Origin of the sequence: Bdellovibrio bacteriovorus str. Tiberius (assembly GCF_000317895.1) — a bacterium.
In the GTDB taxonomy this organism is placed as follows: Bacteria; Bdellovibrionota; Bdellovibrionia; order Bdellovibrionales; family Bdellovibrionaceae; genus Bdellovibrio; species Bdellovibrio bacteriovorus_F.
On the sequence record NC_019567.1, the window covers coordinates 3,678,228 to 3,904,649 of the forward strand.

Sequence of the window (226,422 nt, forward strand, 5' to 3'; positions counted from 1 at the left end):
GGATATTCAATGGCGTTTAAGTCCATTCCATTTGCCATCCAGTTTCTGGCCCGCTACTCAGAGGCAAAGACTTTCGGGGTTGGCGAAAGCTCTTTCCCCGCGCAGGATATCTATGTGGTTTCCAAAACCAAGTCCGAATACAAGAATCTGAACGTTGCCCTTGGGCTTTCCACGCACTTTCAGTTTGAGCACTATTCATTAGGCGTGAACTTCAACTCGCGCGGCCTGTCCTTGTACAACCAGAACAAAGGTTCATCGAGAATATTCACTCACGGCTCACCTCCCGGAGATTTCACCGTTACTGAAGATGATGACGCCAGATCCAGTGTCACCAATGAGGAAGGCAAACTTTTGATTGGTCATGGATTCAAAGTGGGGCATCACGAATTTCTGACTGATTCCTCGTTTGTTGAAGTCTCGGGAAACCTGGATCGCTACACATTCTCGCAAAGTTTTGGCTATCGTTACGGAGCCGCCGACGGCCATCAGCTTCTGTGTGGGATTTCCCACCGCTTTGGTTCGGATGTGGATTACTTCGGTCAGAACTTTAATACATCCGTGGGGTACTCGTGGAAAACGCGGGCCCTGCGTTCCGCCATCGGCTTCTACTATGGCAAAGAAAGCACCACGGTTGAAAACTCCACGGTCGGCGTTGTCTTCGGAAGTGAATACGAATACTAGACCTGGGCGAATTTCAATTTGCCGGATGCTTTCGGCTTAATCACAATAATCTTCATGATCCTGCTGAATGTCCTTTTTGCGATGATGTTTGCGCATGCCAATGACCTTTGCGAAAGGCGCTTCGTTCTGGCCTTTATGGACAACGAGCCTTCTTATTTCGTCGAAAATGGAGTTAAAAAAGGTCATTCGTATGTTTTGTTGACCGACGTTGTAAAGCAGCTTGAATGCCGTGAAACTGAAATCCCGGGCTCGTATGCCGCCAATAAAGAAAAGTTGATCAAAAACCGCGTCGACATCATGGGCCTTGCGATCCGCGACGCTGAAATGGACAAAGTCGCGGAATTCATTCCCGCCTATCGTGTTCCGCGCATGCTGATCGTTGATAAGAAGTCCTACAACCCGGCCTACAAGATCGAAGACTATCTGAAAAGCTCCAAAGCCGTTTTCTCCACCCTGATTGGGGCCGGCTTCTTTATGTCGGAACCAGAACGGGAAATTCTGTTCAAACAAAAACGTCTGTTTGAAGTCCCGGGCCCTGGTGACATTTTTGCCAATCTGATTAAAGGACGGGCGCAAGCGACGTTCTCTACCCCGCTGTTCACGCACTACTATCTTTCACGCAAAGGTCAGGACCAGAGCTTTGTGATTTTACCGGATCCCAATCAGGCGCAGGATCTGGGCATCTATGTTTCCAAAGCGCGCGTGACTGAAAAAGATCGCAACAAGATCAAAGACATCATCAAACGCATGAAATCCGACGGGTCCATGGCTCGTTCTGCCAGGGATTATGTCCGTGCGGAAGATTTGAAATACTACAGGGATTAATTACCAAGTCAGACTTTCGCCATCCTGGAAGAAGCCGCCATTGGGACCGCCCTTCGGCAGCGTTGCCGCCCAAAGAAGACCTTTGATCCCTTGTTCAACAGAACGATCCGCATGCGGGCCGCCCATATCTGTGCGCACCCATCCTGGCGACACGGAATTCACACAAATGTCTTCGCCGGAAACTTCCGAGGCAAAAAGATTCGTGACCATGTTCAGAGCCGTTTTAGAGATACGGTATGACGCCGAGGCATTCTGTTTTTCAGAAAGCCGGGCCATGCCGCTGGAGACATTCACGATGCGCCCATAGCCTTCCTGCTTCATCAGCGGGAAGATCTTCTGGGTCAACAGGAACGGTCCCATGGTATTGGTGACAAAGGACTTTTGTAGCGTAGAGGCTTTGGTTTTCAACAGCGAGGAATTTCCGCCGTCTTCACTGTCGATCAGGATGCCGGCGTTATTTACCAGCACATCGACGAAACCGTATTCGCGTTTGATCACTTCAACAAAGTCCGTGATGCTTTTTTCCTGGGACAGGTCGAGCTTCATCGGCACGACATCCAGCCCCTTCATGGTCAATCCATTCAAAGTCTTTTGCGCCTTATCGGGATTTCTCATGGCCATCAGAACCTTGAAACCCCTTTGCGCCAGGGACTCGCTCAAAGCAAGGCCCAAACCACGATTAGCACCAGTGACAACAGCGATCTTTTTCACGAAGAAATCCTTTAGTTCGGACGAGGCACCGGACGTTCACCTGTCGGGAACAGTTCATTCGTCACCCAATTGCGCTGATTGATCACGCATTCTGAAGAAATGACTCTCCAGCGTTCAATCGGGTAAGAATAAACCGTTTCAACCCAGCCCCAGCCGTTCCAATCAATCACACGGCGATAGTGGCGCCCGCCGTTTCCATCACGCACAGAGCGCGTTTCGCGGTGGAAGGTCAAAAGAGGATAATGAACTTTCAAAGTGCCATCGACTGTTAGCTGCATTTGTGCGTGTTCATCAAACACGCAGCCATAATAACCGTCCAGGCTGCGCAGACGGCCCTGAATTGTTTCACCCGGGCGCACATCGCGCCCTTCCGGCATCCAGAATTCAAAGAAGTAATCAGAAGGTGCGCCATTCGGATAATAGCTGCGCGTGTTCAGCGTCAGCATGCCGTTGAATTCAACGAAGCGGACAATCGCACGACCATCGGCAGATTGCCAAGGTTGCTCAAGAACGCTGCGGGCTTCAGCAGTGAAGCCTGCCACTAGAGATAAAACCAAAATCATCGCTTTCATCGAACATCTCCTCGTTTAATGCACTGTAGACCCGAAAAAGAACCGGGAACCTTTTAGCGGGGGCTGGCGTTGCGGTTCAGTAGCACGATATAGTCTTTGGCGCCGGTTTGTTCCATCATGCCTGAGTATTTGTTTTCTTCAAATTTCTTGCGGTACGTTTTGCGCGCCACTTCGATCACCATGCAGCCCAGATGTCCGGTGCCTGCAAGATCTCTTGTGCCGTCCAGATCACACACCGGCAGGAAGCTTTCTTCCTGCTCGCGCGTCACCGGGAACTTCATGACCGAGAAACTGGTCACATCCATTTTGTACTCTTCCTTCAGGCGGTTGGCAGGGCCTTTTTTCACAAGTTGCGAAGAATAAATGTACGGGACAATCACGGCCACTCGCAGGCCTTGCGCGCGAGCGTTGTTCACACCCTCAACAAAGCGGGCCATTTCATTTTGGACATCAAGTCGCATGGTGGAATTGAAAACTTCCACGTAAGGCAGCTGGGGATCCACGACAATCACGTCGTACTTGGAACCCTGTTCCTGATTGGCTTCCATAAAGCCTCTCCACAGTTCCAAATCTTCAATCTGCCCTGGAGTCACGCCCAGGAAAACGATCGGCGCATTTTTGATTTCCATGCGCAGGCGATCATAGATGCCTTTGCCCATTTTTTCGGGAACTTCAACCTGAGAAAATTTGATTTTGGGAATTGAACGTTCCTGAATCTGAAAATTCATGGAGAAAAACACACCCAATGCAATCACAGCGACGGCGCTGACCCAGTACAAGTATTTCATGAGCGGAACTTTACTTAGTTTAAGAGCTAAGTCCAGCGCCCACGGCCGCAATTACGCATATTGGCAAGAATCGTTGAAATCTGATAGAATTATGTTAGGTTGCGAACATTACAGAGGACTTGATCCCGCAAAGGACAGGTACCCACATATGAATGCGACAAAGACTGTACCTACATTTCTTATTATTGGCTCTGGCCGTGTCGCCCGACATGTTGCCCACTATTTCCATTTACTCAATTTAAAATACCAGACCTGGGATCGCAGCGAGGACATCTCTGCTTTGGCCGGCAAAGTTTCTTCGTGCTCGCACATCCTGCTGGCGATCAGTGACAGTTCTTTGCAGGCCTTCTATCAAGAGCATCTGGCACAACATGAAGACAAAACGCTCGTGCATTTCTCAGGCGCTTTGTACTTCAAAGGAATGATTGCAGCGCATCCGCTGATGACCTTTGGTCCGGACCTGTATGATCTGGCGACCTATCAGCAGATTCATTTTGCGCTGACCGGATGCGATTCCCTGATTGATGCCCTGCCGGGGCTTTCCAATTCCTATTCCAACATCTTCGCCTTTGAAAAAGCCCGCTATCACGCCTTGTGTGTGCTGGGCGGAAACTTCACGACTCTGTTGCTTGCCAAGATGCTCGAAGGCTTTGCCGAGATGAAAATACCGCAAAGTGCTGCCAAGCCCTATATTGAAAGAGTGATCCAGAACACTTTGGCGAACCCTGAAGATGCCTTCACCGGACCGCTGGCGCGTAAAGATGCCGCCACTGTCGAAAAGAATCTGCAGGCTTTGAACGATGATCCTTATCAGGCTGTGTACAAAGCCTTTCTAGAAACCCTTTGGCCTGAGTATCCGCGAAAGTGAGGGCCCCATGAAAACCATCCTCGATTTCCACGACAAGAAAAGCAAAAAGCAAAAGATCTCAATGATCACCTGCTATGACTATTCCTTCGCCCGCATTGTGGCCGACAGTGATATCGACTGCATTCTGGTCGGCGACTCTTTGGCAATGGTGATGCTGGGGCATTCCACCACGTTGGATGTGTCTGCCGGGGTTATGGCTCACCACACAGCAGCTGTCGTTCGCGGCGCGAGTGATAAGTTCGTGATCGCCGATCTGCCGTTCATGAGCTACCGCAAAGGCCTGACCGCCAACATGACGGCTGTTGAAAAAGTGATGAAAGCCGGTGCTCACGCTGTGAAGCTGGAAGGCGCTGCCGGAAATCTGAAACTGGTTCGCCATCTGGTGGATTCCGGCGTGCCGGTGATGGGGCATTTGGGCCTGACTCCGCAATCAGTCAATCAACTGGGTGGGTTCAAAGTTCAGGGCCGTGATGAAAAAGCGCAGAAAAAAATTCTGGAAGCCGCTTTGCAATTGCAGGACGCCGGGGCTTTTTCCGTCGTGCTTGAATGTGTTCCTTCAAAACTGGCCAAAGAAATCACGGCGGCGCTTGAGATTCCGACTATCGGGATCGGTGCGGGCGTGGATTGCGACGGACAGGTGCTTGTTTTACAAGACATGCTGGGCATGAATCAGGGATTCAAACCGAAATTCGTGAAAACGTACCTTGATGGCTTTAACACCATCAAAGGCGCATTGAACCAGTACCATCAGGAAGTCAGCAGCGAAATCTTCCCGTCCGAGAAAGAGAGCTATTCATGACACAAGTCCTGCGCTCTCCTGCTGAATTTCAAGCCTGGCGCCGCAAGCAATCCGGCACAGTGGGTTTTGTTCCCACCATGGGCGCTTTGCACACCGGGCACGAGGAACTGATCAAGCAAGCCCGCAAGAACAACGACCTTGTGGTGCTTTCCATCTTCGTGAACCCCACGCAGTTTAATGACCCAAAAGATCTGGAAAAATATCCCCAGACCTGGGATCAGGATCTGGCGATGGCCGAACGAAACAACGTCGACGCGATCTTTTTCCCGCGCTATCCGGAAATGTACCCGGATAATTATCGCTATAAAGTTTCTGAAAACGACTATTCCAATTTGCTGGATGGCGCGCACCGCCCGGGTCACTTTGATGGTGTGCTGTCGGTGGTGATGAAACTTTTCAATGTGGTTCGCCCGACCAAGGCGTACTTCGGCGAAAAGGACTTCCAGCAATTGACCCTGATTCAAGGCATGGTGGAAAGCTTCTTTATGGATCTGGAAGTCGTTCCGGTTCCCACTGTGCGTGAAGAAGACGGTCTGGCAAAAAGCTCGCGCAATCTGCGTCTAAGCCCGGAAGAACGCGAGAAAGCCCCGGCCATCTTTAAAGCCATTACGAAAAGCAAAACCGCTGCGGAAGCTGCGGCTTCTTTGTCAGCTCAAGGATTTATCGTGGATTATGTGACGGATGTGGGAAACCGCCGCTTCGTCGCCGCCAAACTCGGTGAAGTGAGGTTGATCGACAATGTCCAAATCTAAAGTTCTTTTCATGATGACAGGCTCTATTGCCTGTTACAAAGCCTGTCATGTGGTTTCCCGTCTGGTGCAGAATAACTGTGACGTTCAGGTTGTGGCCTCCCCGTCGGCTTTGAAATTTGTCGGCAACGCCACCCTGGAAGGCCTGACTGGAAAACCCGTCATCAGTGACATGTATGCCACCGGCAACGTCATGGATCATATCCACCTGATGCGCTGGGCGGATGTGATTTTGGTCGCCCCTGCCACGGCGAACTTCATAAACAAGGCTGCTCAAGGCGTGGGTGATGATTTGCTGCAGACTTTGTTCCTGGCTCACGACTTTAAAAAGCCATTCCTGGTGGCTCCGGCCATGAACACCAGTATGTATCTGCACCCGGTGACACAAAAGTCCCTGACCGCTCTTAAAGAAATGGGCGTGCAAATCCTGGACACCGCTTCCGGCATTCTGGCCTGTGGCGAAGAAGGCTGGGGCAAACTGCTGGAACCGGATCTGATTCTGAAAATGACTTTGGAAGCACTTCACAAGCCAGCGCAGGATACCGCGGCGGTTTCTGTGGCGCCAAAGTCCTCTGCCCTTTCCAAAGTGAAAATCCTGATCACTGCCGGGGGCACGCAAGAACCCATCGACACGGTTCGCGTAATCAGCAATCTTAGCTCGGGCCGCACCGGCATCGCGCTGGCGGAATACATGACCCAAATGGGCTTTGATGTGACCTTGCTGCAAGCCCATGCTTCACCCAAGTCTGAACACGTCACCCGCCGTGATCTGTTCGTCAGCTTCGCGACTTTGGATGAAAAAATGAAACACTATCTTTCCACCGAAAACTTCACCCACGTGATTCACGCTGCGGCCGTCAGTGATTATTCCATTGATCATCTGGAAGTGGATGGACAGTCTTTCCGCCCGTTTGAGGTGAAAAAAGTCAGCTCGGAATCCGACAAGATGAGCATTCACCTAAAGCGCAACCACAAGATTGTGGACCGTCTGAAGGAATATTCCAAAAACAAGGACTTGAAAGTGATTGCGTTCAAACTGACCAGTCACGCCAGTCCTGAACAACGCACACACGCAGTGGAAAAGCTTTTTGCCAATTCCCACGCCGACTTCGTCGTTCACAATGATTTAAGCGAAATTGATATCGTCAACCGCACCCACAAATTCACCCTGTTCAATCACGAAGGCTTTGTTGCCTGTGAAAATCTGGATCAACTGACCAGTGAACTGATTCGTGTGGTTCTGCCAAAGGATACTGTATGATTTTATGTCTTGATGTGGGTAACACCCAGATTTACGCTGGACTTTTTGACAAGGACAAGATGGTTCTTTCCTTCCGTCGCAGTTCCAAAAGCGGAGCTTCGTCAGATGAAACCGGAATTTTCCTGCGTACGGCAATCCGTGAAAACGGTTTTGACCCGACCAAGGTAAAACAAATCGCCATCTGCAGTGTTGTGCCGGAAGTGATCTATTCCCTGCGCGGCGCCTGCATGAAGTATTTCGATATCAATCCGTTCATCCTGCAGGCCGGGGTTAAAACCGGTCTTAAGATCAAGTACAGAAACCCACTGGAAGTCGGTGCGGATCGTATCGCCAATTCCATTGCGGCAACTCACCTGTATCCTGGGAAAAACCTGATTCTGGTGGATCTGGGAACCGCAACCACCTTCTGCGCAGTCAGCAAGGACAAGGACTATCTGGGTGGCAGTATTGTCGCCGGTATGCGCCTGTGCATGGAGGCTTTGGAAAGCAAAACGGCCAAGCTGCCATCTGTGGAAATCGTGTCCATGCATGAAGCTCTGGGCCGCGCGACCATCGAAAGTATCCAGTCCGGTCTGTACTATGGCCATCTGGGCACCATCAAGGAACTGACCGAAAGAATCACCAAAGAATGTTTCCAAGGGGAACGTCCGATGGTGATTGGCACCGGTGGCTTTTCCTATTTGTTTGAAAAAGAAAAAGTATTCGACGAAATCGTGCCGGACCTTGTTCTTAAAGGCATGCTGATCGCTCTGCAACACAACGCTTAAGGATTTATTTATGAATATTTCATTGCTTAGAACCAAAATTCACCGCGCCACCGTTACCGGAGCAGATTTGAACTATGAAGGCTCCGTCAGCATCTGTCCGGATCTGATCAAAGCCTCTGGTTTGCTGCTGAACGAACGTGTGGATATTTACAACTGCAACAATGGGGCTCGTTTTTCCACCTACGTGATCAAGGGTAAAAAAGGCGAAATCTGCCTGAACGGGGCTGCCGCCCGTCACGTGCAAAAAGGGGATCTGGTGATCATCTGTTCTTACTGTGGTCTGAGCCTGGATGAAGCCAAGAAACATGAGCCGACAGTGGTTTTTGTAAACGCAAAAAACAAAGTCACTGAAAAGCGCAAAGAAGACCGCAAGAACAACAAGTAAGCCAATAAAAGCTCGGGAAGCCCGCCAAATGGCCTTCCCGCTCTTGACCCCGCGACGAAATTCCTTCAGTTTAGGCCGTATGGCTATCACTCTTCTGCAACTGCAATCCGGCCACAAGGCCTTTGGCGCCAAAGTTCTCTTTGACGATGCCACTTTCGCGATCAACGAAGGTGAACACGTCGGCGTTATCGGTCCCAATGGTGCCGGAAAATCCACTCTGTTTAAAATTCTGGTCGATCAGGAACATCTTGATGAAGGGATCGTGACCAAATCCCAGCAACTGCGTCTGGGTTATCTGGAACAGGAATCCGACTGGGATGTCGATCAAAAGGTCGAAGAATATCTGGAAAAGAACTGCATCAAGCCCCTGTGGGAGCTGAAACAGTTCGGTCTGAAGCTGGGATTGACAGAAGGTCACTTCCAATCTCATCTGAAACAGCTTAGCGGTGGGTACCGCATGCGCGTGAAGCTTTTGTACCTGATCGGTCAAGAGCCGAACCTGCTGTTGCTGGATGAACCGACGAACTTCCTGGATCTGGAAACCCTGCTGGTGCTGGAAAGCTTCCTGCAGGAATACAAAGGTGCGTTCCTGCTGATTTCGCACGACCGCGAATTCCTGCGCCGGGTGACGGATCATATTCTGGAAGTCGAATCCGGCGACATCGTGAAGTTCCCCGGAAGTCTTGATGACTACTTCGAACAAAAGCAAATGCTTGCTGAAATTCTGCAAAAGCAGGTTCTAAGCCAGCAAGCCAAAAAGAAATCCATCATGGACTTTGTCACCCGTTTCGGAGCCAAAGCCACCAAAGCCCGCCAGGCGCAAAGCCGCCTGAAGGCCCTGGAAAAAATGGAAGTCATCGAGGTCAAAGCCGCACCTACTCATTCGCACATTTATATTCCACCGGCCTCCCCGACCGGGAAAATGATTCTGGAAGTGGAAAATGTGGAATGTGGCTATGGCGACAAGGTGATCCTGAAAGATGTAACCCTGCGCCTTGAGCGCGGCAATCATCTGGGCATCGTCGGACTGAACGGAGCTGGCAAGTCCACTTTGCTGAAGTCCCTTGGCGAGCAGATTCCGCTGGTTCGTGGAGACATCAAATGGGGTCATCAGGTCAGCCTGTCCTATTTTGCACAGCACACTCCGGAATCTTTAAACCCTGACCATTCGGTTTTGGAAGCCATGGCTTCTGCCGCCCACAAAGAAGTGACCCAACAGGATGTGCTGAACATCGCCGGCAGTTTGCTGTTCTCGGGTGACAATGTTCACAAGAAAGTGAAAGTCCTTTCCGGTGGCGAAAAGTCCCGCGTGGCTTTGGGACAGATTCTTTTGCAGAAATCGCCGTTGCTATTGCTGGATGAGCCCACGAATCACCTTGATTTTGACACGGTCGAAGCGTTGACCACGGCTTTGGAAAAATACGAAGGCACCATCATCACGGTCAGCCACGATCGTGGTTTTATCGGCCGCGTGGCCAACAAAATCTTAGAGGTGAACCACGGGAAGCTGACTTTGTATCCCGGCACCTATGATGAATACGTCTGGAGTCTGCAAAAAGGCTTTCTGGCAGAACGTGACCTAACTGAAGGCGCAACAACGCAAAAAGTCAGTTCCGAAAAAGCCGCTGAAGCTCCGAAATTCAACTATAAGGAAGAACGAAAGAAGCTAGAGACCCAGATCAAAAAGGCCCAAAAACTGATTGAAGACTGTGACAAGAAGATTGCCGATCTCACGAAAAAGAGAGACGCTTTAAATGAAAATCTGATGACCGCGGCCGGAGACAAAGCCGCAGGCCTTGCCAAAGAGCTGCATGAACTCAGCGGGGCCATTGAAGAGCTGGAATCCACCATGCTGCAAGCCATGGAAGACCAGCAGAATTTTGAAAACGAGCTGAAACAGCTTGTGGGGTAATGACGATGTTGCGTGTATTGGTATTGACGGCAATGGCATTTCAATTGGCGGGTTGTGCAAGCTACTTCAAAAAGAAAGACTGCGAATCTATCAACTGGTTTGAACACGGACAAAAAGTAGCCATGCGCGGCCAATGGCTGAATGCCGACCCCGTGGTGAACGAATGCCGCAAGGTCGAGGCCGACATCCAGGAATCCCAGCTGGACAAGGGCTTCAAAAGCGGCGTTGAAAAGTACTGCACGAACACCAACGCCTACATCATCGGTAAAAGCGGTGACTTCTTCTCTCGCGATATCTGCGAAGGGCCACAGATCAATGTTTTGGTTGCTGAACACCGCAAAGGCACCGTGGATTACTGTGCCAAATCCAACGGATTTGTGGCGGGCACCTCGGGCAAAAAATATCAGAACGTCTGTCCAAAAGAACTTGAACCCGTCTTCCTGACGGAATACCGCAAAGGTCGCAAAAAATACGTGCAGACTCTGATCGACAGCAAATCTTCAGAAGTCCGCAGTCTTGATATGGATATTCTGCACAAACGCAACAACCTGAGTTTTGCACGCAGCAGGCTTAGCGCCATGGAAGCTGAAAAAAGCGGCCTTGAATCCAGCAAGTCCTCTGCCATGCTCAACCAGCAAAGCCAGCTGGTGACTCACTTCAATTCTCAGATTTCGGTGCTGGATACACATATCAGCAGCAAAAAATCAGAGGTCTTTTCTTTGCAAAGTGATTTAAGCAGTCTGGAAAACAACCGGGACAAACTGCAAAAAGACATCTCGGCCTTCAAGGAAGAGCTGCCAAGCCTGGACAACCCTTAGTTCGGAACGCGGAACCACTCAATAGCATCGACATAGGCCTTTGGCTGATAAGCATTGGCCTGCTCACTCCAGTGAACCTCGCGCCAGCCCAGACTCTTGAACGACGGGCTTTCCACATCGCGCTTCTGAATGAATTCAAAGACATTTGAAACCTGCTCAAGCTCGGCCTTCTTCATCAACAAAGATGGCAGATGGAACTGCACAAATGCGGTTCCCTTGTTCTGCGCACCAAAGCCTTCAGCACCTTCCGACAGATAGCGGGAATACTGAATTTCTTTTTTGGCGTCACAATGATCCACGACCAGCAGCTTTTCGGTCTCTTCCGCATAGTCCATGACATAGCTGAAGTTGTAACCACCGCACTTTTCCACAACGGTGCGAACCGACTTGATCTGACCAAAAGACTTCACCGGCACCGGATAACGGGATGGTAACATCCACAAGTTAGCACCATCACGCACAGCCATCTGAAGTTTTGGCTGGGCTTTGGCAATTTTCATAAACTGCTGCAGCACTTTGGATTTTTCAGTCAGTTCTTCCTGCGCCACATACAAAACATCAAAGGACGCTTCGGCAAAGGCATCATGGAACCCGTTCATGCGAAGCTCATTGGTGAAATTCGCCAGAAACAGACGATGAGTTTCAGAATCCTTGATGGCATTGGTCTTTGATACAAACAAATTCACGTTCTTGATGGCTTCCGCCGCTTTCATCAAAGCCGTATCGGACATCATGGCCTCGGCACTGCCCACGATCGGCAAAGGCTCGGAATGATCGGCTCGCAGCAGTTGCGGCAGATTCTGCGTGAATTCGAAACGCTCTTTCATCGTCAGCTGACGGTAAGCATTCACCCAGCTGGTGACAAGCAGCGGGCGCAGACTCATCTCGACCACCTGCTGATTCAGTTCATGAGCAGCTTCAGCCTTGTTCTGACAAAGAGCAAAGTGTTCAGACTGCTTCCACGGTGAATCACAATAAGCCGCCACCGACTTCAGAACAAACGGCCACTTCACTTTGCGAAGCGCAGTTTTTAGACGCGTGTCCGGATCACCGATATCCAGATCGCCCAGATCCAGATACACCAGGAAATCGGTGAAGACTTCCTCCATCAGATCCTGCTGCACAAATAAAGAATCATTGCGTTCATGATACCAGACTTTTGCCAGCGCCTTTTCCAGATGCCCCGGAGCTTCCAGCATCTTCTGTCCAATAAAGATGTGCTGTCCTTGAACACGGTACAAGTACGGACGATCCGGGAAGATCGTCAGCTGCACCTTACGACGGAAAGGCTCAAAACTTTCCAACAGACGTTCGGTCTTTTGAATACGATAAGTCAGGTCCCGGCTTTGCTCCCCAAAATAGGTGCTGTAAGCGGTTTCCCGGTTCACAGCACAACGATAGATGGTGTCCGTCGACTGAGGACCCAGTCTGTCGATTCTTTCGACAACCTTGGATTCAATACAGAGCGGCCTTCTTGTCATCTGAACGACAAAAAGGCTAAGTAGGCCAAAACACACAAAAGATAGAACGGTGAACCAACGAGCAAACATAGCGAAGCTGGAACATTGCAAAGGGTGGGCCCCGTTTTAGCGGGCCCTATCGGATCTCCAAAACCGCCTCGACTCCGATGTTTTGCAGGAATACTTCATCGTGGGATACCACCAGCAACGCCCCGGCATATTCCCCCAAGGCTGACTCCAGAACCTTCAGACTGGCCAGATCCAGATTGTTGGTCGGTTCATCCAAAATCAGCAACTGCGGCACCGGCTGAGACAGAAGGATTTTCGCCAAAGAGGCCTTCAGCTTTTCGCCTCCGCTCAAATCCCGGGTCTTACGCTGAACCATATCACCAAAGAACTGAAACTGAGCCAGACGGTTGCGAGTCTCAATCAGATCAAACCTTGATTTTTCCATCACATTTTCAAGCACCGAATGATCCGCATTCAGCAGGGAATACTTTTGATCCAGCACCTGCACGGGCACTTCACCCAAGCGACAGACCCCTTCTGTGCGCACAGCCTGCGAACGGCTGAGCAAGCCATCCAGCAGCGAGGTTTTTCCGGCGCCGTTTCTTCCGTACAAAGCCCATCGGCGTGGTCCGCGCATCGCGCAGGTCAAGGGTTCTTCCCAAAGGAAAGAACCCTCTGACGAATAGCTTATGTTGAAGTGATCCAGCTCAAAGACAAGCTTTCCTTCCGGCAGGGCCGCGGCGTCCAAATCCAGTCCCAGCCGGCTTTCCAGCTTCTGGGCCTGTACCAGTTCACGTAAGTTTTCCTGCGACTTTTCCACACGCTTTTCCTCATTCACGTTGATGCGGGCGTGGGTTTCCTGCGCCCGGCGCTTCAGTCCTCCGACAATAATCCGGGGAATCCCGCCCTTGGCGGCTTTGGCATCACCTGCGCGCATGCGCTTTTCCTGAGATTGCAGCTTGTCGTGATGTTCACGCTCCAGCTTCTTTTTCTCGCGTCGTGCCCGGTCGATCTTTTCTTCGAGCAATTCCCGCTCGTGCTCTTTTTGTGCTTCGTAAAAGGAATAGCTGCCGCCATAACTTGAAAGCCCCTGACTGGAAAGCTCCCAGATACCGTCGACTTCTTCCAACAATTCACGGTCGTGACTGATCAGAAGCAAACAGCCCGGATATTCGCGCACAAAACGGTACACCAGTTCGCGCGCCTCGCGATCCAGATTGTTCGTGGGCTCATCCAGGATCAGCAAACCACCACCACGGCCCAGGGCTTCGGCAATGCGCACACGAGTCCACTGGCCTCCGCTCAGGGATTTAAGGTTTTGTTCCAGCGGAATATCCTGAAGCAGCAAGCCCCACACGGCGGGGTCAGCCACCGGGCTTTCCCACAGACCCATCAAATATTCACCGACAGTTTGATCCGTCGGTTCACTGACCTGCTCCAGATACACAACCCCTTGCGAACAGCGCAGCTCGCCGCTTTTGGGTTCCAGAACCCCGGCCAGAATTTTTGCCAGCGTGGTTTTTCCCACGCCATTGGGACCGACCAGGGCGCACCGACGAAAATTCCACGTAAATGAAATGTCATTCAGAAGCTTCGCCCCGTGGGGAAGCTCATAGAACAGGGACCTTCCGGTCACCTGAAATAAATTGTTTTGCATAATAAATAATCCGTCCAAGCCCGATGGGGCCAATGTGAGTTCTTAAAAAAAGAATAAGATGACGGATTAATTTCTCATAGACGCCGGATTTAGAGCCCGACAAGAACTACTCTACACCATCTAAGCCCTTCCCACAATAGCCCTGCCGGGCATTGACTTAAAATTGGATTATGAGAAGGTCTAAGGGCTTGAAACTTAAACTTTGGATCCTATTATCAGTTATTTTGCATCTGCTGGCGGTCACAGCCCTGCAGTGGGGTGCCTCGCCGATGTCCCCGGATCTGGGAACCGTGGTGGATCTGACTGTCACTAGCCCCGCGGGTGTTTCAGGCCTGCCGCCGGGACCTGCGGCTTCTGTCAGCAAACCTGCACCGACTGTTCCGGCGGAGTCTGCAAAAATCCAAACCGGCGAAACAACCGCCGTCGCCGCGACTAACACAGACAACACGACAGCCACCGACACCACAAATACCGGCACTGATGGTGGCGGCGGGGATTCCACCGCCCCGGTGGGTTTCAGCGAAATCACCCGTTTGCCCAAAGTAAAACGGGAATTCAAAGCCCAGTATCCGGAAGAAGCCAAGAAAGCCGCCGTGGACGGGCCCGTCATTCTGGAAATTCTGATTGATCGCGAAGGCAAAGTCCGTCACGTGCAGGTTCTGAGCGGACCGGGTCATGGCTTGAATGAATCGGCAGTGGAAGCCCTGAAAAAGTTCGAATTTCAACCAGCTTTCAAAGGCGAAGAATCTGTTGCTGTTAGGATCCGTTACACCTATAGATTTAAGTTGGAAGTAAATTAAATCTTGCACCGGTTAAAAGGATTTATCAGTGAAATATTCAGTTCTGATCGCCAGCCTGTTCCTGGGTTTGGCCGCTCACGCTCAAGAAGCCGTTCCCAGTTTTGAAACCGTTGTTGAGGATGTTGTCTTTAACACCTCCAACAAAGTTGTCATCGACGAAAAAACCATCAAGGATTCCCGCGCTCCGAATATCACCAGCCTGCTTTCAAGCCAGGCCAACATCACCGTCGTCAGCACCCCATTCCAGCCAAACTCCATCTTCATTCGTGGCGGTGATTCTGGACACGTGATGATCATCGTTGACGGCGTTCCGTTCTATGATGCATCCACAGTACAAAGAACCTTCAATCTGAATTCTTTGGATATCAAATCCGTTCGCCGCATTGAAATCATCAAAGGTGGCCAGACAGTGCTTTACGGCGGTCAGGCTTTGTCTGGCGTTATCAAAATCGACACCATTCCTCAGGAAATCAAAAGCCAAAGCTCCCTGCAAGGTCAGCTGGGCACTCAGAACTTCCGTGACGTGACTGTCGGTCACACAGAAGCTTTGAATGACAACAACGCCCTGGTAGTGCGTGGTCATGGCGCATGGAGAGACGCGGAATCCCCAGTGCTTGATTCCACCGAAACTTATTCCCGCAACAACTGGAACGCCGAAGGTGCCTATGTATGGAAGGGCGCTGTTGATGGAAATCTGAAAGCCCTGTTCCTGCAGGACTTCAACACGTCTCCTACCACGGATCGCACCACCAATCAGGTGATGGACACCGAGGACCTTGAAATGTTCACCCGTCAGATTGGCGGTTCCACTTACATGAAGTTCAACGAACTTCCGTTCGAACCACGCCTGGCTTTGAGCATGCAAAACAGCTTGCGCACTTATGAGTGGCCCGTTGTTCCGGTGCAGAACCCAACCGGCACTGACCAGAAATATGGCGCGAATCTTCGCACAGCCCGTCTGGATCTGACTCCGTACAAGTCTGAAAAGATCAGCGTGGCCGCAGGTCTAAGCTATCTGTATGAAGATTTCACTTACCGCGACAAGGGCGTTGAGTCCGTGAACACGTTCTCTGAGCAGCGTGGTGTTTTTGCCAAGGCTGACTATGAATTCCATCCGGGCTTTTCTTTGGCCGTTGGCGGTCGCGTGGAAAACTGGGCCGATCAGGACGCGGTCAGTACTTACCAAATTGGTCTGACGTTGTTTGAGCACACCAAACTGGAAGTCGCGTCCGGATACAAGATTCCTTCCCTGTTCCAGCTGTATTCATCTTATGGAAATCCTGATCTGAAAGCCGAGCGTGCGGTTCAGTACAGCTTGATGCAGGAATTTGAGATCTCGGAAAGCCAAAGCGCCTCTATCACGTTCTTCCGTTCTGATTTCACGGATCTGATCCAGATTTCCGGTTCCTTCCCAAGCATTAAGTACGAAAACGTTTCCAAAACCGAAACCCGCGGTGTGGATATCAGCTACACTATCCGCCCCTGGACTGGTGGTACATTCATCGCGACTTACGGTTATCAAGAACCACGTAACGTCGACACCGGCACGTGGTTGCTTCGTCGTCCACTTGTCAATGGCAGCCTGAAATACATCCAAAACCACGACAAACACACCGCTGCTTTGGAACTGGTGGGTGCTGGCGAACGCATGGATAACGGCGCACCGATCTCCATGACGGCCTATGCCTCCACTTCTATTCCGGGTTATGTGACTGCCAATGCTGCTTATTCCTATCAGTGGAATAACAACATCAATGTCTTCACCCGCCTGAACAATCTGGCAGACCACCGCTATGAAGAAACCTACAGCTTCTATTCAGAGGGCTTCTCTGGCTCTGTGGGTGCGGAATACCTGTTCTAAGCAACGCTCTTTACATCTGAGGGGTCCAGTGCCCCTCAGACTTTCCCGGAACAGGACCTTCCCCGCCATTTGACAGAAACTGGCCTTAAATTCAGAGTCTTTTTCATTTAAATTAAGACTATGAGACCGTTCATTGTTGGCGCTTCAATATTTCTGTTACAAGCAGTCAGTTATGCATCCACCGAGGCGGTCATGCCTATCGGGGCTTTGCCAAAGAATTCTTCGGTGAAACTTCAGGCCGTCAAAGAGGGCACACGCTTTATCACCCCTCAGTACGAAGGCAACAGCGGCTTCCTCAAAGACGTGGATCAAAACTCTCTTTATCAAGTCACCGATATCAGCGGCACCGAAGACACTTCCGACAACGCCGACTTGCAGGCCCTGGCCAAATCCTCAAGCCTGGTTGTGCAGAAATCTGATTTGGGCTCTGACTCTGCGACCTGCTCCAGCGGTGATGGCACCACCAACTGTACTTTAACCAGCGATGTTCCAGCCTACAAAACCGGAAGCTTCAACCTGATCGACTGGTTCCTGAATCTGTTCGGCTTGGGATCCAAACCCCAGTCACTGGTAACTCCAAGCAAAGGGACCGAAGTGGCGGAAGCTGATGCCATGGCTTCAGCGATGACTGAAAAGATCGACAGCACCAACCGTCTGCTGAATTCCCGCAATGCCACTGCCAATTGTGATGAAAAGAAATTCCCTGAAGCCATTCAGAACGACAAGACTCTGAACTGTGGTTTGAAGCAGGCCATGGAAGCTTTGAAAAAGAACAAAGACAAGGTCAATCAGGACAAATTCATCTTCAATGACTTCTCAAGCGGCGGCGTCATGGGGAAAATGTGGATTCTGAATGCCGATGGCTCCATCGCCAACGTCATTGATAAGAATCCTTTGTGGGTGTCCCGTGGTGAAGGTGGATTTGGTAACGGCCGGGGCTCACTAAAGACTCCAAACGGTGCGATCATGACCAAAGCTTACAGTCCTCCGCGAGGTGGTAACATCCGTGATGGCATTGAACTGGTGGGCCTGGAGCCGGAAAATCAGGACATTCACAGTCGTGGGGTCTTGCTGCATGGCTGGGATCCTTACACTCCAACACAAGGCTGTCTGGGAGTTGCCGGCTCACTGGATACAAGTCGCCGCGGTCGCAGCAAACTGGGAGCACCACCCCCTTATTTGGATCAGTTGAAGCAGGGCTTTCTGAAAGAGGGCGGCACGATGATTTACAACTTCACCCCATCCAAAGTGAAATCCTGTCAGTAACCTTCTATTCGAAGGTCACTGACGACATCTGATCTTTCGTTAGATATTTGGAAATGATTCTTTCGATTGTTCCGTCTCTTTTCATCTTACGGACAATACCTTCAAGTCTTTCGCGCTCTTCCTCGCGTACCCGCTGGCGCGAAACATAGATACCCAATGATGTGGTAAAGCTTCGATCCGCCACCAAAGTCACATCACTTTCAATCTTCAAATCCTTGACCAGATAGTTATTCAAAAGCGGAGTCGCAATAACTGCATCCGTCCGGCCCTTTTGAATCAGCGCATAGACTCCAACGGCATCCGGCACCTGAATAATTCGACTGTCTTTAAGCAACATTTGATATTCAGACTCGGTCATCACCGCGCGCGATCCAATCAGGTTCCCGAAGATGACTTTCTTGTTTCCGAAAACATCCGCGACCGTCTGACCTTTTTTGTATTTCGATTTGCGCACAACCAGTTCACGCACAGAACGGAACAAAGGAATAAAATCGGCGCCGCCATCTGAATAGATATTGTTTTCAGCCACCAGCATAATCAGATCCAGCTGACCACGTTTTAAAGATTCCACCGCCGCGGGCCGGGACATGCCCCGTGAATTGTATCCACAATCCCGGCGAGCCATGATCGCTGCAATCAGATCTTCATCGATTCCGCCGGCTTTGCCGCCAGAATTTCGAAAGTACATGGGCTGATAGTTGTTCGTGCCCACAATAAACTGCTTAGAGCAGACGTCCTTGGCGAAGACGAATTCACCAGTCAGAACCATCGCGATGACCAAAAGCGCTTTCCAGAAATGCATGACGTCCATCTTAGTCAGTTCGTCTCAATCTGACACGTTTCAAATCCAATTAAACACAATTCGAGCTGCTAATTGCTTAGCCGCCAAAGGGTACGGTTACTGCAGTTAAACCTCTTTAACAACTATGCAGAAAAACCGGTTTAAGACTTTATTAATGATTTCAAGCACCTTCGCCATGACCCTGGCGGCGGCAGGTTGCTATTTCGATGCCGGTTTTGGGCAGCTGTTACAAAATGTACATGCCAGCCCCACCCCCGTTTCCCAGGAACATAAAGAAGCCGCCGAGCTCTTTATTCAACTGAATGAAAAGCACAACTTCTTTGCCGCCCGCTATAAAGGCTGTCATATCGAACGCAATGCCGTTCTTTGCAAAAGCTTCTATAAAGACAAATCCGCAGCCGAGAAAAACAAAGATTCCCGTCTGAAAGCAGCCCAGCTGACAAAGCTGATTCGTCAGCAGAAATGGACCGAGCTTTCCAACACTTCTGAATCTGAAAGTGTGCGCTCCATTGGAGGTCTTTCAAATAAAGACCGTCAAAACCTGACCGAGCATATTCTGAACGACAAAACTTGCATTTCCCCGCACCTGGCAACGGCAATGGCCTTCAAACTGGAAGAAAAACTTCCCGATGCAAAAGTGCTTTCCACTGTGCGCGCACTGTACGCCCGTACTTTGGAATGCAGCACAGATAAAGAATTCAGTGACCTGGGTCTTTACCGTGGGGGTCTGTTTGAAATCTGGCAGGACAATCCTGAACAGGCCACAGTCTTCCTGAAAAAACTTTCCAGTCTTTCCAAAGACATCGCACTGACTTCCCGTGCACAGTTCTGGATGAATCATGCCGCACGCGAGCAGGGTAAATCCGTATCTGCCAACACCATGGAAGATCATTTCACCAGCTTCCCACTGAGCTATCATATCCTGACAGACTACGCGACGATGGCAGATGGCCCTTATCAGACGGTTTCTGACTTGCGTGAACAGCGCATTCAGACCCGCAGCTCGTATGAAGATCTGAACGGCGCCATTCAGCTGGTTGAGCACTTCATGGCTCAGCAAAAAGACTCGTTGGCTAAACGCACGCTTGAATTTATTGATTACGCTGAACTGACCGAAGCAGAACCGGGCTTCCAGCTTTATGTGGCAACACTGCTGGCAAAATTCGACGACATGAACCACCAGCGTTTCATGGTGCTTAGCCGTTTGTTCCAGAATCATCCCCAGTTCAAAACACTGAAAAATCTGAATATCTATTATCCCCTGGCGTTTGAAGATCTGGTGATCAAACATCACCGCGATCAGGATCCGTTCCTGCTGCTGTCCTTGATCCGTCAGGAAAGCTCATTCAATCCGAACACGAAAAGCCCGGTGGGTGCGACAGGCTTGATGCAGATCATGCCAAGAACAGCCAAGGACATGAAAAAACGCGTCGTCACCGACAAAGAGCTTTTGGATCCTTCCAGCAATATCCAGCTGGGTTCGCGTTACTTTGCAGCGCTGGTCAGGGAATTCAAGAATGATCACATGAAAGCCCTGGCGTCCTACAATGCCGGCAGCGGCAACGTGCGCAAGTGGATGAAACGCTATCCGGTGGACAATCAGTTGTTATTCGTGGATTTGATTCCGTTTGATGAAACCCGCGAATACGTCGCAGGCATCCTGCGCAACCAGTACTGGTATTCAAAACTGTATCCGGAACTGCTTGTGACACCGCAAATGGCATCACAAACATCAGCTCAGAAATAGTTCAGCGAAACAATTTACTTTTGAACTTTACCCAAAGGTTTCAGACGGCCGACTTTGCCGACCTTTGATGGCAGTGGATGCTGGATTTTTTCCGCCATCCACGGGTTGATTTCAATCAGCTTGTCCAGATTCAGACCCGTCTTCACACCCATACCATGGAACATGTAAACCACATCCTCGGTCGCAACGTTGCCTGTTGCCCCCGGAGCGTAAGGGCATCCACCCAAGCCACCCAGGCTGGTATCAAAGACGTTGATCCCCAGTTTGTACGCCGCAAGGATGTTGGCCAAGGCCTGCCCGCGGGTATCGTGGAAATGCCCGGCAAGCTTTTTCACCGGAACCACTTTTTTCAATTTTCTAAACAGGGATTCCACCTGACCCACATCCGCCACACCGATGGTGTCGCCGACGGAAAGCTCGTACACACCAAGCTTGTGCATGCGCTGAGCAAGCTTCACCACTTTGGCTTCAGACACTTTGCCTTCAAATGGACAACCAAAGCACGTGGACAGATAACCGCGCACTTTGATCTTGTGCTTCTTTGCCAAAGCCATCACCGGCTCAAAACGTTTGAAGCTTTCGTCGATAGAACAGTTGATATTTTTCAAAGAGAAGGATTCAGAGCACGCCGCGAAGATCGCCACTTCCTTCACTCCCGCCGCGATGGCGTCCATCATGCCGCGTTCGTTGGGAACCAGAACCGAAAATTCAGTTTTCTTGGGAATAGATCCGGACTTTACCTGAGCAAAAGTCTTTTGCACCACTTCCGCAGTCCCCGCCATTTGCGGAACCCAGGTCGGGGAAACAAACGCACCGATTTCAACACGCTTGGTTCCAGCCTGAATCAGTCGTCGTGCGAACTCGACACGCGTGTCGGCATCCAGAACTGTTTTTTCGTTCTGAAGACCGTCTCTTAATCCCATTTCCACAATGACAACTGACTTTTTCATAGGCCCTATTTATCGGATGCTGGTTTGATTTTCACAAGGGCTTTACCCAATACCACTTGCTCGCCGACGGCGCAGTTCACACTGTCGATAGTGCCGGCGATCTCTGCCTTTAAAGTGTACTCCATTTTCATGGCTTCCATCACCAAAACCGCCTGGCCTGCGGCCACGGCCGCTCCTGGCGCCAAAAGCAATTTGGTCACTTTGCCCGGCATAGGCGCCACGATCTGATCCGAAGAACCGCCCGCGCCGCCTTTTTTACGGGACTTACGTCCAGTGGTGGCATCCTGAGTGAAAACACGGCCGTTATAATGAACCCACAAAGTCCCGGCGATCAGCTGGGCTTGGGCTTTATGATCAACACCGTCGATTCTTACTTTCACTTCCATTAGATACCTCTCCAGTAAGAACCCCAAGGGGATGCGGAAGCTTTCGCTGTTTCACCAGCGCCCCCGCGAAGTTGCAACAATGCACCCGCCGCCACGGTTTTTTCAATCTCTGTCAAAGCCGGTTCTTTCAATGATTCACTGAAGTAAGTTTCAATAAATCGGGTCGTCATCGTGCCCATGACGAATTCTTTGTGAGAAAGAATTTCGATCAGGTACGGGATGTTCGTGTGAACACCAAACACCACAGAATCCTTCAATACGCGGATCATTTTCTGAATCGCACGCGGGCGGTTTTCATCCCACACGATCACTTTTGCGATCATCGGGTCATAATACGGGGTGATGGTGTCGCCGGAATCAAAGCCGTACTCATAACGGCGTCCCGGGCCTTCTGGCCATTCCACATGACCCAAAAGGCCTGTGGAAGGAACGCCACCCATAAATGGATTTTCAGCATAGATACGGCATTCGATGGAATGACCCTTCGGTGCGCGGATCTGTTTGTTGTCGTGAACGAAATCACCTTGCGCAGTCAGGATCTGCATTTTCACCAGATCCACACCCAGAACTTCTTCCGTCACCGGGTGTTCTACCTGCAAACGTGTGTTCACTTCCAAAAGATAGAACTCCCCGTCTTGCAGCAGGAATTCCACTGTGCCTGCCCCTTTGTACTTGCCCATGGTGGCAATCGCACAAGCAGCTTCACCCATACGGCGGCGCAGATCATCGGTCAAAGAAGGCGATGTGGCCTCTTCGATGATTTTCTGGTGACGGCGTTGAACAGAACATTCACGGTCAAAGAAATGCTGTACATTCCCAGTGCTGTCACCGAAGACCTGGAATTCAATGTGTTTGGCGCGATCCAGATATTTTTCCAGGAAAACTTTCGGAGAACCAAACGCCGACTGGGCTTCACGCTGAGCTGATTCAATCAGCTCGTGCGCTTCCGCGGAAGACTTCAAAAGTTTCATCCCGCGGCCACCACCACCAGCAGCGGCTTTCACGATCACCGGATAGCCGATTTTTTCAGCCTGCATGATCAGATGAGCCACATCCTGATTTTCGCCCTGATAACCCGGCACCAGAGGCAAACCCGCCTGCTTTGCCAGCTCTTTACAGTGAACCTTGTCACCCAAGGCACGGATCGCTTCCGGAGAAGGACCAATGAAGGTCAAACCGGCTTTGTTCACCGCTTCGGCGAAATCGGCATTTTCAGAAAGGAAACCAAAGCCCGGATGCACCGCCTGCGCACCACCGGCCAAAGCGCCGTTGATATTTGCTGGGATGTTCAGATAACTTTCCGCCGTTGCCGCAGGCCCCACGCAGATGGTTTTGGTCGCCATGCGGTAAGCGCGCGTGTTGATATCGGCTTCTGAATGCAGAAGCACAGTTTCAATACCCATTTCTTCGCAGGCTTTGATAATACGAACAGCCACTTCACCGCGATTGGCGATGGCAATACGTGTGAACTTTTTCATTAATTCAGTCTCCATGCGGGCTCACGCTTTTCAAGGAAGGATTTCAGACCTTCCTGCCCTTCATTGCTGGCACGACGTTCTGCGATCACCGTGGTTGTGCGGCTGCGCTGATCGGCCCAGTTCAAGGTATCAATATCATTCAAAAGTTTTTTGGTTTCACGAACCGCATCCGGACCGCACTGCATGTAGCCGTGCAGAACCTTTTGCAAAGCCGTGTGGCCTTCGCCCACTGGAACCACTTCTGTTACCAGACCGGCCTGTTGAGCGATGTGCGGGTTAAACACCACACCTGAAAGCATCAGCGGACGAACTTTGCCCGCCACAGCTTTTTTATTCACAAAAGCACTGATCACCGCTGGAGCAATCCCCAGTTTCACTTCACTGAAACAGAACTGCGTGTTTTCTTCAGCAATGACTTCATCACAAACTGCCACCAGCCCCAAAGCGCCGCCGAAGGCCGCCCCGTGAATCATGCCAATCACCGGCAGACTGCACTGAGCGATAGCTTCAAACATACCGAAAAGCTTCAAAGAATCCTCACGGTTTTGCTCAAAAGAAAAATTCACCATCTCTTTCATCCAGTTCAGGTCAGCTCCGGCACAGAAGACTTTGCCTTCCCCTTGTAGAACCACGGCACGCAGATCTTTGCGCGCTTCCAGATCAGTAAAGATCCTGGTCAACTCAGCGATCATCTCCGGGTTGAAAGAGTTACGCACTTCGGGCCTGTGAAGTTTCACATAGGCCACCTGATTCATTTCTGTAACTACAACAAAAGACATAATTACATCCTGAAGACGCCCTGAGTTTTTTCACCCCAGGACTTGTTAAGACTTGCCGAAATCCCCAGCGCCAACACACGACGGGTGTCTGCCGGATCAATGATCCCGTCATCCCACAGGCGCGCCGAGGAATAATAACAAGCACTTTCTTTTTCGTATTTTTCCAAAGTCGGACGTTTAAACTCGGCCTGTTCTTCAGCAGACATCGTTTGTTTTTTCGCCGCCATCTGATCCATTTTCACGGTCAGAAGAACGTTTGCCGCCTGCTCGCCACCCATCACGCTGATCTTGGCGTTAGGCCACATCCACAACTGACGAGGCTGGAAGGCGCGACCGCACATACCATAGTTGCCAGCGCCGTAAGAGCCACCAATCACCACGGTGAATTTCGGCACATGGGCGTTGGAAACGGCCATAACCATTTTCGCCCCGTGTTTGGCGATACCTTCGTTTTCATATTTTTTACCGACCATGAAGCCGGTGATGTTTTGCAGGAAGATCAAAGGCACTTCGCGCTGCTCACACAATTCGATAAAGTGCGCGGCTTTCAAAGAGCTTTCGCTGAACAACACACCGTTATTCGCAATGATGCCCACGGGCATTCCCCAGATGTGAGCAAACCCCGTTACAAGAGTTTTACCGTACAGCGGTTTAAATTCATGGAAACGAGAACCGTCCACGATGCGCGCGATAACCTCACGCACATCAAATGGAGTGCGGCTGTCTTTCGGGATGACCCCGTAAAGTTCCTTCTGGTCAAACAATGGCTCTTCCACCGGAAGGGTTTTCAACTGCACCGCACGTTTGTGGTTCAGGTGAGCCACGATCGAACGCGTGATTTCAATGGCGTGTTCGTCATCTTCAGCAAAGTGATCCGTCACACCGGAATTTTCACAGTGCACTTGCGCCCCACCCAGTTCCTGAGCATCAACAACTTCGCCCGTTGCCGCTTTCACCAAAGGAGGCCCACCCAGGAAGATGGTTCCGTTTTCTTTCACGATCACGGTTTCATCACTCATCGCTGGAACATAGGCGCCACCCGCGGTGCAAGAACCCATCACCACCGCAATTTGCGGGATGTTGGCGGCCGACATGCGCGCTTGATTGTAGAAGATTCTGCCGAAGTGATCACGATCCGGGAACACATCCGCCTGCATTGGCAGGAAGGCGCCGCCGGAATCCACAAGGTAAATACAAGGCAGACCGTTTTCAAAAGCGATCTCTTGCGCACGCAAGTGCTTCTTCACGGTCATCGGGAAGTAAGTGCCGCCTTTGACCGTCGCATCGTTCGCCACGATCACGCACTCAGTGCCGTGAATGACACCGATACCGGTGACCACGCCCGCACCCGGTGCCTGGCCTTCGTACATGTCCCAAGCCGCAAGGGTTGAGAACTCCAGGAACGCGGTTCCGCCGTCAACCAAAGCCTCGATACGCTCACGCGCTGTCAACTTGCCACGGGATTTGTGTTTTTTAGTCGCGTCTTCGCCGCCACCTTGTTTGACAAGGTTTACGCGTTCACGCCATTCGTTGACGATACCAAGCATGGCCTCGCGGTTGAGCTTGAAATCACTGGAACTGGAATCAATGTTTGTCTCTAAAATTTCCATAGAACCTTGTACTATCCCTCACTGCCAGGCAAAGCCGGAGTGTGTTTAAAACTCAAATGCAAACGGAACTCTGCCACGGCTTGATCGTTGCTGTCGAAAACCTTCAGCTCCACCTCGGCTTTGGCTTCGCGGTGATCGCGGACTTCCGCCAGGACCACTTCGCGCACTGTTTCTGGAAGCTCCATGCGAACACGGCATTCTTCACTGGTGACTTTGAACAATTCAGACTCAAGACGGGTCACGTTGATTTCAAAAGAACCCATCGGGGCATGGCGCATCCACAGCAGTTTGGCCGCCTCAATCGCCGCCGTCACCAAAGCACCCTCGTGCATGGTTTTGACTTCGTTCAGGTTGCGGGTGCGGGCCGGAACCACCATTTCTACCTGAGTATCGGACAAGCGAGAGATTCTCAGACCCATGCCTGCCGAGAAGGGGCGCACGATATCCAGCGCATAACTAAGCGCAGCATGAGAGGCCTTCGGAGAAACCTCTTCCAGCAAGGCTGCCAAGTCCGCGGCACTCAGACGAATGCCCCGTTCTTCAAGCTGAGATTTCAGCCCGTCTTTGGCGTTTTGCAACTGCTGACGCAGGTTTTGCTCCAGCTCAATCCCCTTTGACATTAAGATTGTCAGCCATTGTTGGTTCATGAGATACCCTCTCTGTGCGAGTGTTGAAAAAAACTGAATATCATGCTCGGATAACGATGTCAGTTTTATCACACTGAGTAAATGGAGAGAGGACTCTAGAGATGAAGAAAATTGTAAGCCTGGTTATTTTCATTGCTGCCTTGGTTTGGACCTGGAATGTAATCCACACTTCCCAAGCCGTTGGATTTGAGACGCACTCCGGCATTCAGGTGAAATTGGCTGAACTTATCACTCAAACTTTGGCTGCTAAAAAGCCACACGCCAAAGACCTTTCCATCTCTCGTTTGTGGACTGAAACCCTGAGCGACAACAAGGTTCGCGCGGTGTTTGCTTACAAGTTCACTGACGTGACTGAAGACGGCGAATCCATGGAACAAGTGATCGAAGGTGAAGCGGTTCTTTACCGTGATGTTTCTGATCAGGAAAACGTGGATAAATGGGTTCTGCAATCCGTAAAAACCACCAATGACATCGTGGTTTTCTCTGAAGGCTCCACTATCACTCCGGGCACTGACGAAGTAACAACTGAAGCTGCTCCAGAGGCGACTCCGGCAGCCACTGCGACTCCGACTCCTGCTCCGACAGCGACCCCTGGCCACTAATGGCAATTCCCACAAATTTCATCCAAATTGATGAAGAGGGTTTTGCTCTGAGCCGTGAGGTTCGCATTCAAGACCCGATTGTGGGACAAGAAATTCTGCAAAATCTGAAAATTCACGAAGGTGGCACTCTGCTTTCCACCTTCGGCGATGTCGCGGTGATCGTTGAAGCCTTCGACGAACCTTACGTAGCCGCTCAAGTAAATCTGAAAGACGACAAAACCTGGGAAATCCTGCTTCCGTATGGCGTGCATTATGCCTTCGAACTGGAATCCTTGTCTTTGGATGAATGGGACCGTTTTCACGGTTATGCCGCAAATAAAATTCCGTTCGTGATGTCCCGCAAGGCCCAGGCCACGTTCTTCAACCTGCTTGAAGAATTCGGTGACGACTTCATCGAATTTAACGGCAAAACCTACGACATTCCGGCTTACTGGCCATCCCACAAAGACGTCGAAAAAGAAACTTACTGGAGCCAAATCTACCAGCAGGAAGAAAACCCGGGCTGGAATCTGGGCGAGCCTGCCGAGGCCCTGAAGGACATGATTCCCCGACTGAAAATCAGCCGCTCCCGCGTGCTGGTTTTGGGCTGCGGTGAAGGCCATGATGCGGCTTTGTTTGCAGCGGCCGGACACTTTGTCACGGCTGTCGACATCTCTCCGGTGGCTTTAGAACGTGCCAAAAAACTGTACGGCCATCTGCCGACTTTGACTTTCGTACAAGCCGACCTCTTCAAGCTGCCGCAAGACTTTGACCAGTCCTTTGATGTCGTGTTTGAACACACTTGTTACTGCGCCATCAACCCGGAACGCCGCAAGGAACTTGTCAAAATCTGGAACCGCGTGCTGGTACAAGGCGGCCATTTGATGGGTGTGTTCTTCGCCTTCGAAAAACGCCAGGGCCCGCCTTACGGTGGCACCGAATGGGAACTGCGCCAACGTCTGAAAAACCATTATCACCCGATCTTCTGGGGTCGCTGGCAAAAATCAATCCCCCGCCGCCAAGGCAAAGAGCTTTTCATCTACACCAAAAAGAAGTAACTAAAAGGTACCTGCTTACTTTTGCATAAACGTAGCGTCTAGCGCAGTGCTTATACAAAAGTAAGCAGGTACCTTTTGGGAGTTTCTATGCATATTGAATTTACTCAGGCTGATTCTAGTCATGTTGAAGATCTTGTTGAGCTGGTTAACTCTGCTTATCGCGGGGAAGACTCCAAAGAAGGCTGGACGACTGAGGCGGATCTTTTGGATGGCCAGCGCATTGATGCTGCCGGCATTCAGGCGCTGATCGACAAGGAAGAATCTGTGATTCTGGTCGCGGAAGACGACGACAACGGCGATCTTCTGGGTTGTGTTCACGTCGAAAAACAAGGTTCAAAAATGTATCTGGGCATGCTGACGGTGGCTCCTGAATTACAGTCGAAAGGACTCGGAAAATTGTTGCTCAATGAGTCAGAGGCTCTTGCGCAATTCTGGGATTGTACTACCATTTTCATGACAGTGATTTCCGTTCGCACAGAGCTGATCAAGTGGTACGAAAAGCATGGCTTCCGAAACACCAAGGAAACCAAGCCGTTCCCTTACGGCGATGAACGCTTCGGGATTCCGAAAGTCGAAGGACTGCAGTTCACAGTTCTGGAAAAGAAAGTTTAATTCAAGAGCTCTTCACTGACGAGGGGCCTTGCAAGGAGCACAAAAATGATCAAGGGATTGATCCTGGCCCTGACCCTGTCCGTGTCCTCTTACGCGTTCGCCGAAGAGGTTAAAAACGAAATTCCCGCAGACAAAGACGTCCACACCCAGTTTGGCCAATGCCAACACGACTTCCTGCCATCCAATTTTGACTTGTTCGTCTGGAACATCAAAAAAGCCGAAGCCAAGGACCGCTGGGCCCGTGACTTTGAATACTTTGTTCCCAAGAACGATCTGATCCTGATTCAGGAAGGCATGATTGATTCATATGTTCCCAGCGTGATCCTGCGCCAGAAAAACTATTGCTGGGACTTTGCCACAAGCTTCCTGGAAAAAGACGGCGATCAGACCGGAGTCATGAATGGATCTTACGCCCGCCCTTCCATGGTTCACTTCCTGCGCAGCCCGGGTCGCGAGCCGGTGATCAAAACCCCGAAAATGGTTCTGGTCAGCGAATACGCCATCGCCAACAGCCCGTTCACATTGTGGATTGCGAACATCCACGGTTTGAATTTCGTGGCCAACAAACACAACCGCGAACAGATCGAACAGGTCGCGGCCTTCCTGAAAAAGCACGATGGTCCGCTGATTTTTGCCGGAGACTTCAATTCCTGGAACAACGAACGCCTTGGCTATCTTGATGAAATCCTTGGAAAACTTAAGATGAAGAAGCTGCCGTTTGCCAACGACAACCGCAGGTTCAAATTGGATCATATCTACGTCCGCGGCCTGGAAGCCACTTCCACAACCCTGCACAACAATATCGAAACCTCTGATCACAAGCCGCTTTCCGCCTCGTTCCGTCTGAAATAGCTCCCCGGGCCGGCTTCGTTATGCGCGGTCGGCCCCCGGTTGATTCATTTTTTGTATAATAAGTTCTTTTGTATGTATTAAAAGTTTCCTCGATTTCGGAGCATATTCACCTCACAGGAGGTTTCTATGTCTTTGAAAACTGCACTCACAGCACTTTTGGGGCTATTCGTTTCCTCTTTTGCTATGGCTGATCAGATGGGCCCGAACGGCGACAAATTCTACGAAGATGCGGCTCACTATGAGCACGCTTGCCAGACTCAGCCGTGCAAATCCAACTATTCCCACCAGATCGTTTACAGCCAAAAAACCCGCATGAACAAACTGAACGACCCAACTCGCGACAACTTGAAAGCCATCGCGGTTGAACAGGCGCAAGTTTGGGGCGACACCATTTTGGAAGGCGACTATCACGCTGCGGGCCGCACTCGTTTGGATGAAGTACTGGCGTTCTACAAAGGTGCTCGTCTGATCGGATACAAAATCAAGTATTCCGAAAAAGCCTGGTACGTGGGTGACTGCGACTATAACGGCAAACGCGAGTCTTTGAAGGATTGCAAAACCGGCCGTATTATTGAGGGCAGCTATGTCTCTGCAGACCAGAAAACATTCTTCAGTGATGAAGAACGTTACGCTGAGTTTTCTTTCATCAACGAGTAGTTCTAGGTTATAGTCGCCGACATGGCGATAGTAATTGAAACCACCGACCTTTCCCGCGTCTATCAGACTTACCAGAAGCCCGAAGGATTCATCAACTCCCTGAAGGGCTTCGTCAATCGTAAGCACGTTTCCAAAGTTGCTTTGGACAAAACCACATTAAAAATTGAATCCGGACAGATCGTCGGTCTGGTCGGCGCCAACGGCGCCGGCAAAACCACTTTGCTGAAAATGCTTTCCGGCCTGGTCACGCCGACCAGTGGCGATGCCCGTGTGCTGGGCTTCAGACCCTGGGAAAGAAAAAACGAATTCTTGCGCCAGATCAGCATTCTGCTGGGTCAGAAGAATCAGCTGTGGTGGGATATTTCCCCGGCGGATTCTTATTCTTTACTGGCGCGTATCTATGATCTGGATCCCGCTCAAGCAAGAAAGCGCGTGGACCATTTAGCCGAGATGCTTCAGTGCACGCACGTCCTGCACACGCAGCTTCGCCGCCTCAGCCTTGGCGAGCGCATGAAAATGGAAATCATCGGCGCCCTTTTGCATGAACCCAAAGTTCTGTTTCTGGATGAACCGACCATCGGTCTGGACATCGTGGCCCAGGAAACCATCCGTGAGTTCCTGGATCAATACGTGAAAGAAAAAGAACCCACGGTCATTCTGACCAGTCACTATATGGACGATATCGCCAAGCTTGCTGACAAGTTGCTTCTTATCAGCAAAGGCAACATCGTCTATCAGGGCACGGTTCCTGATTTCGTAACCAAATCCAACACTGAACTGGCTGAAAACGAAGAGGTCGATTTTGAAGATGTCATCCGCCGCTTTTTGGAAGCGGAATCTCGCGTTCGCTAAACTCGCGATTCTGTCCAATCTTGAATACCGGCTGAACTACTTCGTTGATGCGATTCTTCAGCCGACACTGACCACGGGGATTGAAGTCCTTTTGTGGTTTGCCGTCTTTAAAGGGGCTGGCGCCACAGAAATCGCCGGCTTCGGTCGTGAATACTATCTGGCCTATGCCATGTGGGGCGCGTTCTTTGCGCGCATCTGCACCAGCTGGATGTATGAATACCGCATGATTCAGGAAATCGATTCCGGAAGCATCAACAGCCTGCTGGTGCGCCCGATGAGCTTCTATGAATACTATTTTTCGCAGTTGATGGGATATAAGTTCATCACCACCTTGGTGTCGATGCTGATCCCGTTCATCGCGATCTTTATCTTTGACCTGCCGACCAAGTTTGAACGCCTGCCTTTGGCTTTTGCTTTGGAATTTTATTACCTGATTCTGGTGCATTCGATCAGCTTTGTGATCGCAGCCTGCGCATTTTACCTGAACAAGGTCTATGCCGTGACCGGAGCAAAAAATCTGGCCCTGTGGCTGATGACCGGGGAATTGTTCCCGCTGGATCTGATGCCGGAACCGGTAAGGTCCATCATGATCGCCCTGCCTTTCAGTGCCGGGGTTTATGTTCCGGTGGGTTATCTGACCGGGCGTCTTGAAATCGGCACCGTTTGGCAATCCTTTGCCTCGGTCACTGTCGGCATCGTCGTGGTGAATTTAATCGGCGCTTGGATCTGGCGAAAAGGTGTTAACGTATACACCGGGACGGGGGCTTAAATGTTTCAGACGTTGAAAAAGTACCTGTCTTTGTACGCCGCCCTTTTCCGCACCAGCTTTATCGCGGATCTTGAATACCGTGTGAACTTCATCACCCGTATTGCAACAGATATCTTCTGGTATCTGGCGCAGATCATGACCTTTGAGGTTTTGTTCCGCCATACGCCGAAAATTGGCGACTGGAACCTGGAACAGATGCGCGTGTTCCTGGGCGTGGTTTTTGTCGTTGATGGTCTTTACATGATCATTCTGTCCGAAAACCTGGATCAGTTTTCTGAAAAAGTGCGCAAAGGCGATCTGGATCTGCTGCTGGCAAAACCCATTAATTCGCAGTTCATGATTTCATTGCAAAAGGCGTCCACGGCAATGATCGGGAATCTGATCATCGCTTCCAGCTGGTTTATCTATAGCATTTTGCAGCTGTCAAACTTCGAATGGCTGCGTCTGTTCTGGCTGCTACTGCTGATTCCGTGCGGACTGGTGGCCTTGTATGCCATGAGATTCTTTATGGCTTCCACGGCGGTGATCTTTGCCCGTTCCGAGAATTTGCAGTTTATCTGGTATCAGATCTATCGTCTGGGCATGCGCCCGGATTCAATCTATGTGCCGTGGTTTAAATGGATGCTGCTAACCGCCCTGCCCGTGGGGGTGATTGCCAGCGTGCCGGCCCGCGCCCTGCTTGAGCCACCGGATTTCGCCCTGTTTACGTGGGTGGTGCTGCTTTCAGGTATTTTGATTTATCTAACAAACAAGTTTTGGAAATTTGCCCTGAGATTTTATTCCAGCGCAAGTTCCTAAGGAGATATTCACATGATTAAAATCTACGGATCCCCGATGTCCAGCGCCGGCCGCTGCTACTGGATGCTTGAAGAACTGGGTCTGCCTTACGAGCAGATGCCGATGAACATGCGCGAAAAGCAGCACAAGTCCGCTGACTTTTTGAAGATCAACCCGAACGGCAAGATCCCGGCCATCATCGACGGTGAATACGTGCTGTGGGAATCCATGGCGATCACCAACTATCTGGCTAAAAAGCACAACAGCCCTCTGGCACCACAGAACTTGGACGAAGAAGGCCACATCATGCAATGGAGCTTCTGGGCCCTGGTGGATTTGCAAACTCCGGCAGTGAACTGATTGATTCAGGCTTTGTTTGTTCCGGATGAATTCAAAAATCCTAAAGTCATCGAAGACGCGAAAAAAGTTCTGCCAAATTATCTGAACACTTTGGAAGCCGGCCTTAAAGGCAAGACTTACCTTGTCGGCAACCGTTTCACCGTGGCGGATCTGAACGTGGCTTCCGTGGCAGGTTTGCTTTACGCTCTGAAATTCGACATGTCCCCGTATCCGGAAATTAACAAGTGGATGGGACTTTGTACCAGCCGTCCGGCGGCTCAAAAGCTGGACAAACTGCGCGCAACTGCTCAGGCGCACTAAAAATGCGGGAGGCCTTAAAGAGATGCATTTTTCTTTGAGGCCCCATTAGTTTTATTGATTTGTTTTAACGCCTCTTTTCGCCGATCTTAAAGATCACCAAAGGAGGTCCAAATGGCATTGCATGAAACCCGCACCATTCAACTGAAAAACGGCGATTCCATCATTATGAGGCCTGCTTTGGTCAGTGAAGCCGAAGCCTTACTGACCGCCTTTCTGGAAATTCTGCCCACTTCCCCCTACATCCTGAGCACAGCGGAATCCGCGGCAAGGAAAACCGTGGAAACTCAAATGAAGTGGATCACCGATGCCAACGAAGACCCTAAGGGTGCTTTGATCATCGCTGAACACCAAGGTCGCATCATCGGCATCACCAACATGGTGGCGTTCAAAGACAGCAAACGCAGCCACCGCGCGGGCTTGGGAATGTCAGTGCATCACGATTATCGCGGACAGGGATTGGGCGAAGCTTTATTGCGTCGTCTGATTGAAGTCGCACAAAACATTGAAGGCCTGAGCTTTCTGGAACTGAACGTGATGAGCGCGAATCAACCGGCGTTCAAACTGTATGAAAAACTGGGATTCCAGCAGGTGGGCTATTTGCGCGAAGCATATCGCCAACCCGATGGGGTTTTCACCGATGACATTTCCATGTCACTGGATCTAAGAGCTCGCCCTAGCTAAGGGCGAGTTTTTCGAATTCTTCAATCTTGCGATTAATGACCGCGATGGATTTTCTCCAGAACTCTGGCTTGCGAATGTCTTCGCCCAGGTGCTTTTGCACCAGATCTTCCGCGGTCATGCGGCCGGTGTCGCGCAGGATGTTGACGTAAGTCTTCATGAAGTCCTTACCCAATTCTTCACGACGGGCGTAAACACTGATGCTGAACAGATAACCGAAGGTGTACGGATAGTTATAGAAGCTGATTCCCGACATCGAGAAATGCAGTTTGGTTGCCCAGTACATTTTGTCATTTTCGCTCAAGGTGCTGCCGTACCATTTGCTCCACGCCTCGTCGGTCAGCTTGCTTAGCTCATCGGCGCTGACAGTGCGCTTTTCACGCATCTCATAGAAGCTTTTTTCAAAGTCATAACGAGCCGGGATATTCAGCAGGAACGCCGTTGCTCGGTCCATCTCGCCCCACGCAAATTCGATTTTTTCTTCACGGGATTTGGCATTGGTCAAAAGCACGTCGTGCAAAAGGGTTTCCGAGAAAATGCTGGCCGTTTCAGCCAACGTCATCGGATAACCACATTCAGCGATGGGCATGTCGCGCATCACCCAAGAATGATAGGCATGGCCCAGTTCGTGCGCGAGTGTTGAAATATCACTGTTAGAACCCATGTAGGTCATGAACACACGGGGTTCACGTTTTTTACGGAAACCGGTGCAATAAGCGCCGTTGCGTTTGTTCGGAAGAACTCGCGCTTCAATCCAGTGCTTATCAGCCATCATATCCACAAACTGCGCCATGTCCGGTGAAGCCTGAGCAAAGGCATCCTTGATCATTTTCAAGCCTTCTTCATAGCTGCGCTCTGATTTGGAAGCCGAAATCGGGCTTTGTGCCAGCAAGTCCCAAGGGTCCAGAGACTTTTTACCCATCAGCTTTGCCATCGCCAGATTCGCACGGCGGGACATATCGACATTTTCATAACAAGCCGTCAGCATCGCATCCAAAGTTTCTTGAGTGATACGGCTATAAAACAGGGACTGATCCAGATAGTGGGCCGGCTTCACTTGCGAACGTTTCTTGATCACCTCGTGGCGCCAGCCAGCCAAGGCATTCAAGATCGAAGAAGCTGTTTCTTTGTGCGTGGTCCATGCGTTTTGAATGGACGTCCACGCCACACGACGGGTTTCCTCATCCTGACTGCGAATCAATGCCGATGCTTTCGCCAGACCCACAGTTTCCGTGCGGTCTTTGAATTTCATTTCACAGCGCATGGTTCCGCTTAAGTTAGTATATAGCTCGCCCCACGCATGCAAGCCCGGCATTGAAAGTGCCTGCAACAAAGTTTCTTCTTCATCCGAAAGCATGAATGGCTTTTGTGTGCGTTCCTGGCTCCAGTCAAACTTCGCCGGCGTCAGTTCCGGGTGGGAAAGGATCTTGTTCAGAATTTCTTCTGAACAGCGTTTCATGAAGTTATCCACCGGGATCAGGATCTGCCACATACGGGAATTAAGCGCCATCACCTCTGATTTTTTGGCTTGAGCCTCGTTCAAAGTGCTGTCCACCGACAGATGACAATTCAAGAAGGTCGACATATTACCAACCAAAACTTGGGTCGCTTCCACGTCGATCCAGATTTTTTGGATCTTTTCCACTTCGTTTTCAAACGGAGTCTTCAGGGATTTGACGTCCTTTTCCAGCTGATCCACCTGGGATTTCACCAGATCAAATTCAGCCTGAAATTCAGGAGAGTTGTAAGAAGGATATTCAGATTCTAGATTCCAGGCCATTTTTTCCATGGAACAGATCTTACCGCATAGGCTGAAAAACAAAAAGGGCCATTCGGCCCTTTAAGATTTTAACGCTTTTCGATGTCGTCTTTGGCTCTTAGCACCGTAGAGCCCAGATCATTGATGATCTTGCTCAGTTCCGGCGACAGGGTTTTTCCCATCACCTGCAGTTGCAAATGCTCGCCCTCATAGAATGGCCCAACCAACTTGTCGTCATTCCAAGCCTGCACGAATTCATCTTCAAAGCCACCGATGACTTTTTGATCAAACAGCTGCGCTCCGAATTCACGGAAGCTGCCTTGCAAAGTGTCCGGATTCAGGTTGGAAGAACCCACCAGCATCACTTTGCCATCCACAGAAGTGATCTTTCTGTGATTTTCCTGGTGATAGCCTTGTGTTTTGCCATTTGGGAATTTCGCTTCGATACCCAGTGTACGACGGGCACGAACTTCAACCCCATGGCGCAGCAGCTGATCCAAGTACAACGTATTTGGCAATCCACCCAGGCTGAAATTGCCATTGTGGTCAGCCAGTATGCGGATCTTCAAACCCGGAACCTGAGCTTTACGCTTCATCAACGCATCGTTGATGTACTTGTCATAAATGAACAGATGCTCCATATAGATGTGGCTTTCAGCCTTCATGATCATATCCACCAGCATATTGCGAGTGTCTTTGATCTTCCCATCCACATTGGCTTCTGCCAGGCGCACGGACTGATTACCCACCGCCGGGAAGCTGGATCTATCAACACGGAACCAGGAAAGAATCTGATCGCGGTTCTTCAGGTAGGCTTCATTGCCGTAACCTTCTTCCTTATAGAAAAACCACTTCTTTTCATTCGGGTCCGTCGTCAAAGCCGCTTCCACGTCATCGTAGTAAGCCGCCTGCACCAGCGCCGCCGCCGGGCCTTTCACGTAAAGAGCATTATCATAGTAATAGCCACCACTGTGATCCGACCAGTTCTTGGAACCAAAGTAAGCCTGAGGCGCGTCCGATTCCGGGTCCACCACAATCACCTTACTGTGATCGATCTTGGATTCGTAATAAGTATTGCGCTTTTCCAGAGCCTTGAACGTCTCTTCCGTTTTAGGCACCAGGTTGGTGATACCAAAAGGGATCCCCGGTGGATGGCGCTGAATATTGGCCTGAAGCAGATACACCGAACCTTTCAGGCCCGGATCCGTCGCCGCGCGATCTTTAATATATTTAAAGATCGGCATCATCTCGTCCTTCATGTTGTAGTTCGTCGCATAGTCATGCAGCATCAACACCTTGAAGTTCGGATTGGCCTTTTTCTTTTCCACCGCCTGATCCAGCAGGAACTTGCTGAGTGTGCCACCCATCGTCCCCCCGAAAAGGAAGATATCAATGAACACGGAATCTTTCGCAGAAAGAATCATGTCACGGATCTTGGCAAACATCGGATCTTTGAAAGACGGATGTCCTTCATCGTCCTTGTGCAAAGGCATCTTCATATAAGGCTGATTGAAATCCAACACCCCGCCGGCAAAGATCACACGGTCATTAAACCACTGGATTCTTTCCGGAGAGATCTCATTATGACTGACCAGCTCAACAATGTTGCCCGGGACAAAACCCCCGGCAGACAACGAGTACGGGTCCATCTGTGGGAAACGCTTCTGCAGATTTTCTGTCAGCTCGCGGCTGGTCAGATTCAAGTTCGTTGCACCCGCCCAGGAATTCATCAAAGAACGGGCTTCATTCTGAGAAGCTTTGTCCTTTATCAGTGGATTGTCAGCATAATCACGCAAGGACTGTAAACGCATCTGCAACCAGTACTGCATCACCTTGGCTTCGTTAGCAGAATTCTTTTTAACAAACTTCCAGTATACCAGTGGCAACAGAATCTTTTCCGGAACCACTGCATCGTTTGTCTTTACAAAGGCACGCGCTTTGGTCTGTTCTGCGGCAGGCAATTTTTTGATTTCCTGAAGCAAAGCCTCCGGACGACGGCAGGCTTCGGCCGCAAACATCATGTCGTGATTATTCTTATAATAGTCCATGGCGGCCAGACGTTCCTTCAGGGACACCTGCGCGGTTTGCGCCATCGCCGTTGAAGCCATCACTACGGAACTCAAAATCATCAGCGTCTTTTTCACAGGACACCTCCGTTCACCAGAGCATCCAGATTCAGGAACTTCTCCATTGAGGACTCACACTTTTTCAAATATTGGATACGGGCGGAATAAAGCGCCTGCGTTTCGTTGGCCGTACTGTCCTGATCGCGCGAGGAATAGTAATTCACAAGCTTCACGCGGGAACGGTCACGGTCGAGCTTTTTCTCTTTCAAATCATAAACGATCTTTTCAAGGTTGAAGCTGATTTCCTCAGTAAAGGATTTCTTACTTTCCACAACGAACTGACCCGTCGGAATGGATTTTCCGGTTTTTTCATATTTATCCGGCATCAGCTCGTTGCGGCCTTCATTGTTTGAAGCCACAAGGCCCGGGAAAACTTCGATGGTTTCTTCCGTCGGGATGATGTTTTTCAAGCTGAAATTCTTGTACAAATCCACGGTGTAGAACAACGGCACACCCGGGCCGGACTTTTTAGCCGACAGCGTGTAACCTTCACAGGACACGGATTTTTGCACTTCGCGGTTCAGGCGATAATAGCGGCGATAACGGGCAAAGCCCTTCACACCGTTCTTTTTAATGCTTGGCAGACCGAATTTAGGGCGGGTATCCAGAATCTCGACATAGAAGGTCACAGTGCCACCGATATAATCGGCCTGGCCTTGAGTGGCCGGGATCAATACCGAGTTATTATAAACAGTGCCGGTGTCCGTGGCTTTTTCAAGTTGTTCCCATTTAGAGCTTAACGCCCCGGTTTCATTAAAGCGCACCAGTTGGTTGCTGTTAAGCTCTGCCGCATAATCGTTTCTTTGGTTCGGCTGTGGCAGGAACGTCAGGTCCACCTGCAAGCCGGTGTTGATGATCTTGTAAACACGCATGGTCTTTACAAAGTTTTCAATCATCGCGTCTTTCAGATTTCCGGCAGCCAGTTTAGCAAGGCCCTGTTCCGGATTTTCCACACCCAGAGTTTCAATGATCGCCTGATTCAGTGCCTTGCGGGCTGTTTCAGACAAATACTTTTGATCACCGTTTGTATGGAACGAGATTTTCATTGGATGACGATAAGGTTTTAGCGGAGAATCGCCTCCGATCAGATCGGCCAGCGCCTGCGTCTGACCATCTGAGATCGTGTATTTCTTTTCACTGGCTGGCTCGCGCATCTCTTTGTGGGTGCAATGCACAGCCATCAGGGCTGCCCAGGCAATCAAAGCGGATTTCATCGTCATCTTCATGATTACTTCCTACAGATTCTGGAATTTTTTGAATTCAGAGTAATGTTGATCGTCGGCTTTCAACAGAAGGCCCAAGGAATAAGGCAGATCCTTGTAAACGCGTTTACCGTCGTAATACATGATCACCGGCTCAAAAGTTCTTTGGTTGCCGATCGCCAGCTGAGCCACGTTGTCCGGGCTGATGGTGTAACGGCGCAAAGTTTCCTCCAAAGGCCATTTCACGTCACCAAAGACCACGTAAGCAATCTCGGAACAAACGATACGCGTGTGCGTGTGAACATCGAAGTTGAAGTCATACTCTTTGCCGATCTGGGCAATCGCCTGCAAAACGGCCTTGCGACGATATTCATCCGTGATGTTGGAACGAGTGTCACGCACCACCAGGAAGTCGTCGATATTCAGGAAGTGCTCCAAAGTGTTCAATTCCACACCCGGACGCAAAGCTTCCACGATGCGGTGACCAGCACGGATTTTCGCCTGAATTTTGGCTGGGATCTGATCCCAAACCTGCAGCTCTTTCAATTGCTCTTCGGTTCCCAACCAGATGGCCACGTGACCATAGTGGCCCGGGATCATCTTGTCAGTCAGACGGAATGGAGTTTTCTCCATCAGAATGTCCAAAGGTTTCATTTCCCCAATCAGGTTGGCTTTTTCAGATTCAGACATGTTGTAAAGAAAACCTTTACGGGTTTCCACCAGGCCGACCATGTTACCAAAGCCCATGCTCACACCGTAAGACACCGCACGAACACCGCGCTTACCACGCAAAGTCAGGCGATTCCACAAATTGGCAATGGCGTCTTTGAAGCCTGTACCCGTCTTGTCGTTTTTAACAGCCAGATACCAGATACTGGATTGAGTCAGAGTATAAAGCTGAGCTTCTTCCGGACTGGTTTTTTCACCATTAGCGCGACGCCAAGCCATCACAGAGTCGATGAACTTGATGGCGTCCTCGATCTGATCACGACGGTGTGTGGAGGAATAGGAATCGGCAATTGCCTGCAATGCACGCTTCTGAGGAACATCATAATTCAGAACATAGCGCAAAGAATCGTTGTCATTGAATGGCTGGATCGCCACCAGATAGTTGTCCATCAAAAGCAACGCTGAAGCCAAAGCCATCTGCATGCGGAAGATCTGCTTTTCACCTTGCGCGTCTTTTGGATCCACATTCAAAACATTATAAGTTTCGTACGTGTCCTTACGAACATGGCGATCTTTCTTTTCAGTCCTGGTGCCTTTGTAAGGGGCAAGCTTCACCTGATTTTTGCCAGAGAAGTATTCACCTTCAGCAATCGCCAGATCCAAGAGTTTTTTGCGTGTTTCCAGGTACTTCGCACCCATATCACGAACCCATTCACCCTCAGAACGGCTTAAAGACACATCACCCGTCTGGCCCAGCTTCTTTTCATCAGCAAAGCGCAAGGCTGTTGCGCGGAAATCCAAAGCTTCCGCCATCAAAACCTGCAGGTCATAATATTGAGGATCTACATAATAGGTAGCCGCTGGCGTTCTTTCCGTAGAAGATTTGAACGAAGAACAAGCGCCAACAAATGCTGTGAGTGCACACAACAGAACAATAGCGAAACGCATGGGTTTTCCCTCCATACGATCAGATTATCTGAGCTGGGCTAACTTCTCGCTTTAAACATGTTTAGCGACAGTAAATCTGGTCCAGAGGCCCAGTGCGAAAGGATACCGATATTCATGTCGCTGGACCAGGTAACAAAGGTGAGTTGGTAAACCTAGACCACTGTAATTTCCGCGACTGAATTGTCCACGCTCTTTCGATTGATAAACTTTGATTTATCAATCAGAGGAGACATCCCATGAAGTCCTGGACCGCGGCCCTTCTTGTTCTGGCTCTTTCACCTTTGGCTTTGGCCCAAACCAAACCCACAAAGACTCGAGTGTGGCCCCAAGAACTTAAGATAACCGGCAATCAAACCGTCGAATTGTACCAACCCCAAGTTGAATCGCTCGCCCAAAACGACATCAAGGCACGGGCCGCGTTTAAACTGACCCGCGACGGCAAGGACTATTACGGCAGCTGTAAAATAGAAGCCAAAGCCGAAATCAACAAAGAATCCGACCTTGTTGAATTAAGCCGGATCCGTATCAAGAACCTTCAGGCACCCACCGCGAATATCACCAACAACGACTTGCAAACCGAAATCGAAAAGCAACTGGATGGGAAAACCGTGTCCTTTTCTTACAGAGCTTTGGTCGATAACCTTTCGCTGGCTGCCGGTTCCCACATCAAACAACCCGATCTGCACAATGCACCGCCTGACTTCGTATTTGCATCGGAACCCTCGATCTTGATTATGATCTCTGGCGAACCACAATGGACTGATTCATCCGGCGCCAAGGAAGTGAAACGTATCCTGAATTCCAGTGCGCTTTTCCTGCATCAAAAGGATTCAAAGGACTTCTATCTTTGGGCCCTGGGAAAATGGTTCCAATCTGCCGACCTTAAAGGTCCCTGGCAGGTGTCGAAATCCGGTCCGACATCAAAATTTGTGATGATTAAGGATAAACTGGTCAAAGATAAAAAAATTGATCCGCTGGAGGGTAAAGGCCCTGACGGTAAACCTTTGTACCAGCCCGGAGTCACTCCAAAAATCATCGTCGCAACAAAACCCACCGAACTTTTGCAATCCACCGGTGAACCCAAGTATTCGGCAGTCGAGGGCACGGCTTTGCTTTATATGTCGAATTCGCCCAATTCCATCTTCATAGATTCCAAAGATCAGAATTACTATACTCTTGTATCCGGGCGATGGTTCCGTTCTGCCAGCCTTCAGGGAACGTGGAGCTATGTCAGCGGCAAACAACTGCCAAAAGACTTTGCAAAGATCCCGGTGAAAAGCCCCGTGGCCGAGGTGCTGGTCTCTGTTCCCGGCACCCCTCAGGCAAAAGAAGCAGTTGTTGTCAGCCAGATTCCCCAGACCGCACAAGTAAAAAGAGACCTTAAACCCAAAGACATATCCTGTGACGGCAAGGTAAAGTGGCAATCCATCCCGGGAACTAATTTGAAGTTCGCGCAAAACTGCAACAGTCCGCTGATTGAAGTCACTGCGGAATCATTCTATCTGGTTCAGGATGGCGTGTGGTTCACGGCGACCTCGGCAAAAGGCCCTTGGCAAGTGGCTTTGGCAGTCCCGGAAGAAATCTATAAAATTCCCGCATCATCCCCGCTTTACTATGTCACTTATGTTCACGTCTATGGCTCCACATCAGACATGGTCACAGTGGGATATACGCCGGGCTATCACGGAACCTTTGTATCTGCCGATGGCACAATCGTTTATGGAACCGGCTACAACTATGACTCTTACACCTCAGGCAATCAGTGGTATCCCGCCCCAAGCACATATGGCTTTGGTGTCGGCTATGGCTGGGGCTATGAGGCCGGATTCTTTATGGGGTTTTCAATGGGTTCGCTGATGTATCCCTGGGGTTGGGGATACTGCTGCTACGGCCCCACCTTTGTTAACATCAATATCAACAACACCTACACCAACTGGGGTCGCCACACCGTCATCTCTGGACCGGCTGGCCACGGAATCACCACCAACACCATAGGACAAACAAAATTCATCCGCGGCAACGACAGTTCCAACATCTATGCCACACATGATGGTCAGGTCTATCGCCGCACGGATTCCGGCTGGCAAAAAAATATCGGCCCGGGATCCTGGGAAAATGTCGATCGCAAGAACACCGCGGATCTGGATCACATGCACGGTTCCCGGGATATCAACCGAGATGTGGCCCGACCACCCACAGGACGTGACTTTTCAGGGCGCCCCCAACTGCAAGGAGGAGGAGGCTTCCGCGCAGGTGGTTTCCATGGCGGTGGTTTCCGCAGATAAATAAAATAATAAAAAGGAGTGCACCATGAATATGAAAAGGATTTTCTGCTATCTGGCTTTGACTCTGTTTGCTTCCAACTCGATGGCGGCCATGGACTGGGGTATTGAACTGGGTGCCCGTCAACAGGCGGGCGATGTGGGTGGCTTGAATTTTTCGGCCAACTCCCAGGTCGGATTCCAGGGCGGTGTCTTTGTCCATGTGCCGATGGAACAGGGCCCGGTTCATTTCCGCACGGGTCTTTTATACACCCAAAGACCGCTGCAATCGGAAAGTGATATCACCGGGCAAACCATTGACTATCACCTGGATTATCTGGATATCCCCGTGGATATTCTGATCAAGTCCGGTGAAAACTTTGGTATGTACATGGGCTTTCATACCAGCATCAACATTTCCAAATCCTGTTCCGGCAATGATTCCTGCCAGGTGCAGGATGTGGACACGCCAACTTTTCCGATTATCTTTGGTGTGCTGTTTAAAGCCACGCCTAAGTTCGGATTCAATTTCTATATCGACGGTGCGAATGGTGCCATGGCCAAGGGTCTTGGCAACTATAAAGCCGTGGGTCTTAATCTGACCTATTCGATGGACTGATTCCTTATGATCAGCAGAATCGGATTCGCTATGCTGACGATTCTTTTTTCCTGTTCGGTGCGGGGACAAGAGCCTGCCACCGAACAGGAACCCGCTATTCAATGGAATGAAAGTTCAGATCTGCTGGACGACGAAAAAGCACTGCCGGTGAACGCTGCCCAGCCCACACCTTTCACCGCCATTCATAAAAAGGACAAAAACGAATTCGTCATCGCTCCGATTCCATTTCTGAATCCCAGTCAGGGCTGGGGTCTGGCGCTGGTGGGACAATACATCTTCACATTGAAAGACGATGAAAGCCCGCCGTCCATTGTCGGGGGCGGGGCGTTTTACACCGAAAAGCATTCCTATGGCGGAGGCCTGGCCTATTCAGGAAAGCTTGCAAACGATCAGTGGCGCGTGGGCCTGGCCGTGGGCAAGGCCACAGTTTTCTATGACTTTTACGGCATTGGCTATGACCAGAATAAAGAGGACATTTCCATTCCTCTGAAACAACAGGTCGAATTTGCCGGACTGAGATTAATGAAACAGGTCACAAACAAATTGTTTCTGGGTTTAGAGCTGATTGGCGCCGAAATTACCACCAACATCGAAACCGAAAGCATTCCCGGAAACCTTACCAACGAAATCGTTGCCAAGACCGATTTCGTTGCCCCCAACCTGAAAGCCGAGCGCGACACCCGCAATGACAGCTTTTACCCCACGCAAGGATCGCTGTTTGATCTGCAGGCCGAATTTCACAGCGAGGAACTTCACGACAACACGACTTACCAAACATATAAAATTTCATGGAACCAGTATTTGGATCTGGCACCTTTTTCCGTACTGGCCTATCGCCTGATGGCCCGCTTTGCCTATGGGGATGTCCCCTTTTACAGTCTGAGTATGTTCGGTCAGGGCGGTGACCTGCGGGGATATGAAACCGGCAAATACCGTGACAAAATGATGTGGGCGGCACAAACCGAATATCGTTATCGCTTTACCGACCGCTGGGGCGGTGTCGCCTTTGCCGGCGCCGGACAACTTGCACCCAAAGTTTCCGAATTTGACGGCGCGGCTTTTCTAGGCAGCGGTGGACTGGGTTTGCGATTTCGCCTTGCTCAGAAAAACCCGGTCGACTTCCGTTTTGACACGGCCTATGGCGACCAAAAAATCAGTTATTACTTCAGTGTCGGACAATCATTTTAGTAAACTTCCGGAGGCTTGACGTGAATTACATCATCTGGATCATGGCCATTGCATCACTTCTGATCTGCGTTCGCAGTCAGGCAGAACCGCCAACCGAAGAAAGTCCGCGCGTTCTGGAGCCCGGCAACACCATTCAGGGGAAACCCTATCCTGCCTATCACCCCGACAACAACCGTGAAAAAACCTGGGACCATGCGCTGCCTTTTTTAGGCCAACGGGTTATCGACAAAGGCTTCAGCCTGCCTTTGCCTTACGGGGTCAGTCTGATCTTCTTTCATCAAAACCAGGGGTTCAGCATTGAATCCATGGAAGTCGCATTTCGACCGGATGTTCCTTATAAAAATATCGATTTCATCGACTTTTCAGGATCAAAAGTCGACAACACCAGCTGGCAAACCAAATTGGATGCGTGGATCTTTCCTTTTTTGAATGCCTTTGTCACTTTGGGTTCCGTCAAAGGAACCGGAACAGTTCCCATTTCAATTGCCAAAGCAGACCTGTATGACTTTTTCACCCCGAACCTTTGTTCTGGCGGGTCTCCGCCCGCCTTTTGTGAAGGTTATTTTTCAGCGACCGCACCCATTGACTATAACGGCTTCAACTATGGCGTGGGTCTTTTACTGGCTGGTGGATATCAGGACTGGTTCTTTGCAGCCCCCATGACCTATGTCATCACCAACGTGAACGTTTCCGATGATGACATCACAGCGTTCAGCTTTATCCCGCGGGTTGGTTACAACTATCGCACACCCCGCAGTGGCAAATTCGGTTTCTATGTCGGCGCAAATTATCTGAATACGAAAGTGAATCTGACCGGCCACTATTCACTGCCCTTGGCCGGGGATCCGAACGTGGGAGAAGACGTGACCGTCCGCTATCGTATGAGCCAGCAGCCTTTGGACAAATGGAATGCCCTGGCCGGAGTCAACTGGGAGCTCAGCGCTGAATGGTCCGCAGTTCTGGAGCTGGGCTTTTCAGACAACAAAGAGAATCAGACCCTGAACGTCAACTATCGCTTTTAAGGAAATAAAATGCTGATTCTTTTTCTGGCCATCGCTTCTTTGTTTGGCGCATCTTCGAAAGACACTCTGCATACGCCCAGTCCTTTTCATGTGACACTGGAAATGAGCCTGCTGGAAATGCGCGGGGGCAGTGATTCGGATTCTTACGCCGCCAGCCTTGATGCCGGCTACGACCTGGATGCAGGAAAGATCTCATTGTACGGACATTTTCTGCGCACCAAAGACAATGGCATCGAAAATAACAGAAACTGGCTGGGTGGTTTTCGTCTGGAAAGAAATTTGAACCTGACTGAAACCCGGGGCTATTATTTTCACCAGATGGAATCTGATCCCTATGCTGGCATCATTCAACGTGACAGTGACGAAGTCGGCGTTCAGCAAAGACTTGTCGAAAACGGACAAAACCTGTGGCTGGTGGAAGCCGGAATTCGGTATATGAAGGTCAATCCCTTGAATACATCCAACCGCTTTCAGACCGCCGCGCGTCTGCATTCCTTTTACCAAAGAAAACTGACAGCCCGGCTGAGCGCCGAAGTCTGGGCCGAATATATTCCCAATTTTACTGATGCAGGAATGGATCTTGCCAATGCCGAGATCGGATTGGGTTCGTCTTTAAGTCCGCAGCTTTTTGTAAAGCTGGGTTATCTTTTGCAGTACCAGCGCCAGCCTTTTGCCAGTCTTGAAAACACGAGTTCCCTGACAACCTTGAATCTTATTGCCAGCTACTAGACGGAGGACAGAAATGAAAAAAAACCTGCTCTTCATTGCCGCGACGCTGATTGTTTTCGCCGGGCCCCGCTCCTGGGGAAATGTGTTCGTTGATCCCGAGGACGGCTATCTGGATGCCAGCCGTTGGCTGCTGGAACACAGTGGATTTTTGCCGGTGCCGATTATCATCACTGAACCAGCCGTGGGTTTTGGCGGTGGGCTGGCTTTGATTTTCATGGATAAAAGTTCCGAAGCCGCACGACCGGGTCATTTTGCTCCGCCCACGATCAAAGGGGTTGCCGCTTTTGCCACAGACAACGGCAGCGCCGGGGGCGCTGGCTTCTATGTGCGAAACTGGGACAAAGACCGCTGGAGATACATGGGCGCGCTTGGCACGGCCGGAATGAATTTGAACTTTTATGGTTCCGGAGGATTTCCAGGATCGGAAGACTTAAAAATGGAATACAGTCTGGATGGTTTTTTTCTGTTGCAGGATCTGCGTCACCGACTTGGTGAAAGCAACTGGTTTCTGGGCGCGCGCTACATGTATTCAGATCTGAAAGCGACCTTTGAAGGCGGCAACCTGCCTTTGCCCGAAACCGAAAATCGCAATGGGGGCTTGGCGGTTCTGATCAATTACGACAGTCGCGACAACACCCTGTCGCCTTTGACCGGCCTGCAGGGCGAGCTGCGCTATTACATGTTTTCGGAAAATCTGGGTGGAAATCTGAACTATAACCTTTCTGCGGCCGACATTCAGGGATTTTGGAAGTGGAACGAAAACTGGGGCGGGGCCGCCCGTCTGTTGACCCGATGGACTGACGGCAGCGCCCCTTTCTATGCAAAGCCCTATATCGATCTGCGTGGTATTGCAAAACAACGTTATCAGGGTGACGTCGCCGGATCTGCAGAACTGGAACTGCGCTGGCGCCCTCAACCACGGTGGCAGTACAGTGTCTTTGGCGGCGGGGGCAAAGCCAGCACCGACACAGACCTTTTTGAAAGTTCAGAATCCGCTGGGACTTATGGCGCAGGTCTGCGCTATTTAATGGCCCGGCTGGTGGGCTTTCAGATGGGATTTGATGTCGCCCGCGGACCAGAGGAAACTGTCTTCTATATCCAGGCCGGATCAGCCTGGTTCTAATTCAGTATTCGATATACGACGAAAACAGAAAGCCCAGTGTGCTTGACGACAAACCACCATCGCGAGAATCGGTGGTGTATTTATAAAATCCACCCACGCTTCCATCATAGTTGCGGTTTTTAAATCCCAATCCCCCGGTTAATAAATAAAAATTCTGAGCCCCCACCTCGGTCAGCGAAAGACCACTTAAAATATCCGCCCGGGGCAATACCGGCGCCTGCCATCCCATGGAAATATTTTTTGAAACCGTCGGATCTGCACGCCCCGCCATCTGGCGATAACCGGAATAAGGCGCATAGGAAAGATCCATCAAAAGCCGGTGTCCGCCAATATTCCACACCTGCCCAAAAGTAAAACCCAACAAAGACTCAGAGGCTGGAGTGTACCTGGAAAAATCCTCGCGCGGGCGTGTGTCCCCGGTGCTGAATTCGTTGATGTACTGATCCCCTTCCGAATAAACATTCAGGGCTTTCCACTGTGCACTGATACCAAACGAATAAGTCCCATGAACCTGCCACATATATCCCGGCGTCAACACCAGCGATGTCTGTTGTTCAACGTTTCGTTGCGTGCGCACGGTGGATGATCCGGAAGAAAGCGACTGGCGCAGAACAAGGCCGTCCAGCTCCCGATAGACAATATTGATACCCACGCCCCAGCTCTGTTCCGCGTTGATCAGTCCGGCATAGGCAATCCCAGCCACTGCGGACTGGCGTTGCAGTTCAGAAGTGTCGATGATTTCTGATCCACTATCGCCAGAGGTTGAGCGCAGGTAATCCTGAATATTGCCGGGGTCGGAATAAAAGACTCCCATCCGCAAACCTGCTTCAATCGGAAATATGGCCGTCCCCAGCAAAGTCTCGGACTTCAGCTGCCCGGTTTCGCGGGTCAAAGTCGTTCCCGAAAATTCCTGATAACTAACAGCAGATCCGGAAAGGGACAAAGCCGGGTGATCCGTGAAGTAAGCTATGCCGGCCGGATTAAAAAGCACAGCTCCTGGTGACTGCGCCAGTCCCGCCCCGGTATTTCCCAAAAAAGCCTCGCGGTGACCAACCGGTGAAAGAAACAAAGAGGCCTCGGCCCCGCCAGTCACAAGGAATATTAGAAGCAATATCCAGCCTGCTGATTTCATCACATTTATTTTATGACACTCATCACGACACAAGAACTCTTAAGGGCGAATTACACAGAATAAAGGAATTTTGTTTTTTCCTGTCTTTCTTCACTTCAGTATCTTGATCCTGTCAGTCAGGGAATAATGAACCTTCATGCTTGATGGAGGATCCATGAATTTCAGATTCAGAAATGTTCTTACTGCTCTGGCATTCGCAACGACAGCCTGGAACGCAAATGCAGAAGTGTCATCCGATGACATGAACAAATCCAACAATCCCCTGACTCCGATGGTCGCTTTGAATCTGCATGACTATATAACCTCATCCATCTTTGGCACGGATGAAACTTCCAACAGCTTCAATCTGCGCGGGGCTTTACCCCATTTGCTGGGCGGAATGCCGCAGCTTGCCCGCATGACCGTACCCTATCAGACGATGCCGGGACCCGACGGCGATCAGGTTTCGGGCCTGGGTGACATCAATCTTTTTGATATCTTTCTGGTAAAGGGTATTGAAAGTGTCGAATTTGGTGTTGGGCCCTATTTTGTTTTCCCCACGGCAAGCGAAGATGAAACCGGAGCAGGCAAATGGCAAGTCGGCGCCTCCGTCATGGCGATGAGTCCACACCCTTGGGGGCTTTTAGGAGGTCTGCTGACGTATCAACATGACGTCGCCGGCGACGAGGACCGTCCGACCCAGAACATCGCCACTTTGCAGCCGTTTGTGATCTATAATCTTCCGTCATCTGTTTACCTGCGCTCTACCGGGATTTGGTACTTCAACTGGGAAACCGGCGACTATTACATCCCCATCGGCCTGGGCATCGGCAAAGTGTGGAAGCTTGAAAGCGGCACCACCATGAATCTGTTCGCCGAACCCCAGTGGACCGTCGCTCACGAAGGCGTTGGAGTTCCGAACTATCAGACTTTTGTGGGTCTGAATCTCCAGTTCCCCATCACCAGACATTAAAAACGAACGTGGATCTTTAGGAATGAAGATTCTGTGAGTTGAAAGTCCGCCCTCAGAATGAAGGCGGACTTTCTTTTTATTTCAAACTGCCACTGCGATCTGATTTCGCCAGTGAACCGCTGGCTTTCACCAGAGGTGGCGGAAAGTATTTTCCATTTTCAAGATCCGCAGAAGGACCATAGAAACGCATGGTCAGGTGATAGTTTTTACCGGCGGGTGTCGGCAACCAGTTGCTTTGCGGATAACCCGACGGCAGCTTGTTCGCAAAGACCACGGTCAGCGACCCATCGGCGTTGGTCTTCAGACCGGACTGATTATTCAGGTTGTAGCGTTTCAAAGAATTCGGGACCACCTGGAACTTTTCACCATCCACCACAATGACGGACCAGAAATAGCGCACCAATGACTGCGGCTGACGATCTTTAGGGAAGGTCATCGTATATACATTTGTCCCATTCAGATCAGCTCCCTGCCCGTCAGTGTTGGTTTTATAATAGACAGCCTCTTTACTGTTATTGGCCCAGATCCCACCCAGATTCACCGATGAACGGGCACGATAATCTGAACCATAGTTACCCACGGTGGTCGGATGATGCCAACCATTGCCCGCGGTTCCCAGTTTCAAAAACTGCGCACCAAAATCAGGAATCGCCCGCGTGCGAATCAGCTCGTTCAGACGGGTTCTTTCAGACCCCTTGGCGGCGCTTTGAATGCCCCGCACTTTGGCCTGCATTTCTTCCATTCCGGGATTGATATCCGCTTCACTGGCCAGAACAGCCGAGGCATTGTCAAAAGCGGTAATTCCCGGCAGATTTTTATTGGTGAAAATCTGAATCGCAACGGGCTTGGCAATGACAGGTGTGCCGGTTGAATACAGTTTGATTTGCTTTTGCAAAGCCACCGCCTGCGACGGGTCGGCCCCCAGCTCGATTCGCGCCAGAATTCGCGACTTCGCACTTGGCAAGATCACTTTTTGGACATCAGGACCCAACGCCACTGTACTGTCTTTCAAACAATAGGCAAATTTCCCTGAAGCATGACGCGGAAAAGTTCTTTCATTCACGTTCGATGTGGTTTCGCCCCAGCCATTCAAAGTCTGAATGGTATAATAGCGGCCCGTGATCTTAGGAACTTCCAGCATGGTGCAGGAATTTTTATCAAGCCCCACCCACGCCTCACTGTATGCCACATCCAGATTGGGATTGGCCCATTTCACTCCGCCGACAGAACGATGTATGATTTTATTCCAGCGAAAACCTTCATCCCGGAAATCCAGGTGCTCCTGGCGCAGAACCAGCAGACGACCCAAATAGTAAGCGTAGGCATCCACCACGTCCTTGTCACTGATGCGTTCGGTTTTTTCAGCGGCCCCCGCTGCAGAACCCGCCAGCAGCAAAACCGTCATCACGGAAGCAACAACACCCTTTGACCACTGCCACATAAAGACCTCCTTGTCTTTTAAGGAACGATCTTTATGTTAGCCCTGACTAAACATGAAATCAGATTCATTCAAAGGCTGGTGCCGACAAACATTCAGCCCCGACTTCAGTTGGAGGTGTAAGCCCAGAAATGTCCGGTGTTCTTTTTCATTTCAGAATAAAGAACCTTGGGAATTGGCAGACCTTTCACGGCGTAATCAAAGATCTGCAACTGATGTGGATTTTCGTACAGGATCAATTCCAGATTGGGATTGTGGCCACCACGAACTAAAATCGCCATCTGCTTGAAGCCCACTGGAACTTTTTTATAATGACGAACACCTTCCGGTGCCGCGGTTGCCCCATCATCAGATCCCTGGAAGTAAGTGACCGGAACTTTCACCGGATAATTTTCCGCTCGATAAATTCTGTCACCCTTGGCGCGAAGGCGCGCACACTGTTTGATCGAATCCGTATCCACCTTGCGCACCAGCTGACCCTTGATGAATGAATCCTCGATGCTAAGCTCGGGTGCCGCCATTCCCAGCTCCTGACAGGAAATCATCATGTAAGCGATGTCGTTGGATGCAAACAGAACATGCGGAGTATATGTGATGGGCTCATAGCTTTTGCGAACTTCAGTAAGAAATTCTTTAAACACTTTGTCGTCAGTTAAAAGCTCCAGACGCTCTTTCAGTTTTTTCACGCCGTCATTGTACATCAACTGCGTGCGCGCCTGACGTGACATCCAGGTGTCCGGGATGCCATGAACTGTCGACACACTTTCAAGCCTTGCCATCAGGGACTGCGACAAAGAGTTCAGCATCTTCTGCACCAGCTTGCGGCGATGAGGCGCATCCCACAACTGAAGGCCGCCATCATAGACGACACCTTCCAAAATGGCAGCACGGGTGTTTTGCGGAAACAGTGATGCATACATCGTCGCCGGAACTGTGCCGTAAGAAATTCCGTACACGGTCCACTGATTGATCATCAAATGCTGACGAACCACTTCGGCGTCACGCGCGACATTTTCAGAGGAATAATAAGACGGATCCAGAAACATCGCGCGGGTGTCCGGGCGCGAACAGCCAATCCCCCGGTGCTCCATGATCAAAACATTGTAAGGCATCGGGTTGCGGAACAAGCCCCAATGCGAGGTTTGCCCGGGTCCGCCGGTGAAATAGATCATGGTTTCTTTGCTGACATCAAACCCACGGTGGAAATAAGAGTAAACCTCGGTCATGCCCCGTTCCGGGCGGGAATAGTCCACCGGGACGCGGACATAGAATCCTTTTTCGTGGGCGATCAAAGAAGCATAGGTTTTCTGACAAAGGGATTTGCCTGATTCATAAGTCGATTCAGAGGGAATATTCAAAGAAATTTGGGCCTGCGAAGCCACGCCCGCAGCCATGATCAGAACAAACAACAGTGTTTTCATGAGCGGGAATTTAGCCCAAAGAGATATCCTAAGGGCACGAAAACTCTCAAGTTTTGCAAAACTTGCAGAGTCGTCGAAAAAGAAGGCGGGATCTCGGTTTTGCTATAAGCCGGATTCTGTCCAAACTACCAGGTCCCATAATTTGCCCCGATAATCGTGGATGATCATTCCTCTGGGAGTGGCATTACTGACACCCTCAAGCGATCTTACCCGGTGACTACGGGCTGGCCGCCCTACTAGTGTCACCCTATTTGATCTTGCTCCGCGCAGAGTTTGGCTGTTTTCACTCCAGCAGCTCCCCAGACCCTCCCGTTCCCGGTGTCTGGCTCAATGCCCTGGACATTCTCTCTGTTCCACTGTTCCTTACATTACTGTAGAGGGGCGTTACCCCTTGCGCTGCCATATGGAGTCCGGACTTTCCTCTCTAATTTCAGGAATTTAGAGTATTATTAGAGCAATCATCCGCAAAACCGTGGGGATTTCTAACACCGTCCGGCATTTCGTGCAAGAAGGTTTTCTTAATCCCGGTTTTATTTTACTTTCTAAGCATCGTTTACAAAAGGATTAAATCATGAAGATCTTGGTATCTCTATTCGCGTTCGCTATGACTTTGACTCTTGCTTCTGCTTCTTTGGCTGAAGAGGCTCATGGTGGTGGTGGTCACGACGGCGGCCACGGTGGTTTGACTGAAAAGATGAACTCCCTGTTCCCGAAGCCAAAAGCTGATCCTGCGAAAAACGAAGTTCCGGCAAAACCAGAGCTTGTAAGCCCGGCTTATTACACTTCCATCAAAGCTGACAAAACAACTTTGACTTGGAAATCCGTTACTGGCGCGGACGAGTACCACGTTCAAGTGGCTACAGATGCTAACTTCAAATGGCTGGTGGCAAACGAGTACGCGGTAAAAGGCACTACCTTCGAAGCTACTGGTTTGGAAGCTGGCAAACACTACTTCTGGAGAGTCGCGGCTGTGAAATCCACAAACTGGAGCACATTCCGCAAGAGCTTCTTTGCAATGTCCATGTTCGAAACACCGGCTGCAAAGTAACACGTCCTTAGGTTTCTCGTTCTCAGTTTCTCAAGAGCCCTCCATACTTTCTTTCAGAGAGGGCTCTTCTAAAAAAATCCCCCTTTCAAAACTGAATACAACTTCACTGGATGGCTTTGATCAATCCGGAGGTTTCGCCTATGGAAAATCGTTTCATCGTCGGCGTGCTGACCCTGATCTTTACGCTGATTTTCATATTCTCTATTGAAGCCCTGGCTCAGACGGAAAAAACCGCGCTGGATCCCTGTCGCGCGGATCTAAGCCGCTATTGCCAGGATGTGGAACCCGGCGGTGGCAACTTTTTAAAATGTCTGGATGATCACAAAGACAAACTGACCAGCGACTGCCGCCTACGCAGTCAGAAAGTGCATCAGCTGATGGTGGAGCTTCGCCGCGCCTGCAACAACGATCTGCTGCAGTTTTGCGACATGCTTAAGCCCGGCGAAGGACGCATCCTGCGCTGTTTGAAGGACAACAGTCGTCAGCTTTCCAATTCTTGTACCGTGGGGATTCGCAACGCCATGGAAGCGCGCAAGTCTTTGCTGGAAAATCAGTGGCCATAAAATTTAGAAAGAAAACTGATTGTTAAGCCGCAGTGAAGTTCAATGATTCATCCACATTCTGAAAATTATGTCTGTCGAAGTGCAGGACTCATAGCGTAATTACAAAACTTTAATCCCCAGGGAGTTTTGTAATTTTATTAATAAACATGACTGTAGATACACTTATGTCATGACTCATTCGGTTTATGAGGCTCTATTAAATTCAAATGCGGTGATCGAGTTCGACAACCAGGGATATATTCTCTGGGCCAACCCGAATTTCCTGAATCTCATGGAGTACGAACTCGAAGAGATCGAAGGACGTCATCACTCAATATTCCTGCCGGAGTTTCACCAACACGAGCTGGAATATCAAGAAATGTGGAACCAACTTGCTGAAGGACAAGCCCAAGCAGGAGAGTTCAAGCGACTTACCAAAAAAAATCGCGAAGTTTGGATTCAGGGATCTTACACTCCAGTAAGAAATCTGCAGGGCGAAGTTTCCAAGATCGTCAAAATGGCCGTTGATATCACCGAAAAGAAAAGTCTTTCCGATAATCTTGAAAAGAAAAACAAAGAACTTCTGGGGGCGGCAATCAAGGCCAAAGCCGCCACTGACGCCAAAACCGTGTTCCTGGCCAACATGAGCCACGAAATCCGCACGCCGCTTAATTCAATCATCGGCATCACCGACACGCTGGCAGAAACTCCGCTGGATGACCAGCAGTCTTCATTTGTGGAAATTCTTCAGCGCGCCAATCATCAGCTGATGACCATCATCAACGACATTCTGGATCTTTCCAAAGTGGAAGCCGGCGAAATGGAACTGCGCCCGCTGCCGTTTAATTTGCCACGTCTGCTGGACGAACTGAATGCTGTACTAGGTTTCCGCGCCAAAGAAAAAAGTCTGAAGCTGTCGCTGGCGATTGATCCTGATGTTGAAGAATACTTCGTGGGGGACTCAGATCGCCTGCGCCAGGTTTTGATGAATCTGGTGAACAACTCGATCAAGTTCACGGATACGGGCGAGGTTTCGCTGCAGGTTTCTGTGAATCGGACATCTCACAAAGGCAATCTGCTGTTCAGCGTGACCGACACGGGCATTGGAATTTCCAAACAAAAATTCAAAGACATCTTTCAGCCGTTCACTCAGGCTGATGCCACAACAACCCGCAAATACGGCGGCACGGGACTGGGTCTTTCCATCACCAAAAATATCGTGCAGATGATGAACGGTCACATCTGGTTTGAATCCCAGCCGGGTCAGGGCACCTCGTTCTTCTTCACGATTTCCGTACCTTCCACAACTGAAAGGAAAACGACCATGCACAATCCTTGGCAGGGCCGCTACCAGCTCAGCGACATCAAACACAATATTTCTCAAAGCCGTCTGCGCATTCTGGTTGTGGATGATGTCGAGGACAACCGCCATCTGTTTGGAATTTATCTGCAAAAAACCGCTCACGCCGTCAGTTACGCCAGCGGCGGGGCCGAAGCCGTGGAAATGGTCGCCAAAGAACACTACGACATCATATTTATGGACGTGCAGATGCCGGGCATGGACGGATATGAAGCCACCCAGCGCATCCGCGAAATGGAGCGCCAATTGAATCGCACTCCGGCGAAAATCTTTGCCTGCACCGCAAACGCCTTCCAGGAAGACGTCAAAAAAAGCATTTCCGCAGGTTGCGATCTGCATCTGTCCAAGCCCGTGCGCAAAGACACCATGCTAAAAGCGATTTCTTCTTATTTTAGCGAAGCACCCGAAGCTACGTTTTAACGTGATGATTCAGACCGTGCTGATCCAGTACGGTCTGCCGTGACAACCCGCCTTTTTCCTCCACCGAATAGTAAACCTTCATTTGTGAAGGATCTTCACACCAGTGATAGATCATGCCTGCGCACATCTTGCACGGCTTGTGGGTCGAATATAGAACCGCCCCCGGCGGAATTTTCTTTCCGGTTTCACGGTACAGACGCTGCACCAAATTCACTTCAGCATGCAGGGTTTTGTTTTTAGAATTTGAATTCACGCCGTAACTTAGAAGCTGCCCCTGATCATTCAGCAGAAAGGCTGCGATATCGCGGTCATATTCATGCAGCACATCCCCTCGGGGAACTAAACGCGCCAAGCCCGAAGCCAGCTCCAGCTGTTTTTCAGGGGTTTTCGCCGGATGGGCCTGCAACCAGCTGAAAACTTCAGGCAAAGGCTTTTGATTTTCCTGATTCAGATGCGCGACCGACATAACAACCTGTCCGGCGTCGCTGATTTCCACCAACTGAACGCCGGGGTCTTCGCCATGATCGTGCGGTTTGATATCTTCAGTGATGCGTTTGGCGACGACTTTCACCATACCCCGGCACATTTCAGTCAGTACCGCTGTTGTGTAAATACGCTGACGCAGAATAAAAAAGCTGTGATCGACAAAGCGGTCAAAAAGCCCCTGCAGCAGCTTTACCACTGCCGATGAAGGTGCCTTTACTCCTGACGGAAAGCGGGCGAAATAAACGGTCCCCTTGTCTTCGACAAAGGCGACCTCTGCACCGTCCAAGGCGAGTAAAAATGCTATATGTTCTGCCCTTTTTTCTGCCAACATCGAGGAATTGGTACCATATCCCGGCTAAATTGTCTAAAAAGCCCCCATGGACATGATCAAAAACCGCCTTGAGAAAAACTACAAAAAACTGAAAAGCTGGGCTGAACGCGCCCAGATCGAGGCGTACCGTCTGTATGACCGGGATATCCCTGAATACCCCTACATCGTCGACATCTACAAGGATCACTTCCTGATCCACGACAAGAGCGACCTGCGCGATCTTGAGAAAAACCACCTGCCCCATGTGCAAGAGGCCCTGAAGGCCCTTTTCAAATGCGACGACAGCAAGATCGTCGTCAAAAAACGTGAACGTCAGGAAGGTCTGAAGCAATACGAAAAGCTCGACGCCAAAGAAGACACCTTTGTCGTGCGTGAATCCCAGGCTCTGTTGAAGGTGAACCTTTACGACTATCTGGACACCGGCCTGTTCCTGGATCACCGCCCGATGCGCCAGAAAGTGTTTAAATCTGTCAAAGACAAGAAGTTCCTGAATTTGTTCTGCTATACCGGTTCGGTCAGCGTGTTTGCGGCCCTGGGTGGCGCCACCACAACCAGCGTGGACATGTCCCAGACGTACCTGCGCTGGGCTCAGGAAAACTTCCAACTGAACAATCTGGATCCGGCCAAACACAACTTTATCAACGCCGACGTTCTGGAATGGATGCGCATCACAAAATTACCGAACACTTTCGACGTGATCTTCCTGGATCCGCCGACGTTTTCGAACTCCAAAAAAATGGACGAAAGCTTCGAGGTTGAAAGGGACCAGGAGTTCCTGGTGGAAAGCTGCATGAACATGCTGCGACCAGAGGGAATACTCTATTTCTCGAATAATAAACGAAAGTTTAAAATTTCTCCGGCGGTGCTGTCCAAATACAAGGTGAAAGAAATTACCACCGAGAGCATCCCCCAGGACTTCCACGACAAAAAAATACACAACTGTTTCGAGATCAGAAGCAACTAGGGGCCCAACCAGCCCCTTTTCCCTTTTGGGGACAAAAATACCTTGCCCCACAGGTAAAAACGCCCTAGAACCCCCTAAATTTTACTTATTAAGGCCACTTTGCATGGGCCGTTGGAGGACAGGGAATTGAAAGCTTTAGGTCGTCATATTTTGGTTGAGTTCAGTGGATGTAACGCAGAAGTTCTGAACGACGTTTCCATCATCGAAAGAAGCATGGTCGAAGCGGCGCAGATTGCTGGTGCGACAGTCATCAACTCCACTTTCCACCACTTCTCCCCATGGGGCGTAAGCGGTGTGGTTGTTATTCAGGAAAGCCATTTGGCTATTCATACTTGGCCTGAATACCGTTATGCGGCCGTGGATCTGTTCACCTGCGGTGATTCAGTGGATCCTTGGGTTTCTTTCGAGCACCTGAAAAAAGCTTTCCAGGCGAACTATTCGGCGATTGAGATGAACCGTGGTTCTTTGCACGTCATCCAAAAATCCGACTTCCAGCCTAAAATCATGCGTGAAAAGCCGTCTTTCGATCTTTCCAAAGGTCACCAGATCGACCGCAACGTATGGTTCACTGACAAAGACGAAAACCAGGCGCTATCTTTACGCTATACGGGCGATGTTTTGTTTGATGAAACAAATCAGTTCCAGCGCGTGCGCGTTTTGGATTCTTATTCTCACGGCAAATTCCTGGCGATCAACAACATGGTTATGTGCACCGAGCGTGATGAATACCATTATCACGAAATGATCACTCACCCGGTGATGCAGACTCATGGCAGTGCGAAAAACGTACTGGTTATCGGTGGCGGCGATGGCGGCACCATCCGTGAATTGTTCAAATATAACGTGGACAATGTGACCATGGTTGAAATCGACGAGGCAGTAGTTCGTGCTTCCAAAGAGCACCTTCCAAAAATCGCCAGCGAATTCAACAACCCGAAATTGAATCTTATTATCGGTGACGGCATCCAGTTTGTTAAAGACGCGCCTGCGAACTCTTACGACGTGATCATCGTGGACGGATCTGATCCTGTAGGTCCGGCAAAAGGCCTTTTCACTGCGGAATTCTATAACAACTGTAAAAACGCATTGAAAGACGGCGGCTTGGTGATCACTCAAGGTGAATCCCCAATGTTCCATGAAGGCACTTTCGTTGAATTGAACCATTGCCTAAAAGGCATCTTCGGCAAACAAAGTGTTCACACCATGCTGTTCCACGCAACGACTTACCCGTCTGGCATGTGGAGCTTGCAGGTTGCAGTCAAAGGATCCAAACATCCGGCGAAGGACTTCAATAAAGACCAAGCGGCCAAGTTCGCTCAGGACAAAGGTCTTAAGTACTACAATGAAGACCTGCACACTGCGGCCTTCAGCCTTCCTACTTTCGTCAAAACAATGCTTGGCGATAATGCTTAATTGATAGACCGCCTCCTGTTTTCATTATAGTTTCATTTAGAAAACTAAACAAAACAGGAGGCGTAATGTTCAAACTTCCAAATCTTCCCTACGCAAAAACCGGTATTGCTCCCTTGTTCAACGAAGAACAAATGACTTACCACTACGACAAGCACCACAAAGCTTACATCGACAATCTGAACAAGTTCATGGAAACAGATGCATCCCTGAAAGGTAAATCCCTTGAAGAGATCACTTTGACTTCCACGGGTGGCATCTTCAACAACGCCGCTCAGGCCTGGAACCACACATTCTTCTGGTTCGGCATGAGCCCTGCTGGTCAAGGTGGCCAACCATCTGCAGAACTCACTGCTGCGATCACTCGCGATTTCGGTTCTATGGATGAATTGAAAGCGAAGTTCGTTGACGGTGGTGTAAAAACCTTCGGTTCCGGCTGGATCTGGTTGTGCATGGACGCTGCTGGCAAATTGTCTTTGGTTTCCACTTCCAACGCAGCGGTTCCTTTCACTAACAACGGCCCGACTCCATTGTTGGTTGCTGACGTTTGGGAACACGCTTACTACGTTGATTACAGAAATCTTCGTGCAAAGTATCTTGAGACTTTCTGGGCGCAGGTAAACTGGAACTTCGTTTCCGAAAACTTCGCTTCCAAAAAAGTCCGCGACCTGACAAAGTCCATGACGTAACAAAAAAGTACCTGAAAAATAAAAAGGAACTGCCTTCATCAGCAGTTCCTTTTTTTTTTAGAGTTCGAAGAAGGTTGTGGAAAGAAGGAACAGGGTGTCTTGTGTGTCTGGGGTGTAGTACACGCCGACGGAGGGGCGCGAGAACATTTCTTTCGGACGAAGCTGGGACCAGGCCACACCCACACCGGTGTTCATCTGCTCGTAAGGGGAAAGACCCGCTTCTCGCAGGTGACCATAAGCCAAAGTCACCCATTCACGATCCTTGATCTGATACTGAATATCCAGACCGTACTCAGCTTCACACTTCAAAGAATAGACAAAGACCAAACCGTTGGTGGAATCAATGTGCCCACACACCTGGGTCACGAACGGCGACATCGTCACGTTTTCATTCCAGTCGGGACGATAGTTAAAACCCAACTGGGTTGAACGCAAAACCAAATCCGGTCTTTCGACAACCTTGCCCTCTTTTTTCACTTCAGATCTAAAACGTGTTTCGGTGAATGAAGCAGCCCAGTCAAAGTTTTCCCCACGATAGAAATTTCCCTTGAGGGTGTAGTTGCGGCTGCCGGAAGCTGTTGCATAGAACATCGGAACCGTTCCGATCTCCAGACGAGGCAACACACCCATACTTAAAGCATTCGTCAGCATGTGGGAATTGACATTGGCGCCGCCAGCACGCTGATAGCCGAACTGCCACTGCGGCAAAGTGCGAGCAGAAGTACTGACCACCGGATTGAACACCACCCGTTTTTCAGGAATGACGTCGTCAAACCCCGCCAGGGATTGAACACTGAAAGCCAAAATGATGAGTGAAATCAACGCACGCATACCCGCACGCGATACAAGATAAGTGCCAATACAAAGGGGCCCGAAAGCCCCTCATTTCCCTCTGAGCGCCGCCATCCCCCGCTGACCGGGTAAATAGTTCACGGCGACCAAAAGCTGATCAGATTATTTCAACCATTTGCGACGGGGGTCTTTTTTGTCGACGGGCCACGTGGTCCACGTCACCTGCAGATCACAGGCTTTCAGGAAATTTTCCACAATCAGCTCGGCGTCCTCTTTTTGCCAGAAGTCCTTGGCGTGGGAGCTCGGGTTTTTCAGGGCGATATCCGAGACCAGTGAATAGACCATGCCGCTCATCGGAGGAATCAAAAAGCCCATAGTGGACAGAGCCCCCTGAAGTCGGGACAGCACCCCTTTACCACCCACCGAATGCATCAGCACAAAGACCGCCGCAGGTTTTCCCATAAAGGCGGCCGAGCCCTCAAGTTCCGTCATATCTTCCATCAACTTCTGCAGCGGGCTTCCCCATGAATCCCAGTAAGTTCCCGTCACAAAGAACAGGCCTGAAGCAGATTCAAGTTTCTTGCGCAGTACCGGCCCGTAAGAGGTCTTTGCCAAATGCACAACTTCCACTTCGGCTTGCTTACCAAATATTTTCACCAGCCCCTTGATCCACTGAGCACAGTTGCCTTTGTCCCCCGTGGGACTGCCATTTAAGATCAAAACTTTTTTCATGCTTCCACTTCCCTGTTTCACTCGAAAGCAGGATTTCTTTGCCCCGTGCCCATGGTGGTGTTACCTCTGTGGCGCGAGGGGCTTTTCATGGTTCAATTCCTGCTTTCCACATTATTGTCTGTTTCCGCGGCTCAGGCCAAGGACATCCGTCCACTTTTTGATGCTTTGGCGGATTCCGGCGCCCGCTATGAAATTGTCGGTACCGTTTGCGAACAGGTGGCCAAGCTGAATCTGGAACAGGACTATCCAGCCCCGGACTATTATGTGGTGACCGGCATCTATTATGGAAACAAGAAACACGTCATCGGCGAACTGGATGTCGTGGTGTTCAAGTCCAGCGACAACAAGGCCGTACTGGTGGGCGAAGTGAAATGCTGGACAAATCTTTCCAGTGCCCGCTCCAAAGCCATGGATCAGCGCCAAAGATTCAAGGCCGCTTTGTCAAACGGCGGTGGCCTGATCATGGGCTGCACTTCTCAACAAACGGGATGCAGCTTCAGTAAAAAGAACTTCAAGGCTGTGGAAAAGTTTGTGTCCATCTCTCAGGATGGTGGCGAGAAGCGCGGTTTTGACATGACTCTGGGTTATTCTCTGGAAGAAATGATGGTCCTGCGTGAACAGCTGATGCAATGCCAGCAACGCGGTGAATGCGAACGCCCATAAACATTTGTCTGTACACTGAGGTCCGCCGAGGGCCACAATGAAGGCAAATGAAAGGACGTTCATGAAACACCTGATTCTTCTGCTTTCACTGCTGCCTTGCTCCGCCTTTGCGGTCACCGAAACCCTGCAAACTCTGGCACCCAAAGCGGGTCAGAATGAATTCAAAGGTGGCATCGCCTACTCTCACGTGTCGGCCGAGGCTGATCTGGGCGGATCCGCCACTTCCAATCAGTTTGTTGTTCCAGTTTCTTATTTCTACGGCATCACCACGCATCATGCGGTGGGTGTTGAAACTTACTATCTTAAAAATGATTCCAACTTTTCCAAAGCCGGCCTTTCCGGCAGCGGTGAAACTCAAGACTTCGGCAATATCGACATCACCTATAAAGGAAATCTGGATACCGAAAGCGGAACAGTTTACCTGGAAGCCGGCGTTTCATTCCCCAGCGAAAAGTATGAGTTCAATTCCAACGATGCCCAATTCAGCGCCAGCACCGGACAGACAACTGTGACTTTGGCAGCGGGGTACGTGCAAAAACTTGTCGACTTCACTCTGGGCGGTATCGCCGCTTATGACATTGCCATGGAAGGGGATGCCGATATTGACGTGGGTGTTTTTTCTGACTCGGGCAAAGTCAAAGGTGGCAGCCAGGTGCGATTCTCGTTCTTTGGTGAAGTTGAAGGGGAAAACCATCCCAACTTCAGCCTGACTTATGCCCGCACGTACAGCCGCAGCTTCAGCTCGGACACTGTTTCCGGCACGATCGACGAGGACCTTGAAATGTTCTATGCAAATTTCAGCGCGCGCATGCCGGTGGCTGAAAGACTGGAATTCATCCCGACCGCAGGACTTGCCACGGTGATGAATCAAAGCGATCGCAATCTGGAAAAATATAACATGTTCACAGCAGCAGCCCAGCTGCGCTACCTGTTCTAACAGGCATTCCTAAAAAAATGACAGGCGTCTGAATCAGACGCCTGCACATGGAGGGATGGGAAAAGGACCGCACATTATGTTGTGTCTACTTTCATCAAGAGACCTCCTTTAGTTTGTCTTCGAGGATCTCTGTCCCCTTGTTCAAAGGGGACAGAACTTCAAATTGAAAACCTACAGTCATGGGAACCCGTCTTGGCGGCTCTTTGATTTCAATGGCGTTAACGACGTCATGAACTCCAGAAAGCTCCCAGGCAGCACCAACTGCTGTCGCTTTCAGACGTGGACGGAATACCTCCCCTTCCAGTCTGACGACGGCGTCTTTGACGACCACCTCAATATGCTCTCCGCCGATTTTGATCATGTCTTCGATCTGAGCCTGCAGGATATTCTGGATTTCTTCATCCGAGCGGTAATAGTCCGCCGGCACAACGATGCGATCTTCGATCGTCCAAACACCCTCCGTTTCAGAGATGACCTCCAAAGCGGCATTTTTTTTATAACAAGTGTCGACGAATCCACTGACCACAATCACGCCGTCACGAATGACGATATCCAGATCAGCCAAGCTCACTCTTTTGTCCCATTTAATGCGGTCCCGGATCTTGCGACCCAGTTCGCCGTCACTTTGGTTTTTCAGAAGATGAGTTTTCATAAAGCTGCTCCTTGCCTTTGACGGGTCTTTGTCTTTTGGGTTATGCCACCCCTTCGAGTGGCATAGGTTGGAATTCCAGCATAGGGTCATTACGACGGTGCTGGGATTTGCGAGAGGAACGTTTACTTAGAACGCCCTTCAAAGCAGATACCGTTTTAGCTACACATCGCTTGAAGTTCTCGTCTCGTTTGACCACTTTGATCACGGTTTTCGAGCGAGATGGCTTCAAGATGACCTCACACACATAACTGGGTTTGCGAGTCTGCGATCGATGTCGATCGGTTTCCACACGCACTGTGAGGTGAGCACCACTGTCATACTTGAAGAATTCTCCAACAGCCCCTTCGACTGTTTCCAACAAGTAAGATTCGAGATTTTCAGTTTTAGTGATGTCTCTGTAGTAGATGTCTGTTTGCATATCTACCTCCTTCTTGAGTCTATTATCGTTCATATCGACAATTTCGTTAAATATATAATTTAGAAGACATAATTAGGTTAAAATTATATATTAAGAGGGTCCTGTTTAGAAATTCGCTGTAAAGGTCATCACTTACAGAGTCGCAGCGAAAGACCAGTTCCAAAAGGGCTCCAAAAAAGCCATGTTATTAGGAGGTCTAGTATCATGTTTAACTACAATCACCTGTACTATTTTTATGTGACCGCCCGGCTGGGTGGAGTCAGTAACGCTGCCAAATACCTGCATATCAGTCAGCCGTCGCTGAGCTCTCAGATCAAAGTGCTTGAATCCAGCATCGATCAGAAGCTCTTTGAAAAGCGCGGAAGAAATCTTCATCTGACTCCGGAAGGTGAACGCACGTTTGCCTACTGCAAAAAGATGTTTGATGTTGCGGCGGACTTTGCTGAATCACTGAAAAGCCCGACAGAAAAACAAAGTCAGCGCATCCGCATCGGAGTCAGCGATCAGGTGGAACGTCCTTTCATCGCCGACTTGCTGGCACCGTTGATTCGCGAACAAAAGCGTGGAGTGGAAAAGATCTTCTTCGTCAGTTCAGCCCCTTCCGATGTTCTGGTTACGCAACTGCGAAGCCGTGAAATTGATTTATTGCTGACGAACAAGCCGATCTATGCCGACGACGTGACCGAACTTGCCACCGCCGAAATGCCGGTGAATCTGATGGTGTCCACGAAGAACCTGAAGGAAAGAAAGATCCGCACTTCACGAAACACCTCGGCCCTGGAATTTCTGAATGCCGTTCCATGGGGCCTGATTATTCCGTCTTACAAGATGAAGCTGCGCCATGAAACGGACTTGTTCTTTCAGGAAATCCGCGCGCGCAAAAAAGTGGTCTTTGAATCCGACATCATGTCTGTCGTAGGACGAGCCATCGTTGATGGCGCCGGTGTGGGCTTCCTGCCAGTGCCTTACGTGATGGACGAAGTCCAATCCGGCATCCTGACCCTGCTGGGCCCCAAAGCCGGCTACTGGAAACACACGTTGTATTTGTTAGGAAGAAAAGACGAAAAAGAAGACGAAACAATTCAAGATCTAAGAAAAACCGTCAAACGCCTGGAGAAAATTTAGCAGATCGAATCAAAACAGGGTCGATCAAAAAGGTCCAAATGCAAGGCGGAGGGTTTTTTCCGAAACGGAGGCGTGCTCCAAGCACGTCGAAGAGAAGGAAAAGGCCCGACAACGCAGTCAGTTGGGCCTTTTTCATCGAGCCCTACCCTAGTAAGGCTGGCGGGCTGTGGAGTTGGCCAGATCCATTCCCATCACCAGGGCAATTTTCGTGTAAGCTGCCGAGTGCTTGAAGTTGGATTCTGGAGAAATCACATCACGCGTGGTGTGGATGTTCTTGTTGCTTTTGCTGAAGGTCGCTTCAAACGGCATCACCGCTGGATAACCCTGACGATTCCATGAAGCATGGTCACTGCAGCCGTATCCGCACTTGTCATCAACGATGCGTGCGTGGATGTAGGTTTCATTCGCGGCCTTCAGATAGTCACGCAACCAAGAGCTGGTGAAATCCGTCATGCTGCCAATAACCAGCTCGCCGGACCCCGCGAACAAAGTCATATCCAGTTGCAGAACTGCGACCACGTCTTTTTTCTCAGCTTTGTATTGTTTGGCAATTTCAGCTGAACCCAAAAGACCGGACTCTTCACCGGCGTACCAGAAGAACTCCACCGTGCGTTTTGGCTGAGCTTTGGTCATCATGATACGCAAAGCTTCAATCAGATTCGCAGAGCCTGAAGCATTGTCGTCAGCGCCCGGCGCCGTCTTGCCACCGCCCCAGCTTTGATTGATGGAATCAAGGTGACCACCAAGGACCACGATCTCGCCAGGGCGCTCGCTGCCGACCAGACGAACTTTCAAAGTTCTTTGCTTGGTCGAGGTGTGGTTGATCTCGGAAATCTCGTAAGGGATTGTGGATTCAGCCAGCATCGCTTCCAGGCGGGTTTTCATTTCCACCACGTGACGGTTTGGATCCGCATCACGGTTGCTGCGGCTTGGGAAAGAAGAAAGCCAGGTCACATAACTGCGCAGGTTGTCTTCACTGACTTCGGTCATCGCAGATTCGATGATTCCGTTTTTTTCCAAAGCCAACGCTGCAAATGGAGCACGCTCATAAAGGGCGTTCTTTTCCTGAATAGCCGCAAGACTATCCAAAATGCCGTTAAAGCCTGTGCCCTGGATATGCATATCCAAAGTCAGATCTTCAAAGCCGCCGCATTTACCGACGGCGTGAGAACGTTCCTGAATTCTTTGTTGCATCAACGGGGTCACGATTGCGTAACCGACTTCGATGCGTTCATCTTTTGCCAATACCGGGATGTTCAGGGCACGCAAGTCCTTAAGATCCGCCAGAATAGGTTTAGTCTCGAAATTCTCTAGCGTAGGCACATGCGCAGTTGCCGTCACAGCAACCAACGTCACAAAAGCCATCGTGGCAGTTTTCATCATTTTCAATCCTTTGAAAAAAGCATTACCGCAAAGTAATGGTAGCTAAATTGTCCTCATGTTGGCAAAGACAATTCGCTTATTTTTTCAACATGCATTAGGATAGCCCCCTATGACGACTGACATTTTGCTTGTAACCCTGAACTCCACCTATCAACACAGTTCGTTCGGACTGCGTTATCTGTACGCCAATCTTGAAGAGTTGCAAAACCGCGCTCAAATCATGGAGTTCACCATTGCAAGGGATCCCCGCGATATCGCCGAAACCCTTCTGCGTCAGAAACCAAAAATTATTGGTTTGGGTGTGTATATCTGGAATGCCCAGGAGTCTTTGGAACTGATGTCCCTGCTAAAACGAATCAGCCCCGAAACCCTGGTGGTTCTGGGCGGGCCCGAGGTCAGCCACGAAGCCGAAAGCAATCCGATTTGTCAGATCGCAGATTTCACCATTAAGGGCGAGGCGGACTTCCTGTTCCGCGACTTCTGCAAAAACTTCCTGACTGACGGAACACTGCCGGCCCAAAAGTTTGTCACCAACATCCTGCCGGATATTAAAACCATCAGAACCCCGTACGAGTTTTACTCTGACGAAGACATTCAGAACCGGGTTTTGTATGTCGAGGTTTCCCGCGGCTGTCCTTATCGCTGCGAATACTGCCTGTCGTCTTTGGATAAAGCCGTTCGAAACTTTGACGTCCCGGCATTTTTGGCCGACATGCAAAAGCTGATGGACCGCGGGGCCCGTCAGTTTAAATTCATCGATCGCACTTTCAATTTAAGCCCCACCACCTGCACCCAGATTCTGGAATTCTTCCTGGAGCGTGTGCATCTGGGGCTTTTCCTGCACTTTGAAATGGTGCCCGACCGTCTGCCGACCGAAATCAGAGAATTAATCAAAAAATTCCCAGCCGGAGCCCTGCAGTTTGAAATCGGCATTCAGACCTGGAACACCGATGTGGCTCGTCTGGTCAGCCGCAGAAATGATCTGGAAAAAGTAAAAGACAACTTCCGTTTCCTGGCTTCAGAAACCGGCGTGCACACTCATGCCGATCTGATCGTGGGTCTGCCGGGTGAAGACATCCATAGCTTTGCGCGTGGGTTTGATACTTTGGCGGAACTTCGCCCGGACGAAATTCAGGTCGGTATTTTGAAACGCCTGAAAGGCGCCCCGATCGCCCGTCACGACAAGGAATGGGAGATGGTTTATTCCAATCACCCTCCGTTCCAGATCCTGCGCACCAAATCCATGGACTTTGCGACCCTGCAGGTGATGAATCGTTTCGCCAAGTACTGGAACCTTTACGCCAACAGCGGAACTTTTAAAAAGTTCGTGGAAAGCATGAAAGAAAAAGCCCAGGATCAGGAACACAAGTCCTTCTTCTGGCAGTTCTATGACTTCAATGATTTTATGTCCAAACGCCATACTCAGTCCCACGGGATTTCCCAGCTGAATCTGTTTGAATCAGCCCTGGTGTATCTGACTGAAAGTCAGCAGTGGCCGGAAGAGCAAGCCAAAGACCTTTTGGCTGAAGACTATTTGGCTACGGGGAAAAAAGAAGTTCCTCGCTTCCTGAAAAAGGGCGAAGACAAAAATCAGAAGTTATCCGGAGATAATTCAAACAAAATCAATCTGCCTAAGCGACAGCAAAGACATCTTGCGGGGAAGCCGGAGACCGTTTCATAAAGAACGTTGACGCCAACAGCAGCGCAAATCCTGACACCAGCAAAGCGCTGCGGATGTACATGAATCTAAGCCACTGTGAACGGATCTCCATCCAATCCGGTGGCGGCGCAATCAAATCCCACTGGCTGATCACGTGATTCAAAGGCAAATTTCCAAAGCGAGTCATCAACAATTCGTCCACCACACACAGCAGGGCAAAAGCGATCAATAGAAATTCCATCGACTTCCACGACTGACGAATCTGATAAAGACTGGCCACCAAAGTCGCGATAGCCAGCAAATAAATCAAGGGACTGAAGATATTAAACGGAGTCTCCATAGAGCGGTGAAATTCCATGTAGGAAGTGATGGACAGTTGCTCCATCGCAGGGCCCATACCCAGAACGAAGGCGAAAGAGCTCCCCGCCATCATGCCCACCAAGAGCAAGCCGCAATATCTAAGAAGAGTGGAAACATTCATGTCGAAATCTATATTCCTTTGTTTACCACTCCTCAAGTTGCTTTTTGTTAATTAATTGAATCCCCGCGACTTCTTTGCAAAGCCTGTGTACGCAATTAAAGGGGCTCGCGAAAATGTGAATTTAAAATCTTTTGGCACTTCACCCGTGCGAATCAGCTGCCACAGTGCTTTTTGGGCGAACACCGGACGAATACCACGTATTTCATTGGTTTCCAGGCCAAAATCCTCCAGCCACAACTTCAGTTTTTTCGGTTCAATGAATAAAGAATACACATGATAGTCATTGGGTGTGTTCTTTACGAACCATTCCATGCCTTTAATGACCACAAGCCAGGCTAAAGGATTTTTATTGAAGGTGTTGAAAAAGAAAAGTCCCCCCGGACGCAGCACCCGCGAAGCTTCCGCAATCACCCGTTGAGGATCAGAAACATGTTCCAACAGATCCATCGCGGCAACGACATCGAAACTTTCATTCGGGAACGGCACTTGATAGACATCCCCCTGGCTATAGTGCACTGAATGGGTGAGATCACGGGATTCCGCGACTTTCAAACTGGATGTGGAAAGATCAATCCCCGTCACCTTGTGACCTGCAGCCGCAAGATCATTCGACAGAAAGCCCGCACCACAACCCATATCCAGAATTTCGGCTTTGTAACCAATATTGCGTCGGATGGCTTCCAGAATCCACGGCATTTCAACTTTGTGTTGGTTGCGCAAAAGAGCAATAGGATCATCCTGCGCTTCATACCATCGATCCGCGAGATGATCATAAGCTTCATTGTTCACAATCTCGCGATCCACCTTCGCCAATTCCATATCCACATCGACCTCCCTGTCTTTCCCAAAGCTATCAAGGGGTTCAGGGCAATTGGAGGTTTGGCGAAGTCCAGTGGTAAGAATCATGCACGAATCCCGCATTGATCTGACCTGGTCCTTCCGCTACACTGACGGCATGATTGAATACATCGAGATTGTCTGCCGGTGGATTTTTGGACTGCAAATGTTTTTCTGGGGCCTGAACGGCTTCTTCCATTGGGTGAAGATTCCACCCTCTGATCCCAAGATCGATGCCTTTGTGAACGCCTGCTTTGAAACGCGCTTTATCATGCCCACAGTTAAATTGATGGAAATCATCGGAGGCGCCGTTCTTTTGCTGAATTTCGCGGTGCCCGCGACCCTGGTGGTCTTTGCGCCGCTTATTTTTGTCATTTCAGGCCTGCACATCCTTCACAACCCAAAGCCCTGGGGCGTTTTGGTGACGACCACCGTGCCTTATCTGCTTTTGGTGTTCTTCCATAACATGTCTCTATTACGACTTGTTCACTAAGGGTTTCGTAACTTGAGGGCAGGGACTTCTTTTAAGTAGATAGTCCCCAGCCATGAAAAACTCTCTGAAATCGAACGTATTCTTCGGCCTGGGCCTTGTCCTTTTCACTCTGGCAATGTGCTGGCTGTTTCTGCTGACTCCTCGTGCCCACAATATTGAAATCATCAAACCGGATCTAAATACCGTTCAGGATTCCCTGGCGACCTTTCAGTTTCAGGACATGAATCCGGAACGGGAGGGCCTTTATTGGGTGAAGTTCACCACCTCCCCGATGATCTATCCTTTGAAATATCTGAACCTGCGCACGATGAACTGCGTGCATGAGATGAGCACCCAGCACGGTGACTGGAATCTGCCCACGAATCTGAACACCCGCTGCGACAACTTTGCAGGATTCAAACTGAACAACACCGCCCCCAGCCTTGCCAAGGAAACCACCTGGCATTTTGCTGGCAGCACCAAGGGGGACAGCTACGGTGTCCTGCTTGAAAAGGACTGGAAAGATCTTCCCGTTGCACTGGGACTTTTGCTGGTTGCAGGCTCCCTGATGATGATGCTTTTTGCGAAGCTGCCGGCCATGCCGTTACCCGAACGCACTTTTGTCGTCGCTGTTCTGGGTGGAGCCTTCTTGTTCCGCTTCTGGCTGGTGTTTATCAAAGCTCCGCCCGAGTTCAGTCTTTTTTCTGACATGGCCGGATACTTCCACCGCGGTGAAGAAATCATGCGCGGAGAATACACCTTAAGTCAGCTTTTCCAGCCCGCGGGATTTACTTTATGGAGTCTTTGGCTGCGCCAACTGGGAGGCTTTGAGCTTTTCAACTGGTCCCAGGTGTTCTTGTCATGGGGTACGGTCGTGTTGATCTATCTGATGGTGCGCGAACGTTTCGGTGCGCTGGCAGGGGCTTTTTCCGCGCTGATATCCGCAAGTTATATTCCGCTGGCGGGATTTGCGACGTTCCACATGGCTGAAAATGCTTATGCTTTTTTGATCACACTGTTCTTGTGGCTGATGATGAAAACGCTCAAGCACGAAAAGCTGTCAGGCTATTTCGCGATGGGAATTTTGCTGGCCCTGGCATTTTACTTTAAAGGCAATCACGCGTTCTTCATCCCGATTCTGGGGCTGTGGCTGCTTTATCGTGAACGCCATCACTTCACACGTGCAGTCTTAAAAGTGACGGTCATGGCTATCGGCTGCCTGCTGATCGCCGTTCCTCATATGGCGTGGACGTGGAAACACTATGGCAAGCCTCAGCTGGGACCCACGGCCGGAGCTTTAAACTTTATCGAAGGCAAATGCCCATCCAAAGACAACGCCGATTCATCGGGTGCACGCTGGATGTCCCCGCTGTTTCACTTTACCAACGAACGAACATTCAAACAGTGGGATCAGCCTTTCACCAACCAGGCCTATTTCTGGAAAGAAGGTCTGAAGTGTGTCGCCGAAAATCCAGCCGTGCTGGTTTCAAGTCTGAGATATATTTATTATCTGGCGTGGGGAAATCCACTGTGGCCGATCATTTCAAACCCCACCAAGGAACTTTATTATCCTTGGGAAAGTTTCTTTTATTATGCCATGCTGCCACTGACCCTGCTGGGTCTGTTGGTGCTGCGAAAGTCAGAAGAACCCTTTAACAAAGCGACGATTCTTCTGATGCTTTCGCTGTTTTTGACCGTGTGGTTCTTTAAGTCGGAAAACCGTTTCCGCGTTCCCTTTGATGCGCTTTTGATCAGCTGGGGGTCGCTGGGGGCCGCGTGGTTAAGCCGTCTCGCGGTTCACGTCGGAAATCTGCTCATTCAAAGTCCAATAGTCATACAGGTAACCGATCAGGAAAAGACCGCCGGTACAAAGCCAGATCAAACCTGACAGCCATTTGCCCATATAGAACCGGTGCACACCAAAGATCCCTAAGAACGTCAGCAGAATCCAGCTGACGTTGTAGTCCACACGCCCACTGCGATAGCTGCGCTGGGCGCTGCGATTCATGCTCGGAATAAGGAAGATATCAATCAGCCAGCCAATGCCCGCCAGACCAAACGTGAAAAACCAGATGGTCCCGGTGATGGACTTCCCGAAATAAAAGCGGTGCGCCCCCATGAAACCAAAAATCCAAAGAATATAACCGATAAAGCTGGAATGATCTGACTTGGCCATGCGGGCCTCCTTGCACTAAAAGACTATCGCGCAGACTTGGGCCGATTCAAGTAAAGTCCGAACTGACGCATAACCCAGATATGAAACAACGCCTGAGTCCAGCGATACAAGAACCACGGCATGCGGGGTTTGAACTCGTGAATAGCGGCAATGACCGCCTTGCCACCCAGAGTTTCGCGAAACTCAAGGCGCCCCCGCACGGTTTTTTGCGCCAGCAGACCACCACGCACGTAAAACAACTGACGATGGGACCAGCTTCTTTCCGGAGAATATTCCAGAATCAACAGACGTACATACGGAAAGCTCCAGCAGAAGTTCACCCAGCGTCCACTGACTTCCACCTTCATCAGACCCGGACGCATGCTGGGTAAGAATTCCATGTAAGCATGGGCCACTTCATCCGCCGTAACACCTTCCGGGATCAACAGGCGCTGCACCGAGCGCACTTCATAGCTGCCCAAGGGACTTTTTTGAAAGGCCAGCGGAGTTTTCTTTTCCGTGAAATCGGCCAGGGCTTCTTTCAGCGCTTGCTCCACCGGCATGAACTTGTATCCAGGTATATCCAGTCGGCGCTTGTCACTGACCAGCAATGTAGATCTTAGGCCTTCCACCAAAGGTGCAACCAAAGCCTTTGGGGCCCCCGTAACCATGCACACCCATAAGGTAGAAAGTCCTGGCGTTAAAAAGGGCACCGGCAACAACGTGCGCTCCAGCCCCTGCATGTGGGCAATCATCTTCATCATGTCCAGATAGCTGATCACATCCGGCCCACCGATATCATAAATATGATTCTGGGTTTCAGCGGTCTCAATGCAATAGCGCAGACTGCGCACCACATCTTTTAAAGCCACGGGCTGACTCTGCGTACTCGTCCACTTTGGGCAGACCATCACCGGCAGGCGATCCACCAACCGAGTCATAATATGAAAGGATGAACCTTCAGACCCCAGAATCACTGCCGCGCGCAGTATGGTTGCAGGAATACGACTGGTTTTAAAAACACCTTCGACCTCGTGACGGCTGTGCAGATGGCGGGACATCCCTTGGGAATTTTCAGGGCACATGCCTCCCAGATAGAAAATTCTTTTTACTCCGCATTTTTCCGCCGCGCGAACAAAGTTATCGGCCACGATCAGATCAAAATCTTCAAAAGTCCCCTGGGTCAGTTGCGCTGAAGGTCGCATGGAATGCACCAGATAAACGGCGACATCACAGCCCTGCAAAGCCTTTTCAGAATCCAGCAGACTGAATAAATCACAGGAACGCCATTCGACGCCGTCTGCCGAATCCTTTTTACCGGACCGACTGAGCGCAACGATTTCATGATGTCCTTGCAGTTCCCTGATCAGTGCCTTGCCAACAAAACCGCTGGCTCCGGCAATTGCCACCTTCACATTCGACCTCGCAGATAGACCCATCCTAACACGTTCATCCAGAGTCCTAAAATTATTGGTAAATAACAAGCACTTGCACGCAGCTTGACAACAAAAATATCGTACACAGATTTAAGGCAACAAACTGATTTTTTGGTTCCTCTTTTTGACCCACGAAAGGAGGTTGTCGGTCATGAGACGAACAGATTCTTTTTCCATCAAACATCTTATTAAAGAACTGCTTCTTGCACTTTATTTAACGGCTTTGATTTTGGTTGGCGCAAAAATTTTTAATCCACCCAACTTGACAGTCGCACAAGCAACCACATCGTTAGAGTGTAAGAACGAAACCTGCAAAGGAGGTTTTTAATGAGACTGACTACAACACCTTATTGGCCCGCTCGCAGAATGAACTCCAATTTCTTTGAAGAGATGGATCGCATATTCGAAAGTTTCGCTGCGACCCCGGATCAGGAAAAACGGGAACAACTGTTCACGCCCGCCTGCGAAGTGGCTGAATCTGCAGAACATTACCTGCTAAGCATGGATGTTCCGGGATTCAAAAAAGAAGGTATTAAAATCGAGGTGAACGGAAAACTTCTGACCATCTCGGGCGAACGCAAGCGCGACGAAAAGGTGTTAAGCACCTTCACCCGCAGCTTCACCGTTCCAGACACTGTGGATGGTTCAAAAGTTGAAGCCCACCACGAAGACGGAGTCCTCAGCATTTATTTGCCGAAAGCTCCGATAGCAAAAGCACAAAAAATTGAAATTCAAACTCAAAAAGGGGGTTTCTTCGAAAAGCTGAATGCCACTCAAGGCACCGGCACCGAAGGCAACTAATCTACATTCCTTCCCTCCACCTTTCCTTGTCCCTTCCCTCAGAGGGCTTGATTCCCCGTCAAGCCCTCTTCTATTTTCTTCACATGTGAAGTCTGTCAGCCACTGGGCATAATCGATTGCCTGAGTTCACACAAACGGCGATACTGACGGTCGAGGTGTCCCTTGGATAAAAAGAAACTGATCGAAGCTATTCGCACGCAACTTGTCGCAGACATGACGGCTCTTAAAGAAGCCGTCAAAGCCACTATCGATGCGGCCACCAACGAGGAAAGCAAAGCTGAAAACGAATACGACACCCGTGGGCTGGAAGCGTCTTACCTGGCACGCGGTCAGGCCAAGCGCATTGCTGATATCGAGGAAGTTTTGCTTTTGCTAAAACACCTGAGTGTCCGAGACTTCGGCCCGAATGACGGGATTTCTTCTTCCGCTGTTATTGAAGTGGAACACAACGGAAAAACCAGCTTCTTCTTTATTCTCGCCAAAGGCGGCGGCGTCAGTGTGCCGTTTGAAGGAAAAAGCATTCAGGTGGTCACACCCAACAGTCCTTTGGGCGAAGCGCTTTTGGATCAGAAGGTCGGCGGCGTCGCCGTTGTCGAAAATGGCCCTCAGGTTCGCGAATACGACATTATCAATATCTGGTAAAAATGCAGCGGCCTAAGGCAGCTGCATTTCGCCTTTTTCATTCAGTGGCGCCATGGGGTTCCACGCCACTTCCCACAGAAATCGATCCGGATCTTCAAAGTACCCGCTGTGGCCTCCCCAGAAAACATCCTGGGCAGGCTTAATGATGCGGCCTCCGGCTTTTTCGGCCTGCGCCAGAACTTGGGCCACTTCTTCTTTGCTGTTCACATTGTGCGCGATGGTAAAATCTCTGAAACCACTGCCCTGCGGGTCCACGCCGGCATCTTTCGCCAGTTCCTCTGAAGGAAACAACGACAAAGCCACCCCGCCAGTTCGCAGGAAGACCACGTTTTCATTGCTTGCGGGCGACACAGGCCACTTCAGACCTTTTTCATAGAATTCTCTGGATACTGCCAGATTTTGAACGCCCAGCGTGATCATCGTCAGTCGTGCTTCCATACTCACCTCACTTGCCAACATATGCTACCATGGGGGCTTTTCCACGAGCATCCGCTTTCTTGCTTTTCTTGCCAGCTTCCGAAAGTTGACATAGGATCTCGAACCATGGGCACAGCTATTCAAGACGTCATCATTATCACCACCGGTGGTACCATCGAAAAAACTTACAATGAGTTCGATGGATCCCTGGAAAACAGAGGCACCAGCATTAAAAACCGCATTCTTTCCAAGATGCGATTGCCGTACACCAATATCATGGTGTACCCGCTGTTAAGCAAAGACTCGCTGTATATGACAGACGAAGACCGTGCCCTGATTTCTGCCACCGTCAAAGATCAAATGCAGCGTGGAAGCCCGATCGTTGTTCTGCACGGAACCGACACCATGCACATTTCTGCCGAACACTGCTTTAAGGACATCGGCACACCTAAAGTTCCAGTGGTGTTCACCGGCGCGATGATCCCTATGGGTTTTGATGACAGCGATGCCGCCCAGAATGTTACCGAAGCTTTGTTGTCTGCGAAGCTTCTGCAACCGGGGTTCTATATTTCCTTCCACAACCAGGTGTTCAACGTGCCTCAAGTGCGCAAGAACCGCGAAAAAGGCACCTTCGAAAGTTTTTAATCGCGAATTCCTCTCTGAAAGTCCTGTGTTAATTTGAGATTTCCCAACGGCGCCATTAAGCCCATTGAGCCTTCTCCGAAAAGACAATATTGGATCTATTTCTGAGGAGTTACGCTTGTTTTTATCCCGTTTTATTCTGGCAGCTGTTTTTGTACTTTCCGCCTGCACTCATCTGCCCAAAACAACGGTGAATGAAAGCCCGCACGTAACCGATCACGTGGTGCCTCTTCCGCCCAACAAACGCACCCCGGCCGCAGAGGAACTTGACTGGTGGGCCGCCAACGAACGCCAGGTTAAATCTGCCGTCTGTCGTTTGCGACTGCCGGTCACCACCGAAGAAATCCAGCGCCACTATAAAAATCTTCCGATTGAAAACGGCTATGAAGCGGGAACTCATGAAGTTCTTGGCGTGGTTATGACCAATGAACGCCCCCGTCTGGTGCTGGCGCTCAGCCGCCTGCTGACTTTAGGACGCGAAGGTGCGGCGCCAGAAAAAGTTATCAGGGATTTCCAGAAAGAATTTAAAATCGGTCCCGCCTGCGACAAAGCTCTGTGTGCGGCGCAAAAGATCTTCGGTTCCGATGTCGGACCTCAGATGCTTTATCTGATGGATCAGTTTGATGTGAACACATCACCTTATTCTTTTTCCAGCGCTTCGCTTTTCACCGCCAGCGAAATCGCCGATGTCATTCGCACCTTTGAACTGGTTAAACCCGGGCAGCTGCCATTTGGATTCAACAAACAGCTGATCAAATTCAAACGCGGCTACACCCGCGCCTCTTACGGTGACGACGGCGGAAAAGTTCTGGCCAATGCCGCCATTGAACTTTTTGATTCGTGGTCAGAGCAATCCTCGATCATGCGCCAATACACGCTTTATCACGAAATCGCCCACAACCATTCTGACAATCAATTTTCGGACTATGACCGCTCGGCGGCCTGGCTGCAGCTAAGCAACTGGAAAGAAGCCAAAGCCGGTGGATTTGAAGTTGAAAAGAAAAAAGCCCTGCAAGGGCATCCTTTCGTGTCCCGCTATGGTCAATCCAATCCCTTTGAGGATTTTGCAGAAAGTGTGACTGCTTACCGCTTTAATCCAAATCTGCTTAAGAAGAAATCCGCCGAAAAATACAATCTGATCAAATACCTGGTGCACGACGGGCTGGAATACACCTCCAGCAAAAACTGCAATGACACTGGCGTTTCAAAGAAATTCCAAAAAGAGATCGACCGCGACGACGGCCTGACCAGCACCGAGAAAGACCGTGTGCTGAAGGCCTGCCGTCAGCCGTTCTATCAAACGCTGCTGGGTCATATGCCGGTGTCGTTCTTTGATTCCTGCGTGAACTATGAAGCAACTCAGATCTGGGCCACACAAAATGGCGAACGCTATCCGGATTTGCTGCCTCAGGCCCTGTTCGATCCGAAACTTCGCGTCAGTACGCTGAAATTCACAAAGCTAAGATCCGACCTGGCCACGACTCTGCAGCCCGAAGTGGCGGATTGGATTCTGGATTCCGTACAAACCTTCGCTTACCAACTGCGTTCGGACATGACTAATGCCGAATACTGCGAAGTATGGGCGCAGCTGAATCGCAAGGTCTATCCGGACATCGATCGTGATAATAAATGGCGCTACAAGGGGATCTTTGTTTCCCACGACTATTCACCGAAGGCCGGTGCTGCTCGCGGCATCTGTCTGGATCTGGCCGCCGGATTTGTTCCGACATCAAAGTCGACACTTTCAACTGTGAAAAGCTGGATCAAAGAAACCGGTCACATCGGCACACAGGGTCCTTTGAAAGAACGCGGCATCAGTCGTGAAACTCTGTTGAAATTTATTATTGATCGCACGAACGTCGGCGGTCGTTAGGATTTTTTCTTTCGTACCGGAGCCGCCGGAGTCATTTCCACAAGGGCGTTGATGGCTTCGGTCCAGCGGTCGCGAATCGCCGCTTTTGAACGGGTGTCTTTGATTCCATCGTGCATGAACGCCAGCATGGATTTGCCAGGAACCCGGCCCATCACATAAATCTGCACAATCGTGGGCTTGTGCCATTCCGGATCCTGCCAGCTCATGCGCAGGCGCTCGCCTTCTTTCATGGTGCGGATTTCTCCGAAGTAGCCATCTTCGGTTTCAAAAACATTCTTGGGCTTAAACTTGAAACGAGACAAAGGCTTCAGCCACACGGCCTGACCTTCCGGGGATTCCAGCAGTTTCCAAAGTTTATCCGCGCTGATATAAAAGGTTCGTGTCACCGTGGCGGAAAGCTCGCCTTTTTGATTGCGGCCTTCCTGACGACGGCCGATGTGAACCTCATAACCTGAAGTCACAATCTGACGCCACCATTCCTTCAACTTGAAAGGTTTCTTTCCCAGCAAAGCCACGATCTCTTTGTGGGAAAGATTTTTTGCCCCTTGGTCATTCAGAATTCTGACCCACTGATCCCAGTTCTTGCCCGTGTGTTTTTCCACGGAAACTGCAGTGACCCTGTTTAAAACCTCAATGACGACAGGTGCTTTTTTGGTCATGCGCAATTACGGAGCTTTCTTAATATGCAGGTTCGCGGCACCAGACTGCAATTTCACTTTGAATCCGGCATTTTTCGTATCGCCCAGTTCATTGGTCATTTTTCCACCCACAGAAATAAAGCTGGTCTGAATTTTCGCATCAGCCGGCAGGGTCAGTTCTACGTTGCCGCTGCCGGATTTGATCTCGAACTCACCCGTGGCTGGCAAGGCGGCATATGCAGCCTTCACCGTGCCGGAACCCATTTTCAGCTCGGATTTGCCCGTCAGGGATTTCACGCTGATTTCCGCATTTCCAGCAGAACCATCCAGTTCGTGCACGTCAGCGTCGATCGTCACTTGGCCATTGCCGATTTTAAAGTCAATGTCCCCTTTGGTTCCGGTGACAGCGATGTTCCCAGAGCCCGTTTTCACATCCAGCTCGACCACTTTGGGCAGAAGCACGGTGAAATGGGTGGTGCAGTCTGATTTTTTAAAGACACCTTTGCGGGACACTTCCACATCCAGATCCGTGCCCTTTTGTTTGAATTCCAGGCGGCAGGACTTGGTGAAGTCGGTTTTTTCAGCCGTGATCACGATTTTATCCTCATGAGCCCCTTCAATTTTGATGTTTCCGTTCAGATTTTCGATATCGAAACTATGAATGGTTTTCGCATCAAACTCTTTTACTTCCGTCTCGGCCGCCAAAGCCAAGGGACTGATAAACAGGGCCAGTAGTGCTGTAAATTTCATAAGTCCTCCTACAAACATAATTCATTTATTAAGCCGCCAAGCCCCCCTATTTTCAAGCCAAGAGCACACGGCCAGGCCTTTTCACCGGGAGTTTTTTCCAAGGCCCCCTTTCAGATGGGGAAAGGGTTGCGTTTCCCGCCTGAAACACGTAAAAAAACAGCTTTCAAAAGGACCCTTCCGATGATCAGCACGAACAATGTAAGTTTGCGTTTTGGCGGCAAAAAACTCTTCGAAGAAGTGAATGTAAAGTTCACCCCAGGCAACTGCTATGGCCTGATTGGCGCCAACGGGGCTGGCAAGTCCACGTTCCTGAAAGTTCTTTCCAAAGAAATCGAGCCCAACACCGGCGAAGTGATCATCGGCTCTGATCAGCGTCTGTCTATCCTGAAGCAGGATCACTATGCCTATGACGAATTCCCGGTACTGAAGACCGTTCTGATGGGGAATGACCGCCTGTACAAGGTGATGGAAGAAAAAGACGCTCTTTATGCAAAGGCGGACTTTTCGGAAGCGGACGGCGTTCGTGCTTCTGACCTGGAAACCGAATTTGCGGAACTGAACGGCTGGGAAGCAGAATCCGAAGCGGCCGTGATGCTGGCTGGCCTGGCAATCCCGGAAGAACTGCACGGCAAACTGATGAAAGAGCTTACCGGCGGCGAAAAAGTAAAAGTGCTTCTGGCGCAGGCCCTGTTTGGCCGCCCGGACATTCTGCTGCTGGATGAGCCGACGAATCACTTGGACATCTATGCGATCCAGTGGCTGGAAGAATTCCTGCTGAACTTTGAAAACACCGTCATCGTGATTTCGCACGATCGTCACTTCCTGAACAAAGTCTGCTCGCACATTGCTGACATCGACTTTGGCAAAGTGACCACTTACACCGGGAACTATGATTTCTGGAGACAGGCCAGCGAACTGAATCAGCGCCTGCGCGAAGATCAGAACAAGAAAAGCTCTGACAAGGCCGAAGAACTGAAGGCCTTCATTGCCCGCTTTAGCGCCAATGCCTCGAAATCCCGTCAGGCCTCTTCCCGTCAAAAACAACTGGAAAAACTGGAGTTCGTGGATCTGCCGGCATCTTCCCGCAAAAAGCCGTTCATCGGCTTTGATATCAAACGCGAACTGGGGAACGATGTCCTGGTCGTTGATAAGCTGACCAAAACCTGGGAAGGCGAAACTCTGCTGAAAAACCTGAGCTTCACCCTGAAAAAAGGCGACAAAGTCGCTCTTCTGGGTCGCAATGACCTGGCAAAGACACTTCTTTTGGAAATCATCTCTGGCGAAATGCAGGCTGATTCCGGAACTTACAACTGGGGTATTACCACTTCTGTCGGCTATTTCCCGACGGACAACTCCCGTTACTTCAATGGCGAAGAAGAAACTCTGGTGGACTGGCTGCGCCCTTACTCCACAGAAAAAGACGAAACCTTCCTGCGTGGATTCCTGGGTAAAATGCTTTTCGGCGGCACTGATGCTCTGAAACAGCCCAAGGTTCTTTCCGGAGGCGAAAAGGTTCGCTGCATGTTCTCTAAACTGATGTTGTCAGGTGCGAACATTCTGATTCTGGACGGACCAACGAGTCACTTGGATCTGGAAAGCATCACGGCCGTGAATGAAGGCTTAAGCCGCTTTAAGGGCACTGTGATCTTCACGTCCCACGACCATGAACTGATTCAAACCGTGGCCAACAGAATTATCGAAATTGATCAGGGTGTGGTTTACGACAATCACATCACTTACGAAGAGTACCTTGCTTCCAAGCAAGTGACTCACTAACGACTGTCACGGGCCTTAAGATCACGTGAATTAAAAGGCCCGTGAATTTCCTCTGCATGGCGCAGGTGAAGCAGCTGACGCTCCACCATCAGATCAAAGACCTCCAGAAGGTTGTCATGCGGGCGCTGTTTCAGATTCAGCCCCAGATCCCCACCCAACAATTCAATCGTCTGATGAACCGCTTCGATGGTGGAATAGCAGAATTCCTTCGGCTGTTTGCGAACTCGAAACGCTGACGGTTTTTCAGGAGAAAAACAGATCTTGGGAAGGGCGTGAAGGTTATGGCTTTCACGCATCATCTTTTTTGCTGTGGCCCACGTGCCATCAATCACAAACACGGTCAGTCTTTTTCCCGCGGGCACCAGACTTTGCCGCGCCAGCGGGTTCATCAACGACAGGTCACTGGAATCCCGCCCCGGATAAAGAATCACGCAGTGATTCGCCGGATCCCTGATCAAGGCATTGACCTGCGGGTTCTCGCTGAAATTCTGTCCAGAGATTAAATAAGACTTTTCCAGACACAAAGACGTCATGCGCCCGGTGGCGATGCGCCGGCGCACCTCAATGGGATGAATCAACAGAACAAAACTGATTTGGGGATCAAACCTTTCAATAGCGTGGCAATAACAGGCTTTTCCCGGCTGCATGCAGGAATAACACAGCGGCCGGCCCAACTGAAAGCCCTGCTGTTGTGTTTTGCGCTCCTGATATTTTTTTAAATCCAATGGCCTGACTCCCGCTGCAGGCAATGAGTCTAACCGCAACACAGAACTTGTCACTGGGAAAAGCCTCTGCTCTAATTCTTCTGCACTGTTCACCGGAGGTTTCCATGCTTTACGAAATGACTGTTCCCCCATTTATCAAAACTCTTAAAAATCTTTCCGCACTTCTGGACAAGGGTGCTCACCTGGCCGAGACAAAAAAGTTTGATGTCGAGGTTCTGTTGAACTCCCGACTGGCACCGGATCAGTTCCCGCTGACTCGTCAGATTCAGATCGCCTGCGATACAGCGAAACTGGGTGTGGCACGTTTGACAGGCAAAGAAGCTCCTTCCCATCCAGACACCGAAAAAACTTTGCCGGAACTAAAAGCGCGTATCGAAAGCACGATTGCTTTCCTGGAATCAGTTTCTGCCAATGATTTTGCTGGCTCTGAAAAGAAGCACATCTCTCAGCCCCGCTGGGAAGGAAAGTACCTGACTGGAGAAGACTACGTTTTGCATCACGCGATTCCGAACATCTATTTCCATGTCACAACGGCTTACTCCATCCTTCGCCACAACGGCGTGGAGGTTGGCAAAAAAGATTTCCTGGGCGCCCTGCCATTTAAGTCCTAGTCAGCTGCTAGTGAGCATGTTGAAGAGAAATTCGACATGCTCACATTCTGTCCCCTGTCCCCAATCCTCACACCAGACTTCCGTGTCGTTCCCTTTCTGAACTTGCATGAAGGTTCCCTTCGTCGGTCTTCCTGTCTGAAAAATTCTCTGTCATCCGTCCAAGCTTGTACGGAAATTACCAAATTTTTGCCCCCACAAAGTACAATGAGGACAAATCCCAACTCTCTAACCAATGAGGTGTGGCATGAGAACTCTACAACAAATAACAGGAGCAATAGCCGCTCTGCTGTTTTTGACAGTGAATACTGCCCAGGCAGAGCCCACCGAAACAATGCAAAAACGCAGTCCTACCGTGATCGACGAGATCAACCCCTTTGACCCGAACATCGAGCAAGTACTGGAACAATTCGATAAAATTTACGAAGAAGAAACCGGACAGTCCGCTCACCTTCCAGAGACTTATCTGGATGACATCGTGAATATCTTTGGCGGTTGCACTCGCAACAGCTGCGCGGTCTGGGCTCAAGTGGTGAAATCAAGTCAACGCATGTATCTGTATGTGAACGGATCCCTGCGCGGTTCATGGCTGGTATCCACCGGCATGTCGGGATACGGCACCCCTAACTTTGACAAACATCCCAACGGCCGTATCTATGATCGCTACAGCTCCAGCAAATTCCCCGGTGGCGACTATAATGGCTTGGGCAACATGCCTTATGCTGTCTTTATTAGTGGAGGATTTGCCCTGCACGGCACACCTCAAGGCAACTGGTCTAAGTTAGGCACCCGCGCATCCCACGGTTGTATTCGCATGCACCCTGATAACGGATATGTCTTCAACCGGCTGGTGCGCAGCTACGGAAAATCAAATGTGTGGATTACGGTTCAATAGAGCACGTTGTGATGGAGCGTTCCGGGCAAGGGCCCCGTTCAAACCAGGACGGGGCTATGCATTTAATTAACGGCGGCCGATATAGTTCGTGGGAATGGCGCTGCCACTCCAAAGATGAGTCTGATAGGCCCCGGTGCGAACTTTCCTGGAAGTGATCTCAACATCAATGATGGCATTGAATTTAGCCTGGACGGCAAAGAAAGCCAGACGCAGCAGAGTCTCTTCACGATCCTCGCAATCAACAACCTTGAAAGCTTTTTCCGTGCGTTTGAAATTGCGGGTTTCCTTGCTTTGATCCTTGAAAAAGACCGCGATGTTGCGAGCTGCTTCCAGATCGGCATCATAAGCTTCGACTTCCGGCATGACTTTGAAATCAAAGCACGGCGTGCAATAAGCCCCGTGGGAAAGCAATTCCGGAACCTTCGTCATAAAGGAAAAGCGGCCCTCTTCCAGAAACTGCGCACAGTTCTTACAGACCGCTTCTTTGCAACAGCCACACTGAAGCGTGGCTTTGGGTTTTTGGCATACACAACAAGTTGAACTCATGCCCCAAAGCTATCACAGCTTCAGGGCAGATTCGACTGGAACTATCGCAAACAATAACTTTCCACCGGGAATTTGAACTCGGCCGCCTCTTTTTTACACTGAGGCTGGATCTCGCCCAGGATTCCCGCCGGAGTCTGTTTGGAAAGACGGTTGAATTCATCAGAATCGGTCTCACGAATCAAAACCACAATGCTTTTGCCGTCTTCAGACAGCTTGGCGGACTGGGGTTTTACGTCACAAACAGACTCTTGATCCAGCACCGGCAGTTCCTGCCACGCCATGCGCCCACCCTGACAATTCACGCGAAGCTCCATTGTATAAGGACGCCCCAGCTTGTCGCCCACTTTTCGGGTGGTGATCATGGCCTGACCGCCGCCTTTTAAATCCAGGGTTTTTTCACCCACCACGTCAGTCGCTGCCACCGCAGACAAAGAAGCCCCCGTCAAAATCATCAAAGTAAAAATAATTCTTTTCATAAGTTACCCCGCACAGAATGGAAATGAGAGATGAATATGATCGTTATGCAAACTGTTTCCGCCAAGCTCTGAACCCGGAATACCAATCGAGCCGCTGTATTCCCGCTGACCCGGCCGGCATTTCGATGGCATCGTGTCCTTCCAGCACTGGCGGAAGGCATTGTAAAACTTGGCCGTCGTGCCCTTAAAGTCCCGCACATGGGTGCTGACCGAAGTCGCCTTGCCGGTGCGGTCGTAAATAATGAACTTCACAATATCAATCGCGCGGGCGTAAGCATGCATGCTCAAGCTTGAAGAATTTCGGGCATTGCGGTTCACGTAAGTTCCCCAGTGACGGATGAAGACCCGCTCTGGTTGCGAATACCCTGCCGCCAACGAACCCTTTTCCACGCAGCCAAAGAAGTGCTTGTTCAAGTGCTCAGCATAGGCCGGCAGCACCGTGCCATTACCGCACTTGGTATCACTGTCATAACCACCGCGCACGATGGCCTCTTTGTCACAGCCATCCCAGGTTTTACCCAAGCCATATGCCAGCGTCTGGGTGCCAGGCTTGAAAGAGAAAAACAGACCCGCCAAAGGTGGCGTTGTTGTTTCCACCTCTTCTTCCTCTTCCGGGACACTCGGTGTGGTCGGAACTTCAGGATCAGGGGTTGCACCACCTTGAGCGCTGTCCGGATTCCCTGAAGCCCACTCGCCGTCTCCACTGGCACCAGCACATCCTACCACCAGGGACAGACCTGCCAAGACCAGCAAAAACCGAACTGAAATTTTATTTTTATTCGAGGACTCTAAGACACTTTTTAAGTTTGTGTGTTTTGCCATTGCCTGAGTCTTCTTTAACAACTCTGTAACTGAAAAGACCCTTAGACCAGTTTCCAGACCTATTTAAGACCAAAGAAGCGCAAACAAACAAACTTAAAACCCGCTACTGCAGCAGGTTTTACGAGGATACTCAGAACCGGTTAAGAAAACATGCGTGGCTTTTGCGAAGCGCGCTTCACCGGCGCCACTTTTTTCTTCCACTGAAAAACTGACATATCAATCACATCGCCTTCACCGAACTGCACACCTTCAGAAATTAAAAGCTTCTTTTGCTGACGATAGGATTTCGTCCCGGGCGGAAAAGAAATCTTTCCTTTCGAATTCAAAACCCGCTGCCACGGAAGCTTATGACTTTCAGAACAGGAATGCAGCAGCCACGCCACCCCGCGGGATCCTTGAGGCTTCCCCGCCAAGGCCGCGATCTGCCCATAGGTGGCCACTTTCCCTTCCGGGATCTTTTTGATCAGCTTAAGAACCTTCTCGGAAAATACTTCGCTCATAACTCATCTTACTTTGTCTTTAATATGTGACAAGTACTTACAAATATTAAAAGATATTCGCTTGAGGGGGAATTTCCACATGTCGAGCACTGATAATTCTGTAGAGTCCGGACCGTTGTATCGCTTTCTGCTAAAGGTGGAACGCGCGGGGAATGCCCTGCCGCAACCGGCTCTGATGTTCTTGTTGTTAACCATTTTGGTGGTTCTGCTGTCTGCGGTCATCAGTGGTTTGGGTGTTGAGGCCGTTCATCCGGTCAAAAAAGAAACCATCACGGCTGCGAATCTGCTGTCGGTGACGGGTTTGCACATGGTTTTGACCGACATGCTGAAAAACTTCACCGGCTTTGCTCCCCTGGGAACAGTTCTTGTGGCGATGCTGGGTTTCAGTCTGACGGAAAAAAGTGGACTTCTTGGCGCCCTGCTACGATTGCTGGTGATCAAGTCCCCGCGTCAGCTTCTGGTTCCGGCTGTGTTATTGGCGGGAATCATGTCCCACACCGCGGGTGATATCGGTTACGTGTTACTGATTCCTCTTTCCGCAATGGCCTTCCATAGCGCCGGTTTGAATCCATTGGCGGGTCTGGCCATCTGTTTTGCCGGTGTGTCCGGGGGCTTTGCCGCCAACTTCATGCTCAGCGTGGCCGATCCTGTTTTGTCCGGTCTTTCTCAAGAGGCTGCTCGCATTATTGATCCGGCTTACACGGTCACCCCGGTGGTGAACTGGTACTTCATGTCGGTTTCATCTGTTTTGATTATTGCTATCGGAACTTTGGTGGCAAAAAAGATCACCCTGCCATTTTTGGGCGAATACAAAGGTTCTGCCGAGCGCACCGCGCCTGAACCACTGAATGCTTATGAAAAAAAAGGCCTGCTATGGGCCGGTGTGGTCTTTGCGATCTTCGTTCTGCTGGTTTTGTGGGGCACAGTTCCTGACTCAGGATTCCTCAGAAATCCTGCCAATGGTTCTTTGCTGGATTCCCCATTCTTGAAGGGCATCATCCCGATGGTGTTCTTCCTGGCGGCCTTCACCGGTGTGGCTTATGGATTTGCGGCAAAGACTTTCAAATCCCAAAGTGATGTGACCAATGCCATGCAAGACGCCATGGTGACAATGGCACCGTACCTGGTCATGGTTTTCTTTGCGGCGCAGTTTATTTCTTTATTCAATTCGTCTAACGTCGGATTAATTCTGGCAGTGAAGGGTTCTGAGCTTCTGAAGGACATGCACCTGAGCGCCATCCCGCTGATGATTGGCTTTATCATTCTAACTTGTGTGGTGGATCTGTTCTTAGGAAGTGCTTCGGCAAAGTGGGCATTGATGGCCCCGGTGTTTGTGCCGATGTTCATGCTTTTGGGAATTGCGCCGGAACTGACACAAGCTTCTTATCGCGTGGCGGATTCCGTGGTGAATATTATTTCGCCATTGATGCCGTACTTCCCGCTGATTCTGGCGTTTGCGAATAAATATGATCAGAAAGCCCGCCTGGGAACGTTGATCGCCCTGATGCTGCCATATTCAATTGCCTTCACGATCTTCTGGTCGCTGTTGCTGTTTGTATGGATCTGGCTGGGTCTGCCTCTGGGACCGGGGGCAAATTTGCTCTATGTGATGCCAGGACAATAAATAAAAAAGCCGGGTCGCAAAACCCGGCTTTTTTATTTTTACTGTTTCCAGGACCGATACCAAATCGCATTGTCGTTGCCTTTCACGAACACCAGCGTTCGACCGCGCGCAGACGACGTGGCATCCGGGCCGGAGCTTAAACCACCGCCCAACGATTCCCACGCGGACCAGCCGCCGCTGTACCACTTGTGCCAGAGGGCATTGTCAGTGCCTCGCACATAGACATCAAGACGTCCATTGCCCCAGGAAGACACCCCCGGCGATGACGTTAGAACTCCACCCAGTGATTCCCAACCGGACCAGCCTCCCCAATACCAGATGTGCCAAAGAGCGTTGTCGGTTCCTCGCACGAACACATCGATGCGACCACTTGACCAGGACACTGCCGCAGGATCTGAAGTCAGCACTCCTCCGAGCGATTCCCAGCCGGACCAAGCTCCTCCAGTGAACCACTTGTGCCAGAGGGCATTGTCGCCACCGCGAACAAAGACATCAAGACGTCCCCCCGTCCAAGATGCTGCCGCCGGACCTGATGTCAGGAAGCCACCCAGTGACACCCAAGGCTGCCACACACCGTGACGGAAGGTACGCTGCCAGAGAGCGTTGTCTCCGCCTCGCACGAAGACATCGATGCGATTAGGGCCCCAACAAGCGGCCGCGGGTGAAGAGGTCAGGAATCCGCCCAGCGAAGTCCAAGAACCCCAGCTTGATCCATTCCAGTGACGATACCAAAGAGCATTGTCAGTTCCGCGAACGAACAAATCTGTGCGGAAGTTGCTGCGTGAACAGGTGGCCGGATCTGAAGTGCCAACTCCGCCAACGCTGGTCCAGGCGGACCACCCAGGGGGTTGTGGATCATCATGCAGTGGCCCGTAGGGCGCATCTGTCATCACAAAGCCTTTTGCTGTCAGCGATGTGGCTGTGACTAAAAACAAAATCAGAACTAATTTCGAGAAACGCATACCATCCTCCTTGATTCCTGCGTTGGTGAAAATTCTTTCACAGCCAGAAGGTAGCGAAATTAAAGGAAAGAGAAAGTTGATTCGCGTGCTTTGCCAAAATGAACTGCTAAGTGGTGCTAAAGAAAATCCGGTTGTGAAGACACACCTGTGATCAAACATATTGCGTCCGGAATTTTGCGTAAACAAACTAAAATTGTGCGTAGGAATAAAGGGGGATCTGTGGAAACTGTAGCCTTCGAGCATGAGAACCGGTTCAAAACCATTATCGAGTCTTTGCCAACAGGAATCGTCATGGTGAACAAAGCCGGCTTCGTGGTCCTGTGCAATGGTGAAATGGAAAAGATGTTTGGATACAATCCCGGCGAACTGAAAGGTTCTCCGATAGAACGACTTGTTCCCATGGGGTCACGCCCGCACCATCCCCAACACCGCGAAAGCTTCATGCAAAATCCGACCAAGCGCCAAATGGGTGCCGGCCGCGATCTGTCCGGTCTTTGCAAAGACGGCAAAGAAATCCCGGTCGAGATCGGCCTGAATCACATTGTCATCGACAACAGCAGCTATGCCATTGCTTCCATCGTCGATATCACTGAAAGAAAAACCATCGAAACACGGCTGAAGCACGCCTATGATGAACTTCAGCAAAAGAATCAGGAAATGGAACAGTTCGTTTACACCGTTTCCCACGATCTGAAGTCCCCACTGGTGACGAGTTCATCTTTTATTGAGTTTATCAAAGAGGACATCAAAAGCGGCAACATGGATGATGTCGCCGATTCCATCGACCGCCTGGAAAAGGCGCACAAGCGCATGCAGGAACTTATCAATGATCTGCTGCAGTTAAGTCGCGCCGGCCGCATGGAATTAAACCTTAGCGATGTCAGCATGAGCGACATCATCAACGAGATTCTGGAAAACTTCTCCAATCGCTTTAAAGACCGCAACATCGACGTGCAAGTGCCGGCAGATCTGCCCAAAGTCATCGGCGACCGGCGCCGCCTTTACCAGGTTTTGGAAAATCTGGTGACCAATGCCCTGAAGTACGGAACGGACATGCCCCAGCCGCAAATCCAGATCCTGACCAAAGACGCCCCCACTGAAATGCTGGTGGGCGTGAAGGACAACGGCCCGGGCATTGCACCTGCTTATCACCGAAAAATCTTTGGTTTGTTCCAGCGCTTGGACAACACCAAAGAAGGAACCGGAGTGGGGCTGGCGATCGTGCAAAGAATCATGCAACTGCACGGAGGGCGTGCCTGGGTTGAATCCCGTGAAAACGAAGGCGCCACGTTCTGGCTGGCCTTCCCAAAATTTTTCACCGAGCGAGGAGCCTTCGATGCAACCAAGTCATGATGAAGAACATCCATTAAGAATTCTGCTGGTTGAAGACAATGACGATCACGCCCTGATCGTCATGAGGAACCTCAAAAAAGAATCCTTTGTTCACAAAGTGGACCGGGTCAGCGACGGAGTTCAGGCCCTGCAGTATCTGCGAGGACTGACTCCCTATCAAAGCCGGGAAAAGCCGGACATCATTCTGCTGGATCTGAAACTGCCCCGCCTTGACGGGCACGAAGTTCTTTCGGAAGTCAAAGATGACGCCAAACTTCGCAAGATCCCCATCATTGTACTGACCACCTCAGACGCGGAAGTCGACAAACTGAAGGCCTACGACCTGCACGCCAACAGCTATCTGGTAAAGCCATTGCAGGCCGAAGACTTAAAAAAAATGGTCGAAAGCATGGCGACCTACTGGGGTATCTGGAATCGCAATATCAGCAAGCCGGAAGCCTCCCCTGAAAAGGAGCACTGATGTCACCGCTGAAGCCACTGAATATTCTGCTGGTGGAGGACAACGACGAACACGCCTTCATCATTTCGCGCTATCTTCGCCGCATAAAGGATGTGCCTGAGATCACTCTGGACCGGGCCGCGATGCTGAAGGCCGCCCTGCAGCTGATCGACGGCAAAAAATATGATCTGGTGCTGCTGGATCTGCGCCTGCCGGACAGCGACCTGGATGAAACTCTGCCACGCATGCAGTCGATACTCCCCGACGCCCCGATCATTATTCTTTCCGCCTTGGAGGATCGGGAGTTCGCCCTGAGAAAAGTGCATGAGGGTGCCCAGGACTACCTGTGCAAGTCCGAACTGTCCTCTGAAACCCTGGTTCGGGGAATTTATGCCGCCATCGAAAGAAAATCCGCCGAAGTTCTGATGCGCCAGCAGTTTGAACAAATGCAGACGCTATTTGATTTTTCCAAATTCGTCATGACCGAACCTTATCCAGAGCAAATGATCGAACATCTGCGCCAAAGCGCTTTGAAGTGCCTGAAGCTTTCCGCCGTCGAACTGATCCGCAGGGACTCTGAAAAAATGTCAGAAGAATTCGCAAAATCCAGCTTCTGGGGTCTGCAGACTCCGAAACTGCTGCTGGATGGTGATTTGGCGATGAAGCTTTCCTCTTTCCGGGACTTGCGGGAAGAGGGTTTCAACACTTGCCTGCTCGTGCCCGTACAGGGACTTGAAAAAAATCAGCTGTTTGGTTTGTTACTTCTGATGAACAAGGCCATCCGTCATTTCTCTGAGGAAGAAGTCCGCTTTATTCAGTCTTTGGTGAACACTCTTTCCATCGCCATGAGCCGTAACGCCCTTCACAAAGAGCTTGAAGAGCGCATTCAGGAGCTTCATGCCGCCCACAGGAAAAAAGACGACTTTCTGGCGACATTGTCCCATGAGCTGCGTACTCCGTTGAATATCATCAAAGGAGGCCTGGATCTTTTAAAGGGTTCTGATCCCAACTCGCGCGAATATCATGATGCGCTGGACGCCATTGAACGAAACCTGAATCATGAAATCCGTCTGGTGTCAGACACCCTTGAGATTTCCCGCATCACCACCGGCAAAACAAGACTGAATCTGAAAAAGATCATCGTGCAGGAACTAATTCAATCGGTTACGGAGTCCTTGGAAAGTGCGGCGTATGCCAAGAATATTTCAGTTCAACTGACTTGCAGCGAAGTGGCCACGCCAGCAGTGGTGGATCCGGATCGCTTCCGCCAGATTCTTTGGAATCTTTTGTCCAACGCAATCAAGTTCACCTCCAACGGCGGCCGTATCCAGGTCCGTTGTGAACGGCACGCTTCGCAGTTTAGCGTATCGGTTCAGGATTCCGGCCAGGGGATTGAAAGCGAAAACTTGCCGTATATATTTGAAAAATTCTGGCAGGAGGATTCGGGCATAAACCGCAAACGCATGGGACTGGGTTTGGGGCTTTCCATCGCCAAACACCTGACTGAACTTCACGGTGGCAACATCGAAGTCAGCAGCCCCGGTAAAAATCAGGGCGCCACCTTCCGTTTCCAGTTGCCATTGGTGTCAGTTGAAACCACACAGGGAGCGGCCCTGACCTTAAGCGGACAAAGTGAAAATCTTCAGTTTGTCGAAACCGAAACCCAGGGCTCCCTTTCAGGTTTGCATGTGTTTTTGGTGGATGATTCTGAAGATACACTTGTTCTGATCAAGCGCCTGCTGCAAAGAGAGGGTGCTTTAGTCACGGATACTTCTTTACCCAAGCAGGCTTTGTCACTTTTGAAAGAGGGCAAGTTTGATATTCTGATTTCGGACATCGGCATGCCCGAGATGGACGGCTATGAACTGATTCGTGCTTTACGGGACTGGGAAGGCCCGCGGAATCGCCACCTGCCGGCAATAGCCTTGTCGGCTTATACCAGCACTGAAGATATCAGAAAGGCGCTGGAGTCCGGATTCCAGCAGCACTTAAGCAAACCCAGTCCGATCAAAAACATTGTCAAAGAAGTCTTGCGGCTGACGGGGAAAACCCCGCCACGACCTCAGCCTCTTTTAAACAATGGCTTGTAAAGATGCCAGTATCCTGTGGCCGCCATTACATGCAAAGCAATCATCACCACAGGCATAATGACGTTTTCAAGACCTGGTGTCAGGAACGAATGGAAAAGGAAGATCTGCAGTGTGATCGGCGCCAGAACCACCAAAGCCAGAGGTGCTGCAAAGCCGCTCAACAACAAAGCCCCGCAGATGACTTCAGTCCCTTTAAGAACCGGAAAGAAATAAGGCGCTGCCATCATCCCACCCATGAAGGCCATCGCCCCTTCGGGCATAGTCGGTGGTGCCGGGATGAATTGCAAAAAGCCATTCAAACCAAAAACAAAGTAAATCAAACCCAGTAAATAACGGGAACCTGTTGCCAATTTAGATTGCATAAACTCTCTCCTTATTTCTGCTCAAGCTGTGTTTTCAAATTTATCAGGCTCTGATCCATATCCCGGATGATATGATCTTCGCCACCAAAGATCTTGTTAAAAAGGAAGCTCATCACGTTCATCGGAATGGACATTTCATCGTGCATGCCCATTGTCACTTTGGTCTGAGCAGCGTCCACTGATTCCGTGATCACGTAGGAATCAAAGCTGGCTTCCATCGGCACCTTAAAGCGAATTTCGGTGTCCACGCGGCTGTTGTCGACCAGATTTTTAATCTCTTGCTCGCCCACACCCACGTCTTTGACGGCACTTTCCCAGGTCACGATAAAGCCCACAGTCCCGTCTTCGCCCTTGTAGTCCATTTTGACTTTGGGATCTTTCAGAAACCACGCATTCCAAAGATTCTGGTGCTTTAACTGCTTCACATAAGCATAAACATCCGCTTGAGGCCGGTCGATGATGATATCACGACTAACCTTGAAATCTTTGGGTGCAATCAGACCCAACACCAAAAACAAAGCCACCAAAGAGCCAACTATAATTCCAAATGTTTTCATAAACCGTCCTGAATCCTACTTATCCACGATCGTCTTGAAGCCGCCATAAGCCATGCGTTTCATATTGAATGGCATCTTGTCCGGGGTCATTTCCTTCATTTTTGGATCATTCATCATCGCTTTGTTGGCACGATCGCGGGCCGCACGGGATTTATAGGTGATCCAGGAAAACACGATCACTTCATCGGATTTCGCTTTGGTCAACTTCGGAAATGGCAGGGCCCATTCAATATTCATGTCATCCCCGACACACTCTTTGTATTCCAAGGCCCCGTGCTTCAGAAAGATTTTGGAAGCCTGCATCGCCATCTTGCGATACTGGGCCATGTTCTTTTTGGGAACAGTCAGTACAAATCCGTCAACGTATTTTGCCATGTGATTCCTCCTGCTTGTGTTTTTATGTATTCCTTCGCACTCACTTGAGACTTATTGCCACATTATTAACAATATATGGAATCTGCCCACTTCTGGAAGGAGAAATGCATGGTAAACCAAATCTACGTGAATCTTCCTGTCAAGAATCTGAAAAGATCCATGGAGTTCTTCAGCAATCTGGGTTTTGAATACAACATGAAGTTCACCAACGACAGCGCCGCCTGCATGGTCATGGGTAAAGATATCTTTGCCATGCTGCTGGATGAAAACTTCTTCCAGACCTTCACCGACAAAAACATCATCGATGCCGGAAAAAACATCGAAGTCATCACCTGCTTTTCGGTGGATTCAAAAGAGCAGGTCGATGCGCTGATCGACAAAGCTAAAAAAGCCGGAGGCTCGTCCGCACGGCCGCCCACAGACTATGGTTTTATGTACAGCCGCAGTTTTGAGGATCTGGACGGGCATGTTTGGGAAGTTGTCAGCTATTCTGGCGAAGAGCCACCAAAGCAGGAGGACGTATGAACGATTTAAAAGTCGTACCCGCCGGGGATCGAAACATTGTTATCACACGCACCTTCAAAGCCTCGAAAGAAAAAATCTTTGATGCCTATACCAAGCCAGAACATCTGAAGCGCTGGCTCTTGGGGCCCAAAGGCTGGACGCTGCCAGTGTGCACACTGGATCCCAAACCGGGCGGCGAATATCACTATATGTGGCGCCATGAGGACGGCCGAGAAATGGGCATGCACGGAGTGGTCAAAGAAATCCATCGTCCCGATCACCTGCAGACCACAGAACTTTTCGATGAACCGTGGTATCCGGGCGAAGGCGTGAATGATCTGTCGCTGACCGAGGACGGCACCACCACTTTGCACACCGTGGTCTTGCGCTATGAATCCAAAACAGCGCGCGACATGGTATTACAATCCGGCATGCATCGCGGACTCAGCGAAAGCTACAATCGCCTGGAAGACCTTCTGCGGATCATGTAAGCAAACCTATCCTGAATCAATCCCACTCGGGTGCAAACGGCGGATTGGCCAGTCGCCCCGCGGAATCCAGTCTGGCAATAAGTTCTTTTTCTTCCGCACTTAAAAGACCCCGACGCGCCTGCAGATTCTTTTGCAGGTTCTGTCTTTTGGTAGACGACGGGATCACAACCATATCCTGATCCATCAGCCAGGATAAAACCACGTCGGCCGCAGTCACACCATGACGGTCTGCGATCTTCAGCAGCACTTCATCTTTCATGACCTTCCCATAAGCCAGAGGCATATAGGCTGTGACCGTCACCCCTACTGACTTCAAATAATCCACCAGCCTGCGGTTTTGTAAATACGGGTGAACCTCGATCTGATTGGTAAAGATGTTTTTTGCGCCCACAATTTCTACGACTTTCTTCATTTCACTGACCGGGAAATTGGAAACCCCGATCTCTTTGGTCAGCCCCTGGGATTTGGCCTGCATCAAAGCTTCGAGAGTCTCCGCCAGCGGCACCTTTCCCTCCGGGGAAGGCCAGTGAATCAATACCAAATCCACATAATCGGTTTGCAGCTTCTGAAGACTTTCTTTCAGGCTGGGAATCAGACGTTCTTTGGACAAATTCTCTGTCCAGATTTTAGTGGTCAGAAAAACATCTGCACGAGAAATCTTACTTTCAGTCAGTACCTTTCCCACTTCGGCTTCATTATCATAGATCTGAGCGGTGTCGATATGGCGATAGCCCAGCTCAAGTCCCATTCTTACGGAATTTTCGGCGTCAGCTCCCTTAAGGCGAAAGGTTCCCAGTCCGATTTGTGGTATTTTCATAAGGTTCTCCTGTTCAAAGATACGTTTTGATAAGACTAATTTAGCACTTTCACTGTTGCTGATTCAGACCTAAAACCGCAATTGATCTTTGACTGCAGATCAATAATCCCTTTAGGAATCCTTAGCGAATACCGAGCCCAGGTCAGCTTTCATCACTGTGCTTGCGCAAACTCACCAGCAGGCGTAGCTTCGGGACTATGAACACGGACACTGCACACCCTACCTTAACTCGCGGCTTGGTCCTGCTTCTGATGGCTGCCGTCGGAATCATCGTTGCCAACTTATATTATGCTCAACCCATCACCGCCATGATCAGTCAGGCACTGGGACTGGATCCCAGCGCTGCGGGTCTTGTCGTAACCCTTACTCAGATCGGATACGGACTGGGAGTTTTGCTGATTGTGCCTTTGGGTGACATCATCGAAAATCGCCGTCTGGTTCTGACCATGATGGGGATTGCAGTCCTGGGTGTTTTGGGATTGGCCTTTGCCTCGCAACTGACACCCTACTTTATCGCGGCTTTTGCCACGGGCCTTGGGGCTTCGACAGTGCAGATCCTTGTGCCCTACACGGCGCACTTTGCTCCGGAGATAAAACGCGGTCAGGTCGTCGGCAGTCTGATGAGCGGGTTGATGATCGGGATTATGCTGTCGCGTCCGATTTCAAGTCTGTTAACGGATTTGTTTTCCTGGCATGCAGTGTTTGTTCTTTCCGCGGCGCTAATGACCGTGCTGGCGGTCGTTCTTTACAAAGTCATGCCCGAGCGTCATCCCGAAAACAAGAATCTGCACTATTTTGATTTGCTAAAATCCATGGGGCGACTGTTTGTAGAAACACCAGTGGTTCGTCGGCGCGGGGCTTATCAGGCCTGCATGTTCGGAGCATTCTGTCTGTTCTGGACGGCGAGTCCCCTGTTGCTGGCAGGGCCGAAATTCAATCTGTCCCAATCAGCGATTGCGATCTTTGCCCTGGTCGGAGTTTCCGGCGCCGTGATTGCACCAATTGCGGGGAAAGCCGCCGACAAAGGTCACAGCCGTATTGCCACCATGATTGCTATGATCATCTCGGCCTTTTCATTCCTGCTAAGTCATTTCTTTGAAGGTGGCTCTACTGCAGCTTTGGCGGCACTGGTGGCTTCAGCCATCTTGCTGGATGCCGGAATCACCGCAAATCTGGTGATGGGCCAAAGGGCGATCTTTTCCTTAAAGGCAGAATACCGCAGCCGCTTGAATGGACTCTTTATCGCAACAATTTTTGTGGGAGGAGCAGTAGGCTCTACATTAGGTGCGTGGGCTTACGCCCGTGGCGGCTGGGAGCTGACATCGTGGGTGGGGTTCCTGATGCCAGCCCTCGCCTTTGCTTACTTCCTTACTGAAAAGAAGTCCTAGTCGAACAGCTCTTCCAGGAATGATTTTCTGCGCTTGTACGGCTTCTGATACTGATATGGCTGCTGCTGGTACTGAGGGGGTTGTTGATGTTGAACAACCTCTTCGCGTTTTGAAGCCGCATCATATTCTGCGGATCTTTCGATGATCTTATCAAGCTCTCCGCGATCCAGCCAGATGCCGCGGCATTCAGGGCAATAGTCAATTTCGATCCCTTTGCGTTCAGAGATCACAAGATTTGGTTCTTTGCAGTTTGGACATTTCATATTTTCTGCCTCCTGATGAATTCAATGTAGCTCAGGGCAGTTCATTTTAAAAATCGATAAACTTAATCAAGATGTTTGCTTAAAACAAAGTCTATGCAGGGATTTCATGCTGTCATTGTACTAAATTCCCGCTGAAAGCTTGAACTTAACCCGTCCCTCGTTGAACATGGAAATTCAAACTGAGGTGCCCTTATGAATGTCAAAGACAGCGAATTCAAAGCCCTGCTGGAAAAGTACAAAAAATTCTCTGTGTACGGGCTAAGTCCTGACGCCACCAAAGCCAGTCACTATGTTCCCGCGTATATGCGAGATCACGGCTGGGATATGGTGGGCACTTACCCAAAAAAGCATGAAGCTGGTGGATTCAGAATATATGGCAGCCTTGCTGACGTTCCCGCTGAATATCGCAAGTTTGTGGATGTATTTCGCAGCTCTGACCGTATTGACGAAGTCGTGGATGAAGCCCTGGCCGTGGGTGGAGTGGAAGTGCTATGGCTGCAACTGGGCATTGCCAATCCCGAGGCTGAAGCCCGCGCCGAAAAGGCCGGGATCAAAGTTGTTTCCAACCGCTGCCTGATCATCGAACACAAGAAATACTTCTGATTAGGCCGCCTGCTTCACCGAAGCAGGCTGACGAAGGTGATTTTTCAGATCTTTCTTCAAGGCAATAAAAAGCTTTTCTTCAAGATTGTCCACCAAGGCATGAAGCTTTTTATCGTGCAGTCCAAACCGCTTGCGGGCCGGATCACTTAGAACACTGACTAACAGACTGCACACGGTCAGTAAGGTGCCGACCGCCAAGGTCGCCATCACCACCTGCGTATTTGTCGGGGCCGGTGGAAACACTCCGTAAAAAACCGAGCCCACTTTTTCACCCAGGAAGAAATTCGAAGAAGCTTTTTCCCGGGCCATCTTACCGGCGATGCGGCTGCCCAACCCCATGATTCCCAGGGACTTATCCCCAAAATAGATCCAACCCGCAGCCAAGGTTAACAGGGAGCTGCAGATGTCATTGATCATAGCCTGACTGGACGTATACTTTTCAATTTCTTTCAGCACTTCACTGCGAATCTTGCGCTGATTCAACTCCACAGTGCCCGAGGCCACCATGGGACCCAAGACGGGATCTTTGCGAACGTAGTCCATCAGGATACCTTCGCCCACAAGCTCTGTTGCAATCAGCTTTTCAATGTCTTTCTGATAGCCCGTCTTAAAACTTGCCGGAAGAATATCGATAATGGGATTCAGCGCGGGCCAGCCCATTTTATCAGACGTCTCTACCGCCTTTTTTAACATCAAGTAAGGGATCGACCAAAGCGCATTCACCGGACTTAACAGCAGATCCAACGGCAAGTGCCTTTTCTGAATCTGAATGGATTCAGACACTGAGAAATGCTTTTCAATGAAGGGGGCGATATGCTGCTTTCTGTCCGCGGCGAATTTTTCAATGCAGTCGTCAATGGCGCCCAGAACTGGCGCTGCTCTTTGATCCATGAGGAATCTCCTGAATCCATTCTGACAAATTTTCTGCAGGAAAAGGATTAATTCTCTGGCTTGTCGAGATCCCTGATCCGAATCTCGTTTTAAAACAGGCCGTCCAGCAGGAAAGACAATGAATCTGTCGACCTTTCAGCCACTATCTTTAAAATAAATACTGAAGCGAGAATCCGGAAGACACATAGTATTGCAGATCGCGATTGGAATTGTTAAACAGCGCGATCACCCCGTTATCAAAGATACGGATGCGATAAGCCAGGCCAATCCGGCTGGGCATAAAGGTGTACGTTGTTCCAAATTCCAAACCATAACGAAGCGCGGTCCAGTCATAGTATTCCGGGTAAGGATATTTATCCGGAGACTTCATAAAGTAGTGGTCCTGATCCAAAGAGTACGCCGTGAAAAAGCCAAACTGCAAGGGCCGCCACATGTCTTCACCGACCGGACTATTCCAGCGGGAATAGCGATAGACGAAGTTTGTTTGATAATAGGTTTGATCATCCAGTGGGTAAGCCCCCACTGAAAAATCCACGGCATGCTCTGGTTCCCATTCGTAACTGACACCCGCGGCGACCGTTCCCATGAAACCGGCACGCTCAACAAGTGCACGCCAGTCCCCGGCCTGCGCCGAAAGACCCAACAGCAACATCACGACGAAAAGACCTATTTGATGTTTTCGCATGTGGTTACTCCTGTATCCATACGTTTCACACAGAACTGCCCGGCTTGCACCGTGATCGTCAGCCAATGAGTGCCGTCATCACCCGCCACCCGTCCACATTGCATCATGATGGTGTCATGATCCTTCGAAAGATCATAAACGTGGTTGTGACCGTTAAAGATCACCTTCACCCTTGGATGTTCGATCACATAGCCCAGGATCGTGGCATCGTCATTGAAATAGCGCTCGTTATCGCGCAACTGCACGTGCGAAAAGATCATGATGTTTTTGCCGGTTTCATCCACGCGGTCCTTCAACCACTGCGGATCAAATTCACCGGGATTTTCAAGATTGTTCGAATTAAAGAAAATGTATCTATAGGTCACCGACTCGAAATAGAAATTCGATTTCCCGAAAGCCTTGCGATAAAGCTTTGGCCCCGCTCCGATGGAATCGTGATTTCCCACCGCATTGATGTTGATCTGATCCAGACGGCCGATGGCTTCGATAAATTCATCGTATTCCAGATTGTAGGCCGAATTGGTGAAATCCCCCAAACCCGCAACAAAATCAAGATCGGTGGCCTGATTCATCTGATAAGCCATCTTGTCCGTGGCCTTGTAGTTTTGATGGGGATCAGAGAACACCCCAATACGAATCACACCGTCGCCTTCAATGTCCCCCAGACGACTGATGGCGATTTCGTTCAAATTGCGTTCGGGTCGCAGCAAGTTGTCTGAAAACGGCGAATCCACAAATGGCGCGCAGGAACTGGTCAGTACAAATGCCGAAAGATAGAAGGCCCACTTCATCATAGTCTGAACTCCACGCCCAAACGGCCATAGAAGTCGTTTTTGATTGTGGTCACTTTTGAGTTTGGAACATAAATGCGCTCAGATTCATACAATCGACGATCCACGGCCGCTCCCAGAGCGAAAGACACTCCCGTTTCCGGGGTTACAAATTTCTTCAAAGCCCCTTCCGCGAAGATCTCTTGATAGTACAACCGGTCCGCGTCGTCTTTGCGCGTGTCAAACATGTAAGACCGTACGGTCAGCGCGGTTCTGGCCTGGAAGACGAAACCGTGATCCATATTCTTGCTTGTTGCCAACTTCACCCCAAATGGAGTCAGACTGAAATTCGTCACCCACTCTTCTGTAGCACCCCATTCCAGCATCAGGAATGGCAAACCGACACTGAAACGAAAACCGGGCCAGATATCCTGAATCACCCCGATGAACGGATACGGCAGACCGTTATAAATCCCACGATTGTCCGACTGATTCACCGCAAAGATCCAGTGATAATCATTGCCCGTCACCATTCGGTAAGAAATCGTCCCGTCGAAATAGTCATTGCGTGGCGCCCCCCAGGGAACGTCACTGGCGGTGGCGTAAGAGGCAAATACACTCATCATACTGCCGCTGGCGAAAACTTTGCGCACCCCAAAACCCGCGCCCTGGTTCTGCAAAGCGGTTCCGATGAAGATGTTTTCCCCGCCAAGATTGAACTGCGCGCGTCCCAGCTGAAGATTTTCATCAAAGATCCGGGCCGAAGCACTCCAGGTTTCGCTTTTATAAATGGGAATCAGAATATCACCACTGAAAATTCGCACGGGCGAATCCTTGTACGTGTATGGCGAAGACCAAAGATCCGAACGGAAATCAAAGATCAATCGCAGATTGTCTTCTTCAATCGTAGGGATATTTCCCAAAGGAGCGCCCCAACATGGTTGCAGCGCCAGCATCGTTAAAAGGGGTATCAGACGTTTAAGCACATATCAGTTTTAGAGTTGCTGTAAACATCAGTCAATGGATAGAACCGATTAAAACGCTGCTCTCTGACAGCCTGTCAGGCGGCGAAGTTGCGCCAGCTGGTAAGCTCCGAAGACTCCGTTGAACAGACAGCGAATCAGCGGATCTTCGACCACATCCACTTCAGCCACGGCAGAACTTAGTTCGGCGACAAAATCAAAATCATTAATCCGCATATACATGGATGTTAATGTCTCGCCTGCCTGCAAAGCCGCGTGCAGCTTGTAAAGGGCCACTTCGGTTGCCCATGCAATGTTGCCTCTGGCTTCCGTCAGCCTTTCGATCTCGGACCCGTGGACCTGATAAAAGAATTCCTGTCCTTGACCTTCATGATCAAAGACGGAAAGCCGCCACAGACGAGGCTTTTCAAAGTAGACATCTTCAGGGGCCGCCATCGAGCGGTACTTTTCCAAAAGTCCTCGTTGGCAGTATTCAAGCACACTGCGGGTTTGTTCGGGCGTTAATGCCGGAAAGTGCTTAGCCATTTCAGAGGTTTTTGGCGGAACCAGGTTCGGCTGATAGTCATAATCGACATCCTGCGGACCCACAGGCGTTATCCACGGAAGCGATTCCGAGGATTGAACCCCGCCATGATCCAGCACAATGCTGCATGACGGATTCAGGCGCACCACTTGCGCTTGAGGCAATAATGCTTTGATCTGAGTTTGAAAACCCGCATAGGACACGGGAAAAAAGGCGTGATTGTACCAAGACCAGCTTTCCATGGAAAACTGGCAGGAACTTGGGATCACGAAACGAGGATTGAGCGCCTTTATCTGTTCGGCCCACTCTTCCGGGATCAAGCCATCGGAAGGGACGGCATTTCTTGGAGCGATCACTTCAATTTCACGCATCGTCTGAAAAGGCCACATCACCAGATCCCACGGGGCCTGATCACGCAACAAATCCAAGGTGTCATAGTCAATCCAGGAATCCACGACATTCAGAATGTTTAAACCCTTGGCCTTGATCTGAAACAAGGAATCCACATCCGCATCCAAAGCCCGGCGCGGAATGACTTCAAATTCACCTATTCTAACTGGCGTATTCAACGCCAAAGAATTCACATTGGTAAATCCCAGCTGACGAATCCAATCAAAGATTTCGTCAAAAACACAGTACATGTAAATCGGAGTGGTTCGATCCAGCAGATTCAAACTGTCCAAGGAACAATGATCATCATGGTAATGGGAAATAAAAACAGCGGAAAACTTCAGCTCGCGAATCTGCTCTTGGTCAAACTCGACAGCAGGAAAAGCATGGCAGTTACGACTGAAGGGATTTTCAAAGATCGTATCAAAGGCTAAGCGCGTGCCCTCGCACTCAAAGACGTAACCGGCATGAAGGATTCGGGAAACTTTCACCATGGCAGTGTTCTATTACAGACCCGGGCCTTTGCCACGCGTTTTTGTGATATTTATAACTTATTGAAATTGCTTAATTTAATCGCAAATTTGACAGATTCACCTAAGAGGTTTATATTTAACTTATTAGTTAATTAACCGATAGGTGTATTATGCAAGACCATCTTAGCCTGACCTTTGCCGCTTTAGCAGACCCCACCCGCCGGGCGATGCTGGCTCAGCTTTCAAAAGGTGAAGCCAATGTGTCGGATCTGGCCAAGCCGTTTCTAAAAGAAATGAGCCTGCCTGCTGTCACCAAACATTTAAAGGTGCTGGAAAAAGCGGGCTTGATTACGAAATCCAAAGAAGCGCAGTGGCGCCCCTGCAAACTGAACGGCGATGGCTTGAAAGATGTCGCCGACTGGATGGAGCAATACCGCATCTTCTGGGAAGAAAGTCTTGATCGCTTAGATGCCTACTTAAAAACCGTCACTGTGAAAGAAAAACCGAAAGGGAAAAAACATGGCCGCAAAAAGTAAATCCAACGAAATCAAAATCACGCGAATTTACGATGCCCCGGTGAAAGCCGTATGGGATGCCTGGACGGATCCCGCCCAAGTTGCCAAATGGTGGGGTCCACGCGGATTCACAATCACCACTCACAGCAAAGACCTGCGCCCCGGCGGCCATTGGGCTTACACCATGCATGGACCCGATGGAACCAACTGGGAAAATAAAACCATTTATCACGAAGTCGTAGAACGTTCGCGACTGGTGTACGATCACGGAGGCAACGATGACAGGCCTCCTCTGTTCCGTGTGACGGCCACATTCCAGGATGTTAAAGGCAAAACCAAGCTTGAAATGACCATGACTTTGCCAACTCCGGAAGCGGCACAGGAAACCAAAAAGTTTATCAAAGCTGCTGGCGGCAATTCCACTTGGGACCGTCTGGCGGAATATCTGGAAAAAGAATCTTCAGGCCACGAGACATTTGTGATCAACCGTTCGTTTGAAGCACCGATCAACACGGTATTTGAAATGTGGACGAATCCCGAACACTTTGCCAAATGGATTCCACCGACGGGGTTCACCATGAAATTCCTGCGTGCGGATATTAAAACTGGCGGCAGCACGCTTTGCATGATGACTAACGGACAGGGCGTCGAATTCTATAGTCGCGCTCATTATCTGGAAATCAATCGCCCGGATCGCATCGTGTACACGCAACAGTTCTGCGACAAGGATGAAAAACCATCCCGTCACCCACTGGCGCCAACATGGCCCGAATCCATGAAAACCACGGTGCTTTTGACCGAGGAAGCTCCGGATGAAACCCGAGTCACAATCACCTGGGAAGCTCACGGGACTTGGACGAAAGAGGAACTGGCAACCTTTGTTCAGGGCCGCGCCGGAATGACGCAAGGATGGACTGGATCCTTCGACAAACTGGAAGATTTACTGGCGAAAGAGTAAGAATGAGAAAGGCCGTGGAAAGCACGGCCTTTTTTTATTTCAGAAGCTGACGAAGCTCAGACTCGCTGAGTGTTTGTAATCGCAAAAGCTCGTCATAAGGATTCCCGGACAGCCCCAAAGCCCTGGCAAAAGCCGGCTCGGTCTTATCCCCGGCTTTACGTAAAGCCAGAATCTTTTCAGCCAATGACGATCCACCCACATGCAACAGACGCTCTTCGACCAGGAAGTGCAGGTTTGCATTTTGTTTGGCTGTATCTTTCACTTGCGCAAAGACCTCAAAGGGCACGCCTTGAAAATCAAAAGAAGCTGTCACCGCAGCATACTGCGCGTGGGTTTCGATCTTAAAGTTTTCAAAGCCGGAGAAGTTCTTTCTAAACAAGGTCTCCGCCGCCGTCAGATCTGGAACGTTGATCAGAACATCCACATCAGATCCAGAAACATTCATACCCAGCGGGTAGGTTCCCACCAACAGGGGCTGATGTACCTTCAGGGCTTTCAGAACACCTGAACTTTTCACAGCTGCATAAACGGCTTCGTTCTTTTCAAGTCGGATAACAGATTCCAAAGACAGCGGATGAAATTTGATCGCCAGTTCATCCAATGAAATTTCAAGCTCGGGATTAAAATCTTTTTTTAAACCCGATTCACTGAAAACTGCTTTTGGATAACGAGCCTTGATTTCATCAAAGCCGCTATCTGCAACCACTTCAAAGTGCTCGAAACCTTCAACAGTGACTTTACCCGGCTTGGGCGCAGGAAGTTCGACCACCTGAATCGACCAGTCTCTAAAACGAATAGGTTCAGCAAACTTGTAAGTGGCAATAGGTCGACCATTCACGTCGCTTTCAATCAAAAGTTCGGCAAAGGACGCGAACTGCGTTTTGAAGACGTTATAGTTTTCCAAAGAAGAAACGCGATAACAAAGATGATCAATGAACCAGTGCTTATCCAGTTGGATATTCTGAGCATCCAACTTATTGAATACCCTCTGCAGAAAGTCCTGAGCCGCGATGTTAAATTCGTTCATATTCATCTTTAAATGCTCCTGAAAGCTGAGCCTTTTATAGTATCAAAACCCGGGCGGCGGCAACCCTCGACCGGCCTTGACCTCCATCGGCAAAATCCCCTATTGTAGGGCTTATGAAAATGATCTCTTGGAATGTTAATGGGTTGCGTTCGGTCCACCGCAAAAATTTCCGCGAATGGTTTGAAAAAGAAAAAGCCGACATCATCTGCCTGCAGGAAATTAAAATCACCGACGAAGCCATCAAAAAGGATGAAGAATTCTATCATCCCGCGAAATACCATTCTTCTTGGGCTTTTGCCGAAAAAGCTGGTTATTCCGGCCTGGCACTTTATTCCAAGAAAGAACCCGACGACGTGCGCATCGGATTGGGCATCCCGAAGTTTGATATCGAAGGCCGCTGGCTGGAAGCGGATTTTGGCCCGATCACAGTTGTGAACAGCTACTGGCCCAACAGTCAGCGCGAACACACCCGCTTGCCGTTCAAGCTGGAATTCTGTGCGGCGGCGGAAAAGCGCCTGCAAGCCCTTCGCAAGAAAGGCCGCGAAGTCATCATTTGCGGGGACTTTAATATCGCTCATAAAGAGATTGATCTTAGAAATCCCAAAACCAACATGAAGAACGCGGGCTTCCTTCCGGAAGAGCGCGCATGGATGACCAAGTTCCTGGACAAGCTTGAATGGGTCGACAGCTTCAGAAAGTTTGAACAAGGGCCTGATCATTACACCTGGTGGAGCTATCGCCCCGGAGTTCGCGAAAAGAACATCGGATGGCGCTTGGATTATTTCCTGGTGAATAAAGAGGCTTCTGACCGCCTGAAGGCGGCGGCCCACTGCCCGGACGTGATGGGTTCAGATCACTGCCCGGTGCGCCTGACCCTGAAGAAATAAAAAAAGCGGCTTTGTTACAAGCCGCTTTTTCTTTTTTAAAGACTCTTCATCACTTTCACAAGCTGATCAGCACAAATGCCCCAGCCTTCATGGAAGCCCATGGCTTCGTGTTTTTTCAAGTCTTCTTCACTGCGATGGCGAGCCACGGCCGTGTACTTGGTTTTTCCCTGATGCTCTTCAAGCAAGATGAAGGCCGTCATCGGGAAACCCGCGCCGGATTCTACGGTCGGAACCGGGCGGAATCCTGGAGCCAAAACATCAGTCCATACAAGCTTTTTGTTCTTTTCAACTTCCAGGAAGCAGCCGACATTCGGGTACTTGTCACCTTCCGGAGATTGCATCACCGTGCGGAAGATCCCGCCTGGTTTCAGATCCACTTCGGCCTCAATGGTTTTCCAGGGTTCCGGGCAGAACCATTTGGTCAGAATCTCTGGAGTCGTCCAGCCCTTCCATACCTGTTCAGGGGTCAAATCAATAACTCTCTCAAGCACCAGATCAAGCTTTGGATCAATATTCATAACGGCCTCCTATTTCGGCATCTTGCTCATGTTCATAAATAAAATATTCCAGCGGTGACCGTCCGGATCGGCAAAGCCACACCCGTACATCCAACCGTCTTTGTCTCCGGGGTCACCAAAGGATTTGGCCCCGGCTTTTTCGGCTCGGCTGGCCCAATCATCCACTTCCGCGACAGAGTCAGCACCCAATGAAAAAAGCACTTCTCCGGATTCATGGCTTTCTGTCACGGCAGAACCACCGATAAATTCTTTGAACATCACATCCGGGAAGATATTCAACACAACCTTCTTGCTTCCCAAAAACATTCCCACCATGTGGGGGGCCGCGTGAGCGGTGTTCATTTCAAAACCAAGCTCGGTATAAAATTTACGGCTTTTTTCAATATCCTTGGAAGGAAGATTGATCCAAAATTCGCCTTTCATCTTCTGCTCCTTACCTTACTTCCACGATGGCTTTTAGGTTTTCAAAGCCTTTGCGGAATTGATCCGTGATCATTTTTTCGCAATCGATAAAGAATGTAACAAGTTTTCCAACATAGCCACCATCACCGGACATGGACCAGCTGAAACGAGTTCCTTGTCCTTCGGGTGTCAGGCGATATTCCACAATATTGTCAGCGGCCAAAGGTTCAGTCATCAGCAGACGAAGCTGCACCAGTTCATTGGGAACAATTCGGATGATCTCAATTGAGCCGGCACCAGCCTCTTTATTGCCAGCAAAAGTCATCTTGCTGCCCACTTGATTCGGTTCACCGATAAATTCTTTTTTCATGTTCGGATCCACTTTTTCAAATGGAGACCACTCCCCGCCCAGCTTCAAATCACTAATATAGGGAAAGATCTTTTCCGGCGGAGCCGCTATCACTTCGCCTGCTTCATAGCGAAATTCACCCTTGCGAGTGGCGATAAAGGCCAGGAACAATGCCACGACAACCAGAACACCCACGACCACTTTGATCAACATAAAGACCTCCTATATGAGAAACCTTAACATACTATTTAGTATGTTGTAAAGATCGGTCTTTTTTGCTAGACTCTTTACATGGAAAAAGGAAAAAAGGTGCGAAAAGCACCTCTTAGAAAGACCCGAAACCTGGAAAAGTCCCGCAAAGAGATTTTGGATGCGGCTTTTTGGGAGGTCTTTACCCGCGGATTTCAAGGGGTTAGCATCGATGACATTGTCAAAAAGACGTCGATGACCAAAGGGGCCTTTTACCATCAATTCCCGACAAAACTGGATCTGGGCTATGCCCTGGTGGATGAAGTCATCAAGCCCATGACCTATGCCCGCTGGATTGATCCGCTTAAAACCTATGAAAACCCCCTTGAAGGGATCTTGCTTCAGTTAAAAAACCTGATCGGTAAGGCAGATCCTCAGGAACTTCGCTATGGCTGTCCTTTAAATAATCTGGTGCAGGAAATGGCGCCGGTGGATGCTGGCTTTAAAGAGCGTCTGCAAGATGCGCTGAACTACTGGATTGATGGCATGGATCAGGAACTCAAGCGCGCCAAAAAAGCAGGTTATCTGCGTGACGACATCAACACCCGTCAGGTGGCGCATTTTGTGGTGATGGCCCATGAGGGCTTTTACGGGATGTTAAAGGGCCTTGAAGATCCCAAAGCCTTTAATGCCCTTTATGATTCTCTGAAAAGATATTTTGAAATTCTAAAAGCTTAGTCCGGGCGATAGTTGCTGATATTTTCAAAGAGCTTGGACATCTTATAGTAAAGCTCCGTGATATTTTTCTCGGGATCTTTCCCCGCCAGCATTGCCGCTTCTTCAATCTTTTCAATACAGCGCAGGTCCTGACAGATCATGTAGGAGTTACTGACATTGGCGCTCATCGCAACCGAAAGCAGGCCGATTTCTTCTGACGAACCATAAGCATTGCACCAGTTGCAAAGACCGCCCGTGGGCTCACCGCTGGAAGCGGTTCGTTTAAACGCCACACCTTTGGGAAGATCCCAGTTGGGCATTTTCATGACCAGATAGGTGTAAACTCCAGAGGACTCTTTCCACGTGAAGTAAGAGCGGATGTTCAGGGGGAACTTCAAATTCCCCGGCAGAACCAATTTTTTCTGATCACGCACACGGAACGATTTCACCAGCTCATCTTCAGAGCTGATCGAAAAGGAATGTTCGGCCTGGAAATTATTGCTGTGAGATTTAATCATGGACTTAGAATATTCCAAGCCCATGATCAAATCGAACAATTTCAACTATAGACCCGCCTTATCAAGACCGAAAAAAGCATCGGCAGAACCGGCAGGATTGCGGAAAGCCACATTCAGACGGTTCCACACATTCACCACGCTGATCCCCAACGTCAGATGAACCAGTTCCTTTTCAGAGAAGTGTTCACGAACACGCTGATACAGCTCATCACTGATATTATCCCCATGCAGCTTGGTGACAGCCTCGCTCCATTCCAAAGCGGCTCTTTCCTTATCCGTAAACAGATGAGAATCGCGCCAGACGGCAACGTGATACATGCGCAGTTCACGCTCGCCGCGAATTTTGGCTTTTTTCACATCCATATCCAGACAGAAGGCACAGCCGTTGATCTGGGAAACACGGTTATGAACCAGACCAAACAGGCTTTCACCAAGGGTTTCTTCCACGGACTGGCTCATTTGTGCGAGCTTTTGGAACTGATCTTGAATCATGGGTGCAAATTGAATTCTTGCTTTGTGCATACAGGCTCCTTGAAGGGGTTTGTGCCCTTAAGACGACGGAGGCCTAAAAATTGTGACAGATCTGGATATTTTAAGGTGAATTGTCACATTTCGCCTTTTAGACTCGTCTTATCGATATGGAAAAACCGCTTTATTTTAATGAATGGGAACCGTCTTTTTCACAGCACCGTCCCTATTTGATATCCTTCACTTTCAGAATGACCGGAAGTCTGGCCGAAGCCGAAGACCTGGTTCAGGATGTCTTTATTGAGGCGGCGAAAACCGACCCTTCCACTATAGAAAGCCACAAATCCTGGCTGACCAAGATATGTTCACACCGCGCGCTGGATCTGCTGAAATCCGCATATAAACAGCGGGAATCTTATTCCGGAACCTGGCTTCCGGATGCGGTGCCTGACAGCCTTCAATATTGGAACTTGCCGGAAGCAGATTCCGCCGACAAGAATCTGATTATAACAGAGAGCCTGACCACAAGCTTTCTGCTATTGCTGGAGCGCTTAAACCCTGAAGAGCGCGCCGTCTATCTGTTGAATGAAATCTTTGAATACTCATTCAAGGAAATCTCTGAGTTCTTAAACAAGTCCGAGGCCGCCTGCAGAAAGATCGCGCAAAGAGCGCGAGAGTTTATTTCCACGAATAAGAAGCGCTTTGAACCTGCCGAAGGTGCAAATCCCACAAAGCTGATTTCGCAGTTCTTTGAAACTGCCCGAACCGGCAATACTGAAGCACTTAGTCTGCTTTTATCTGACAGTTCTGAATTTTGGGCAGATGGTGGTGGGAAGATCTCGGCTGTTCCGCACATCCTGCGCACACCATTTGATATTGCGCGGTTCTTTGCGGGTATCTATTCTTCCCGCGTGAAGCCGCCTTATGAAATGAAAATGGAACTGCACCCGGTCAGTGGACGTCCGGGTGTGGTGATTTCTAAAAAGCTTCCTTCGGGTGATTGGGCCTTTGAAACCCTGATTTCATTTGAATTTGAAGATGGAAAGATTGCCCGAATTTACTCCCAAAGAAATCCGGACAAACTGGCACGCCTGACTTCGCTCCGCTAAGGACCCCGCCTAAGCTATGTCCAGAACTCTGCCGGTGGCGGAGTTCCGTTTTTGAACAGGTTATACCAGTGCTGACGCTTTTCTTCGGTGTAAACATCCAAAGCGCGCAAAAGCTCCAACGTGAAGTCCACCGGGCCTGCTCCGGAAGCCGTGATCAGATTTCCATCCGTAACGGCAAGCTGGTTCTGGTAATTGGCGTCTTCAGTATAGGTTGGCACGAAGGCCTTTAGCATATTCAGATCATTGCTGGTGTGTTTGCGGTCTTTCAGTAAGCCCTCTTGCGCCAGCGCAAAGGTCGCCCCACAGATCGCCGCCAGCACAGAGTTTTGCTTCAAAACCTGGGCTGCCAGTGCGCGCGCGTCTTTATTGCGATCCATATTCGGCCAGTTTTCCCCGCCGATCAGAATCAAAGCGGACACCTGATCTGCGGTAAAGTCTGAGACAGCCGCCTGAGGCTGCACTTCCAGGCTTCCGATGGAGGTGATGGTGTTCTTCGTTTCGGACACAACGGTAAAAGGAATCTTGTTCTGGGAAAGTTCGCTCATCAGGTAAGCGCCTTCCCAGTCCGCGTATTCATCTGGAAGATAGATCAAAATCTTTTTGTCGTTAGCAGCCATGAAGGCCTCCCAAGGTTACTGTAAAACCTTTACTGAAACTTTACCGATCGAAATCGCTTTGCCCGTCTGATCCACAATCGGGAACACCGTGGAAAGATACTTTTCTTCAGTCCCATTTGTCACTAACACTTCGTCATAGGTGACCGGGATCTGCGATCTTAGAACTTCCTGCTCTTTTTCAGAAGAAGCCGAGTGGAATGGAGATTTTAACAGTCGGATGTTTTTTCCCAAAAGGGATTCGCGGGTGAAACCCACCATCCCGGCAAAGGCGTCATTGCAATTGGTGATAGTGCCTTCGGTGTCTTTCACAATCAGCAGGAACGGAGCCGAATCCAGGATCTGCTGCATACGGGTTCTGAAGTTTCTTTCATCGGTCACATCGCGGGCCGAAGCAAAACGAACACCCAGTTCGTCGTCGGCGGCGGCACTCCAGCTCAGGGTGCGATAAGAGCCCTCGGCCGTGCGATAGCGATTCACAAAGTCCACGGAACGCAGGCCCAAACTTAAGGCCTTGATGTTTTCGCGGGTGGATACGCGGTCATCTGGATGAATGAATTCAAAAAACGGAGTGCTGAGCAAAGTCTCTTCACTGTATCCCAGAGTATTCACCAGGGACTTGCTGACTTTCTTCAGACGCCCGTCTTTCCCCGCCACCGCCATCAGGTCATTGGAAATGGTAAAGAATCTATCTAGGGTGATTTGTGAATCTTCCGTTTCGGACAACCGCTGCGCCATTTTGTCGTAGTCACGTCGGGCTTTCTCCAACTCCAGACCGGAAGAATGGCAGGTTGCAATGCCGAAGCAGGCGATGGCTGGAATCAGAATAATAAAAGCAATAATTTGCGTGGTGGTGATGGCCGGTAGAAGGATCGCTGCGGCCACAAACAGGGCTGAAAGCAGCAAAATGGAAATCAGGCAGATCAGAGTGATCTTGTTCTGGACATGCCATGAGCTAAAATACTCAATTGTCTTTTTCTTGTCGTTTAACGCCAAAACCACGTCCCTCTAGCAGTGCATGGGATCATATCCAACCGGATTGGATCATTCAAGTAATCTGCGAACGGGGCCAATTTTAGTGTTCGCCGTCCGCCGCACGCATTTTTCTTAAAACCATCATAATGGTCTCGCCGTCCACCCCGGCGCGTCTCATCAGGGCTCGGGCCTGGTCAAAGTCGTCGGAATCCAGAGCCTCAAAGAACTCGTCAATCTTATTGATCTCTGCAATTTTCTCAAGAACCAAAGTCCCCTCAAAATCACTTTCATCCATATAGACCTCCTGCAAAAATAGTTTAGTCACGGCGCTCTCAGCTGTAAATAAGCTTGTGTCCAGAGAAACTTAAGAAGTGAGATTTTCAGCCTAATCCTGTAAGGTGGGCCCATGTACAGGTTACGTGACTATCAACAGCAGGCGGTTACAAATACGATCCGGTATTTCCAGAAGAAACGGGAACCGGCTGTCATTGTGCTGCCGACAGGTGCGGGAAAAAGTTTGGTTATTGCCGAATTGGCCCGCATCGCCCGTGGTCGTATCCTGGTACTGGCACACGTCAAAGAGCTGGTCGAACAAAACCATGACAAGTACAGAAGCTATGGCCTGGAAGCCGGCATCTTTTCTGCCAGCCTGGGAAAGAAAGATCACGATCAGAAGGCCATTTTTGGAAGCGTCCAGTCCGTGGCCCGCGCCCCGGATGAATTTTTCAACAACTTTTCTTTGCTGATCATCGATGAATGCCATCGTGTCGCCGAAGAGGGCGCAACACAATATCAGGAAGTCGTTAAAAAGCTGCAGGATCGCAACCCGACTTTGTGTGTCTTGGGCCTGACGGCCACGCCTTACCGCATGGGGCTGGGCTGGATTTATGAATACAACCAAGGTGGCGAGCTTAAAACCGAACAAAGCCGATTCTTCAAGCAGTGCGTGTACGAACTGCCACTGTCCTACATGATTCGCCACGGCTATCTGACCATCCCGGTCAAGGTTGATATTCCCGTCACATGCTATGACTTTTCAGACCTGCTGGGAAAAGACCGCGCCTTCACCACCGCCGAGGTTGAAGAAGTTCTTAAGAATCAAAAGCGCCTGACCCCGTTGATTATCAATAACATCATCGACATCACGGAAAAGTACGACCGTCAAGGTGTGATGATTTTTGCCAGCACCATTAAACATGCTGAAGAAATCATGACCTATCTGCCCACGGATCAGGCCCGCGTCGTCTTTGGTGACACGGATATCAAAGAGCGCGCGCAAATCATCCACGACTTTAAACAGAAGAAATTCAAGTACCTGGTGAACGTGTCAGTCCTGACCACAGGATTTGATGCGCCTCATGTCGATGTTATTGCGATCTTGCGCCCCACGGAATCCAACAGTCTGTATCAGCAGATTGTGGGTCGCGGACTTCGTTTATCTGAAGACAAAAAAGATTGTTACGTTCTGGATTACACCGGGGTCGGTCACGACATCTATGCTCCGGAGATCAGCGACAAGCGCCCGGCCAAGGACACCGTCCCGGTCAAAGTGGCCTGCCCAAAATGTGCTTTTGAAAATGATTTCTGGGGTTATGCCGATGATGATGGCGTGGTCTTTGAACATTTCGGCAGAAAATGCAAAGGGGCCTCTCAAGATCCGAACACATTGGAAATCAAGCCCTGCGGATTCCGATTCCGATTTAAGCTTTGCCACAACTGTTCCTGTGAAAACGACATCACGGCCAAGGCTTGTGAAAAGTGCGATGCCGTCTTAATTGATGCTGAAGCCAAACTGAAGCAGGCGAAGCTTTCCAAGAACGCCCATGTGATGACTCCGGACCGGATTTCATTTGAAGAGCGCAAGGACAAGAACTCAAATCCTTACCTCGAAATCCGTTATTACGATCTGGAGTCCAATTACCTCAGCGAAGTCCACTTCTTCAACAACACAACAGCTGTGAAGAAGTTCAATATCAACTTCTTAAGATCCCACCTAAGACTGCCGGAACTGGCCGTGGATCTGACAAGTCCTCAGGAAGTCATCCGATTCCAGAAGCTTTTCCGCTCCCCGATCTTTGTCATCGCCAGAAAACAGGACAAGTTCTGGCGCGTGACCGAAAAAGTCTTTGCTGAAGAGCTGACACCTTAAAGAATAGATAGCCCTGATCGGTTTCTCGGGGTTAAATCAAGACATGAAAAAACTTGGTCTTGCTGAGCTATTGGCTCCTGTCACACTTCCTGAATTCTTTAATTCCCACTGGCCTGTAGAGCCTTTGTTTATTCCGGCGACCCCGGGGAAACTGCAGGACATCTTTTCCTTAGAGCAAATGCAAGATCTTAAAAACCTGATCTCTGCCCGACAGCGCAAAGTTCGCGCCTGCCTGCCTGATTTTGACGACGAATACAGCTCGATTCATCTTGAGCCTAACGATGCGCTGAAAGCCTATCGCAACAACATGACCCTGGTTTTTGATTCCATGCAAAGTCAGGATTCAACGATTGCTGACATATTGGGGAATGTCCGCGCGGACTTGGGGTTAGTAACTGGTGGAGCTGAAAACGATCTGTGCAAAGCGCGTTCGATTGCCTATGCCACACCTGCTGGTTGCGGCACCCGTCTGCATTTTGATGCCAACGCAAACTTCATCATTCAGATCAAAGGCACCAAGACATGGCGACTTGCACCGAATGAGTCCGTGGATTTCCCCACGGAGCGTTTTACCACCGGTTCGGAAGAAATGCCGGCAGCTCTTGAGAAGCAATGTCATGCTCACCTGATCGATGCTTTGGATGAAGACAGCATGGAAGTCGTGATGAAGCCGGGCTGTGTTTTATTTGTCCCCCGCGGTTATTGGCATGAAACAACCACCGAGGAAGAATCCCTTTCACTGAACTTTACATTCAGCCAACCGACGTGGGCTGATGTGTTCACCAAGTCATTGCAAGAGGTCCTTTTAAGATCACCGGAATGGCGCGAACTGGCCGACGGCCTTGAAGGGACTGATCAAGAACGAAAAGAAGCCGCTATCGCACGTTTTGAATTCTTGCTAAAAAGCCTGGCAACAGAGCTGCCGGAAATTTCCGGCAGACTGCTGCTTCAGGAAGGTGGCTTGATCTAGCGCAGCCACTTGTCTCCGAATTTTGCCATGGAATCAAACACGGCAGAAAGACCTTTGCCTTTTTCAGTCAGAGAGTATTCCACCCTTGGCGGGACCTCGGCGTAGACTTTTCTTGAAACCAACCCCTGATCTTCCAGCTCCGTCAGGCGCTCGGTCAGGGTTTTGGGGCTGATGGATCCCAGGGACCGGCGAAGCTCATTGAACCGGACGACTTTATTAGCCAGTAAGTCTCTAAAGATGAGAATAGTCCACTTTCCGTCCAGAATCATCGCCGTCTTATAAACCGGGCAGGCTTCCAATGATTTACTTTTTGCCATTAGTTCACTCCAGGAAACTAGTTTCCAAAATACCCCTACTTTACTAAAGATACCACCTGCCCCAGAATACCATAAGGAGCGATTCTATGAATTCAAAACTATCCGAAATTCAAGTTAGGCCCTATTCCCAGTTGCCGGAAATGAACCTGGGCTGGCTGTCTTTGAAAGATCACTTTATCGCCACTGTCGGCCCGTATTCTGGTCGTGGCGAACAACTGAGGAATCTGCTGGTTTTGGCGGATGCGAAAATCCAACCCAAATCCCGCTTCCCCGATCATCCCCACAATGACATGGAAATCCTGACCTGGGTGGTTCATGGCAAGCTTCAACATTTGGATGACAAAGGAACGAATCAGGAAGTTCCGGCAGAGCATCTGCAACTGATGAGTGCCCGAGACGGCATCTTTCATGCGGAAGGGAATCTCAGTGACCAACCTTTGCGTCTGCTTCAGATCTGGATCCATCCGAATGCCAAATCGGGAACGCCGGTGGTGCAGCAAGCAGGTCTTACCCAGAAAGGCTTCAACCTGTTGGCGGGACCTAGCGCTGCCCCACTGAATATCCGACAGGATGTGTGGTTGTATGCTGCAAAGATTGAAGGGGACGAACAGGTCTTTGATATTCCAGAAGACAAGTTCGCCTATGCGGTTTCCATTGGAAGTCTTAGCTGGAACGGCAGCGAGCTCCAAGATGGTGACGGCCTTCTTGCCAAAAGCGGAAAGCTATCCATCAAAGGCAAAGGACAAGCCATCGTCATTTTGCAGAACAGACAATGAAGACGCAGTGTCAGCTGACGACGGGTATTTGGATTTAAAAAAAGCTATTTCTGCTTTTTCTTCCATTCATCCGTCGGCAGACCTTCAAAACCCCAATCCTCGTCCGCAATTTCCTGGATGACGATATGAGTGTGTTCTGGCTTCTTACCCAGTACTTTTACAAGAGACTGAGTAATATCAGCGATAATTTGCGCTTTCTGCGCTTTGCTCAAAAACACCAGTTCAAATCTTGACGCTCCAGTTGCCAGGTCGTGTGATTTTGCTATGAAGAAAATGGATCTTCGCAAAGCATTCACTCTTATCGAGCCCGGCCCGGTGACGCTCGTGACCACAAGTGCCGGCGGCACCAATAATGTCATGACGATTTCATGGACGATGGTTGTGGATTTCACACCAAAATTCGCTATCACCACAGGCCCGTGGAACTTTTCCTATAAAGCGCTCACAAAGAACCGCGAGTGTGTCATTGCCATACCGACTGTTGATTTGCTGGATAAAGTGGTTGGCGTGGGCACTTGTTCTGGAAAAGACACTGACAAGTTTGATACATTTCGACTCACGCCCATTAAAGGAAAGTATGTTGAAGCTCCCCTGATCAAAGAATGTGTTGCCAACATTGAATGCAAAGTCGTCGACATCATCAAGAAGCACGACATCGTCGTGCTTGAGGGAGTTGCCGCTTACTTCGACACCTCCCGAAAGGAAAAGCGCACCCTGCATGCCGTGGGTGACGGCACCTTTGTCGTCGATGGCAGGACACTTGATCGAAAGAAACAGATGCGCTCAAAGCTTCTTGGCATCTTCTGAAAATGACCATCGAGGCCTTAGAAAAAGGCTCACTTCTTTCTTACGAATTTAAGCCTACGGAAAAGAAGCATGCGATTGTTCGCTGGCATTTCGAAGTCTTTCACGAACTCAAAACCATTCTTAAACATCGCCGCCAGCACATCTTCAAAGTTGCGAATGCCACTTTGCGGATCTCGTTCACGCAGGGACTTGTCGAACTCTTCATTGCTAGGGGTCGTGAACTTGCCGTTATAGTTGAACGGCCCGTAGATCAAAACCTTCCCGCTTTCTTCCAAGCGGCCTGCGATCAATTTGATAAAAGTCTTACACTCTTTCCAGGACATGATGTGGAAAGTATTGATCGTCAGAATCACATCGAAAGTGCGAATCGGGAAATCATCCTCCCCGACAACCATACGGAACGGGGTTTTGATATTCGGAATGCCAGCTTGCTTGATACGCTCACGAAGCATCGGCAGGTTTTCTGCCACTTCGGTCGGAGTCCAATCCATCCTTGGGAAGAAGGGCGCAAGGTAAACCGCGTGTTGTCCCGTGCCTGCGCCCACCTCGAGCAGGTTGTGGTCTTCGGTACGAATCACTTTCTTAAGAACTTCCAGAATGGGTTCTTTGTTACGGTCGGCAGCGGCGGAGAATGGTAGGTCCATGGGATTTTCCTTAAACAGAGCGTTATGCCTACTTAATCTCAAGGAAGGAAAAAATCAAGGGTTCATGCGCCTAACATTACCTCCACCAAATTTATAGTCTTGCAACACTATCTGACATGAAAGCTAGCTTCGTAGACAAGAACCATGTTCTCCTTATTTTTTTCCATTTCACCTAAAATTTCCATTCGTAGATTTATACTCCCATTCTCTTGATGGACGATAAACTGGGAATACTTCTCTCTTAAGAGAGTTGCCAGTGAACCACCAAATCCATTTCGAAGCATAGATATCTGAGTGAGGTCGGATGTGCCATATTTTAGTTTAATATATAATGAGTACGAAATCAGACCTGAATCATTAAGGATCTCAACAAACTTCATCAACTTGTTATCCACAAAGTCCTGTTCGTCCTTAATCTTTGCAATTATTAAGTTAATTTTTTGTTCGTGTGTTTTCTTCTTAAGATTTATCCAATTTGGCCGGTGACCGTCGCGCTTTTCATCTCCCCATTTACCCACATATGCATAAGGAATAGGTGTGTTTTCGACATGGTCCCAGTAAGTTTTAAATAGGTAAATCATTTCAGAGTATGACTTATTCTCTATTCTCCATTCCAAAAACCTTGAATAGAAATTCATAGCCTCTTCCTTAAGTAGACGACGGATATTTGCAAATAGTCTCTCTTCTGGAATTAGCTGAACAAAAACATCTGAAATCAAAAAGATAATATCTGAAACCTCTGACGCCTCAATACCAAGCTCGATCATTTCATTAATCTTCGCTTGCATTGTCTTTTCGTGCTTGAGTATATCTATTTCAGTTACATTATTTCTAAATGCGAGACGCCCAACGTCAGTAGTCGCATACGAAATATCATCTTTCTCTGTTATTCCAGGAGACAGATTCTCCAAAAAAGTTTCGACTTCCGCTTTTTGAGTCAATTTCTCGACGTCATTTGCTTTCTCCAGAAGCACATTTGACGGCTTATCCTTAAGCTCTCTATCTACCTTGAAAGATTCTGATATCCACTTATGTAAATTCGCACTCTCGCTAGTAAATTGTGACCCGATAACATACATTTCGGGGGCAAGCAGGCTCAAATCCTTGTTTGAATCCCGGAATACCTCACTAAAACGACAAATCCGCCCCGCCAAATTCCTAACCTGCGACGGCGCCAATAAACGACTACCTTTTTTGTTACTCAAAATGAAGATTTTCTCCGCCGGAATATTTACACCCTCCAGCAAAGTTGAATTCGTAACTATATGCTTGATATCTTGAAACTGAGAAAAAATATACTCAACAAAAAGTCTGACATTGTCCGGAACGGATCCGTGATGAAAGACAACTCCTTTCCGGAGTGCCTTAATAAGGGTATAGTCTTTATGTAAAAACTTTGCAATGTCGTTACATGCGGTCTCGATCTGTTCATTATACATTGGAGGCAATAAATCAATGAAACGCAAAGTAAACTTTTCAATATCAACTGGCCTATTAATATATACGATGTTCTTTTGGCCCGCTTTTTCTCGAATGAGTTCAGTATCCCGACCAAAGATTTTGTCTGATGCGGGATAATACTTATCCATAAATTGATCATAGAAGAAAAGCCGACGATTCTTTCGCGTATCACAAAGAAATATCTTTTCAGCCTTAACAAATTCTTTAATTCTTATCTCCTCAAGATCATAGTTCGCAAAATTCACCTTCAGATTCTTTACGCTATTTAAAAATGGCGTGAGGAAGTTAAGAGCGATACCCGTATTCCTCTTCACCATCAATATAATGGCCATTGCCAAAAATCTCTCACGATCGCCATCAACGAGAAGATTATGAGCTTCGTCGATAAATAAAGAATGGAACTTTACTTTTTCATCAGATTCCAACAGTTTTAACAACCGCTCTTGGGTCAAAATTGCAATAAATCCATTATCGTTCCTATTGTACATCTCATGGTGTGTGATGATCTTCTGAGATACTTCATACATTTCACTTCGCAACACTCTCTTCTTCGTCTGCGCAAGTAGAGCCAAGGTTGGAACCAAAATACAGATATTTTCGCCTGGCCTAAGAGAAGAAGTAATTAATTCAGATTTTCCGTAGGATGTCGGAGCTACTACCGCTACAGATCCAGCCCGATTTTTAAACTTTATATTCGATAAATTCTGTCCTCGAGTTAAATATCTGCCATCACTATTGTACGCCTCAGTTATAGCCTCTGAAAATTCATGGTAAAAGCCTTCTGATATAATAGTATCTTCTTTAGAAGACCTTTGAATTAACTTCAACACTGGATAATATCCGAGTCCCTGCGCAACCTTAAATAGAAGGCCAAAATCCTTCTGTTTCATAGCGTAAAACAAGGTCAGCCTATACCCAAACTGGCAAATTTCTTGCCTACTAGAGGACAGAAAAAGAAATGCTGATTGAAGAAGTTTCGCGAGGTCATCAGATGAGTTCATCTGATGTAATATGAATCTTCGATACAGCTTAGGAAAATCAGTTTCTCTAAGAACTCTTAAGGTAAGGGTACCCATTTTTCCTAACTCGCCTCTGTCTGTAAGAATTTAATTACTTTTTCAACCGTGGTTTTTTGAATTGCAAGAACAACCAAATTTTTAAAGATGTTTGCTTTTAAAATAGTGGCATGAAGCGCAACAATGCTTTCACTAATGACTGCAGGCGGAATACCTCCAAATATTGGAGCTGCCAGAATGACATTATGTTCTTTTGCATCCCCACCTGAAGCCTCCGCTTTCATATAGCCACCTTTCAGAATCGCCTCTAAAGCCCTCTTCTCATCAGATGGTTTATTAGCAATTGAAAATCCATTCAGGGCGTTTTGCCAGAGCGTTGTTCTTTTGCTTTTCAACTTACCAGCAATATCTCTTTTGGCAGCATGTAAGTGAGAAGTCGTCATGACGGTGATATCACCCTTGTTCCAGCTGCCAGATTTGGATTCCAAAAGCCAGATCTCCCCATCTCTTTTGTAGGTTCCATCAAAGCCCTTTTTTATGTTTGCCTCTTCCAAGTTAAAATAGATGCCCACAGAATCCATTCTCTGACATGTCATAGGCAGAACTAAGTGAATCAGCAGTTCGCCAATCATTCCGACCTTCATATCTTCTTCTTTATTACTAAGACGGGACAAGAACTCCCCAAGAGTTCTTTTATATGTATAGAATTCAGCCTCATCTTCAGCGCGTGATTTTCCATGACAAATTCTCACCAAACATTCTCTTAAAGAGTTTTCCAACTCCTCGGAAAACTCTTCAATTATGCAAACTACACAGTTATTCGATTCGTTTACTTTTAAGCCTTTAATAAATCGCCTCGCCTTTTCCAAGAGGCAGTTTATCAAACAACGGCATTATACATAGATATATGTTTATTTATAGACAAATGGCTTGCATAAGGTAGGCACAGAAATTCCACAGCGTGAAATAGTTCATTATTGAAAATATTAGCGAGATTTCTCGACAAAAAATGGTGGAGGCGGGGGGAATTGAACCCCCGTCCGCAAATGATCCACGATAAGGCGCTACATACTTAGTCAGTGTTTTAGATTGGTCCTCGGGCTTCCACAGACAAAATCCCTAAGACCTCTCCCCCAGTAAATTTAAGCATGTCTGCTGGAGAAAACCCAACACGCCGAGGTCCCTAAATGACGATCAATCCAAGTGCGGAACCACCACAAGGTTGATCGTGCTGCTTAATTAAGCTGCAAGTGCGTAATCGTTGCCAATTACAAAGTGCACGTTTTTAACGAGGTCCTCATGCGCCCCGGTATGCTCCTTATGCTTCAGCACCCACGTCGAAGCCAGTACGCCCCCATAGTGTGTGAACACATCGTCTTCATTGTCCCTTAATTTCGGGCAAATGAAAACCGGTTATCCTTCCCATTTGCACCCCTGTTTTCAACGATTAAATTTTTCGTGACGCAGGACTTTTGTCTTGCGTAGGTGGTGTCATCCTAACCAGATCCTAACGTTAGCAAGGGACAATTTACGCCAAACGGTTGAGATATCCACCATTTATGGGGCTATTCCACAGAGTTATCCACATTGTTGGCTGAAAAATGGGGCAAAACTGACACCAAAATTTAAGAATCTTAAATTTATCCGAGGGGCTGTCACGTTCAATGACAGCCCTTAGATTGTGCAGAATTAACGGAAAAGGTCAGCAGCGGACGCTGCCGTTGCGGCAAGAGAGCTCACATTGGAGCGTTCATTCTTCTGTTCTTTAGCGCTGACAGGGGCAGATACAGGACTCACAGGAGGAACCACCGGAGCAGCCTCAGCCATCATCACTGGCGCTTCCACAGGGGTCGTCTCCACGATCGGAGTTTCAACCTGGATGTCCAAAGCCGACTTCATCGCTGGTGCTTTCACCGCAGATTCAACCGCGTTGGTCACCGGAAACAGTTGGATGTTCAACTGGTAAACTCTTTCGCCCTTGTCCTTCATGCGCGCGATTGAGTTGTCCTTGTGCAGGGCTTTTCTCATCTGGCGCAGTTTGAATTTGATCTCTTCAAATTCAGACTTGGTCAAAGAAAGAGTCAACGTCCCGAACTCACGCTCGGTTGGTTGATCCTGATACAGGGATTCAAGGCCCAAGTACATCAGTTGGGATTGCAGCTTGCGAACCAAAGCCACCGGGATTTCCTCCGGGGATTCAGTCAGACTGCGGGCTTTTTTCAATTCACCTGTCACTTCGTCACGGCGAAGATCGCCCGAAGTAATCAGAGTGGTCAGCGCATTGTCGATTTCATCTTCAGAAGCCTTGCCACGCAGAAGCTTTTTCAGTGTCGCCGTATCGAAGGACACGCCGTCTTGATCGATCATTGCGTAAATGATCCACGCCACCCAGTTCGGAACTTTTTCCCAGGTCTTGCGATCGATTTCGCCGGATTTCAGTTTCCCCGCCACACGGTGTTCGCTCAATTTCTTGAGGTACATGTTGCGCTCAGCCGGATCCATCGCTTGCGTGAATTGCACCAACAGGCGGAATTCTTCGGTCTGATCTTTCATAAAGCCCAGGGCTTTACCGAACTTGCCGATCATGTCGTCGGAAAGATTTCTTTTTCCTTCGATGATCATTTTCAGGTAATTCGGGGATTTGATATTCGCAGCGGCAGAGAACACAGCATACGTGTATGCGCGCAAAGAGCCTTTGGAAGCCTTACGTTTATAAAGATAGAAGTCCGCCAAGAACTGGCGATAGTTCATGTAATCAGATAATACGGGCGGAACGAGCGAACCCATTGAAATTTCTTTGCCTTTGCTAAACTCTGGCTGGCGGTTTTGCATAGAAATGGTTCTCCTTTGCACTCAACTAGTTCACCTGATTTGAATCCTCAAAACAAGCGGATTTGGCGCAAAGATCCTTAACTTATTGCAAGGCATAAAAAAAGGGCCCCCTGTTGGAGCCCCTTTTCTTAGTCTAAGTTTTAAAACGTTCAGCAATTAGCGACGGGACAACTTCAAAGTCACCCCGCGAACATCCAAGTCCCCGCGAGTGTAAAGCACGATGCTGGATGCCGTCTGACCGATCACAGCATTTTGCGGCTGCACTGTCTGGCGGCGACCGTAACGATCCACTTGGATGGTTTGACCCTGGTTGAAGCCGTTGATCAAAAGATCCATCAACGCCACATTGTATACCGCATTCGCATCGATTTCGATCGCCTGGATTCTGTAACCACGGTAGCGGTTCATATCCAGGTACATGCCCAGATCCAAACGGTCATTCCCGTACAAACGACGGTTCACATACAACGGCACGTCGATTGTGCGCTCAGGACGACCTGGAGGATTGTATGAATCCTGCTCACGCAAGTTTACAGTGACGGATTCAAGCTGGGCATTGCCACGGATTTCTAGTTGCAAAGTGCGGATGTCTTCACCCAAAACCGCACGATACTGCGGGCGAAGCAAAACAGAACCTTGAGGAGAATAAACACTTTCCTCACGACGGCCATCAGTCAGCAAAATGACTTCCGTGTTGTAACCGCTGCTGCGGAATTCCGCTTCCACGGACTCCACAACATAACCACGGTAGTTTTCACCAATCCCCGCCAACTGGCGAAGGTGCAAGGTTTCATTGTTCACACGACGGTTCAAATAAATGACTTTACGTTCCTGACGGCCATAACCCCCGCCATTACCGAAGTCATCCCCCGGATAACCCGGAGCTGGTCCAAAATCACCGCCCGGTCCGAAATCACCTGGGAAGCCAGGGCCGACATCTGGAATGGGAGCTGGGCCCGGACGAGAACCACCCGGCACGATATAGGCTTCAGCAGCAGCGGCGAATAAAGTAATAGCGGCAAACGAAATTAAAAGGCTGTTTTTTAGAGTCATTATGTCCCCCAAGTGGTTAGAAAGTTCCCCCACCGACCCTTAAAGCAACCTGCGTACCAACCCTTTTGGAGGCCAAAATGACCCTGAAAAACGAAAAAAGGGCCACTGACCTTGGAGTATCAGTGACCCTCAACACATTAACCACCCTCGAAAGGGTTCTTTTAGGGACTATTTCAAGTTGTCATCAGTAAGATCAACGATAGGTTTGATCTTACGCATGAACGTGATCGCGAACTGATCTTGAGCATAAGTGGCGCGTTTTCTCATTTTCAAAGCCAAACGAACCTGACCCAAACCGTTGTTGGCGACAAGGCGAGCCTCACCGATCCAGTTAGCATAAGTCAGTTTGGTGTTGTTCAAAGAGATCAAATCCAAAGTGTCTTCCTGATCTTTCGCGATACGGGAAAGAGGAATGTTCACACCTGTACCCGCTTCAGGAGCCAGCAACGGACCGGCGAAAGCCAACAACTCGCTGTTGCCACCTTTCATCATAACTGTGAAACCGGAACGGCCGTTTACAACTTCGAAAGAGGACATTTTCACGGACTTCACTTTGTCTTGAGTGTTTTCATTCAAGTAAGTGTTTCTCATGAACTCACGCAGAACCAGATACTCTGGGTTGTCAGAGTAGTTGCCTGGAAGCTTGAAGAACAAGTCAGCAGAAGAATTTCTGAACACGATATTGATGATCGCAGAAGTGGGGCTTGTACCGATTTTCAAGCGAGCAAAAGTCGTTTCGCAACCGCCATCCAGGTCCACACATTTCACAGTGCCTTCCAAAGCGCGAGCGCCGGTGGAACGTTCGCCGTTACCAGCGCGCACAGATCTTACTGGTGTTGCAGAACCTTCGCCGGAAGAACCCGCGACGTTGTAGACTTTAACGTCATTACCTTCTTTGATTTTCAAAGTGATGATCACATCACCGGACAAACCATCCACAGACATTTTCGCAGACTGAACAGAAGCCGCTGCATCGTTATTCAAACGACGAGTGTCATAGCTGACTTTTTCGTTACGAGCTCTTAGATAGTTCAAAAGCTCATCGGTGGAAGAAGAAGTATAAACCAGACCGTCTTCAGTCACGCCACCAGTCATACGTTTTGTCAGGTTGTCACGATTAAGACTGTTGGGATCTTTCTCGTTATAGTCACCAGGAATCACATTCGTGCCTGGAGCCGGAGCGGGACGAGTGCCCACCACTGGCGGCGGAGTCGTTGGAACCGGAGCCGGTGGAGGTGTTGGATTGGAAGTCTGAGGCGCCTCGGGAGTTTTTGGCGGAGGAGGAGGCGTCGGAGTTGACGGCTGTTTACCCGGAAGTGGTTGAGGCTTAGAGCCCGCATTAGGATCTGCAGGGTCAGGAAGACCGCCACCCAATTTATCGTTGGTGTCGCTTGTCTTATTAGAGTCAGTTTGAGTCGCCTCTTTTTTAGGCTCACTGAATACGTCTTTTTTCTTACCACACGCAGTAAGAGACAAAGAAGCCAGCAAAGCGGCCGTAATGATTGTATGCTTGTGAAGCATTGGTAACATGAGAAACCTCCAAGTATTCTTTCTATAAACCAATTCAGAAAGGACCTTTAGCAAGGCTCGGGCCAGATTTCGTCACCCCTCATCAGGCCTTGTATTTCAATACAGATAGGTTTTAGACTGGCTTTTAGAAGGAATTACATGCCTGTACAACAATTCGGCGAGCTTCTGAGCGACCCTAAAAAACTGATTCGACATATTCTTAAAGTCACCCTGATCGCCCTGGCCCTGGCTGGTTTGGCCTTGGTCTTCGTGGATCAACAGGCTTCTTTGTATTTTGCTGAACAAGAAGTCAAAGGCCTGATCCGCGCCCCGGCCCGCATCCTGACGGACATCGCTTTGTCCGAGTACTATTTCGTGGGTTCTTTGCTGGTGTGGATTTTCTGCAAGTGGATCGGCCCGCGTCTCAGCTTCCTGCAAACACATCTGGACCGCGTGGATTACTATCGCCGCTGGGCTTTGAATTTCTTTGTGGCTTTGATCGTGGCTGGCGTGATCACGCACATTATTAAGTTCACAGTGGGCCGTCAGCGTCCACACAAGACACCGGATTTCGATCCCTACGTCTTTGATCATTTTACGACTCACTGGCACTGGCATTCGTTTTCTTCCGGCCATTCGCAGGTGATCTTCACGGTGGCAACCATGCTGAGCGTGGCCTTCCCGCGCTTTAAATGGTTCTGGATTCCGTTTGCGATGCTGATTTGTCTGACCCGTGTGGTGGTGCATGACCACTTTGTCAGCGATATTATCTTTGGTGCCTGTGTGGGTTATGTCGGCACTTTGCTGGCCCTGCAACTGATGCGCAAAAAAACCAGCAACGGCATTTACTAGCTAAGTCTCGGAAAGGAATTCCACCAGATACTGGGATTCCTTCATCGTCTTGACGATGTCCTTATAATTTTCAACGTACTTTTCGACCAGGCCCCAGAAATGACTGGAATGATTCATGTGCTGCAAATGGGCCAGTTCATGCACGATCACATAGTCGATGATCTCTTGGGTAAACACAATCAAACGCCAGTTCAAATTGATCACCTTACGCGAAGAACAACTGCCCCAGCGGGTCTTTTGTTCGCGGAATTTGACTTGTGACGGATGCAGGTTCATTTCTCCGGCCCAGAACTTCACGCGTTCGCTTAAGAAATCCACGGCTTCGCGTTTATAGAAGTGGCGGATTTCTTTGAGGGCGGTCGGATGCTCTTCAATCAGGGAATTGGCACTCCAGTCATTTCTTGGAATGTGAAGCAGCAGGTGTTCGTCGGTGATCGACACAAAAGTTTTTTTGTGAAGGGTGATGACGACTTTTAGTTTTCGTTCTTTACCTTTGAACGGGAAGTTTTCATAGGCTTTGATCTTTTTATCCGGAAATTTTTCGGCGATTTCCTGGAACTTTTCAAAGTTCTTTTCAATCCAGTCTTTCTTCGCCATCAGAAAATCAACGATGACCTTCTGAGGCGTGCTTTTCGCCGCAACAACCTTGATGGGTTTATTGGGATAAAGATAAATGGAAACCGAGCGACGAAAATTCCGTCGATGCACCTCTACAGGCCATTTTGCGAAGAGAAAAGTTTCTTTGCCGCTCATCAGTCAGAGAATGACTTAAGCCTTAAAAACTGGCAAGATCTGATAATGGATAAAAGCTCTTCTTTTTACAGTCTGGACCCCGAAAAAGTGCTGCTGGCAGCAGAACACGCGGGCTTTTATCCTACGGGCGAATTCACACAGCTGAATTCCTATGAAAACCGCGTTTTTGATATCAAGCTGGAACAGCCAAGCTTTCCCGGGGCCCAAAGCAACAACGTCATTGCCAAATTCTATCGCCCCCAGCGCTGGAGCAAAGACGCCATCCTGGAAGAACATGAATTTCTGCTGTCCCTGAAAGCCGAAGGCATCCCGGCCGTGGCACCCCTTTTACAGGGCCATGATTCGACCATTCAGGAAGTCGACGGCATGTACGTCGCTTTCTTCCCAAAGGTTCTGGGCCGTATGCCGCAGGAATTTTTATCCGGCGAACTTCATAAAGTCGGCCGCCTGATGGCACAAGTTCACAACGTGGGCGCCAGAAAGCCCGCCCCCCACCGCCCGACATTGGACACCAGCTATTATGGTGGCTGGGATACGTTGGACCATTTGCAGGACTGGATCACCCCGGAACTGCGGGAACGCTACAATATCGCGGCTGAAGATATTCTGTACGCGATTGATGATAGCTTTGATACGTCTGAATTTATCCGCATTCACGGCGACTGCCATAAAGGCAATTTACTGAATAACGGCAAAGAATTCTTCCTGGTCGACTTTGACGATTTCGTCAATGGCCCGGTTATTCAGGATTTCTGGATGCTGTTATCAGGTGACGAAGACAGTCTGGATGACGAGCGCACGCAGATCATTCAAGGCTATGAAGAACTGCGTGAATTCCCGGATCATCAGTGGTCCTGGATTCCGATGCTGCGAGGTTTGCGGATTATTTCCTATGCCGGATGGATTGCAAAACGCTGGACGGATCCAAGCTTCCCGCGCCTGTTCCCCGAATTTAACAAATACACCTATTGGGCGGAAGAAGTTGAAGCCCTGGAAAAAATCGCCTGGAAAATCGGATAAAAAAAAGACCCGCGTCACAGCGGGTCTTTTCATTTCAGCCATTCATATAGCGGAAGAATCAACGACGACGAAGTGCCGGGTTGATGGAATTTGACGGCAGAATGTCTTTTTCAGGACGCGCGCTCAAGTTTGTAACTCCCTTTTGCAGTCCCTTGCGTGGCAACCGCATTTTAGGCTGAGCCGTCGCACGGGAGTATTTTTCCTCACTGCCGCGGGCAAAGCTCATTTCATCAATAGTGGCTTCATTGCGTGCATGAGGAGTGGCCTTGCTGCTGGCGGATTTTCTTTTGGCAGTGCCACCGATGGCTTTAGACGCCCCGGCGCGACGAGTGCGAAGTTTTGGCTTATCCGCTTTCATTTTCGCACTGGCGGTTCTTTTCGCTTTAAGCGTGCGGGTTTTTGCTGCGGATTTAGGTTTGGCGGTTTTGCTGGCGGCGGCTTTTTTGCGCACACTGCGAACTTTAGTTCCACTCACTGCTTTTTTTGCGCTGGCGGACTTTCTGCGCGTTTTTTTTGAGCTGCCGACAGAACTAGCGCGAACGGCTTTTTTTCCACGTGAACTTTCTCTTACTTGTTCGTGTCTCATGATTGGCTCCTCGGTTGGTTCATGTTGTTGACTCTAGTTTAGAGAACTCTTTCCGAGTGACCTTAAAAAACAGGTCTGTGCTGTTATAAAACAAGAGCCGCTCTAGGCGGCTCTTGCAACGGGGATTCGGCTGTCTTACTGGCCCAAAGTAACTGTGCTCAGCTCGATAGTTTTTGTTCCCTTTTCACCCGTATGCACGACCTTCACCACGCCAAATGGTACATCCCCCCACCACATTGTTGTAGTTCCGTCGTCATCATCTTTATCAAGAACGTCATGTGTTTTCGTGAACTTACAAGTGCTGTATGTGCCCGCTGGTACAGTCACATCCTCCATCACCCCACCACGAGCCACGCACGTGGTGCTGATTTCAGTCCACTTGGCTGGAGTGTACATTTTTTTGGTGTACTTGGTTTCCATCTTTTCCCACTTGCCCACCATAAACCACGATTTTACCAGCCACTTCATTGTGGTCGGATCCTGTTCCAGAATCTCTTTGGATCCTTTGGCGTCAGTGGATGTGCCGTCTGTGCCCACCACGGTGCCCGTCCATTCGACCTTATCCCCGACCATTGGGTAAGCGATCGCATAGTTTGCTGCCAGGAACACGATACCGGCAAGAATGTTTCTTGCTTTCATAAAGACCTCCTCGTCTTGGTTTGGTTTGAATTTGGAAGCCTAGGTTGAACTGAAGAAAAAGTTCGGTCGTCTTTTTTCTGGGATAGCTGCAACCTTACACCCACCAAGACCCGCAACCCACAAGAGGAAGGCAATCTGCATGTGATTGATCAGTTAAGAAATGAAAAAAGCCAGGTCGTGACGCCTGGCTTTTGTTAATTGAACGATATCTGTTTTCTACTATTTATGGTTGATGAACCAGTTGGTGATCAGCTCGGGAGCTTCTTCCAGCCACTCGTGCCGGGCCCAAGGGCTGACGAACATCTCGGTTTCCACACCCTGACTCTTTAAAACCTCGTGATACGGATACATCGTGCGCACCGGAACCACCGGATCCAATCGGCCGTGCAGGAAAATTGTTGGCGGATGATTCTCCGGAACCTGCGCCGGAACAAAACACATCGGCCCTCCACAATCAGCATAAGACGCCGAGTGAACCGCAAGGGCTTTAAACACCCCTGGGAAGGCCACCGCCATACGGCTGGAATGATATCCACCGCTGGAGATCCCTGTGGCATACAGACGATCCATGTTCAGCTTCCCGAATTCCCCATTCCCCATGGCTGCTAAAAGCTCTTCCACGAAATAGCGATCTTCAGAAGTGTCATAATCAATTCCCACGATATTCGTCATCCAGGCCACACCTTCAATCGCCGGCGGAGCAATCACCGCAAAGCCGGAATCAAGCAGCGTCTGGATCAGACGAATTTCGTTATATCCGCCAGCAATCATCAGACTGCTGCGGGAAAACTCCACCGGAAAAAGACTGCCCTGATACAAAATGACCGTTGGCCATCCCGCTTTCGGTGTCTTTCCTTTGGGCAGGGAGTACTTCACGTGACGGGTTAAATGAGGACCGGAAACAAGCTTTTCCAAATAAGGGCACGTCAGGCGATCCACAAGTCCCGTGACTTCACAGTTGGATACCTTCTTTGCCGCTTGAGCCGACAGACTCATCGCCACAGCACCAAAGACACCTGCTAAAAGTTTTTTCATCCGGGACTCCTTTGTCCAAACTCAAACCCGAGGCCACTATAAAGGCACCGGCCTTAGTTTGTCCCCTGAATCAGTTGACGGTTTTCCAAGTCTTTTGTCAAAAAGACCCTTTCAGCCGCGACTCAGAAGCCCCGAAATACCACTTTGTCGTGGGATATTTCCTTCAGCAGACTAGTGGCAGAACCACTTTGTGCCTTTTCCTGTCAGTTCTGTGCCTTGAACCTGCAAAGTCTTCAAAGTCATGGCTACAAAGGATTGCAATGCCTGTGGCGGCTTTTGTTCCAAAATCATCAGGAACTCAAGGCCGTTGCTGTTGGCAACATTCAAAACCAGCTGTTGATCATTGTAGTTGTTCACGCTGCCGGTTTTTCCTGGCTCGTCGCTGGACCCTTCGTTCGTGTATTGGACTTCGCTGCCGCAGTTACGGCTAGGGCATTTGCCGGCAATCCAGGTTGAAAGATCGTAAGTCACTTTTCCCTGATCATCGAAAGTTACAGACAGTTTCTGCGCTTTGCTGCCCGTGGCAGAGTCCGCTTCATTCGTGCAGGTGATCTGCTTCGGAAATGAACACTGATAGCTGCTGGCGCGATCAAGGAAGCAATCCGCCTGCGCCGCTGTGGTGGAAAGAATCAAACCGGAAAGAACCATCAAAGACTTTAATTTCATTACAACCTCCTACGTTGTTGGAGGCGAAATTATTTTCAAACAAAGTATTTGTATAATTCATATATTTCATTTTACTATGATTTTAAATGAGTTTACTGAGCCCTTCCCTTGAAGCTTTCTGGGCCGTCGTCCAAAAGGGCACGGTCCTGGAAGCTGCTAAAATGGTAAATCTCACCCAGACAGGGGTGACCCAACGAATCCGGAGCTTGGAAAAGCAACTGGCCGTGACGCTGTTCACCCGCTCCCGTAAAGGCATGCGTCTGACCCAGGAAGGGGAATCCCTTCTGCGCTATGTCCAAGCGGCCCGCGATCTCGAAGGGGACACCCTGTCTAAAATTTCCGGCAAAAAAGAATCCAGCTTCTTTGAGGTCTGCATCAGTGGCACCTCCACGCTGATGCGTTCGCGGATTATTCCTAAAGCCAGCTTGGTGATGAAAAAGAATCCGAAACTGCGCGTGCGTTTTGATATCACCGACACCGACAGTGTTTTGGGAAAACTAAAAACCGGTTTTGCGCAGATTGGGGCTTTGCCTGCCAGTCAAGTGGGGCTCGAACTGGATTCCAAGACGCTCGCGCCGGAACGATATGTTCTCGTCGGGACTTCCGCGTGGAAGAAAAGAAAGCTCGATGATATTTTAGCCAACGAGCCGATTATTGATTTTGATCCGCAGGACACTGTGACCTTGGATCTTTTAAAGAAATACAAACTTGCCGGCAAAGCGCAGAAACTGCGTAACTATGCCAACAACATCGATGCGCTGACGTATATGCTGCAACAGGGACTGGGTTATTCGACTCTGACAGAAGAATTCGCACGGCCTTATATTAAAGATGGCAGTCTTTGTCTTTTGGCCAATGATTTGCATTTGGATTATTCCGTTGCATTGGCATGGTATCCGCGCACCGAAATGCCACCGTACTTCAAACAACTCGTCGAATCTTTGACAAAGAAAATTTAGAAAAACAAAATCATTCGCGACTTAAGTTCCAAGTTGGAACTGGGTAGGCGCACTTCTGGTGCGCCTAAGTAGACGAACTGAATTATTTCATAAATTTCAGTTTACTTTTTAAGCAACATTGGAGATATTGGCTTCACTCTATTGAAAGGAGGCCATCAATGAATTTGATGAACATTAAAAAATCCAATCACCAAGGATCCGCAGTCATCGGGATGGCCTCTGATATCCAATCATAGGTACTCAGATTCAATCCCACGACAATTGAACTGCTATTCTAAGAATTAAAGCGCTTTGCTGCGTCTGATTCTTGGTTCTTAACCCAAAACAATTTTATTTTTTCAGTCCCTCAGGCGCGTTCGCATGGGGCGATTTCGTCTGACGGTCTGAAATTTCAACTCTTGCATTCGCACGGTCAAAACGGCCTTTTGCCACCGCGCTTTGCAAGCATCATTAATCCTGAGGAGGAAGCTATGAACGCTCTAATGCGTAAAAAGAAAGAATGGGAATTCCAAAACGAACGATACTTTATGAGTCTCGTCGAAACCTCAGCTGATGTTTCTGTTGAAAGCGTGAAAAAGGCCGGTCAAGTAACAAGCTTCCTTCTGTACCTCGCGTACAAATCCACAAGGATGATGCTTGCATTGGCGTCTTGGACGATCAATGGACCGAAACTCGTGCGCTATTCAAATCCAGAAAAGTCTTTCGAGACCTTGGAAACAGAAATCAAGCTGCTGGAAACCCGCTTACAAAATCCATTCAGCCTGCAAAGGTAATTGGGGGAAGGGCTTAAACGCCCTTCTTGCCCAATTCGTAAGCTTTTTTAAGGAAGGCCTCAATCTGTGGGGCCTTTCTGTTTTTCACTTCATCAAACTGTGTGACCTTGACCGGTTTCACACCGCAAAATTCCAACACGGTGGTTTTCATCATATGAATCGCCGGATTGCGGTTCACAAATTTATTCCACCACCACGGGGCATCCGTCGTAATGATCAATCTGCCCGTGCGACCTTTCAACAAACGATCCCAGAACGGATCGTTCTTATGATATTTAAATGCAAAACCCGGAAGCAGCACGCGATCCAGGAGGCCTTTTAATAAAGCTGGCACCGTTCCCCACCAGATGGGGTAAACGATCACGATGTGTTCAGAACACAGGATGTCTTTTTGAATTTGCACAAGATCTGGTTCTAGTTCCTGAATCTGCAAATAGCCTTTGTGCAAGATCGGATCAAACTGCAAACGCGACAGATGCACAAGCTTCACGTCAAAGCCTGATTCTTTTGCTCCATCAAAGTATTTCTGCGCCAAAGATCCGCAAAGGGCCGTCTCGTTCGGGTGACCATTCAGAATAAGAATCTTTTTCATGCAATACCTCCCACATACAAAGCGGCAATGAATGCGACTTGCACCAGGCCCCGCTGCAGCACGGACAATTGTTTGGCGCCCCTGAAGCGGATGTCGTGTTTGGCGGCGTAATAGTTAGCCGGGAAGACCAGAATCAAAAACACGATCAATGCTTTTGCGGCAAACGGGCGCGTGACGGGATCTGCCAGATCCACAGCGCCCAGAATTTCCAGCGCCCCGGTCACATAGACCAATAGCATTTTGGCCGGGAACACCGGCGGGATCATTTTCACAAATTCATGGCGAAGCGGCGTAAAGTGGCTGACCCCGGCAAAGAAAAAGACCTGAATCATGATCCACAGCGCGACCTCATTCCAGGTGGCCAGCAATCCAACAGCCCTGGCTGTCAGCGCCAACAAAGAAAACACGATCAACATACGGTAAAAGGCATTGAGCTTTTTCATGTTTACAATGTTAACATTAATGTGACCATTGTAAACATAGAAAAGGAGTGCTAGTCTTTATTTCATGGCTAAGACATATCACCATGGTGACCTTAAAACGGCCGCCATTAAAAAGACGGTTGAAATCATTCAAAAAAAGGGCGAAGCCGATTTTACATTGCGTGAAATTGCCGAAAGCCTCAAAGTGAGCCACACCGCCGTTTATCGCCATTTTAAATCCAAGCAGGATCTGCTTTCGCATATTGCCGAAGAGGGCTTCAACAACCTTATCACCGCCTTTGAAAAGTCCACCCTGGGGCTTCGCAGCCCCCGTCAACGTCTAACGGCTTTAGGAAGAACCTATATTGAATTTGCCTTAAGCCATTCCGGCCACTACCGGGCGATGTTTCATCAGGAACTTCGTTGCGCCAAGGACCAGCGGGCCGAACTTGAGTCCGCGGGCTACAAAGCCTTTGCCATGTTGGCAGAGTGCCTGCACGACGGAATGAAGAGCCAAGTATTTAAAAAATCCAATCCCGAAGAGGCCGGCCGGTCGGTTTGGTCAGGCATTCATGGTTTTTCGGTATTGATGATCGACGGACAGTTTCAAAGCCTGACCAACAAAACCGCTTTAAACGAAGCTATCGACGGCCATCTGGCCTTTTTGGAGCGAGCTCTTTTGAAATAGAAAGGCGCCTCACAGTCAGGCTTTAATCCCTTGTTTTAGTTTTTGAACTCTTTTGAGATTTCAATACTTTGCGTTAATAGCGCTTTCGCTTCAGTTTTCTGGCTTAAACAGACTTTCAGACGCTGTCCCAAGGTTTTGATGCCCTGTTTTTCTTTGTCATCGCGGCAGGGGCATTCTATATTTTCAGGGCTTCAATAATCCAATCACAAAGGACACCGACTTATGAAAAAAATCAAAGTTGCCAATCCCGTCGTTGAGCTCGACGGCGATGAAATGACAAGAATCATCTGGAAATTCATCAAACAACAATTGATCCTTCCTTACCTTGATATCGACATTAAGTACTACGACTTGGGCATGGAGCATCGTGATGCTACCAACGACCAAGTGACTGTTGACGCTGCTGAAGCGATCAAAAAATACAACGTGGGTATCAAATGCGCGACGATCACTCCGGACGAAGCTCGCGTGACTGAATTCAACCTGAAACAAATGTGGAAGTCCCCGAACGGCACTATCCGTAACATTTTGGATGGCACTGTATTCCGTGAACCCATCATCTGCAAAAACGTTCCTCGCCTGGTTCCTAACTGGACAGCACCTATCTGCATCGGTCGTCACGCTTTCGGTGACCAATACCGTGCAACTGACTTCGTAACCAAAGGCAAAGGCAAGCTGACTGTGACTTTCCAACCTGAAAACGGTGGCGAAACGATCACTCACGAAGTTTACAACTTCAAAGGCGATGGCGTTGCTTTGACTATGTACAACACTGACGAATCCATCACTGGTTTCGCACGTTCTTGCTTCAACCAGGCGTTGACCAAGAAATGGCCGTTGTACCTTTCCACTAAAAACACCATCCTTAAAAAATACGATGGTCGCTTCAAAGACATCTTCGAAGAGATCTACCAAAAAGAATTCAAAGCGAAGTTCGATGCTGCTGGCATCACTTACGAGCACCGCCTGATCGACGACATGGTTGCTTCCGCATTGAAATGGAATGGTAACTTCGTATGGGCATGTAAGAACTACGACGGCGACGTTCAGTCCGATACAGTAGCTCAAGGTTTCGGTTCTTTGGGTCTGATGACTTCCGTACTGGTAACTCCAGACGGCAAGACAATGGAATCAGAAGCGGCACACGGTACTGTGACTCGTCACTACCGTCAGCACCAGCAAGGCAAGCCAACTTCCACGAACCCGATCGCTTCCATCTTTGCATGGACTCGCGGTCTTGAGCACCGTGGTAACCTGGATAACAATCCAGAGTTGGTGAAATTCGCCCAGACTTTGGAAAAAGTCTGCGTAGAAACTGTTGAAGCTGGCTTCATGACCAAAGACCTTGCAGTTTGCATCTATGGCGACAAAGTTCCAGCTGACAAATACATGAACACTGAGCCGTTCCTGGCGAAGTTGGACGAGAACTTGAAAAAAGCTCTTTCCATGTAATTGATTTGTCCTAAAGACAAAATGAAAGAGGAGCCCCGCAAGGCTCCTCTTTTTTTATTTCTGCAGCGTCATTCGGCGCACCTGTCTTTGCACCTTTTCATCCACCGCCATCGGAGTGACTTCAAGATAAGCTTCAACCAGCTTGTCCTGAAGAACCATCAGGCGTTTCATGTTATCGGTATATACGATCTCCCCACGTATGACTTCATCAGGGGATGGCAATCGGGTATCATAAATCCCGCCTTTGTCCGGCCACGAAAGCACCAGATACTTTTCTTTGCCCTCTTCCTTTGTTTTAGGTTCTTTCACTTTGATTTTGCCAGCAAAGTCCAACCCCAAGGTCAGCTCCAGCGCCTGGGCATTTAAACCGGAAAGTGCCTTCTGATAGTGGGTTCTTAAACCCTCGACCGGAATACGCTGTCTGATCACGAAAGTAAGAAGGTTTTTGTTCAAAATTCTATTACGACGAACCGCGCATGCTAAGCTCTGATTGGGAGCATTGACTTCCGCGCATTCAGTCACTTCGCTCAAGGCACCAAACTGATCCGCCAGGCCCAGCATCAAAGGTTCTCCAACCATCAGGCTTTCCTGAGCAATCGCGGACTGAACCAGTGACAGCGCATTTTCAAGCCAATAGTGGGACCTTGCCCAGCTGATGTTATAGCGCTCTTTCAGAGTGTTGGCGTCTTTTTCGGCCGCCAGCCAATCCGCTTTGTCATAAGAAAGAATCGGATGAAGCACCAGCAGATTTTCCACATAGCGCTCAAGCCCCTCTGTTGAAATCAGATTGATCAGGTCATACTGTTCAACACCATGAACGGCTCCCTCACCGCGAACTGCATATTCAACTTTGCGTCTTAATGAATCCGCATTGACTGCCGGAAGATGCAAACCCGTGAACATCACAGAATATGGAATAATCTTGGTACTTTGAAGGGCCTCCACCAACGGCTGATAAACATCTTTATGGAAAGTCGCCAGCTCGTCATTGCGGAAATTTGCCACGAACTGAACCGGATTTTCATTGGCATTTTTACTGCCAAAAGCTTTGGTCATGCTTCGCTGGCAAGTTTCATAGTTGGATTCACCAGAAGAACGGGCAAATCGCACCAGTGCTCCCTTTTCCTGCAAAGAGGCTTTCAGAAGCTGCCTTGTGGCTTCAAATGTACGAACACTACCCAGGCGATAAAGCTGGGACTGTTCTGCGTTCATGCTGACTCCGTATTGAATCATCTTTTCGCAAGAGTTGATTTCCGCGTGAGTAAGCAGTCTTTGTGCCTCAATATTCTGAACGATGACGGATTTGATCTCTTCAATCTTTCGCATCTCTATCTTGTGATAAGATTCAACAACGACTGCAAGTTCCCGGATCATTTTCATGGTTTCAAGCTGAATTTCGATCATCTGCTTTTGCAGTTGTTTGATTTCGGCAAGCTCACGACGGATGGCCTTTAGATCAGCCGCCATTTCCGCCTGCATCGCTGCACCGGAAACCGCCCCCATCAGTGCCGGCCCCGGACCACCGGCCATCATACCCATTGCACCAATCAATCCGCCAGAGGCATAAGCGCTCATCACCGACTGAGTCAGATTCACCACCGAGGCCACAGTGCGGGCTGTATCGATAGCCTGCTGAACGCCCGGATCAATTTTAATTCCCAGAGTGACCGCTAATTTTTCAGTCGCATTCAATATCGTGTCCAGACGACCGGCCGCTGAAGCAGCGCTGTTTACAAAAGTTTCAATATTCTTATTGATGGCCTGTGGCTCACTCAATGGACCCTGGCCTTCTGCGGACTGCAGATTCCCGGTCAAAGCGTCGCTCATCAAACGCAAAGACTCCACACGGGTCTCATAGCGAAATTCAAGCTCCCATTTTCCTTTTTTGATTTCCTGAAGAATTGCTTCCATGGCGCCCTTGGCCGACTGCCAGTCTTCACCCATCTTCTGACGGCTGTCCTGGATCAGCTGAACCAGAGACGCGGCTTCACGCACCTTCGCGACCACATCGCCGACCTCACGGGCTTTCTTGATCAGCTCTTGGATGCTGGGTTGCTTTGCCAGATGATCCACCACGGCCCCGGCAACCAGTCCGATGACGATCAGCTTGGTATTGTCATCATTATGGAAATTGTAAGCGGCAAGAATTTTGTCGTAACGCTTCAGGATCTCAACTGTGTTTTCAATAGCTTCAGCACGAGGGCCCTTAACTGCAGCAGAAAGCTTTTTCTGATCTTCGGGACTTAGCTGCTGAATGTAGGCAGGCATCAGTTCAATTGCCACTTTCTGAGCTCTTTCAGAATAAGTTTTCAAAAGACTGTCCATAGCCTGATTCTGTTTTTGTATTTGCAGATTCAGATTGAAGTCATCACGAATACCCTTCGCACTAAAAGACATCTGGTTGTATCTGTAATTCAAAGTGAAATTCAGCACTGCTGGATCATTTCGGAATCCCAAAGTCTGCAACAGGTAAATGTTCTTGGCCATCTGACGGTCGCTTTCAAGCGCCGAAAGGACACTGTCGTCTACCGCAACACGCTTCAAGTAAGCTGCGCGGTCCTGCTCTGACAGATAGGGAATCAGCAATCCCGCCAATGCAGGATTGGGACTGTTTCCTGCGGCGATCTGTTCCCAGAATGGCAAGAACGAAGCGTCGCTAACATCACCCTGCGGTTTTTCTGTTCGGACGATTTCCCGAACCGTTTCTTTCTGAGGAGCACATGCCGACAAGGCCAGCACCGCACTTATTGTCATTGGAATGAATTTGTTTTTCACTTTACACCTCCAGAAAATTGATCGCGGGTGATGCAGGATGTCCCCTTATCGCCCATAGTAAGACAGAATTCACCCAAGGTACCCACACTTCCTTGTTGACCTTTAGAGCCGACGGCTCCGTTCGCACCATCTGCACCAGCCTTCGCTTTTCTGCAAAGAGGCGCAGAGGCTCCTGCCTGACCACCCAAACCTCCCGGCTGGCCTTTGCCGCCCTCACCACCCTCGCCTCCTTCACCAGGAACAAAGACGACTTCGTAGTCAAAGAACCTTGCTGATTGCAGCGTCAGATAAAGTGAACCGGAAGATCCCCCTTGGAAGCCATTGAAGCCGTCGGCACCGGCAACACCGTTTGTGCCGCGCTGACCGTCGGTGGGATGTTTGCTGCAACTTGGGCGTTCGCCGTCATAATCAGGTCCACGGGGAAAACCCGCGAAATATTCGCCCGCCGTGCCAGCGGCAGCTTGTGCCGGGCGCTCTTGAGTCGCATCAACACCTTTTTCACCACGAGAGCCACGATGCCCGCGCATTTGAATTTTTACGACGCCCGTGGCGTATTTCAGATTCAGGATCAAACGACCACCGCCCTGACCTGGAACTTTAACTGTATTGGACAGTTCCAAATCCTTGTCACTGAATGTCTGGATGTGCGCGATGGATCCACTGCGAAGTTCGGCGGCATCAATCTGCAGATCTCGGCCTTCAGTGATAAGCACAGCCCCTTCTTTAAGGACCAGAAAGCGAACTTCGATACGATTTGATTCGATTTTGAAATCAGAGATGCGAGCTGTCTCAGCAAGAACCCAGTCTTTTAAGACACGGACCTCTTTAACCAGTTGGCCGCGGTTAGTTTGAATGATGTACTTATAGTGCCAAGGGCGCAGGTCGCTGCGAGGACTGTTCACGTGGTCCACGACATCGACACCGCTGACGGGAACATTCACAGAATAGCCGGTGATCACATCCAGTCTTTCAACAGACTCGATACCGAAAGAGCTGTTGTCTTTGGTAATGCGAACGGTAATTGCAGATGGCTCTGAGTCGCGGTCCACAGACACGGTCACTGAAGCCTCGGAAGAAGCCTTGGGACCCGAGACCTGATCATCAATGGGGTTTTCGTTTGGGACAACCTGCTTGGGGGCCGCTTGTTTGTCAGAGTCAGAACCGGGCTGACAAGCGGCCAATGTGAGGACCAAGGGAAGGACGATAAAAAGTGTTTTCATGGTATCTCCTATTTTCGGAAGAAGGAGATATCAAGAGCCGCGCCAAGCGCAGAAACCCGTCAGATCAAATAAACACGCCGAAGACAGGCCCCGGCGTCCGGTCCGTCCCTGAATCTGGACGGACAATCTTGGATATTAGATTAAAATCAGTTGCAGCTTTTACCCCAAGTGTTGGCGGTTTTATCACCCACACCGATATGCAAAGAGGCGCTGCCATAGTGACCAATCGCACGCAGGCGTTTGGCTTTGCGCATTTTGCAAAGCTCACGGAAAGCGCGGTCCGCTTCGCTGTTGCTGGCAAAACGAACGTCGATGGAAGTTCCATACGGGTGACGACCGGCGGCTCCGCCCACGTTTTTGTTGTAGGGCTGAGGTCTCCACCAGTTGTAGATCTGACTGATTTTAAGGCCTTTGGCGGAAAGATCCTGAAGGATACGAACGCCTTCGATAGGGTACTTCCACGTGCCTTCATCCGGGTGAATCAGATTGTGCGCTTGAGACGAACCGTAGGTGCAACGGAATGTGTTCACACTGCGCGGGTTCGGACGAACCAGCTCATCACACCAGGAAGATCCATTGGTTTCCTTCGAGCATTTCGCCAGGAACTCTTCTTTTTTAGAAAGACCCAGGTTCACTTGTTTCTTCTGTGAAGTGGAGGCTTTCACACACCCCAAAGCCTGAATGTCTTCACTGATGGCTTCGCTAATATCATTGTGAATGTGGTCGGCGATATCGTGACTGTCTTCGGCCGTAGTGTCGGCAGTGTCCGTGATGTTCTGGGAATCGTTTTGTTCTGAAGAAGTGCTGGAGTAGTTTTGGAAGTCGTCCGATCCACCCTGGCATCCGATAAGAGGCAGGCCCAGAGCGACGATCATCGTGATAGCGTGGTTTTTCAATTTCATCTGATCTCCTTCATTGCGTTTTCGCAAGGAAGTGTCAGCCTACAATGCTTACATTTTTTTCATCTACACGACCGGGCGAGATCCAGAACAAAGGACAGGACAACACGAGGGATCTTTTATTAAAGACAGGACTAAAGGCAAACATTTGCGGAAAAACTGTTTATGGAGTGGAGGCATCCAGCGGGCCTGAAGCCCCGATGATGTAGAATTTCACCTGCTGGTTGTCGTCAAATACTTTCAATAACAAAGAATTTGTTCGAGGGATATGAGCATTGCCAAAGGGATGCATGGACTCCTTATCCCATAGAGGCGCCTGCAACATGCCATCAAGACTTGGCTGCTGTTCAGCCTGTGTCGGAAGCATCACTTCTGTGAAGTGCCCGCCGTCCAGATCTCGATACAAAATTCCAGCCAGCAGATTAGTGGCATCAACGAATCCGGCATTGATGACTTTCGTCCCCGCACAAAGATAGCCGTACACAAAATTTAAAGTATAAGGAGGGTAGATTTGCAGAATATTATTTTGAATATCAGAAAAATTCACCGGACTGACTGCAGAGCCGTAAACGGCTGAGAAGTCCACAAAGCTCAGATCTTTTTTAACCTCTGAGAGCTGTCCCCCACGAATAACCAGCAGGCCACGGGAAGAAGCCTTAAGATTTATCAAATAGTCCTGATATTCGGAATAAGTGATGCCATCGGACTGAATGGCCCCGATTCGGAATCGTCCCTGATCGGGACCACTGGTTGCCTGGGAAATAAAATAGATCCCGGAAGCTCCCTGAAGAACTTCGTGAATCTTTTCGTCTGAAATCTTGCTCATCGGGCCTTCCAGCTTCCAAAGATTCCACGACCAAGTCATATAATCCCAAGTCGTAGAGGTGGATATCGGGAACAACATGTATTTGTCACCATTCAGGCTATAAACGCGGGTGACAAACGGAGAATCACGTTGCTCACCCACCTGCACTTCTGCAGAGACTTTCTCAAGTGTCGGCACAATAGCGGTTGTATCTACCTTCCAAAGATACACTTTCATATCAACATCCAAACCGCGGAAGTAAACCGTGTTCCCGACCCAACGGAAGCTGCCGGCGTTCTGTAAGTTCGATGCCACAAGCGTGGTTGTCCCAGCTCGGCGCAGATAAAGGTTTTTCAACGACATTGAACTGATGTGATAAAGAAACTTGTCCTCTCGGACTGTTCCCATCACACCCGAATCCTCGTTATTCAGCACGGTGGCGGTTCCACCAGAAAGCATAATCGGTCGATCGGTGAACATACCGCCAAGTCTTGAGGGTGAACGCCCGGTGAAAATAAAATCCTGAGTTCCAGTCAGTGCCGCGCCAATACCGCTGAACATATAACCCCGAACACTGTCTCCGACCAAGCCCCATTCACGCTTCAGCAGCGGTTCAAACTGACTGCCATTATAGGATATCAACTGCACGGCAAATGAAGAGGTGCCTGGATGTTCCCACAGCCCCCCGGCGATTCTGACATGAAGATGGGCCGATGTCGCAATAAGGATTCGAGAATTACGAACCTCGATAATACGTGTGGAGCTTTCATTAAAGAATGCTCCGGGAATCTGGATGTATTTCAAGTTTCCGTTGTTATATTCAACCAAGTAAGGCTTTGCGAGGCTGGCCGTATGAATGTAGATGTCTGAGCCCTCTTTGTTCACATCCAAAGTGCGACGTACCGTGCGCGAAGGCATATTATAGTCGCCTTCAAAGATATAATCATCGGATGAGACACCACTGATAGCAGAGGTTCCACCGTCTGTACCGTCACTTCGATACAATTGAACTTTGCCGTCAGTACCCACACCAAGGAAGAACATTTCTCCTCCGCTTTCACGGATCGAGTGCGGCTGAAAGACATTGATTCCAGGATCATCGACAGCCAATGTGCTGGCGTTGATTCTTTTCAGAGAGGTCAGGCCTGTCACCTGATCAAACACCGGCAGGAAATAGTTATTGTTCACATAAGCATGCTGAACCCAGTCCAGACGCTGAATTTTGCCGGCAATATTACCACCGTACTCACGATCAATGAACGTGTCCACCAAAGTGCCCTTGGTAGTGGGTCCCGTAATGTTATAAAGATAGCGACCGCCATCAGTGCTTGAGATCAGCGCGGCATTCTGACCGGCAAGCACACTGGCATTTCCAATACTGGAAAGATTCGCCTCAAGTGTCGCAGTCTGAGTGGCCATGTTCACTTTCACGATACGTCCGTCCGTGAAACATGTGGTGGGTGGGCAATAAAAGAAGGTGCTGCCATTGATGCTCTGCACGTCGGCACCAAACTCAGGCCAGGGATCAAAATCGAAACCCAGACTTGTCACCGCATTATTAGTGGATGTTGCCACTTTGACGATTTGATGAGTTGCAATCCCACTCGGGTTCACATTGGCACGGAAGTAAAGGTCCCCATTGTAACTGATCGCCCCTGATAAAAGACGGGTCACGGACCCATCCACCGTCGGCGCCTGAACAACACCGGCAATGACCTGACGAAGAGATCCTGAACTGTCGACGATATAGGATTTTCCCGAAGCGTTGTATATTCTAAGAGCCGTCTGCCCCGTGTCCACGCAGTTTGCACCGTCCACATAGTAGAGTCGGCCATTCTGGGCATTCAGCGGCGCCACGCCGGAGTTCATAACAAAGTAGGCCCCTTGATTGCCATCCGGATAAATGCGGAATTCAAGTTTGTTTTGCACGTCGATATTCATTCCAGCACATTGCAAAGTATCCAGACTGAACGTGCTTTTATTAATCGAACGGATATAAGAACGCACTGTGCCCGCCGAAATCTCTTCGTCGGTCATAATCAGAACGTGAGTGGGAGTGGAGGCCAGATGATAGTGACTGATAACATTCAACCCCAAAGCCAGCTCACTTTTCATTGCACCAGAAATCTTCACAACTTTACGTCGCATATTATCTGTGCTTGACGGCTGAATGAAATAATAGCGTTCAGGAGAAATGCTGCCAAAGTGGCCAGTGATTTTACTTAAACTGGAAGGAAGATTTTGCTGAATGAATCCCGCATCGATAGATCCAAGTGGTACCGGCGTTGTGGGAATAGAAGTCCCCGGAGCTGGCTCCGTCACTGAGAATGGCATTTCGGTAAGGGTCGCATCCAACGAGCACCCCGCCAAAATCCAGGCAGTAAGAACTATCAAGACATTCAAAAACATTCCAGCACCTTGAAATAGTGTTCTAAATACCTATCGGCTGGCCCGAACGATCAACGAAGTCAAAACCAGAGGATTTCTTTAAGAAAATGTTCATTACCTCGTTTATGCGGAAAACAGGCTTCTTTTGGGGGTTCCTCTCAATTTGATACACATGTCTTTTAACACCGGATCAGGTCATCGCCCGACGAATAAAGTATAAAAGAAGATTCAAACACCAAGGAGTTTTCATGAAGCCACTGCTGTTGTGCTTGCTGTTGTTTTCTTCCACGAGTTTTGCCTTCGCCGAGGATCTGCCGGTGGTGGAGCAAGTGGACATCCCCCGCTATATGGGAAAGTGGCACGAGATCGCCTCGATCCCTCAATCTTTTCAAAAACAATGTGTCAGCAACACCACCGCCGAATATGAATTGCTGACCGACACCAACGAAGTAAAAGTTCTGAATTCATGTCAGACCATTAATGGCGATCGCAGCCAATCCGAAGGCCGTGGCAAAGTTGTGGATCCCACGACGAACGCCAAACTGAAGGTGACGTTCGTAAAAATTGGCGACCGCTGGATTTATATTTTCGGAGGCAAATATTGGATCATCCGTCTGGATGAAAATTATCAATTCGCCATCGTGGGACACCCCAGTCGCGATTACGGCTGGATTCTGTCACGCACTCCGGATCTGCCGGCAGCGACACTGAAGGATCTGACGATATTTCTGCAGGACAAGGGTTATGATCCGTGCAAGTTCCTGACAACACCTCAAGACGGAGGCCTTACCGAACAAAAGTCCCTTTGCCAGTTGTAGGCAGCAGGCTTTCAAGCTCGCGAATCAGATTCTGGTTGGCGAGCTCCCATTCGGGCTCTTCTTCATCCATCAAATCTTCAGCTAGCATGCGAAGCACAGAAAACAAAATCCAATCCGCCATTTCACCGGCCTGAACCGAAGTTTCCGGCCACAAATGCCGCCCCACGAACGCCCTGGTGGGCGCCAGTTTCGCGTGATCTTCCGTCATCAGATGCTGCCATTTCAAATCAGGATCGGCAGAAAAGTCGCGCATGCGGATATAGTTGTATTGAAAGTCATCAAGCCCGTCATGATAAAGCGCCTTCACCATCGCCCGACGATCATTGAAGTGATACACGGCCAGCACATCAGCGAAGAATTCAGAATAAGCCCCCATACGCGAACTGATATGTGAAAACTCGGGCGAATAGTAAAGCGCCGTGGAATCACCAACAAAGTGAACATCTGAAGCCCCCTTCAAGATCGCCAACTTGCGCGCCGAGAGATCATCCAGTTTCGCAAAAAGATTTCTGTATTCATCCCCGGAAGCTTTACGAAGAGCCTGATGAAAAATCGCATGCCCATATTCATGCGCGGCACTGACGTACAAATTTGAAAGCGGGACTTCATACGTGCGCCCGTACTTGCCATAGAAGACCATACGATAGGGCACCTGTACGATGAACCCATTGTCGAAACTGGCATTGTCTGAAGGGCCGCCAATCACAATGTTCACAGCAGCGGTGGATTGAAAGGTCTGCGCCATTTCATTGAAGATGTCCGAAAGATTCGCCGCCAGTTCACAGTCCTGGTGCTCAAGAAAGATCACTTCACGAACAACACCACTGACGCCTTTGCAGGAACCCACGGTGGCCGCTTGCGCCGGAGTGACAGAAGAAAGAAGAACGGAAACAAAAAAGCTCAACATGCCCCGAGAATATAGACACGTTGAGCTTGGTTCGAAATAGGTGTGGAAAGAATTACCCTATTTTACCTTAACTTTAATCTTGGCGTTGGTTTTGGAACGACAAGTGGACTCCATAGCAACGGTAGAGCATTCCATTTTTCCGCAGCTCAAGGTAAGGACACGGTTTTCTTTGTTCAGGTCTTTGGTTTCTGCTTTCCAGTCAGCGCAGGCTCTTTTCCAGTTCACGCGGGCTTCTTTCAGAAGTGGAGCCGCATCGCCCTCGATTTCGTCTTCGCTTTGGATGACTTCGAATTCGTTTTGGGTTTTAGAGCCTTTTTTGATTTCAATAGTGGTGTCGCCATCAGCCGGGATGTCTTTCACGCCGACAGATTGAGCAAAAGCAAAGGAGCTGATCAGGGACAGGGAAAGGATCAATTTCATCATAGGATTCACCTCAGGTAAGTTGAATAATCCTCGCGCAAGGAATGAGGAACAGCAAGCAACGACCCACCCCAACAATTCCCAGTTAACCCTCTCCCCCGGTCCCCATCCCCGGGGGAAAGGGGCAAAAGCCCCAGCCGGGACAAGGGGCAGCCGCCCCAGAAGGCGGCGCCAAAGGCCAGCCAGAAAAACCGCGGCGCCCGCAGGGCCAGCCAGAAGTCCCCCAAGCACCACCGCCCAGTTATCCCATTCCCCAGTATTTTCGATAGCTTCGGGTATTTCAGTTAGTTTGGGAGGGGAACCCCCGAAGGAGGGCCTCTGGCGGGGCCACGATGGCCCGAACCGGGGCAAAGCCCCGGCGCCAGCAGAGCCCGGACGGCGTGCCCGACGAAGCGGGGTTCCCCTCCCAAACTAACTGAAATGCGCGGCGAGTTATCGAATGTAATCCCCCCACCAATGGGATACATCCAGCGGTGGCCGGGTCCCATACAATAGCTTTCTTGACGAATCCCGCTAGGTCCGGAAGGAAGCAACGGCACTCGAGGGACTATGTGATATGGGGTGCTCGGCCACTTTTTTTCCTGTTTCATGATCTTGAGGGGTGGATTTTGTCTTATCAGGTGATTGCACGCAAATGGCGTCCCCAATCATTTACCGACGTTGTCGGGCAAAATCATATTACCCAAACGCTTTCCAATGCCCTTAAAAACGGTCGCTTGCCTCACGCCCTGCTTTTCACAGGTCCGCGTGGCACAGGAAAAACCTCTTCCGCTCGTATTCTTGCTAAAGCCCTTCGCTGCCCGAATGCCCAGAACTTCGTTCCATGTAACGACTGTTATTCGTGCAACGAAATCGCGGGCGGTTCCAGCATCGACGTGATCGAAATCGATGGAGCTTCCAACAACGGTGTGGATGCCATCCGTGAACTTCGTGACACTGTGGCTTTCATGCCTTCCAGTGGAAAATACAAAATCTATATCATCGACGAAGTGCACATGCTTTCCACCAGCGCCTTCAACGCCCTGTTGAAGACTTTGGAAGAGCCGCCGTCCCACGTGGTTTTCATCATGGCGACCACCGAAGTGCACAAAATCCCGCAGACGATTCTGTCGCGCTGTCAGCGTTTTGATTTCCGCCGTATCTCCACCCGCTCGATCACCGAGCGCCTGCAGCTGATCTGTGATCGCGAAGGCGTGACCGCGGATGACGAAGCCCTGTGGGTGGTGGCTCGTCAGGGTGACGGGTCCATGCGTGACTCGCAAAGTTTGCTGGATCAGGTGATCACTTTTGCAAACGGTCCTTTGACCCGCGCCAGTGTGGTTGAAATCCTGGGTCTGACGGACCGGGCTTTGCTTTTTGAAACTTTGAATGCCCTGATTGATCGCAACTCTCAGGCGATTTTGAAAGTGATTGAGAAAATCGCTGCGGCCGGTTTTGAGCCGCACTTGTATTCTCAGGATCTTTTGGAAATGATCCGCAACCTGCTTCTGATCAAGGTGTCTGAAGCGCAAGCCAGTCAGATTCTGGAAATGCCGGATTCTGAACTGCAGGCTTTGAGCGAAATGGCTCAACGTCTGCCGGAAGAGGACATTCACATGCTCTTCGACATGGCTTTGAAGGGTGGTTCGGATATTCCGCGTGCTCAGGATCCTCGCATTGTGCTTGAAGTGACTTTGCTGCGCATGGCTTCGGCTCCAAAACTTGTGGACCTGAAGACGTTGTTGCAAGGCGGATCTGTTCCCACTCACAGCGCAGGTGGGGCCAGGCCCTACGTTCCGCCGGTAAGCCTTCCAGTCAAAGGACATGATCGCATCGAAGAATCCCAGAAGGTTCTTGATGGCCCGACAGGTCTTGAGGCGATGAAGGCTGCATTGAATAAAGCTTCTTCTGCCGCATCTTCTTTGAAATCCAACCCAGCTCCTGCGGCAAAGCCGGCAGCGACCGCTCAGGCACAGACTCAGGCTCCTGTGGCTGCAGCTGCGCCTGCGACTCAAGCAGCTCCGGTTGTTGAAAACAAACCGAAAATTGCCTCTGGTTCGAATTCCAAAGAGCGCTGGGTGAACTTTGTTGAACTGCTTCGTCAGGACGACGCTTTGTTCGCCGCAAAAGTGGAAAATTTACTGTTTGTTAAGGAAGAGGGAAAGCTGATCAGCCTTGGCGTTCCTGTGAAATTGGCCTTCCTGAAAGACCAAATGGCTGACGCCCAAGTGCGCAAAAAACTACAGGGATTTATTGATTCGTACTGGGGTGCTGGGTATTCTTTTGAGGTATTGATGAGTCGTGATCAGGTCGGCGAATCCGCCCAAGCCATCCAGCAGAAAAAAGTGCAGATGGCCGAAGAGGATCTGCGCAACAAGATCATCGAAAACCCCATGGTTAAAGCCGCTCAAACCGTGTTCAAGGGACAGATCAAGTCCATCGTTGAACTGAACAAGCGCGGCCACTAAAAAAGGAGATTTTATGAAGGGTATGCCCGGCGGAATGGCCCAGCTGATGAAGCAAGCCAACCAAATGCAGATGAAAATGAAGAAAGCCCAGGAAGAACTTGCAAAAGTTGAGTACGAAGCTTCTTCCGGTGGCGGCGCTGTAAAAGTAAAAGTGAACGGCGACCACTTGATCACTGCATTGACCATCGACCCTGAAGTTTTGAAAGCTGGCGATGTTGAGATGCTTCAGGACATGATCCTGTCTGCAACCAACGAAGCAGTTAAAACAGCCCGTGATACTTCCGCTAAAGAAATGGAAAAAATCACTGGCGGTCTAAATATCCCAGGAATGTTCTAGGGGCAACAGCCCACAGTGCTGAGGGCGCCACAGGCGTCCGAAGCTGGAGTAGTAAGTGTTACATATTTCTGCCCTTGAAAAATTAGTCCACGAGTTGAGCCGTCTGCCTGGTATCGGGCCGAAGACTGCTCAGCGTCTGGCTTATTACATTCTGCGTACCGGGAACGAATACCCGGAACGTTTGAGTGAGGCGCTTTTGCGCGTCAAGGCTGAAGTTCACGACTGCCCAACCTGCTTCAACTACACTGACACGGATATCTGCCGCTATTGTGAGGATTCTCACCGTTCGGATGAATCCATCTGTGTGGTTGAAGAGCCCTCCGACATCATGAGAATTGAATCTTCAGGCGCGTTCCGTGGCCGCTACCATGTTTTGCATGGAGCGATTTCTCCGCTGGAAGGCATCGGCCCTAAAGAATTGAAAATCAAAGAGCTGATCGACCGTGTTGATGACGGTTTGAACGGCACCAGCCCGGTTATCAAGGAAATCATCCTTGCATTGGATGCGGACCTTGAGGGCGACACCACCATTTTATACCTGGCAAAGCAGCTGCAGGGCAAAGGCTTGAAACTTTCTCGCATTGCCCATGGAGTTCCTATTGGCAGCGACATCGATTTCGTAGATGATAGAACGATGGGTCGCGCCCTGCAAAACCGCGTGGAGCTGTAATGTCCTTTATTAACTACAATGCCAAAGAAATTCACTGCAAAGTCGTGTACTACGGCCCATCCCTGGGCGGTAAAACCACGAACATCCAGTGGGTTTACCAGAAAACAGCCGAGGATCAAAAATCCAAGCTGGTGGCATTGAATACGGACATCGAGCGCACCCTGTTCTTTGACTTCCTCCCATTAAATGTTGGCGACATCCGTGGATTTAAAACCCGTTTCCACCTTTACACTGTTCCAGGTCAGGTGGTTTACGATGCTTCCCGCAAGCTGATCCTGAAAGGATTGGATGGCGTGATCTTCGTGGCGGACTCCCAGATTGAACGTATGGACGAAAACTTAGAGTCCCTGCGCAATCTGGAACGCAATCTGGAGCAACAAGGCTACGACATCCGCGAAATCCCGCTGATCATGCAGTACAACAAGCGTGATTTGCCGAACGTGGCGTCCCTGGCAGAGCTTAGAAGTGCTCTGAACCCTTATAACGCCCCTGAAATCGAAGGCTGCGCTTCTGAAGGCCGTGGCGTCTTTGAATCGCTTAAAACCGTTTCTAAATCCATTATCAACGTTCTTAAAGGCGGCACCACTCTGTAAACCTTGGCCGTCATGGCTGGGCTTTTGTGGGGTTGCATTTCGTTCTCTTCGTGCTATATGAGGCCCATCTGTATTCATTTGGGTTACAATAGGCCCGAGGTAGATATGTCTTATGATATTGCTGCTGATATTCAGCGCCTGAAAAAAGAAAAAAACGCCGTCATTCTGGCTCACTATTATGAAGATGGTGATATCCAGGACATCGCCGACTATGTCGGTGACAGCTTCTATCTGGCCAAGATGGGCCAACAGGTACAGCAAGACACCATCCTGCTTGCCGGCGTTGTGTTCATGGCCGAAAGCGTGAAGATCCTAAATCCCACCAAGACAGTTCTGGTTCCGGACATGGAAGCCAGCTGTTCTCTTGTTAAAGGCGCGCCTTACGATCAGTACCTGGCGTGGCGCCGTCAGCACCCGGACGGGATTGCGGTGACCTACATTAATTCCAGCGCGGAAGTGAAATCCATTTCTGATGTGATCATCACTTCTTCCAATGCTCAGCAGATCGTTGAATCCATTCCGAAAGACCGCAAGATTTTGTTCGGACCGGATCAGCACCTGGGTCGCTGGTTGATGAAAAAACTAAATCGTGAGTTTGTGCTGTGGCCAGGGGCGTGCGAAGTGCACGTGCTGTTCAATGCCCGCAAACTTCACGAACTGATCGCCCAACACCCGGATGCGGTGGTGATTGCGCACCCTGAGTGCGATGAATCCGTGTTGCAGTATGCTTCTGTGGCAGGCTCCACTTCCCGTTTGCTGGAAGAGGTTCAGAAAAACCCGGCGAAGAAATTCATCGTGGCCACTGAAACTGGTATTTTCCACCAGATGCAAAAACTTCGTCCGGACGTGACGCTGATTCAAGCGCCGGTTCTGGATGCCGGCTGTTCTTGCAACAACTGCCCATACATGAAGATGAACAACATGGAAAAAATCAAACACGCTTTGGAAACATTCCAGCCGCAAGTGGGCCTGGATGAGGCATTGCGCCTGAAAGCCAAGGTGTCTTTGGATCGCATGATGGACATCACCAGCGGCAAACCTGTCAGCTGGCCTGCGGAATTCACGGTTTAATCCTTTATGGACTCTTTGGTTCTTTCCGAACAACTGACAGAGTCCGCGCGAAAGCTTCTTCAGTCTCCGGGTTTGCAAATTCATGCCCGCCCGGAATGGGGAAGCCACAATCCCGCACATCGCGAACTGATCCGTGCGGAAATTCAAAAGCTGCTTCCTGAAAACTGGCACTCTTCCACTTCCCACACGGAAGGCTTGGGTGTCATCATGCTTTCGGCTTCGCCAATTGGTGTGGATGTCGAAGTCACCGTGCGTGTGACTGACAAAACCGTGTCCCGCGTGTCGTCACAAGAAGAACTGACCGAGGCGCCAAGTGCTGCGGCCTTGTGGTGTGCGAAAGAGGCGTGTTTTAAGGCGCTTCGTTCGTATGATCAGCCGTCGGTGATCTCTAAAATTTCTATAGGGTCGTGGGAAAATATAGATTCTCAGACTGAGACATTCCGTCTTTCAAACCCTGAAACGTTTAATTCCTCCTCTGAAAACAGGGGTGTGATGATGAAAATTTCCACCTGGAGTTTGGCCTTTTTTATTTTTCCCTCTTAACTTTGGTCGAGTCCTGCCGAAGAGTTTATTAACCGACGCTAATGCAGTTTGTTTTTAAGGTAGGTGAAAAATGGGAAGTTCAAAATACAACCGCAGAGTGGCTCCAAGGACCGAAGTCTCTCCCATTCATATTTCGTATCTCACTTCACTGGATGACTTTGCAAAGATCGCAAAGAACAGTGAGATTGTCGAAGCCTCTTCCACCGGACTTTTGCTTCTGGTGAAGCGCGAGGATCTGATTCCATCAGCCCTGCGCAAGACGCTGACGCTGGATTGCCTGATTGGCGACCGGGTGTTCATGCATCTGGAAGAAATGAATCTTGAAATCTCGGGCGTAATTACGCGCACGCAGCTTCTGGGCAAGAAGGGTTTCTATGTGGCTGTGGACTACAGCGACGAGGCTCCGGAATACTGGCGTGAGTGCCTGATGGATCTCTTGCCCCGTCCGGGCGAGCTTGATTAAAACACCACGAAAACCACCAGTCGCGGGGTCGAAAGATCCCGCGATTTTTTTGCAATCTTTTCAGCCAAATGCCATTTGATTGGCCGGTCCCTTAAACGCCCTTTAAGATCCCGCCCATGAAACTTTGGCTGTTCACCCTGACATTCCTGGCAGTGCTGGCTCCGTCCCACGTGGCGGTTCAGCGCGTGTTGTGCCCGGCTCTTTTGCCGGTCAATGCCAGCGCCTCTGTCAGCGAAGGACTTTCCGAAGATCAGCTGAATCAGCTGCTGGCGCTTTTCCAAAAGTCTTATCCCGATATCGATTTTCAATCCAGCTGGTACAACGACACCATCAATGCCCAGGCTTTGCGTTTTGACGAGTCAAAACTGATCATCGTCTATGGCGGTTTGGTGCGTGAATCCACCACCACGCCTGACAGCTTGGCGTTGATGATCTGCCATGAGGTCGGTCACCACAAGGGGGGCGCGCCTTATTTCAGAGATGCCGATGGCCGGGACACCTGGGCTTCGGCTGAGGGCGCTGCGGATTATTATTCCATTCGTGGCTGCTTCACGCGCATTGCCTCGATGATGAAGACCCCGGCAGCGCGCCTGTCGGAACGCGATGAAGCCTTGCTGGAACAAACCTGTGCTAATTCCGCAAAGCCCACCGTGTGCCGTCGCGCCTTGCAGTCCGGCGCCCTGATGGCGAAATTGCAGTGGAATGTCTTTCCCAACAATCAGCCCGTTCCCGCTCTGGATGCCGAAGACAGCAATGTTCCGGCGACCACCTTGCTGGGATATCCAAGCCCGCAATGCCGCTTGGATACTTTCCGCGCCAGCGCTTTGCTGCAAGAACGCCCGTCTTGCTGGTACCGCCCTCTTTAAGGCATCAGGTGTCTTATATTTTGACAGCTCCGTTTCTTCAGATCGAAGCAGGATTATTTTAAACAGGTACAGGCCTTGCTTTAGAGAAGAACTCGAATCAACCAAGGAGTCTGTTCCATGAAGATCGCCGCCACATCCCTGCTGTTTTGCTCTTTGCTTCTAAGTGCCCTTTCCGCCTCGGCGGGCATGACCAGCGGGACCATCGGGGTAAGCCTGACCATCGTGGAGGCCGGCCGTCTTTCCTCAGACGTCACCAGCGAATCTTCCCAGCTTCGTGATATCAAAGCCCTCAGCATTCTGACGGAAGCCAAAGATGGCGCGGTGGTGGATGTGTACATCAATCGCCAACTGATCACTTCCGTGCGCTCACAAAAAGGTGTCGTGAACTTTGAGCTGAATTGGACATCCGAAGACAAAATGAATCTGGAACTGCGATCCGGCGGCAAGGTGCTTGAGCCGTTGCAGACTGCCTATATCACCCCAAGCACGACGATGGTTCCGAAGATGTCGACCCAAGCGTATCAGCGCCAGGTGCAGGTCACCAACGACGATGGAACTTTAAGCACCAAGACCATTGAAGTGAAGACCGTGGTGGTTGAATACTAAGTGGTTATTGGAAATTAGAAATTGATTTAGGAATGAAATAAAAAACCCCGCTTTGTTGGCGGGGTTTTTCTTTTTATAGATCTGAGAATTGTGGCAATCCGATTTCTGAAACCAGCACTACTGAATAGTGTGGAGGCAGGAACCAGCTCAGGGCTTCGGCGATGCCCTGGTGCTCTTTGGTTGGGGGATTACCCAACGCTTCCAAAGAGAAAGCCAGATCGTAGTGTTTGCGGTCCTGGCTCATCACCAGAATGCGTGGGCGCAGAACACCCTGATCGCGGAAGAATTCTTTCAGAATATTGCGAACGTACTGAGGCAGATAGTGTGGTGCCGGCGGACCTGCGTGCAGACCCTGACCTTTTTCCATTTCCACGGTGCCTACCGGAGACTGAGCAGCCTCTTGATAGAAACGGCCGGTTTCTTTGAAGCTCCAAAGCATGCCGTAAGTGAAAACATAGTCAGGATAAGACTTCATCGGATTCACAACCAGGCCCACACCTTTGGTGGCGGCCCATTGCATGATTTTGTTTGCGGGCTCTGTCGCTTCCGCACCGGTTTCAACCAGCAGATAAGGCCAGCCGTCCGGTCCTTGTTGAGGGACTTCGTGGATCAGCTTAACGTTGCCTTGAGTGACCGCCATGAAAAAGTCGATCTCCCACTGATGGTCACGTTGTTCATCGGGGGTGTTTACGATTTCAATCAGGTTCATAGCTTGCTCCTAAAATACAAAAAGGCCGGGGAAACCCAGCCTTTTTATGCCCCTTTCGGGGCGAGGTCAAGACGCCGCCCTATTGCGAGGGGCGTTCTAGTACTCTTCCACGATCACGATTGTTTTATAACCGCTTTCATAGCGAACTTTGCCGTTCTGGTCGTACTTAGGCTGACCAGTGCGAGTATCCAGCACTGGAACAATGCCACGGTCCGCTGCAGTCACAGCACGATGGATGGTTTGAATCTGGTTTTTATGAACGCGAACACAGCCAGAGGAAGCGCGTTTACCCAACATCGCCTCGCCCGCCGCTTCACCGCCGGAAAGATCCGGTGGCACCTGGTGAACTGCCAGACCGCGGGTTTCATTGAAGAACATCGCAAATGGCATGTGGAATTTGGATTCACCAGAACGGTAGTTGTAACCGTGAACACGTTTGATGGTGTAGAAACCACGAGTGGTGTGTCTCCAGTGAGAGGACGTCGCCCCTTTGAAGATCTTGTTCACAACACCACGAACTGCGCTGATGTATTCAAGGTCTTCACGGCCCGTGGAAACGTATGTGGAAAGCATCAACTGACGGTTCGTGTACAGGCGCAAAGTCTGGGCCTGGGAACCGGAAGCGGCTTTATTGATCACAATCACGTTTGTGTACTGGTTCAGGTAAGTTTCGCCGCGCAGGTAAGCCTGCTCATTGAACAGACGACCACGAGGAGCTTCGTAAGAGTCCTCTACCATCATACGGCGCTCTAGTTCAGAACGGGATTGAGCAAATGTATTAAAGGATGCCAAAGTCGCAACCAGCAGAACACCAAAGACAGTCAGCAGACGATTCATGATCACTCCTCTTAGAAAATAATTCCGCCCCAAGGACAAAATTCGTCGTTTCAAGATGGAGAGCTATCTAGCAGAAAGATTACACAGCCCGTACAAAAATTGTGCATTGTGTAACAATTGTGTATTCAAGAATTTTGTTCAAGCAAAGGAGTGCTAAATAAATTGCGGCAGATTTTGGGCATAAAAAAACCACCTTGGCGGTGGTTGATTTAAACTTCTTGGAAGAAGTTTGGTAGGGAGTACAGGATTCGAACCTGCGACATCCACCTTGTAAGGGTGGCGCTCTACCAACTGAGCTAACTCCCTATTGGTATCGAGAGGACCATTTCTAGCAACGGTCCGTCCCTTAATCAATATCTTTTTTTAATAATCCCTATTTTTTTAGGGTCTTCAGGTCATCCATGCAGGTTTTCTGGGTCAAAGTCGCTGAAATCTTCATAATTTGCATATGAATCAGTTCCTCAGTCCCACGCTGCTCCAGCGCTCCGAAGGAAAGAAGCATCACAGCCTCCGTCGGCAGGTTCCCGCGCAACGGTGGAAGTGGAGAGTCTTTCTGATCAAATGCCGTCAGCTGAACACGGAAGGTTGTTCCGCCCTTGCTGGTCATCTGAGAAAGAACCTTTTTGTTTCTTTCAATACCCACACCCGTCGCGATCACACGGCAAGTTTCACCATCAAACTGCTTCACCTGAAGCTGGCGCACACCGGTGGATTTTTGACGAACCACTTTCAGTGCGAAGTAAGATGTGAATTCACCCTGCTGGGCTTTCCAAAGACCCTGGATGTCCTGCCATGGGAATGGCTGCGCCAGGTGCATTGGCCATGGTACCCAGCGGTCATCGCTGGCTGGCATGATGTGTTCTTCGTCCTTTGCAAACGCTGTTGCAGAGAATGTCAGTCCCGATAGAGTCACCAAAGTTGCGATCAAAATTTTGCTCAACATGAATCCCCCTTAGTGCTCGAAATGAACTCGAGCCGCTTTATTCATGTAATATCCGTTTTTGGCTCTAAAGATATATTTAGGTTTTTCGTAATCCGGTTCAATCAGTTTACGCAGACGTTTGATGGTCACGTAAATCTTATTGTCGTGGATGGCAGGATCATAAGGCTGCTTCCATACATTCTCAACCAGGAATTCTTTGGAATAAATCTGACCCTGGTTCTGAACGAACAGGCGCAGAAGATCCAATAATATAAACTGGTTTTTGAAATCAATGCGGCCCAGTTTCTTTTCGATCACAGAGTGATTTGCCTCATCAAAGATAAGGTCGAAATTGCTCTGAGTTTCGCCACCGATTTTTTCGGCAAGGTTTTTCACCATGCGCGCCAGACGTTTGTGGTTTTCAGTGTCCACAGATCTTTGCGCCAAAGTGATGTAAGTGCGGGCCATGTCCTTGTCGCCGATTTCGAAATACGTGTCCGCCAGGGCGCCCATCAGATAGTTGGACATAACCACGTTGCGGGTTTCACGAACGATATCGTAGGCCTTCCACAGAACCTCGATCGCCTCGTCGTATTTTTTCATCTGCTTCAGGATATCCGCATTCAGGAAAAGAGAAGACGCCTGAAGATCCGGCATCTGATAAACCTGGAAGAAGACCTGAAGATTGTAGATCTCTTTCAACGCATCAGAATAGCGAGCCGAAGACGGATGAGAGTACACCATCGCAAGACCGAAGATGGCGTGACAGATGTCTTCCTTGTTGTCAGAAGCAAGTGCGATAGCCAGGGCCTTTTGGAGATAGTCCATGGCTGTGTCGATTTGACCCTTGTAAGACGCGCACACCGCGAGCGTGTAGTACGTCTTGGAATTCAGTTCGAAGCCCTCTTTCAGAACCAAATCCTGCAGTTTTTCTTTTGTCAGATTTACTTCTTCAAATTGCTCACGCTCTGCAAAGATACGCAGAAGCAAATTGATGCACTTCAAGTATTGAGAGAAATTCTTCTCGGCAAAGAAAGCTTTCGTCGCTTCCTGAAGATTGTCCACGGCAGGCGTGAACTCTCCCCGGTCGTAGTAAAGCTTGCCGAGCTCGAAAGCACGATCAGTAGGGCTCATAAGGTCTTAAAACTCCAAAACAAAAAACAAATTACTCGCGAGGGACAGGTTTTTACAGATTGTCAGGAATACGTCAATGTAAGACGCGGACAGTTGCTGAAAATTTGAGCATAGTGAGAATTGATTTCAGGAATGTAATGCGCCGGTAATGAAACCAGCTACATTATTGCGGCGTGTGAGGTGAAGAAATCGCTAGGAGAGCGCTTTTCAGCGCTTCTGGAACTTCTTCCACTCCTGCTCTGACATCAAGCTGACGCTTTCGGTGTTGGGATCAAACACGATGCGCACGTGCCCTTTGTCGATCTGCTTTTGCACCTGCTGCATCTTGGTTTCGTAAGATATTTCATTCACACCATAGTCGGTGCCTTCGCGCTGAATAAAGTTATCAATCACTCCCCGCAGGGCCTGTTCGCTTAAGGCTTCTTTGGGGATTTCAATAGGGGCGGCGTTTTCCGGACTGTTGTCGCTCATAACACATCCTTTACCACGACCCACCCAAGGGCTGGCAGAAAAAATGAGTAACCCTTTCAGGCGAAAGGCTTAAGGCGAGTTTTGACTGCTAACATAAGTAATTTTCCGAAGTTCGTTAAAAATCAGTGAAAATAAGTTCAGCCCCCTAACGAAGGATTCTGAATGAAGAACCTGCCCCTGATAATTTTGTGTTTAAGTCTGACGACAACTCTTTCTGCGTGCTCAGGAAGTTTCAGCGGCAAAAAATCAGGACAGGAAGATCAGACGGCGGAAAACCCCCCACAATCAGATCCTACGCAGCCGCCAAGTCAGCAGACTCCGACGCCTGCGCCGACACCAACGCCATCCCCTGAGCCAAGCCCAGAGCCAGCTCCAGTGCCTGCGCCCGTGCCGGAAGAACCGGCTCCGACTCCTGAACCAACTCCAGCCCCCACTCCAGAAGAGCCGACCCCAGCACCAGTGCCAGCACCGCAGCCGGCACCAGAACCCGCTCCTGCTCCGGCACCAACGCCGGATCCAGCGCCTGCGCCAGAACCAACACCAGCACCAATTCCAGCTCCAACTCCGGAGCCTTCGCCAACCCCTGCGCCTGAACCAAGCCCAGCGCCACAACCGACTCCAGAGCCAACTCCGGCACCGACTCCTGCTCCTACTCCGGCGCCAGAACCTGTTCCTGCACCTACGCCAGCTCCGGAACCAACACCTGAGCCGACTCCGGCACCAACTCCAACACCTGTGCCTGAACCTGAACCAGCACCAGTTCCTGAACCAGTGCCGGTGCCGACTCCAGTCAGTGGTTGTCCGGAGAACTATGAACTTGTTGCAGCTAACAGCACGGTGAAAACTGAAGCGTTCTGTATTGCTAAATTTGAAATGAAAAAAGCCAGCGGAAAAGCCGTTTCCACAGCGACGAACAAACCTTGGCTGGCGACCAAAGCGGCCGCCACCGACGCGTGTGCCGCGCTGGGTGCGGATTACCGTCTGCCGACAAATTCTGAATGGAATGCGGCGGCTTTGGAAATTTACAACAACCAGGAAAACTGGATTGATAAAAACAAGAAAGACACTTTGTACACTGGATACTATTCCGGATGGAGCGAGCCTGTGGAAATCAAAGACGTCACAAATCCATATGACAGCACCGGCAAAACCAGCGGAAGCGAACGACGCACCTTTGTTCTGGAAAGCGGCAAAGTGATCTGGGACTTCGGTGGCAATGCCTGGGAATGGGTCAGTGACACCATCTATGGCAGTTCGTACAACCCGGATCTTTCCAGCTTCTATGGTCGTCAGTATCACAACAACAACTGGGATGTGAAACCGGGATCAAAAGCGCTGTTTGATTTCACCGGCCTTGCGGATGCTGGCAAAAAAGACACCTCCATGGGGAACCTGTTCGGAGGAAGCTCGGGCAAAGTCATCCGCGGTGGTGCGCTTTGCATGCACTCCAAGGGCGTGACCGGGATATTTGCCGCCAATATCGGAGATATCACCGCCGATGAAATGCAGGCCCCTGCATCGTGGAATCTGAAAATGAACAACGTCGGTTTCCGCTGTGTGACCACGCCTAAATAGTCCCTGTCCAGATTTTCGACAGCTTTTTAAAGCCCTCCTCAAATTGAGCGGGGGCTTTTTCGTTTTCAGAACGGCATCTGATTTGCTCCTTCCAAAGCCGGAATAAACAATTGAAGGAGCGTTCCATGAGATTACAGAATATCGCACGTATCGCATCTGCGGTTCTTACCGTATCGAGCCTTTGGATTTCTCAAGCCGAAGCCAAGCAAGCTCCTACCAACAAGGCGGAATTCTGTGCGATGACCTCTCAGGATTACAAAGACATCCTGATGAAAGTGGAGAATCACCTGGCCTTTGAAAACCGTGGCGGCATCGGCGATCAAGGCGTGTGCTGGTGGCACTCCATGTTCACGCGAAATGCGACTTATCTGGCGATTTATCGTCCGGAACTGCCGCGCCCGACGCGTTCAGAAGCCCGTCAGATCATTGAAGACATTTCTGCCAACCGTGGTGTCGTCGAAATTCCCGGCTTTAAAAACCTGGAAGAATTTTCTTATGCTCATCGTGATCAGATTCAGACCTCGCTGAATGCCGCACAGATCGTGGACGGCGGCATCTTGTTTGGTTGGGTTCGCGGAGTAACTGGCAATCATGAAGTGGCCCCTCAGAAGCTTGAGAATATGATGAATGATCTTTACCTTGAAGTGCGCACAGGCCGCGTGGTTTATCAGATGCTGCAAATCGAGGGCATCATGGCTCACGCCTGGCTGGTGGTGGATATGGAGCGCGATGGAGACGGCTATATCCTGAAGGTACTGGATAGCAATGATCGCGATGTTTACAAAGTTTACTACAAGCGCGGAATGAAGCAGCTGCTGGATTATGACTCTGTCCCTTACACCAGCCGCAATGCGGTTGACTATCAGGGCTACAAAAACGCCAAGGCCTCTTTCTGCAAACGCGGAATGACTGCCAAAGACATCCGCGATCAACGCAACAACCGTCAGAACTAGAACTGATTTTAAAAAACAAAAAGGCCGGTATTTCTACCGGCCTTTTTTATTCGACTCTCGTCAAATTTGAAGTCTCTAATCTCCAACCACTCTTAGTGGTGGTGTACCGACTGACCCGTGTACTGAGCTTTGATTCCGAACTCGCGCTCCTTCTGAATCTTGAACAATTCTTTCGGAGACTTGATGTCCAGAGCATTGATCAGAACCTGATCCACATGGTCCACCAGGATCACTTTCAGATCTTTCATTACATCCTTAGGGATGTCCTTAAGATCTTTTTCGTTTTCCTTAGGGCAGATGATCAGCTTGATGCCACCGCGGTGAGCAGCAAGGATCTTCTCTTTCAGACCACCGATGGCCATCACGCGACCGCGAAGGGAAACTTCACCAGTCATCGCCACTGTGCGCTTCACAGGGACTTTCATGATCGCTGACACGATGGAAGTCGTCAGTGCGATACCTGCAGAAGGACCGTCCTTAGGAACTGCACCCTCTGGCAAGTGGATGTGCACATCAATGTTCGAGAAATACTCTTTGTCCAAACCGAACAAAGGACCTCTGGATCGAACATAGCTCATCGCCGCCGCACAGGATTCTTTCATCACATCACCCAGCTGACCGGTCACTGTGAACTTGCCTTTACCCGGCACCACGCTCACCTCGACTGCCAGAAGGTCACCGCCCACTTCCGTCCAAGCCATACCGTTCGTCAGACCGATTTCGTTTTCAGTCTCGATCATACCGAACTTGTACTTGTGCGGACCCAGAAGCTCGACCAGTTTCTGCGGAGTAACCACATAACCTTCGTTCTTCTTTGTGGAAGTCTTCGCCGTTTTCGCGCCTTTTTTGGCCGCTACAGCTTTTTTCTCTGTTTTAGTGTCGGCTTTGAAGTTTTCCAAAGTTTCGTTCATCACGATATCTTTAGCGACCTTACGAGCCACGTTTGCAAACTGTCTTTCCAGGTTACGAACGCCCGCTTCACGAGTGTAGTAGCGGATCACATCGCGGATGGTGTCATCCTTGATGGTGACTTTGTAGTCTTTCAAGCCGTGGTTTTCCAACTGCTTCGGAACCAGATAGTTCTTCGCAATGTGGAATTTTTCCTGCTCGATATAACCTTCAAGATTGATGATCTCCATACGATCCAAAAGAGGTCTTGGAATCGTGTGCAAGGAGTTCGCTGTCGCGATAAACATCACCTTGGACAGGTCGTATTCAAGCTCCAGATAGTGATCCTGGAAGTTGTTGTTCTGCTCAGGGTCCAAAACCTCAAGCATCGCAGCCGCCGGGTCACCTCTGAAGTCATTCGCCATTTTGTCGATTTCATCCAGAAGAACCAGTGGATTACCTTTGTCCACTTTACGAAGCGCCTGCAGGATTTTACCTGGCATCGCACCTACGTATGTTTTTCTGTGACCGCGAATTTCCGCTTCGTCACGCACGCCACCCAAAGAGATACGCGCAAATGGACGATTCAAAGATTCCGCGATGGATCTTGCCAAGGAAGTTTTACCCACCCCTGGAGGACCCGCCAGGCAAAGGATAGGCCCTTTCATATCTTTGGAGATAGACAATACTGCCAGGTACTCCAGGATACGATCTTTGACTTTTTCCAAACCCCAGTGATCGTCATCAAGAATGCGCTGGGCATTTTTGATGTCGTGTTTTTCTTCTGTGTAGTCAGCCCAAGGCAAAGACAGAACCCAGTCGATATAGTTGCGAACAACTGTCGCTTCCGCAGACATAGGTGACATCATTTTGAGTTTTTTAATCTCTTTCATGACCTTGTCTTTGGCTTCCTGACTCATTTTTTTGTTCTTGGTCTTGATCTCAAGATCCTGAAGCTCTGCCTGGTAATCGTCTTTTTCACCAAGCTCCTTCTGGATGGCCTGCATTTGTTCATTCAGATAGTACTCTTTCTGAGAGCGCTCCATCTGTTTCTTCACGCGTGTGCGGATCTTCTTTTCCACTTCAAGGATTTCGATCTCGCCGGTCATCAGGTTCAGAAGGTGTTCCAGACGCTTGGAAGGATCAATGATCTCCAAAACGGTCTGTTTGTCTTCAAGTTTCAGGTTCAGCTGAGCCACGATGATATCTGCAAGCTCCCCTGGATTTTCGATGGTCGAAACACGCATCAGAATCTCTGGCGGGATACGCTTGTTCAGTTTCACGTAGGTCTCGAACGTTCCTTTTACGGAGCGAACCAAAGCCTGCGCTTCAACGATATTTGTAGGATCTTCATCCAGGGCTTCAACCGCCACCGTGAAGAAATTATCGTTGTTTACAAAATTCTTAATCTTTACGCGACGTTTACCCTCAACCAGAACCTTCACAGTTCCATCCGGCAAACGAAGCAATTGGATGATTGTTCCAACTGTACCGATTGCAAAGATATCTTTAGGTTCGGGATTGTTGGTTTTGGCGTCCTTTTGAGCGGCCAAAACGATGTCGGTTTGTTTGCTCATCGCCTCTTCAAGAGCGTTGATGCTCTTTTCACGACCGACAAACAAAGGCATCATCATATGCGGAAAAATGATGAGGTCTCTTAGGGGCAAAAGTGGTAGTTGTTGTACTTTTCCCTCGCTCATAATCCTATCCCTCCCTGTGGGTTAACGAGCAGGCTCGTTCCTACTTAGAACCGAACCAAATCTGCTTAGGTTAAAAAATCCATCTCAACCTTGAGCAAATTCTTATACTCAGTCTAACTATGTGTATGATTGCTGGGAAGTAAATATATTGCAGAGAAAAAGACTTCTGGTCCTAGAAGCGAGTCCAATTTGCCCTAATTTTAGGCATCATAATCAGCCCTAATGCTAACCGAAAATAATTCTAATAAGTGTCGGAAATTGAGAATCTTTCCTAATTGTAATTCCAGGTCCTAACATTTTGATGCCCTTTTAAGCCATTTTGTTCGATAAGTGCTATGTGACACCCAGAGACAGCAAAAGATGGTTCCGCACCAACTCGCTATCACTCAAGCTGCTTATAGCGACTTGGGCCGTAAGCTCGTTTGCGACACTGATTCTTACCGCATTCCAACTCATCATGGACTATCAAAGAGATTTTGATAAGTTGCAGAACAACTTTACCATCATCAAGAACTCTTACCTTGATTCCATGGCCGAACATCTGTGGTCATATGACACAAGACTACTGGAAATTCAGCTTGATGGTCTGGGTCGTTTGCAAGGCGTAAGCTATTTGCGTCTGGTGGCTGACAATAAAACCATCTACGAGACCGGAAAGTCCGACCCCACCGAAGAAAGCCACAAGCGCTTTGATATCTATCACAAGAACACCAATGAAATCCTGGGCGCTTTGGATGTCGAACTGGATATCAAAAGCCTGCGTGAAAAGTACTTCCAGGAAGCCATTTGGATCTTCATTCGCCAAGCGGCCAAAACCGCAGTCGTGGTGTTCTTCCTGTATTTCATCTTCAACCGCATCCTGGTGGTTCATATCAAGCATATCGCCGGCTATCTGGCGGAAAACCGCGGCCGCGACGCCAAGGATCTGGAGCTGAAACGCCGGGCCCACAAAGGGCAGGATGAACTGGATGTTCTGGTTGAATCCATCAATCAGTTCCGGTCCGAGCTTTTGGAAGCCAATCAGAAACTGGAAAGCCTGAATCAGGCTTTGGAGCAAAAGGTCGCCGAGCGCACCCGCCAGCTGACCACGAAAAACGAAAGCCTGGAAAAAGCGATGATGCAGATCAAACGCATGCAGGCGACTTTGGTGGCGCAAGAACGTCTGGCGTCTTTGGGAAGTCTGACCGCCAGCGTGGCGCATGAAATCCGCAATCCGCTGAACTTCGTTCTGAATTTCTCTGAACTGCTGACTGATTCAGAAAATCTGGAAGAGATCAAAGAGATCAGCCGCGTGATTCTGAAACACAGTCAACGCATTGATCAGATCGTGCGTTCCATGCAGATCCTGTCCGGTTACGACAGCGATGTGCTGGAAGTTACTGACATCAATGAGATCGTTAAAAAATCCTATCAGGACACCGTTTCAACCCGCTCTTTGGGTTCAAGCTATGTGCCGCCGAAGGTGACTTACCGTTTGGGTGAATCCGTCAAAGCTCCGGTGTACACAACGTCTTTGCTGCGGGCTCTTTCCAATATCGTGGACAATGCGATCCATGCGTTGGAAAAGAAAGTGCGCGCCAATAAGAACTTCGAACCAGAACTTATTTTGTCCACAGCCGTGCGCGGGGACATGGTGGAAATCACCATCCGCGACAATGGTGTGGGCATCCCCACAATTCTTGGTGAAAAAATCTTTGATCCTTTCTTGACGACAAAGTCAGCGGGTGAAGGAGCTGGACTCGGACTGACTGTTGCATTTAATATTGCCCAGAAACACGGTGGCACATTAAAATACAACAGCGAGTTCGGGCAATGGACAGAGTTTTCGATGTCCCTGCCCCTTACACACGAAAGACCGAATTCATGATCCACATTGTGATAGTCGATGATGAAGCAGACACACACCTGCTTTATAAATTAAAGTTCAAAAAGCTGTTTGCACATTGGGGAGATCTCAATCTGACCTCTTTCCTGAATGCACCGGACTGCCTGGACTTTCTGAAAAGCCCGGAAGGGGCCAAGGTCGACCTGATTCTTTCAGACATCAATATGCCTGGCATGGATGGATTTGAGCTTTTACAGGCCGTCAAGGGCCTTCATATCAAGGTGCCGTTCTATATGGTCAGCGCCTATGAATCTTCTGAATTCCGCAACAAGGCCGAATCCTTGGGGGCCACCCGCTTCCTCAGCAAGCCGGTGGATTTCAGCCGCCTGGGAGACGCCGTTCGCCTGGATCTGAAACTGACGGAATAATCTGAATAGCTAAAAATAAAAAAAGACCCGGGGAAACCCGGGTCTTTTAGTTTTCGGCTTTTAGGAAGCTCCGGCCTGACTAGGCAGAGCTTTTCTTTTTCGCTTCTTCTTCCTCTGCGCGGATTTCTTCGTCGGTTTTATAGACGAGCATCGGCTGAGCGCCTTCGTTGATCACGTTTTCATCGATCACAACTTCCTTCACATTGTTTTTGGAAGGAATATCGTACATCACATCCAACATCGCTGTTTCCAGAACTCCACGCAAGCCGCGGGCACCGGTTTTACGTTTCAAGGCCATCTGGGCAACTGCACGCAGGGCTTTTTCCGTAAACTTCAGTTCCACACCCTCGAAGCTGAACAGCTTCTGGTACTGCTTCGTGATCGCGTTCTTCGGACGAACCAGGATGTCGAGCAAAGCTTCTTCATCCAATGGCGCCAGAACCGCAATCGCCGGAAGACGACCGATGAACTCCGGGATCAGACCGAATTTGGAAAGATCGTCCGGCTCCACTTTGGAAAGCAGATTCGCGCTCTTTTCAACTTCCTCGGATGTGCGGATGTCTGCCGCGATACCCATGGTTTTGTTCGTCGTTCTTTGTTCGATGATCTTGTCCAGACCCACGAACGCACCACCCACGATGAAGAGGATATTCGTCGTATCAACCTGGATGAATTCCTGCTGAGGATGTTTACGACCGCCCTTAGGAGGCAGATTCGCCACAGTGCCCTCGAGAATTTTCAGCAACGCCTGCTGCACACCCTCACCGCTCACGTCACGCGTGATGGACGGGTTTTCAGACTTACGGGAGATCTTGTCGATCTCGTCCACGTAGATCACGCCTTTTTGCGCTTTTTCCACGTCATAGTCAGAAGCCTGCAGCAAGTTCAACACCACGTTTTCAACGTCTTCACCGACATAACCGGCTTCCGTCAAAGTCGTCGCATCGGCCATCGCAAACGGCACATTCAGAACCTTGGCAATTGTCTGAGCCAACAAGGTCTTACCGGAACCTGTCGGACCGATCAGAAGGATGTTGGATTTTTGCATTTCAACGTCAGCGGATTTTTTACCGCCGGACATCGCATTCACACGCTTATAGTGATTGTGTACCGCAACTGCCAAAGTTTTCTTGGCTTGCGTCTGACCGATCACATAGTCATCAAGATAAGTTTTGATATCGGAAGGCTTGGGAACTTTGAACGTGCCCTTGACTGCCGTCTCGCGCTCTTTTTCCTCGTCAATGATGTCATTGCAAAGATCGATACACTCATCGCAGATGTACACGCCAGGACCGGCGATCAATTTCTTGACCTCTTTTTGGCCCTTGCCACAGAAGCTGCATCTCAAAGCACCGTTGGTATCTTTAGTTGTCATCGGCTCTTATCCTTTTTTTGCCTTACGGGATTCAACCACATGATCAAGCAAACCGAACTCTTTCGCCTGATAAGGATCCATGAAGTTATCGCGTTCCATGGCCGCTCTCAAGGTGTCATAGTCTCTGCCAGTGTGTGTCTCGTAGATGCGAGTCAATTTCTCTTTTGTTTTCACAAGTTCTTTGGCGTGGATTTCAATGTCCGTCACCTGACCGGATAGACCCCCGCCGGAAAGAAGCGGCTGGTGAATCATGATACGGGTGTTCGGCAGGCTGTAACGCATGCCCTTTGTACCCGCGGTCAGCAGCAACGAACCCATGCTCGCAGCCATACCCATGCAATAGGTCGCCACGTCGCACTTTACGAACTGCATAAAGTCGTAGATCGCCAGGCCCGCAGACACGCTGCCCCCTGGAGAATTGATGTACAAATGAATCGGCTTTTCAGGATTGTCCACTTCAAGGAACAACATCTGGGCAATGATAGAGTTCGCCACCTCATCAGTAACGGCAGTACCAAGAATGATAATGCGGTCTTTTAGTAGTCGGGAGTAAATATCGTAAGATCTTTCACCCTTTGAGGTCTGCTCGATGACGTAAGGTATGAGGGCCACTGCTGTCTCCTGTGGTTGTGATTGAGGTGTCATACTGTGCTACCTATCGGAATACTATGGCAGGACTTTATCAAAAAGCCTTTGACCCCCAAAACTGCTGTGCTACATCTATTAACGCACAACAAAACCGAATAATATTAAGGGGTTTTTATGGCTTTCAACTTACTTAACAAAGACATCGACACATTGACTTGCCCGGCTTTGGTCGTGTTTTCCAAGTCTTCTTCTCAAAAAGACAAGCTCGCAAAAGTGACTCATTCTGAAATTCACAAAGCTTTGCTGCCATCTTTGGAAGAAAAAACGATCTCCGGCAAACATCAGGAAACTGTTGTTTTCCGTGAATTCAGCTTCAATGGTTTCCGCCATGTAATCGTGGTGGGTCTTGGCAAAGAAAACGAAATCACTCACGAATCTGTTCGTCAGTCCATGGCTTCCGCTTACGAGGCGATCAAAGCTTTGAACGTGCCTGAAGCAGCCATTCACTTCGACGGCATCACTGCTGGCAAAAAAGACGCTGCAGATTTCGCAAAAGCGGCTGCTGAAGGTCTGATCCTGACTTCATACGTATTCAACGAATTGATGTCCGGTAAAAAAGACGCAAAAGAAATCAACGTTCACGTTGTTTCCAAATTGGGTAACGACAAAGCTGTGAAAGCTGCTTTCAACGAAGGCGCGATCCTGGGTTCTGTTGTGAACTTCTCCCGCCGTCTGGGCGATTTGCCAGGCAACCTGATGACTCCGACCATCCTTGCAGACCACGCAGTTGAAGGCGCTAAAGGCGTTGCCAACCTGAAAGTGACTGTGTGGGATAAAGCCCGCATCAAAAAAGAAAAAATGGGCGGCCTGTTGGGCGTTTCCAACGGTTCTGACCAAGAGCCGCGTTTCATCATCATGGAATACAAAGGTGCTGCCGCTTCCAAAAAGCCAGTGTGCTTCGTTGGTAAAGGCCTGACTTTTGACTGCGGTGGTATTTCCATTAAGCCAGGCGCTGGCATGGAAGAAATGAAATACGACATGTGCGGTGGCGCGAACGTTATCGGCACATTGCTGGCGATCGCAAAATTGAAATTGAAGGTAAATGCAGTAGGCCTTGTGGCTTCCACTGAAAATCTGATCAACGGTTCTGCGACAAAACCAGGTGATGTTCACACAGCTCGCAATGGTAAAACATTCGAAGTGAACAACACAGATGCTGAAGGTCGTTTGATCCTTGCAGACGCTCTTTCTTACGCGACAGAGCTTCAACCACAAATGATCGTGGATGCAGCGACTTTGACTGGAGCGATGGTTATCGCTTTGGGCAACACTCACACTGGTTACTTCACTCGTAACTCTGCTTTGAAAACAAAAGTTGAAAAAGCGGCTGTTGAATCCGGTGAATGGGTTTGGAACATGCCTTTGACGGACTTCCACGTTAAAGACATGAAAGGCACTTACGCTGACCTTTCCAACATCTCTTCCGGCAAAGGTGCAGGTTCTGCAACAGCAGCAGCCTTCCTTGAGCAGTTCGTGGGCGAAGGCATCCCTTGGGCGCACTTCGATATCGCGGGTACCGGCTGGGCTGTAGGCAATCGTTTGCCATATTGCCCTAAGAAAGGCGCTTCCGGCGCGATGATCCGTACCTTCGTTGAAATCGCGAAGCAGTACACATAAGCTTCTGAAAACAAAAACCCCTTCAGTGTTCCTGAAGGGGTTTTTTTATGTCCAAATTTTGAAAGAATCTTACCAGCTGAACACAACCGGGTGACCCAGGGTTTTCGCCACTTCATCACTTTCCACGACCAGCGCTTCAGACGCGCTTTCATTAACCAGCTTCACGGATTTCAACAACCACGTACGCGGCCATTCTTCCGGCAGGTTCGTAAAGCGCACGGTCACCTTCGGACCTTCGTTGAACTGGAATTCACCATCACCCGGATGCTCGCCCAAAATCTTTTGCACCGGAACATACAAGGCATTGATACGGGACATGTCGGAAGAAACATCACAACGCCCCTCCACTTCCATCTGTGGCTTGTCGCCACCGACAGAAACACCTTCTGCCTCAAAGCTCAAAAATACTTTCTGGAATTCCTGACAAGCAAGTTTCTTGCTGCCGTTTTCATCGATAAAGACAAAGTGGCCAAGACCGATACCTGCCCCTTGGGTGTTCTTTCTGATTTCCAAACCCGCCAGCAGACGCTGACGTACAGCCTCTTGCAGCTGTTCCCCACGCAAGTGAGAGAAGTCGAAATTATTTCTAACCGCTGCGGGATCACGATTGATTTGATATTCGTCAGTGTTGGATTTTAAGAAAGCAAAGCCTGCCACAAAACACACGGTGAACAGACCGACCACTCCGTAGAATTTTCTCATATTTGCGATCCCTCTTTTATTGAAGAATAGCACGGCGTGTTTCTGACATATCCTACTTTGTGACGGGCTGGCCGTAGGTCGCAGATTTTGCCTACCAAGGTCGAGGTGAAATTCCCGTAAGAATACCTGAAATATTTTCCGATGTTCCGGCACTGGAACACCTGTCATCCCCTTAAAACGCGGTAATTACCAATCCGATTTTACCTCTATTTTGTCTCTGGTTTTTTCCTCTTTTAGTCTCTGGGAAAGCATGCAATAAACCCAGTCCTTATGAATAAGACGTCCGAATTTCTATTAAACGAGTATCAAAGACGACGCTCTTCAGCGCCTCAATTGACCAATGCCCAATTCGCCAAGATTCTGGGTATTCCGTCCAGCCGCCTCAGTGACTATATCAATGGTCGCCGGATCATGACCATGTCGGTGGGTAAACAGGTTATCAAAGGCCTGGGTATGGGCGAAACCGACTTCGTTCATCTGAAAAATCTGATTGAGTTCGACAAACGCAAAGTCAAAACTCTGCTGCCGGAAGTACAGCTTAAAGAAGACGAGTTCGGCGTCATCTGCGACTGGTACCACTTTGCGATTCTGGCGCTGGTGCCGGTAAAAACATTCCAGCCCAATGCCAACTGGATTGCCGACCGCCTGAACATTCCGTTTGAAGTCGCACAGGCAGCCATCGAGCGTCTGTGCCGTCTGGGTCTGTTGCAGATCGAAGAAGGAAAATTCATCGTCACTCACAAGCAACTGGAAACCAGCCACAACATCCCATCTGAATCTTTGCGCCGCTCGCACAAGCAGTCCCTGGTTCAGGTTCTGGACAACATGGACCGTGTGCCATTGGATCTGCGTGATGTGACTTCCATCACATTCCCCATGAACCGTAAAAAAATCCCTGAGGCAAAACGCCTGATCAGAAACTTCCGCCGCAAAATGGCCACCTTGATGACCCAAGGGCCTAAAACGGACGTCTACAATCTGAACGTGCAACTGTTCCCGGTAACGAAGGTACAAAAATGAGAATCAGCCAACTAGTCATCACATCCCTGCTTTCGCTGATCGCGGTGTCCGCTCACGCCAACAACTGGTATGACCGCGGTAACGCCGGCTTTGCCCTGTTCTGCACCGGCAAGGCGCCAATCGTTCTGGATCTATACGAAGTCAGCACACGTGATCTGGGTTCCATCCTTTATTCAAAAGCTGTCACTCCTGTGGATAAAGCCGTGGATCTTGCGACTCGCCTGGAACAGGTCGATCCCGCACGCGCTCGCCAGTACCGCGAGGGCGCAAAAGACTTTATGGCCTCTGCGCAATTCGTGAATGATCTGGGCATTCGCCAGACTCCGGATCTGGGACTTGTGACCGTGCCGAAGGACTGCACTCTTGAGCAGGTGGTCTTCCAAAGAAATCCGTCCATTTTGAACAAAGCCCGCTATGTGGTGAATGCCAACTTGTGGAATCAGCTGGATGCCGACAATCAGGCGGCTCTGATTCTTCACGAGGTTATCTATCGTGAAGTGATCAACAGCACGGCTAACGAGCTGTTCTCTGAACGCGTGCGCCTGTTCAACGGTATTATTCATGCACACCACATGCGCAGTCTTATGAAAAAAGACTATCTGAAGATGCTGCGTGAACTGCACTTGACCACTTACGAGGAAAACGGCCTGAAGCTGTCTTTGGGTTACACCACGCCAGAGGGTTTCTGGGTGGATTCTGACGTGTTCATGGATCTAATGGGTCGTATTCTTTCTGCATCTTTGGCAGCCAACCAGTACTTCGGTTACGGCGGCATGGAGTACGCTTGTGTCGGCAGCACCGTGCCTGAAATGGGCCGTGTGACTTTGGAGGATGGCAACATCCGCACCCTGCGTGTGAACCCTGACTTTGCCCGCGACGGCGCTTGCAACCTGCCAATGCTGATCATTCCGGAAAGCAATGGCTTTGCGATCTTTGGCAGCCTGTGGTTCTTTGATGGTGCGAAAAATGTGATTCGTGTGGACGGCACGCTGAGCAAGAAAACTCAGCTGACCTACAAGGGCACCACTTACGAACTGGTTCCGGATCTGTTCAAAACTGACGTGTACAACACCACGTTCACTTTTGATAAAAACATGAACCTGACTGAAGTGGGCTTGGGCGGAACGCCTTGCCTGAATAAAACTGAAGGCAAAATTCAGTTTATCCAGAATCTGGCTAACGGCGAAGGCAGCGTGACTATTTCTGCCTCAGGAACACCGCAGTCTGTTCCGGCTTGTCACTAGTTCGACGTTGTCGACAAAAGAAAAAGGCCCGCTCTTTTCAGAGGGGCCTTTTTTATTTTCAGAAACTCTAATCACTGATTACTGCTTACCGCAGCCCACCGGCGTGTAGCCCTTAAAGACCGCGCCCATTTCCTGAGCCTCCATGGCAATCGCCAACAGGCCCAGCTTGGCTGTCCAGCCGTACACGTTTTCCTGCGGGCAGCCCGGCGTATTGATCGCCAGATCCGACACACACAAACGCTTATAAACCGCACCCGGACTGTTCAGACTTTCGGTAGAGCTTTTCTCGGCGTGCGTGCGCAGGAAACCCCCGGCAAGCTCGCAGCCCAGCATATAAATCACCGGCTCTGCACTGGCGCCGTCCGCTTCCACGATGGACGGAATGCCTTCCTGTATGATGACTTCTTCAACGTCACGACCGCCCTTGGCCGCTTTCATTTTTTTGCGGGACTTGTAGGACCAGGCTTTCACTTCTTCGCCGGAACCCACACGAATCACTGCCAAACCGTAAGTGCCGGCGTTGTTTTTCACAAACACGAACGGCTCTTGGTTGATGCCGCGTTTTTTATAGTCTTCACGCAGGCGAGCCAGCATCTGATCCACTTTTTCCGCCAAAGCATTGCGGCTGCTTTCATCCCCAATGTCGAAGTGCTCAAACAGTTCGGTTTCAACTCTTAGTAAGAAAGGATCAATCTTGGCCACTTCGGCAAATTCACTGGCAAGCTGGTTGTAGTATTTGAAGTACGTGCTTTTCTTGCGCTGATACCAGCCAAGCTCTCTTGGCGGGTTCATCGGGAATTCGCTCATTGTCGGAGCCCATTCCTCGTAGGCCTCAGAGAAGTCATTGTTGCTGATGATCAGATCCGGAGTGAAGCTTTTCAAAAGCTCCCCGCCCTTCAAAGCCGAGTGCACTGTCACTTCGTTACCGGCGGAACTGGTCAGATTCAAAGGCTCTGGCAGTTCACGGGGGATTGCGATTTTCACGACGCGACCGGTGGCTTCAATCAGCTTGCGGATGGTGTGAACGTTTTCCCAATAGAAAGCATTGTTGGTGTGCTCTTCAGTCACCAGCAAGATGTTCTTGATGCCGGCGCCGTAGTGTTTGGTGATGTACTTGTCGACCAGGGCCGGAGCGGATTCTTTGTCTGTCGGGCAGATATTATTAAAGCCTGCCGGAAAGATATTCGCATCCACGTTGGAAATTTTGTAGCCCGAATCACGAATGTCGTAACTGGAATAAATCGGATAGGACATGTTTGCGGTTTTGGAAGCAAACCAAGCACAGATCTCGTTCATATTGGCGAGGGTTTGTTTGTGCAGAATCAGTTTCGCCATAGTATCTCCTTAAGGCCAAAGCGACAGAAATTACAGATTAGGATCTTCCGAGGGAACCACTTTGGGAGGAAGAGGTATAGTGGCTTTCTCTTCATCAGGCAAGAGCGAGTCGGCTTTGACTCGTCCGGACCTGCGCAGACTGTTCAGTCGCTGGGATTCCTCGGTCAGTCCCATGACTTCATCGTTCGTATATACAATATTCTCGGTTTTCTTGCGCACGTCAGCCAGGAAGGTGAAGAATTCTGTTTCGTGAGAATTCATTTTTTGCCCCGTCGGCGGACGATACAATTCAGCCTGATCAATCAAACCCAAAAGTTCGGCACCCAAAGCAGACTGCAACCGGCGCTGTTCGCGCTGTGATTCCACCACGGTGAACAGATCTCGGTAAGTTTCCTGCAGGCGTGTTTTGGCGCGCACCGACCAGTTGGCGTCATTCAAGCGCACGGCTCTGAACAGATAAATCTGCACCAGCTTCTGCCCGCGCACGAAGGCTGTAAAATTCTGTACACCCAGCTGGTTAGTGGAAACCCCGCCCATTTGCACATAAGTTTTTGCCTGCCAGTCTTTGGGAAGCTCGGTGCCTTTTTCGGTCTGAACTTTTTCAATTCCGCGCTCAGCTTCATTCAAGTAAGCCACGGCATCGTCTTCACGATCCTGACGTCCATAAACGATAGCCAGGCGAGCAGGAATTTCGGCGGCCGCAGTTTCAAGTGGCAAATACTGACCCAGTTTCTTTGCATCCAACAAAGATGAAACTGTGCGCAGATCATCGCCTTGTGCCTCATAGGCAAAGGACATTTGATACAAGGCCTGCGCGGCAATCTCGGGCTGATAGTTGCGGGTTTTTACTGCAACATCACGGTAAAGATCCAACGATTCCTGCCAGCGCTCAAGTCCCGCCAAAGATTGTGCTTCACCCAAACGGGCGGCCTGCACAAAAGTGGACTGCGGATGCAGACCCTGGAATTCCTTATACAGAATCAAGGACTGATCAAAGCTTCCCGTATTTAAAACTTTTTCCGCATTGGATATCTGAGCAAGCTCTGTGGCGCGGACCGCCTGAGTTTCATCCGGCTGACTTCTTTGCCCCAGCAAGGAACATCCCGAAAGCAGAACCAGCGCGGTGGACAAAATCAGTCTCATGCTTTCTTTTCTCCTTCGACAATCAGGGCGCTGAGTTCTTCAAGGCCCCCCAGATCGGAAATATCCTTCACCAGATCAGGGATGCGGAAGACCCGGGCCTGATTCTTCATGCCCGACTCAAACTGCTGATACAATTGATCCCTCTGATTGTAGTAGGACCTCATCTGTGAATACAACTTCACAAGATCCTCATGGCCTTTTCCAGGGTCCTGAGCCGAACGGAGGTCCAGCCAGTACGGGAAGACACGATTTAAAACCACCGTGCCCAGATGGTAGCCGCCTTTTTTGATTTCTCTTGAGAAGTATTCAGCTTCCTTCAGTTTCGCCTGATCAAAGGCCGTCACCAGACAGAACTGAGTCGTCGGCGCCACCAGCATACGATGCACATCGATCGTGCGGGCCTGCAGCTTCCCCTGCCATTGCTCGATATTGACAAAGAAATCACCCAGTTCGCGGATGAAGTTTGACCCCGTCAAAGATTCCAAAACTTTCAGAACCTGGCGCGTACCGGTCTGAAGCAGGTGACCAAAGAAGCCGCCTTTTTTTCCTTCGGGATCGCGGAACCATTTCGCCACACCTTCGTTGAAAAGTGCGGAAAGCTTTTGCGGAGCATTCAGGAAATCAATTGCATGCTTCGTCGGTGGCGTATCCAGAACGATCAGATCAAACTGGCCGGATTCATAGCAGGAATACAGTTTTTCCAAAGCGGTGAATTCCTGCGAACCACTTAAGTTCGTGGAAAGCTGCTTGTAAAGGCTGTTATTAAAGATCTTTTGAGCTGATTCTGTTTTCTTCGCCGCGCGAGCGACAAAATCATCAAAGGTTTTTTTATGATCAATCACCGAGGCATACAGCTCGCCCTTGAAATTCTGCCCCGGAACTTTGGTGATGTCTTTGGTGCCTTCAATGCCCAGGGTCTGCGCCAGGCGCTTCGCCGGATCGATAGTCAGTACCAACACACGCTTGCCCTCTTTGGCGGCAAGCACGGCCAAGGAAGCCGCAATCGTGGTTTTACCCACGCCACCACTTCCGACACAGACTAAAACTTTGGTGTCTTTAAACAGGCTCACTTCAACACCTCCGCCGTTTTTTCCACCAGAGCCCAGGCGCTGGATTCAAAATACAACGGCACACGGGTGACCTCGGGGCTTAACCCTTGAGCTTGCGCCCACATTTGATTCTGACGGCGAATATGACCGTCCAGATACTCGGCAAATTTTGAAAGGTCGGAATTTTCAGACTGCACTTCCTGCAAAGTCTGCTCGGACACCGGCGCCTCGATCATCTTGTTCATGATCAGTTCAGCCGTGACACCAAATTCGTTTTTCAAGCGAGCGATCAACTCTGAAGCTTCTTTCAGCGGAAGCTCTTCCGGCAAGGTGACCACGTGGTATTTGCAGATTTCAGGATTGCGAATATGCGCATCGATACTGCGGCTTTGTTCACCCATGGGACCAAACTGCACGGCCTCGGCCATGCCTTTTGGAGCTTCCAGCAAAGCAATAAAGTGACCCGTGGCAAACGCATCCACCACAATACAATCAAACGGCAGCGCAGGGCCGTGTTTGCGGGGACCGCTGGTGACTTTTCCCAGGATCGCCAGTTCCGGCAAGGCAGGAGCCACATTAATGAAGGCCTTCATCACTGCATTTTCGAAGAACAGCTTCGCCAGGCTTTCCACCTTGATGAAATGACGGGCGTATTCCTGCAAACAGGCTTCGCCGGTCCACAAGGCTAAGGAAAGATTGGGTCTGATTGAAACTGGCTGAAATCCAACTTGGGGTAAATTAAAGAAATCCTTAAAGAAACTCTGATCTCCAAGTTCGACCAGAAGGGTCTTTTTACCCTCTTGGCTCTTTTTAAGCGCCAGGGCTGCGGCTAAAACCGACTTCCCCACGCCCCCTTTTCCGGTCACAAAGTGAATCTCTTGCTTCATAGGTTCTAAGAGTGTGGCTGACCTCTGATTTATAGGCATTACGCATGGCATTACAGTTGCCTAAAGTCGGTCCGTCTTTTAGTATCCACCAGTTTATAACGCGTTGGCGTAATCTAGGAGAAATAGACATGAAATCAAATGTAGAAAAGGTTTCCAACCTTTCCAGAAAGTTGAACATCGAAGTTCCGGCTGCGGCAGTTCAAACAGCTTTCCAAAAAATCTTCAATGGCATCCAAAAAGAAGTGACCATCAAAGGCTTCCGCAAAGGTAAAGCTCCTTTGGCGACTGTAAAAAGCCTTTACGGCGACCGTGTAAAACAAGACGTGGTTCAGGATCTGATCCAGAAGCACTACGCTGAAGCACTGAACGAGCACAAGCTTGAACCTATCAGCTACCCAGAATTCGAATTCGCAGATCCAACAGAGAACAAAGACTTCTCTTTCTCTGCAGCATTCGATGTTCGTCCAGAGATCGCTTTGAAAAAATACGAAGGCCTGGAAGTTGAAAAAGAAAAAGCTGAATTCGATGCAAAGAAAATCGATCAGGTTCTTGAAAACATCCGCGCTTCCCGCGCAACTTTCGAAGTTGTTGCTGAAGACCGCGCTGTAACCATGAGCGATATCGCTGTTATCAACTTCGAAGGTTTCATGGGCGGTCAGCCTCTTGAAAACGGTTCCGGCACAGATCACCATCTTGAACTGGGCGCGAAACAATTCATCGAAGGTTTCGAAGACGGCATCGTAGGAATGAAAAAAGGCGAAACTAAAACTTTGTCTTTGAAATTCCCGGATCCATACCACTCTGCAGAGCTTGCTGGTAAACCAGTGGAGTTCAAAGTGACTTTGAACCAGATCAAAGCAAAAGTTTTGCCTGAACTGACTAACGAATTCCTGGCGACTCTGGGCGGTCCAACTGACCTTGAGACTTTGAAAAAATCCATCCAGGAAGATCTTGAGCAAACTGAAACCAAACGCATCGAAGACGCCTTCAAAAACCGTCTTTTGAAAGCTTTGGTGAAAGAAAATCCAGTTGAAGTTCCACAATCCTTGATGAAAGAACAAAAAGCATCTTTGGTTGAAGACTTCAAAAAACGCATGTCTGAACAAGGCATGGGTCCGGATGACTTCGCTTCTTACGTTGAAAAATGGGATGGCGACTTCGAAAAGACGGCTGCTGAAATGATTCAGTCTTCTTTCCTGGTTGATGCTATTGCCAAGAAACATGACTTGTTCTGCAAAAAAGAAGACCTGGATGCTAAATTTGCTGAGTACGCTCAACAAACTGGTATCGAAGAATCCCGCATCAAGGAATTCTATGGTCGTCCAGAGCAGGCTTCCCGCCTGACTTACATGCTGACTGAAGAGAAAGTAATCGCTTTCCTGAACAAGTCCGTGAAAGTTAAAGAAGTTCCAGCTGGTTCTTTGAAAGAAGAAAACAACTAGTCTGCTGAATTTCCGTTCTGAAGTTTAAAACTTCCAAAGCCCGTCAGGCGATGCTTGGCGGGCTTTTTTATATCCAGAATGTCGCAACAGCGGCCCTATAAAGACTGACAATCGCCCTAACATCCCTGAAATAAGTACAGACCCACCACCCCCGAGCTGCAATCCAGCCATAACAGGGATGGCCCGGGAATTGATAATGCACTCTTGGATAGCTACAGGAGTGCCTATGGGTTTTAACCTCGATAATGACAAGTCAAAAGATCAGCTGAGTCTGTTCGACTACAAGCTGCCTAGTGCTGACTTTGCACCAGCAAAGAAGTCCAATGCCGATAACACGGCCATTGATTTTGATGCTTTCCTGATGGCCCACCGCGAGCCGGAACAAAGCAAAACCTCCCGCTTCCTGACGATCTCTGCCACCGTCCACGCCGCCGCACTGCTGCTGGCGATGATGGTCACGGTGCCCTTGGTTGAACAGGTAAAAACTGAAACCATCACGATTGAAATCGAAGACGTTCCTCAGCGCTTGATCACTCCGCGCGGAGCAAAAGTGCCTCCGACTCAAGGCGGAACTCCGGTTGCGGCTGATACTCCGGTTGTAGAAAAACTGGAAGACGCCGGCAGCCCTGGTGATGTGGTTATCGCCAAACCTAAAGCGGAAGCCAAAGCCAAGAATGTGGCGAAAGCTCCGAAAGCGGTTCCAGTAAAGGCCACTAAATCGGCGACTAAACCTTCCGTGGCGGCAGCCAAGGGCGGTCGCAGTGTGGCTCCGAAAACAGCGTTCAAAGCCGTTCCAATGACGATTGATGATATTGAAGCTCCAGAGCTGGATGAAGGCCAACTGGCCAAACACGCCGTGGCCTCCAGCATGAATGAAGACTTCAATGAAGACTTCGCAAACGTGGACCGCGCTCAAGGTGCTGCGCTTGAAAATGAGAAGAAGTCGATGGATGCACTGGCGGCAGCACTTGCTTCCGAACAGGATGAATCCCTGGCGGCTTTGGATGAAGACAACAAAGCTGAAGCCGACCAACTGGCGGCCCAGCAGGCAGATCTGCGCCAAAGAAACTCCAAAGCGATTGCTTCGGCTTTAGCAAACGAACGTGCTGCTGCGATGGCCGCGGCCGCTCGCGAAGCTGCTGAACGTGAAGCTCGCAGTAAAAAAGCCGGTCTTGGCGGCGAAGGCAATGGCCGAGGCATGGGTAAAGGCGCTGGCGCTGGGAATGCAGGTTCTCCGGGTCAGGGCACACAACTGGCGGGAACTCCGACGGGCGTTCGCAGCCTGGATCAGCTTCGTCAGATGCCGGGCAACCCACGCCCGCAGTATTCTCGCGAAGAGCGTCTTCGCGGAGACCAGGGTGCAGTAGCTTTCTATGCCTACATCACGAAAGAGGGTTATCCTCAGCAGTTTAAAATGATGAAGTCGACAGGCTTCCGTAACTTGGATTCCAAAACCCTGACGGCGCTGAAGAAATGGCGCTTCTATCCGGGTCAGGAAGGCTGGGTGGAACTGCCATTCCGCTGGGACCTCAAAGGGGGCGCGGTGGAAGATGGCGGCATGTTGCGACGCAGCGTTGGTCAGAGATAAGAACAGACCAAAAAACAAAAGGGCTCCAGACGGAGCCCTTTTTTCGTTTCAGCCCCTTCCCGGAGCGTTTTAAGCATAAAAAAAAGCCCTTGGACGTCTCCAGGGGCTTTGAGCTAAGTGCTTTAATTCAGAAGACAATTAGTCTTTGAAAAGAGTCTTTGCAGACTTTGTAGTGCCCTTAGTGCGGTTTGCAGCTTTACGCTTTTTGCCGCTAGTCGCTTTTTTTCTTTCGCGAATATATTCAGTCTTTTTTGTTTTTGAAGCCATTTTATCCCCTAGGTTTTTAACGGAATGAGTTAGTTATCAAAACGGAATCCCCAAGTCAACTGAATGCCTGTAATCCCCAGACTCCTTGGGATTTCCTTCATAGGCATAGTTCAAAGCGAATCTAGGGCCATTAAAGCCCAATCCAGCCGTCAGAAGCTCCCTATTGTCGTTGGTGTCGTTATAGTACCCCAGGCGGCTGACCAAAAAATTATTCATATAAGTTTCCAGGCCCCCCATAACTTCAGATTCGGTCGTGGCATCCAGGCGGATTCGGACCATGCGATTATGGATATAGTTAAATCCCGCCCCGGCCGAGGTTTTACGACGAAGCTCTTCCGGCGCATCCTTGTCTTCTCCGAAAAGATTGTAACCCACCAAGGCCACACCGATATTCGGGCGAGGTGTGTAGATAAAGCCGATATCCGCATTGGTCTGACGGTATGAGGTGTTTGGAAGCTTTTGTTCACGATAGTGACCCGTCACACCCATCGCCCACTTTTCAGTCGCGAATTCCGCCAGAGTCAAAGCCATATCACTTTCTTCCAATTTACCAAGCGATACATCAGAAGTCTTTTTCACGAAGGCAAAAGCCGCCGGCATCGCGCTGTCTTTTGTGTTATCGCTCAAACTGGCGGCGAACTGATTTTCTGCGAATGAAGAAAAGAAGTGACGGCCTTTTAAGTGCACCATAGTACCCGGATTCATGAATGACACATCACCAGGTTCCACCGTCGCACGTCCAGTTCCGCCTGTGGCTGCGGATGTCGAGGAATTATAAACTTGGGCATGGGCCACGTTCACGATAAGATAAAAGCAGAAAAAAACAGAAAGTTTTTTTAACAAGCTCAAAGGATGGGGCATCATGAATCTTCACCTCGTAACACTAGTGAGTGCATTTCTTTTGGCATTCACATCCTATCAATCGGCCCAGGCCGGAGCCAGCACATTTACCGCAAAACCTGTTCGTCTTGGCGACAATCTGATTTCAATTCTGCGCCAGCATGGCTTTTCTCAGAGTGAACGTGAAACAGTTGTAGGCTCAAACAGCAAGCTTCGCAACCTGTTCCTTACTCTCGACACACGCTATCTGGTTCGTCAGGTGAAGGGCGAAACCGAGCTGCGCATGTTTGATTCTCAAACTTCGGATGCTTTTCGCATCGTCAAAAAATCCGGCAAGGTTCAGGCTTTTGCTTACGATCCGCAGTACAAAATCAGCCACACCCGCGTGGAAGGCAAAGTGTATGGATCCCTGCTGGGAAGCATCCTTTCCAAAATCAACAGCAACTGGGTGGCAACTCGATTTATGGATGCCTATGCCTTTGATATTGCCCCGCGAGCCGTCAGCCGCGGCGCTGATTTCTGGCTGGTGGTGGAAAGAAAGTTCGAACAGGGTCAGTTCGTAAAATACGGAGAGGTTTTGCAGACTTCACTGGATATCAATGGCCGTCCAGTTCAGAAAAAGTTTGTTCGTAATAACAAAGGTGGCGGCGTGTTTTTTGCCGCTGGCGACCTGCTTGAAAACAAGCCGTTCTATGCGCCGGTGGATTACCTGAAAATTGCCAGCCGCTTTAAACCCAACCGCGTTCACCCAATCACCAAACGCCTGCAACCGCACCTGGGGATCGACTTTGAGCTTCCCGTGGGCGAACCGGTGTATGCCCCCCGCAAGGGCACGGTGGTTCGTTACGGACGTAATCACGCCGCCGGGAACTATATCATCCTGCTGCACTCCAACGGGATGGAGACGGCCTATAATCACCTTCATCGCATTGATAAAAGAATCCGTCAGGGTTTGAGAGTTTCGGCCGGGGAAAGAATCGGTGAAGTGGGTTGCACAGGTTACTGCACCCGTCCGCATCTGCACTTTGCGGTAAAGAAAAAGGGCCGAATGGTCGACCCTATCAAGTACATCAAATCTTATCCATCGCACATGGAAGCGATGTTGGAAGCGCGCGTAGCTGCAAACTAGTCACGCGTGCAAACGGTCACCCAATGCATGCAACGGCTGTTGGGAACTGTGGTGGAATAGCTTCCGTTTTCGCGGAAGCATTCTTTCGTCAGATCATATTCGGTAACGGCGGCACCATTGATGGATTCTTCCTTGTAACAGGAAACCCCGCCCTTCGGAACCACACACTTCAAAGCCACATTCACATCCCACTGATCTGAACGCAGATGACGGCGCATCACCGCCAATTCAGAGCGGTAAGTCGCATTGCCAGAGATATCACTGTAAGACTGCGCCGGACAAAGAGAAGACGCATCCTGAGTTCTGATCACCGCATAACGGCGACCACAGTTCCAGTTCTTGGTCACCGTCGTCGGATTCTGCAAATCATATTCAGTAATGCTTGAAAGAATATTGTTCGGGTTGTTCACCGCCGCACCACTTACCGGAGCTGGCGTAAACACCATGGAATAACCTTTACCATACGCCGTTTTCACCGGCGCGGTTGCCGCTGGCGCACGAACCTCATAAAGTTCGCCGTTGTTCGGCATGAAAGTCAGACTTAAAATCGCCGCCGTCATGAAAGTACTGCGGTATTCGTTCGCCAGTGATTCACTTGAATTGAAATTCATCTGAGCTTCCATCACGCGGGATTCAGGTGAAAACGGGAAATAGTTCGCCGTCGTGTTTTTCTGCGCGAAAGAATCCATCACCAGGGAATCCGTCAACGGCGCCACCAGTGGAATCACATCCGTCCACAAAGTCAGTTTGTTCGTAGCCGTGTAAACATCGGTCAGACTGTTTTTCACACGAATGGCCATTGTCGCCACCGCACCGTTATTGGCCGGGGAATCTGACAGGTATTCCTTGTATTGGTTTTCAGTCAGCTCGGTGGCTGGATATACGGGATTAAAGTTCGTGTCAGCGTAATCAAAGAATTCATTCGTCAGCTTGACGCCACCCGTGCTGTAAGCGCCGGCCTTAATGGAAAAGAAAGCCGGATTGTTGCGCAAATGGGTGTCCGCACAGGAGTTGTACGTGATCGTGTCAAACCCTGCATCGAAAGCAAATGGAATGGCGGATACTTTGGCTCCGGTTGTGGAGCCGTATTTCGCGGAAAGTTCAGCATCTGTCAGGCCGGCTTCCACCTCACTGCCCAGGTCGGAATCAAATCCGGCCTTTCCGCAGTTCTGGAACGACACGATCAGCACGAAGGAGGCAAAGATGCCGCCCGCTGCACGCCAGGTCGCCTTTTTAAAACGCACTTTCATGGAATACTCCCCTGTACCTAGACTATCATATCTCTTTTCGGCATATTGGCGAAAAACAGCAGTCTTTTTCATATTGAGACAGGCCTCGTTAAGGCTTGTCTTAGAATGAAACGTTTGAGATTTTATAGTCTATGCCAAGAGTTAAAAAAGCCATTATTCCCGCTGCCGGCCTCGGAACCCGTTTCCTGCCTGCCACCAAGACTGTCCCGAAAGAAATGCTGACCATCGTGGACGCTCCGATCATTCTGTATGTGGTGGAAGAAGCGGTGAAAGCCGGGATCGAGGACATCATCCTGATCGCCGGCCGTGGCAAACACGCCATCGAGGATTTCTTTGATACTTCTTACGAGCTTGAAGACAAGCTGGCTAAAGACGGCAAAGAAAAACTGCTTGAGCGTGTGACCCGCATCCGTGATTCCGCCAACATCATCAGCATCCGCCAGAAACAAGCCATGGGCCTGGGGCACGCAGTGCTTTGCGGTCTTCCGATTGTGGGTAAAGAACCGTTTGCGGTTTTGCTGGGCGATGAAATCACCATGGGCTTTCACGGTGAACCGAATGTGACATCCCAACTGGTCAGCTCTTTTGAAGAAACCGGGACTTCCACCATTTCTGTGATGAAAGTGGAAGACAAGGACGTTTCCAAGTACGGCATTGCTGAAATCGAGGAAAAATCCACGGGCTTTTTCAAAGTGACTTCTTTGGTGGAAAAACCCAAAGCCAATGAAACCAGCAGCCGCTGGGCTCTTCCGGGTCGTTATGTTTTCGACAATGCGATCATGGATATTCTGCAAAATGCAAAACCAACCCTGAATGGCGAAATCCAGCTGACCGACAGCATGAAGGTTCTTTGCGCCCAGCACGGCCTGAACGCCATGACTTTCACTGCTCAACGTTTTGATGCCGGCGACAAGCTGGGTTACCTGCAGGCCAATATCGAACTGGCCCTGCAAAGTCCGGAGCTGAATCAGGAATTGAAATCCTACATTCTAAGCCTGGCCGAAAAACTGAAGTAAGGAGTCCCCGATGAAGAAAATGATTTTCTCCGCCGCCCTTTCCACTTTGCTGCTGCCCGCTTTGGCGACAGCGTACATTCTTCCGACTCGCACGATCCTGCAAAAAACCAGCGAAAACGCAGGCTCTGGTATTTACGCCATCGAACAGGAAGTGCAGTTTTCCAATGGTGAAGAAACGACTTTGGTGAAAGAAACCTGGCTGGTCGACAGCGACCGCACACTGCGCCTGACGGTGACTGGCGGCAAGGACCTGCAAAACTCTTTCCGTCTGCAGTTTGTCTATAACGGCGGACAAAAATGGAGCATGACCGGCGGCAACCGCAAAAGCGAAAAGCTGCCGGAAGAATTTTTGGAAAAATTCCTGAACATGCGCAATCCTGAAATCTTCGCCAACACGTTGGCGCATTTCAAAATTGTTCCAGCGGGCGCTTTCAATAAAAAACCTCTTGCGAAAAATGCCGCGGACATCAAACACGAACCAGAAAACTGGGTGCGTTTTTCGCGCACGGGTGGAGTCGTAAACTACGCTCTGGGTGTGGCAACCCCGGTAGATCAGGAAGCAGGTTCCCCGGGCATCTGGATTCAGCAGGATGAATTCGTTGTGCGCAAACTGCGCCTGCCAAGCCAGGTTGAAATGAGCGCGAACAACTATAACAACTTCGCCAGAAATCTTTCTTATCCACGTTCCCGCACGATTCGCTGGGGCAACAACACTGTGACCATCCGCCTGATCAGTGCTTCGGCCCGTCCTCAGACAGCCGTGGCCCTGTTCCAGCCTTCTTCTTTGGATGCGAACCTGAAATGGGACGGCATCAGCTCTTTGGCGGCGAAAGACGTTATCACGGAGTTCTACACGAGGTTTAGATGAGTTCGACGCAACTTTGGAAAGTTGCGGCCGACGCTCCCCTTCCTGAGGCATTAACCTATAGCTCTGATCTGCCTCTGCAAAGAGGACAGCTTGTCACCGTGCCCTTGGGGCGTGGTGGACGAAAAGTTCATGGCCTGATTCTGGGGCCCACCGATGAAGTTCCCGAATTTGAAGTCAAAGCTGTGGATAGCATTGTGGAAGAATACGCACCACTGCCAGAGCCCTATGTAAAATGGCTTGAATGGCTGGCGCAGTATTACCTGCACCCGGTGGGTCAGGTCGTGCAATCGGCTTACCCTCCTTTGCGAAAATCTGAAAAGCAACGCGCCTCCAAACGCCCCCCGGTCATTCCACAACTGGAAGCAGATACAGCTCTTAACCTGACGGACGAGCAGCAAACCTGCTTTGAAAGCATCGCGAAGTTTTCCAACTTCTCGACTCACTTGCTTTTCGGCGTGACGGGTTCTGGTAAAACCGAAGTGTACCTGCGTCTTTTGGACAAGGTTCTTTCCGAAGGCAAACGCGGCATCGTGCTGGTGCCGGAAATTTCCCTGACCCCGCAATTGATTCAGCGTTTTGCGCGCCGATTCGGCGACAAGATCGCAGCCCTGCATTCCCAACTGACCGATCGCGAGCGCACCAATCAGTGGTGGGATGTCGTCGAAGGACGAAAATCCATCCTGATCGGCGCCCGTTCTGCTTTGTTCTGCCCGATCGACAATCTGGGCCTGATCATCGTGGACGAAGAGCACGAACCCAGCTTCAAGCAGGATGAAAAACTGAAATATAACGGCCGTGACGCCGCCGTGATGCTGGGTAAACAAATGAACTGCCCGGTGGTGCTGGGTTCGGCAACCCCAAGTCTAGAAACGTGGAAAAACGCGGTCGAAGGCAAATATCACCTGCACCGCCTCAGCCGTCGCGTGGCCAATCGCGCTTTGCCGGACATTGAAGTCATTGATTTAAGAAAATTGAAATCCGATGACGAAGAAAAACAAAAAGCCATCACTAAATATTCGCATCTGCCATTCTGGCTAAGCCCCGATTTATATGAACGAATGCATCAGGTGCTGGACCGCGGTGATCAGGCCGCTTTGTTCCTGAATCGTCGCGGGATTGCCCAGATGGTGGTGTGTCCTGCCTGTGGTCACACGCGTGAGTGTCCGAACTGTGATATTTCACTGACCCTGCATGCGCATTCACACCTGATTTGTCATTACTGTGATTATCACGAAAATTTCAAAACCAAATGTCCCGACTGCAAAGAAGGACAACTGGAAGCCATCGGCCTTGGCACCGAACTTTTGGAAACTGATTTGACTCGTCTGTTCCCGGGTAAAAAAATTGCCCGCGCGGACCGCGATGAGATTCAAAGCCGTGCCGATCTGGAAGATCTGATCGCCAATATGGAATCCGGTGACATCGACATTCTGGTCGGCACACAGATGATCGCCAAAGGTTTGGATTTCCCGAAACTGAAACTGGTGGGACTGGTGCTGGCGGATGTGGGCTTTAATCTGCCTGATTTCCGCGCCACCGAAAGAAGTTTCCAGCTGATTACGCAGATGAGCGGACGCAGCGGTCGACACGTCAAAGACGGTGAAAGCCCGGGGCTTGTGATCATTCAGACGTTCAACACTGAACATGACAGCATCACGTTTGCAAAGAACCATGACTTTGAAAGCTTTGCCACGCACGAACTGGAAATCCGTTCAGCACTTAACTATCCCCCCATGGGTCGCCTGGTCAGCTTCCGTATTCAGGGAACCAAACTGGGACAGGTTGAGGAAACCGCGAGACTATTGGCCAGAAGAGCGCAGGCTTTGAAAACTCAATTCCCGCAATATGGCTCGATTGAAGTCTTGGGTCCGGCAGAAGCTCCGCTGTCAAAACTGCGAGGCCAATTCCGATATCATCTTCTAATTAAAACTACGCAGCCCGCAGCCGCAAATCCCTTTTCAAGACAGCTGTTAGGGGACCAGGATTGGGTTCCTTCAGGGGTCAAAATATTAATCGATATCGATCCAATGAGTTTGCTTTAGTGACGGGCCTTACCTAAAATAAAAGGTTAAGGACCAATGAAATGATTCAATGCCCGCGATGTGGAATACAAGTGACCGAATTGCACCCGGTGGATCCGGAGCTTATCAGTAAGCTTCAGGCCGCTGGCGAAAGCAATTTGCCTCCACAAGTTTGTGCGGGATGCATTTCTGATCTGAAACGCACGGTTGCCACCAGCAGTGGTGGCGTGTTGATGCAGCAGGAACGTGCCCGTGAACAGCACCGCCTGCAACTTTGGAAAAGCCGTGTGATGCTGATCAAGAAAGCGCGCATGTGCATGGGCCAGAAGCTTTATTCTGAAGCCGCAATTTCCTACGAAAAATATCTGAAGATTCTGGACATCGTCTTTGACATCAAAAAAGGTGAAAAGTTAAGACCTGAAGCTTTCAAAGAAAGCGCACGCACCACCGAACTGACCGTGGTGGCTTCGGTGTACTGGGATCTGCTGCGTATCTATGACACTCACGAAAAGTATCAGGATCGCATGATGAACTCGGCCAAGCAGCTTTCCATGTTCATCCAGTTCACCCCGATTTATCCGGACATCATCCGCAAGGCTGAATCGTTCCAGAAAACCGCCAAGAACCCACAGATCGTAAAACAGTTCCTGAAGATGTCAGACAAAGAACGCCCTCGTTGCTTTATCGCAACCTCGGCCTTTGAAAATCCTTCCGCCTTCGAGGTGATGCAGCTTCGCGCCTTCCGCGACACGCAACTGCGAACCCACAACTGGGGCAGAAAGTTTATCGCTGTCTACTACAGGTACTCCCCTCACATTGCTTGCTTACTCGATAAGCACTCATGGCTGAAACCCTCAGTCAGAGCCGCTCTCCGCGTTTTGATTAAATGCGTTAGCAGATAATTCGTCCGTTTGAGGCTTGCAAAGCGGCTTCCTTATGAGGGAAGGTATTTGCATGGCTCATATCTACGACTACGCAATTATTGGCAGCGGACTTACCGGACTTAGCATCGCAGCGGCACTTAGCCGTGAAACAAAGAACATCGCCCTGATCGAAGCGGCGGATGTTCCTTTTGGTTCCAACAAAAAGGTCAACTTCCCGACCGGTCCGATGAACAACGGTCTGCGTTTTATGCCGGATTCTGTGCTTTCCGAAAAAGCCCTGCGTTTCCTGAGCAGCCTGATTGACGTCAATGTGGCTCCGGAGGCTTCGGAAGAAGCTCCTGTGACCTACGAAGGTGGAAACTTCAAAACCTTCCTGGGCTTTGGTGAAAATCCACCGGCATTCTATGAAGAGTTCAGCTATTTCACTTCCAGCAAACGTCTGGATCTGGCGGTTGAGCCTCATCAGTGGACCCAGATGCTGTTTGAAAAGTTCACCGGCACTTTCCTGCCTCGTTCCTATGTGACCAAGTTCCACCAGGAAGGCGAGCGCGTGACTCACATCACGGTTAACGGTTCCAAAACTGTGCACGCTCAGAACTTTATCTTTGCCGGCACTGTGAAAGACCTGGCGTTGCTTCTGCCGGAAGACGCGATCTCGGTGCGCGCCCGCACGAAGCTTGCGAAAAACACTTACTGGACTGCTTTGTGCCTGGATATCTGCCACGCTAAACCCGTGACTGAATCCACCGCGATGCACGTTTTAAACGGCACCACTCAGGACGAAATCGGTCCGTGCGTGGGTAAGTTCCATGCTCCGGTTGAAGTCGAAGGCGCACCTTTGCAAGCGTCCCAGTGGATGACTTTCATCGAACAGGAAGTGACTGAAGACAGCGAAGTTGTGGGTACGGCTTTGAAGAAAATCAAACGTCAGATCAAACGTGCTTATCCGGAAGCTCTGGACAACGTGAAGCTTGAAAGAATCTTCGTGACTCCGATCATCGCGGGCAACGGCGACATCAAACTGAGCGCCAACATGACGATGCCTGAACTTGAAAATCTGTGGATTGCTTCCGCAACTGTGCACGAGCAGAAAAATCTGGTCGGCGCTCTTTTGCAGGCTGAAATGATTGTGGCTTCTTTGGGCTTCAAAGTTGAAGCGAGCGACATGCCATCAGTATCCGATGAATCCGAATCCATGACCGAGGCTGCTCTTTAAGCCTCGTCCAGCGGCAGGGTGAAGAGGAACGTGGTTCCCTCACCCGGCGTGCTTTCCACCTTGATATCCCCGCCCATCATCTCGATCAGATTTTTACAAATCATCAATCCCAGCCCCGAGCCGCCATAAGTGCGGGAAATCGTGACGTCTTCCTGCGAGAAGCTGCGGAAAAGCTTCGACATGTTTTCCAGACGAATGCCGCGACCGGTGTCAGACACCTTCCACGCATAATGACCTGAACCGGGCTGTCTTTGCAGACTGATGCAGACGCGGCCCTTGTCCGTGAACTTCACCGCATTACCAACCAGGTTCATCAGAATCTGGCGCAAGCGATGGGAATCCCCCATCGCAAAAGCCGGAATACTTTCATCGATGTCGAATTCAAGCTGCAGATTTTTTTCCTGGCACTTGGCTTCGAAGATTTTAAGAATGTCCGTGTGCAGTTCTTTGACGTCAAACTTGTGCCTATCAATCTGCAAAAGTCCGTTTTCAATTTTTGAAATATCCAGAACATCATTGATGATATGCAAAAGCGAATCCGAACAGCGCTGAATCGTCCGGACATAGTCCGTCTGATCCTTGTCCAGCGAAGTGTCGCGCAGAATATCGGCAAAACCGATAATGCTGTTTAATGGTGTTCGGATTTCATGGCTCATATTGCTTAAGAATGTGGATTTGATGGAGGATAACTGCAGAGCTTCTTCGCGCGCCTGCACAAGTTGGTACTTGGAATAGGCCATTTCGTAAAGTTCACCGCGAATGCGCTCAATACCGATGATCAGAATAATGTCTTCAATCAGGATCCACGCAGCATGTTCCAACCACCGCCACTGGTTGCTTTCAGCCACCCCATACAGCGAGATCGGCAGCATACACCCGCGCAGGATGTGATCCGAGATCACGATAAAGGACGCCACCCCCAAAAGCCCGACATCCTTATAAAAGGCCAGGGCGGCCAGTGAAACAAAGACATGGAAGTGGCTTTCGATCCGGCCCCCCGACAAATGGATAAACAGGATCGAAAAACACATCTGCGAGACAGCCACCACATAACGGGTCCACTTTTCCCCGGGGCAGACATAGACGCAATAGACCGCTGGCAAACTGAAAAGCCCCCCAAAGATCAGCCCCACGAAGGCGTTTTCAACCGCCCCGGAAAAGCTTCCCAGCCACGTCGAGGGGGTTAGTACAATGCCCATGACGATAACTTCAACCCATTGAATTAAAAGAAGAATTGAAAAACCGCGATCTACGCGAATGTGGATGTCCCGGGATTGCTCCAGGAAAATTCGCTGCACCTGTCGTTGTGCTTCCGGATCGCTCCGACCGCCCCTAGATTGGTTCATTTCCCACCGCTTACGTTCTAGATTAATTGGGAGATTACCCCCTTCTTATCGGCCGTTACTCAGTGCGTCTAAATATCTCTTAATCAAGTCGGCGTTTTGTAACGAAAGCGTCTCAGAAAAGAGCTCCAAAGACTGCTTGCGGTCAATGGCGCCCTGTGATATCCCGAGAGTCCAACAATAAGCACTCACAGGCATCAACTGGTCCCCCAAGTACTGAAAAAGGGGGTCTTCCGGCGAAACAAAAAAAAGCTGGCTCTACCTGCGAGGACGATTAACCAGAAAGGAAGTACTACCATGGCACAAGTGACCATGAAAGAAATGCTAGACGCTGGAGTCCACTTCGGACATCAAACACAGCGTTGGAACCCAAAGATGAAACCTTATGTATACACAGCTCGCGGCGGTATTCACATTATCGACCTGCAAAAGACTGTTGTACGCGCAAACAAAGCTGCTGAGTTCGTAAAAGAAGTCGCTGCTAACGGTGGTCGTTTGATCTTCGTTGGTACTAAAAAACAAGCGATCGAACCAATCCAAGAAGCTGCAGCAAAATGCGGTCAGTACTATGTTACTAAGCGTTGGTTGGGTGGCATGATGACGAACTTCGAAACGATCAAATCTTCTATCGATCGTCTTCGCAAAATCGACACCATGAAAGAAAAAGGCGAATTCAATTACCTTACTAAGAAAGAGCGCGCGAAGCTTGAAAAAGAATACCTTCGCCTGACTGATTTCCTGGCTGGTATCCGCGACATGAAGGAAATGCCTTCCGCTATGTTCGTAGTTGATTTGCCGAAAGAGCACATCGCAGTTGCTGAAGCAAAACGCTTGGGCATCCCGGTTGTTGCTATCGCTGATACAAACTCTGATCCAGAGTCTGTTGAATTCGCGATCCCAGGCAATGACGATGCTATCCGCTCCATCAAGTTGTTCTCCAACTTGGTAGCTGATGCTTACCTTGAAGGCGCTAAAGAGTGGGAAGGCAAACTTCGCACTATGACTGACAAGCAATCTGACGTTGCTAAAGAAGCAAAAGCAGAAGGCAAAGAAGAAGCTCCTAAAAGACGTGGTCCTGGCGCAAAAGCTGGTGCAAAAGAAGCTCCTAAAAAAGCTGCAGGCCCAGCGGTTGTTAAAGCCACTAAATCTCGCAAACTTGTTGCTGCTGGTACAGCAGAAGAAGTTGAGATCCAAGCTGAGCTTGAACAAGGCCCAGCTACTGACGAATCCGCAGAGTAATCTGCAGATCGTTCGAAAAAGGGTGGCCTAGCCACCCTTTTCTTTGTTCCTCCTACGCCTTTCGGCTACGGGGGACAGGCCCCGCGGAAGCTCAATGCGAAAGCGGGCATCCTACTTAAGGATTTTTTATACTTTTCTAAAATGTTCGCTCCAGCAGATCTGGGGTGTTAAAGTTAAGGAGTCTTCCTAATGTCTATTTCCGCTACTCTTGTTAAAGAGCTAAGAGAAAAAACTAACGCAGGTATGATGGATTGCAAAAAGGCGCTTGAGGCGACTTCTGGCGATTTCGATGCTGCTGTTGAATGGTTGCGCGTAAAAGGTCTTGGCGCTGCCGCTAAGAAAGCTGACCGTATTGCTGCTGAAGGCGCTGTCTTCGCAGAACTTCATGGCAACACTGGTGTTGTTATCGAAATCAACTCTGAGACTGACTTCGTTGCTCGCAACGACGGCTTCAAAGCTTTGGCTGCTAACGTGGTTTCCCACTTGGCTAAAACAAACCTTGAAGGTGATGTTCTGGCTCAGGCTTACGCTGCTGATTCTTCCAAAAAACTGGGTGATTTGTTCACTGAAGCAACTGCTACTATCGGTGAAAAAATCGTTCTTCGCCGTCAGGAAAAATACACTGCAACTGCAACTTCCCTTGTGCACACTTACCTGCACGGCGAAGGCAAAATCGGTGTTATGGTTGAAGCTTCCGTTTCCAAACCAGAAGCTGCTAACGCTCCTGCATTGAAAACTTTCGCTCAAGACGTTGCATTGCACATCGCTGCGATGAACCCAATGGCGATCTCTTCCGAACAAATCCCATCTGATGTTGTTTCCAAAGAGAAAGAAATCCTGACTGCAAAAAATCTTGAGTCCGGCAAAAAACCAGAAATGATCGAAAAGATCGTTGAAGGTCAAATCCGCAAGTTCCTTGCTGAAAACTGCCTTCTTGATCAACCATTCGTTAAGAACCCGGACATGAAAGTGTCTGATCTTGCGAAAGCAGTTGGCAAAGAAATCGGCGCAGACGTAACTGTAAAACGTTTCGTTCGCTTCGAACTGGGCGCTGGTATCGAAAAGAAATCCAACGACTTCGCAGCTGAAGTTGCTGCTCAGATGAAAGGACACTAGTTTGAAAGAGCCTGTTTATAAGCGAATTTTGCTGAAACTAAGTGGTGAAGCTCTTGCTGGAAAGCAAGGGACTGGTATCAACACTGCAACGATCACTCAGATCGCGCAGGACGTGGCAGCGGCTTACAAAGCAGGCGTTCAAATTGGCCTGGTAATCGGTGGTGGCAATATCTATCGTGGTGTTGCCGCCTCTGCTGAGGGCATGGATCGCGCAAGTGCTGACTATATGGGAATGCTTGCGACCTGTATCAATGCCCTGGCTCTTCAGGACGCTTTGGAAAAACAAGGCGTTCCTACCCGTGTTCAGACCGCCATCGAAATGGCTGAAATCGCTGAACCGTACATCCGTCGCAGAGCGATTCGTCATCTTGAAAAGAATCGTCTGGTGATTTTCGGTGCAGGCACCGGGAATCCATTCTTCACTACAGACACTGCAGCTTCCCTTCGCGCCATGGAGATCAATGCCCAGGTGATCATGAAGGCAACCAAAGTGGACGGGATCTACGACAAAGACCCTGCTAAACACGCTGACGCGAAAAAATTCGACAAGATCAGCTACATCGACGTGCTCAACCGCGGACTTCAGGTAATGGACTCCACGGCGATCAGCATGTGCATGGACAATAAACTTCCTATTATCACCTTTGACCTCACTGTACCGGGCAACATCCTGAGAGCCGTTCAGGGTGAAACGATCGGCACACTGGTACACTAATAAGGAGACAGCTATGGCTATCGCAGACGTTAAAAAAAATGCTCAAGCAAAAATGGAAAAGACTCTGAACTCTTTGTCTGAAGAACTTAAAAAAGTTCGTACAGGCCGTGCTCAGGTTTCTATGCTGGATAATATCCGTGTGAACTATTACGGAACTCCATCCCCTTTGTCCCAGGTGGCTTCTATTTCCACTCCGGACGCAAAATCCTTCCTGATTGCACCTTGGGAAGTGGCTATCCTTAAAGACATCGAACAAGCCATCATCAAGTCTGAACTGGGCATGGCCCCAATGAACGACGGTAAAGTGATCCGCTTGAAAGTTCCTGACCTGACTGAAGAGCGCCGTAAAGACCTGGCGAAACAAGTTAAGAAAATCGCTGAAGAAGCACGCGTGGCTGTTCGCATGGCCCGTCGTGATGCAAATGACGAAGTTAAAAAACTTCAAAAAGACAAAGCTGTCAGCGAAGACGAAGGCAAAAAAGCCGAAGCAGACATCCAAAAAGCAACTGACGATTTCATCAAAAAAGTGGATCAGGTTGCTGACGAAAAAGAAAAATCAATCCTGACTATCTAATCAGGGTTTTTCGAAGGATTCATGGATTTGCCAAAGCATATTGCCATCATTATGGACGGGAACGGTCGTTGGGCTCAGCTCAAACGCCGTCCTCGCACGTTCGGGCATATCAAAGGCACCCGTGTCGCAAAAAAGATCATCACGGCGTGTTCACGCCGTGGGATTAAAAACCTGACTCTTTACGCATTCAGCACTGAAAACTGGTTCCGTCCCGAGGCGGAAGTCAGCCTGCTGATGCTGATCCTGCGCCGATACCTGAAGCGCGAAACTGAAAATCTGGTCAAAGAAAACATCCGCTTCTCGGTGATCGGGGACCTTTCCCGCGTTCCTCTGGATGTTGCCAATGCCATCGAAAAATCCATCGAAGCCACATCTCAATGCACAGGCCTGAATCTGGTCTTTGCCTTGAGCTATGGTTCTCGCCAGGAAATCACTCAAGCGGTGCGTGAAATCGCGGAAAAAGTCGCTGCCGGGGAAATGTCCCCTGCGGAAATCGACGAATCCATGATCAATTCTGCTTTGAGCACTTTCCCGACGCCGGATCCGGATCTGATCATCCGCACCAGTGGTGAACAGCGACTTTCGAATTTCCTTCTGTGGCAGGCTGCGTACTCTGAATTCTATTTCACTGAAGTACTGTGGCCCAACTTCACCGAGTCTCACCTCGACGAAGCCCTTCAGGCTTTTGCGATGAGACAACGCCGTTATGGCAAGGTCTCATCCAATGACAACAACCATGAAAAGCTTCCTAACTAGATCTGTTTCCGCACTTATTGCCCTGGCTCTGATCATCGGACTTTATGTTTCGTTGGGACTGATGGGACTTAAGATTGCGGTGGGTCTGATTGTTGTCATCGGCAACTGGGAACTGACAGCCATTTTGTTCCAGCGTGAAAAATCCCAGCTGATTAAAACATTGTTCAGAATCGCAACCTATGCGGTATTCATTGCCTCGATCACTTCCCTGAGCCTGGGATCTATTGTTTATTCTTTGGCCGTGATTGGAATGATTATCGCCGTTCTTTTGTCTTCTCACAAAGAAGGCAATCTGGAACACATGGCTGCTGTTCAGGCGAAGTCCGCCCTGGGCCTGTTCTATATGGGTCTTTTGCCTTCGTTTGCTTTCCGTTTGCTGGATCAGGCTTACGGTCTTTACTGGTTTATCTTCCTGCTGGCCGTGGTGTTTGCGGGTGACACTTTGGCATATGTATTTGGCGTGTTGTTCGGCAAAAACAAAGTCATGCCTTCGGTGTCCCCTAAAAAAACCTGGCAGGGTTCTGTCGGTGGCATCATTGGTTCTGTCGTGGCAGGTCTGATCTGCTGGTTGTTCCTGTTCCCGGAAAACAGCGTCGGTGTCTTCCTGCTTCTTGGTGGGATCTCTGGCTTTGTGGGCCAGTTCGGAGACTTCTTCGAATCTCTGCTGAAACGTGTGGCGGATGTGAAAGATTCCGGCAAAATCATGCCAGGTCATGGTGGCGTCTTGGATCGAGTCGACGGCGTCCTATTCGCAAGTCCTGTTGTTTTGGGCGGAGTTTTGATTCTGTCTCATCTTTTGTCCTAAGAGAAACGTCGAGCCCCGCAGGAAAAATCCCTTAATTTTCTACCCCTTAATCCTTGGCTCACTCTAGAATGGACCAATGGATATTTTCTCATACTTACAATCTGGTTTGTCTGCAATTGTTCCATTTGTCATCCTGCTGGGGATCCTGATCTTCGTTCATGAGCTGGGACACTTCCTTGTCGCCCGCTGGTGCGGAGTGCGTGTCGAGGTTTTCAGTCTGGGCTTCGGCAAAAAGCTTCTGACCTATAAAAAAGGCGACACCACGTATGCCCTGTCCCTGATCCCACTGGGTGGCTACGTGAAAATGTTCGGCGAACAAAACGGCGAAGGCATTTCTGAAGAAGACAAGAAAGTCTCTTTCACGCATAAAAATGTGTGGCAGCGTATTGCCATCGTTCTGGCCGGTCCGCTGATGAACTTCTTCTTTGCGATCCTGGTGTTCTTCACTGTCGCCCTGATCGGCGAAGACGCAAAAATCCCGGTTCTGGGTGATGTGGCGAAAGACTCCCCGGCTTACACGGCGGGCTTCCGTTCTGGTGACCAGATTGTTTCTATCAATCAAAAACCGATCACGACCTGGGAAGACGTTCAGCGCACCCTTTCCTTAAAAGAAAGTCACGACCTGCACATCGATGTCGATGTTAAACGTGAAGGCACCGGTGAATCCCTGACGGTCTCTACGACCGCCAAGCCTGAACCAAATCCAAATGTTCTTTCCAGCTACGAATACATGGCCAATGTTGAGGGGATTTCCCCTTATTCTGCGGGCACGACCATTGGTGTTCTGGAAAATTCTCCGTTGCATGCTTTGGGTCTGCGTACCGGTGACACCATCACCAGCATCAATGGTGTTAAAGTCGCTTACTGGAGATCTTTGGAAGACACTTTGGCAAAATTCAGCGCCAAAGAGCCTTTGACCCTGGAAGTTATGGGCATGCGCGAAGGCGACAAGGCCGACAAAGCCATCACCGTGACCATGGCACCGATTGAATCCATCAAGGCGTTTTCACTGGCGTCTTTGGGTCTGGAAAGTTCAGAACTGTATCTGTCCCGCGTGATTGAAGGCTCTCCGGCTCAGGCCGCAGGTCTTCGTGCTGGTGATCGTCTGGTGAAAATCAACAAAATCACTTTGTCCAAATGGGAAGATGTTCTGAACAACATCAAATCCTTTGACGGCAAAAACCCGGTGGCTTTGTCCGTTCTGCGTGAAGGCAAAACCATTGATCTGGAAATCACTCCGAAAATGACCAAGCAGATGACCGCTTCGGGTGCAGAGGAAAAACGTTATACCATCGGTATTTCACCAATTCCGAACATCGCGATGCCGGAACTGATGACCCTTCGTTCTTCCAACCCGGTGGATGCTTTGATCCGCGGTACGGAAAAAACGTGGGAAGTATCAGTCATGACAGTCATGAGCTTTGTTCGTTTGTTCCAGGCCAAGATCTCTCCGAAAAATATCGGTGGTGTGATCTCTATCGGTCAGGCGGCCAGCGAGACATTCAAGATTGGTATCACTCAGTTCCTGCAGATGATGGCAATTATTTCGGTGAATCTGTTCATCCTGAATTTGCTGCCGGTGCCGGTGCTTGACGGTGGTCACCTGGTGTTCTATGTGATTGAGCTGGTCAAAGGTGCTCCGCTAAGCATGAAGAAAATGGAAATCGCCCAGCAAGTGGGTCTGGCGATTTTGATGAGTCTTATGATCTTTGCCCTGTTTAATGACTTCACCCGCTTGTTTGGTCTATGAAAATACTAGCTATGGAAACCAGCACCGCCGTCGGCGGTGTTGCCATCATCGTGGATGGGAAAATTGTCGCCGAAGAAACCACTTTGCGACAAAAAACCCATAGCGAAATCATCAGCCCCTTCACCGAAAACTGCCTGCAAAAAGCCGGATTAAAACTTGAAGACATCGACGTCTTTGCCGTGGGCCAGGGTCCGGGCAGTTTTACCGGCATCCGTGTGGCCGCCAATGCGGGGAAAACCTTTTCCTACAGCTTCAACAAACCTCTGGTTACTATCGACTCGCTGATGCTTTTGGCTGAACGCGCGCGCGGATCTGCCAAACCGGTTCTTGCCATCATCAATGCCTATAAAAACATGGTGTACACCGGTCTTTTTGATATGTCCGGCGATGAGCCGAAATATCTGAAGGGTCCCGCGGCGATTCCCGTTCGTGAACTTTCCCAGCACATCAGTCAGGACGTGCTGGTCGTTGGTGACGGGTGGGAGGCTTATCATGAGTACTTCCCCGAAGAACTTTCCAAGAAAATGCACCGCGATTCAACCCTGCCGGACTATCCGCTCGCGACCACTCTGGGTCTGATGGCGGAAGCCCGGGCAAAAAAAGGTCAAACTTTAGACTGGAAATCGTTTGTTCCTCTTTATATTCGCGCATCTGAAGCCGAAGAGACAAAAAAAGGGATTCTTATCTCACCATTGAAATAGCAAGAGGATGCAACCATGGATAAGGCTGTATTGGAATTCAAACCGACCCACGCAAATAAAGATCATGACACCAAACTATGGGTTGTCGCTTCCGGTAAAGGTGGCGTGGGTAAAACGTTTGTATCCTCTTCCCTGGGCATGACTCTTTCCAAATTGGGCCACTCTGTCGTGATCGTGGATCTGGATCTTTCCGGCTCCAACATCCACACGGTTCTGGGTTTGAATCCTTCCCACATGAACATCCGTCACTACTTTGAAGGTTCCAAAACCCTGCAAGAGCTGGTGATCCCGACTCCGTATCCGCATCTTTCTTATGTTCAGGGTTTCTGGGATTCATGGACACCGACTGATTTTTCCCACAACCAGATTCAAAACCTGATCCCGCAGCTGAAGAATCTGCGTGCTGATTACGTGATCGTTGATCTGGGGGCCGGTGCCTTGGAAGCCCACCTGGAGCTGTTCAAAGTCGCTGATGAAAAGTTCCTGATCACAACTCCGGAACCAACCAGCATCGAAAAGACTTATCGTTTTATTGAATCCTTCATGTGCTATTCCCTGCGTGAAAATTCCACGCCGGATGCTTACGGCAACATGATTTCCACTTTGCGCAATCACCGCCAAAGAACTTTGAGCAAGCCGTTTTCTTTCCGCTCGTATCTGAAGGAAGAAACCGGCATTCACTATGACTTCTTTGAGGCTCTTTCCTCAACACCAGTTCGTTTGTTGGTGAATACTTCACGCAATCAGGCCAACGATGACTTGGGTCACTCGATGAAAAGTGTCTGTAACAAGTACTACGACCTTGGTATTGATTACATCGGCGCGATCGATTACGACAATGCGGTGTGGCAGTCCGTGCGTGTGAGAGAACACGTGCTTGTCGCACAACCCTTCACTCCACTTGCAGGACAATTTTTGGCAACCTGCAAACAACTTATTGCTCCAGAGGAGCTTCGCGCCGTAGTATAATAGCTACGATGCAAGCGACGTCTAGATACAACTATTACGAAGTCCTGGAACTCACAGCCAACGCCCCTCAACATGAGGTGACGACGGCCTATGAGCGCGCTCGCTCGACTTATTCCGGGGACAATCCGGCGATCTACACTATTTTCTCTGAACAGGAAGCCCGTGAGCTTCTGGTTGTGATCGAAGAGGCCTATCAGGTCCTTGGTAACAAAATCCTTCGCAATATCTATGATCAAAGACTTTTGTCCGGCCGTTCTTCTTTGAACGATCTGACTTACGAGTCCATCCTTGAAGCCAGCAAACAGGTTTTCCCTGAAACGAAAATTGAAAAACCGGCGGTGGCTTATCAAAAGGATGAATCCTTTGAAAAAGAAATCGCGGCCCGCACGGACTGGGATGGCGCTTTCCTCAAAAAAGTTCGCGAGTACAAAAAGATCACCACTCAACGCATGAGTGAGATCACCAAAATCAATTCTTACTATGTCACAGCCATTGAAAACGTGGATCCAGGCAACCTGCCGGTGATCGTTTTCGTTCGTGGTTATGTGGTTCAAATTGCCAAAGCTTTGGGTCTGGACGAAAAAAAGGTCGCCGACTCATACATGACACACTTTAAAAACAAACTTGGAAAATAAGAACAACACGACTATTTCGGTCACTGCCACAGCAGAGATGAGTGGACTTCGCCTTGATAAAGCGATGGCGCTTATTCCGGAAATCGGCACCCGTTCACGCGCAAGCCATCTGCTTGAAGCAAATTCAGTTCTGCTGAACGGAAAACCCGCCAAAGCTTCTGTCACTATTAAAGAAAACGATCTGATTGAAATTCAACTGCCGGAACCCGAGCCGTCTGAGCTTCAGCCCTTTGATCTGAAGCTGGACGTGCTGTTTGAAGATGAGGATCTGATCGTCATCAACAAACCGGCGGGTCTTGTTGTTCACCCGGCCGCGGGACATGCCCACGACACTTTGGTGAATGCGCTGATCAGTCACACCGATGATCTGTCCATGAAGTTTGGCGAAGAACGCCCTGGCATCGTGCACCGCTTGGATAAAGAAACCAGCGGCATCATCGTCGTTGCCAAAAACGACAAAGCCCATGAATCCCTGACCGCCCAGTTCAAAGAGCGCAGCACGCACAGAATATACTATGCCGTGTGCCTGGGAACTGCGCGCACGTTGTCCGGCAGCGTTCGCAGTTTTCTGGCTCGCCACCCGGTGGATCGCAAACGTTATGCTTCCGTGTTGGGTGACGATCGTAAACCCCTGACTGATCCGAATGATGATCCGGGAATGGGCAAATGGGCGGTGACCCACTTTGAAGTGCTGCAAAGAAAAAGCGGCATGAGCTACATGAAGCTGAAACTTGAAACCGGACGGACACACCAAATTCGTGTGCACATGTCCGAAAGCGGACTGCCCATTGCCGGTGACAACCTTTATGGTGCTGACCGCAAGATCAAATCCATCGAGGCGCGCGCGACCCAGGAAGACCTTCGTGCTTTGCCAAGATTCCTGCTGCACGCAGCAGAACTGGGTTTCACTCATCCCCGCACCCAAGAGCGCATGTTCTTTACAAAGGACTGGCCTGAAGATGTTCTGGTGCTGATTAAGAAATGGGGTTTGCTGTGAACCTCGAAAAAACCCCACTGGGATATGAACTAAAAACTTCGCATATCACGGCTTTCTTCGGTGGGGCCGCAGCCACCTTGGCTGACGTCAAATCCGCCTATCCACAGTTTGATTTTGTCCGTCTGAAACAAATTCACAGCGACGCGGTCATCGAAAGCAAAGACAGTTCTTTGGACTATCAGGTGCTAGGGGATGCGCATTTTTCCCGCACCAAAAATCTTGCCTTGTGTGTGATCACCGCTGACTGTGTGCCGGTGCTTTTCTATCATCACGGCACTGATTTGATTTCTGGCGTCCACGCCGGCTGGCGCGGAGTTGCCAACAGAATTATCCCCAAGACCCTCCAGCAGCTTGTTGCCACAGGTGCTGATGCTTCAGAGCTGGATGTGATCATCGGACCACATATTCAGAAAAAAAGCTTTGAGGTCGGAAACGACGTGCGCGATCAGATCCTTTCAAGCCTGGGGCCGTTAAGCCCGGCAGAACGCGCTCAATATTTCCAGAGTCTGGAAGACGGAAAATCTTTGGTGGATTTAAATCTTGTGGTTCGCACCCAGCTTCAACAAGAGGGCATCAATCTGGACCGCTTGTTTGATCTGCATATTGATACGGTCACCAACAACGAATTTCATTCTTACCGCCGGGACAAAGAAAAGTCCGGGCGTCAGATCAGCTTTATCTGCCGGACCTCTGGATGATTCTGCCACAGGAATTTTACTTTGAAGACACGACCCTGGTGGCTCAGTCTCTTCTGGGAAAAGTTCTGAATATCCGCACTGACGACGGCATAAATCAAGCCCGCATCATCGAAACCGAAGCCTATCTGGGGATTGAAGACCCCGCCTGTCACACATTTGAAGACCGCCGCACCGAACGCACCAAATCCATGTATCTGGATGGGGGACATTCGTATGTGTATATGATCTATGGAATGTATTTCTGTCTGAATTTTGTGACCCGCACCCATGAACATCCCGAAGCGGTTTTGATTCGTGCCGTGGAACCTCTGCCAGCACAGGAAAATCTGCGAAAAAAAGACCTAAAAACCAACGGCCCCGGCAAGCTTTGCAAACACTATGACATCACCCGAAAGCATGACGGACTGAAGCTTTGGAAGAAAAGTTCTGAGCTATTTGTGACGGATGATGACTTCAAGGTTTCAAAAAAACAGATCATTCCCACCGCGCGTGTCGGTGTCGATTATGCCGGCGAAGCAGCGAAGTGGCCCTTGCGATTTTATCTGAAAGATCATCTGTTCGTCTCAAAAAAGTGATCAGATTTACTGGACCGTGGATGAATTTTTATTCTTAGGCACTAGGTCCTTGGTGCTAAACTAAAACCATCAGGAACTTCTTGCAGCAGGTTTTAGCGAATGATTCAGAAGATCGAACATGGAGAAAAGCTCAACGTCGTCACCCACGCCATCGGAGCGTTGCTGGCGCTGATTGGGTGTGCCCTGCTTCTGGGTCTTGCCGCCAGCAAACACGACACCTGGAAAATCTTCAGCTTCGGTGTGTATGCGGTCTGCACGGTCGGACTTTACTGTATTTCAACCATCTATCACGGCACCCGTGGTGAAAGAAAAAAACTGTATCGTCGTCTGGACTATATCGGCATCTATCTGAAGATCGCCGGTGGTTACACTCCGTATGCCCTGCTGGCTTTGCGCGGAACTTTGGGTTGGGTGATTCTGGGAATCGTCTGGTCTTTGGCGGTGGTGGGAATTTTCTGGGAACTTCTGAATCCGAAAAACCGCCTGCCTTCACTGCTTTTGTATTCAACCATGGCAGTCACGATCTTCCCGTTCATCAAATACCTGATGGATGCGATTCCGCCGATGGGTTTTGCGATGATCATCGCGGGCTTCATCAGCTATGGCATCGGCATGTTCTTCTTCCTGAATGACGAACGCATCAAACACGGCCACGGCGTTTGGCACGTCTGCGTGATGGGCGGAACCGCCCTTCAGTACCTGTGTCTGCTGATCTATTTCACTTAAAAAGCACCCAAAAATCAGGCCCCAGAAACGAAAAAACCCGCTGATTAGGCGGGTTTAGTTGCTTTGAACTTTTGAAGAAAAATGGTGGCTTGAGACGGAATTGAACCGCCGACACAAGGATTTTCAGTCCTCTGCTCTACCAACTGAGCTACCAAGCCACTGGAACATATGCGTTCAAAGAGACCAAAGGTTTATCCATTGGCCCCCTGCATGTCAACAGTTAAGCCTTATCAAAAGCAGTTTTAAGGTCAGCAATCAGGTCGTTCAGATCCTCTACACCCACAGAAAGGCGGATCAGGGTGTCGTCGATCCCCAAAGCCTTGCGGTTTTCAGGTGGAACGGAGGCGTGCGTCATAATCGCCGGATGCTCGATCAGGGACTCCACCCCTCCCAAACTCTCGGCCAATGAAAAGACATTCACGTTTTCCAGGAACTTACGAGCCGAATCCAGGCCCCCCTTGATGTAGAAAGTGATCATTCCCCCGAAGCCATGCATTTGTTCTTTCGCCAAAGCATGCTGAGGATGGCTTTCCAGACCCGGATAGATGACCTTGTCCACTTTTGGATGAGATTCCAAAAACTTCGCAATCGCCATGGCATTTTCCTGATGGGCCTTCATACGAAGTGGCAAAGTTTTCAAACTTCTCAGGAACATGAAGGAATCAAACGCGCCTTGAGTCGCCCCGATACCGTTGCTTAAGAATGCCATTCTTTCTGCCAGATCCGCGCGGGATACAACGACCATGCCGCCGACTGTATCACTGTGGCCGCCGATGTATTTCGTCGCTGAATGAACCACGATATCCGCACCCAGCTCCAAAGGTCTTTGGAAGTACGGGCTCATGAACGTGTTATCAACCGCAACCAGAATGCCTTTGGCTTTTGCGATGGCGGCGATCTTTTTGATATCAACCAACTTCAAAGTCGGATTGGTCGGAGTTTCCAACCATACCAGCTTGGTGTTTGGTTTTACGGCTTTTTCAAAGTTTTCAACCTTCGTCAGATCAACGAAAGAAAACTCCATGCCGTCGTGCTTAAGGATTTTGTCAAACAGACGGAAAGTGCCGCCGTACATGTCATCCATGGCAATCACATGATCGCCACCTTTTAGAAGGTGCAAAACAGTTGTCGTTGCCGCGCAACCGGAAGAAAAAGCAAAGCCATGCTTGCCACCTTCAAGACTTGCCATGCAGCTTTCGTAAGCGTGACGAGTTGGATTGTGCGTGCGGGAATATTCCCAGCCCTTATGCACACCCGGAGATTCTTGTACGTAAGTCGAGGTCAAATAAACTGGCGTCATGATGGCGCCAGTTGAAGGATCCGGAGCTTGGCCGGCATGAATCGCACGAGTGGAAAAACCAAGATTGTCGTTCATTTTTTTCATATCATTCACCTGCTCTATTATTTTTTAAGATCAGCCAGGGCTTCTTCAGCAGAAACCACGCGGTTGAAGGCGTTTTTAATGTCACCATCAGTCAGGAATTCATTTTCAGCCATCCACTTGTCGTTGAAGGCCTTGCTCAAATAAGCGCGACCGCTATCCGGGAAGATCACAACGATGTTGGATGGTTTTTCCAGTTGTTCAGCGGCTTTCATCGCTCCTACCAAGGCCAAAGCGCTGGATGGACCGACCAGCAGACCTTCTTCGGCCACCAAACGACGGGTCATCGCGAATGCTTCCGGATCAGAAACACGAACAAAGCCGTCATAGATGTCCAGGTGAACGTTGTCAGGGAGCATGTCCTCGCCGACACCTTCCACTTTATAAGAGCCTGGAGGATCCACGATTTTTTTATGATAGAACAAATCATACAAAATACTGCCGATGGGATCCGTACAGATGGCTTTCACCTGCGGATTCATCTCTTTCATGTAGCGCGCAATACCGGACAAAGTCCCGCCGGTCCCTGCACCACCCACGATCATGTCGACTTTTCCATCCATCTGCTTCCAGATTTCTGGACCTGTAGTGCGATAGTGACGCTCAGGGTTGTCAGGATTGTGGAATTGATTCACCAGGAATGCGCCCGGAGTTTCATCGGCGATCTTTTTTGATACGGAATAATGGCTCATCGGATCTTCCGGCATCACCATCGGTGTGATGACCACTTTCGCTCCGTAGGCACGCAAGATCGCGCGTTTTTCGTCACTCATCTTTTCTGGCATCACGAAAATGCACTTATAACCCTTCACCGCGGCTGCCAAAGCCAGACCCACTCCGGTGTTTCCGGAAGTGGCTTCCACGATAGTGCCACCAGGTTTCAGTTGCCCGCGTTTTTCAGCTTCTTCAATCATCGCCACCGCTACGCGGTCTTTGATACTTCCACCCGGGTTGAAATACTCAACTTTGGCGAAAAACTGGTGTTTGGAACCTTTGGTGACGCTGTTCAAACGCACCATCGGGGTGTTGCCGATAGCTTCTAGAATGGAACCGTAAATTTGTGACATGGGACTATCTTTCTAGTTCTTTTCTTCGGTTGGAACGAAGGTGGGATGTGTTCATGGACTGCAAAACCGTATTGATCTGAGTCATTGGATCCAGGGAATAAGGCATTCCCAGCTCGTTGGTCAGCTGCTTTACAAGCTGACGACTGGGTTGATCTTTCATCAACTCGTCCACCAGTTTTTCAAGTGCCACCTGCTTTTTATCAGCCTGAGCCATAGGAATCCTCCAACAGAAGGCACTCTATCACCCCCCTCCCAAAGAGTGAAAAAAATTTTGAAGAAGAGGACCAAAAAGGAGCAACAGAAATGCCGGAAACTGAAACAAAAGAAGCGGGATCAGCAATATAAACGGCAACCGCGCTATCTTTTCTGAAATTTCCTCCTGACAGGCCTCTATCAGTTCAGATTCCAGCTGCACCAGCACATTAAACACAGCTTCACCCCGCAAACCGCGCTCCAGAACCTGCAGAAGGCTGCGGCGATAAAGGGAGGGCACTGCCTTCAACGCCTCTTTCGGATCCTGTCCCTGCTGCAATAGCGCCAACCATTGGGTTACAACGGGGACAAAGTCATCGTGCGAGGTCTTTACATAAGATAAAACACCCTGACGCACCGACTGCCCGCGCTCCACCGCACGTTTAACCTCCAATAAAAGCTTTAACGGAGGTGCTACACCGTCCATTTCATCCTCCTACCCACATAAAAAATGAAAACAAGGCCCGCGCTGAACACCAAACCGGAGCCAAAAAGCAGATTTCGATGCTTATCGAAACCAAATTGCATAATTACAAAGACAAAAAGCGCGAGATAAAGAGCGGTGACAATTATCGCCTGCATCTTGATCTGCTGGCTTACTTGTCCGGACCTACGTCGAAAATCTTCAAGCATCTTGTAGTGTCGGCGAAGGGCTTTCACCTGTTCCACACAGCGGGTTTGCGACTGATCGATTGTGCGCATCTCTGACAGGAAATCCGCCAGCAGAGCGGATTTCACGGCGATGTCCGATTCCGGAAACTGCAGCGAATGTAACACTTCAAACATCTGCACACGCACCCAACCACTTTGTGATTCAACGGCCGAAAGGAACGAAGCACGGAAGGATTTTCCGGTTTGCAAACCCAGAATCATGCAATCAAGAAGCGGAATCAGCGCACTTCGCAGTCGTCGAATTAAGAAAAATCGCAAAATTGCCGGAAAAAACTTTAAAGTTATTAAAAGAATGCCGATGAAAAGCCAGAGCAAGGTGGGTGTCGAGGCTGCGACGGTGAGAAAGCAGATCACAACCAGGTTCATGATCGAAAAAGATCGAACCCAGTGTTGAGAGAATGCAAAATCCCGTGCCACTGATGAAAAGATTCGGTGAACGAGCGCATGTCCGAACAGCGAAATCGAAAAAACGATGAGCAAAGGGCACCTCCTTGAACCCGGTTGCTCGCAAAAAATATGCAAGGTAAATTTTTTGTTGACGTCGGTGGTCGAATTAGGAAAAACTTAAGTAAGTAAAGTTTTGTAAGTTAAGAAACAACAACAACGTTTGCATCCTAGGAGGAGCACATGGCAAAGAAAGCAGCTAAAAAAGCTACAAAAAAAGCAGTTAAAAAAACTACTAAAAAAGTAGCAAAAAAAGCTACAAAAAAAGTAGCTAAGAAAGCTACTAAAAAAGCTACTAAGAAAGCTGCGAAGTAGTCTTTCTTAGGAACTAGTTTTTAGTTCTTGAACCCCAGAGGCAACTCTGGGGTTTTTTTATGCCCAAAACCCGCCACCAGAGCGGCTTTCAAGCCGATCCGAATTTTCTAATCCCACTAAATATTTTCGATAAAAGATGTTTCAAAAACGCTCTTGCAAAGCAAGGCGCTCCCCCACGCGATTCGCGAAGCGAGAGCCAGTAAAAAAAAGACCAACCCAAAAAGCTTGAGGTTGGTCAAAAGGGTTCAGCCGCGAGACGGAGGGTTTTTTACGAAACGGAGGCGTGCTCCAAGCACGTCGGAGAGAAGTAAAAGGCCCGACAACGAAGTGGATGGGCCCTTTTCACCAACCGGTTAGAAGTAGTACAAGGCGCCTACGGTGCCGGTTGGTAGCAACATGCCGCGTTTTATTTCGGTCATGGCCATCAGTTCTGCATAAACTGAGACACCTCGGAAGTCGCCGGAAAGCTGATTATATTGCAGGCCAAACGACGCATTCACAAAATCTGTGCCAAATCGGCCGGATTTCTTTTCGGCGGAGGTCAAAACACGGTCCAGAATTCCGGAATGATCAGCAGCCGAGGTGCTGCCGCTGGAATTATACCAGCGGGAATAACCTGCAGTGAAGTAAGGTGCCAGGTAATCACCTTCAAAAGCATGTTTCCACGCCAGTTGGAAAGAGTTGTAACCATGACCCGTGCCGAATCCGGCAACCGCGCCATCAGCATCTTCCACATTCAATTCCAGATTGAAGCCCATGGCACCCAGGGCTCCGCCCACGGACATGCCGGCGCCGACTTTCAACTGCTGGCGCATGCTCAGTGTGGAGGAATAAGTGTTCATCAGTCGCTCATCGCGCATGCCTTGAGCATATTCTTGTTCGATAGAACGAGCTTTGGTGGTGATGGAGTTGGAGTCTGCACCCAGGATCACCGTGGCTGCTTGACTTTGCAGGGCTGCAAAAAACACCACGGTGGACACCGCATGACGGATAGATAGTTTCAACATAGAGGACCTCCCTGTTCTCGAGGAGATCTTAGAAAACGCGGGCTTTCACACCCTCTTGCTGGAAGAATTTCTTCAAAGCCGGACCATCCAGCGGTTCGAGCCTGAAAAGAAGCTTATGAACCAGTTCATAAGTCTCTTCCGCTTTCTTCGATCTCATTTTGTCTGTCAAATATGCCATGTCATCGCTGATTTTGACCGCATTATCCAGCAGTCTGGCCATTTCTTTATTCTTCGTCGTTTTATCCAGCAGAACCAGCGTTTTATTGAAGTTTGTCGTCAAAGAATTCAGTTGTTGGATCATATTGGTCACCGAACCTTCGTTTTTTTCGACAAGTTCGATGATTTTGCCAGCCAAACCATAACCTTGAGAGATCAATTGATCCACACGCGGAGGATCTTCACCGCGAACATAATCACCGGATGAAAATTCACCGGAATCCACCGAGCCTGGAGAGATTTCCAGAAACTTTTCCCCAATCACACCGGCAAGATTAATGAAGAATTTGGAATCTTTCCGGACACTGGTCCAGGCTTTCTTATCAACTGTGATCGTCAGGCGCAGTTTCACCTCTTCGCCGGATGGAGCTTTGTATCCCGGATCAAAAGTGATCGCTTTCACTTTGCCCACTTTGATACCCATTACACGCACCGGAGAACCTTCTTCAATCCCGCCGGCATAGTTGTACATGACATTAAGTTCTTTGGAATTGGAGAACGGGGAAATAAATCCCATGAAGTAGGCAAACACCACAATCAGAACTACCGAGACCAGAGCCAACAGGCCCACTTTGGTTTCAACCTTCATACGTTCCCCTAGTAAAGATAACTAAAAGTATAGGACAAAATAAAATCAATCACAATAATTGCGATCGAAGACACGACCACCGTGTTTGTTGTCGCACGACCCACGCCCTCGGCACCTTGCTGACAACGGAATCCAAAGTAACAAGCCACAAGAGGAATCACTCCTCCGAAGCACGCACCCTTGATCATTGCAAAGATCAGATCCTTGAAATCCACAAACCGCTGCATGGAAGTCAGGAACATACCCGGTGTGTAACCCAAGTAAAACTGACTGACCGCCATTGCCGAGAATATACAAGCCATATTGGCGACAATCGTGATCATCATGCCGCCCAGAACACAGGCCAAAAAGCGTGGCACCACCAGGTAATTGACCGGATCAATTCCCAGCATTTTCAGCGCATCCACCTGCTCGGTGATCTGCATGGAACCGACTTCAGAAGCGTATCCCGCCCCGACGCGGGAACTGAGCAGCAAAGCTGTGACAATCGCCCCCAGTTCACGCAGGATTAAAACGGCAGCAAAGCCCGGCACCATCGAGTCATTCTGAATGACCATCTTCATATGGAAAGAGGACTCCAGGATCGTGACAATCGCAGCAAAACACACACAAAAAACCACGATAAAAAGGCTTTTATTGCCCACAAAATGCAGCTGCTGGAAGAATTCCTTGCGACGAAACGGCGGTGTAAACACCCCGGTCAGGGTTTCAGCGATCAATGTGATCATGGTCTAAACCCCCGCACCATTGTAAGGATAATGTCCCCGATAAAGCTGGTCATCCAGTCCATCACCACAATACAAATCATCGTCGTCACGGCCGTTGCGACCACCGCACGGCCCACACCTTTGGCGCCTCCGGTTGTGGAATAGCCCTGATAAGTACAAATAGTCGCCAGCACCACCGCGAAAGTACCGCACTTCACCAGGCCGCTTAAAATAGATACCGGACTGACAATCAACGGAACATGGCGCAGATATTCTTCATAGTTCACACCGGCAAACAGTTCGCCCAACAGCATTCCGCCAAAGACCGACATCATCAAGCCCGCTGCCAGCAGGAAGAAACTTGAAACAATAATACCGACAAATCGCGGAACGATGATTTCCTGAATCGGATCCGCGCCCAGACAGCGAACGGCATCGATCTGTTCAGTGACCTTCATGGTCCCCAGCTCAGCCGAAGTGAACGCCCCGACTTTTCCGCTCAGCATGAAAGCGATCAACAGCGGGCCCACTTCCCTGAAAGTCGCACTGGTGGCCAATGCCCCCAGATATCCCAAAGCACCAAATTCTTTCACCTGCATCGCAAACTGTACGGTCATGATTGCGCCCACAAAGAAGCCCGCCATCGCCGTGGTCGGGAAACTGTCGACGGTGACTTTCCAGATCTGTTCAAAAATCTCGTGGACTTTAAGTTTCTTGAACATCATTGTGCGCAGGATTTTTTGCAGGAATAAAAGTGTGGATCCGACCTGATCCAAAAGGGATGTGATCATGGTCATGCCTCTAACACCTCGGCCAGGAAGTCTTTTACCAATGGCTGATCAGATTTCTTCAATTCATCGGGTGTGCCCAAAGCCACGATGTTTCCCTTATCCAGAACGACAATGCGATCGGCAATGGAAAGTGCGCAGTTCATATCGTGGCTTACCACCAAAGAGGTTGTTTTCAATTCGCGGGAAAGATCCAGAATCAACTGATTCACCGCCGTGGTGGTGACAGGATCAAGACCTGTGGTGGGTTCGTCAAACAGCAGAATTCTTGGCTCTAATGCCACAGTTCTGGCAAGACTCACTCGCTTTTGCATTCCGTAGGAAATTTGTCCGGGACGTTTTTGTTCCACACCGTGCAAATTCACCAGGCGCAGGGCCTTTGAAACCTTGGCCTGAATGACTTCTTCAGACAGTTGATAATGACGACGAAGCCCGAAGGCCACATTTTCATAGATAGTCAGGGAATCAAACAAGGCGGGATGCTGAAAAACCATGCCACATTTTTTGCGGATCGGAAGATATTGTTCTTCGCTGAACTTTGAGACCTCTTCTTCATCAATCCAGATTTCTCCTTCATCCGGAGTCAGCAGACCCACGATGTTTTTCAGAAGAACGGATTTTCCTGTCCCAGATGTCCCCAGAATAAAGATGATCTCACCCTCGCGGATTTTTAGATTTAATCCGTTGAGTACTGTCCTTGTACCGAATCTTTTCACGAGGTTTTTGAACTCAATCACTTAGCTATGTTAGTTGGGCTGAAGTTCAGGGGTCAACCGCCATTTAAATTTCTGGATTCTTGGAGAAAGTCCACATTCCGAGACATTTAAACGCCCAAAATCAATTTACCCGCAAAACAGCTGAAAAAGGATCGGCACGATCATCGCTCAAAGGAATCCCTATAAAGGAAGCCCTATGAAGATTAAACAAATGACAGTATCAATTTCTATCATTCTTTCATCTCTAACGACCCATGCATCTCCAAGCCTGTCAGATGCACCTATTTCCCAGGATAACACGGTAGAACATCAAAGAAATAGAGTGATTCAGAGGCTCGAAGTGCTCTTCCCTACTGCCGACCGCAGTATGGAGGCAACTCGCCTCTTTTCAATGGCACTTATCGCTTGGAATCCAAGGCTTAACCCTAATGATGCCGAAAGATTCTTATCCCACCGAGTTGACCGAATGGGAATGATGAAAGGCTTGGTTGAACCACTACTCACGCTGATGGACGTCGCGCATGCCGCTGGGCGGCCCGAATTTACACGCATGCTGAATCCGGTATTACAGCTTGTTGCTCCAGGCCTAGCTAGAAATCTTCACGACAAGTATCAGTTACCATTAGATGAGCCAGGCAATGACTCTTTAAATATTTCACGAATGAACGACCTTGAACTGTTGAATTTTATGAAAAATAAGCTGGGTGGAAGCCGGCCCCATTCGCAAGAGAACGGGCAAGACATCCAAGCAAATGACGACTTTTTGCCTAACGCTTTATTCGGAAAAAGTTCTTTTTATGGAGCCGCTATAGAACGCACTCGGGAAAGGAATGACGACTTCCGGGACGAACCGAGTTTGAATGGTGAATACGCCAAGGACCCACAGGCTGGATACAGTCCAAGAAACAACCGCGGAAACACCTCGACTCCCGGATCGAAAGCAAATCAAGACGAACAACCTCGCGGCCTCTTTTCCAGAATGGATTTAATGGCCTACTCGTCAAGCTGTGCAACGAAATGCGGAAGCGACATATTTTCTGGCGCGGCATCTGGAGCAGGATTGCCTGGACCTTGGTTTGTGAAAGTCACTGGCGTAGTTACGGGCGCGATCCTCGGGGGGCTCTCTTGCAAAGACTCCGCCGAATGCAACAAGGACAAAAAGAAAGACAATACACCCAGCGAGCCGAAGGAACCTAAAAACCCTAAAGAACCCAAAGAACCAAAGCAACCCAAGGAGCCTAAAGACCCTCAGGAGCCGAAGGCACCAAAGGAACCCAAAGAGCCTGAAGAACCAAAGGAGCCCAAGGATCCGAAAGAGCCTAAAGAATCGCCAACCAATGAAGGTTACAGAGGCAGAAGAGACGACGTAGACAAAGGTGGCACCAAGTCTCCCGCAGGCAAAGGCACGGACAATATTCGAATTCGTCTCGACAAAGAATTTGAGACGAAAAGAAGTATTCCTGAAATTAATAAAGGTAATTTTGGCAGAATCTCAACGCCCACTAGAAGGAACGACTAATGAAGACACTTTCTCGTACATTACACTGGTGGATACATCCAGTATTAGTCATTTTGACCATGGCAGTTCCTCCGGAATCAAGAACTGCCGTGAGTCTTGCAGTAAGCTTGGTTGCTCTTGGAACTCAGCCTCTTACGAAGGCAGACATGCTTTCGATGAATCGCAGAGACAAAATTGGCAGCTGGGTCGTTACAGGAGTAATTATTGGAATTATCTCCGGACTTACTTACCTGCAATTTTTCACAACCTAGACGTTAGCTGTGGTGAGTGGACCTGCAAGCAATCCGCGAATGAACTGATGCACGCGTGGATCAGCGTGATTTTTGGTTTCTTCAGGTGTTCCGGTGATAAGCAGTTCCTGATCAACCACCATGCCGATTCGATCCGCCATTTGAAACGCACGATTCATGTCGTTGGTGATCGCAACAACTGTCGATCTCTTTTCTTTTTTCAGCGTCATGATCAGATCGATGATTTTGCGTGAAGTGATGGGATCCAAGCCTGCCGTTGGATCATCATAGAAAATGATCTCGGGATCCAGAGCTAATGCTCGAGCGATTCCCAGGCGTTTTTGCATGCCGCCGCTGATTTCATCCGGATATAAATCACGGGCATGAGGAATGCCGACCGCATCCAAGAAATACTCTGCTTTTTTTGTTATTTCCCAGTCTGAAAGACCTGTGGTTTCACGCAGCGGGAAGCTGATATTTTGAACACATGTCAGCGAATCAAAAAGTGCGTTTTTCTGAAACAGAATTCCGACTTTTTTAAGCAGCGGAAGACGCTCTTTGTTGCTCAGCGTCGACCAGTCCATTTGTTCAACAAATACTTTGCCATTACGGGGACTTACCAACCCTGCCATGGCTTTTAACAAGGTCGTTTTTCCCTGCCCGCTGGGACCCACAATCACAAATGATTCGCCCGCCTGAATTTCCAAATTGATGGACTTCAGCACAACAAGATCTTCAAAGGCCACTGTCACGTCTTTCAGACTGATGATGCTCATGCGGTCCAGATTCTCTCTCTGCAGGCTTCTGCGCCCAGCGGTAATTGTTGTCTCTAAATACGATTTGATATTGAATGGGTCATCGAACGCAAGTTTTTATTTTTCGGTGGGAAATTAGGAGTTTATTAATGAATATTCATGAGTATCAGGCCAAAGAAGTCTTGAGAAAGTTCGGAGTAGCCACCCTGAAAGGGAAACTGGCTCACTCTCCAGAAGAAGCAGTTGCTGCGGCAAAAGAAATCGGCGGAAGCGTTTGGGTTGTTAAAGCTCAGATCCACGCTGGTGGTCGCGGCAAAGGCGGCGGTGTTAAAGTTGCTAAGTCCCTGGACGAAGTTTCTGAATACACAAAAAAAATGATCGGCATGACTTTGGTGACTCACCAAACAGGCCCTGAAGGCAAAGTTGTTCAAAAGGTCTTCATCGAACAAGGTTGCAACATCGCTAAAGAATACTATGTTGCGTGCCTGATTGACCGTGCTACTGGCAGAGCCGCAATGATGGCTTCTTCCGAAGGTGGTATGGACATCGAGGAAGTTGCTGAACACAATCCAGACGCGATCAAAAAAGTCGACATCGACCCAACTGTTGGTTTGATGCCGTTCCAGGCTCGCGAACTGGCTTTCCAAATCGGTATGGAACCAGCGATCGTGAACAAAGCGGTGAAGTTCTTCGCCGGTCTTTACAACGCATTCGTAGCAACTGACTGCTCTATCGCGGAAATCAACCCATTGGTTGTGACTAAAGAAGGCGACGTTCTTTGCTTGGATGCAAAAATGAACTTCGACTCCAACTCTTTGTTCCGTCATCCAGACATCGTAGAGATGCGTGACCTGAACGAAGAAGAACCGTCTGAAATCGAAGCTTCCAAGTTCGATCTGGCGTTCATCAAGCTTGATGGTAACATCGGCTGCCTTGTGAACGGTGCGGGTCTGGCGATGGCGACTTTGGACATCATCAAGTTGCACGGTGCTGAACCTGCAAACTTCCTGGATGTTGGCGGCGGCGCCAACAAAGAGAAAGTGACTGAGGCGTTCAAAATCATCCTGAAAGACAAAAACGTAAAGGGCATTCTGGTTAACATCTTCGGTGGTATCATGAAATGTGACATCATCGCTGAAGGCGTTATCGCAGCCTCCAAAGAGCTGGGCCTGAAAGTTCCATTGGTTGTGCGCCTTGAAGGTACAAACGTTGAACTTGGTAAAAAAATGTTGAAAGAGTCTGGCTTGAACATCACTCCAGCCGACAACCTGACTGATGCAGCTAAAAAGATCGTTGCTGCGATTAAAGGATAAGCGAACATGGCAATTCTTATTAACAAAAACACAAAAGTAATCTGCCAAGGTTTCACTGGTGCTCAAGGTACTTTCCACTCTGAGCAGGCATTGGCATACGGAACTAAAATGGTTGGTGGTGTGACTCCGGGTAAAGGTGGCACAACTCACATCGGTCTTCCAGTGTTCAACACTGTGAAGGAAGCCAAAGCAGCCACGGGTTGCAACGCTTCCGTGATCTTCGTTCCACCTCCATTCGCAGCTGACTCCATCATGGAAGCAGTTGATGCGGATCTGGATCTTGTCATCTGTATCACTGAAGGCATTCCAGTTTTGGACATGGTGAAAGTGAAAGAATACATGAAGGGTAAACGCACTCGTTTGGTAGGTCCTAACTGCCCGGGCGTTATCACTCCAGGCGAATGCAAAATCGGCATCATGCCAGGCCATATCCACAAAGCAGGTCGTATCGGCGTTCTTTCCCGTTCCGGCACATTGACTTACGAAGCTGTAGGTCAGTTGACGGCACTTGGTATCGGTCAATCCACTTGCGTGGGTATCGGTGGTGACCCGGTGAACGGCACAAACTTCATCGACGTTTTGAAATTGTTCAATGAAGATCCAGACACTGACGGCGTTATCATGATCGGTGAAATTGGTGGTACGGCGGAAGAAGAAGCAGCTGAATACATCAAAGCTCACTTCAAAAAGCCAGTGACGGCGTTCATCGCGGGTGCTGCGGCTCCGGCTGGTAAACGTATGGGTCACGCCGGTGCGATCATCAGCGGCGGCAAAGGCACAGCGGAAGCGAAGTTCAAAGCGCTTGAAGCTGCTGGTTGCAAGATCTCCCGTTCCCCAGCGGACATGGGTACGACTATGCAATCCATGCTGAAAAAGTAGTTCTAAGTTTTTAGATACAACTTTCAAAAACCCACGGCAGAAATGTCGTGGGTTTTTTTGTTTTCCCGGCTGACCATTTGCGATCCCTGTCAATTTTCAAGACACCCTGACCCATCCCAAACATCCTCTGATTGATTTCAAGCCCGCAAAGCGGTGGAACACCTCTTGTAACAAGCTTCGCGTTGATCAATTTAGGAGATTTTATGAAACGTTCTGGTTTGGCTGCATTTATGGCCTTATTGTCGCTGGTTCACAACACGGCTCGCGCCGAAATCATCGTCGATTTGCCGTTCCCGGGCGAATTCGAGGGCGATGTCGTCACCACCCCAACGACTCCTCCGGCCCCGCCAGCGGAAGACACGACTCAAACTCAATCCACAACAACACCGACGGCACCCGCAGCGCCTGTGCAGACCGAATATAAGGGTGAGCTTTCCATCACCTCGATGTCGCGCAAGTCCGGTGGCGCAACTTATAAGATTGATCTGCAGCGCTCTGCCGTCCTGAACCGACTGGAACTGGTAGTAGAGGTCAACAAGCTGAAGATCCATTCCGCTTCCCTTATCACCGAACGGGGTCAGCAGATTTCCGTGCGTGAATTCAAGGACAGCCGCGTGCTTTCCACCTGGGAATCATTGGTGTCAGAAAATCTGAACCTGTCCGACCGTGTGGCTTCCATCGAACTGGTCGCTGAATCCTATGGCGGTGCCGCGAACATCCGCCTGCGCGCCATCGGTGCAAGCGAAGTACCACGCCTGGCCCTGCAACAGGTGATTGAGCCTGTTGCAGCAACCCCTGCGGCGCCTCCCGCACCGGGCAATTCGACTCCGGTTCAAATCCAGCCGTCTGCTCCGAACAGCCGTCCTGAGGCTATCGCCAAAGGCACAAAGATTGTGTATTCCGGATCTTACGTCGGCACCATCGTTCAGATTTTAGGTGGCGGCAAAGTGCGTGTGACTCTCGACGGTTACAGCGGCACCCACGACATTGACATTCGTGACATTGGCACCCAAACCGCGTGTCTGGATGGCTTGTGCGGCGGGCACAACATTTTGTACTCTGGCAGCTATAGTGGCGTAATCAAAGAAGTATTCTCGAACAAAAAAGCACGCGTGGTGCTGGATGGTTATTCCGGTTTGCACATCGTAAACTTGAGTGAACTTGCCAAGTCCGTCGACTGCCATCAGAACTTCTGCATCAATCGTCAGGCGATCTATAGCAATTCCTACGATGCAACCATCAAAAAACTTTTCACCAATGGCAAAGCTCAGGTGACTCTGGCCGGGTATTCCGGAATGCACATCGTAAACCTGTCTGAACTTGCCAATTCAATTCAGTGTTCGCGTGAACTTTGTGTCGGCGATTCTGTGATGTACAACAACACCTCTAAAGCCAAGCTTTTGAAGGTTTATTCCAACGGCAAAGTGCAAGTGACCATCGAGGGTTATTCCGGCACTCATATGATCAGTATTTCAGAAATTTCCCGCCCGACCCGCTGCCTTGAGGGTGTTTGTGCAGGTGATTCCCTGATGTACGACCGCACCATGGAAGCCAAAGTCATTGAAGTCTATAACAACAGACAGGCCCTGGTCACGATCGCGGGCTACAATGGCACCCACACGGTGGCGATTAGCTCTTTGAGCAAAAAAATCAACTGTGCCAGCGGCATCTGTGCGGGAGATCAGTTGATGTATGATTTCACCATGAAGGCCAAGGTCATTAAGGTCTTTAGCAATGGTCAGGCACTTGTCACGATCGAGGGTTATAACGGAACTCACACTGTTTCCTTAAGCACCTTGACGAAGGCTGTAACCTGCTCCAAAGGAATTTGCGCTGGTGATCGCATCGTTTACGATCGAACCTACACTGGGAAAGTGATTTCGGTGTTTGGCAACGGCACCGCTCAAGTCACTTTGAACGGATACTCTGGAACTCACAACGTCCACTTAAGCAGCCTGGTAAAATCAAAATAGGATTTTTCAAAACCCACAATGGAAACACTGTGGGTTTTTTATTTGTCGGCTGGATAATAGGGAATTTCGATGACAGCGCGGGCTCCGGCCGCGCCCATGATCGCTCCCAGAACCTGGCGCAAGGACATGATCGTGGCACCTCTTTGACCGATCACCCGGCCAATGGCTTCTTTCGGGCAGCTGACGACATACTGGGTGGTCTTTTCACCAATCACGACATCCACACCGATACCTTGAGCCTCAGGTGCTAACATCTGCAAAGCCGAAAGTAAAAATTCACGGGCTTTTTCACGGATCTCGGCAATATTGTCTGCTAATGGCGCAGCCCCGGAATCAACTCGCGATGTTGAAGAGGAACGCACTACTTTAATCACTTTAACGGACTCGGCACCCATAAAACTCCTGTTAACAATTTCATGTTAACTTAGAATTTTTCTTTCACCAGATCCTGTCCGCAGATAGTGCTCCCTTCCAGATTTGTGGAACACACCATTACAATTTTTCATAAGGCCCCATTTAAAAAGCTTTGGGGGCCTGCTCTCCCCGTCAAACGACAGAATATTATTGTCTAGTAATCTTACGACATTGTAAGCATCGGGAATGACGAAGTTCTTTTTCCTTCTGACCCTGATCTCCGCAACGGCTTTTGCCCAAACCGAACCCGACTGGACTGCCGGGGTGGCCGTCCCACCGGGTGGGAGATCTAACATCTACTTGTGGAACGATTTCGATTTCCAGACGTCTCAAAATAAGGGAAAGATCCACGCCCAAGTCTATCCGGTGACCGTCACCGGGATGTTGCCACCCTATGAGCCCGTGCGCCGCCTGATCGAGGAAAAGAACAGCAATCCTTTGCGCAAGTGGATTCAAAGCCTGATGAAGGGAATCAGCGGTTTCAAAAATTTTGAAGACGTTTTAGAAAACCTCGGCCTGCACAAGTACCCGCTTGAAAACGAGCGCGGGGTGTATGCTGTTCCTTATCCCAATGAAATCCGCCCTGACACTCTGATGGGTTTTGGATTGATTGAACGAAACGGCGCTGAAGGCTTCACATTCAGCTGTGCGGCCTGCCATTCATCGAACCTGTTTGGTAAAACCGTCCTGGGCATGACCAACCGGTTCCCCCGCGCGAATGAATTCTTCATCAAGGCCAAGAAGGTCATGCCTTTGATGGATCCCCACATCTTCCAGGCCTACACCCGCGCCACCGATGCGGAAACCGCTTTGTTGGTGGAATCCAAGGCGCGCCTGACGTTCGTAGAATTGAAACAGCCCATCACTCTGGGTTTGGATACATCCCTGGCGCAAGTCAGTTTGTCACTGAATCGTCGTGCGAAAGACGGCTATGCCAACTACAGCGACAAAGCAGCAAGATCCCCGCGTGCGGATGCCTATCTGGACAACAAGCCTGCGGATTCCAAACCGGCCGTCTGGTGGAACGTAAAATACAAAAACCGCTGGCTGTCCGACGGAAGTGTTCTGAGCGGCAACCCGATCTTCACCAACCTGATTTGGAACGAGATCGGCCGTGGCGCCGATTTGCATGAACTTGAAACCTGGCTGGCTGAAAATGATCACGTGATCAAAGAGCTGACCACCGCGGTGTTTGCCTCAGAAGCACCGCACATCACGGATTTCTATCCAGCGGAAAAAATCGATCTGGGCCGCGCCAAAGCTGGCGAGCAGATTTTTAAAAACAACTGCGCCAAGTGCCACGGTAACTATGAAAAAGCCTGGAACCAGCCGCACGCCCTGGTGCTGTCCGCCGCCGAACGCCTGAAAACCGTGGAAGTACGCTACAAAGAAAAAACGCCGGTGGTAAATGTCGGAACGGATCCATTCCGCCGTCAGGGCATGAAGTCTTTGGAGCAGCTCAATGATCTTGAAATCTCCAAAAAGAACGGCATCGTCATCAAAGCGCAGGAAGGTTATGTGCCACCACCACTGGTGGGCATCTGGGCAAGATGGCCGTATATGCACAACAACTCGATCCCGAATCTGTGTGTACTGCTGACTTCGGCAAAGAAGCGTCCGTCGATTTATTATTCCGGCGAAGCGCTGAACAAAGACACGGATTATGACTTTGCCTGCGGCGGCTACCCGATCGGCGATAAGACTCCGAAAGCTTGGAAGACACGCGAGCACCTGTACGACACAAGAAACGCCGGCATGGGCAACATGGGTCACGATGAAGGTATTTTCATCAAAGACGGCGTTGAGATTTTGTCTGCTGAAGACAAGTACAATCTGATTCAGTTCCTGCAGACGCTCTGACAGAACATCTGCGAGCATCCTGTTTTTCACAACGAATGCGGGCGCTTATTGGCGTCCGCTGTTCAATCTCTAAACACAAGCCATCATCGTATTTACCGCGGATTTCCGGCAAATCCGCGATTTCCCGTACTGAGACACCTTGGCACTGTTGCTGCAATACTCCCCAGCCAGTAACCAAAAACACATTAAACCCCTTTTTAGGAGTATCCATGAAAAAGTCCGTTATCGTTGCATTGTTGTTGTCCGCTACTATGGCTCAAGCTACTGAGATCTCTCAGGTTTACTCTGCTTCTGTGACTTCCACTGTTGATTCCCTGCTGGCGATCCCTTTGATGACTACGGGTGGTGTGGTAGCGACGTCTGCTTCCATCTCTGGTCAGACTTTGAAATTGGCTTTGGAAGCTAAAGAAGACGCTGCAACTTTGATCGCTTCTGAAGGTGCGATCCGTGGTGTTTCCCTTGAAAAAGCTTTGGAAGCAATCCGCGCTGAAAACCCTAAACTTCAGGCTTCCGATCTTGAGATCGCTGAAGGCATCTTGAAGATGTAATTCGCGCTTTATCTCCTCCTCTTCTCTGGAAAAGGGCTGCCGCAAGGTGGCCCTTTTTTATTTTCAAATCAATCACTTAGGTCCCCATAGTCTGGCACTGAATTTGTATTAGCTTTCAGAGCAGGGCTTGGATTTTCCAAAGTCCCGGCAGGTTTGTCTCATTTTGAAACAAGGAGAGACCAATGAACAAAGCAGGATTGATTGTCGCCGCGATGCTGATGGCTTCCAGCGCTCATGCTTCATTCAGCTACTCTTTGACTGACGGACCTTCTGACAAACAATTCAGACAGAACGCACAAATCCTGCTGAAACAAGCAGAACAGCTGCTGCCGGTTTCAATCAAATCCAAATTCAAAAAGCCGTTGGAAGTCCGTTTTGAAAGCTTGAAAGAAAACGGCGACAATGCCATGGGAAAACTGTCCTGGGGCAAGATCCGCATTGACCAGAAAGCCGTCCCGGAAATCCGCCGTGGCGAAAGCAACGCCACCCGCACCAACCGCAGTCATAAAACATTCTATCGCGAAATTCTGGCCACCGTGATTCACGAAACCATTCACGCCTATGACAAGCTGAATGTTCATGATGCGGATGAAGCCCGCATGATCCGTATCTGCAAAGAAGAAAAAGACGATCGCCAAAACAGCCAGACAAGTCCGGAATGCCGACCTTACGAAAACATGTATCGCAGCTATTCCCAAAATCCGTATTTCACAATGATCGCGGGTTTTGTTGACAGCGATGAATCGTGGATGAAACATCGCAGTCCTGACATCTATGAACTGACCAGCGCCTTTGAATCCTTCCCGGTGAACATGGAATATTTCCTGATGGATCCGGACTATGCGTGCCGTCGTCCTTCGCTTTATCACCTGTTCCGTTCCAAGTTCAATCACACGCCATTCCCGAACAGTCGCTGTCAGGTGCCGCTAAACTATGTGATTCCGGACTTTAAAGGCAAAGACAGTCCTCTTCGCAGCATTGATCCAAGCCGCATCTATCAGGTTCATTATCTTTTGGCCGCCGAAGGCGAAGCCATGATGAGCGGCTGGGGTCATTCCATGTTCCGTCTAGTGATGTGTGCCCCGGAAAGAAAAGTTGTCGGTCCTGATTGCCTGAAGGATCTGGATCAGCACGTGGTGCTTTCTTACCGCGCTTTTGTGAACAGCATTCAGATCAACACTTTGAAAGGTCTGACCGGGGATTATCCATCACGTCTGTTCCTGGTGCCGATGCATCAGGTGATTGATGAATACACCAAGACGGAACTGCGCGACCTTAGAAGCGTGCCAATGAATTTGTCCCGGGATGAAATCCGTCAGTTCGTGACCCGCACCATTGAAACACACTGGTCGTATGATGGCCGCTACTATTTCACCTCGAACAACTGCGCAGTGGAATCGCTGAATCTGATGAAAGGATCCTTGTTCCGTCCAGAGCTGATCTATCTTCAAACCAAGACCCCGATTGGTCTTGAAAAGGATCTGTTGCGTCTGAAGATTGCCGACAACAGCGTTTTTGCCAACCGCACTCAGGCCATCAACACCGGCTACCTGTTTGATTCTTACCGTGACCGCTATGAGCTGAGCTTCAAGGTTTTGAAAGCCACTATTGGCGTCAGCCAAAAGGACTTCCGCGAGTTGCTGAGCCTGACAGCGTCCCAGCGTGGCAGCCTGTATTCCCGCATCAACAAGCTGGAAGGAAAGACCCGCAAAAAAGCAGCGGCCGCAGTCCTGCTGCTTGAAAACGGGGCTCACCGCTTCCTGACAGCGGCGATCAAAGCGGATCTCACCCAGCATGTGATCAAAGAAGAAAAACAAGCCGCCAAACGTGGCGAGACCACCCGCCAGAAAGAAATCGTGACCGCGCTGACTGAAATCAGCGACATGTTCTCGCAACCAGCGGCCTTCCTGAAGGGTGCGGATGGTTACGGTTTGCCAACTGAACAGGACTGGGAACAGGTTCAGCGCCTTTCCTCGCACAAACAAAGCCAGGGGTCTGATATTTACGATGAAGTGCAAAAGAATGTGGAAAGCCTGATCAACTCGGCCCAGATGAAAGAAATTGATGCCATTAAAAAGAACGTGGAATTTGCGCTTAGCTTTATGCGCTCCATTTAACCTTAGGGACAGACAGATATAACGATGAAACAATCAAAGTTGTTACTGACATTTGCAATGATGCTGACGTCCCTGGGGGCAAAGGCCAACACGCTGGATTTTCAGCAGGAAACATTTGCGCGCGGATTGATGGTCGCTGCCGACACCCGTGATCGCGTGGGATGCCAGAAAACCAAAGAGCTTGTCGGCAGCCTTATGCGCCTGGAAGAAGACCTGTGCGCCATTGATGAACTCAATCCCATCAGTGTCGTGGTAATGACGATTCCCGTGGATGAGTGGGACTTTATGGCCGAGATCGATTCATCACGCAATGCACCCCGGTCCATTCGCGACTCGAATGTGGGATTTGTTCGAGGCGGTCGCACCAGTTTACTGTTTTTGCTGCCAAGTGCGCGGGAATCCAACAACATGATCCGCGTGGCGGTTCGCCGTGAACAAGCCACCATCGCGCAGGTGCGTGTGTCGGATCTTTCCATGCTGCAGGAAATGCAGCGGGGGCACACGTTTGTGCATTTCACACTTAGAAATATTCCGCGTGATCTGAGCGAACGCGACCGCAGCGCCGCAGAACGCATTGTTCGCCGTGTGCGCATTCGTTCTTCCAACATCGAGGGTCTCACAAAGGAAAAAACCATCCTGCAGTCCCTGAACATCGTGGACAATATCAATTCATCGATCAACGACCCGGAAAGCCCGGACCGTTTTGAAATGGGTTTCTTTTTGCCAGAAGGCTTGTGCCTGTCATTGAAGAAGTGCCTGAATGGGGGCGATGATGAAGACGGAAGCTTCTTCCCTCTCAGTCTGGGCTTTTCGTTCAAGATCAGATTCTAAAGACGGGGGCCCGGGTCCGGGCTGTGGGGCACTTCGATCATGGAAAAAACGCTATCCCAGGATTCAGTTCGAATATAGAAGAGCTCATAGCCCCCTGCGGCAATTTTCCATTGACAGCGCCCCCTCCCGGCCTCTATTTAAGGGCCACTCAGGAGATCTAAGATGAAGAAATTATTGGTTTTTGCCTTGTTGGCAGCCAGTCCTGCATTCGCCGGCCGTGTTGATGAAATCCAGATCATGACCACCGAAGATGTCGAGTTCACTCTGAATCTTTGGCAGAACCGCGAAAGCTATCAGATCACCTACCAGAACTTCACCACCCCGTCCGAAGGTCACGATCTGGCCGTTCAGACAAAACTGGTTGTGAACACCGCAAACCAAGGAAACCAAGAGTGGACATGTGTCACTCAATTCGTTAAAACTCCTAGGTTCTTTGAGATTACTAAAACAGTTTGTCATTAATAAACAAGGAGACATCATGTCTATCGAACAAACATTCTCTATCATCAAACCAAATGCCATGAAGAAAAACGCTATCGGCGATATCGTGAGCATGTTCGAAGCTAACGGCTTGAAAATCGCTGCTGCGAAAATCACCGTTCTTACAACTGCAAAAGCTGAAGAGTTCTACGCTGAACACAAAGCTCGTCCATTCTTCGGTGAGCTTGTGTCCTTCATGACTTCCGGTCCGGTTATGTTGATGTGTCTTCAAGGTGAAGGCGCAGTTTTGAAAAACCGCGAAATCATGGGCGCTACTGACCCTAAAAAAGCTAACGCTGGCACAGTTCGCGCGAAATTCGGCGACAACGTTGGTGAAAACGCAGTTCACGGTTCTGACTCTCCAGAGTCTGCTGCTCGTGAATTGGCTTTGTTCTTCGAAAAACACGAGATCTGCAACGCATAGTCGTTTTCAGATCCAATTTTGAAATTGCGATAATTAAATGTCTGCGAAATCAAACCAAAGGGGAGCGAAAGCTCCCCTTCTTGGTTCCAAGATCAAATTGAATATAGAAAAACTCGCCATTGGCGGTGCTGGAGTCGCACGACACGAGGGCATGGTTGTCTTCGTTCCTCAAGCAGCGCCCAATGAAGAGGTTCTGGCCGAGATCACTCTGGTCAAAAAGAACTTCATGGAAGCCCGTGTGGTGGAGGTTCTTTCCGCCAGCCCTCATCGCCGTGAATCACCATGCCCGGTGGCGCATACTTGTGGCGGCTGCAACTGGCAGCACATCACCGAGGAAGAACAGCGCCGTCAAAAACACACGCTGGTTCTGGAAACGATCAGGAAATTCAACCGCGATCTGGAATTCAATTATCTGCCGATCCAGCCAAGTCCGCGTGTGCTGCGCTATCGCAACCGTATTCAGCCGAAATTCAAAAACGGCCGCTTCGGTTTCTTTGCGCGCAATTCCCACCAAATCGTGGAAACGATGGACTGCCTGATCACGGAAGAAACCCTGACCGACAAATTTGCCGAGGTGAAAGCCTGGGCCGAAAAGAAAAATGCGAAAGATCTTCAGCGTCTTGAGATGTACATCGCCGAAGAGGGCGACGTGCGCTATGGCCTGATCACCGACGACGACGACGGCATTGGTTTTTCTCAAGTGAACCGCTTTCAGAACGAAGACCTGCTGCGCACGGCTTTGGACTGGGCGGGCGACGGTCCGTACAAAAAAGTTTATGACCTGTATGCCGGTGCCGGGAACTTCACCTTCCCTCTGGCTGCAAAGTACAGCGAATCCGAAATCATTGGTGTCGAGCTGAATCCGAAGCTCGTTGAGCGCGCCCGCTCCAAAATCACCGACAAGCGCATGACCTACTTCATGTCGGACGTGGAAACCTACATGCGCCGAGCCAGCATCGGTAAAGACGATCTGGTGGTCCTGGATCCACCTCGGGCCGGAGCTTCCGAATACACCATGCAGACCCTCGCCGCCGCCCAGCCACGCAAGATCATCTACATCAGCTGCCACCCAGTGTCTTTGGCGCGGGATCTTAACTGGTTCTTTGCTCAGACGCAGAAAATGGGCATCAAGTACAAACTCGACCGGGTGCAAACTTTCGAGATGTTCCCGCAGACGGATCATGTGGAAACTATTGCGGAACTCAGGGTTGACTCTTAGTCCTCTAATGATACCTTTTTAGCATGCGTAAATGGATTCTCGCTCTGTGCGCCCTGACCATGCTGGGTTGTGCCAGCCGCTCGGCACAGGAAAAACAAAAAGCTGAACTTCACCTCCGTTTGGGTGCCTCTTACATTGAAAGCGGCAACTATCCCTTTGCTTTGCAGGAACTGTTGAAAGCGCAGGAGCTGGATCCAAAAAATCCCGTCATCCAAAACAATCTGGGTCAGGTGTATTTCTATCGCGATCGTTTTGATCTGGCAGAAAAACATCTTCGCCAGGCGCTGGATTTTGAGCCGCGCTACTCGGATGCCCGCAACAATCTGGGCCGCGTGCTGATTGAAGCCGGCCGTTACGCTGACGCCGAAAAAGAAATCCGCACTGTGATCAATGACCTGACTTACGGAAATCCGGAAAAGGCCTACATCAATCTGGGGCTGGTGAAGTTCAACCAAAAAGAGTACGGCGCCGCCCGCACCGCTTTTGGCAAAGTCATGGACACGCAAACGGACGACTGCATCGCCAACACTTACTATGGCCGTACGTTCTTTGAAGAAAAGGACTATGGTCGTGCTGCCGAAGCTCTGGATCGCGCCATCGGGTTCTGCCAGAAGAACCTTTTTGATGAGCCTCACTACTACAGTGCGCTTTCCTACTATCGTCTGGGCGAAAAATCGAAATCTGTCGCCCGCTTTGAAGAGTTGATAAAATATTATCCCACCGGTAAGTACCGCGACAAAGCCAAGGGAATGCTCAGTTTGATTCGAAAGGGACATTAATGAAAAAGACCGGAGAACTTCTAAAGAAAGCACGCGAGGATAAAGGCCTCTCCCTGCACGAAATTGGTCTTTCTTTGAAAATCAGCAGCAAGGTTCTTAAAGCCATCGAAGAGGGTGATGAAACCCAATTGCCGGCGAAAACCTTCCTGCGCGGCTTTGTACAGAGCTATGCTAACTTCCTTCACCTGAACTCTGATGAAGTTCTTGAAGTCTTCTATGAAGAGATGGGCTCCACAAAACCGAAGCCCTACATCCGCCAGACGGAAGAGCCCAAAGCAGCTTCCACCCCTGAGACAGAATCAAAACCGGCAACAGAAAGCACCACTGAAACAGCGGCTCCAGCAGCAGCGGCAGCACCAGTTCCGGAAGCCACCGTCACTCCGATTCGCAAGACTCCGCCACCCACCAGCTCCAATCATGGCATGCAGTCCCTGAAAGAAAACAAGAACACCAAAACCTACATCATTCTGGGTCTGGGTATTGTTCTGGTGGGATTGATTCTGTTCACAAAGAAAATGATCGACAAGTATTCCAAGGAAGCCGAAGTTCCAAGTGCGGAAGTGGCACAAACCATGGAAGGCGCAACTCCGGTTGTGGTCGACACTTCCATTGATGGCGGCACCTTGACTGAGGTGGAACCAAACACCACTCCGGGTCCTTTGGGCAACCTGACGACAACACCGACTCCCGCGGCACCAGTGACTTCCACGGCGACAACGGCAGCGTCTCCGACTCCGGCTGTATCCACTCCAGCGACTGTGCCGACTCCTTCGGTTTCACCAACACCAACGCCGAAACCGACGGCGACTCCAAGCCCGACTCCGACGGCAACTCCGTCGCCGACGCCAGTGGCTTCGCCATCACCAACCCCGACACCAACGCCGACTCCGAAACCAGAATCCGGCAAACCTGTCGAACTGATCGTAGAAGCTTTGGATTCAGTCGAGATCGAATACTCCGCTCCGAACGGCAAACCACAA

235 protein-coding genes, 2 tRNA genes and 3 other RNA genes (2 of these 240 running past the window's edge) are annotated in these 226,422 nt (G+C 49.7%); 130 read left to right on the top strand and 110 right to left on the bottom strand.

Annotated features, from left to right (window positions below; all coding sequences use genetic code 11):
* Positions 1-681, top strand: partial view of a hypothetical protein gene (locus tag BDT_RS17335; RefSeq protein WP_015092542.1) — the 3' portion only. Its footprint begins 429 nt before the window's first position; the window shows 681 of its 1,110 coding nt (coding positions 430-1,110); the start codon falls outside the window, past its left edge; it ends in the stop codon at positions 679-681.
* A gap of 54 nt (positions 682-735) precedes the next feature.
* Positions 736-1,506 (top strand): substrate-binding periplasmic protein, encoded by a 771-nt coding sequence (locus BDT_RS17340; protein WP_015092543.1) that lies wholly within the window; start codon positions 736-738, stop codon positions 1,504-1,506.
* On the opposite strand, the gene BDT_RS17345 is transcribed toward BDT_RS17340, so the two are convergent.
* The 3 genes from BDT_RS17345 to BDT_RS17355 are packed head-to-tail and all read right to left on the bottom strand — an operon-like array spanning position 1,507 to position 3,577.
* On the bottom strand, positions 1,507-2,217 hold the full coding sequence (locus tag BDT_RS17345) for an SDR family NAD(P)-dependent oxidoreductase (protein WP_015092544.1): 711 nt from the start codon (positions 2,215-2,217) through the stop codon (positions 1,507-1,509).
* 11 nt (positions 2,218-2,228) lie between these two features.
* Positions 2,229-2,789 carry a hypothetical protein gene (locus tag BDT_RS17350; protein WP_041578043.1) on the bottom strand — a complete coding sequence of 187 codons (561 nt, stop codon included), beginning with the start codon at positions 2,787-2,789 and terminating at the stop codon, positions 2,229-2,231.
* Positions 2,790-2,842: 53 nt separating this feature from the next.
* Complete coding sequence (locus tag BDT_RS17355; protein ID WP_015092546.1) at positions 2,843-3,577, bottom strand: hypothetical protein; 735 nt, start codon at positions 3,575-3,577, stop codon at positions 2,843-2,845.
* 148 nt (positions 3,578-3,725) lie between these two features.
* On the opposite strand from BDT_RS17355, the gene BDT_RS17360 reads away from it, so the two are divergent.
* From BDT_RS17360 to BDT_RS17395, 8 genes are all read left to right on the top strand, one after another.
* Positions 3,726-4,445: a DUF2520 domain-containing protein gene (locus BDT_RS17360; protein ID WP_041578045.1), complete on the top strand. Its 720-nt coding sequence runs from the start codon at positions 3,726-3,728 to the stop codon at positions 4,443-4,445.
* Positions 4,446-4,452: 7 nt separating this feature from the next.
* Positions 4,453-5,244, top strand: coding sequence for a 3-methyl-2-oxobutanoate hydroxymethyltransferase (gene panB / locus BDT_RS17365; protein WP_015092548.1), 792 nt, complete (start codon positions 4,453-4,455; stop codon positions 5,242-5,244).
* A complete protein-coding gene (gene panC / locus BDT_RS17370; RefSeq protein WP_015092549.1) occupies positions 5,241-5,996 on the top strand; it encodes a pantoate--beta-alanine ligase in 756 nt (251 codons plus the stop codon). Before panB ends, panC begins: the two co-directional genes overlap by 4 nt.
* Positions 5,983-7,254, top strand: a complete 1,272-nt coding sequence (gene coaBC, locus BDT_RS17375) for a bifunctional phosphopantothenoylcysteine decarboxylase/phosphopantothenate--cysteine ligase CoaBC (RefSeq protein WP_015092550.1) — start codon at positions 5,983-5,985, stop codon at positions 7,252-7,254. The genes panC and coaBC overlap by 14 nt, the downstream gene beginning before the upstream one ends.
* Positions 7,251-8,021, top strand: coding sequence for a type III pantothenate kinase (locus BDT_RS17380; RefSeq protein ID WP_015092551.1), 771 nt, complete (start codon positions 7,251-7,253; stop codon positions 8,019-8,021). Before coaBC ends, BDT_RS17380 begins: the two co-directional genes overlap by 4 nt.
* Before the next feature lie 10 nt (positions 8,022-8,031).
* Complete coding sequence (gene panD, locus BDT_RS17385; protein WP_015092552.1) at positions 8,032-8,406, top strand: aspartate 1-decarboxylase; 375 nt, start codon at positions 8,032-8,034, stop codon at positions 8,404-8,406.
* Positions 8,407-8,485: 79 nt separating this feature from the next.
* Positions 8,486-10,318: a ribosomal protection-like ABC-F family protein gene (gene abc-f, locus BDT_RS17390; protein ID WP_015092553.1), complete on the top strand. Its 1,833-nt coding sequence runs from the start codon at positions 8,486-8,488 to the stop codon at positions 10,316-10,318.
* Positions 10,318-11,136 (top strand): DUF2799 domain-containing protein, encoded by an 819-nt coding sequence (locus tag BDT_RS17395; RefSeq protein ID WP_041578047.1) that lies wholly within the window; start codon positions 10,318-10,320, stop codon positions 11,134-11,136. The genes abc-f and BDT_RS17395 overlap by 1 nt, the downstream gene beginning before the upstream one ends.
* Here BDT_RS17395 and BDT_RS17400 read toward each other — a convergent pair.
* Positions 11,133-12,617 (bottom strand): hypothetical protein, encoded by a 1,485-nt coding sequence (locus tag BDT_RS17400; protein ID WP_015092555.1) that lies wholly within the window; start codon positions 12,615-12,617, stop codon positions 11,133-11,135. The genes BDT_RS17395 and BDT_RS17400 overlap by 4 nt on opposite strands.
* A gap of 115 nt (positions 12,618-12,732) precedes the next feature.
* Positions 12,733-14,262: an ATP-binding cassette domain-containing protein gene (locus BDT_RS17405; protein WP_015092556.1), complete on the bottom strand. Its 1,530-nt coding sequence runs from the start codon at positions 14,260-14,262 to the stop codon at positions 12,733-12,735.
* 188 nt (positions 14,263-14,450) lie between these two features.
* Between BDT_RS17405 and BDT_RS17410 the strand changes: the two genes are divergently transcribed.
* The 3 genes from BDT_RS17410 (at position 14,451) to BDT_RS17420 (ending at position 18,189) form a co-directional block, all read left to right on the top strand.
* On the top strand, positions 14,451-15,062 hold the full coding sequence (locus BDT_RS17410; RefSeq protein ID WP_235046185.1) for an energy transducer TonB: 612 nt from the start codon (positions 14,451-14,453) through the stop codon (positions 15,060-15,062).
* 28 nt (positions 15,063-15,090) lie between these two features.
* Positions 15,091-16,923 carry a TonB-dependent receptor plug domain-containing protein gene (locus tag BDT_RS17415; RefSeq protein ID WP_015092558.1) on the top strand — a complete coding sequence of 611 codons (1,833 nt, stop codon included), beginning with the start codon at positions 15,091-15,093 and terminating at the stop codon, positions 16,921-16,923.
* A gap of 120 nt (positions 16,924-17,043) precedes the next feature.
* A complete protein-coding gene (locus BDT_RS17420) occupies positions 17,044-18,189 on the top strand; it encodes a hypothetical protein (RefSeq protein ID WP_041578051.1) in 1,146 nt (381 codons plus the stop codon).
* Positions 18,190-18,193: 4 nt separating this feature from the next.
* On the opposite strand, the gene BDT_RS17425 is transcribed toward BDT_RS17420, so the two are convergent.
* Positions 18,194-18,991, bottom strand: coding sequence for a substrate-binding periplasmic protein (locus BDT_RS17425; RefSeq protein WP_148278883.1), 798 nt, complete (start codon positions 18,989-18,991; stop codon positions 18,194-18,196).
* Positions 18,992-19,145: 154 nt separating this feature from the next.
* Here BDT_RS17425 and BDT_RS17430 point away from each other — a divergent pair, with 154 nt between their 5' ends.
* Complete coding sequence (locus BDT_RS17430) at positions 19,146-20,738, top strand: lytic transglycosylase domain-containing protein (protein ID WP_235046186.1); 1,593 nt, start codon at positions 19,146-19,148, stop codon at positions 20,736-20,738.
* Between the two features lie 14 nt (positions 20,739-20,752).
* On the opposite strand, the gene BDT_RS17435 is transcribed toward BDT_RS17430, so the two are convergent.
* The 6 genes from BDT_RS17435 to BDT_RS17460 are packed head-to-tail and all read right to left on the bottom strand — an operon-like array spanning position 20,753 to position 26,588.
* A complete protein-coding gene (locus tag BDT_RS17435) occupies positions 20,753-21,688 on the bottom strand; it encodes a hydroxymethylglutaryl-CoA lyase (protein ID WP_015092562.1) in 936 nt (311 codons plus the stop codon).
* 5 nt (positions 21,689-21,693) lie between these two features.
* The gene (locus tag BDT_RS17440; protein WP_015092563.1) at positions 21,694-22,074 is read right to left on the bottom strand and encodes an acetyl-CoA carboxylase biotin carboxyl carrier protein subunit; all 381 of its coding nucleotides are present in this window, start codon (positions 22,072-22,074) and stop codon (positions 21,694-21,696) included.
* Positions 22,074-23,552 (bottom strand): acetyl-CoA carboxylase biotin carboxylase subunit, encoded by a 1,479-nt coding sequence (locus BDT_RS17445; RefSeq protein ID WP_015092564.1) that lies wholly within the window; start codon positions 23,550-23,552, stop codon positions 22,074-22,076. The genes BDT_RS17440 and BDT_RS17445 overlap by 1 nt, the downstream gene beginning before the upstream one ends.
* On the bottom strand, positions 23,552-24,331 hold the full coding sequence (locus BDT_RS17450; RefSeq protein ID WP_015092565.1) for an enoyl-CoA hydratase-related protein: 780 nt from the start codon (positions 24,329-24,331) through the stop codon (positions 23,552-23,554). The genes BDT_RS17445 and BDT_RS17450 overlap by 1 nt, the downstream gene beginning before the upstream one ends.
* Before the next feature lie 2 nt (positions 24,332-24,333).
* Positions 24,334-25,941, bottom strand: a complete 1,608-nt coding sequence (locus tag BDT_RS17455; RefSeq protein WP_015092566.1) for a carboxyl transferase domain-containing protein — start codon at positions 25,939-25,941, stop codon at positions 24,334-24,336.
* 11 nt (positions 25,942-25,952) lie between these two features.
* On the bottom strand, positions 25,953-26,588 hold the full coding sequence (locus tag BDT_RS17460) for a PaaI family thioesterase (protein WP_041578053.1): 636 nt from the start codon (positions 26,586-26,588) through the stop codon (positions 25,953-25,955).
* Between the two features lie 101 nt (positions 26,589-26,689).
* Here BDT_RS17460 and BDT_RS17465 point away from each other — a divergent pair, with 101 nt between their 5' ends.
* The 11 genes from BDT_RS17465 to BDT_RS17515 all read left to right on the top strand — a co-directional run bounded on the left by BDT_RS17465 (position 26,690) and on the right by BDT_RS17515 (position 34,087).
* Positions 26,690-27,190: a hypothetical protein gene (locus BDT_RS17465; RefSeq protein ID WP_015092568.1), complete on the top strand. Its 501-nt coding sequence runs from the start codon at positions 26,690-26,692 to the stop codon at positions 27,188-27,190.
* Positions 27,190-28,227 (top strand): class I SAM-dependent methyltransferase, encoded by a 1,038-nt coding sequence (locus BDT_RS17470; RefSeq protein WP_015092569.1) that lies wholly within the window; start codon positions 27,190-27,192, stop codon positions 28,225-28,227. Before BDT_RS17465 ends, BDT_RS17470 begins: the two co-directional genes overlap by 1 nt.
* 87 nt (positions 28,228-28,314) lie before the next feature.
* Positions 28,315-28,839 (top strand): GNAT family N-acetyltransferase, encoded by a 525-nt coding sequence (locus tag BDT_RS17475; protein WP_015092570.1) that lies wholly within the window; start codon positions 28,315-28,317, stop codon positions 28,837-28,839.
* A gap of 45 nt (positions 28,840-28,884) precedes the next feature.
* Entirely contained in the window at positions 28,885-29,691 is an 807-nt protein-coding gene (locus BDT_RS17480) for an endonuclease/exonuclease/phosphatase family protein (protein WP_015092571.1), read from the top strand.
* A 126-nt stretch (positions 29,692-29,817) separates the two neighbouring features.
* A complete protein-coding gene (locus BDT_RS17485; protein ID WP_015092572.1) occupies positions 29,818-30,348 on the top strand; it encodes a hypothetical protein in 531 nt (176 codons plus the stop codon).
* Between the two features lie 21 nt (positions 30,349-30,369).
* Positions 30,370-31,200, top strand: a complete 831-nt coding sequence (locus BDT_RS17490; RefSeq protein ID WP_015092573.1) for an ABC transporter ATP-binding protein — start codon at positions 30,370-30,372, stop codon at positions 31,198-31,200.
* A complete protein-coding gene (locus tag BDT_RS17495; RefSeq protein WP_015092574.1) occupies positions 31,157-31,969 on the top strand; it encodes an ABC transporter permease in 813 nt (270 codons plus the stop codon). Before BDT_RS17490 ends, BDT_RS17495 begins: the two co-directional genes overlap by 44 nt.
* Positions 31,970-32,767 (top strand): ABC transporter permease, encoded by a 798-nt coding sequence (locus BDT_RS17500; protein ID WP_015092575.1) that lies wholly within the window; start codon positions 31,970-31,972, stop codon positions 32,765-32,767.
* A gap of 12 nt (positions 32,768-32,779) precedes the next feature.
* Complete coding sequence (locus BDT_RS17505; protein WP_015092576.1) at positions 32,780-33,106, top strand: glutathione S-transferase family protein; 327 nt, start codon at positions 32,780-32,782, stop codon at positions 33,104-33,106.
* Positions 33,107-33,406, top strand: coding sequence for a glutathione binding-like protein (locus tag BDT_RS17510; RefSeq protein ID WP_015092577.1), 300 nt, complete (start codon positions 33,107-33,109; stop codon positions 33,404-33,406).
* A 111-nt stretch (positions 33,407-33,517) separates the two neighbouring features.
* The gene (locus BDT_RS17515; protein ID WP_015092578.1) at positions 33,518-34,087 is read left to right on the top strand and encodes a GNAT family N-acetyltransferase; all 570 of its coding nucleotides are present in this window, start codon (positions 33,518-33,520) and stop codon (positions 34,085-34,087) included.
* On the opposite strand, the gene BDT_RS17520 is transcribed toward BDT_RS17515, so the two are convergent.
* Genes BDT_RS17520 through BDT_RS17535 form a run of 4 tightly spaced genes read right to left on the bottom strand, consistent with a single transcriptional unit; the run spans position 34,080 to position 40,788 of the window.
* A complete protein-coding gene (locus BDT_RS17520) occupies positions 34,080-35,873 on the bottom strand; it encodes a M3 family oligoendopeptidase (protein WP_015092579.1) in 1,794 nt (597 codons plus the stop codon). The two genes, BDT_RS17515 and BDT_RS17520, sit on opposite strands and share 8 nt — an antisense overlap.
* 59 nt (positions 35,874-35,932) lie before the next feature.
* The gene (locus BDT_RS17525) at positions 35,933-37,987 is read right to left on the bottom strand and encodes a phospholipase D-like domain-containing protein (protein WP_015092580.1); all 2,055 of its coding nucleotides are present in this window, start codon (positions 37,985-37,987) and stop codon (positions 35,933-35,935) included.
* Positions 37,984-39,195 carry a hypothetical protein gene (locus BDT_RS17530; RefSeq protein WP_015092581.1) on the bottom strand — a complete coding sequence of 404 codons (1,212 nt, stop codon included), beginning with the start codon at positions 39,193-39,195 and terminating at the stop codon, positions 37,984-37,986. Before BDT_RS17530 ends, BDT_RS17525 begins: the two co-directional genes overlap by 4 nt.
* A gap of 9 nt (positions 39,196-39,204) precedes the next feature.
* Positions 39,205-40,788, bottom strand: a complete 1,584-nt coding sequence (locus tag BDT_RS17535) for a YiiX/YebB-like N1pC/P60 family cysteine hydrolase (protein WP_148278885.1) — start codon at positions 40,786-40,788, stop codon at positions 39,205-39,207.
* Between the two features lie 236 nt (positions 40,789-41,024).
* Between BDT_RS17535 and BDT_RS17540 the strand changes: the two genes are divergently transcribed.
* The 6 genes from BDT_RS17540 to BDT_RS17565 are packed head-to-tail and all read left to right on the top strand — an operon-like array spanning position 41,025 to position 47,730.
* The gene (locus tag BDT_RS17540; protein WP_015092583.1) at positions 41,025-43,073 is read left to right on the top strand and encodes a hypothetical protein; all 2,049 of its coding nucleotides are present in this window, start codon (positions 41,025-41,027) and stop codon (positions 43,071-43,073) included.
* A 25-nt stretch (positions 43,074-43,098) separates the two neighbouring features.
* Positions 43,099-43,668 (top strand): outer membrane beta-barrel protein, encoded by a 570-nt coding sequence (locus BDT_RS17545; protein WP_015092584.1) that lies wholly within the window; start codon positions 43,099-43,101, stop codon positions 43,666-43,668.
* Between the two features lie 30 nt (positions 43,669-43,698).
* On the top strand, positions 43,699-44,856 hold the full coding sequence (locus tag BDT_RS17550) for a BamA/TamA family outer membrane protein (RefSeq protein ID WP_015092585.1): 1,158 nt from the start codon (positions 43,699-43,701) through the stop codon (positions 44,854-44,856).
* 20 nt (positions 44,857-44,876) lie between these two features.
* Positions 44,877-45,878 (top strand): hypothetical protein, encoded by a 1,002-nt coding sequence (locus BDT_RS17555; RefSeq protein ID WP_015092586.1) that lies wholly within the window; start codon positions 44,877-44,879, stop codon positions 45,876-45,878.
* 9 nt (positions 45,879-45,887) lie between these two features.
* Positions 45,888-46,607: a DUF481 domain-containing protein gene (locus BDT_RS17560; protein WP_015092587.1), complete on the top strand. Its 720-nt coding sequence runs from the start codon at positions 45,888-45,890 to the stop codon at positions 46,605-46,607.
* A 13-nt stretch (positions 46,608-46,620) separates the two neighbouring features.
* The gene (locus BDT_RS17565; RefSeq protein WP_015092588.1) at positions 46,621-47,730 is read left to right on the top strand and encodes a BamA/TamA family outer membrane protein; all 1,110 of its coding nucleotides are present in this window, start codon (positions 46,621-46,623) and stop codon (positions 47,728-47,730) included.
* A 1-nt stretch (position 47,731) separates the two neighbouring features.
* Here the strand turns inward: BDT_RS17565 and BDT_RS17570 are convergent, their stop codons facing one another.
* Complete coding sequence (locus BDT_RS17570) at positions 47,732-48,865, bottom strand: hypothetical protein (protein ID WP_158320250.1); 1,134 nt, start codon at positions 48,863-48,865, stop codon at positions 47,732-47,734.
* A 151-nt stretch (positions 48,866-49,016) separates the two neighbouring features.
* On the opposite strand from BDT_RS17570, the gene BDT_RS17575 reads away from it, so the two are divergent.
* Positions 49,017-49,814 (top strand): hypothetical protein, encoded by a 798-nt coding sequence (locus BDT_RS17575; protein WP_041578060.1) that lies wholly within the window; start codon positions 49,017-49,019, stop codon positions 49,812-49,814.
* 76 nt (positions 49,815-49,890) lie between these two features.
* Here BDT_RS17575 and BDT_RS17580 read toward each other — a convergent pair whose 3' ends face one another.
* The 3 genes from BDT_RS17580 to rnpB all read right to left on the bottom strand — a co-directional run bounded on the left by BDT_RS17580 (position 49,891) and on the right by rnpB (position 53,147).
* Complete coding sequence (locus tag BDT_RS17580; protein ID WP_015092592.1) at positions 49,891-51,255, bottom strand: DUF1214 domain-containing protein; 1,365 nt, start codon at positions 51,253-51,255, stop codon at positions 49,891-49,893.
* 104 nt (positions 51,256-51,359) lie between these two features.
* Positions 51,360-52,673, bottom strand: a complete 1,314-nt coding sequence (locus tag BDT_RS17585; RefSeq protein ID WP_015092593.1) for an alpha/beta fold hydrolase — start codon at positions 52,671-52,673, stop codon at positions 51,360-51,362.
* An 89-nt stretch (positions 52,674-52,762) separates the two neighbouring features.
* Positions 52,763-53,147: RNase P RNA component class A (rnpB, locus tag BDT_RS19015), an RNA gene on the bottom strand.
* 97 nt (positions 53,148-53,244) lie between these two features.
* On the opposite strand from rnpB, the gene BDT_RS17590 reads away from it, so the two are divergent.
* From BDT_RS17590 to BDT_RS17600, 3 genes are all read left to right on the top strand, one after another.
* Positions 53,245-53,721, top strand: coding sequence for a fibronectin type III domain-containing protein (locus BDT_RS17590; RefSeq protein ID WP_041578062.1), 477 nt, complete (start codon positions 53,245-53,247; stop codon positions 53,719-53,721).
* A gap of 140 nt (positions 53,722-53,861) precedes the next feature.
* On the top strand, positions 53,862-54,284 hold the full coding sequence (locus tag BDT_RS17595; RefSeq protein ID WP_148278888.1) for a cysteine rich repeat-containing protein: 423 nt from the start codon (positions 53,862-53,864) through the stop codon (positions 54,282-54,284).
* Positions 54,285-54,453: 169 nt separating this feature from the next.
* Complete coding sequence (locus BDT_RS17600; protein WP_015092596.1) at positions 54,454-56,043, top strand: PAS domain-containing sensor histidine kinase; 1,590 nt, start codon at positions 54,454-54,456, stop codon at positions 56,041-56,043.
* Here the strand turns inward: BDT_RS17600 and BDT_RS17605 are convergent.
* The gene (locus BDT_RS17605; protein ID WP_015092597.1) at positions 56,033-56,725 is read right to left on the bottom strand and encodes a Bd3614 family nucleic acid deaminase; all 693 of its coding nucleotides are present in this window, start codon (positions 56,723-56,725) and stop codon (positions 56,033-56,035) included. The genes BDT_RS17600 and BDT_RS17605 overlap by 11 nt on opposite strands.
* Before the next feature lie 181 nt (positions 56,726-56,906).
* Between BDT_RS17605 and BDT_RS17610 the strand changes: the two genes are divergently transcribed.
* The 3 genes from BDT_RS17610 to BDT_RS17620 all read left to right on the top strand — a co-directional run bounded on the left by BDT_RS17610 (position 56,907) and on the right by BDT_RS17620 (position 59,923).
* Positions 56,907-57,824 (top strand): class I SAM-dependent methyltransferase, encoded by a 918-nt coding sequence (locus tag BDT_RS17610; protein ID WP_015092598.1) that lies wholly within the window; start codon positions 56,907-56,909, stop codon positions 57,822-57,824.
* Between the two features lie 126 nt (positions 57,825-57,950).
* A complete protein-coding gene (gene speE, locus BDT_RS17615; RefSeq protein ID WP_015092599.1) occupies positions 57,951-59,237 on the top strand; it encodes a polyamine aminopropyltransferase in 1,287 nt (428 codons plus the stop codon).
* Positions 59,238-59,302: 65 nt separating this feature from the next.
* On the top strand, positions 59,303-59,923 hold the full coding sequence (locus BDT_RS17620) for a superoxide dismutase (RefSeq protein WP_015092600.1): 621 nt from the start codon (positions 59,303-59,305) through the stop codon (positions 59,921-59,923).
* A gap of 57 nt (positions 59,924-59,980) precedes the next feature.
* Here the strand turns inward: BDT_RS17620 and BDT_RS17625 are convergent, their stop codons facing one another.
* Positions 59,981-60,754: a hypothetical protein gene (locus BDT_RS17625; protein WP_015092601.1), complete on the bottom strand. Its 774-nt coding sequence runs from the start codon at positions 60,752-60,754 to the stop codon at positions 59,981-59,983.
* Positions 60,755-60,877: 123 nt separating this feature from the next.
* Positions 60,878-61,447, bottom strand: a complete 570-nt coding sequence (locus BDT_RS17630) for a flavodoxin family protein (protein ID WP_041578064.1) — start codon at positions 61,445-61,447, stop codon at positions 60,878-60,880.
* An 87-nt stretch (positions 61,448-61,534) separates the two neighbouring features.
* On the opposite strand from BDT_RS17630, the gene BDT_RS17635 reads away from it, so the two are divergent.
* Both BDT_RS17635 and BDT_RS17640 read left to right on the top strand, forming a co-directional pair.
* Positions 61,535-62,110 carry a hypothetical protein gene (locus tag BDT_RS17635; RefSeq protein WP_041578065.1) on the top strand — a complete coding sequence of 192 codons (576 nt, stop codon included), beginning with the start codon at positions 61,535-61,537 and terminating at the stop codon, positions 62,108-62,110.
* Between the two features lie 61 nt (positions 62,111-62,171).
* The gene (locus BDT_RS17640) at positions 62,172-63,047 is read left to right on the top strand and encodes a hypothetical protein (protein WP_015092604.1); all 876 of its coding nucleotides are present in this window, start codon (positions 62,172-62,174) and stop codon (positions 63,045-63,047) included.
* A gap of 94 nt (positions 63,048-63,141) precedes the next feature.
* Here BDT_RS17640 and BDT_RS17645 read toward each other — a convergent pair whose 3' ends face one another.
* Positions 63,142-63,699, bottom strand: a complete 558-nt coding sequence (locus tag BDT_RS17645; protein WP_015092605.1) for a BON domain-containing protein — start codon at positions 63,697-63,699, stop codon at positions 63,142-63,144.
* Between the two features lie 40 nt (positions 63,700-63,739).
* Positions 63,740-64,117, bottom strand: coding sequence for an HPF/RaiA family ribosome-associated protein (locus tag BDT_RS17650; protein ID WP_041578067.1), 378 nt, complete (start codon positions 64,115-64,117; stop codon positions 63,740-63,742).
* Between the two features lie 204 nt (positions 64,118-64,321).
* Here BDT_RS17650 and BDT_RS17655 point away from each other — a divergent pair, with 204 nt between their 5' ends.
* The gene (locus BDT_RS17655; RefSeq protein ID WP_015092606.1) at positions 64,322-65,242 is read left to right on the top strand and encodes a LysR family transcriptional regulator; all 921 of its coding nucleotides are present in this window, start codon (positions 64,322-64,324) and stop codon (positions 65,240-65,242) included.
* A gap of 147 nt (positions 65,243-65,389) precedes the next feature.
* Here the strand turns inward: BDT_RS17655 and BDT_RS17660 are convergent, their stop codons facing one another.
* Positions 65,390-66,625, bottom strand: coding sequence for a M20/M25/M40 family metallo-hydrolase (locus BDT_RS17660; protein WP_015092607.1), 1,236 nt, complete (start codon positions 66,623-66,625; stop codon positions 65,390-65,392).
* Positions 66,626-66,734: 109 nt separating this feature from the next.
* Between BDT_RS17660 and BDT_RS17665 the strand changes: the two genes are divergently transcribed.
* Positions 66,735-68,306 (top strand): B12-binding domain-containing radical SAM protein, encoded by a 1,572-nt coding sequence (locus tag BDT_RS17665; protein ID WP_015092608.1) that lies wholly within the window; start codon positions 66,735-66,737, stop codon positions 68,304-68,306.
* Here the strand turns inward: BDT_RS17665 and BDT_RS17670 are convergent.
* Together BDT_RS17670 and ubiG are read right to left on the bottom strand one after the other, a co-directional pair.
* Complete coding sequence (locus tag BDT_RS17670; protein WP_015092609.1) at positions 68,257-68,766, bottom strand: DUF1772 domain-containing protein; 510 nt, start codon at positions 68,764-68,766, stop codon at positions 68,257-68,259. The genes BDT_RS17665 and BDT_RS17670 overlap by 50 nt on opposite strands.
* Positions 68,767-68,817: 51 nt before the next feature.
* Positions 68,818-69,585 (bottom strand): bifunctional 2-polyprenyl-6-hydroxyphenol methylase/3-demethylubiquinol 3-O-methyltransferase UbiG, encoded by a 768-nt coding sequence (ubiG, locus tag BDT_RS17675; protein WP_015092610.1) that lies wholly within the window; start codon positions 69,583-69,585, stop codon positions 68,818-68,820.
* A gap of 73 nt (positions 69,586-69,658) precedes the next feature.
* Here ubiG and BDT_RS17680 point away from each other — a divergent pair, with 73 nt between their 5' ends.
* Together BDT_RS17680 and BDT_RS17685 are read left to right on the top strand one after the other, a co-directional pair.
* A complete protein-coding gene (locus tag BDT_RS17680; RefSeq protein ID WP_148278892.1) occupies positions 69,659-70,096 on the top strand; it encodes a hypothetical protein in 438 nt (145 codons plus the stop codon).
* 52 nt (positions 70,097-70,148) lie between these two features.
* Positions 70,149-71,963, top strand: coding sequence for an ArnT family glycosyltransferase (locus BDT_RS17685; RefSeq protein ID WP_015092612.1), 1,815 nt, complete (start codon positions 70,149-70,151; stop codon positions 71,961-71,963).
* Here the strand turns inward: BDT_RS17685 and BDT_RS19115 are convergent.
* Positions 71,856-72,251, bottom strand: coding sequence for an NINE protein (locus tag BDT_RS19115; RefSeq protein ID WP_080602446.1), 396 nt, complete (start codon positions 72,249-72,251; stop codon positions 71,856-71,858). The genes BDT_RS17685 and BDT_RS19115 overlap by 108 nt on opposite strands.
* Positions 72,252-72,274: 23 nt before the next feature.
* Complete coding sequence (locus tag BDT_RS17690) at positions 72,275-73,645, bottom strand: NAD(P)H-binding protein (protein WP_015092613.1); 1,371 nt, start codon at positions 73,643-73,645, stop codon at positions 72,275-72,277.
* 172 nt (positions 73,646-73,817) lie between these two features.
* Between BDT_RS17690 and BDT_RS19305 the strand changes: the two genes are divergently transcribed.
* The 3 genes from BDT_RS19305 (at position 73,818) to BDT_RS17700 (ending at position 75,109) form a co-directional block, all read left to right on the top strand.
* Positions 73,818-73,994 (top strand): hypothetical protein, encoded by a 177-nt coding sequence (locus BDT_RS19305; protein WP_158320251.1) that lies wholly within the window; start codon positions 73,818-73,820, stop codon positions 73,992-73,994.
* Positions 73,994-74,467, top strand: a complete 474-nt coding sequence (locus tag BDT_RS17695) for an Hsp20/alpha crystallin family protein (RefSeq protein ID WP_041578072.1) — start codon at positions 73,994-73,996, stop codon at positions 74,465-74,467. Before BDT_RS19305 ends, BDT_RS17695 begins: the two co-directional genes overlap by 1 nt.
* A 162-nt stretch (positions 74,468-74,629) precedes the next feature.
* Positions 74,630-75,109, top strand: coding sequence for a hypothetical protein (locus BDT_RS17700; protein WP_015092615.1), 480 nt, complete (start codon positions 74,630-74,632; stop codon positions 75,107-75,109).
* A 12-nt stretch (positions 75,110-75,121) separates the two neighbouring features.
* On the opposite strand, the gene BDT_RS17705 is transcribed toward BDT_RS17700, so the two are convergent.
* Complete coding sequence (locus BDT_RS17705) at positions 75,122-75,547, bottom strand: VOC family protein (RefSeq protein WP_015092616.1); 426 nt, start codon at positions 75,545-75,547, stop codon at positions 75,122-75,124.
* 105 nt (positions 75,548-75,652) lie between these two features.
* On the opposite strand from BDT_RS17705, the gene BDT_RS17710 reads away from it, so the two are divergent.
* Together BDT_RS17710 and BDT_RS17715 are read left to right on the top strand one after the other, a co-directional pair.
* Positions 75,653-76,171 carry an asparaginase domain-containing protein gene (locus BDT_RS17710; protein WP_015092617.1) on the top strand — a complete coding sequence of 173 codons (519 nt, stop codon included), beginning with the start codon at positions 75,653-75,655 and terminating at the stop codon, positions 76,169-76,171.
* 115 nt (positions 76,172-76,286) lie between these two features.
* Positions 76,287-78,041 (top strand): hypothetical protein, encoded by a 1,755-nt coding sequence (locus tag BDT_RS17715; protein WP_015092618.1) that lies wholly within the window; start codon positions 76,287-76,289, stop codon positions 78,039-78,041.
* Here BDT_RS17715 and BDT_RS17720 read toward each other — a convergent pair.
* Both BDT_RS17720 and BDT_RS17725 read right to left on the bottom strand, forming a co-directional pair.
* Positions 78,038-78,700 (bottom strand): SRPBCC domain-containing protein, encoded by a 663-nt coding sequence (locus tag BDT_RS17720; RefSeq protein WP_015092619.1) that lies wholly within the window; start codon positions 78,698-78,700, stop codon positions 78,038-78,040. The two genes, BDT_RS17715 and BDT_RS17720, sit on opposite strands and share 4 nt — an antisense overlap.
* Before the next feature lie 6 nt (positions 78,701-78,706).
* Positions 78,707-79,429: a DUF4097 family beta strand repeat-containing protein gene (locus BDT_RS17725; protein ID WP_015092620.1), complete on the bottom strand. Its 723-nt coding sequence runs from the start codon at positions 79,427-79,429 to the stop codon at positions 78,707-78,709.
* 180 nt (positions 79,430-79,609) lie between these two features.
* On the opposite strand from BDT_RS17725, the gene BDT_RS17730 reads away from it, so the two are divergent.
* Positions 79,610-81,205 carry an ABC-F family ATP-binding cassette domain-containing protein gene (locus BDT_RS17730; protein WP_015092621.1) on the top strand — a complete coding sequence of 532 codons (1,596 nt, stop codon included), beginning with the start codon at positions 79,610-79,612 and terminating at the stop codon, positions 81,203-81,205.
* Here the strand turns inward: BDT_RS17730 and BDT_RS17735 are convergent.
* Positions 81,202-81,930 (bottom strand): tRNA-uridine aminocarboxypropyltransferase, encoded by a 729-nt coding sequence (locus BDT_RS17735; protein WP_015092622.1) that lies wholly within the window; start codon positions 81,928-81,930, stop codon positions 81,202-81,204. The two genes, BDT_RS17730 and BDT_RS17735, sit on opposite strands and share 4 nt — an antisense overlap.
* A 104-nt stretch (positions 81,931-82,034) precedes the next feature.
* On the opposite strand from BDT_RS17735, the gene BDT_RS17740 reads away from it, so the two are divergent.
* Both BDT_RS17740 and BDT_RS17745 read left to right on the top strand, forming a co-directional pair.
* The gene (locus BDT_RS17740) at positions 82,035-82,541 is read left to right on the top strand and encodes a DUF1993 domain-containing protein (protein WP_015092623.1); all 507 of its coding nucleotides are present in this window, start codon (positions 82,035-82,037) and stop codon (positions 82,539-82,541) included.
* Between the two features lie 244 nt (positions 82,542-82,785).
* Positions 82,786-83,433, top strand: coding sequence for a L,D-transpeptidase (locus BDT_RS17745; RefSeq protein ID WP_041578075.1), 648 nt, complete (start codon positions 82,786-82,788; stop codon positions 83,431-83,433).
* A 66-nt stretch (positions 83,434-83,499) separates the two neighbouring features.
* On the opposite strand, the gene BDT_RS17750 is transcribed toward BDT_RS17745, so the two are convergent.
* From BDT_RS17750 to BDT_RS17765, 4 genes are all read right to left on the bottom strand, one after another.
* Positions 83,500-83,862 (bottom strand): hypothetical protein, encoded by a 363-nt coding sequence (locus BDT_RS17750; RefSeq protein WP_015092625.1) that lies wholly within the window; start codon positions 83,860-83,862, stop codon positions 83,500-83,502.
* A 158-nt stretch (positions 83,863-84,020) separates the two neighbouring features.
* Positions 84,021-84,455 (bottom strand): hypothetical protein, encoded by a 435-nt coding sequence (locus BDT_RS17755; protein WP_015092627.1) that lies wholly within the window; start codon positions 84,453-84,455, stop codon positions 84,021-84,023.
* A gap of 3 nt (positions 84,456-84,458) precedes the next feature.
* Entirely contained in the window at positions 84,459-85,277 is an 819-nt protein-coding gene (locus tag BDT_RS17760) for a hypothetical protein (RefSeq protein WP_015092628.1), read from the bottom strand.
* 140 nt (positions 85,278-85,417) lie between these two features.
* On the bottom strand, positions 85,418-85,777 hold the full coding sequence (locus BDT_RS17765) for an MGMT family protein (RefSeq protein ID WP_015092629.1): 360 nt from the start codon (positions 85,775-85,777) through the stop codon (positions 85,418-85,420).
* Between the two features lie 79 nt (positions 85,778-85,856).
* On the opposite strand from BDT_RS17765, the gene BDT_RS17770 reads away from it, so the two are divergent.
* A complete protein-coding gene (locus tag BDT_RS17770) occupies positions 85,857-87,401 on the top strand; it encodes an AbgT family transporter (protein ID WP_051026335.1) in 1,545 nt (514 codons plus the stop codon).
* A gap of 38 nt (positions 87,402-87,439) precedes the next feature.
* On the opposite strand, the gene BDT_RS17775 is transcribed toward BDT_RS17770, so the two are convergent.
* A complete protein-coding gene (locus tag BDT_RS17775) occupies positions 87,440-88,363 on the bottom strand; it encodes a hypothetical protein (RefSeq protein ID WP_041578079.1) in 924 nt (307 codons plus the stop codon).
* Between the two features lie 219 nt (positions 88,364-88,582).
* Between BDT_RS17775 and BDT_RS17780 the strand changes: the two genes are divergently transcribed.
* The 3 genes from BDT_RS17780 to BDT_RS17790 are packed head-to-tail and all read left to right on the top strand — an operon-like array spanning position 88,583 to position 92,245.
* Complete coding sequence (locus BDT_RS17780) at positions 88,583-89,716, top strand: sensor histidine kinase (RefSeq protein WP_041578081.1); 1,134 nt, start codon at positions 88,583-88,585, stop codon at positions 89,714-89,716.
* Positions 89,700-90,176, top strand: a complete 477-nt coding sequence (locus tag BDT_RS17785; protein ID WP_015092633.1) for a response regulator — start codon at positions 89,700-89,702, stop codon at positions 90,174-90,176. Before BDT_RS17780 ends, BDT_RS17785 begins: the two co-directional genes overlap by 17 nt.
* Positions 90,176-92,245 carry a hybrid sensor histidine kinase/response regulator gene (locus BDT_RS17790; RefSeq protein ID WP_015092634.1) on the top strand — a complete coding sequence of 690 codons (2,070 nt, stop codon included), beginning with the start codon at positions 90,176-90,178 and terminating at the stop codon, positions 92,243-92,245. Before BDT_RS17785 ends, BDT_RS17790 begins: the two co-directional genes overlap by 1 nt.
* Here the strand turns inward: BDT_RS17790 and BDT_RS17795 are convergent.
* Genes BDT_RS17795 through BDT_RS17805 form a run of 3 tightly spaced genes read right to left on the bottom strand, consistent with a single transcriptional unit; the run spans position 92,218 to position 93,539 of the window.
* The gene (locus BDT_RS17795) at positions 92,218-92,607 is read right to left on the bottom strand and encodes an acyltransferase (protein ID WP_041578083.1); all 390 of its coding nucleotides are present in this window, start codon (positions 92,605-92,607) and stop codon (positions 92,218-92,220) included. The two genes, BDT_RS17790 and BDT_RS17795, sit on opposite strands and share 28 nt — an antisense overlap.
* 11 nt (positions 92,608-92,618) lie before the next feature.
* Complete coding sequence (locus BDT_RS17800) at positions 92,619-93,164, bottom strand: SRPBCC family protein (protein WP_015092636.1); 546 nt, start codon at positions 93,162-93,164, stop codon at positions 92,619-92,621.
* Positions 93,165-93,179: 15 nt separating this feature from the next.
* Entirely contained in the window at positions 93,180-93,539 is a 360-nt protein-coding gene (locus tag BDT_RS17805) for a DUF1428 domain-containing protein (protein ID WP_015092637.1), read from the bottom strand.
* Positions 93,540-93,647: 108 nt separating this feature from the next.
* Between BDT_RS17805 and BDT_RS17810 the strand changes: the two genes are divergently transcribed.
* Both BDT_RS17810 and BDT_RS17815 read left to right on the top strand, forming a co-directional pair.
* Positions 93,648-94,064: a VOC family protein gene (locus BDT_RS17810; RefSeq protein WP_041578084.1), complete on the top strand. Its 417-nt coding sequence runs from the start codon at positions 93,648-93,650 to the stop codon at positions 94,062-94,064.
* Entirely contained in the window at positions 94,061-94,534 is a 474-nt protein-coding gene (locus BDT_RS17815) for an SRPBCC family protein (RefSeq protein ID WP_015092639.1), read from the top strand. Before BDT_RS17810 ends, BDT_RS17815 begins: the two co-directional genes overlap by 4 nt.
* Positions 94,535-94,550: 16 nt before the next feature.
* Here BDT_RS17815 and dkgB read toward each other — a convergent pair whose 3' ends face one another.
* The gene (gene dkgB / locus BDT_RS17820) at positions 94,551-95,351 is read right to left on the bottom strand and encodes a 2,5-didehydrogluconate reductase DkgB (protein ID WP_041578085.1); all 801 of its coding nucleotides are present in this window, start codon (positions 95,349-95,351) and stop codon (positions 94,551-94,553) included.
* A gap of 197 nt (positions 95,352-95,548) precedes the next feature.
* Here dkgB and BDT_RS17825 point away from each other — a divergent pair, with 197 nt between their 5' ends.
* Positions 95,549-96,739, top strand: a complete 1,191-nt coding sequence (locus tag BDT_RS17825) for an MFS transporter (protein ID WP_041578086.1) — start codon at positions 95,549-95,551, stop codon at positions 96,737-96,739.
* Here BDT_RS17825 and BDT_RS17830 read toward each other — a convergent pair.
* Entirely contained in the window at positions 96,736-97,002 is a 267-nt protein-coding gene (locus BDT_RS17830; RefSeq protein WP_015092642.1) for a TFIIB-type zinc ribbon-containing protein, read from the bottom strand. The two genes, BDT_RS17825 and BDT_RS17830, sit on opposite strands and share 4 nt — an antisense overlap.
* Positions 97,003-97,194: 192 nt before the next feature.
* Between BDT_RS17830 and BDT_RS17835 the strand changes: the two genes are divergently transcribed.
* A complete protein-coding gene (locus tag BDT_RS17835; protein ID WP_015092643.1) occupies positions 97,195-97,605 on the top strand; it encodes a CoA-binding protein in 411 nt (136 codons plus the stop codon).
* Here BDT_RS17835 and BDT_RS17840 read toward each other — a convergent pair whose 3' ends face one another.
* From BDT_RS17840 to BDT_RS17860, 5 genes are all read right to left on the bottom strand, one after another.
* Positions 97,606-98,496 carry a DUF6635 family protein gene (locus tag BDT_RS17840; protein WP_080602448.1) on the bottom strand — a complete coding sequence of 297 codons (891 nt, stop codon included), beginning with the start codon at positions 98,494-98,496 and terminating at the stop codon, positions 97,606-97,608.
* 148 nt (positions 98,497-98,644) lie between these two features.
* Positions 98,645-99,181 (bottom strand): hypothetical protein, encoded by a 537-nt coding sequence (locus tag BDT_RS17845; protein ID WP_235046187.1) that lies wholly within the window; start codon positions 99,179-99,181, stop codon positions 98,645-98,647.
* Positions 99,163-99,975 carry a metallophosphoesterase family protein gene (locus BDT_RS17850; RefSeq protein ID WP_015092647.1) on the bottom strand — a complete coding sequence of 271 codons (813 nt, stop codon included), beginning with the start codon at positions 99,973-99,975 and terminating at the stop codon, positions 99,163-99,165. Before BDT_RS17850 ends, BDT_RS17845 begins: the two co-directional genes overlap by 19 nt.
* Positions 99,972-100,874: a hypothetical protein gene (locus tag BDT_RS17855; protein ID WP_235046188.1), complete on the bottom strand. Its 903-nt coding sequence runs from the start codon at positions 100,872-100,874 to the stop codon at positions 99,972-99,974. The genes BDT_RS17850 and BDT_RS17855 overlap by 4 nt, the downstream gene beginning before the upstream one ends.
* A 111-nt stretch (positions 100,875-100,985) precedes the next feature.
* Positions 100,986-102,341, bottom strand: coding sequence for an MBL fold metallo-hydrolase (locus BDT_RS17860; RefSeq protein WP_015092649.1), 1,356 nt, complete (start codon positions 102,339-102,341; stop codon positions 100,986-100,988).
* Between the two features lie 149 nt (positions 102,342-102,490).
* Between BDT_RS17860 and BDT_RS17865 the strand changes: the two genes are divergently transcribed.
* The gene (locus BDT_RS17865; RefSeq protein WP_015092650.1) at positions 102,491-102,856 is read left to right on the top strand and encodes an ArsR/SmtB family transcription factor; all 366 of its coding nucleotides are present in this window, start codon (positions 102,491-102,493) and stop codon (positions 102,854-102,856) included.
* Positions 102,840-103,793 carry an SRPBCC family protein gene (locus tag BDT_RS17870; RefSeq protein ID WP_015092651.1) on the top strand — a complete coding sequence of 318 codons (954 nt, stop codon included), beginning with the start codon at positions 102,840-102,842 and terminating at the stop codon, positions 103,791-103,793. The genes BDT_RS17865 and BDT_RS17870 overlap by 17 nt, the downstream gene beginning before the upstream one ends.
* 34 nt (positions 103,794-103,827) lie before the next feature.
* On the opposite strand, the gene BDT_RS17875 is transcribed toward BDT_RS17870, so the two are convergent.
* Positions 103,828-104,820 (bottom strand): VOC family protein, encoded by a 993-nt coding sequence (locus tag BDT_RS17875; RefSeq protein ID WP_235046190.1) that lies wholly within the window; start codon positions 104,818-104,820, stop codon positions 103,828-103,830.
* Between the two features lie 113 nt (positions 104,821-104,933).
* Here BDT_RS17875 and BDT_RS17880 point away from each other — a divergent pair, with 113 nt between their 5' ends.
* A complete protein-coding gene (locus BDT_RS17880; RefSeq protein ID WP_041578087.1) occupies positions 104,934-105,707 on the top strand; it encodes an exodeoxyribonuclease III in 774 nt (257 codons plus the stop codon).
* A gap of 35 nt (positions 105,708-105,742) precedes the next feature.
* On the opposite strand, the gene BDT_RS17885 is transcribed toward BDT_RS17880, so the two are convergent.
* From BDT_RS17885 to BDT_RS17895, 3 genes are read right to left on the bottom strand one after another with little or no spacing between them, the layout of a single operon-like run.
* The gene (locus BDT_RS17885) at positions 105,743-106,225 is read right to left on the bottom strand and encodes an SRPBCC family protein (RefSeq protein ID WP_015092655.1); all 483 of its coding nucleotides are present in this window, start codon (positions 106,223-106,225) and stop codon (positions 105,743-105,745) included.
* Between the two features lie 9 nt (positions 106,226-106,234).
* The gene (locus BDT_RS17890) at positions 106,235-106,648 is read right to left on the bottom strand and encodes a VOC family protein (RefSeq protein ID WP_015092656.1); all 414 of its coding nucleotides are present in this window, start codon (positions 106,646-106,648) and stop codon (positions 106,235-106,237) included.
* Positions 106,649-106,658: 10 nt separating this feature from the next.
* On the bottom strand, positions 106,659-107,189 hold the full coding sequence (locus tag BDT_RS17895; protein WP_015092657.1) for an SRPBCC family protein: 531 nt from the start codon (positions 107,187-107,189) through the stop codon (positions 106,659-106,661).
* A gap of 78 nt (positions 107,190-107,267) precedes the next feature.
* Between BDT_RS17895 and BDT_RS17900 the strand changes: the two genes are divergently transcribed.
* Complete coding sequence (locus BDT_RS17900; RefSeq protein ID WP_015092658.1) at positions 107,268-107,903, top strand: TetR/AcrR family transcriptional regulator; 636 nt, start codon at positions 107,268-107,270, stop codon at positions 107,901-107,903.
* Here the strand turns inward: BDT_RS17900 and BDT_RS17905 are convergent.
* Together BDT_RS17905 and BDT_RS17910 are read right to left on the bottom strand one after the other, a co-directional pair.
* Positions 107,900-108,445 carry an FBP domain-containing protein gene (locus BDT_RS17905; protein ID WP_235046192.1) on the bottom strand — a complete coding sequence of 182 codons (546 nt, stop codon included), beginning with the start codon at positions 108,443-108,445 and terminating at the stop codon, positions 107,900-107,902. The genes BDT_RS17900 and BDT_RS17905 overlap by 4 nt on opposite strands.
* On the bottom strand, positions 108,446-108,922 hold the full coding sequence (locus BDT_RS17910; protein WP_148278896.1) for a carboxymuconolactone decarboxylase family protein: 477 nt from the start codon (positions 108,920-108,922) through the stop codon (positions 108,446-108,448).
* 116 nt (positions 108,923-109,038) lie between these two features.
* Between BDT_RS17910 and BDT_RS17915 the strand changes: the two genes are divergently transcribed.
* Positions 109,039-109,977, top strand: coding sequence for a sigma-70 family RNA polymerase sigma factor (locus BDT_RS17915; protein ID WP_015092661.1), 939 nt, complete (start codon positions 109,039-109,041; stop codon positions 109,975-109,977).
* A 14-nt stretch (positions 109,978-109,991) separates the two neighbouring features.
* Here BDT_RS17915 and BDT_RS17920 read toward each other — a convergent pair whose 3' ends face one another.
* From BDT_RS17920 to BDT_RS17930, 3 genes are all read right to left on the bottom strand, one after another.
* A complete protein-coding gene (locus BDT_RS17920; RefSeq protein WP_015092662.1) occupies positions 109,992-110,594 on the bottom strand; it encodes a type 1 glutamine amidotransferase family protein in 603 nt (200 codons plus the stop codon).
* Between the two features lie 15 nt (positions 110,595-110,609).
* A complete protein-coding gene (locus BDT_RS17925; RefSeq protein WP_015092663.1) occupies positions 110,610-111,593 on the bottom strand; it encodes a PAS domain-containing protein in 984 nt (327 codons plus the stop codon).
* Between the two features lie 73 nt (positions 111,594-111,666).
* Complete coding sequence (locus tag BDT_RS17930; RefSeq protein ID WP_226987839.1) at positions 111,667-111,861, bottom strand: hypothetical protein; 195 nt, start codon at positions 111,859-111,861, stop codon at positions 111,667-111,669.
* A 111-nt stretch (positions 111,862-111,972) separates the two neighbouring features.
* On the opposite strand from BDT_RS17930, the gene BDT_RS17935 reads away from it, so the two are divergent.
* Positions 111,973-113,715 carry a DEAD/DEAH box helicase gene (locus BDT_RS17935; protein ID WP_041578088.1) on the top strand — a complete coding sequence of 581 codons (1,743 nt, stop codon included), beginning with the start codon at positions 111,973-111,975 and terminating at the stop codon, positions 113,713-113,715.
* Between the two features lie 43 nt (positions 113,716-113,758).
* Positions 113,759-114,685 carry a JmjC domain-containing protein gene (locus tag BDT_RS17940; protein WP_015092666.1) on the top strand — a complete coding sequence of 309 codons (927 nt, stop codon included), beginning with the start codon at positions 113,759-113,761 and terminating at the stop codon, positions 114,683-114,685.
* On the opposite strand, the gene BDT_RS17945 is transcribed toward BDT_RS17940, so the two are convergent.
* Positions 114,682-115,002, bottom strand: a complete 321-nt coding sequence (locus BDT_RS17945; RefSeq protein ID WP_011165997.1) for a winged helix-turn-helix transcriptional regulator — start codon at positions 115,000-115,002, stop codon at positions 114,682-114,684. The genes BDT_RS17940 and BDT_RS17945 overlap by 4 nt on opposite strands.
* Before the next feature lie 86 nt (positions 115,003-115,088).
* On the opposite strand from BDT_RS17945, the gene BDT_RS17950 reads away from it, so the two are divergent.
* Positions 115,089-115,778 (top strand): pirin family protein, encoded by a 690-nt coding sequence (locus BDT_RS17950; protein ID WP_015092667.1) that lies wholly within the window; start codon positions 115,089-115,091, stop codon positions 115,776-115,778.
* Positions 115,779-115,822: 44 nt separating this feature from the next.
* Here the strand turns inward: BDT_RS17950 and BDT_RS17955 are convergent, their stop codons facing one another.
* The gene (locus BDT_RS17955) at positions 115,823-115,996 is read right to left on the bottom strand and encodes a tautomerase family protein (RefSeq protein ID WP_015092668.1); all 174 of its coding nucleotides are present in this window, start codon (positions 115,994-115,996) and stop codon (positions 115,823-115,825) included.
* A gap of 46 nt (positions 115,997-116,042) precedes the next feature.
* On the opposite strand from BDT_RS17955, the gene BDT_RS17960 reads away from it, so the two are divergent.
* Positions 116,043-116,585 (top strand): flavin reductase family protein, encoded by a 543-nt coding sequence (locus BDT_RS17960; RefSeq protein WP_015092669.1) that lies wholly within the window; start codon positions 116,043-116,045, stop codon positions 116,583-116,585.
* Positions 116,586-116,614: 29 nt separating this feature from the next.
* On the opposite strand, the gene BDT_RS17965 is transcribed toward BDT_RS17960, so the two are convergent.
* The 7 genes from BDT_RS17965 to BDT_RS17990 form a co-directional block, all read right to left on the bottom strand.
* A complete protein-coding gene (locus tag BDT_RS17965; protein ID WP_015092670.1) occupies positions 116,615-117,229 on the bottom strand; it encodes a DUF938 domain-containing protein in 615 nt (204 codons plus the stop codon).
* Between the two features lie 107 nt (positions 117,230-117,336).
* Complete coding sequence (locus BDT_RS17970) at positions 117,337-119,580, bottom strand: DEAD/DEAH box helicase (protein ID WP_158320252.1); 2,244 nt, start codon at positions 119,578-119,580, stop codon at positions 117,337-117,339.
* 191 nt (positions 119,581-119,771) lie between these two features.
* On the bottom strand, positions 119,772-120,485 hold the full coding sequence (locus BDT_RS19000) for a hypothetical protein (RefSeq protein WP_158320253.1): 714 nt from the start codon (positions 120,483-120,485) through the stop codon (positions 119,772-119,774).
* 231 nt (positions 120,486-120,716) lie between these two features.
* Positions 120,717-121,062: a transfer-messenger RNA gene (ssrA, locus tag BDT_RS19120) on the bottom strand.
* A 333-nt stretch (positions 121,063-121,395) separates the two neighbouring features.
* Positions 121,396-122,538 carry a DUF4423 domain-containing protein gene (locus BDT_RS17980; protein ID WP_015092673.1) on the bottom strand — a complete coding sequence of 381 codons (1,143 nt, stop codon included), beginning with the start codon at positions 122,536-122,538 and terminating at the stop codon, positions 121,396-121,398.
* A gap of 156 nt (positions 122,539-122,694) precedes the next feature.
* Positions 122,695-123,591, bottom strand: a complete 897-nt coding sequence (locus BDT_RS17985) for a hypothetical protein (RefSeq protein ID WP_015092674.1) — start codon at positions 123,589-123,591, stop codon at positions 122,695-122,697.
* Between the two features lie 168 nt (positions 123,592-123,759).
* Positions 123,760-125,121 carry a hypothetical protein gene (locus BDT_RS17990; RefSeq protein WP_235046194.1) on the bottom strand — a complete coding sequence of 454 codons (1,362 nt, stop codon included), beginning with the start codon at positions 125,119-125,121 and terminating at the stop codon, positions 123,760-123,762.
* Between the two features lie 138 nt (positions 125,122-125,259).
* On the opposite strand from BDT_RS17990, the gene BDT_RS17995 reads away from it, so the two are divergent.
* Positions 125,260-125,952, top strand: coding sequence for a phosphatase PAP2 family protein (locus BDT_RS17995; protein WP_015092676.1), 693 nt, complete (start codon positions 125,260-125,262; stop codon positions 125,950-125,952).
* On the opposite strand, the gene BDT_RS18000 is transcribed toward BDT_RS17995, so the two are convergent.
* Positions 125,953-126,660: a YgjP family zinc-dependent metalloprotease gene (locus BDT_RS18000; RefSeq protein WP_015092677.1), complete on the bottom strand. Its 708-nt coding sequence runs from the start codon at positions 126,658-126,660 to the stop codon at positions 125,953-125,955.
* A 90-nt stretch (positions 126,661-126,750) separates the two neighbouring features.
* Between BDT_RS18000 and BDT_RS18005 the strand changes: the two genes are divergently transcribed.
* Complete coding sequence (locus tag BDT_RS18005) at positions 126,751-127,725, top strand: serine/threonine protein kinase (protein ID WP_015092678.1); 975 nt, start codon at positions 126,751-126,753, stop codon at positions 127,723-127,725.
* A gap of 58 nt (positions 127,726-127,783) precedes the next feature.
* Here the strand turns inward: BDT_RS18005 and BDT_RS19005 are convergent, their stop codons facing one another.
* The 4 genes from BDT_RS19005 to BDT_RS18025 form a co-directional block, all read right to left on the bottom strand.
* Positions 127,784-128,311, bottom strand: coding sequence for a hypothetical protein (locus BDT_RS19005; RefSeq protein ID WP_051026338.1), 528 nt, complete (start codon positions 128,309-128,311; stop codon positions 127,784-127,786).
* Positions 128,312-128,446: 135 nt separating this feature from the next.
* Positions 128,447-128,950 carry a hypothetical protein gene (locus BDT_RS18015; protein WP_015092680.1) on the bottom strand — a complete coding sequence of 168 codons (504 nt, stop codon included), beginning with the start codon at positions 128,948-128,950 and terminating at the stop codon, positions 128,447-128,449.
* A 219-nt stretch (positions 128,951-129,169) separates the two neighbouring features.
* Positions 129,170-129,985 carry an extracellular medium-chain-length polyhydroxyalkanoate depolymerase gene (locus tag BDT_RS18020; RefSeq protein ID WP_015092681.1) on the bottom strand — a complete coding sequence of 272 codons (816 nt, stop codon included), beginning with the start codon at positions 129,983-129,985 and terminating at the stop codon, positions 129,170-129,172.
* 171 nt (positions 129,986-130,156) lie between these two features.
* Complete coding sequence (locus BDT_RS18025; RefSeq protein WP_015092682.1) at positions 130,157-130,651, bottom strand: hypothetical protein; 495 nt, start codon at positions 130,649-130,651, stop codon at positions 130,157-130,159.
* Between the two features lie 86 nt (positions 130,652-130,737).
* Here BDT_RS18025 and BDT_RS18030 point away from each other — a divergent pair, with 86 nt between their 5' ends.
* On the top strand, positions 130,738-131,610 hold the full coding sequence (locus tag BDT_RS18030) for a LysR family transcriptional regulator (RefSeq protein WP_041578093.1): 873 nt from the start codon (positions 130,738-130,740) through the stop codon (positions 131,608-131,610).
* Between the two features lie 470 nt (positions 131,611-132,080).
* On the top strand, positions 132,081-132,383 hold the full coding sequence (locus tag BDT_RS18035) for a hypothetical protein (protein WP_038450245.1): 303 nt from the start codon (positions 132,081-132,083) through the stop codon (positions 132,381-132,383).
* A gap of 13 nt (positions 132,384-132,396) precedes the next feature.
* On the opposite strand, the gene BDT_RS18040 is transcribed toward BDT_RS18035, so the two are convergent.
* Both BDT_RS18040 and BDT_RS18045 read right to left on the bottom strand, forming a co-directional pair.
* On the bottom strand, positions 132,397-132,975 hold the full coding sequence (locus BDT_RS18040) for an NAD(P)H-dependent oxidoreductase (protein ID WP_015092686.1): 579 nt from the start codon (positions 132,973-132,975) through the stop codon (positions 132,397-132,399).
* Positions 132,972-133,418: a DoxX family protein gene (locus BDT_RS18045; protein ID WP_015092687.1), complete on the bottom strand. Its 447-nt coding sequence runs from the start codon at positions 133,416-133,418 to the stop codon at positions 132,972-132,974. Before BDT_RS18045 ends, BDT_RS18040 begins: the two co-directional genes overlap by 4 nt.
* Positions 133,419-133,482: 64 nt before the next feature.
* Here BDT_RS18045 and BDT_RS18050 point away from each other — a divergent pair, with 64 nt between their 5' ends.
* Both BDT_RS18050 and BDT_RS18055 read left to right on the top strand, forming a co-directional pair.
* A complete protein-coding gene (locus tag BDT_RS18050; RefSeq protein WP_015092688.1) occupies positions 133,483-134,085 on the top strand; it encodes a TetR/AcrR family transcriptional regulator in 603 nt (200 codons plus the stop codon).
* 222 nt (positions 134,086-134,307) lie between these two features.
* On the top strand, positions 134,308-135,537 hold the full coding sequence (locus BDT_RS18055; RefSeq protein ID WP_015092690.1) for an NADP-dependent isocitrate dehydrogenase: 1,230 nt from the start codon (positions 134,308-134,310) through the stop codon (positions 135,535-135,537).
* Between the two features lie 54 nt (positions 135,538-135,591).
* On the opposite strand, the gene BDT_RS18060 is transcribed toward BDT_RS18055, so the two are convergent.
* The 4 genes from BDT_RS18060 to BDT_RS18075 form a co-directional block, all read right to left on the bottom strand.
* Positions 135,592-138,312, bottom strand: coding sequence for a hypothetical protein (locus BDT_RS18060; protein ID WP_015092691.1), 2,721 nt, complete (start codon positions 138,310-138,312; stop codon positions 135,592-135,594).
* Entirely contained in the window at positions 138,309-139,532 is a 1,224-nt protein-coding gene (locus BDT_RS18065; RefSeq protein ID WP_080602450.1) for a hypothetical protein, read from the bottom strand. Before BDT_RS18065 ends, BDT_RS18060 begins: the two co-directional genes overlap by 4 nt.
* A gap of 146 nt (positions 139,533-139,678) precedes the next feature.
* The gene (locus BDT_RS18070) at positions 139,679-140,434 is read right to left on the bottom strand and encodes a hypothetical protein (protein WP_015092693.1); all 756 of its coding nucleotides are present in this window, start codon (positions 140,432-140,434) and stop codon (positions 139,679-139,681) included.
* 160 nt (positions 140,435-140,594) lie between these two features.
* On the bottom strand, positions 140,595-143,645 hold the full coding sequence (locus BDT_RS18075) for a hypothetical protein (RefSeq protein WP_041578095.1): 3,051 nt from the start codon (positions 143,643-143,645) through the stop codon (positions 140,595-140,597).
* A 227-nt stretch (positions 143,646-143,872) separates the two neighbouring features.
* Here BDT_RS18075 and BDT_RS18080 point away from each other — a divergent pair, with 227 nt between their 5' ends.
* Positions 143,873-144,442, top strand: coding sequence for a lipocalin family protein (locus BDT_RS18080; protein ID WP_015092695.1), 570 nt, complete (start codon positions 143,873-143,875; stop codon positions 144,440-144,442).
* Here BDT_RS18080 and BDT_RS18085 read toward each other — a convergent pair.
* A complete protein-coding gene (locus tag BDT_RS18085; RefSeq protein ID WP_015092696.1) occupies positions 144,411-145,349 on the bottom strand; it encodes a hypothetical protein in 939 nt (312 codons plus the stop codon). The genes BDT_RS18080 and BDT_RS18085 overlap by 32 nt on opposite strands.
* A 57-nt stretch (positions 145,350-145,406) precedes the next feature.
* A complete protein-coding gene (locus BDT_RS18090; RefSeq protein ID WP_015092697.1) occupies positions 145,407-145,772 on the bottom strand; it encodes a hypothetical protein in 366 nt (121 codons plus the stop codon).
* A 472-nt stretch (positions 145,773-146,244) separates the two neighbouring features.
* On the opposite strand from BDT_RS18090, the gene ffs reads away from it, so the two are divergent.
* The 10 genes from ffs to BDT_RS18135 all read left to right on the top strand — a co-directional run bounded on the left by ffs (position 146,245) and on the right by BDT_RS18135 (position 153,365).
* An RNA gene (gene ffs, locus BDT_RS19125) (signal recognition particle sRNA small type) lies at positions 146,245-146,343 on the top strand.
* Positions 146,344-146,377: 34 nt separating this feature from the next.
* Entirely contained in the window at positions 146,378-148,216 is a 1,839-nt protein-coding gene (gene dnaX, locus BDT_RS18095; RefSeq protein WP_015092698.1) for a DNA polymerase III subunit gamma/tau, read from the top strand.
* A gap of 13 nt (positions 148,217-148,229) precedes the next feature.
* Entirely contained in the window at positions 148,230-148,553 is a 324-nt protein-coding gene (locus BDT_RS18100) for a YbaB/EbfC family nucleoid-associated protein (protein ID WP_041578097.1), read from the top strand.
* Between the two features lie 55 nt (positions 148,554-148,608).
* On the top strand, positions 148,609-149,223 hold the full coding sequence (gene recR / locus BDT_RS18105) for a recombination mediator RecR (RefSeq protein ID WP_041578098.1): 615 nt from the start codon (positions 148,609-148,611) through the stop codon (positions 149,221-149,223).
* Positions 149,223-149,816 carry a GTPase MglA gene (gene mglA / locus BDT_RS18110; protein ID WP_011166041.1) on the top strand — a complete coding sequence of 198 codons (594 nt, stop codon included), beginning with the start codon at positions 149,223-149,225 and terminating at the stop codon, positions 149,814-149,816. Before recR ends, mglA begins: the two co-directional genes overlap by 1 nt.
* Positions 149,817-149,921: 105 nt before the next feature.
* Complete coding sequence (nadA, locus tag BDT_RS18115; RefSeq protein ID WP_011166042.1) at positions 149,922-150,887, top strand: quinolinate synthase NadA; 966 nt, start codon at positions 149,922-149,924, stop codon at positions 150,885-150,887.
* Between the two features lie 6 nt (positions 150,888-150,893).
* A complete protein-coding gene (locus BDT_RS18120; protein ID WP_015092701.1) occupies positions 150,894-151,430 on the top strand; it encodes a 4'-phosphopantetheinyl transferase superfamily protein in 537 nt (178 codons plus the stop codon).
* A gap of 70 nt (positions 151,431-151,500) precedes the next feature.
* Positions 151,501-151,893 (top strand): hypothetical protein, encoded by a 393-nt coding sequence (locus BDT_RS18125; protein ID WP_011166044.1) that lies wholly within the window; start codon positions 151,501-151,503, stop codon positions 151,891-151,893.
* Between the two features lie 116 nt (positions 151,894-152,009).
* Complete coding sequence (locus BDT_RS18130; RefSeq protein ID WP_015092702.1) at positions 152,010-152,759, top strand: hypothetical protein; 750 nt, start codon at positions 152,010-152,012, stop codon at positions 152,757-152,759.
* A gap of 117 nt (positions 152,760-152,876) precedes the next feature.
* Positions 152,877-153,365 (top strand): hypothetical protein, encoded by a 489-nt coding sequence (locus BDT_RS18135; RefSeq protein WP_015092703.1) that lies wholly within the window; start codon positions 152,877-152,879, stop codon positions 153,363-153,365.
* A gap of 73 nt (positions 153,366-153,438) precedes the next feature.
* Here the strand turns inward: BDT_RS18135 and BDT_RS18140 are convergent, their stop codons facing one another.
* The 6 genes from BDT_RS18140 to BDT_RS18165 all read right to left on the bottom strand — a co-directional run bounded on the left by BDT_RS18140 (position 153,439) and on the right by BDT_RS18165 (position 157,438).
* Positions 153,439-154,074: a hypothetical protein gene (locus tag BDT_RS18140; RefSeq protein WP_015092704.1), complete on the bottom strand. Its 636-nt coding sequence runs from the start codon at positions 154,072-154,074 to the stop codon at positions 153,439-153,441.
* A gap of 96 nt (positions 154,075-154,170) precedes the next feature.
* A complete protein-coding gene (locus BDT_RS18145) occupies positions 154,171-154,911 on the bottom strand; it encodes a L,D-transpeptidase (RefSeq protein WP_235046195.1) in 741 nt (246 codons plus the stop codon).
* A gap of 230 nt (positions 154,912-155,141) precedes the next feature.
* Positions 155,142-155,217: transfer RNA gene (locus tag BDT_RS18150), tRNA-Val, on the bottom strand.
* Positions 155,218-155,284: 67 nt separating this feature from the next.
* Complete coding sequence (locus tag BDT_RS18155; RefSeq protein WP_015092706.1) at positions 155,285-155,854, bottom strand: hypothetical protein; 570 nt, start codon at positions 155,852-155,854, stop codon at positions 155,285-155,287.
* Positions 155,855-155,863: 9 nt separating this feature from the next.
* On the bottom strand, positions 155,864-156,967 hold the full coding sequence (locus BDT_RS18160; RefSeq protein WP_011166050.1) for a winged helix-turn-helix domain-containing protein: 1,104 nt from the start codon (positions 156,965-156,967) through the stop codon (positions 155,864-155,866).
* Positions 156,968-157,174: 207 nt separating this feature from the next.
* On the bottom strand, positions 157,175-157,438 hold the full coding sequence (locus BDT_RS18165; RefSeq protein ID WP_015092708.1) for a YheU family protein: 264 nt from the start codon (positions 157,436-157,438) through the stop codon (positions 157,175-157,177).
* 162 nt (positions 157,439-157,600) lie between these two features.
* On the opposite strand from BDT_RS18165, the gene BDT_RS19245 reads away from it, so the two are divergent.
* Together BDT_RS19245 and BDT_RS18180 are read left to right on the top strand one after the other, a co-directional pair.
* A complete protein-coding gene (locus tag BDT_RS19245) occupies positions 157,601-159,013 on the top strand; it encodes an SUMF1/EgtB/PvdO family nonheme iron enzyme (protein WP_148278902.1) in 1,413 nt (470 codons plus the stop codon).
* Positions 159,014-159,138: 125 nt separating this feature from the next.
* On the top strand, positions 159,139-159,966 hold the full coding sequence (locus tag BDT_RS18180) for a hypothetical protein (protein WP_051026339.1): 828 nt from the start codon (positions 159,139-159,141) through the stop codon (positions 159,964-159,966).
* 92 nt (positions 159,967-160,058) lie between these two features.
* Here BDT_RS18180 and lon read toward each other — a convergent pair whose 3' ends face one another.
* Positions 160,059-162,554 (bottom strand): endopeptidase La, encoded by a 2,496-nt coding sequence (gene lon / locus BDT_RS18185; RefSeq protein ID WP_041578099.1) that lies wholly within the window; start codon positions 162,552-162,554, stop codon positions 160,059-160,061.
* Between the two features lie 457 nt (positions 162,555-163,011).
* Here lon and BDT_RS18190 point away from each other — a divergent pair, with 457 nt between their 5' ends.
* Positions 163,012-164,421: a sensor histidine kinase gene (locus BDT_RS18190; RefSeq protein ID WP_015092713.1), complete on the top strand. Its 1,410-nt coding sequence runs from the start codon at positions 163,012-163,014 to the stop codon at positions 164,419-164,421.
* Positions 164,418-164,807 (top strand): response regulator, encoded by a 390-nt coding sequence (locus BDT_RS18195; RefSeq protein ID WP_015092714.1) that lies wholly within the window; start codon positions 164,418-164,420, stop codon positions 164,805-164,807. Before BDT_RS18190 ends, BDT_RS18195 begins: the two co-directional genes overlap by 4 nt.
* A gap of 79 nt (positions 164,808-164,886) precedes the next feature.
* Here BDT_RS18195 and clpX read toward each other — a convergent pair whose 3' ends face one another.
* Both clpX and BDT_RS18205 read right to left on the bottom strand, forming a co-directional pair.
* Entirely contained in the window at positions 164,887-166,182 is a 1,296-nt protein-coding gene (gene clpX / locus BDT_RS18200) for an ATP-dependent Clp protease ATP-binding subunit ClpX (RefSeq protein ID WP_011166058.1), read from the bottom strand.
* A gap of 6 nt (positions 166,183-166,188) precedes the next feature.
* On the bottom strand, positions 166,189-166,827 hold the full coding sequence (locus BDT_RS18205) for an ATP-dependent Clp protease proteolytic subunit (protein ID WP_011166059.1): 639 nt from the start codon (positions 166,825-166,827) through the stop codon (positions 166,189-166,191).
* A 117-nt stretch (positions 166,828-166,944) separates the two neighbouring features.
* Between BDT_RS18205 and BDT_RS18210 the strand changes: the two genes are divergently transcribed.
* Positions 166,945-168,447, top strand: coding sequence for a leucyl aminopeptidase (locus BDT_RS18210; RefSeq protein WP_015092716.1), 1,503 nt, complete (start codon positions 166,945-166,947; stop codon positions 168,445-168,447).
* A 69-nt stretch (positions 168,448-168,516) separates the two neighbouring features.
* Here BDT_RS18210 and BDT_RS18215 read toward each other — a convergent pair whose 3' ends face one another.
* The gene (locus BDT_RS18215; protein WP_080602452.1) at positions 168,517-169,149 is read right to left on the bottom strand and encodes a hypothetical protein; all 633 of its coding nucleotides are present in this window, start codon (positions 169,147-169,149) and stop codon (positions 168,517-168,519) included.
* 270 nt (positions 169,150-169,419) lie between these two features.
* Here BDT_RS18215 and BDT_RS18220 point away from each other — a divergent pair, with 270 nt between their 5' ends.
* Together BDT_RS18220 and BDT_RS18225 are read left to right on the top strand one after the other, a co-directional pair.
* A complete protein-coding gene (locus BDT_RS18220; protein ID WP_080602453.1) occupies positions 169,420-170,169 on the top strand; it encodes a TIGR02147 family protein in 750 nt (249 codons plus the stop codon).
* The gene (locus BDT_RS18225) at positions 170,166-171,413 is read left to right on the top strand and encodes a hypothetical protein (RefSeq protein WP_015092719.1); all 1,248 of its coding nucleotides are present in this window, start codon (positions 170,166-170,168) and stop codon (positions 171,411-171,413) included. The genes BDT_RS18220 and BDT_RS18225 overlap by 4 nt, the downstream gene beginning before the upstream one ends.
* Positions 171,414-171,491: 78 nt before the next feature.
* On the opposite strand, the gene gshA is transcribed toward BDT_RS18225, so the two are convergent.
* Genes gshA through BDT_RS18245 form a run of 4 tightly spaced genes read right to left on the bottom strand, consistent with a single transcriptional unit; the run spans position 171,492 to position 175,827 of the window.
* Positions 171,492-172,748 (bottom strand): glutamate--cysteine ligase, encoded by a 1,257-nt coding sequence (gene gshA / locus BDT_RS18230; RefSeq protein WP_015092720.1) that lies wholly within the window; start codon positions 172,746-172,748, stop codon positions 171,492-171,494.
* 30 nt (positions 172,749-172,778) lie between these two features.
* Positions 172,779-173,891 carry a tetratricopeptide repeat protein gene (locus tag BDT_RS18235; protein WP_015092721.1) on the bottom strand — a complete coding sequence of 371 codons (1,113 nt, stop codon included), beginning with the start codon at positions 173,889-173,891 and terminating at the stop codon, positions 172,779-172,781.
* The gene (locus BDT_RS18240; RefSeq protein ID WP_015092722.1) at positions 173,888-174,961 is read right to left on the bottom strand and encodes an ArsA family ATPase; all 1,074 of its coding nucleotides are present in this window, start codon (positions 174,959-174,961) and stop codon (positions 173,888-173,890) included. Before BDT_RS18240 ends, BDT_RS18235 begins: the two co-directional genes overlap by 4 nt.
* Complete coding sequence (locus BDT_RS18245) at positions 174,958-175,827, bottom strand: ArsA family ATPase (RefSeq protein WP_015092723.1); 870 nt, start codon at positions 175,825-175,827, stop codon at positions 174,958-174,960. The genes BDT_RS18240 and BDT_RS18245 overlap by 4 nt, the downstream gene beginning before the upstream one ends.
* A gap of 128 nt (positions 175,828-175,955) precedes the next feature.
* Here BDT_RS18245 and tig point away from each other — a divergent pair, with 128 nt between their 5' ends.
* Both tig and BDT_RS18255 read left to right on the top strand, forming a co-directional pair.
* On the top strand, positions 175,956-177,269 hold the full coding sequence (tig, locus tag BDT_RS18250) for a trigger factor (RefSeq protein WP_015092724.1): 1,314 nt from the start codon (positions 175,956-175,958) through the stop codon (positions 177,267-177,269).
* 226 nt (positions 177,270-177,495) lie between these two features.
* Positions 177,496-178,857 (top strand): TonB family protein, encoded by a 1,362-nt coding sequence (locus BDT_RS18255; RefSeq protein WP_015092725.1) that lies wholly within the window; start codon positions 177,496-177,498, stop codon positions 178,855-178,857.
* A gap of 303 nt (positions 178,858-179,160) precedes the next feature.
* Here BDT_RS18255 and BDT_RS18260 read toward each other — a convergent pair whose 3' ends face one another.
* A complete protein-coding gene (locus BDT_RS18260) occupies positions 179,161-179,988 on the bottom strand; it encodes a hypothetical protein (protein ID WP_015092726.1) in 828 nt (275 codons plus the stop codon).
* Between BDT_RS18260 and BDT_RS18265 the strand changes: the two genes are divergently transcribed.
* Positions 179,987-181,093 carry a M23 family metallopeptidase gene (locus tag BDT_RS18265; RefSeq protein ID WP_041578106.1) on the top strand — a complete coding sequence of 369 codons (1,107 nt, stop codon included), beginning with the start codon at positions 179,987-179,989 and terminating at the stop codon, positions 181,091-181,093. The genes BDT_RS18260 and BDT_RS18265 overlap by 2 nt on opposite strands.
* On the opposite strand, the gene BDT_RS18270 is transcribed toward BDT_RS18265, so the two are convergent.
* The gene (locus BDT_RS18270; protein WP_015092728.1) at positions 181,090-182,343 is read right to left on the bottom strand and encodes a hypothetical protein; all 1,254 of its coding nucleotides are present in this window, start codon (positions 182,341-182,343) and stop codon (positions 181,090-181,092) included. The genes BDT_RS18265 and BDT_RS18270 overlap by 4 nt on opposite strands.
* A 131-nt stretch (positions 182,344-182,474) precedes the next feature.
* Between BDT_RS18270 and galU the strand changes: the two genes are divergently transcribed.
* The 5 genes from galU (at position 182,475) to BDT_RS18295 (ending at position 188,348) form a co-directional block, all read left to right on the top strand.
* Positions 182,475-183,359: a UTP--glucose-1-phosphate uridylyltransferase GalU gene (galU, locus tag BDT_RS18275; RefSeq protein WP_015092729.1), complete on the top strand. Its 885-nt coding sequence runs from the start codon at positions 182,475-182,477 to the stop codon at positions 183,357-183,359.
* 10 nt (positions 183,360-183,369) lie between these two features.
* Positions 183,370-184,227 (top strand): hypothetical protein, encoded by an 858-nt coding sequence (locus tag BDT_RS18280; RefSeq protein WP_015092730.1) that lies wholly within the window; start codon positions 183,370-183,372, stop codon positions 184,225-184,227.
* Positions 184,224-186,269, top strand: coding sequence for a replication restart helicase PriA (priA, locus tag BDT_RS18285; RefSeq protein ID WP_041578109.1), 2,046 nt, complete (start codon positions 184,224-184,226; stop codon positions 186,267-186,269). Before BDT_RS18280 ends, priA begins: the two co-directional genes overlap by 4 nt.
* 71 nt (positions 186,270-186,340) lie before the next feature.
* Positions 186,341-187,150, top strand: coding sequence for a CFI-box-CTERM domain-containing protein (locus BDT_RS18290; protein ID WP_015092732.1), 810 nt, complete (start codon positions 186,341-186,343; stop codon positions 187,148-187,150).
* A 52-nt stretch (positions 187,151-187,202) separates the two neighbouring features.
* Positions 187,203-188,348 carry an NAD(P)-binding protein gene (locus BDT_RS18295; protein WP_015092733.1) on the top strand — a complete coding sequence of 382 codons (1,146 nt, stop codon included), beginning with the start codon at positions 187,203-187,205 and terminating at the stop codon, positions 188,346-188,348.
* Here BDT_RS18295 and BDT_RS18300 read toward each other — a convergent pair.
* On the bottom strand, positions 188,345-189,694 hold the full coding sequence (locus BDT_RS18300) for a sensor histidine kinase (RefSeq protein ID WP_051026340.1): 1,350 nt from the start codon (positions 189,692-189,694) through the stop codon (positions 188,345-188,347). The genes BDT_RS18295 and BDT_RS18300 overlap by 4 nt on opposite strands.
* Positions 189,695-190,003: 309 nt before the next feature.
* On the opposite strand from BDT_RS18300, the gene rpsB reads away from it, so the two are divergent.
* The 14 genes from rpsB to trhA all read left to right on the top strand — a co-directional run bounded on the left by rpsB (position 190,004) and on the right by trhA (position 201,947).
* Complete coding sequence (gene rpsB, locus BDT_RS18305; protein WP_268742075.1) at positions 190,004-190,930, top strand: 30S ribosomal protein S2; 927 nt, start codon at positions 190,004-190,006, stop codon at positions 190,928-190,930.
* 189 nt (positions 190,931-191,119) lie between these two features.
* A complete protein-coding gene (tsf, locus tag BDT_RS18310) occupies positions 191,120-192,046 on the top strand; it encodes a translation elongation factor Ts (RefSeq protein WP_041578116.1) in 927 nt (308 codons plus the stop codon).
* Position 192,047: 1 nt separating this feature from the next.
* Complete coding sequence (gene pyrH, locus BDT_RS18315; protein ID WP_041578118.1) at positions 192,048-192,761, top strand: UMP kinase; 714 nt, start codon at positions 192,048-192,050, stop codon at positions 192,759-192,761.
* Between the two features lie 13 nt (positions 192,762-192,774).
* Positions 192,775-193,335 (top strand): ribosome recycling factor, encoded by a 561-nt coding sequence (frr, locus tag BDT_RS18320; protein ID WP_015092738.1) that lies wholly within the window; start codon positions 192,775-192,777, stop codon positions 193,333-193,335.
* 21 nt (positions 193,336-193,356) lie between these two features.
* Positions 193,357-194,091, top strand: coding sequence for an isoprenyl transferase (locus BDT_RS18325; protein ID WP_015092739.1), 735 nt, complete (start codon positions 193,357-193,359; stop codon positions 194,089-194,091).
* Positions 194,072-194,896: a phosphatidate cytidylyltransferase gene (locus BDT_RS18330; protein ID WP_015092740.1), complete on the top strand. Its 825-nt coding sequence runs from the start codon at positions 194,072-194,074 to the stop codon at positions 194,894-194,896. Before BDT_RS18325 ends, BDT_RS18330 begins: the two co-directional genes overlap by 20 nt.
* A gap of 76 nt (positions 194,897-194,972) precedes the next feature.
* The gene (rseP, locus tag BDT_RS18335) at positions 194,973-196,646 is read left to right on the top strand and encodes an RIP metalloprotease RseP (protein WP_041578121.1); all 1,674 of its coding nucleotides are present in this window, start codon (positions 194,973-194,975) and stop codon (positions 196,644-196,646) included.
* Positions 196,643-197,347, top strand: coding sequence for a tRNA (adenosine(37)-N6)-threonylcarbamoyltransferase complex dimerization subunit type 1 TsaB (tsaB, locus tag BDT_RS18340; RefSeq protein WP_041578123.1), 705 nt, complete (start codon positions 196,643-196,645; stop codon positions 197,345-197,347). Before rseP ends, tsaB begins: the two co-directional genes overlap by 4 nt.
* 15 nt (positions 197,348-197,362) lie before the next feature.
* On the top strand, positions 197,363-198,316 hold the full coding sequence (locus BDT_RS18345) for a P-loop NTPase (protein ID WP_015092743.1): 954 nt from the start codon (positions 197,363-197,365) through the stop codon (positions 198,314-198,316).
* A gap of 8 nt (positions 198,317-198,324) precedes the next feature.
* Entirely contained in the window at positions 198,325-198,951 is a 627-nt protein-coding gene (locus tag BDT_RS18350; RefSeq protein ID WP_080602454.1) for a helix-turn-helix domain-containing protein, read from the top strand.
* Positions 198,941-199,948, top strand: a complete 1,008-nt coding sequence (locus BDT_RS18355; protein ID WP_015092745.1) for an RluA family pseudouridine synthase — start codon at positions 198,941-198,943, stop codon at positions 199,946-199,948. The genes BDT_RS18350 and BDT_RS18355 overlap by 11 nt, the downstream gene beginning before the upstream one ends.
* On the top strand, positions 199,945-200,646 hold the full coding sequence (pgeF, locus tag BDT_RS18360) for a peptidoglycan editing factor PgeF (protein WP_015092746.1): 702 nt from the start codon (positions 199,945-199,947) through the stop codon (positions 200,644-200,646). Before BDT_RS18355 ends, pgeF begins: the two co-directional genes overlap by 4 nt.
* The gene (locus BDT_RS18365; protein WP_015092747.1) at positions 200,643-201,221 is read left to right on the top strand and encodes a DNA-3-methyladenine glycosylase; all 579 of its coding nucleotides are present in this window, start codon (positions 200,643-200,645) and stop codon (positions 201,219-201,221) included. Before pgeF ends, BDT_RS18365 begins: the two co-directional genes overlap by 4 nt.
* A gap of 99 nt (positions 201,222-201,320) precedes the next feature.
* A complete protein-coding gene (gene trhA, locus BDT_RS18370) occupies positions 201,321-201,947 on the top strand; it encodes a PAQR family membrane homeostasis protein TrhA (RefSeq protein WP_015092748.1) in 627 nt (208 codons plus the stop codon).
* 82 nt (positions 201,948-202,029) lie between these two features.
* On the opposite strand, the gene BDT_RS18375 is transcribed toward trhA, so the two are convergent.
* The 6 genes from BDT_RS18375 to BDT_RS19250 all read right to left on the bottom strand — a co-directional run bounded on the left by BDT_RS18375 (position 202,030) and on the right by BDT_RS19250 (position 205,799).
* Positions 202,030-202,105, bottom strand: a tRNA-Phe gene (locus BDT_RS18375).
* Between the two features lie 62 nt (positions 202,106-202,167).
* Positions 202,168-203,331 (bottom strand): cystathionine gamma-synthase, encoded by a 1,164-nt coding sequence (locus tag BDT_RS18380; protein WP_011166098.1) that lies wholly within the window; start codon positions 203,329-203,331, stop codon positions 202,168-202,170.
* A 17-nt stretch (positions 203,332-203,348) separates the two neighbouring features.
* Positions 203,349-204,395 carry a PLP-dependent cysteine synthase family protein gene (locus tag BDT_RS18385; RefSeq protein ID WP_015092750.1) on the bottom strand — a complete coding sequence of 349 codons (1,047 nt, stop codon included), beginning with the start codon at positions 204,393-204,395 and terminating at the stop codon, positions 203,349-203,351.
* Positions 204,396-204,399: 4 nt separating this feature from the next.
* A complete protein-coding gene (locus BDT_RS18390) occupies positions 204,400-204,609 on the bottom strand; it encodes a hypothetical protein (RefSeq protein ID WP_015092751.1) in 210 nt (69 codons plus the stop codon).
* A 27-nt stretch (positions 204,610-204,636) separates the two neighbouring features.
* Entirely contained in the window at positions 204,637-205,074 is a 438-nt protein-coding gene (locus tag BDT_RS18395; protein ID WP_041578125.1) for a hypothetical protein, read from the bottom strand.
* On the bottom strand, positions 205,062-205,799 hold the full coding sequence (locus BDT_RS19250; RefSeq protein WP_148278903.1) for a hypothetical protein: 738 nt from the start codon (positions 205,797-205,799) through the stop codon (positions 205,062-205,064). The genes BDT_RS18395 and BDT_RS19250 overlap by 13 nt, the downstream gene beginning before the upstream one ends.
* Positions 205,800-205,946: 147 nt before the next feature.
* Here BDT_RS19250 and BDT_RS19495 point away from each other — a divergent pair, with 147 nt between their 5' ends.
* Positions 205,947-206,078 carry a hypothetical protein gene (locus BDT_RS19495; protein WP_011166103.1) on the top strand — a complete coding sequence of 44 codons (132 nt, stop codon included), beginning with the start codon at positions 205,947-205,949 and terminating at the stop codon, positions 206,076-206,078.
* A gap of 353 nt (positions 206,079-206,431) precedes the next feature.
* Here the strand turns inward: BDT_RS19495 and BDT_RS18415 are convergent, their stop codons facing one another.
* From BDT_RS18415 to BDT_RS18435, 5 genes are read right to left on the bottom strand one after another with little or no spacing between them, the layout of a single operon-like run.
* Positions 206,432-207,085, bottom strand: a complete 654-nt coding sequence (locus BDT_RS18415; protein WP_041578126.1) for a hypothetical protein — start codon at positions 207,083-207,085, stop codon at positions 206,432-206,434.
* Positions 207,086-207,113: 28 nt separating this feature from the next.
* Positions 207,114-207,890, bottom strand: coding sequence for an MlaD family protein (locus BDT_RS18420; protein ID WP_011166106.1), 777 nt, complete (start codon positions 207,888-207,890; stop codon positions 207,114-207,116).
* Positions 207,891-207,898: 8 nt separating this feature from the next.
* Complete coding sequence (locus tag BDT_RS18425; RefSeq protein ID WP_015092756.1) at positions 207,899-208,618, bottom strand: MlaE family ABC transporter permease; 720 nt, start codon at positions 208,616-208,618, stop codon at positions 207,899-207,901.
* Positions 208,615-209,388: an MlaE family ABC transporter permease gene (locus tag BDT_RS18430; protein ID WP_235046196.1), complete on the bottom strand. Its 774-nt coding sequence runs from the start codon at positions 209,386-209,388 to the stop codon at positions 208,615-208,617. The genes BDT_RS18425 and BDT_RS18430 overlap by 4 nt, the downstream gene beginning before the upstream one ends.
* Positions 209,389-209,390: 2 nt before the next feature.
* Positions 209,391-210,101 carry an ABC transporter ATP-binding protein gene (locus BDT_RS18435; RefSeq protein WP_226987852.1) on the bottom strand — a complete coding sequence of 237 codons (711 nt, stop codon included), beginning with the start codon at positions 210,099-210,101 and terminating at the stop codon, positions 209,391-209,393.
* Positions 210,102-210,297: 196 nt separating this feature from the next.
* On the opposite strand from BDT_RS18435, the gene BDT_RS19340 reads away from it, so the two are divergent.
* Together BDT_RS19340 and BDT_RS18445 are read left to right on the top strand one after the other, a co-directional pair.
* Positions 210,298-211,620, top strand: coding sequence for a hypothetical protein (locus BDT_RS19340; protein WP_015092758.1), 1,323 nt, complete (start codon positions 210,298-210,300; stop codon positions 211,618-211,620).
* Positions 211,620-211,871, top strand: a complete 252-nt coding sequence (locus BDT_RS18445; protein WP_041578128.1) for a hypothetical protein — start codon at positions 211,620-211,622, stop codon at positions 211,869-211,871. The genes BDT_RS19340 and BDT_RS18445 overlap by 1 nt, the downstream gene beginning before the upstream one ends.
* On the opposite strand, the gene BDT_RS18450 is transcribed toward BDT_RS18445, so the two are convergent.
* Complete coding sequence (locus BDT_RS18450) at positions 211,868-212,626, bottom strand: ABC transporter ATP-binding protein (RefSeq protein WP_015092759.1); 759 nt, start codon at positions 212,624-212,626, stop codon at positions 211,868-211,870. The genes BDT_RS18445 and BDT_RS18450 overlap by 4 nt on opposite strands.
* A 128-nt stretch (positions 212,627-212,754) precedes the next feature.
* On the opposite strand from BDT_RS18450, the gene sucC reads away from it, so the two are divergent.
* From sucC to BDT_RS18465, 3 genes are all read left to right on the top strand, one after another.
* The gene (gene sucC / locus BDT_RS18455) at positions 212,755-213,918 is read left to right on the top strand and encodes an ADP-forming succinate--CoA ligase subunit beta (RefSeq protein ID WP_015092760.1); all 1,164 of its coding nucleotides are present in this window, start codon (positions 212,755-212,757) and stop codon (positions 213,916-213,918) included.
* A gap of 6 nt (positions 213,919-213,924) precedes the next feature.
* A complete protein-coding gene (gene sucD, locus BDT_RS18460; RefSeq protein ID WP_015092761.1) occupies positions 213,925-214,797 on the top strand; it encodes a succinate--CoA ligase subunit alpha in 873 nt (290 codons plus the stop codon).
* A 203-nt stretch (positions 214,798-215,000) separates the two neighbouring features.
* Complete coding sequence (locus BDT_RS18465) at positions 215,001-216,770, top strand: beta-sandwich domain-containing protein (protein WP_148278904.1); 1,770 nt, start codon at positions 215,001-215,003, stop codon at positions 216,768-216,770.
* A 38-nt stretch (positions 216,771-216,808) separates the two neighbouring features.
* On the opposite strand, the gene BDT_RS18470 is transcribed toward BDT_RS18465, so the two are convergent.
* Complete coding sequence (locus BDT_RS18470) at positions 216,809-217,165, bottom strand: KH domain-containing protein (RefSeq protein WP_041578129.1); 357 nt, start codon at positions 217,163-217,165, stop codon at positions 216,809-216,811.
* Between the two features lie 205 nt (positions 217,166-217,370).
* On the opposite strand from BDT_RS18470, the gene BDT_RS18475 reads away from it, so the two are divergent.
* The 9 genes from BDT_RS18475 to BDT_RS18515 form a co-directional block, all read left to right on the top strand.
* A complete protein-coding gene (locus BDT_RS18475; protein ID WP_015092764.1) occupies positions 217,371-219,044 on the top strand; it encodes a hypothetical protein in 1,674 nt (557 codons plus the stop codon).
* A 209-nt stretch (positions 219,045-219,253) separates the two neighbouring features.
* Positions 219,254-219,592, top strand: a complete 339-nt coding sequence (locus tag BDT_RS18480; RefSeq protein ID WP_015092765.1) for a DUF2388 domain-containing protein — start codon at positions 219,254-219,256, stop codon at positions 219,590-219,592.
* Positions 219,593-219,774: 182 nt separating this feature from the next.
* Positions 219,775-221,709 carry a DUF7844 domain-containing protein gene (locus tag BDT_RS18485; protein ID WP_015092766.1) on the top strand — a complete coding sequence of 645 codons (1,935 nt, stop codon included), beginning with the start codon at positions 219,775-219,777 and terminating at the stop codon, positions 221,707-221,709.
* Between the two features lie 24 nt (positions 221,710-221,733).
* Entirely contained in the window at positions 221,734-222,540 is an 807-nt protein-coding gene (locus BDT_RS18490) for a hypothetical protein (protein WP_041578131.1), read from the top strand.
* A 162-nt stretch (positions 222,541-222,702) separates the two neighbouring features.
* Positions 222,703-223,002 carry a hypothetical protein gene (locus BDT_RS18495; protein WP_015092768.1) on the top strand — a complete coding sequence of 100 codons (300 nt, stop codon included), beginning with the start codon at positions 222,703-222,705 and terminating at the stop codon, positions 223,000-223,002.
* 16 nt (positions 223,003-223,018) lie between these two features.
* The gene (ndk, locus tag BDT_RS18500; RefSeq protein ID WP_015092769.1) at positions 223,019-223,444 is read left to right on the top strand and encodes a nucleoside-diphosphate kinase; all 426 of its coding nucleotides are present in this window, start codon (positions 223,019-223,021) and stop codon (positions 223,442-223,444) included.
* Between the two features lie 37 nt (positions 223,445-223,481).
* A complete protein-coding gene (locus BDT_RS18505) occupies positions 223,482-224,663 on the top strand; it encodes a class I SAM-dependent RNA methyltransferase (protein WP_041578132.1) in 1,182 nt (393 codons plus the stop codon).
* A gap of 23 nt (positions 224,664-224,686) precedes the next feature.
* Positions 224,687-225,442, top strand: a complete 756-nt coding sequence (locus tag BDT_RS18510; RefSeq protein WP_015092772.1) for a tetratricopeptide repeat protein — start codon at positions 224,687-224,689, stop codon at positions 225,440-225,442.
* A protein-coding gene (locus tag BDT_RS18515) for a helix-turn-helix domain-containing protein (RefSeq protein WP_015092773.1) crosses the window boundary here: on the top strand, positions 225,442-226,422 show its 5' portion. The gene runs 156 nt beyond the window's last position; the window shows 981 of its 1,137 coding nt (coding positions 1-981); it begins with the start codon at positions 225,442-225,444; its stop codon lies off the right edge, out of view. The genes BDT_RS18510 and BDT_RS18515 overlap by 1 nt, the downstream gene beginning before the upstream one ends.

What these genes read in the sequence shown, in the direction of transcription:
- BDT_RS17340 (WP_015092543.1), top strand. Translation starts at nt 736, where the DNA reads ATGATCCTGCTGAATGTCCTTTTTGCGATGATGTTTGCGCATGCCAAT.
- BDT_RS17350 (WP_041578043.1), bottom strand. Translation starts at nt 2,789, where the DNA reads ATGAAAGCGATGATTTTGGTTTTATCTCTAGTGGCAGGCTTCACTGCT.
- BDT_RS17355 (WP_015092546.1), bottom strand. Translation starts at nt 3,577, where the DNA reads ATGAAATACTTGTACTGGGTCAGCGCCGTCGCTGTGATTGCATTGGGT.
- BDT_RS17360 (WP_041578045.1), top strand. Translation starts at nt 3,726, where the DNA reads ATGAATGCGACAAAGACTGTACCTACATTTCTTATTATTGGCTCTGGC.
- panB (WP_015092548.1), top strand. Translation starts at nt 4,453, where the DNA reads ATGAAAACCATCCTCGATTTCCACGACAAGAAAAGCAAAAAGCAAAAG.
- panC (WP_015092549.1), top strand. Translation starts at nt 5,241, where the DNA reads ATGACACAAGTCCTGCGCTCTCCTGCTGAATTTCAAGCCTGGCGCCGC.
- coaBC (WP_015092550.1), top strand. Translation starts at nt 5,983, where the DNA reads ATGTCCAAATCTAAAGTTCTTTTCATGATGACAGGCTCTATTGCCTGT.
- BDT_RS17380 (WP_015092551.1), top strand. Translation starts at nt 7,251, where the DNA reads ATGATTTTATGTCTTGATGTGGGTAACACCCAGATTTACGCTGGACTT.
- panD (WP_015092552.1), top strand. Translation starts at nt 8,032, where the DNA reads ATGAATATTTCATTGCTTAGAACCAAAATTCACCGCGCCACCGTTACC.
- abc-f (WP_015092553.1), top strand. Translation starts at nt 8,486, where the DNA reads ATGGCTATCACTCTTCTGCAACTGCAATCCGGCCACAAGGCCTTTGGC.
- BDT_RS17395 (WP_041578047.1), top strand. Translation starts at nt 10,318, where the DNA reads ATGACGATGTTGCGTGTATTGGTATTGACGGCAATGGCATTTCAATTG.
- BDT_RS17400 (WP_015092555.1), bottom strand. Translation starts at nt 12,617, where the DNA reads ATGACAAGAAGGCCGCTCTGTATTGAATCCAAGGTTGTCGAAAGAATC.
- BDT_RS17405 (WP_015092556.1), bottom strand. Translation starts at nt 14,262, where the DNA reads ATGCAAAACAATTTATTTCAGGTGACCGGAAGGTCCCTGTTCTATGAG.
- BDT_RS17420 (WP_041578051.1), top strand. Translation starts at nt 17,044, where the DNA reads ATGAGACCGTTCATTGTTGGCGCTTCAATATTTCTGTTACAAGCAGTC.
- BDT_RS17425 (WP_148278883.1), bottom strand. Translation starts at nt 18,991, where the DNA reads ATGCATTTCTGGAAAGCGCTTTTGGTCATCGCGATGGTTCTGACTGGT.
- BDT_RS17430 (WP_235046186.1), top strand. Translation starts at nt 19,146, where the DNA reads ATGATTTCAAGCACCTTCGCCATGACCCTGGCGGCGGCAGGTTGCTAT.
- BDT_RS17435 (WP_015092562.1), bottom strand. Translation starts at nt 21,688, where the DNA reads ATGAAAAAGTCAGTTGTCATTGTGGAAATGGGATTAAGAGACGGTCTT.
- BDT_RS17440 (WP_015092563.1), bottom strand. Translation starts at nt 22,074, where the DNA reads ATGGAAGTGAAAGTAAGAATCGACGGTGTTGATCATAAAGCCCAAGCC.
- BDT_RS17445 (WP_015092564.1), bottom strand. Translation starts at nt 23,552, where the DNA reads ATGAAAAAGTTCACACGTATTGCCATCGCCAATCGCGGTGAAGTGGCT.
- BDT_RS17450 (WP_015092565.1), bottom strand. Translation starts at nt 24,331, where the DNA reads ATGTCTTTTGTTGTAGTTACAGAAATGAATCAGGTGGCCTATGTGAAA.
- BDT_RS17455 (WP_015092566.1), bottom strand. Translation starts at nt 25,941, where the DNA reads ATGGAAATTTTAGAGACAAACATTGATTCCAGTTCCAGTGATTTCAAG.
- BDT_RS17460 (WP_041578053.1), bottom strand. Translation starts at nt 26,588, where the DNA reads ATGAACCAACAATGGCTGACAATCTTAATGTCAAAGGGGATTGAGCTG.
- BDT_RS17465 (WP_015092568.1), top strand. Translation starts at nt 26,690, where the DNA reads ATGAAGAAAATTGTAAGCCTGGTTATTTTCATTGCTGCCTTGGTTTGG.
- BDT_RS17470 (WP_015092569.1), top strand. Translation starts at nt 27,190, where the DNA reads ATGGCAATTCCCACAAATTTCATCCAAATTGATGAAGAGGGTTTTGCT.
- BDT_RS17475 (WP_015092570.1), top strand. Translation starts at nt 28,315, where the DNA reads ATGCATATTGAATTTACTCAGGCTGATTCTAGTCATGTTGAAGATCTT.
- BDT_RS17480 (WP_015092571.1), top strand. Translation starts at nt 28,885, where the DNA reads ATGATCAAGGGATTGATCCTGGCCCTGACCCTGTCCGTGTCCTCTTAC.
- BDT_RS17485 (WP_015092572.1), top strand. Translation starts at nt 29,818, where the DNA reads ATGTCTTTGAAAACTGCACTCACAGCACTTTTGGGGCTATTCGTTTCC.
- BDT_RS17490 (WP_015092573.1), top strand. Translation starts at nt 30,370, where the DNA reads ATGGCGATAGTAATTGAAACCACCGACCTTTCCCGCGTCTATCAGACT.
- BDT_RS17495 (WP_015092574.1), top strand. Translation starts at nt 31,157, where the DNA reads ATGTCATCCGCCGCTTTTTGGAAGCGGAATCTCGCGTTCGCTAAACTC.
- BDT_RS17500 (WP_015092575.1), top strand. Translation starts at nt 31,970, where the DNA reads ATGTTTCAGACGTTGAAAAAGTACCTGTCTTTGTACGCCGCCCTTTTC.
- BDT_RS17505 (WP_015092576.1), top strand. Translation starts at nt 32,780, where the DNA reads ATGATTAAAATCTACGGATCCCCGATGTCCAGCGCCGGCCGCTGCTAC.
- BDT_RS17515 (WP_015092578.1), top strand. Translation starts at nt 33,518, where the DNA reads ATGGCATTGCATGAAACCCGCACCATTCAACTGAAAAACGGCGATTCC.
- BDT_RS17520 (WP_015092579.1), bottom strand. Translation starts at nt 35,873, where the DNA reads ATGGAAAAAATGGCCTGGAATCTAGAATCTGAATATCCTTCTTACAAC.
- BDT_RS17530 (WP_015092581.1), bottom strand. Translation starts at nt 39,195, where the DNA reads ATGAAGATGACGATGAAATCCGCTTTGATTGCCTGGGCAGCCCTGATG.
- BDT_RS17535 (WP_148278885.1), bottom strand. Translation starts at nt 40,788, where the DNA reads ATGCGTTTCGCTATTGTTCTGTTGTGTGCACTCACAGCATTTGTTGGC.
- BDT_RS17540 (WP_015092583.1), top strand. Translation starts at nt 41,025, where the DNA reads ATGAAGTCCTGGACCGCGGCCCTTCTTGTTCTGGCTCTTTCACCTTTG.
- BDT_RS17545 (WP_015092584.1), top strand. Translation starts at nt 43,099, where the DNA reads ATGAATATGAAAAGGATTTTCTGCTATCTGGCTTTGACTCTGTTTGCT.
- BDT_RS17550 (WP_015092585.1), top strand. Translation starts at nt 43,699, where the DNA reads ATGCTGACGATTCTTTTTTCCTGTTCGGTGCGGGGACAAGAGCCTGCC.
- BDT_RS17560 (WP_015092587.1), top strand. Translation starts at nt 45,888, where the DNA reads ATGCTGATTCTTTTTCTGGCCATCGCTTCTTTGTTTGGCGCATCTTCG.
- BDT_RS17565 (WP_015092588.1), top strand. Translation starts at nt 46,621, where the DNA reads ATGAAAAAAAACCTGCTCTTCATTGCCGCGACGCTGATTGTTTTCGCC.
- BDT_RS17575 (WP_041578060.1), top strand. Translation starts at nt 49,017, where the DNA reads ATGAATTTCAGATTCAGAAATGTTCTTACTGCTCTGGCATTCGCAACG.
- BDT_RS17580 (WP_015092592.1), bottom strand. Translation starts at nt 51,255, where the DNA reads ATGTGGCAGTGGTCAAAGGGTGTTGTTGCTTCCGTGATGACGGTTTTG.
- BDT_RS17585 (WP_015092593.1), bottom strand. Translation starts at nt 52,673, where the DNA reads ATGAAAACACTGTTGTTTGTTCTGATCATGGCTGCGGGCGTGGCTTCG.
- BDT_RS17590 (WP_041578062.1), top strand. Translation starts at nt 53,245, where the DNA reads ATGAAGATCTTGGTATCTCTATTCGCGTTCGCTATGACTTTGACTCTT.
- BDT_RS17595 (WP_148278888.1), top strand. Translation starts at nt 53,862, where the DNA reads ATGGAAAATCGTTTCATCGTCGGCGTGCTGACCCTGATCTTTACGCTG.
- BDT_RS17600 (WP_015092596.1), top strand. Translation starts at nt 54,454, where the DNA reads ATGACTCATTCGGTTTATGAGGCTCTATTAAATTCAAATGCGGTGATC.
- BDT_RS17610 (WP_015092598.1), top strand. Translation starts at nt 56,907, where the DNA reads ATGGACATGATCAAAAACCGCCTTGAGAAAAACTACAAAAAACTGAAA.
- BDT_RS17620 (WP_015092600.1), top strand. Translation starts at nt 59,303, where the DNA reads ATGTTCAAACTTCCAAATCTTCCCTACGCAAAAACCGGTATTGCTCCC.
- BDT_RS17625 (WP_015092601.1), bottom strand. Translation starts at nt 60,754, where the DNA reads ATGCGTGCGTTGATTTCACTCATCATTTTGGCTTTCAGTGTTCAATCC.
- BDT_RS17630 (WP_041578064.1), bottom strand. Translation starts at nt 61,447, where the DNA reads ATGAAAAAAGTTTTGATCTTAAATGGCAGTCCCACGGGGGACAAAGGC.
- BDT_RS17635 (WP_041578065.1), top strand. Translation starts at nt 61,535, where the DNA reads ATGGTTCAATTCCTGCTTTCCACATTATTGTCTGTTTCCGCGGCTCAG.
- BDT_RS17640 (WP_015092604.1), top strand. Translation starts at nt 62,172, where the DNA reads ATGAAACACCTGATTCTTCTGCTTTCACTGCTGCCTTGCTCCGCCTTT.
- BDT_RS17645 (WP_015092605.1), bottom strand. Translation starts at nt 63,699, where the DNA reads ATGAAAACTCATCTTCTGAAAAACCAAAGTGACGGCGAACTGGGTCGC.
- BDT_RS17650 (WP_041578067.1), bottom strand. Translation starts at nt 64,117, where the DNA reads ATGCAAACAGACATCTACTACAGAGACATCACTAAAACTGAAAATCTC.
- BDT_RS17655 (WP_015092606.1), top strand. Translation starts at nt 64,322, where the DNA reads ATGTTTAACTACAATCACCTGTACTATTTTTATGTGACCGCCCGGCTG.
- BDT_RS17660 (WP_015092607.1), bottom strand. Translation starts at nt 66,625, where the DNA reads ATGATGAAAACTGCCACGATGGCTTTTGTGACGTTGGTTGCTGTGACG.
- BDT_RS17665 (WP_015092608.1), top strand. Translation starts at nt 66,735, where the DNA reads ATGACGACTGACATTTTGCTTGTAACCCTGAACTCCACCTATCAACAC.
- BDT_RS17670 (WP_015092609.1), bottom strand. Translation starts at nt 68,766, where the DNA reads ATGAATGTTTCCACTCTTCTTAGATATTGCGGCTTGCTCTTGGTGGGC.
- ubiG (WP_015092610.1), bottom strand. Translation starts at nt 69,585, where the DNA reads ATGGAATTGGCGAAGGTGGATCGCGAGATTGTGAACAATGAAGCTTAT.
- BDT_RS17685 (WP_015092612.1), top strand. Translation starts at nt 70,149, where the DNA reads ATGAAAAACTCTCTGAAATCGAACGTATTCTTCGGCCTGGGCCTTGTC.
- BDT_RS19115 (WP_080602446.1), bottom strand. Translation starts at nt 72,251, where the DNA reads ATGGCCAAGTCAGATCATTCCAGCTTTATCGGTTATATTCTTTGGATT.
- BDT_RS19305 (WP_158320251.1), top strand. Translation starts at nt 73,818, where the DNA reads ATGAGACGAACAGATTCTTTTTCCATCAAACATCTTATTAAAGAACTG.
- BDT_RS17695 (WP_041578072.1), top strand. Translation starts at nt 73,994, where the DNA reads ATGAGACTGACTACAACACCTTATTGGCCCGCTCGCAGAATGAACTCC.
- BDT_RS17705 (WP_015092616.1), bottom strand. Translation starts at nt 75,547, where the DNA reads ATGGAAGCACGACTGACGATGATCACGCTGGGCGTTCAAAATCTGGCA.
- BDT_RS17710 (WP_015092617.1), top strand. Translation starts at nt 75,653, where the DNA reads ATGGGCACAGCTATTCAAGACGTCATCATTATCACCACCGGTGGTACC.
- BDT_RS17720 (WP_015092619.1), bottom strand. Translation starts at nt 78,700, where the DNA reads ATGACCAAAAAAGCACCTGTCGTCATTGAGGTTTTAAACAGGGTCACT.
- BDT_RS17725 (WP_015092620.1), bottom strand. Translation starts at nt 79,429, where the DNA reads ATGAAATTTACAGCACTACTGGCCCTGTTTATCAGTCCCTTGGCTTTG.
- BDT_RS17730 (WP_015092621.1), top strand. Translation starts at nt 79,610, where the DNA reads ATGATCAGCACGAACAATGTAAGTTTGCGTTTTGGCGGCAAAAAACTC.
- BDT_RS17740 (WP_015092623.1), top strand. Translation starts at nt 82,035, where the DNA reads ATGCTTTACGAAATGACTGTTCCCCCATTTATCAAAACTCTTAAAAAT.
- BDT_RS17745 (WP_041578075.1), top strand. Translation starts at nt 82,786, where the DNA reads ATGAGAACTCTACAACAAATAACAGGAGCAATAGCCGCTCTGCTGTTT.
- BDT_RS17750 (WP_015092625.1), bottom strand. Translation starts at nt 83,862, where the DNA reads ATGACGAAGGTTCCGGAATTGCTTTCCCACGGGGCTTATTGCACGCCG.
- BDT_RS17755 (WP_015092627.1), bottom strand. Translation starts at nt 84,455, where the DNA reads ATGAAAAGAATTATTTTTACTTTGATGATTTTGACGGGGGCTTCTTTG.
- BDT_RS17760 (WP_015092628.1), bottom strand. Translation starts at nt 85,277, where the DNA reads ATGGCAAAACACACAAACTTAAAAAGTGTCTTAGAGTCCTCGAATAAA.
- BDT_RS17765 (WP_015092629.1), bottom strand. Translation starts at nt 85,777, where the DNA reads ATGAGCGAAGTATTTTCCGAGAAGGTTCTTAAGCTGATCAAAAAGATC.
- BDT_RS17770 (WP_051026335.1), top strand. Translation starts at nt 85,857, where the DNA reads ATGTCGAGCACTGATAATTCTGTAGAGTCCGGACCGTTGTATCGCTTT.
- BDT_RS17775 (WP_041578079.1), bottom strand. Translation starts at nt 88,363, where the DNA reads ATGCGTTTCTCGAAATTAGTTCTGATTTTGTTTTTAGTCACAGCCACA.
- BDT_RS17785 (WP_015092633.1), top strand. Translation starts at nt 89,700, where the DNA reads ATGCAACCAAGTCATGATGAAGAACATCCATTAAGAATTCTGCTGGTT.
- BDT_RS17790 (WP_015092634.1), top strand. Translation starts at nt 90,176, where the DNA reads ATGTCACCGCTGAAGCCACTGAATATTCTGCTGGTGGAGGACAACGAC.
- BDT_RS17795 (WP_041578083.1), bottom strand. Translation starts at nt 92,607, where the DNA reads ATGCAATCTAAATTGGCAACAGGTTCCCGTTATTTACTGGGTTTGATT.
- BDT_RS17800 (WP_015092636.1), bottom strand. Translation starts at nt 93,164, where the DNA reads ATGAAAACATTTGGAATTATAGTTGGCTCTTTGGTGGCTTTGTTTTTG.
- BDT_RS17805 (WP_015092637.1), bottom strand. Translation starts at nt 93,539, where the DNA reads ATGGCAAAATACGTTGACGGATTTGTACTGACTGTTCCCAAAAAGAAC.
- BDT_RS17810 (WP_041578084.1), top strand. Translation starts at nt 93,648, where the DNA reads ATGGTAAACCAAATCTACGTGAATCTTCCTGTCAAGAATCTGAAAAGA.
- BDT_RS17815 (WP_015092639.1), top strand. Translation starts at nt 94,061, where the DNA reads ATGAACGATTTAAAAGTCGTACCCGCCGGGGATCGAAACATTGTTATC.
- dkgB (WP_041578085.1), bottom strand. Translation starts at nt 95,351, where the DNA reads ATGAAAATACCACAAATCGGACTGGGAACCTTTCGCCTTAAGGGAGCT.
- BDT_RS17825 (WP_041578086.1), top strand. Translation starts at nt 95,549, where the DNA reads ATGAACACGGACACTGCACACCCTACCTTAACTCGCGGCTTGGTCCTG.
- BDT_RS17830 (WP_015092642.1), bottom strand. Translation starts at nt 97,002, where the DNA reads ATGAAATGTCCAAACTGCAAAGAACCAAATCTTGTGATCTCTGAACGC.
- BDT_RS17835 (WP_015092643.1), top strand. Translation starts at nt 97,195, where the DNA reads ATGAATGTCAAAGACAGCGAATTCAAAGCCCTGCTGGAAAAGTACAAA.
- BDT_RS17840 (WP_080602448.1), bottom strand. Translation starts at nt 98,496, where the DNA reads ATGGATCAAAGAGCAGCGCCAGTTCTGGGCGCCATTGACGACTGCATT.
- BDT_RS17845 (WP_235046187.1), bottom strand. Translation starts at nt 99,181, where the DNA reads ATGCGAAAACATCAAATAGGTCTTTTCGTCGTGATGTTGCTGTTGGGT.
- BDT_RS17850 (WP_015092647.1), bottom strand. Translation starts at nt 99,975, where the DNA reads ATGATGAAGTGGGCCTTCTATCTTTCGGCATTTGTACTGACCAGTTCC.
- BDT_RS17860 (WP_015092649.1), bottom strand. Translation starts at nt 102,341, where the DNA reads ATGGTGAAAGTTTCCCGAATCCTTCATGCCGGTTACGTCTTTGAGTGC.
- BDT_RS17865 (WP_015092650.1), top strand. Translation starts at nt 102,491, where the DNA reads ATGCAAGACCATCTTAGCCTGACCTTTGCCGCTTTAGCAGACCCCACC.
- BDT_RS17870 (WP_015092651.1), top strand. Translation starts at nt 102,840, where the DNA reads ATGGCCGCAAAAAGTAAATCCAACGAAATCAAAATCACGCGAATTTAC.
- BDT_RS17875 (WP_235046190.1), bottom strand. Translation starts at nt 104,820, where the DNA reads ATGAACGAATTTAACATCGCGGCTCAGGACTTTCTGCAGAGGGTATTC.
- BDT_RS17880 (WP_041578087.1), top strand. Translation starts at nt 104,934, where the DNA reads ATGAAAATGATCTCTTGGAATGTTAATGGGTTGCGTTCGGTCCACCGC.
- BDT_RS17885 (WP_015092655.1), bottom strand. Translation starts at nt 106,225, where the DNA reads ATGAATATTGATCCAAAGCTTGATCTGGTGCTTGAGAGAGTTATTGAT.
- BDT_RS17890 (WP_015092656.1), bottom strand. Translation starts at nt 106,648, where the DNA reads ATGAAAGGCGAATTTTGGATCAATCTTCCTTCCAAGGATATTGAAAAA.
- BDT_RS17895 (WP_015092657.1), bottom strand. Translation starts at nt 107,189, where the DNA reads ATGTTGATCAAAGTGGTCGTGGGTGTTCTGGTTGTCGTGGCATTGTTC.
- BDT_RS17900 (WP_015092658.1), top strand. Translation starts at nt 107,268, where the DNA reads ATGGAAAAAGGAAAAAAGGTGCGAAAAGCACCTCTTAGAAAGACCCGA.
- BDT_RS17910 (WP_148278896.1), bottom strand. Translation starts at nt 108,922, where the DNA reads ATGCACAAAGCAAGAATTCAATTTGCACCCATGATTCAAGATCAGTTC.
- BDT_RS17915 (WP_015092661.1), top strand. Translation starts at nt 109,039, where the DNA reads ATGGAAAAACCGCTTTATTTTAATGAATGGGAACCGTCTTTTTCACAG.
- BDT_RS17920 (WP_015092662.1), bottom strand. Translation starts at nt 110,594, where the DNA reads ATGGCTGCTAACGACAAAAAGATTTTGATCTATCTTCCAGATGAATAC.
- BDT_RS17930 (WP_226987839.1), bottom strand. Translation starts at nt 111,861, where the DNA reads ATGGATGAAAGTGATTTTGAGGGGACTTTGGTTCTTGAGAAAATTGCA.
- BDT_RS17935 (WP_041578088.1), top strand. Translation starts at nt 111,973, where the DNA reads ATGTACAGGTTACGTGACTATCAACAGCAGGCGGTTACAAATACGATC.
- BDT_RS17940 (WP_015092666.1), top strand. Translation starts at nt 113,759, where the DNA reads ATGAAAAAACTTGGTCTTGCTGAGCTATTGGCTCCTGTCACACTTCCT.
- BDT_RS17945 (WP_011165997.1), bottom strand. Translation starts at nt 115,002, where the DNA reads ATGGCAAAAAGTAAATCATTGGAAGCCTGCCCGGTTTATAAGACGGCG.
- BDT_RS17950 (WP_015092667.1), top strand. Translation starts at nt 115,089, where the DNA reads ATGAATTCAAAACTATCCGAAATTCAAGTTAGGCCCTATTCCCAGTTG.
- BDT_RS17960 (WP_015092669.1), top strand. Translation starts at nt 116,043, where the DNA reads ATGAAGAAAATGGATCTTCGCAAAGCATTCACTCTTATCGAGCCCGGC.
- BDT_RS17965 (WP_015092670.1), bottom strand. Translation starts at nt 117,229, where the DNA reads ATGGACCTACCATTCTCCGCCGCTGCCGACCGTAACAAAGAACCCATT.
- BDT_RS17970 (WP_158320252.1), bottom strand. Translation starts at nt 119,580, where the DNA reads ATGAAACAGAAGGATTTTGGCCTTCTATTTAAGGTTGCGCAGGGACTC.
- BDT_RS17980 (WP_015092673.1), bottom strand. Translation starts at nt 122,538, where the DNA reads ATGCAAAACCGCCAGCCAGAGTTTAGCAAAGGCAAAGAAATTTCAATG.
- BDT_RS17985 (WP_015092674.1), bottom strand. Translation starts at nt 123,591, where the DNA reads ATGACTCTAAAAAACAGCCTTTTAATTTCGTTTGCCGCTATTACTTTA.
- BDT_RS17990 (WP_235046194.1), bottom strand. Translation starts at nt 125,121, where the DNA reads ATGTTACCAATGCTTCACAAGCATACAATCATTACGGCCGCTTTGCTG.
- BDT_RS17995 (WP_015092676.1), top strand. Translation starts at nt 125,260, where the DNA reads ATGCCTGTACAACAATTCGGCGAGCTTCTGAGCGACCCTAAAAAACTG.
- BDT_RS18005 (WP_015092678.1), top strand. Translation starts at nt 126,751, where the DNA reads ATGGATAAAAGCTCTTCTTTTTACAGTCTGGACCCCGAAAAAGTGCTG.
- BDT_RS19005 (WP_051026338.1), bottom strand. Translation starts at nt 128,311, where the DNA reads ATGAGACACGAACAAGTAAGAGAAAGTTCACGTGGAAAAAAAGCCGTT.
- BDT_RS18015 (WP_015092680.1), bottom strand. Translation starts at nt 128,950, where the DNA reads ATGAAAGCAAGAAACATTCTTGCCGGTATCGTGTTCCTGGCAGCAAAC.
- BDT_RS18020 (WP_015092681.1), bottom strand. Translation starts at nt 129,985, where the DNA reads ATGAAAAAACTTTTAGCAGGTGTCTTTGGTGCTGTGGCGATGAGTCTG.
- BDT_RS18025 (WP_015092682.1), bottom strand. Translation starts at nt 130,651, where the DNA reads ATGAAATTAAAGTCTTTGATGGTTCTTTCCGGTTTGATTCTTTCCACC.
- BDT_RS18030 (WP_041578093.1), top strand. Translation starts at nt 130,738, where the DNA reads ATGAGTTTACTGAGCCCTTCCCTTGAAGCTTTCTGGGCCGTCGTCCAA.
- BDT_RS18035 (WP_038450245.1), top strand. Translation starts at nt 132,081, where the DNA reads ATGAACGCTCTAATGCGTAAAAAGAAAGAATGGGAATTCCAAAACGAA.
- BDT_RS18040 (WP_015092686.1), bottom strand. Translation starts at nt 132,975, where the DNA reads ATGAAAAAGATTCTTATTCTGAATGGTCACCCGAACGAGACGGCCCTT.
- BDT_RS18045 (WP_015092687.1), bottom strand. Translation starts at nt 133,418, where the DNA reads ATGAAAAAGCTCAATGCCTTTTACCGTATGTTGATCGTGTTTTCTTTG.
- BDT_RS18050 (WP_015092688.1), top strand. Translation starts at nt 133,483, where the DNA reads ATGGCTAAGACATATCACCATGGTGACCTTAAAACGGCCGCCATTAAA.
- BDT_RS18055 (WP_015092690.1), top strand. Translation starts at nt 134,308, where the DNA reads ATGAAAAAAATCAAAGTTGCCAATCCCGTCGTTGAGCTCGACGGCGAT.
- BDT_RS18065 (WP_080602450.1), bottom strand. Translation starts at nt 139,532, where the DNA reads ATGAAAACACTTTTTATCGTCCTTCCCTTGGTCCTCACATTGGCCGCT.
- BDT_RS18070 (WP_015092693.1), bottom strand. Translation starts at nt 140,434, where the DNA reads ATGAAATTGAAAAACCACGCTATCACGATGATCGTCGCTCTGGGCCTG.
- BDT_RS18075 (WP_041578095.1), bottom strand. Translation starts at nt 143,645, where the DNA reads ATGTTTTTGAATGTCTTGATAGTTCTTACTGCCTGGATTTTGGCGGGG.
- BDT_RS18080 (WP_015092695.1), top strand. Translation starts at nt 143,873, where the DNA reads ATGAAGCCACTGCTGTTGTGCTTGCTGTTGTTTTCTTCCACGAGTTTT.
- BDT_RS18085 (WP_015092696.1), bottom strand. Translation starts at nt 145,349, where the DNA reads ATGTTGAGCTTTTTTGTTTCCGTTCTTCTTTCTTCTGTCACTCCGGCG.
- BDT_RS18090 (WP_015092697.1), bottom strand. Translation starts at nt 145,772, where the DNA reads ATGATGAAATTGATCCTTTCCCTGTCCCTGATCAGCTCCTTTGCTTTT.
- BDT_RS18100 (WP_041578097.1), top strand. Translation starts at nt 148,230, where the DNA reads ATGAAGGGTATGCCCGGCGGAATGGCCCAGCTGATGAAGCAAGCCAAC.
- mglA (WP_011166041.1), top strand. Translation starts at nt 149,223, where the DNA reads ATGTCCTTTATTAACTACAATGCCAAAGAAATTCACTGCAAAGTCGTG.
- nadA (WP_011166042.1), top strand. Translation starts at nt 149,922, where the DNA reads ATGTCTTATGATATTGCTGCTGATATTCAGCGCCTGAAAAAAGAAAAA.
- BDT_RS18120 (WP_015092701.1), top strand. Translation starts at nt 150,894, where the DNA reads ATGGACTCTTTGGTTCTTTCCGAACAACTGACAGAGTCCGCGCGAAAG.
- BDT_RS18125 (WP_011166044.1), top strand. Translation starts at nt 151,501, where the DNA reads ATGGGAAGTTCAAAATACAACCGCAGAGTGGCTCCAAGGACCGAAGTC.
- BDT_RS18130 (WP_015092702.1), top strand. Translation starts at nt 152,010, where the DNA reads ATGAAACTTTGGCTGTTCACCCTGACATTCCTGGCAGTGCTGGCTCCG.
- BDT_RS18135 (WP_015092703.1), top strand. Translation starts at nt 152,877, where the DNA reads ATGAAGATCGCCGCCACATCCCTGCTGTTTTGCTCTTTGCTTCTAAGT.
- BDT_RS18140 (WP_015092704.1), bottom strand. Translation starts at nt 154,074, where the DNA reads ATGAACCTGATTGAAATCGTAAACACCCCCGATGAACAACGTGACCAT.
- BDT_RS18145 (WP_235046195.1), bottom strand. Translation starts at nt 154,911, where the DNA reads ATGAATCGTCTGCTGACTGTCTTTGGTGTTCTGCTGGTTGCGACTTTG.
- BDT_RS18155 (WP_015092706.1), bottom strand. Translation starts at nt 155,854, where the DNA reads ATGTTGAGCAAAATTTTGATCGCAACTTTGGTGACTCTATCGGGACTG.
- BDT_RS18160 (WP_011166050.1), bottom strand. Translation starts at nt 156,967, where the DNA reads ATGAGCCCTACTGATCGTGCTTTCGAGCTCGGCAAGCTTTACTACGAC.
- BDT_RS18165 (WP_015092708.1), bottom strand. Translation starts at nt 157,438, where the DNA reads ATGAGCGACAACAGTCCGGAAAACGCCGCCCCTATTGAAATCCCCAAA.
- BDT_RS19245 (WP_148278902.1), top strand. Translation starts at nt 157,601, where the DNA reads ATGAAGAACCTGCCCCTGATAATTTTGTGTTTAAGTCTGACGACAACT.
- BDT_RS18180 (WP_051026339.1), top strand. Translation starts at nt 159,139, where the DNA reads ATGAGATTACAGAATATCGCACGTATCGCATCTGCGGTTCTTACCGTA.
- lon (WP_041578099.1), bottom strand. Translation starts at nt 162,554, where the DNA reads ATGAGCGAGGGAAAAGTACAACAACTACCACTTTTGCCCCTAAGAGAC.
- BDT_RS18190 (WP_015092713.1), top strand. Translation starts at nt 163,012, where the DNA reads ATGGACTATCAAAGAGATTTTGATAAGTTGCAGAACAACTTTACCATC.
- BDT_RS18195 (WP_015092714.1), top strand. Translation starts at nt 164,418, where the DNA reads ATGATCCACATTGTGATAGTCGATGATGAAGCAGACACACACCTGCTT.
- clpX (WP_011166058.1), bottom strand. Translation starts at nt 166,182, where the DNA reads ATGACAACTAAAGATACCAACGGTGCTTTGAGATGCAGCTTCTGTGGC.
- BDT_RS18205 (WP_011166059.1), bottom strand. Translation starts at nt 166,827, where the DNA reads ATGACACCTCAATCACAACCACAGGAGACAGCAGTGGCCCTCATACCT.
- BDT_RS18210 (WP_015092716.1), top strand. Translation starts at nt 166,945, where the DNA reads ATGGCTTTCAACTTACTTAACAAAGACATCGACACATTGACTTGCCCG.
- BDT_RS18215 (WP_080602452.1), bottom strand. Translation starts at nt 169,149, where the DNA reads ATGAGAAAATTCTACGGAGTGGTCGGTCTGTTCACCGTGTGTTTTGTG.
- BDT_RS18220 (WP_080602453.1), top strand. Translation starts at nt 169,420, where the DNA reads ATGAATAAGACGTCCGAATTTCTATTAAACGAGTATCAAAGACGACGC.
- BDT_RS18225 (WP_015092719.1), top strand. Translation starts at nt 170,166, where the DNA reads ATGAGAATCAGCCAACTAGTCATCACATCCCTGCTTTCGCTGATCGCG.
- gshA (WP_015092720.1), bottom strand. Translation starts at nt 172,748, where the DNA reads ATGGCGAAACTGATTCTGCACAAACAAACCCTCGCCAATATGAACGAG.
- BDT_RS18235 (WP_015092721.1), bottom strand. Translation starts at nt 173,891, where the DNA reads ATGAGACTGATTTTGTCCACCGCGCTGGTTCTGCTTTCGGGATGTTCC.
- BDT_RS18245 (WP_015092723.1), bottom strand. Translation starts at nt 175,827, where the DNA reads ATGAAGCAAGAGATTCACTTTGTGACCGGAAAAGGGGGCGTGGGGAAG.
- tig (WP_015092724.1), top strand. Translation starts at nt 175,956, where the DNA reads ATGAAATCAAATGTAGAAAAGGTTTCCAACCTTTCCAGAAAGTTGAAC.
- BDT_RS18255 (WP_015092725.1), top strand. Translation starts at nt 177,496, where the DNA reads ATGGGTTTTAACCTCGATAATGACAAGTCAAAAGATCAGCTGAGTCTG.
- BDT_RS18265 (WP_041578106.1), top strand. Translation starts at nt 179,987, where the DNA reads ATGAATCTTCACCTCGTAACACTAGTGAGTGCATTTCTTTTGGCATTC.
- BDT_RS18260 (WP_015092726.1), bottom strand. Translation starts at nt 179,988, where the DNA reads ATGATGCCCCATCCTTTGAGCTTGTTAAAAAAACTTTCTGTTTTTTTC.
- BDT_RS18270 (WP_015092728.1), bottom strand. Translation starts at nt 182,343, where the DNA reads ATGAAAGTGCGTTTTAAAAAGGCGACCTGGCGTGCAGCGGGCGGCATC.
- galU (WP_015092729.1), top strand. Translation starts at nt 182,475, where the DNA reads ATGCCAAGAGTTAAAAAAGCCATTATTCCCGCTGCCGGCCTCGGAACC.
- BDT_RS18280 (WP_015092730.1), top strand. Translation starts at nt 183,370, where the DNA reads ATGAAGAAAATGATTTTCTCCGCCGCCCTTTCCACTTTGCTGCTGCCC.
- priA (WP_041578109.1), top strand. Translation starts at nt 184,224, where the DNA reads ATGAGTTCGACGCAACTTTGGAAAGTTGCGGCCGACGCTCCCCTTCCT.
- BDT_RS18295 (WP_015092733.1), top strand. Translation starts at nt 187,203, where the DNA reads ATGGCTCATATCTACGACTACGCAATTATTGGCAGCGGACTTACCGGA.
- BDT_RS18300 (WP_051026340.1), bottom strand. Translation starts at nt 189,694, where the DNA reads ATGAACCAATCTAGGGGCGGTCGGAGCGATCCGGAAGCACAACGACAG.
- rpsB (WP_268742075.1), top strand. Translation starts at nt 190,004, where the DNA reads ATGAAAGAAATGCTAGACGCTGGAGTCCACTTCGGACATCAAACACAG.
- tsf (WP_041578116.1), top strand. Translation starts at nt 191,120, where the DNA reads ATGTCTATTTCCGCTACTCTTGTTAAAGAGCTAAGAGAAAAAACTAAC.
- frr (WP_015092738.1), top strand. Translation starts at nt 192,775, where the DNA reads ATGGCTATCGCAGACGTTAAAAAAAATGCTCAAGCAAAAATGGAAAAG.
- BDT_RS18325 (WP_015092739.1), top strand. Translation starts at nt 193,357, where the DNA reads ATGGATTTGCCAAAGCATATTGCCATCATTATGGACGGGAACGGTCGT.
- BDT_RS18330 (WP_015092740.1), top strand. Translation starts at nt 194,072, where the DNA reads ATGAAAAGCTTCCTAACTAGATCTGTTTCCGCACTTATTGCCCTGGCT.
- rseP (WP_041578121.1), top strand. Translation starts at nt 194,973, where the DNA reads ATGGATATTTTCTCATACTTACAATCTGGTTTGTCTGCAATTGTTCCA.
- tsaB (WP_041578123.1), top strand. Translation starts at nt 196,643, where the DNA reads ATGAAAATACTAGCTATGGAAACCAGCACCGCCGTCGGCGGTGTTGCC.
- BDT_RS18345 (WP_015092743.1), top strand. Translation starts at nt 197,363, where the DNA reads ATGGATAAGGCTGTATTGGAATTCAAACCGACCCACGCAAATAAAGAT.
- BDT_RS18350 (WP_080602454.1), top strand. Translation starts at nt 198,325, where the DNA reads ATGCAAGCGACGTCTAGATACAACTATTACGAAGTCCTGGAACTCACA.
- BDT_RS18365 (WP_015092747.1), top strand. Translation starts at nt 200,643, where the DNA reads ATGATTCTGCCACAGGAATTTTACTTTGAAGACACGACCCTGGTGGCT.
- trhA (WP_015092748.1), top strand. Translation starts at nt 201,321, where the DNA reads ATGATTCAGAAGATCGAACATGGAGAAAAGCTCAACGTCGTCACCCAC.
- BDT_RS18380 (WP_011166098.1), bottom strand. Translation starts at nt 203,331, where the DNA reads ATGAAAAAAATGAACGACAATCTTGGTTTTTCCACTCGTGCGATTCAT.
- BDT_RS18385 (WP_015092750.1), bottom strand. Translation starts at nt 204,395, where the DNA reads ATGTCACAAATTTACGGTTCCATTCTAGAAGCTATCGGCAACACCCCG.
- BDT_RS18390 (WP_015092751.1), bottom strand. Translation starts at nt 204,609, where the DNA reads ATGGCTCAGGCTGATAAAAAGCAGGTGGCACTTGAAAAACTGGTGGAC.
- BDT_RS18395 (WP_041578125.1), bottom strand. Translation starts at nt 205,074, where the DNA reads ATGGACGGTGTAGCACCTCCGTTAAAGCTTTTATTGGAGGTTAAACGT.
- BDT_RS19495 (WP_011166103.1), top strand. Translation starts at nt 205,947, where the DNA reads ATGGCAAAGAAAGCAGCTAAAAAAGCTACAAAAAAAGCAGTTAAAAAA.
- BDT_RS18415 (WP_041578126.1), bottom strand. Translation starts at nt 207,085, where the DNA reads ATGTTGAAACTATCTATCCGTCATGCGGTGTCCACCGTGGTGTTTTTT.
- BDT_RS18420 (WP_011166106.1), bottom strand. Translation starts at nt 207,890, where the DNA reads ATGAAGGTTGAAACCAAAGTGGGCCTGTTGGCTCTGGTCTCGGTAGTT.
- BDT_RS18425 (WP_015092756.1), bottom strand. Translation starts at nt 208,618, where the DNA reads ATGATCACATTGATCGCTGAAACCCTGACCGGGGTGTTTACACCGCCG.
- BDT_RS18430 (WP_235046196.1), bottom strand. Translation starts at nt 209,388, where the DNA reads ATGATCACATCCCTTTTGGATCAGGTCGGATCCACACTTTTATTCCTG.
- BDT_RS19340 (WP_015092758.1), top strand. Translation starts at nt 210,298, where the DNA reads ATGAAGATTAAACAAATGACAGTATCAATTTCTATCATTCTTTCATCT.
- BDT_RS18445 (WP_041578128.1), top strand. Translation starts at nt 211,620, where the DNA reads ATGAAGACACTTTCTCGTACATTACACTGGTGGATACATCCAGTATTA.
- BDT_RS18450 (WP_015092759.1), bottom strand. Translation starts at nt 212,626, where the DNA reads ATGAGCATCATCAGTCTGAAAGACGTGACAGTGGCCTTTGAAGATCTT.
- sucC (WP_015092760.1), top strand. Translation starts at nt 212,755, where the DNA reads ATGAATATTCATGAGTATCAGGCCAAAGAAGTCTTGAGAAAGTTCGGA.
- sucD (WP_015092761.1), top strand. Translation starts at nt 213,925, where the DNA reads ATGGCAATTCTTATTAACAAAAACACAAAAGTAATCTGCCAAGGTTTC.
- BDT_RS18465 (WP_148278904.1), top strand. Translation starts at nt 215,001, where the DNA reads ATGAAACGTTCTGGTTTGGCTGCATTTATGGCCTTATTGTCGCTGGTT.
- BDT_RS18470 (WP_041578129.1), bottom strand. Translation starts at nt 217,165, where the DNA reads ATGGGTGCCGAGTCCGTTAAAGTGATTAAAGTAGTGCGTTCCTCTTCA.
- BDT_RS18475 (WP_015092764.1), top strand. Translation starts at nt 217,371, where the DNA reads ATGACGAAGTTCTTTTTCCTTCTGACCCTGATCTCCGCAACGGCTTTT.
- BDT_RS18480 (WP_015092765.1), top strand. Translation starts at nt 219,254, where the DNA reads ATGAAAAAGTCCGTTATCGTTGCATTGTTGTTGTCCGCTACTATGGCT.
- BDT_RS18485 (WP_015092766.1), top strand. Translation starts at nt 219,775, where the DNA reads ATGAACAAAGCAGGATTGATTGTCGCCGCGATGCTGATGGCTTCCAGC.
- BDT_RS18490 (WP_041578131.1), top strand. Translation starts at nt 221,734, where the DNA reads ATGAAACAATCAAAGTTGTTACTGACATTTGCAATGATGCTGACGTCC.
- BDT_RS18495 (WP_015092768.1), top strand. Translation starts at nt 222,703, where the DNA reads ATGAAGAAATTATTGGTTTTTGCCTTGTTGGCAGCCAGTCCTGCATTC.
- ndk (WP_015092769.1), top strand. Translation starts at nt 223,019, where the DNA reads ATGTCTATCGAACAAACATTCTCTATCATCAAACCAAATGCCATGAAG.
- BDT_RS18505 (WP_041578132.1), top strand. Translation starts at nt 223,482, where the DNA reads ATGTCTGCGAAATCAAACCAAAGGGGAGCGAAAGCTCCCCTTCTTGGT.
- BDT_RS18510 (WP_015092772.1), top strand. Translation starts at nt 224,687, where the DNA reads ATGCGTAAATGGATTCTCGCTCTGTGCGCCCTGACCATGCTGGGTTGT.